This window comes from Kaistella sp. PBT33-4 (assembly GCF_029194425.1).
GTDB lineage: Bacteria > Bacteroidota > Bacteroidia > Flavobacteriales > Weeksellaceae > Marnyiella.
On record NZ_JARFYL010000002.1, the window covers coordinates 57,672 to 288,357 of the forward strand.

General features: G+C 44.0%; 219 protein-coding genes, 6 tRNA genes and 1 pseudogene (2 of these 226 only partly in view). 100 read left to right on the top strand and 126 right to left on the bottom strand.

Annotated features, from left to right (window positions below; all coding sequences use genetic code 11):
* The 4 genes in view from P0M11_RS03210 to P0M11_RS03225 are tightly spaced (at most 34 nt apart) and all read left to right on the top strand, a layout consistent with a single transcriptional unit that may run on beyond the window.
* On the top strand, positions 1-113 hold the final stretch of the coding sequence (locus tag P0M11_RS03210) for an enoyl-CoA hydratase-related protein (RefSeq protein ID WP_275624434.1). The gene continues 655 nt to the left of window position 1, outside the view; only the last 113 of its 768 coding nucleotides appear in the window; its start codon lies beyond the left edge, outside the window; it ends in the stop codon at positions 111-113.
* Between the two features lie 34 nt (positions 114-147).
* Complete coding sequence (locus P0M11_RS03215) at positions 148-579, top strand: dCMP deaminase family protein (RefSeq protein ID WP_158065091.1); 432 nt, start codon at positions 148-150, stop codon at positions 577-579.
* Between the two features lie 15 nt (positions 580-594).
* The gene (xerD, locus tag P0M11_RS03220; protein WP_158065092.1) at positions 595-1,500 is read left to right on the top strand and encodes a site-specific tyrosine recombinase XerD; all 906 of its coding nucleotides are present in this window, start codon (positions 595-597) and stop codon (positions 1,498-1,500) included.
* A complete protein-coding gene (locus tag P0M11_RS03225; protein ID WP_158065093.1) occupies positions 1,497-2,006 on the top strand; it encodes an NUDIX domain-containing protein in 510 nt (169 codons plus the stop codon). Before xerD ends, P0M11_RS03225 begins: the two co-directional genes overlap by 4 nt.
* A gap of 12 nt (positions 2,007-2,018) precedes the next feature.
* On the opposite strand, the gene P0M11_RS03230 is transcribed toward P0M11_RS03225, so the two are convergent.
* From P0M11_RS03230 to P0M11_RS03265, 8 genes are all read right to left on the bottom strand, one after another.
* On the bottom strand, positions 2,019-2,732 hold the full coding sequence (locus tag P0M11_RS03230) for an ABC transporter ATP-binding protein (RefSeq protein WP_158065486.1): 714 nt from the start codon (positions 2,730-2,732) through the stop codon (positions 2,019-2,021).
* Between the two features lie 5 nt (positions 2,733-2,737).
* The gene (locus P0M11_RS03235; protein ID WP_275624435.1) at positions 2,738-4,207 is read right to left on the bottom strand and encodes a DUF5687 family protein; all 1,470 of its coding nucleotides are present in this window, start codon (positions 4,205-4,207) and stop codon (positions 2,738-2,740) included.
* A 19-nt stretch (positions 4,208-4,226) separates the two neighbouring features.
* Positions 4,227-5,876 (bottom strand): DNA repair protein RecN, encoded by a 1,650-nt coding sequence (locus P0M11_RS03240; RefSeq protein WP_275624436.1) that lies wholly within the window; start codon positions 5,874-5,876, stop codon positions 4,227-4,229.
* Between the two features lie 67 nt (positions 5,877-5,943).
* The gene (locus P0M11_RS03245; protein WP_158065096.1) at positions 5,944-6,846 is read right to left on the bottom strand and encodes a DUF4835 family protein; all 903 of its coding nucleotides are present in this window, start codon (positions 6,844-6,846) and stop codon (positions 5,944-5,946) included.
* Between the two features lie 37 nt (positions 6,847-6,883).
* Positions 6,884-8,089, bottom strand: a complete 1,206-nt coding sequence (coaBC, locus tag P0M11_RS03250; protein WP_275624437.1) for a bifunctional phosphopantothenoylcysteine decarboxylase/phosphopantothenate--cysteine ligase CoaBC — start codon at positions 8,087-8,089, stop codon at positions 6,884-6,886.
* A gap of 100 nt (positions 8,090-8,189) precedes the next feature.
* A complete protein-coding gene (locus tag P0M11_RS03255; RefSeq protein ID WP_158065098.1) occupies positions 8,190-8,513 on the bottom strand; it encodes a DNA-directed RNA polymerase subunit omega in 324 nt (107 codons plus the stop codon).
* A 41-nt stretch (positions 8,514-8,554) separates the two neighbouring features.
* Positions 8,555-9,514, bottom strand: a complete 960-nt coding sequence (bamD, locus tag P0M11_RS03260; RefSeq protein ID WP_275624438.1) for an outer membrane protein assembly factor BamD — start codon at positions 9,512-9,514, stop codon at positions 8,555-8,557.
* Positions 9,515-9,619: 105 nt separating this feature from the next.
* Positions 9,620-10,249: a TetR/AcrR family transcriptional regulator gene (locus P0M11_RS03265; RefSeq protein ID WP_158065100.1), complete on the bottom strand. Its 630-nt coding sequence runs from the start codon at positions 10,247-10,249 to the stop codon at positions 9,620-9,622.
* Between the two features lie 76 nt (positions 10,250-10,325).
* Here P0M11_RS03265 and P0M11_RS03270 point away from each other — a divergent pair, with 76 nt between their 5' ends.
* The 4 genes from P0M11_RS03270 to P0M11_RS03285 are packed head-to-tail and all read left to right on the top strand — an operon-like array spanning position 10,326 to position 12,756.
* The gene (locus tag P0M11_RS03270; RefSeq protein ID WP_275624439.1) at positions 10,326-10,946 is read left to right on the top strand and encodes a TatD family hydrolase; all 621 of its coding nucleotides are present in this window, start codon (positions 10,326-10,328) and stop codon (positions 10,944-10,946) included.
* Between the two features lie 9 nt (positions 10,947-10,955).
* Entirely contained in the window at positions 10,956-11,681 is a 726-nt protein-coding gene (locus tag P0M11_RS03275; protein ID WP_275624440.1) for a tRNA threonylcarbamoyladenosine dehydratase, read from the top strand.
* Entirely contained in the window at positions 11,674-12,048 is a 375-nt protein-coding gene (rnpA, locus tag P0M11_RS03280) for a ribonuclease P protein component (RefSeq protein ID WP_275624441.1), read from the top strand. Before P0M11_RS03275 ends, rnpA begins: the two co-directional genes overlap by 8 nt.
* Positions 12,049-12,108: 60 nt before the next feature.
* Complete coding sequence (locus P0M11_RS03285) at positions 12,109-12,756, top strand: DUF4126 domain-containing protein (RefSeq protein WP_275624442.1); 648 nt, start codon at positions 12,109-12,111, stop codon at positions 12,754-12,756.
* Positions 12,757-12,767: 11 nt separating this feature from the next.
* Here P0M11_RS03285 and P0M11_RS03290 read toward each other — a convergent pair whose 3' ends face one another.
* From P0M11_RS03290 to P0M11_RS03345, 12 genes are all read right to left on the bottom strand, one after another.
* Entirely contained in the window at positions 12,768-13,403 is a 636-nt protein-coding gene (locus P0M11_RS03290) for a hypothetical protein (protein WP_275624443.1), read from the bottom strand.
* Positions 13,403-13,780 (bottom strand): sulfite exporter TauE/SafE family protein, encoded by a 378-nt coding sequence (locus P0M11_RS03295; protein WP_158065106.1) that lies wholly within the window; start codon positions 13,778-13,780, stop codon positions 13,403-13,405. Before P0M11_RS03295 ends, P0M11_RS03290 begins: the two co-directional genes overlap by 1 nt.
* 10 nt (positions 13,781-13,790) lie before the next feature.
* The gene (locus tag P0M11_RS03300; protein ID WP_275624444.1) at positions 13,791-15,578 is read right to left on the bottom strand and encodes a hypothetical protein; all 1,788 of its coding nucleotides are present in this window, start codon (positions 15,576-15,578) and stop codon (positions 13,791-13,793) included.
* Position 15,579: 1 nt separating this feature from the next.
* A complete protein-coding gene (locus P0M11_RS03305) occupies positions 15,580-16,113 on the bottom strand; it encodes an LptE family protein (RefSeq protein WP_275624445.1) in 534 nt (177 codons plus the stop codon).
* A gap of 1 nt (position 16,114) precedes the next feature.
* A complete protein-coding gene (locus P0M11_RS03310; protein ID WP_275624446.1) occupies positions 16,115-17,395 on the bottom strand; it encodes a sigma 54-interacting transcriptional regulator in 1,281 nt (426 codons plus the stop codon).
* A gap of 46 nt (positions 17,396-17,441) precedes the next feature.
* The gene (gene miaB, locus P0M11_RS03315) at positions 17,442-18,875 is read right to left on the bottom strand and encodes a tRNA (N6-isopentenyl adenosine(37)-C2)-methylthiotransferase MiaB (protein ID WP_275624447.1); all 1,434 of its coding nucleotides are present in this window, start codon (positions 18,873-18,875) and stop codon (positions 17,442-17,444) included.
* Positions 18,876-18,991: 116 nt separating this feature from the next.
* Positions 18,992-19,756, bottom strand: coding sequence for a hypothetical protein (locus P0M11_RS03320; protein WP_275624448.1), 765 nt, complete (start codon positions 19,754-19,756; stop codon positions 18,992-18,994).
* 132 nt (positions 19,757-19,888) lie between these two features.
* The gene (locus tag P0M11_RS03325) at positions 19,889-20,599 is read right to left on the bottom strand and encodes an energy transducer TonB (protein WP_275624449.1); all 711 of its coding nucleotides are present in this window, start codon (positions 20,597-20,599) and stop codon (positions 19,889-19,891) included.
* 34 nt (positions 20,600-20,633) lie between these two features.
* The gene (locus tag P0M11_RS03330) at positions 20,634-21,116 is read right to left on the bottom strand and encodes a hypothetical protein (protein WP_275624450.1); all 483 of its coding nucleotides are present in this window, start codon (positions 21,114-21,116) and stop codon (positions 20,634-20,636) included.
* A 119-nt stretch (positions 21,117-21,235) separates the two neighbouring features.
* Positions 21,236-22,435, bottom strand: a complete 1,200-nt coding sequence (lysA, locus tag P0M11_RS03335) for a diaminopimelate decarboxylase (protein ID WP_275624451.1) — start codon at positions 22,433-22,435, stop codon at positions 21,236-21,238.
* A gap of 67 nt (positions 22,436-22,502) precedes the next feature.
* Complete coding sequence (locus P0M11_RS03340; RefSeq protein WP_275624452.1) at positions 22,503-23,726, bottom strand: 3'-5' exonuclease; 1,224 nt, start codon at positions 23,724-23,726, stop codon at positions 22,503-22,505.
* Positions 23,727-23,744: 18 nt separating this feature from the next.
* Entirely contained in the window at positions 23,745-25,268 is a 1,524-nt protein-coding gene (locus tag P0M11_RS03345; RefSeq protein ID WP_275624453.1) for a helicase HerA-like domain-containing protein, read from the bottom strand.
* A 254-nt stretch (positions 25,269-25,522) separates the two neighbouring features.
* Between P0M11_RS03345 and P0M11_RS03350 the strand changes: the two genes are divergently transcribed.
* The 5 genes from P0M11_RS03350 (at position 25,523) to P0M11_RS03370 (ending at position 28,842) form a co-directional block, all read left to right on the top strand.
* Complete coding sequence (locus P0M11_RS03350) at positions 25,523-25,966, top strand: hypothetical protein (RefSeq protein ID WP_275624454.1); 444 nt, start codon at positions 25,523-25,525, stop codon at positions 25,964-25,966.
* Positions 25,967-26,001: 35 nt separating this feature from the next.
* Entirely contained in the window at positions 26,002-26,802 is an 801-nt protein-coding gene (locus P0M11_RS03355; RefSeq protein WP_275624455.1) for a sulfite exporter TauE/SafE family protein, read from the top strand.
* Positions 26,803-26,881: 79 nt separating this feature from the next.
* Positions 26,882-28,294 carry an MBL fold metallo-hydrolase gene (locus P0M11_RS03360; protein WP_275624456.1) on the top strand — a complete coding sequence of 471 codons (1,413 nt, stop codon included), beginning with the start codon at positions 26,882-26,884 and terminating at the stop codon, positions 28,292-28,294.
* A 6-nt stretch (positions 28,295-28,300) separates the two neighbouring features.
* Entirely contained in the window at positions 28,301-28,612 is a 312-nt protein-coding gene (locus tag P0M11_RS03365; RefSeq protein WP_275624457.1) for a hypothetical protein, read from the top strand.
* Between the two features lie 8 nt (positions 28,613-28,620).
* Positions 28,621-28,842 (top strand): DUF3820 family protein, encoded by a 222-nt coding sequence (locus tag P0M11_RS03370; protein ID WP_275624857.1) that lies wholly within the window; start codon positions 28,621-28,623, stop codon positions 28,840-28,842.
* A 48-nt stretch (positions 28,843-28,890) separates the two neighbouring features.
* Here the strand turns inward: P0M11_RS03370 and P0M11_RS03375 are convergent.
* A pseudogene (locus P0M11_RS03375) lies at positions 28,891-31,004 on the bottom strand (prolyl oligopeptidase family serine peptidase).
* 102 nt (positions 31,005-31,106) lie between these two features.
* Here P0M11_RS03375 and P0M11_RS03380 point away from each other — a divergent pair.
* Together P0M11_RS03380 and P0M11_RS03385 are read left to right on the top strand one after the other, a co-directional pair.
* Positions 31,107-31,301, top strand: coding sequence for a hypothetical protein (locus tag P0M11_RS03380; RefSeq protein ID WP_158065124.1), 195 nt, complete (start codon positions 31,107-31,109; stop codon positions 31,299-31,301).
* Between the two features lie 69 nt (positions 31,302-31,370).
* Positions 31,371-32,411, top strand: coding sequence for a PA0069 family radical SAM protein (locus P0M11_RS03385; RefSeq protein WP_158065489.1), 1,041 nt, complete (start codon positions 31,371-31,373; stop codon positions 32,409-32,411).
* A 35-nt stretch (positions 32,412-32,446) separates the two neighbouring features.
* On the opposite strand, the gene P0M11_RS03390 is transcribed toward P0M11_RS03385, so the two are convergent.
* Positions 32,447-33,397, bottom strand: a complete 951-nt coding sequence (locus P0M11_RS03390) for a 2-oxoglutarate and iron-dependent oxygenase domain-containing protein (RefSeq protein WP_275624458.1) — start codon at positions 33,395-33,397, stop codon at positions 32,447-32,449.
* 133 nt (positions 33,398-33,530) lie between these two features.
* On the opposite strand from P0M11_RS03390, the gene menD reads away from it, so the two are divergent.
* On the top strand, positions 33,531-35,195 hold the full coding sequence (gene menD, locus P0M11_RS03395; RefSeq protein WP_275624459.1) for a 2-succinyl-5-enolpyruvyl-6-hydroxy-3-cyclohexene-1-carboxylic-acid synthase: 1,665 nt from the start codon (positions 33,531-33,533) through the stop codon (positions 35,193-35,195).
* On the opposite strand, the gene P0M11_RS03400 is transcribed toward menD, so the two are convergent.
* Both P0M11_RS03400 and P0M11_RS03405 read right to left on the bottom strand, forming a co-directional pair.
* Entirely contained in the window at positions 35,192-35,824 is a 633-nt protein-coding gene (locus P0M11_RS03400) for an aminotransferase class IV (protein WP_275624460.1), read from the bottom strand. The two genes, menD and P0M11_RS03400, sit on opposite strands and share 4 nt — an antisense overlap.
* The gene (locus tag P0M11_RS03405; RefSeq protein WP_275624461.1) at positions 35,808-36,782 is read right to left on the bottom strand and encodes an aminodeoxychorismate synthase component I; all 975 of its coding nucleotides are present in this window, start codon (positions 36,780-36,782) and stop codon (positions 35,808-35,810) included. Before P0M11_RS03405 ends, P0M11_RS03400 begins: the two co-directional genes overlap by 17 nt.
* 51 nt (positions 36,783-36,833) lie before the next feature.
* Between P0M11_RS03405 and P0M11_RS03410 the strand changes: the two genes are divergently transcribed.
* The 4 genes from P0M11_RS03410 (at position 36,834) to P0M11_RS03425 (ending at position 39,849) form a co-directional block, all read left to right on the top strand.
* Entirely contained in the window at positions 36,834-37,559 is a 726-nt protein-coding gene (locus tag P0M11_RS03410) for a hypothetical protein (RefSeq protein WP_275624462.1), read from the top strand.
* A gap of 41 nt (positions 37,560-37,600) precedes the next feature.
* Positions 37,601-38,371 carry a beta-carotene 15,15'-monooxygenase gene (locus tag P0M11_RS03415; protein ID WP_275624463.1) on the top strand — a complete coding sequence of 257 codons (771 nt, stop codon included), beginning with the start codon at positions 37,601-37,603 and terminating at the stop codon, positions 38,369-38,371.
* Between the two features lie 73 nt (positions 38,372-38,444).
* Entirely contained in the window at positions 38,445-39,530 is a 1,086-nt protein-coding gene (locus P0M11_RS03420) for an AI-2E family transporter (RefSeq protein WP_275624464.1), read from the top strand.
* A 10-nt stretch (positions 39,531-39,540) separates the two neighbouring features.
* Positions 39,541-39,849 (top strand): thioredoxin family protein, encoded by a 309-nt coding sequence (locus tag P0M11_RS03425; RefSeq protein WP_158065131.1) that lies wholly within the window; start codon positions 39,541-39,543, stop codon positions 39,847-39,849.
* Here P0M11_RS03425 and P0M11_RS03430 read toward each other — a convergent pair.
* Entirely contained in the window at positions 39,846-40,598 is a 753-nt protein-coding gene (locus tag P0M11_RS03430) for a nitrilase-related carbon-nitrogen hydrolase (protein WP_275624465.1), read from the bottom strand. The two genes, P0M11_RS03425 and P0M11_RS03430, sit on opposite strands and share 4 nt — an antisense overlap.
* A gap of 138 nt (positions 40,599-40,736) precedes the next feature.
* Here P0M11_RS03430 and rseP point away from each other — a divergent pair, with 138 nt between their 5' ends.
* From rseP to P0M11_RS03450, 4 genes are all read left to right on the top strand, one after another.
* Positions 40,737-42,236 (top strand): RIP metalloprotease RseP, encoded by a 1,500-nt coding sequence (gene rseP, locus P0M11_RS03435; RefSeq protein ID WP_275624466.1) that lies wholly within the window; start codon positions 40,737-40,739, stop codon positions 42,234-42,236.
* Between the two features lie 73 nt (positions 42,237-42,309).
* Positions 42,310-42,383, top strand: a tRNA-Asn gene (locus P0M11_RS03440).
* Positions 42,384-42,470: 87 nt separating this feature from the next.
* Entirely contained in the window at positions 42,471-44,789 is a 2,319-nt protein-coding gene (locus tag P0M11_RS03445; RefSeq protein WP_275624467.1) for a DUF5686 family protein, read from the top strand.
* Positions 44,790-44,940: 151 nt separating this feature from the next.
* Positions 44,941-45,120, top strand: coding sequence for a hypothetical protein (locus P0M11_RS03450; RefSeq protein ID WP_275624468.1), 180 nt, complete (start codon positions 44,941-44,943; stop codon positions 45,118-45,120).
* Between the two features lie 171 nt (positions 45,121-45,291).
* On the opposite strand, the gene rpmA is transcribed toward P0M11_RS03450, so the two are convergent.
* From rpmA to P0M11_RS03465, 3 genes are all read right to left on the bottom strand, one after another.
* Positions 45,292-45,549, bottom strand: coding sequence for a 50S ribosomal protein L27 (gene rpmA / locus P0M11_RS03455; protein WP_275624469.1), 258 nt, complete (start codon positions 45,547-45,549; stop codon positions 45,292-45,294).
* Positions 45,550-45,575: 26 nt separating this feature from the next.
* Entirely contained in the window at positions 45,576-45,986 is a 411-nt protein-coding gene (gene rplU, locus P0M11_RS03460; RefSeq protein WP_181887271.1) for a 50S ribosomal protein L21, read from the bottom strand.
* A gap of 130 nt (positions 45,987-46,116) precedes the next feature.
* Positions 46,117-47,325 carry an NAD(P)/FAD-dependent oxidoreductase gene (locus P0M11_RS03465; protein WP_275624470.1) on the bottom strand — a complete coding sequence of 403 codons (1,209 nt, stop codon included), beginning with the start codon at positions 47,323-47,325 and terminating at the stop codon, positions 46,117-46,119.
* Between the two features lie 75 nt (positions 47,326-47,400).
* Here P0M11_RS03465 and P0M11_RS03470 point away from each other — a divergent pair, with 75 nt between their 5' ends.
* Together P0M11_RS03470 and thiL are read left to right on the top strand one after the other, a co-directional pair.
* Positions 47,401-47,901, top strand: coding sequence for a thioesterase family protein (locus tag P0M11_RS03470; RefSeq protein WP_275624471.1), 501 nt, complete (start codon positions 47,401-47,403; stop codon positions 47,899-47,901).
* Positions 47,902-47,932: 31 nt separating this feature from the next.
* Positions 47,933-48,985, top strand: coding sequence for a thiamine-phosphate kinase (gene thiL / locus P0M11_RS03475; protein ID WP_275624472.1), 1,053 nt, complete (start codon positions 47,933-47,935; stop codon positions 48,983-48,985).
* A gap of 198 nt (positions 48,986-49,183) precedes the next feature.
* On the opposite strand, the gene P0M11_RS03480 is transcribed toward thiL, so the two are convergent.
* From P0M11_RS03480 to mraZ, 15 genes are all read right to left on the bottom strand, one after another.
* Positions 49,184-50,440, bottom strand: a complete 1,257-nt coding sequence (locus tag P0M11_RS03480; RefSeq protein WP_275624473.1) for a PKD domain-containing protein — start codon at positions 50,438-50,440, stop codon at positions 49,184-49,186.
* Between the two features lie 341 nt (positions 50,441-50,781).
* Entirely contained in the window at positions 50,782-51,228 is a 447-nt protein-coding gene (locus P0M11_RS03485) for a GatB/YqeY domain-containing protein (protein WP_275624474.1), read from the bottom strand.
* 31 nt (positions 51,229-51,259) lie between these two features.
* Positions 51,260-53,143 carry a cell division protein FtsZ gene (ftsZ, locus tag P0M11_RS03490; protein ID WP_275624475.1) on the bottom strand — a complete coding sequence of 628 codons (1,884 nt, stop codon included), beginning with the start codon at positions 53,141-53,143 and terminating at the stop codon, positions 51,260-51,262.
* Positions 53,144-53,187: 44 nt separating this feature from the next.
* A complete protein-coding gene (gene ftsA, locus P0M11_RS03495) occupies positions 53,188-54,555 on the bottom strand; it encodes a cell division protein FtsA (protein WP_275624476.1) in 1,368 nt (455 codons plus the stop codon).
* A gap of 88 nt (positions 54,556-54,643) precedes the next feature.
* Positions 54,644-55,471, bottom strand: a complete 828-nt coding sequence (locus P0M11_RS03500; RefSeq protein ID WP_275624477.1) for a cell division protein FtsQ — start codon at positions 55,469-55,471, stop codon at positions 54,644-54,646.
* 32 nt (positions 55,472-55,503) lie between these two features.
* A complete protein-coding gene (gene murC, locus P0M11_RS03505; RefSeq protein ID WP_275624478.1) occupies positions 55,504-56,874 on the bottom strand; it encodes a UDP-N-acetylmuramate--L-alanine ligase in 1,371 nt (456 codons plus the stop codon).
* Entirely contained in the window at positions 56,871-57,980 is a 1,110-nt protein-coding gene (gene murG / locus P0M11_RS03510; protein WP_275624479.1) for an undecaprenyldiphospho-muramoylpentapeptide beta-N-acetylglucosaminyltransferase, read from the bottom strand. The genes murC and murG overlap by 4 nt, the downstream gene beginning before the upstream one ends.
* Before the next feature lie 6 nt (positions 57,981-57,986).
* Entirely contained in the window at positions 57,987-59,222 is a 1,236-nt protein-coding gene (locus P0M11_RS03515; protein WP_275624480.1) for an FtsW/RodA/SpoVE family cell cycle protein, read from the bottom strand.
* Positions 59,223-59,246: 24 nt separating this feature from the next.
* Positions 59,247-60,584, bottom strand: a complete 1,338-nt coding sequence (gene murD / locus P0M11_RS03520; protein ID WP_275624481.1) for a UDP-N-acetylmuramoyl-L-alanine--D-glutamate ligase — start codon at positions 60,582-60,584, stop codon at positions 59,247-59,249.
* A gap of 48 nt (positions 60,585-60,632) precedes the next feature.
* On the bottom strand, positions 60,633-61,874 hold the full coding sequence (gene mraY, locus P0M11_RS03525) for a phospho-N-acetylmuramoyl-pentapeptide-transferase (protein ID WP_275624482.1): 1,242 nt from the start codon (positions 61,872-61,874) through the stop codon (positions 60,633-60,635).
* 31 nt (positions 61,875-61,905) lie between these two features.
* The gene (locus tag P0M11_RS03530) at positions 61,906-63,366 is read right to left on the bottom strand and encodes a UDP-N-acetylmuramoyl-L-alanyl-D-glutamate--2,6-diaminopimelate ligase (RefSeq protein WP_275624483.1); all 1,461 of its coding nucleotides are present in this window, start codon (positions 63,364-63,366) and stop codon (positions 61,906-61,908) included.
* Positions 63,367-63,406: 40 nt separating this feature from the next.
* Positions 63,407-65,395 carry a penicillin-binding transpeptidase domain-containing protein gene (locus tag P0M11_RS03535; protein ID WP_158065152.1) on the bottom strand — a complete coding sequence of 663 codons (1,989 nt, stop codon included), beginning with the start codon at positions 65,393-65,395 and terminating at the stop codon, positions 63,407-63,409.
* Positions 65,379-65,744: an FtsL-like putative cell division protein gene (locus P0M11_RS03540; RefSeq protein ID WP_158065153.1), complete on the bottom strand. Its 366-nt coding sequence runs from the start codon at positions 65,742-65,744 to the stop codon at positions 65,379-65,381. The genes P0M11_RS03535 and P0M11_RS03540 overlap by 17 nt, the downstream gene beginning before the upstream one ends.
* Positions 65,745-65,767: 23 nt before the next feature.
* Entirely contained in the window at positions 65,768-66,661 is an 894-nt protein-coding gene (gene rsmH / locus P0M11_RS03545; RefSeq protein ID WP_275624484.1) for a 16S rRNA (cytosine(1402)-N(4))-methyltransferase RsmH, read from the bottom strand.
* A gap of 17 nt (positions 66,662-66,678) precedes the next feature.
* A complete protein-coding gene (gene mraZ, locus P0M11_RS03550; protein ID WP_275624485.1) occupies positions 66,679-67,146 on the bottom strand; it encodes a division/cell wall cluster transcriptional repressor MraZ in 468 nt (155 codons plus the stop codon).
* 260 nt (positions 67,147-67,406) lie between these two features.
* Between mraZ and P0M11_RS03555 the strand changes: the two genes are divergently transcribed.
* The 3 genes from P0M11_RS03555 to P0M11_RS03565 are packed head-to-tail and all read left to right on the top strand — an operon-like array spanning position 67,407 to position 69,284.
* Positions 67,407-68,168, top strand: a complete 762-nt coding sequence (locus P0M11_RS03555; RefSeq protein WP_275624486.1) for an alpha/beta hydrolase — start codon at positions 67,407-67,409, stop codon at positions 68,166-68,168.
* A 50-nt stretch (positions 68,169-68,218) separates the two neighbouring features.
* Positions 68,219-68,842, top strand: coding sequence for a ribosome biogenesis GTP-binding protein YihA/YsxC (gene yihA / locus P0M11_RS03560; protein WP_275624487.1), 624 nt, complete (start codon positions 68,219-68,221; stop codon positions 68,840-68,842).
* The gene (locus tag P0M11_RS03565; protein WP_275624488.1) at positions 68,835-69,284 is read left to right on the top strand and encodes a GNAT family N-acetyltransferase; all 450 of its coding nucleotides are present in this window, start codon (positions 68,835-68,837) and stop codon (positions 69,282-69,284) included. The genes yihA and P0M11_RS03565 overlap by 8 nt, the downstream gene beginning before the upstream one ends.
* 47 nt (positions 69,285-69,331) lie before the next feature.
* Here the strand turns inward: P0M11_RS03565 and msrA are convergent, their stop codons facing one another.
* The 5 genes from msrA to P0M11_RS03590 all read right to left on the bottom strand — a co-directional run bounded on the left by msrA (position 69,332) and on the right by P0M11_RS03590 (position 75,652).
* Positions 69,332-69,985: a peptide-methionine (S)-S-oxide reductase MsrA gene (msrA, locus tag P0M11_RS03570; RefSeq protein ID WP_275624489.1), complete on the bottom strand. Its 654-nt coding sequence runs from the start codon at positions 69,983-69,985 to the stop codon at positions 69,332-69,334.
* A 9-nt stretch (positions 69,986-69,994) separates the two neighbouring features.
* A complete protein-coding gene (locus tag P0M11_RS03575; RefSeq protein WP_275624490.1) occupies positions 69,995-70,966 on the bottom strand; it encodes an ROK family protein in 972 nt (323 codons plus the stop codon).
* 104 nt (positions 70,967-71,070) lie between these two features.
* Entirely contained in the window at positions 71,071-74,142 is a 3,072-nt protein-coding gene (gene secA / locus P0M11_RS03580; RefSeq protein ID WP_275624491.1) for a preprotein translocase subunit SecA, read from the bottom strand.
* 108 nt (positions 74,143-74,250) lie between these two features.
* Positions 74,251-74,472, bottom strand: a complete 222-nt coding sequence (locus P0M11_RS03585; RefSeq protein WP_158065162.1) for a DUF2795 domain-containing protein — start codon at positions 74,470-74,472, stop codon at positions 74,251-74,253.
* Positions 74,473-74,629: 157 nt separating this feature from the next.
* Complete coding sequence (locus tag P0M11_RS03590; RefSeq protein ID WP_275624492.1) at positions 74,630-75,652, bottom strand: GDP-mannose 4,6-dehydratase; 1,023 nt, start codon at positions 75,650-75,652, stop codon at positions 74,630-74,632.
* A gap of 81 nt (positions 75,653-75,733) precedes the next feature.
* On the opposite strand from P0M11_RS03590, the gene P0M11_RS03595 reads away from it, so the two are divergent.
* Together P0M11_RS03595 and P0M11_RS03600 are read left to right on the top strand one after the other, a co-directional pair.
* Entirely contained in the window at positions 75,734-76,534 is an 801-nt protein-coding gene (locus tag P0M11_RS03595; RefSeq protein ID WP_275624493.1) for a DUF2797 domain-containing protein, read from the top strand.
* An 89-nt stretch (positions 76,535-76,623) separates the two neighbouring features.
* Positions 76,624-79,278: a hypothetical protein gene (locus tag P0M11_RS03600; RefSeq protein ID WP_275624494.1), complete on the top strand. Its 2,655-nt coding sequence runs from the start codon at positions 76,624-76,626 to the stop codon at positions 79,276-79,278.
* A 2-nt stretch (positions 79,279-79,280) separates the two neighbouring features.
* Here P0M11_RS03600 and P0M11_RS03605 read toward each other — a convergent pair whose 3' ends face one another.
* Entirely contained in the window at positions 79,281-79,643 is a 363-nt protein-coding gene (locus P0M11_RS03605; protein WP_275624495.1) for a hypothetical protein, read from the bottom strand.
* Between the two features lie 73 nt (positions 79,644-79,716).
* A complete protein-coding gene (gene uvrB / locus P0M11_RS03610; protein ID WP_275624496.1) occupies positions 79,717-81,714 on the bottom strand; it encodes an excinuclease ABC subunit UvrB in 1,998 nt (665 codons plus the stop codon).
* A 115-nt stretch (positions 81,715-81,829) separates the two neighbouring features.
* Here uvrB and P0M11_RS03615 point away from each other — a divergent pair, with 115 nt between their 5' ends.
* Together P0M11_RS03615 and P0M11_RS03620 are read left to right on the top strand one after the other, a co-directional pair.
* Entirely contained in the window at positions 81,830-83,062 is a 1,233-nt protein-coding gene (locus P0M11_RS03615) for a PQQ-dependent sugar dehydrogenase (protein WP_275624497.1), read from the top strand.
* A gap of 33 nt (positions 83,063-83,095) precedes the next feature.
* Entirely contained in the window at positions 83,096-83,632 is a 537-nt protein-coding gene (locus tag P0M11_RS03620) for a DUF6646 family protein (protein WP_158065168.1), read from the top strand.
* A 73-nt stretch (positions 83,633-83,705) separates the two neighbouring features.
* Here the strand turns inward: P0M11_RS03620 and P0M11_RS03625 are convergent, their stop codons facing one another.
* From P0M11_RS03625 to P0M11_RS03635, 3 genes are all read right to left on the bottom strand, one after another.
* On the bottom strand, positions 83,706-85,085 hold the full coding sequence (locus P0M11_RS03625; protein WP_275624498.1) for a tryptophanase: 1,380 nt from the start codon (positions 85,083-85,085) through the stop codon (positions 83,706-83,708).
* Between the two features lie 81 nt (positions 85,086-85,166).
* Positions 85,167-85,784: a DUF502 domain-containing protein gene (locus P0M11_RS03630; RefSeq protein WP_275624499.1), complete on the bottom strand. Its 618-nt coding sequence runs from the start codon at positions 85,782-85,784 to the stop codon at positions 85,167-85,169.
* A 15-nt stretch (positions 85,785-85,799) separates the two neighbouring features.
* Positions 85,800-86,378 carry a tRNA-(ms[2]io[6]A)-hydroxylase gene (locus P0M11_RS03635; protein ID WP_275624500.1) on the bottom strand — a complete coding sequence of 193 codons (579 nt, stop codon included), beginning with the start codon at positions 86,376-86,378 and terminating at the stop codon, positions 85,800-85,802.
* Between the two features lie 167 nt (positions 86,379-86,545).
* Here P0M11_RS03635 and P0M11_RS03640 point away from each other — a divergent pair, with 167 nt between their 5' ends.
* Positions 86,546-86,788: a hypothetical protein gene (locus P0M11_RS03640; protein WP_158065172.1), complete on the top strand. Its 243-nt coding sequence runs from the start codon at positions 86,546-86,548 to the stop codon at positions 86,786-86,788.
* 36 nt (positions 86,789-86,824) lie between these two features.
* On the opposite strand, the gene P0M11_RS03645 is transcribed toward P0M11_RS03640, so the two are convergent.
* Positions 86,825-87,916, bottom strand: coding sequence for an acyltransferase family protein (locus tag P0M11_RS03645; protein ID WP_275624501.1), 1,092 nt, complete (start codon positions 87,914-87,916; stop codon positions 86,825-86,827).
* Between the two features lie 100 nt (positions 87,917-88,016).
* On the bottom strand, positions 88,017-90,602 hold the full coding sequence (mutS, locus tag P0M11_RS03650) for a DNA mismatch repair protein MutS (protein ID WP_275624502.1): 2,586 nt from the start codon (positions 90,600-90,602) through the stop codon (positions 88,017-88,019).
* 140 nt (positions 90,603-90,742) lie between these two features.
* Between mutS and P0M11_RS03655 the strand changes: the two genes are divergently transcribed.
* The 6 genes from P0M11_RS03655 (at position 90,743) to P0M11_RS03680 (ending at position 95,616) form a co-directional block, all read left to right on the top strand.
* Positions 90,743-91,273, top strand: coding sequence for an RNA methyltransferase (locus tag P0M11_RS03655; protein WP_275624503.1), 531 nt, complete (start codon positions 90,743-90,745; stop codon positions 91,271-91,273).
* 172 nt (positions 91,274-91,445) lie between these two features.
* Positions 91,446-92,099 (top strand): CBS domain-containing protein, encoded by a 654-nt coding sequence (locus tag P0M11_RS03660; protein ID WP_275624504.1) that lies wholly within the window; start codon positions 91,446-91,448, stop codon positions 92,097-92,099.
* Positions 92,100-92,112: 13 nt separating this feature from the next.
* Positions 92,113-92,979 carry an NAD kinase gene (locus P0M11_RS03665; protein ID WP_158065177.1) on the top strand — a complete coding sequence of 289 codons (867 nt, stop codon included), beginning with the start codon at positions 92,113-92,115 and terminating at the stop codon, positions 92,977-92,979.
* Between the two features lie 73 nt (positions 92,980-93,052).
* Positions 93,053-94,123 (top strand): class II fructose-bisphosphate aldolase, encoded by a 1,071-nt coding sequence (gene fbaA / locus P0M11_RS03670; protein WP_275624505.1) that lies wholly within the window; start codon positions 93,053-93,055, stop codon positions 94,121-94,123.
* Between the two features lie 80 nt (positions 94,124-94,203).
* On the top strand, positions 94,204-95,055 hold the full coding sequence (gene accD / locus P0M11_RS03675) for an acetyl-CoA carboxylase, carboxyltransferase subunit beta (protein ID WP_158065179.1): 852 nt from the start codon (positions 94,204-94,206) through the stop codon (positions 95,053-95,055).
* Positions 95,056-95,103: 48 nt separating this feature from the next.
* Complete coding sequence (locus tag P0M11_RS03680) at positions 95,104-95,616, top strand: hypothetical protein (protein ID WP_275624506.1); 513 nt, start codon at positions 95,104-95,106, stop codon at positions 95,614-95,616.
* A gap of 68 nt (positions 95,617-95,684) precedes the next feature.
* Here the strand turns inward: P0M11_RS03680 and P0M11_RS03685 are convergent, their stop codons facing one another.
* Complete coding sequence (locus tag P0M11_RS03685) at positions 95,685-97,811, bottom strand: elongation factor G (protein WP_275624507.1); 2,127 nt, start codon at positions 97,809-97,811, stop codon at positions 95,685-95,687.
* Positions 97,812-97,992: 181 nt separating this feature from the next.
* Here P0M11_RS03685 and P0M11_RS03690 point away from each other — a divergent pair, with 181 nt between their 5' ends.
* Positions 97,993-99,396: a nucleoside recognition domain-containing protein gene (locus P0M11_RS03690; RefSeq protein ID WP_275624508.1), complete on the top strand. Its 1,404-nt coding sequence runs from the start codon at positions 97,993-97,995 to the stop codon at positions 99,394-99,396.
* 50 nt (positions 99,397-99,446) lie between these two features.
* Here the strand turns inward: P0M11_RS03690 and P0M11_RS03695 are convergent, their stop codons facing one another.
* The 4 genes from P0M11_RS03695 to P0M11_RS03710 are packed head-to-tail and all read right to left on the bottom strand — an operon-like array spanning position 99,447 to position 105,531.
* Complete coding sequence (locus P0M11_RS03695) at positions 99,447-100,487, bottom strand: GMP reductase (RefSeq protein ID WP_275624509.1); 1,041 nt, start codon at positions 100,485-100,487, stop codon at positions 99,447-99,449.
* 24 nt (positions 100,488-100,511) lie between these two features.
* The gene (locus tag P0M11_RS03700) at positions 100,512-101,069 is read right to left on the bottom strand and encodes an HD domain-containing protein (RefSeq protein WP_275624510.1); all 558 of its coding nucleotides are present in this window, start codon (positions 101,067-101,069) and stop codon (positions 100,512-100,514) included.
* Positions 101,070-101,126: 57 nt separating this feature from the next.
* The gene (gene fdhF / locus P0M11_RS03705) at positions 101,127-103,868 is read right to left on the bottom strand and encodes a formate dehydrogenase subunit alpha (protein WP_275624511.1); all 2,742 of its coding nucleotides are present in this window, start codon (positions 103,866-103,868) and stop codon (positions 101,127-101,129) included.
* Between the two features lie 10 nt (positions 103,869-103,878).
* Entirely contained in the window at positions 103,879-105,531 is a 1,653-nt protein-coding gene (locus P0M11_RS03710) for an NADH-ubiquinone oxidoreductase-F iron-sulfur binding region domain-containing protein (RefSeq protein ID WP_275624512.1), read from the bottom strand.
* 112 nt (positions 105,532-105,643) lie between these two features.
* On the opposite strand from P0M11_RS03710, the gene P0M11_RS03715 reads away from it, so the two are divergent.
* A complete protein-coding gene (locus P0M11_RS03715) occupies positions 105,644-106,285 on the top strand; it encodes a CPBP family intramembrane glutamic endopeptidase (protein WP_275624513.1) in 642 nt (213 codons plus the stop codon).
* On the opposite strand, the gene surE is transcribed toward P0M11_RS03715, so the two are convergent.
* Positions 106,272-107,054 carry a 5'/3'-nucleotidase SurE gene (gene surE / locus P0M11_RS03720; protein ID WP_275624514.1) on the bottom strand — a complete coding sequence of 261 codons (783 nt, stop codon included), beginning with the start codon at positions 107,052-107,054 and terminating at the stop codon, positions 106,272-106,274. The genes P0M11_RS03715 and surE overlap by 14 nt on opposite strands.
* A gap of 132 nt (positions 107,055-107,186) precedes the next feature.
* Here surE and P0M11_RS03725 point away from each other — a divergent pair, with 132 nt between their 5' ends.
* On the top strand, positions 107,187-109,307 hold the full coding sequence (locus P0M11_RS03725) for a carboxy terminal-processing peptidase (protein ID WP_275624515.1): 2,121 nt from the start codon (positions 107,187-107,189) through the stop codon (positions 109,305-109,307).
* A gap of 71 nt (positions 109,308-109,378) precedes the next feature.
* Here the strand turns inward: P0M11_RS03725 and P0M11_RS03730 are convergent, their stop codons facing one another.
* The 3 genes from P0M11_RS03730 to P0M11_RS03740 all read right to left on the bottom strand — a co-directional run bounded on the left by P0M11_RS03730 (position 109,379) and on the right by P0M11_RS03740 (position 113,869).
* Entirely contained in the window at positions 109,379-109,885 is a 507-nt protein-coding gene (locus P0M11_RS03730; protein ID WP_158065190.1) for a superoxide dismutase family protein, read from the bottom strand.
* Between the two features lie 103 nt (positions 109,886-109,988).
* Positions 109,989-111,176 carry a tRNA 2-thiouridine(34) synthase MnmA gene (mnmA, locus tag P0M11_RS03735; RefSeq protein ID WP_275624516.1) on the bottom strand — a complete coding sequence of 396 codons (1,188 nt, stop codon included), beginning with the start codon at positions 111,174-111,176 and terminating at the stop codon, positions 109,989-109,991.
* A gap of 170 nt (positions 111,177-111,346) precedes the next feature.
* Positions 111,347-113,869, bottom strand: coding sequence for an ATP-dependent Clp protease ATP-binding subunit (locus P0M11_RS03740; protein ID WP_275624517.1), 2,523 nt, complete (start codon positions 113,867-113,869; stop codon positions 111,347-111,349).
* A gap of 157 nt (positions 113,870-114,026) precedes the next feature.
* On the opposite strand from P0M11_RS03740, the gene P0M11_RS03745 reads away from it, so the two are divergent.
* The 9 genes from P0M11_RS03745 (at position 114,027) to P0M11_RS03785 (ending at position 121,095) form a co-directional block, all read left to right on the top strand.
* A complete protein-coding gene (locus tag P0M11_RS03745; RefSeq protein WP_275624518.1) occupies positions 114,027-114,257 on the top strand; it encodes a uroporphyrinogen decarboxylase in 231 nt (76 codons plus the stop codon).
* The gene (locus P0M11_RS03750; RefSeq protein WP_275624519.1) at positions 114,254-115,354 is read left to right on the top strand and encodes a glycosyltransferase; all 1,101 of its coding nucleotides are present in this window, start codon (positions 114,254-114,256) and stop codon (positions 115,352-115,354) included. Before P0M11_RS03745 ends, P0M11_RS03750 begins: the two co-directional genes overlap by 4 nt.
* Before the next feature lie 9 nt (positions 115,355-115,363).
* Positions 115,364-115,783, top strand: coding sequence for a SufE family protein (locus P0M11_RS03755; protein WP_275624520.1), 420 nt, complete (start codon positions 115,364-115,366; stop codon positions 115,781-115,783).
* Complete coding sequence (locus P0M11_RS03760) at positions 115,780-116,745, top strand: glycosyltransferase family 9 protein (protein WP_275624521.1); 966 nt, start codon at positions 115,780-115,782, stop codon at positions 116,743-116,745. The genes P0M11_RS03755 and P0M11_RS03760 overlap by 4 nt, the downstream gene beginning before the upstream one ends.
* 178 nt (positions 116,746-116,923) lie before the next feature.
* The gene (gene mutL, locus P0M11_RS03765; protein ID WP_275624522.1) at positions 116,924-118,690 is read left to right on the top strand and encodes a DNA mismatch repair endonuclease MutL; all 1,767 of its coding nucleotides are present in this window, start codon (positions 116,924-116,926) and stop codon (positions 118,688-118,690) included.
* Positions 118,691-118,696: 6 nt separating this feature from the next.
* Positions 118,697-119,431, top strand: coding sequence for a rhomboid family intramembrane serine protease (locus P0M11_RS03770; protein WP_275624523.1), 735 nt, complete (start codon positions 118,697-118,699; stop codon positions 119,429-119,431).
* 2 nt (positions 119,432-119,433) lie between these two features.
* Positions 119,434-120,405 carry an endonuclease/exonuclease/phosphatase family protein gene (locus tag P0M11_RS03775; RefSeq protein WP_275624524.1) on the top strand — a complete coding sequence of 324 codons (972 nt, stop codon included), beginning with the start codon at positions 119,434-119,436 and terminating at the stop codon, positions 120,403-120,405.
* 3 nt (positions 120,406-120,408) lie between these two features.
* Positions 120,409-120,726, top strand: coding sequence for a hypothetical protein (locus P0M11_RS03780; protein WP_275624525.1), 318 nt, complete (start codon positions 120,409-120,411; stop codon positions 120,724-120,726).
* 15 nt (positions 120,727-120,741) lie between these two features.
* Positions 120,742-121,095 (top strand): hypothetical protein, encoded by a 354-nt coding sequence (locus P0M11_RS03785; RefSeq protein WP_275624526.1) that lies wholly within the window; start codon positions 120,742-120,744, stop codon positions 121,093-121,095.
* On the opposite strand, the gene P0M11_RS03790 is transcribed toward P0M11_RS03785, so the two are convergent.
* The 3 genes from P0M11_RS03790 to pepT form a co-directional block, all read right to left on the bottom strand.
* Entirely contained in the window at positions 121,092-122,612 is a 1,521-nt protein-coding gene (locus tag P0M11_RS03790; RefSeq protein WP_275624527.1) for a GH3 auxin-responsive promoter family protein, read from the bottom strand. The genes P0M11_RS03785 and P0M11_RS03790 overlap by 4 nt on opposite strands.
* Before the next feature lie 117 nt (positions 122,613-122,729).
* Positions 122,730-123,140, bottom strand: a complete 411-nt coding sequence (locus tag P0M11_RS03795; RefSeq protein ID WP_158065202.1) for a BrxA/BrxB family bacilliredoxin — start codon at positions 123,138-123,140, stop codon at positions 122,730-122,732.
* Between the two features lie 84 nt (positions 123,141-123,224).
* Positions 123,225-124,487: a peptidase T gene (pepT, locus tag P0M11_RS03800; RefSeq protein ID WP_275624528.1), complete on the bottom strand. Its 1,263-nt coding sequence runs from the start codon at positions 124,485-124,487 to the stop codon at positions 123,225-123,227.
* A gap of 492 nt (positions 124,488-124,979) precedes the next feature.
* Here pepT and P0M11_RS03805 point away from each other — a divergent pair, with 492 nt between their 5' ends.
* A complete protein-coding gene (locus P0M11_RS03805) occupies positions 124,980-125,828 on the top strand; it encodes a hydroxymethylglutaryl-CoA lyase (RefSeq protein WP_275624529.1) in 849 nt (282 codons plus the stop codon).
* 22 nt (positions 125,829-125,850) lie between these two features.
* Complete coding sequence (locus P0M11_RS03810) at positions 125,851-126,252, top strand: OsmC family protein (RefSeq protein ID WP_275624530.1); 402 nt, start codon at positions 125,851-125,853, stop codon at positions 126,250-126,252.
* A gap of 3 nt (positions 126,253-126,255) precedes the next feature.
* On the opposite strand, the gene P0M11_RS03815 is transcribed toward P0M11_RS03810, so the two are convergent.
* Together P0M11_RS03815 and P0M11_RS03820 are read right to left on the bottom strand one after the other, a co-directional pair.
* Entirely contained in the window at positions 126,256-126,582 is a 327-nt protein-coding gene (locus P0M11_RS03815) for an SUF system Fe-S cluster assembly protein (RefSeq protein WP_275624531.1), read from the bottom strand.
* A gap of 3 nt (positions 126,583-126,585) precedes the next feature.
* On the bottom strand, positions 126,586-127,284 hold the full coding sequence (locus P0M11_RS03820) for a 3'-5' exonuclease (protein WP_275624532.1): 699 nt from the start codon (positions 127,282-127,284) through the stop codon (positions 126,586-126,588).
* Between the two features lie 160 nt (positions 127,285-127,444).
* On the opposite strand from P0M11_RS03820, the gene P0M11_RS03825 reads away from it, so the two are divergent.
* The 3 genes from P0M11_RS03825 to P0M11_RS03835 all read left to right on the top strand — a co-directional run bounded on the left by P0M11_RS03825 (position 127,445) and on the right by P0M11_RS03835 (position 129,826).
* Complete coding sequence (locus P0M11_RS03825) at positions 127,445-128,980, top strand: YifB family Mg chelatase-like AAA ATPase (protein WP_275624533.1); 1,536 nt, start codon at positions 127,445-127,447, stop codon at positions 128,978-128,980.
* 42 nt (positions 128,981-129,022) lie between these two features.
* Positions 129,023-129,313, top strand: coding sequence for a hypothetical protein (locus tag P0M11_RS03830; RefSeq protein ID WP_275624534.1), 291 nt, complete (start codon positions 129,023-129,025; stop codon positions 129,311-129,313).
* A 66-nt stretch (positions 129,314-129,379) separates the two neighbouring features.
* Entirely contained in the window at positions 129,380-129,826 is a 447-nt protein-coding gene (locus P0M11_RS03835; RefSeq protein WP_275624535.1) for a hypothetical protein, read from the top strand.
* Here P0M11_RS03835 and P0M11_RS03840 read toward each other — a convergent pair.
* The 3 genes from P0M11_RS03840 to P0M11_RS03850 all read right to left on the bottom strand — a co-directional run bounded on the left by P0M11_RS03840 (position 129,823) and on the right by P0M11_RS03850 (position 134,933).
* Positions 129,823-130,359 (bottom strand): GNAT family N-acetyltransferase, encoded by a 537-nt coding sequence (locus P0M11_RS03840; RefSeq protein ID WP_275624536.1) that lies wholly within the window; start codon positions 130,357-130,359, stop codon positions 129,823-129,825. The two genes, P0M11_RS03835 and P0M11_RS03840, sit on opposite strands and share 4 nt — an antisense overlap.
* Positions 130,360-130,485: 126 nt before the next feature.
* On the bottom strand, positions 130,486-132,666 hold the full coding sequence (locus P0M11_RS03845) for a S46 family peptidase (protein WP_275624537.1): 2,181 nt from the start codon (positions 132,664-132,666) through the stop codon (positions 130,486-130,488).
* A gap of 131 nt (positions 132,667-132,797) precedes the next feature.
* Positions 132,798-134,933: a S46 family peptidase gene (locus P0M11_RS03850; RefSeq protein WP_275624538.1), complete on the bottom strand. Its 2,136-nt coding sequence runs from the start codon at positions 134,931-134,933 to the stop codon at positions 132,798-132,800.
* Positions 134,934-135,046: 113 nt separating this feature from the next.
* Here P0M11_RS03850 and P0M11_RS03855 point away from each other — a divergent pair, with 113 nt between their 5' ends.
* The 5 genes from P0M11_RS03855 (at position 135,047) to P0M11_RS03875 (ending at position 138,791) form a co-directional block, all read left to right on the top strand.
* Positions 135,047-135,316 carry a SemiSWEET family transporter gene (locus P0M11_RS03855; protein ID WP_275624539.1) on the top strand — a complete coding sequence of 90 codons (270 nt, stop codon included), beginning with the start codon at positions 135,047-135,049 and terminating at the stop codon, positions 135,314-135,316.
* A 32-nt stretch (positions 135,317-135,348) separates the two neighbouring features.
* Positions 135,349-136,569: a GTPase HflX gene (hflX, locus tag P0M11_RS03860; protein WP_275624540.1), complete on the top strand. Its 1,221-nt coding sequence runs from the start codon at positions 135,349-135,351 to the stop codon at positions 136,567-136,569.
* A 39-nt stretch (positions 136,570-136,608) separates the two neighbouring features.
* Complete coding sequence (locus tag P0M11_RS03865; RefSeq protein WP_275624858.1) at positions 136,609-137,301, top strand: DNA alkylation repair protein; 693 nt, start codon at positions 136,609-136,611, stop codon at positions 137,299-137,301.
* Positions 137,298-137,648, top strand: a complete 351-nt coding sequence (locus P0M11_RS03870; protein ID WP_345774351.1) for a DUF6122 family protein — start codon at positions 137,298-137,300, stop codon at positions 137,646-137,648. Before P0M11_RS03865 ends, P0M11_RS03870 begins: the two co-directional genes overlap by 4 nt.
* A gap of 66 nt (positions 137,649-137,714) precedes the next feature.
* A complete protein-coding gene (locus P0M11_RS03875; RefSeq protein ID WP_158065230.1) occupies positions 137,715-138,791 on the top strand; it encodes an ionic transporter y4hA in 1,077 nt (358 codons plus the stop codon).
* An 85-nt stretch (positions 138,792-138,876) separates the two neighbouring features.
* Here the strand turns inward: P0M11_RS03875 and P0M11_RS03880 are convergent, their stop codons facing one another.
* Complete coding sequence (locus tag P0M11_RS03880) at positions 138,877-139,257, bottom strand: group III truncated hemoglobin (protein ID WP_158065232.1); 381 nt, start codon at positions 139,255-139,257, stop codon at positions 138,877-138,879.
* Between the two features lie 208 nt (positions 139,258-139,465).
* Between P0M11_RS03880 and P0M11_RS03885 the strand changes: the two genes are divergently transcribed.
* On the top strand, positions 139,466-139,957 hold the full coding sequence (locus P0M11_RS03885; RefSeq protein ID WP_275624860.1) for a YkgJ family cysteine cluster protein: 492 nt from the start codon (positions 139,466-139,468) through the stop codon (positions 139,955-139,957).
* 74 nt (positions 139,958-140,031) lie between these two features.
* On the opposite strand, the gene P0M11_RS03890 is transcribed toward P0M11_RS03885, so the two are convergent.
* The 6 genes from P0M11_RS03890 to P0M11_RS03915 all read right to left on the bottom strand — a co-directional run bounded on the left by P0M11_RS03890 (position 140,032) and on the right by P0M11_RS03915 (position 146,458).
* Positions 140,032-141,402, bottom strand: a complete 1,371-nt coding sequence (locus P0M11_RS03890) for a tetratricopeptide repeat protein (protein ID WP_275624541.1) — start codon at positions 141,400-141,402, stop codon at positions 140,032-140,034.
* An 84-nt stretch (positions 141,403-141,486) separates the two neighbouring features.
* Positions 141,487-142,869 (bottom strand): phosphoglucosamine mutase, encoded by a 1,383-nt coding sequence (glmM, locus tag P0M11_RS03895; RefSeq protein WP_275624542.1) that lies wholly within the window; start codon positions 142,867-142,869, stop codon positions 141,487-141,489.
* Positions 142,870-142,982: 113 nt separating this feature from the next.
* Complete coding sequence (locus tag P0M11_RS03900; protein WP_275624543.1) at positions 142,983-143,135, bottom strand: FeoB-associated Cys-rich membrane protein; 153 nt, start codon at positions 143,133-143,135, stop codon at positions 142,983-142,985.
* Between the two features lie 4 nt (positions 143,136-143,139).
* Positions 143,140-145,176: a ferrous iron transport protein B gene (gene feoB / locus P0M11_RS03905; RefSeq protein ID WP_275624544.1), complete on the bottom strand. Its 2,037-nt coding sequence runs from the start codon at positions 145,174-145,176 to the stop codon at positions 143,140-143,142.
* 1 nt (position 145,177) lies between these two features.
* Entirely contained in the window at positions 145,178-145,435 is a 258-nt protein-coding gene (locus P0M11_RS03910) for a FeoA family protein (RefSeq protein ID WP_158065240.1), read from the bottom strand.
* Between the two features lie 138 nt (positions 145,436-145,573).
* Positions 145,574-146,458 (bottom strand): GLPGLI family protein, encoded by an 885-nt coding sequence (locus P0M11_RS03915; protein WP_158065242.1) that lies wholly within the window; start codon positions 146,456-146,458, stop codon positions 145,574-145,576.
* Between the two features lie 110 nt (positions 146,459-146,568).
* Between P0M11_RS03915 and P0M11_RS03920 the strand changes: the two genes are divergently transcribed.
* Positions 146,569-147,066 (top strand): DinB family protein, encoded by a 498-nt coding sequence (locus P0M11_RS03920; protein ID WP_275624545.1) that lies wholly within the window; start codon positions 146,569-146,571, stop codon positions 147,064-147,066.
* A 30-nt stretch (positions 147,067-147,096) separates the two neighbouring features.
* Here the strand turns inward: P0M11_RS03920 and P0M11_RS03925 are convergent, their stop codons facing one another.
* Entirely contained in the window at positions 147,097-147,969 is an 873-nt protein-coding gene (locus tag P0M11_RS03925) for a GLPGLI family protein (RefSeq protein ID WP_275624546.1), read from the bottom strand.
* 10 nt (positions 147,970-147,979) lie between these two features.
* Positions 147,980-150,691, bottom strand: coding sequence for a carboxypeptidase regulatory-like domain-containing protein (locus P0M11_RS03930; protein WP_275624547.1), 2,712 nt, complete (start codon positions 150,689-150,691; stop codon positions 147,980-147,982).
* Positions 150,692-150,838: 147 nt separating this feature from the next.
* Here P0M11_RS03930 and P0M11_RS03935 point away from each other — a divergent pair, with 147 nt between their 5' ends.
* Positions 150,839-151,729, top strand: a complete 891-nt coding sequence (locus tag P0M11_RS03935; protein ID WP_275624548.1) for a cupin-like domain-containing protein — start codon at positions 150,839-150,841, stop codon at positions 151,727-151,729.
* Here the strand turns inward: P0M11_RS03935 and P0M11_RS03940 are convergent.
* The 6 genes from P0M11_RS03940 to P0M11_RS03965 all read right to left on the bottom strand — a co-directional run bounded on the left by P0M11_RS03940 (position 151,726) and on the right by P0M11_RS03965 (position 157,845).
* Positions 151,726-152,013: a hypothetical protein gene (locus P0M11_RS03940; RefSeq protein WP_275624549.1), complete on the bottom strand. Its 288-nt coding sequence runs from the start codon at positions 152,011-152,013 to the stop codon at positions 151,726-151,728. The two genes, P0M11_RS03935 and P0M11_RS03940, sit on opposite strands and share 4 nt — an antisense overlap.
* Before the next feature lie 27 nt (positions 152,014-152,040).
* Positions 152,041-153,735, bottom strand: a complete 1,695-nt coding sequence (locus tag P0M11_RS03945) for a M14 family metallopeptidase (protein WP_275624550.1) — start codon at positions 153,733-153,735, stop codon at positions 152,041-152,043.
* A gap of 365 nt (positions 153,736-154,100) precedes the next feature.
* Entirely contained in the window at positions 154,101-155,897 is a 1,797-nt protein-coding gene (gene lepA / locus P0M11_RS03950) for a translation elongation factor 4 (RefSeq protein WP_275624551.1), read from the bottom strand.
* Positions 155,898-156,097: 200 nt separating this feature from the next.
* The gene (locus P0M11_RS03955) at positions 156,098-156,703 is read right to left on the bottom strand and encodes a hypothetical protein (protein ID WP_275624552.1); all 606 of its coding nucleotides are present in this window, start codon (positions 156,701-156,703) and stop codon (positions 156,098-156,100) included.
* A gap of 25 nt (positions 156,704-156,728) precedes the next feature.
* Positions 156,729-157,283, bottom strand: coding sequence for a hypothetical protein (locus P0M11_RS03960; protein ID WP_275624553.1), 555 nt, complete (start codon positions 157,281-157,283; stop codon positions 156,729-156,731).
* A 10-nt stretch (positions 157,284-157,293) separates the two neighbouring features.
* Complete coding sequence (locus P0M11_RS03965; protein WP_158065261.1) at positions 157,294-157,845, bottom strand: sigma-70 family RNA polymerase sigma factor; 552 nt, start codon at positions 157,843-157,845, stop codon at positions 157,294-157,296.
* Between the two features lie 93 nt (positions 157,846-157,938).
* On the opposite strand from P0M11_RS03965, the gene P0M11_RS03970 reads away from it, so the two are divergent.
* The 4 genes from P0M11_RS03970 (at position 157,939) to P0M11_RS03985 (ending at position 162,319) form a co-directional block, all read left to right on the top strand.
* Positions 157,939-158,688 carry a DUF2520 domain-containing protein gene (locus tag P0M11_RS03970; protein ID WP_275624554.1) on the top strand — a complete coding sequence of 250 codons (750 nt, stop codon included), beginning with the start codon at positions 157,939-157,941 and terminating at the stop codon, positions 158,686-158,688.
* On the top strand, positions 158,678-159,196 hold the full coding sequence (locus tag P0M11_RS03975) for an HAD hydrolase family protein (RefSeq protein WP_275624555.1): 519 nt from the start codon (positions 158,678-158,680) through the stop codon (positions 159,194-159,196). The genes P0M11_RS03970 and P0M11_RS03975 overlap by 11 nt, the downstream gene beginning before the upstream one ends.
* Before the next feature lies 1 nt (position 159,197).
* Positions 159,198-159,761 (top strand): Maf family protein, encoded by a 564-nt coding sequence (locus P0M11_RS03980; protein WP_275624556.1) that lies wholly within the window; start codon positions 159,198-159,200, stop codon positions 159,759-159,761.
* 92 nt (positions 159,762-159,853) lie between these two features.
* The gene (locus P0M11_RS03985) at positions 159,854-162,319 is read left to right on the top strand and encodes a tetratricopeptide repeat protein (protein WP_275624557.1); all 2,466 of its coding nucleotides are present in this window, start codon (positions 159,854-159,856) and stop codon (positions 162,317-162,319) included.
* 48 nt (positions 162,320-162,367) lie between these two features.
* On the opposite strand, the gene tsaB is transcribed toward P0M11_RS03985, so the two are convergent.
* The 7 genes from tsaB to rpiB are packed head-to-tail and all read right to left on the bottom strand — an operon-like array spanning position 162,368 to position 168,455.
* Positions 162,368-163,045, bottom strand: coding sequence for a tRNA (adenosine(37)-N6)-threonylcarbamoyltransferase complex dimerization subunit type 1 TsaB (gene tsaB, locus P0M11_RS03990; protein ID WP_275624861.1), 678 nt, complete (start codon positions 163,043-163,045; stop codon positions 162,368-162,370).
* A 14-nt stretch (positions 163,046-163,059) separates the two neighbouring features.
* On the bottom strand, positions 163,060-163,812 hold the full coding sequence (locus P0M11_RS03995) for an SDR family NAD(P)-dependent oxidoreductase (protein WP_275624558.1): 753 nt from the start codon (positions 163,810-163,812) through the stop codon (positions 163,060-163,062).
* A 9-nt stretch (positions 163,813-163,821) separates the two neighbouring features.
* Positions 163,822-164,193 carry a YraN family protein gene (locus P0M11_RS04000; RefSeq protein ID WP_275624559.1) on the bottom strand — a complete coding sequence of 124 codons (372 nt, stop codon included), beginning with the start codon at positions 164,191-164,193 and terminating at the stop codon, positions 163,822-163,824.
* A gap of 5 nt (positions 164,194-164,198) precedes the next feature.
* Complete coding sequence (locus P0M11_RS04005; protein ID WP_275624560.1) at positions 164,199-165,134, bottom strand: LD-carboxypeptidase; 936 nt, start codon at positions 165,132-165,134, stop codon at positions 164,199-164,201.
* Positions 165,131-165,814, bottom strand: a complete 684-nt coding sequence (locus P0M11_RS04010) for a LysE family transporter (RefSeq protein ID WP_158065277.1) — start codon at positions 165,812-165,814, stop codon at positions 165,131-165,133. The genes P0M11_RS04005 and P0M11_RS04010 overlap by 4 nt, the downstream gene beginning before the upstream one ends.
* Before the next feature lie 28 nt (positions 165,815-165,842).
* Positions 165,843-167,993 (bottom strand): ribonuclease R, encoded by a 2,151-nt coding sequence (gene rnr / locus P0M11_RS04015; protein WP_275624561.1) that lies wholly within the window; start codon positions 167,991-167,993, stop codon positions 165,843-165,845.
* A gap of 30 nt (positions 167,994-168,023) precedes the next feature.
* Complete coding sequence (gene rpiB / locus P0M11_RS04020; protein ID WP_158065280.1) at positions 168,024-168,455, bottom strand: ribose 5-phosphate isomerase B; 432 nt, start codon at positions 168,453-168,455, stop codon at positions 168,024-168,026.
* A gap of 592 nt (positions 168,456-169,047) precedes the next feature.
* On the opposite strand from rpiB, the gene P0M11_RS04025 reads away from it, so the two are divergent.
* Positions 169,048-170,238 (top strand): phosphoglycerate kinase, encoded by a 1,191-nt coding sequence (locus tag P0M11_RS04025; protein ID WP_275624562.1) that lies wholly within the window; start codon positions 169,048-169,050, stop codon positions 170,236-170,238.
* A gap of 187 nt (positions 170,239-170,425) precedes the next feature.
* Here P0M11_RS04025 and P0M11_RS04030 read toward each other — a convergent pair whose 3' ends face one another.
* From P0M11_RS04030 to P0M11_RS04055, 6 genes are read right to left on the bottom strand one after another with little or no spacing between them, the layout of a single operon-like run.
* On the bottom strand, positions 170,426-171,244 hold the full coding sequence (locus tag P0M11_RS04030) for a class I SAM-dependent methyltransferase (protein WP_275624563.1): 819 nt from the start codon (positions 171,242-171,244) through the stop codon (positions 170,426-170,428).
* 37 nt (positions 171,245-171,281) lie between these two features.
* Positions 171,282-173,144, bottom strand: coding sequence for a tRNA uridine-5-carboxymethylaminomethyl(34) synthesis enzyme MnmG (gene mnmG, locus P0M11_RS04035; RefSeq protein WP_275624564.1), 1,863 nt, complete (start codon positions 173,142-173,144; stop codon positions 171,282-171,284).
* Positions 173,145-173,190: 46 nt separating this feature from the next.
* Positions 173,191-173,607, bottom strand: coding sequence for an rRNA maturation RNase YbeY (ybeY, locus tag P0M11_RS04040; protein WP_275624565.1), 417 nt, complete (start codon positions 173,605-173,607; stop codon positions 173,191-173,193).
* Position 173,608: 1 nt separating this feature from the next.
* Positions 173,609-175,771, bottom strand: a complete 2,163-nt coding sequence (locus tag P0M11_RS04045; protein ID WP_275624566.1) for a patatin-like phospholipase family protein — start codon at positions 175,769-175,771, stop codon at positions 173,609-173,611.
* Positions 175,772-178,222, bottom strand: a complete 2,451-nt coding sequence (locus P0M11_RS04050; protein WP_275624567.1) for a bifunctional UDP-N-acetylmuramoyl-tripeptide:D-alanyl-D-alanine ligase/alanine racemase — start codon at positions 178,220-178,222, stop codon at positions 175,772-175,774.
* Entirely contained in the window at positions 178,219-178,812 is a 594-nt protein-coding gene (locus P0M11_RS04055) for a thymidine kinase (protein ID WP_158065293.1), read from the bottom strand. Before P0M11_RS04055 ends, P0M11_RS04050 begins: the two co-directional genes overlap by 4 nt.
* Positions 178,813-178,872: 60 nt before the next feature.
* On the opposite strand from P0M11_RS04055, the gene P0M11_RS04060 reads away from it, so the two are divergent.
* The 5 genes from P0M11_RS04060 (at position 178,873) to P0M11_RS04080 (ending at position 183,425) form a co-directional block, all read left to right on the top strand.
* The gene (locus P0M11_RS04060) at positions 178,873-180,045 is read left to right on the top strand and encodes a hypothetical protein (RefSeq protein ID WP_275624568.1); all 1,173 of its coding nucleotides are present in this window, start codon (positions 178,873-178,875) and stop codon (positions 180,043-180,045) included.
* A gap of 14 nt (positions 180,046-180,059) precedes the next feature.
* The gene (locus P0M11_RS04065) at positions 180,060-181,436 is read left to right on the top strand and encodes a Mur ligase domain-containing protein (RefSeq protein WP_275624569.1); all 1,377 of its coding nucleotides are present in this window, start codon (positions 180,060-180,062) and stop codon (positions 181,434-181,436) included.
* Positions 181,436-182,110 (top strand): 16S rRNA (cytidine(1402)-2'-O)-methyltransferase, encoded by a 675-nt coding sequence (gene rsmI, locus P0M11_RS04070; RefSeq protein WP_275624570.1) that lies wholly within the window; start codon positions 181,436-181,438, stop codon positions 182,108-182,110. The genes P0M11_RS04065 and rsmI overlap by 1 nt, the downstream gene beginning before the upstream one ends.
* A gap of 10 nt (positions 182,111-182,120) precedes the next feature.
* A complete protein-coding gene (fabG, locus tag P0M11_RS04075) occupies positions 182,121-182,864 on the top strand; it encodes a 3-oxoacyl-[acyl-carrier-protein] reductase (RefSeq protein ID WP_275624571.1) in 744 nt (247 codons plus the stop codon).
* 147 nt (positions 182,865-183,011) lie between these two features.
* Entirely contained in the window at positions 183,012-183,425 is a 414-nt protein-coding gene (locus P0M11_RS04080) for a hypothetical protein (protein ID WP_275624572.1), read from the top strand.
* Between the two features lie 8 nt (positions 183,426-183,433).
* Here the strand turns inward: P0M11_RS04080 and P0M11_RS04085 are convergent, their stop codons facing one another.
* The 4 genes from P0M11_RS04085 to P0M11_RS04100 all read right to left on the bottom strand — a co-directional run bounded on the left by P0M11_RS04085 (position 183,434) and on the right by P0M11_RS04100 (position 185,992).
* The gene (locus tag P0M11_RS04085) at positions 183,434-184,306 is read right to left on the bottom strand and encodes a ferric siderophore ABC transporter substrate-binding protein (protein ID WP_275624573.1); all 873 of its coding nucleotides are present in this window, start codon (positions 184,304-184,306) and stop codon (positions 183,434-183,436) included.
* Complete coding sequence (locus P0M11_RS04090) at positions 184,306-184,704, bottom strand: biopolymer transporter ExbD (protein WP_275624574.1); 399 nt, start codon at positions 184,702-184,704, stop codon at positions 184,306-184,308. Before P0M11_RS04090 ends, P0M11_RS04085 begins: the two co-directional genes overlap by 1 nt.
* A 42-nt stretch (positions 184,705-184,746) precedes the next feature.
* Positions 184,747-185,427 carry a MotA/TolQ/ExbB proton channel family protein gene (locus P0M11_RS04095; RefSeq protein ID WP_158065309.1) on the bottom strand — a complete coding sequence of 227 codons (681 nt, stop codon included), beginning with the start codon at positions 185,425-185,427 and terminating at the stop codon, positions 184,747-184,749.
* A 103-nt stretch (positions 185,428-185,530) separates the two neighbouring features.
* Complete coding sequence (locus P0M11_RS04100; protein WP_158065311.1) at positions 185,531-185,992, bottom strand: hypothetical protein; 462 nt, start codon at positions 185,990-185,992, stop codon at positions 185,531-185,533.
* A gap of 141 nt (positions 185,993-186,133) precedes the next feature.
* On the opposite strand from P0M11_RS04100, the gene P0M11_RS04105 reads away from it, so the two are divergent.
* A complete protein-coding gene (locus P0M11_RS04105; RefSeq protein WP_275624575.1) occupies positions 186,134-187,927 on the top strand; it encodes a DUF885 domain-containing protein in 1,794 nt (597 codons plus the stop codon).
* 6 nt (positions 187,928-187,933) lie between these two features.
* On the opposite strand, the gene nth is transcribed toward P0M11_RS04105, so the two are convergent.
* Positions 187,934-188,551 carry an endonuclease III gene (nth, locus tag P0M11_RS04110; RefSeq protein WP_275624576.1) on the bottom strand — a complete coding sequence of 206 codons (618 nt, stop codon included), beginning with the start codon at positions 188,549-188,551 and terminating at the stop codon, positions 187,934-187,936.
* Positions 188,552-188,583: 32 nt separating this feature from the next.
* Here nth and bcp point away from each other — a divergent pair, with 32 nt between their 5' ends.
* Positions 188,584-189,036: a thioredoxin-dependent thiol peroxidase gene (gene bcp / locus P0M11_RS04115; protein ID WP_275624577.1), complete on the top strand. Its 453-nt coding sequence runs from the start codon at positions 188,584-188,586 to the stop codon at positions 189,034-189,036.
* Here the strand turns inward: bcp and P0M11_RS04120 are convergent.
* The 4 genes from P0M11_RS04120 to P0M11_RS04135 are packed head-to-tail and all read right to left on the bottom strand — an operon-like array spanning position 189,033 to position 192,841.
* Complete coding sequence (locus P0M11_RS04120) at positions 189,033-189,740, bottom strand: hypothetical protein (RefSeq protein WP_275624578.1); 708 nt, start codon at positions 189,738-189,740, stop codon at positions 189,033-189,035. The two genes, bcp and P0M11_RS04120, sit on opposite strands and share 4 nt — an antisense overlap.
* Before the next feature lie 59 nt (positions 189,741-189,799).
* Complete coding sequence (locus tag P0M11_RS04125; RefSeq protein ID WP_275624579.1) at positions 189,800-190,882, bottom strand: mannose-1-phosphate guanylyltransferase; 1,083 nt, start codon at positions 190,880-190,882, stop codon at positions 189,800-189,802.
* A gap of 2 nt (positions 190,883-190,884) precedes the next feature.
* Entirely contained in the window at positions 190,885-191,475 is a 591-nt protein-coding gene (locus tag P0M11_RS04130; RefSeq protein ID WP_275624580.1) for a SprT-like domain-containing protein, read from the bottom strand.
* A 25-nt stretch (positions 191,476-191,500) separates the two neighbouring features.
* A complete protein-coding gene (locus P0M11_RS04135) occupies positions 191,501-192,841 on the bottom strand; it encodes a TolC family protein (RefSeq protein WP_275624581.1) in 1,341 nt (446 codons plus the stop codon).
* A gap of 98 nt (positions 192,842-192,939) precedes the next feature.
* On the opposite strand from P0M11_RS04135, the gene P0M11_RS04140 reads away from it, so the two are divergent.
* The 16 genes from P0M11_RS04140 (at position 192,940) to P0M11_RS04215 (ending at position 209,393) form a co-directional block, all read left to right on the top strand.
* Entirely contained in the window at positions 192,940-194,178 is a 1,239-nt protein-coding gene (locus P0M11_RS04140) for a folylpolyglutamate synthase/dihydrofolate synthase family protein (protein WP_275624582.1), read from the top strand.
* Between the two features lie 33 nt (positions 194,179-194,211).
* Positions 194,212-194,286, top strand: a tRNA-Val gene (locus P0M11_RS04145).
* A 36-nt stretch (positions 194,287-194,322) separates the two neighbouring features.
* Positions 194,323-194,397 (top strand) — tRNA-Val (locus P0M11_RS04150).
* Positions 194,398-194,923: 526 nt separating this feature from the next.
* Complete coding sequence (locus P0M11_RS04155) at positions 194,924-196,195, top strand: site-specific integrase (protein ID WP_275624583.1); 1,272 nt, start codon at positions 194,924-194,926, stop codon at positions 196,193-196,195.
* A gap of 1 nt (position 196,196) precedes the next feature.
* A complete protein-coding gene (locus P0M11_RS04160) occupies positions 196,197-196,889 on the top strand; it encodes a hypothetical protein (protein WP_275624584.1) in 693 nt (230 codons plus the stop codon).
* 84 nt (positions 196,890-196,973) lie between these two features.
* Positions 196,974-197,252, top strand: a complete 279-nt coding sequence (locus P0M11_RS04165; protein WP_275624585.1) for a helix-turn-helix domain-containing protein — start codon at positions 196,974-196,976, stop codon at positions 197,250-197,252.
* Positions 197,253-197,368: 116 nt separating this feature from the next.
* Positions 197,369-198,172 carry a phage Gp37/Gp68 family protein gene (locus P0M11_RS04170; RefSeq protein WP_275624586.1) on the top strand — a complete coding sequence of 268 codons (804 nt, stop codon included), beginning with the start codon at positions 197,369-197,371 and terminating at the stop codon, positions 198,170-198,172.
* A 134-nt stretch (positions 198,173-198,306) separates the two neighbouring features.
* Entirely contained in the window at positions 198,307-199,863 is a 1,557-nt protein-coding gene (locus P0M11_RS04175) for a hypothetical protein (protein WP_275624587.1), read from the top strand.
* Positions 199,864-200,217: 354 nt separating this feature from the next.
* A complete protein-coding gene (locus P0M11_RS04180; RefSeq protein WP_275624588.1) occupies positions 200,218-200,757 on the top strand; it encodes an antirestriction protein ArdA in 540 nt (179 codons plus the stop codon).
* A gap of 41 nt (positions 200,758-200,798) precedes the next feature.
* Positions 200,799-201,392 carry a recombinase family protein gene (locus P0M11_RS04185; RefSeq protein WP_275624589.1) on the top strand — a complete coding sequence of 198 codons (594 nt, stop codon included), beginning with the start codon at positions 200,799-200,801 and terminating at the stop codon, positions 201,390-201,392.
* 89 nt (positions 201,393-201,481) lie between these two features.
* The gene (locus tag P0M11_RS04190; protein WP_275624590.1) at positions 201,482-201,727 is read left to right on the top strand and encodes a hypothetical protein; all 246 of its coding nucleotides are present in this window, start codon (positions 201,482-201,484) and stop codon (positions 201,725-201,727) included.
* A 314-nt stretch (positions 201,728-202,041) separates the two neighbouring features.
* Positions 202,042-203,550, top strand: a complete 1,509-nt coding sequence (locus P0M11_RS04195; RefSeq protein ID WP_275624591.1) for a class I SAM-dependent DNA methyltransferase — start codon at positions 202,042-202,044, stop codon at positions 203,548-203,550.
* Entirely contained in the window at positions 203,547-204,488 is a 942-nt protein-coding gene (locus P0M11_RS04200; protein WP_275624592.1) for a hypothetical protein, read from the top strand. Before P0M11_RS04195 ends, P0M11_RS04200 begins: the two co-directional genes overlap by 4 nt.
* A gap of 1 nt (position 204,489) precedes the next feature.
* Positions 204,490-204,969, top strand: a complete 480-nt coding sequence (locus P0M11_RS04205) for a type II toxin-antitoxin system VapC family toxin (protein ID WP_275624593.1) — start codon at positions 204,490-204,492, stop codon at positions 204,967-204,969.
* Complete coding sequence (locus tag P0M11_RS04210) at positions 204,970-206,238, top strand: restriction endonuclease subunit S (RefSeq protein WP_275624594.1); 1,269 nt, start codon at positions 204,970-204,972, stop codon at positions 206,236-206,238.
* Complete coding sequence (locus P0M11_RS04215) at positions 206,238-209,393, top strand: type I restriction endonuclease subunit R (protein WP_275624595.1); 3,156 nt, start codon at positions 206,238-206,240, stop codon at positions 209,391-209,393. The genes P0M11_RS04210 and P0M11_RS04215 overlap by 1 nt, the downstream gene beginning before the upstream one ends.
* 327 nt (positions 209,394-209,720) lie before the next feature.
* Here the strand turns inward: P0M11_RS04215 and P0M11_RS04220 are convergent.
* From P0M11_RS04220 to P0M11_RS04230, 3 genes are all read right to left on the bottom strand, one after another.
* Positions 209,721-209,804, bottom strand: a tRNA-Leu gene (locus P0M11_RS04220).
* A 13-nt stretch (positions 209,805-209,817) separates the two neighbouring features.
* Positions 209,818-209,890 (bottom strand) — tRNA-Gly (locus tag P0M11_RS04225).
* Between the two features lie 33 nt (positions 209,891-209,923).
* Positions 209,924-210,008, bottom strand: a tRNA-Leu gene (locus tag P0M11_RS04230).
* Positions 210,009-210,166: 158 nt separating this feature from the next.
* On the opposite strand from P0M11_RS04230, the gene P0M11_RS04235 reads away from it, so the two are divergent.
* The 3 genes from P0M11_RS04235 to P0M11_RS04245 are packed head-to-tail and all read left to right on the top strand — an operon-like array spanning position 210,167 to position 212,121.
* On the top strand, positions 210,167-210,544 hold the full coding sequence (locus P0M11_RS04235; protein WP_158063000.1) for a DUF3127 domain-containing protein: 378 nt from the start codon (positions 210,167-210,169) through the stop codon (positions 210,542-210,544).
* Positions 210,545-210,599: 55 nt separating this feature from the next.
* On the top strand, positions 210,600-211,250 hold the full coding sequence (aat, locus tag P0M11_RS04240) for a leucyl/phenylalanyl-tRNA--protein transferase (protein WP_275624596.1): 651 nt from the start codon (positions 210,600-210,602) through the stop codon (positions 211,248-211,250).
* Positions 211,240-212,121, top strand: coding sequence for a DMT family transporter (locus P0M11_RS04245; RefSeq protein ID WP_275624597.1), 882 nt, complete (start codon positions 211,240-211,242; stop codon positions 212,119-212,121). Before aat ends, P0M11_RS04245 begins: the two co-directional genes overlap by 11 nt.
* A gap of 255 nt (positions 212,122-212,376) precedes the next feature.
* Here the strand turns inward: P0M11_RS04245 and gdhA are convergent, their stop codons facing one another.
* The 3 genes from gdhA to P0M11_RS04260 all read right to left on the bottom strand — a co-directional run bounded on the left by gdhA (position 212,377) and on the right by P0M11_RS04260 (position 215,836).
* Entirely contained in the window at positions 212,377-213,735 is a 1,359-nt protein-coding gene (gene gdhA / locus P0M11_RS04250) for an NADP-specific glutamate dehydrogenase (RefSeq protein WP_275624598.1), read from the bottom strand.
* Between the two features lie 183 nt (positions 213,736-213,918).
* Positions 213,919-215,031, bottom strand: a complete 1,113-nt coding sequence (gene dprA, locus P0M11_RS04255; protein WP_275624599.1) for a DNA-processing protein DprA — start codon at positions 215,029-215,031, stop codon at positions 213,919-213,921.
* A 31-nt stretch (positions 215,032-215,062) separates the two neighbouring features.
* Entirely contained in the window at positions 215,063-215,836 is a 774-nt protein-coding gene (locus P0M11_RS04260; RefSeq protein ID WP_158063005.1) for a rhomboid family intramembrane serine protease, read from the bottom strand.
* A gap of 161 nt (positions 215,837-215,997) precedes the next feature.
* Between P0M11_RS04260 and P0M11_RS04265 the strand changes: the two genes are divergently transcribed.
* Entirely contained in the window at positions 215,998-217,113 is a 1,116-nt protein-coding gene (locus P0M11_RS04265; protein WP_275624600.1) for a DUF3078 domain-containing protein, read from the top strand.
* Positions 217,114-217,186: 73 nt separating this feature from the next.
* Here the strand turns inward: P0M11_RS04265 and sufD are convergent, their stop codons facing one another.
* The 4 genes from sufD to P0M11_RS04285 all read right to left on the bottom strand — a co-directional run bounded on the left by sufD (position 217,187) and on the right by P0M11_RS04285 (position 221,148).
* Positions 217,187-218,494, bottom strand: coding sequence for a Fe-S cluster assembly protein SufD (gene sufD / locus P0M11_RS04270; protein ID WP_158063007.1), 1,308 nt, complete (start codon positions 218,492-218,494; stop codon positions 217,187-217,189).
* An 18-nt stretch (positions 218,495-218,512) separates the two neighbouring features.
* Positions 218,513-219,256: a Fe-S cluster assembly ATPase SufC gene (sufC, locus tag P0M11_RS04275; RefSeq protein WP_275624601.1), complete on the bottom strand. Its 744-nt coding sequence runs from the start codon at positions 219,254-219,256 to the stop codon at positions 218,513-218,515.
* A gap of 65 nt (positions 219,257-219,321) precedes the next feature.
* Positions 219,322-220,770: a Fe-S cluster assembly protein SufB gene (gene sufB, locus P0M11_RS04280; protein WP_158063009.1), complete on the bottom strand. Its 1,449-nt coding sequence runs from the start codon at positions 220,768-220,770 to the stop codon at positions 219,322-219,324.
* A 48-nt stretch (positions 220,771-220,818) separates the two neighbouring features.
* On the bottom strand, positions 220,819-221,148 hold the full coding sequence (locus P0M11_RS04285) for an iron-sulfur cluster assembly accessory protein (protein WP_158063010.1): 330 nt from the start codon (positions 221,146-221,148) through the stop codon (positions 220,819-220,821).
* A 150-nt stretch (positions 221,149-221,298) separates the two neighbouring features.
* Between P0M11_RS04285 and P0M11_RS04290 the strand changes: the two genes are divergently transcribed.
* The 3 genes from P0M11_RS04290 (at position 221,299) to P0M11_RS04300 (ending at position 224,796) form a co-directional block, all read left to right on the top strand.
* On the top strand, positions 221,299-222,108 hold the full coding sequence (locus P0M11_RS04290) for a GLPGLI family protein (protein ID WP_275624602.1): 810 nt from the start codon (positions 221,299-221,301) through the stop codon (positions 222,106-222,108).
* A 66-nt stretch (positions 222,109-222,174) separates the two neighbouring features.
* Positions 222,175-224,019 carry a M1 family metallopeptidase gene (locus tag P0M11_RS04295; RefSeq protein ID WP_275624603.1) on the top strand — a complete coding sequence of 615 codons (1,845 nt, stop codon included), beginning with the start codon at positions 222,175-222,177 and terminating at the stop codon, positions 224,017-224,019.
* An 18-nt stretch (positions 224,020-224,037) separates the two neighbouring features.
* Entirely contained in the window at positions 224,038-224,796 is a 759-nt protein-coding gene (locus P0M11_RS04300) for a type III pantothenate kinase (protein ID WP_275624604.1), read from the top strand.
* Positions 224,797-224,804: 8 nt separating this feature from the next.
* On the opposite strand, the gene P0M11_RS04305 is transcribed toward P0M11_RS04300, so the two are convergent.
* The 7 genes from P0M11_RS04305 to P0M11_RS04335 form a co-directional block, all read right to left on the bottom strand.
* Positions 224,805-225,236, bottom strand: coding sequence for a nucleoside deaminase (locus P0M11_RS04305; RefSeq protein WP_275624605.1), 432 nt, complete (start codon positions 225,234-225,236; stop codon positions 224,805-224,807).
* 53 nt (positions 225,237-225,289) lie between these two features.
* On the bottom strand, positions 225,290-225,841 hold the full coding sequence (locus tag P0M11_RS04310; protein WP_158063015.1) for a DUF3575 domain-containing protein: 552 nt from the start codon (positions 225,839-225,841) through the stop codon (positions 225,290-225,292).
* A 71-nt stretch (positions 225,842-225,912) separates the two neighbouring features.
* Entirely contained in the window at positions 225,913-227,139 is a 1,227-nt protein-coding gene (locus P0M11_RS04315; protein WP_275624606.1) for a cysteine desulfurase, read from the bottom strand.
* Positions 227,140-227,278: 139 nt separating this feature from the next.
* Positions 227,279-227,914 (bottom strand): 50S ribosomal protein L25/general stress protein Ctc, encoded by a 636-nt coding sequence (locus tag P0M11_RS04320; RefSeq protein WP_275624607.1) that lies wholly within the window; start codon positions 227,912-227,914, stop codon positions 227,279-227,281.
* A gap of 102 nt (positions 227,915-228,016) precedes the next feature.
* Entirely contained in the window at positions 228,017-228,955 is a 939-nt protein-coding gene (locus P0M11_RS04325) for a ribose-phosphate pyrophosphokinase (protein WP_275624608.1), read from the bottom strand.
* Positions 228,956-229,040: 85 nt separating this feature from the next.
* Positions 229,041-230,513, bottom strand: coding sequence for a G-D-S-L family lipolytic protein (locus tag P0M11_RS04330; RefSeq protein ID WP_275624609.1), 1,473 nt, complete (start codon positions 230,511-230,513; stop codon positions 229,041-229,043).
* A gap of 9 nt (positions 230,514-230,522) precedes the next feature.
* A protein-coding gene (locus P0M11_RS04335; RefSeq protein ID WP_275624610.1) for an outer membrane protein transport protein crosses the window boundary here: on the bottom strand, positions 230,523-230,686 show its 3' portion. Its footprint extends 1,069 nt past the window's final position; the window shows 164 of its 1,233 coding nt (coding positions 1,070-1,233); its start codon lies off the right edge, out of view — the gene reads right to left on this strand; it ends in the stop codon at positions 230,523-230,525.

The window sequence follows — 230,686 nt, forward strand, 5'->3', positions numbered from 1 at the left end:
ATACGGACCGTGGGTATGAAGCAGAAATTAAATCCTTTGGGGTTTTGTTTGAAAAGGAAGATAAAAAAGAAGGGGTCACCGCTTTTCTGGAAAAAAGGAAACCGAATTTTTAACATTCCTGCTCCGAAACATCTAAGCTGAACTGCTGTGACACTTAATAAATTTGATATTGCCTATTTACGGATGGCCAGAGAGTGGGCCCGACTCTCCTATTGCCACCGGAAACAGGTTGGGGCTCTTATTGTAAAGGACAGAATGATTATCTCGGACGGCTATAACGGCACGCCTTCCGGATTTGAAAATACCTGTGAGGATGCCGAGGGAAAAACACACTGGTATGTTCTACACGCGGAGGCCAATGCAATCCTGAAACTGGCTGCATCCACCAACTCGGCGAAAGGCGCCACTTTATATTTAACGCTTTCACCCTGCAAGGAATGCAGTAAACTGGTACTGCAGGCCGGGATCAGACGCCTTGTTTACATTAGCGAATATTCAGACGGAGAAGGTATCTCTTTTCTGCGCAATCATGGGATAGATATTCTGCAGATTGCTGAAGAAAACCTGCAACTAAATTAATCAGAAACACAAGACATGAGCTGGACAGAAAAGATTAAAGATTTTGAAAACTTCCTGAAATTTGAAAGGAATTTTTCCGACAATACACTGGATGCCTATCTGCGGGACATACGGAAACTGCAAACCTATGCCGAGAGCCATCTTGCAGATACCGCGCCTGAAGATATTTCCTTTCCACAACTGCAGGAGTACCTGTACCAGCTCTCCAAACAGAAATTCAGTGAACGTTCGCAGGCAAGGTGGGTTTCGTCCATCAAGGCCTTCTTCAAATATCTTGTTGAAGACGAAATCCGTACAGATAACCCGGCGGTTCTGCTGGAAGGGCCCAAGCTGGGGCTTTATCTGCCGGACACCCTCTCGTTTGATGATATTGAACGAATAATCACCGCCATAGATGTATCAACAGACCTGGGCAAACGTAACCAATGCATGATCGAAGTTCTGTATGGATGCGGATTACGGGTATCTGAACTTATTGATATTAAGATATCCAATATCAACTTTAAGGAAAATTACCTGAAAGTGGACGGTAAAGGGGACAAATCAAGGTTTGTACCTCTGGCCGACTATACTACAAGACTTATCCGTGATTATATCAGGAATGTACGGTCACAGTACAAAATCAACAAAAAATTTGAAGACGTACTTTTTCTGAACAGCCGGGGGTCTGCCATGTCCAGGGTAATTGTTTTCATCATCATTAAAGAACTTACGGAAAAGGCCGGCATCAGCAAACGGATCTCTCCGCATACCTTCAGGCATTCCTTTGCTACACATCTGCTCCAGAACGGCGCAGACCTTCGCTATATACAGGAAATGCTGGGACACTCAAGCATTACTACCACTGAAATCTATACACACCTGAAGACCGAGGAGCTTCGGGATGTCATCTTAAATTACCATCCAAGGAACATTACATGAACGCTTCCCTGAAATACTGTCCCAATTGCGGTACAGAAACCCTGGAATGGACTGAAGATAAGAAATGGTCCTGTGACTGCGGATTTGTTCTGTACCATAATGTGGCGTCTGCTGTGGCAGTTATAATCCGTCATGGTAACGAACTTCTCTTTACGCGCCGCAACCGGGAGCCCCAGAAAGGGAAACTGGACATGGCGGGCGGTTTTGTGGATCCCCACGAATCTGCTGAAGACACCTGCTGCCGTGAACTGTTTGAGGAACTGGGTCTTCTGATTGATATAAGCCGGCTGAAGTACCTTGCCTCCTTACCCAACATTTACAGGTTCAAGGACATCAGTTATAATACTCTGGACCTCTTTTACGAATATGAAGTTGACGAAAAATTCCAAGTGGAACTGGAACTTTCAGAAATTTCAGAAACACTCTGGATAGACCGCACCAAAATTGACCTTGAAGAACTTGCCTTTGAATCGCAGCGCAAATTCCTTTGGGACTATTTGCGTTAAAGAAAAATCAAGCTACAAAACTTCCTGTCCTCCTCCTGAGAAAAAGGCTTCAAGCTCCCGCAGCGTCTCCGGACTGGTAGCAATATCCCTGACAATTTTTCCGCGGTTTAAGACCACAATCCGGTCGCTTACCTCAGTAGTATGGGCCAGATCATGACTGGAGATCAGGAAAGTGACCTGGTGAGTCTGAGACCAGCTACGGATCAGCTTCTTAAGTTTGAACTGTGTGCTTGGATCCAGATTGGCAAAAGGTTCGTCCAGAATAATAATTTCCGGCGTTCCTATGAGAGCACCCACAATTCCCACCTTCTTTTGGTTTCCTTTGGAAAGGTCGCGAACATATTTCTTTCCATCCAGGATCTCACCGTTAAAGAAATCCGTGAACTGCTGCAGAAACAGGTCGACAGCCGCTCTGTTTTGCCCCCGCAGTTCACCCAGAAAATAAAAATATTCTTCGGGTGTAAGGTAACCTATCAGGAAAGAATCATCTATAAATGCAGAAGTAAGTGTTTTCCAGTTCTCACTTTCTGCCACATTCTCACCTGCTATAAGTACTTTGCCGGAGGTGGCTTCAATTAGGTCCAGCAGCAGCGAAAAAAGCGTCGTTTTGCCCGCGCCGTTATTTCCTACCAAACCGAAACTTTCACCCTTGGTGATTTCCAAAAAAGGCACATTTAAAACCTCAGTACTGCCATAGACTTTCGAAATATTCTGAACTGTTATCATCATTATTAGTTTTCTTTTTTAAAGGCTTCGAGTGTGGAATATTTTTGGGTTTTGTACACATTCACAATAAAATCAAAAATATAGTTCCGGAGCATAAAACCGGCCGCTCCCAACAGACCCAATGCCGCTACAGCCGCGTACATACCAATAAAGTATTTTACTGTGGCAAAGACGGCCATAGGCAACACCATTTGGGGTATTGCAATAAGCAGAACCTTCATATTGAAACTGTTCTTCCCTCCACCAAAACTTTTTGCTGTGGAATTCAGATCAATTGCCTGCTTATTATAGGCACCCGCAAGTAAGGTGAGGTAGGAATTTACACCAAGATTATAAAGTCCTGCTCCCAAAATTGTTAGATAGGTTTCCCAGCCGAAGTACAGATACGCTGTGGACAGAATCATACCTATGAATATGCTGAGAATGATAAGTGACCATTTAGCCATAAGAAACTTCTTATAAGGAACCTGTTGCGTCATCATAAGCGGGTAATAGGATGAGTCCCAGGCAGGCACACGTTGGCCGAACATCATCATAAATCCTCCGGTTACGAAAATAGCCGCAAAAAGTTTCATAAAATCAGACTGGTACATATCATTGAAGAACAGCAAACCATAAAAGAGAAATGCAATACTCATATACATTGTAACCTTAGCCGCTTTGCTTCGCTTCAGCAGGCGGATGTCATTGTTAATGAATGTGCCGATGGTACCAAAACGCCGCAGGTATTTGATATCCTCCGTCTTGCCTTCCGCCTTTTCCAGCTCAAGGCCTTTGTCCAGGTAGAAATTACCGAGGATAGCCCGGTAACACAGATAACTCACAAGTCCGGCCAGGACCACCGTAATCAGGAACGCGCCAGGTATCTCATAAAACGAATAGAAAAAAGCCTCCGAATAGGATGAAAAAGGTACAAAACCGTAGTAATCGAGGGTGCCCAGTGCTATAACCAAAGCTGCAACGGAGAACAGAACCGCATTTTTTTTGTTCAGCAGAATGTTGAGAAAGTTATTGAAATAGAAGACCGCCATAATGCCCAGCAAAAACATGAGTACGCCGGGAACCGAATAACCTCCATGAAAAATAAGCAGAGCACAGAACGGCAGCATAAAAAGGAGATAACCCCAGTTGAAGAAATGCAGGAAAATCCGGAGAACCGTGTAATTTACAAGTTGTTTTTTGCTGATGTTCTGGGCCAGGAAGGGTTTGATATTTTGCGTAGGCATTTGCTGCAGGAAATACCGGACAACCAGATCCAGGACTGCATAATAAAGAAAATATTTAGAAAAAATCCTAAGCGGATCCTGGCCTCCTTCTTCTTTGGCTATAAAATAAAGGACTAATGCCATTCCCACAAACATGGCCCCTATCCAGAAATAGGTAAATGCCATGAGCAGTTTCATAACCAGGTTTACTCCAAACTGCGGATTGCGGAGAAAATGCTTCAATTCCAGCGATAGTAATTTAATATACATCTTCTAAATTTAATAAAAATTATTTCATAAGCAGCCTGGCCTGCTCCAACGCGGCTTGTGTTACTTTGGTGCCGGATAAAAGCTGGGCAATCTCCTGAAGTTTTTCCAGGTCGTCCAGAGGCCTGATTGAACTTTGGGTCCGACCGGAAACTTCCTCCTTATGAACTTTAAAGTGATTGTCTCCTTTAGCAGCCACCTGCGCCAGATGTGTGATTACGACCAGCTGCATATTCTGCGACATCTCACGCATTACATTGCCCATTTCCTCAGCAATTTTGCCCGAGACACCGGTGTCAATTTCGTCCAGGATCAGGGTAGGCAGTTCGGCATTCTCGGCCATCAGTTTCTTTATTGAAAGCATAACTCGTGAACGTTCACCACCGGAAATTGCCGTTTCAACCGGTTTAAGCGGAAATCCACTATTTGCCTGAAAAAGCAGTCGTATATTCTCATTTCCAAACCGTCCAAAATCTGGCCGTGGTGTAAGTTCTACTTCAATCCTGGCCTTTTCCAGACCCAATTTTTTAAGCAAGGCTTCCATTTTTGCTTTAAATATAGGGGCCGCTTTTTTCCGGTTTGCGGCAAGCAGCGCCGCCAAACGGGCGAGATTTCTCTCCTTTTCCTTAATCTCGGTCTGTGTAGCCTCAATAAGCTGCTGAAGCTCTTCCATACCCGTTTGCTCGCCGGCCAGTGCATCACGAACCACGATAAGCTCGGAAACAGTTGCGGCCTGATGCTTCAGGAATAGTGCATTCAGGCTGTTTACTCTCTCATTCAGCCTTTCCAGAACCCCGGGATCCGTTTCAATCTTCTCGGCTTCATTCTGCAGGTCAAACACAATATCCTTGAATTCCACAATATTTTCAGCCAAGCGTGTGTTCAGAAGTGTAAATTCATGCGAGAGGTCTGCGATCCGGTTCAGCCTCGATTTTACTTCATTTATAGTATCCAGCAAGCCAATCTGTTCCGCATCTAGTTTCAGAAAGATTTCCTTCAGGTTTTCGGTGATGGCATCTGCATTCTCCTGCTTTTTCAGTTGGCTCAGCAAATCTTCCCAATCCACATCGTCCAGGTTGGCCTCATTAAGTTCATTGAGCAGGAACTGCTTATAATCGGCCTCTCTGTTACCTTCGTGCAACCTGAGCATATAATGCTGAAGTTGGGTTTTCAGCGTACCAAAAGCTTCGAAGGCAGTCTTATATTCAGCGATAAGTGATTTATTCTCAGACAGACCGTCTACAATACTGAACTGGTATTCTTCATTAAAGAGATCAGAACTTTCAAATTGGGAATGAATATCTATTAATTTGCCGGACAGTGATTTCAGGACCTCCAGCGTTACCGGTACATCGTTGATAAAAGCACGTGACTTGCCGCTGGGCAGCAATTCCCTTCGCACAAGTGTGTGGATTTCAAAATCAAGGTCATTTTTCAGAAAGAACGGCCGGTAAGAATCGTCCAGGAGAAATTCTGCTTCTACAACGCTTTTTGTGGCCGAATCCTGAATGGCTTTCACATCTGCACGCTCACCCATTATAAGACGCAGTGCACCCAGGATAATGGATTTACCTGCACCCGTTTCACCGGTAATTACCTGCAGGCCTTTGTGCAGCTGAAGTTCCAGCGAGTCTATAAGGGCGAAATTCTTTATAAAAATTCGGTTCAGCATAATAAAAATGAGCTTTAAGAATTCCTAAAGCTCTACAAAAATATTGGTTAATAGTTGATGGCGCAAGTTATTTCCAGTTATTCCAGCGCGCTTCCGTATTCTTTGGAGAAAGCGTGATCATAAGCTGTTTAAGGTCATTCATGTTGACAGCTCCGTTATTCCGGGAATCAAAAATATTATAAATTTCAGCTGCTTTTGTATCCAGGAACAGATTAATGGCATAATTCTGCTGGAAGGAGTTTTCAAACTGCCTGAGTGCCATCAGCGCATCTGCAATCACCTTCTTTGGGCTGGACTGGTCCTGGTTGTACATATTATCGAGTCCGGAGCGGTGATAGTTGTAAAAAACAATCCGAACCGGATTGTAAGAAGGTGCAATAATCCCGTCGATAAGTGCGCCTCTGGTGCGGGGACCTTCCACCACGGACCAGCCTTCGTAGCCTTTGTTCATGGCATTACGCGAAATTTGCTGCGCTTTTGTGAAATGGGGCTGACCGCCCATAGACTGAAAACTGTCGGCATCATAACCCAAAATCAGATAGACATAGAAACTGATGATGTCTGTCAGGTTTTTGCCGGAAAACTGACGCTCGTTGAAGATGAGGTTTTCGTTCTCAACATATTCAAAATCGATTTTGGTGTCATTAACATTCATAAGCGGCGACTCATATGTGGAGTTAAACACCGGTCTTACTGCCTGCACCACCAGGGTGCCGTTGAAACGGTTTCCTTCGCGGCCGGTAATGACAAAGGCGAAATTGGATTTCACTTTTTCAAAGTTCTGAAGCCTTTTTCCCGTCCAGCTGGTTTTGTTGATGAAATCACGCACATTTTTCTCAAGTGTTCTGTATACCTGCTGGTTACTGCCGGAAAGTTGCTGCGCATTCACAGTTACATTAGCCATAATCTCCTGCGCGAAGGCAGAGCCGGAGAATAATAGCAATATGAATATAGAAAGGAAATTTTTCATTTAAAGTATTGTGTTTGAAAACGGAAAAATACTCAAATTATTTTAATGTTTCTTTCTGTATGAATTCCAGAATGTCGGCAGCAACGGCCTTTTTCGATTTCAGGCCGAATTCATATACCGCATCGGCAGTAATGAACTTCACCAGATTGGTGTCTTTGCCGAAACCTGCACCCTCATCGCTCAATGAATTAAGAACAATCATATCCAGATTTTTTCGCTGCAGTTTTCCACGGGCGTTTTCTTCTTCATTTTCGGTTTCCAGGGCGAATCCTACCAGAAACTGACTCTTTTTCCGAAGCCCCATTTCTCCCAGGATATCCGGATTCTTTACAAGCTCTATGGTAAGGTGCTCATCGGACTTCTTAATTTTCTGGGCTGCTACAGTTGCAGGGGCATAATCGGCCACTGCTGCACTGGCAATGGCGATATCAACATGATCATAGAATTTAAATACCTGTTCATACATCTCCCGGGCAGATGTAACCCTAACCAACTTAATGCGTTCATGCCTCACCTGCAGGGAGGTTGGCCCAGAAATCAGGATGACCTGAGCACCCCGTGCGGCCGCGGCTTCCGCAATGGAGAATCCCATCTTACCTGAAGAGTGGTTGCCGATAAAACGAACGGGATCTATAGCTTCATAAGTCGGTCCTGCAGTAACAAGCACCGTCTTTCCGGAAAAAGACTCTAAATCATTAAATATATTAAGATAATCAGTAATGGACTGAAGGATGCTTTCCGGCTCAGCCATCCGCCCTTCGCCTACCAGGCCGCTGGCGAGTTCTCCCGTCTCAGCAGGAATGATCAGGTGACCGAAGTCCTGCGCCATCTCGAGATTTTGCCGGGTGGAAGGATGGGCGTACATATCCAGGTCCATTGCAGGTGCGATGAAAACCGGACACTTGGCTGAGAGATAGGTGGCTATAACCAGATTATCGCACTGTCCGTGCATCATCTTAGCCAAGGTGTTGGCGGTACAGGGCGCAATAAGCATCAGATCTGCCCAGAGGGCCAGGTCTACATGACTGTTCCAGGTACCGTTTTCTGAATAAAAATCTGAGTATACAGGTTTTTTGGATAAGGTAGAAAGCGTAAGCGCTGAAACGAAAGCCGAAGCTGCCGGCGTCATAATCACCTGGACTTCCGCACCTTCCGTAACCAACCGGCGTACCAGAAGGTTAATTTTATATGCTGCGATACCTCCGGTTACCGCGATCAGTATTTTTTTGTCCTGCAGAATCATTGAAAATGTTTGACCACTAAATTACCCCTTTTTTTGCTAAAATGCATAAAAAATCACAGCGGAAAACCGCTGTGACAATGAGTTATGATGAAAAAAGAACCTATGCTCTGTCTTCCGTTTTTCTGTAGTAGATTTCGCCGTCCAACCACTCTTTTATAGCGATAGAAGTAGGTTTTGGCAGTTTTTCGTAATGTTTGGAAATCTCGATTTGCTCTCTGTTTTCAAAAACTTCCTCCAGGGTAGCATTGTGTACTGCAAACTCGTCCAGTTTTCCGTGCAGTTCAGTACGGATCTCAGCATTGATCTGCTCCGCGCGTTTTCCCATGATTACGATCGCTTCGTAGATAGAACCTACATTTTGCTCAATCTTGTCTCTGTCGTAAGTAATGGTATTCAGTTCAGCTCTTGTATCTTTTGCGCTCATTTTGAGAGAGTTATTTATAATTAAGGGTGCAAATATAGTGATTATTTTTCAAGTGGTAAAGTCACTGCCGGTGGCGGTGTGCTCAGCTTCGCACTGTCTCTTAATGCCTGCTTCGTTTGCTTTTCCGCATCCGTGGCAGTACGTTCAGATTCACGCTGCTGTCTGGCAACCAGGGCAGCCTTCTGCGCTTCAAACTCTTTTTGCTGACGCGCGAAGTTTTCCTGCTCCTTCACAAGGCGGCTGCGGAGAGCCTGTGCAGTTTTGGCATTTTCAGTGCCGGGCATTTCCTTTTCGACCAAGCGCGTGAAGGCCATTGCTCTTTCAATACGCTCCTGTTTCAGACTGAACACGGAGTTAACAGCCAATTCAAATCGGGATTTTAGGATATAATCGTAAATGGAAGGTCTAAGTTTCGTAGACGGAAAGTCTTCCAGCACATTTTCAAAAGCCACATCAGCAGCTTTATATTCGCCCATTTTGAAATACTGGCGTGCATTTTCATAGGCTTTGTACTCCAGTTTATAGCTTAACTCATCTGTAAGTTCGCTGATATTACGTGAACGCTCTGAGTTGGGATATTCGTTCAGAAAGTTCTGAAGTTCATTAATGGCCAGTTCGGTACTTGTCTGGTCCAGGTTATAATCCATGGAGCCTTCGTAATAACAAAGCGCAGACATATAGGCGGCTTCCTCCTTTCTGGGGTCCTGAGGGAACGTTACAGCGAAGTTTTTGAACTGATGTCCAGCCAGCTTATAGTTTTTATCATAATAATTGGCATAGGCAGAGTTAAAAACCACATTGGGTGCATCATCGGTACCGGCCACAAGATTTGAAAGCCTTTCGTATAACGCAAGGGATTTGGCCCACTTCTTATTAGCAAAATGTTCATTGGCGACCTTCAGGATAAAATCCTTGTCTGCACTTTTAAGTGCCTGGTCGTGAACAGTATTACATGCCGTAACGAATATCGCTGTAAGAAGGATTAAAACAATTTTTTTCATAGAATTTTCTCGTGCAGCTTACGTAGTTAAGACTGTAAGCCCGTCAGCCTGCAAAAATATAATATTTTTAGCAATACTTTCGGTTTTATGATTATTTAACTCGAATTAATCCTGAACGAAACCCAAAAGTGCAAAAACAGTAAGCATCATATTGGCTTTCACCTTTTTCTCGGCTTCCTTCAGGTAACTTTGCTCGTCGCTGTGGCCCACATAAACTTCCATAAAATTTTTATTCCTGATAGAAAACAGAGTGGTTCCTAGGATTATAGAGAGAATATCTTCGGGCTTAGGGGCAAAGGTAAATACGCCGGAAGCAATACCCTTCTTCAAAACTTCGTCCAGCTTCTTCACACAAAACTGATAGAAGGCCAGCAGTTCCTGTTTTAAGGTTTCGTTGCGCCTCAATTCCTGTGAAACAAATCCGTGGAACTGACCGTACTTAAAAAGCTGACCTACAATATACTTTATAATCTCACGCATCTGCATCTCAGGCTTTCCGTCTTTTATGATGTCTGCAAATTCGGCAAAATGCTCGCGTGTGCGCTGAACCCTGTAATGGTACAGGTGATACATCATTTTTTCCTTGGAGCCAAAATAATAAGAGATCATGGCTACGTTTATATTTGCCCGGGCCGAGATATCCCGGACCGAGGTTCCTTCAAATCCTTTCTGCGCAATTAATTCTTCAGCAATATTCAGAATATGCTTCTGTTTCTCCGTAAACTTCTTTCCCATTCATTTGATTTTGAGTAAAATTAACATAATCTTAACAAATAAACAAGCGTTTAAACAAAGTAATCTATTTTTGACTATGAATTATTTTGACTTCCATCATCATAACAGTCGCTGTAAAAACGGCATTTATAATCTGAATTTTCCTGATTTGCCAGCCAACAGTCTGTTCTCGGCCGGGATACATCCGCTGACGGTTTCAGAAAGTACTGATGAAAAATGGGAATGGCTGCTGAAGGTAAGTCAGCATCCCAACTGTGCAGCAATCGGAGAATGTGGACTGGATGCAAGCGTAAGTGATGATGTACTGCAGAAGGAGATTTTCGCCAGGCAGACTGAGCTGGCAAACAAACTGCGGAAACCCATCATCATTCACTGTGTCCGCAGGTTTTCGGAGCTGCCCCATTTTAAAAGAAAGGTGAATGTGCCGATGGTGGTTCACGGATTCAACAAAAAACAGTCAGTGGCAAATGAACTCAGGAAACATGATTTCTATCTCAGTTTTGGAAAGTCACTGTTACAAAATGTAAATTTGCAGCTGCTGCTGAAGGATTTGCCGCTTGAGAAAATGTTTCTTGAGACTGATGCGGAAGAAGGCAGTATTGATGAACTGTACCGAACAGTCAGTTCCCTGAAGGGCATTTCCGAAGAAATGCTGATACTTCAAATTGAAAAAAACCTTAAGGCAATTTTGCCCTGATTTTATTTTATGGAAAAAAACTGGCTGGAACGTACCGAACTGCTGATTAAGGAAAAAGGGGCCCGGAAACTGCTGGAATCCAACGTACTCGTTATTGGGCTGGGTGGTGTAGGCTCCTTTGCCGCCGAATTTCTGGCCCGTGCGGGCGTAGGTAAAATGACGATAGTTGACGGCGACACAGTGGACATTACCAACATCAACCGCCAGCTGCCGGCACTTCACAGCACCATTGGACTTTCCAAAGCGGACCTCATGAATACGCGCCTGCTGGACATCAACCCCCAGCTGAAACTAACCCAAGTGAGCCGCTTTCTGGAACCTGAAGACATGACAGAGATCCTGGAAGCTGAAAAGTTTGATTATGTGCTGGACTGCATAGACAGTGTAACTCCTAAAATCACTCTTATAAAAGCGGCAAGACGAAAAAAGATCAAAGTGATAAGCTGTATGGGTGCCGGTGGTAAGACGGATCCAAGTAAGGTAATGGTACGCGACATCAGCAAGACCCATAACTGTTTCCTGGCGAAACAGGTACGGAAGCGCCTGAAGAAAGATGGCATAAACAAAGGCATCCGCTGCGTATTCTCAAATGAGATACAACAGGAAGACAGCCTGAAACTAACTGACGGCACCAATTACAAGAAGTCCTTCTATGGAACCATCAGTTATATTCCCGCAATGTTCGGTCTTTACGCCGCGGCCGAAGTGATAAACCATCTCTTACAGAATGACTGATTCAGCAGCGGGCGACACGCGCTATCCCAAAGCACAAAAACTGAAGTCAAAGCGCGAGCTGGATTTACTTTTTGAAAAAGGCAGGTGGAAAACGGTGGGTAATCTCCGGATCGTTACCTATAGCAGTCCCGACCTTACCGGAATTAAGATTGGTGTTTCCGTGTCCAAACGGTATTTTAAGAAAGCCGTGCACCGCAACCGCATAAAAAGACTTTTGCGGGAAGCTTACAGGCTGAATAAAAACAGTTTTTCGGAAGCTTTTGGTACGGAAGGTAATTTCATGCTGTTTTGGGTTTCATCTGTAATGCCTAAGGATTATAACGAAGTACGGGAAGCTTTTCTGAAGCTTTGCACGCCTAAAAAATAAATACCCCGGTAATTATCCTTTTCGTAAATTTGATTGGTTAAATCAAATCAAAACTGCGAAATGGCGGACCAAATTCCTTTCCTACCCTACCTACTAAGCACCTTTATCGGCATTGGACTGGCCGCTGCGTCGGGCTTCCGCGTATTCCTGCCAATGTTTACTGTTAGTCTGGCCTCCTATATGGGCTGGATTCCAATGAGTGACTCTTTTGAGTGGCTCGCGGGCCTTCCTACATTGATAACTACAGGGATTGCCATGATCTTTGAAATCCTGGCTTATTATATTCCCATTGTTGATCATTTGCTGGACACACTGTCGGTTCCACTGGCCACACTTGCAGGCTCAGTTCTATTTGCAAGTCAGTTTGCAGATTTGGGTACATTTCCACAATGGGCACTTGCCCTGATCGCAGGTGGCGGCACAGCAGCAGCCATAAGCTCGGGGTTTGCGGGCACACGGGCAGCATCCACGGCCACCACGGGTGGACTCGGTAATTCTGTAGTTGCCACCACGGAAACTGCCGGTGCAGGTATTATGTCCATATTGGCTTTGGCGGCGCCCATAATTGCAGCAATAGCAGCCATCATCCTGGTGCTCACTGTTCTTGTACTGGGGAAAAAGTTGTGGAACAAGTTCAGAAATTTCAGATCGGACCGAAATTCAAAAGTAATTGATGTGGAAGTTGTTGAGCGTAAGAACCTGGAATAGGCTGGAATCTGCTACTGTTTTTTTCGCAGTTTATAAAACAGCGGAATGAATCCCAAAGCAGTAATAAAGATGAGACCGTATTTTAGGATCTTATTTTCCGATATCAGCCTTTTATTCTCTAAAAGTAATGTGTTCATTTTACGGTTGGAGCCCCAGTCCACAATTTCAACCACATTTTCATCCACCTCCATACTGTCCTGATTTGCATTTTGAAATTCAGTAGTGAGCCTGCTTAAGATCGCCAGCTCCGACGTCGAAATTTGAGAGAATGCTTTTGTTGACAGGCAATGGCTTGAATACACAAAATCGCTATCGGAATCGAAGAATCCGAAAATCAGGTGTTTCCCCCGCTCACTGAACGGGTAATCACATGTATCTAAGGAGGAAGAAAGTAAAGTTATCTCTCGGGTACGAAAAAAAGATGAATCAAATGGTGACTTATAACTTTTTACAAGCCTGGCTTTACTAAGGAGGATTGGATTATTGGGCTGAATACCCGGAAATTCGTGAGCTGCACTGTAAATATCGGCAACAAACACAAAATCGGCAGTTTTAAAGGAACTTTCAATATCATGATGGCTGCATTTACATGCGAATGCCGCAGTATACATTAGCATAGCCAACAGGACCGTCCATTTCTGCACCATTATTTCTGAAAGAACATTTTAACAGCCACCACAAACATCAGCACAGCAAAGACTTTTCTGATCATATCCTGCGATAGCGAAATGGCCGTTTTACTGCCCAGATAACTGCCCAGCACAAAGCCGCAGCACAGTAAAAGCGCGGTTTTAATGTCCACATTACCGGTTTTGTAGTAATTCATCACCCCAAAAAAGCCGACCGGCACCATAAGGAGCGCCAGTGTTGTACCCTGGGCTTTATGTTGGGTAAAACCAAACAGAAGCACGAGTACAGGAACCATTACTATACCGCCGCCTATGCCTACCAGGCCGCTTAGATACCCGGCCAACAGGCCAAGCAGGATAAGTCCGATCACTAATGTGGTGTTGTCCATCTTCATTTGGGTTGGGTTACTGGAAATTGTTTCTCAAATCACGCACTTCCTTTACTTTCGATTTGAAATAGTCGGCTTTTTGCGGGTGTTTTTCGGCCAGGATGTGGAAAGCATGAATAGCCCGCGCGTAAAGTTTCTGTTCCACGTAAATATTGGCTAATGTCTCGGTCATCAGGTGGGAAATATCACTCTTCTTTTCTTTAATGACAAAGTTTCCCTCTTCACGCAACTGCGAGATACGGGGGGCAGTTTCGATAAACTTTTCAATAATCTCTGTTTTCCTGTCCTCTTCCGGTACCGGCACAACTGGCGGAGCAGCTTCTTTGCGGTCGATTTTGAGCCAGTTTTGCCATGTATTGATAAACTGAGGCACATTACTGTCGTCATCAGCGATGGTTTGAATAGGCTCCGTTACTTGATCCACTGATTTTGCCTCTATTCCTGAAGGTTGTTTCTGAATAACAGGAACTTCCTCTACAGTTTTCAGTTCTTCGGTCGCCTCTTGCGTAATTTCAAATTCTGCTTTAGGCAGCTGCTCTTCTGTTTTAAGCAGAGCATCAGGTGTATGCAAAGATACACTCATTGGTTTCCAGCCCGTTCTGACTGAGGCGTTAGATGCGTCAATTGTCCGGCTCTTATCAGTTTCACCGGCAGACGATGCCGGAACATCATCCATAGTCGCTGAATCAGAGCCGGAAACGGATTGACTAGGCTCTTCTGCCATAGTGGGGGGAGTTACAGGTACAGGCGTTCCTGATTTCACCAAAAAATCCTGAGTATCACTGAAACTGATTTCTGAACTTTGAGCTTCCTCTTCCAGCGGTGTCTTCTGTATCTGCGCAGCCTTTTTCTCCTTGATTTTCCTCTCCACTTCAGCGATCAGCCGCTGCATTTCTGCTTCATGTTTGTTCGATACCGGTGCGGGAGGCACTGTGGTTTCATCCTTTTTTGGTGTTGCGGTAATCTTTACTTCGGGCAGGAACGGAGCGATACCGTGGAAACTAACATCGGCGGCTGCCGGTTCCTCCCCGTATGCTTCCGGCAATATCTGAATATCTTCATGTGTTTCCGTTTCAGGGGCAGCATCTGAAACTGCTTCTTCCTCAGCTTCAAAAACTTCATCTTCCCTGGCAGCCAGCTCATTAACCGGTGCCGATTCTTCACTGAAAACCTTCGGTGCCGTCACATTTGCATCTGCGATAACTAACTTACCACTTTCCGCCGAGGCTTCCTTATCAATCACCGGAGTAGCCTGTTGCAGAAAGTCTTCTTCACCTTCAAATAAGATTCTGTTCAGTTCTCCATTTACATAAACGGGCTTTGCAGCACTGGTTTCGGCAGGTGTGATTTTTGTAAATATCTTCTCTTCAGCCTTTTCTGCCAGCCCGGGGGCATCCTCAACCTCAGTCGTGCTGTCTGTTTCTGCATTCACAGGCCTGCCGGCGGGAAGGTTGGCCGCTATATCTGCAACAACATCATCAACTTGTGACTTTTCGTCAGTACCATGGGTTGATCCGGACTGTTCCGCAGAAACCGCAGGAGTTCCAGCTTCCCCAGCCACGGTAAGGGCTGTAGTTCGGCCATTTACAAGCTGAAACAGAATCTTTTTATCTGTAGTATAGGCGGCGGTTCTTGAAAGAACATTGCGGTAATCTTCAGGATCGAAGCGTGAGGCAGCAAGCAGTGCGAGCGCACGCAAACTCTGCACGTAAGGCGTGGCCTTGATCTGCTCATTCAGTAGTTTAAGATCATCCGCCTGTAAAAGATTTGGGTTTTCTAAAAGGTCCAGTATACGCGTGTTCATATTACCAGTTGGCTACAATATCGTTAAAAATCTTATTGATGATCCGCTCATTAACCAGTTTAACCTGTGAGGCTTCAATGGCATTTATGTCCAGGTCGCTGCTGAATACAGCTTCGTCTGAAAATGTCCTGTCAAAACTTTTATCGGGTTCAATCCTGTTTTCGTAATGCACTTTTACAGAGATAGTGAGCTTATTCTGGGCCGCCTGGATATTTCCTCCTGCTGCATCAACATTTGATGAGATTGTAGTGGGCGAAATACTGTAGTCGGTAATCTCGCCTTCAATAAGCAGATCAGGGTTCTCCTTTGTACCTTTCAGTGTGGTACGCTGCAGGAAGCGGTTCTGGATATCAGTGGAGAACTGCTGCGCCAGGGTAGGATTAACCAGAGGTGCATTGTTGATGAATTCGTTGATCTGTACGGTCTTTATTTCAGGGCTCAGCGAGGATCCCGTGAACGTATAACAGGACTGCATCAAGCCGCCAGCAAGCATTGCCAATACGAGGAAGGTGTTTAAAATTCGGTTTATTTTCATATCAATCTTCCAGGTTATACTGTTTTATTTTTCGGTAAAGTGTACGCTGGGAAATACCCAGCTCGTCCGCGGCTTTATTCCGGCGCCCCTTATGTTTTTCCAATGCCTTCACGATAAGTTCACGTTCATTATTCTGCAGAGACAGTGAATGACTTTCTTCAATTTCAATGTCCTCCACATCATCATACTCGCCGCTGGGTTCAGTATAAATAGAGGCACGGCTAGTGGGGTTTTGATTTCCATTTTCAAAATAAAGCAGTGAGTTCTGATTCTGAGAATTGCTTTCTCCCGTAAATACGCGGTTAATCAGATTCTTTTCCTGATTGCTGAGGTCTTCGCTGCCACGGTTTTTAATCAGTTCCGAAGTAAGTGACTTAAGGTCATTAAGGTCGTTACGCATATCGAAAAGGATTTTGTACATAATTTCCCTCTCAGAATGAAACTCAGAACTGGATACATGACCGGGACCGGATTTCTGAACCACGGCCGGGAGATGCGCGTTCATCGGAATATACTCCGCCAGTTTGGTGGAATTTACGGTCCGGTTTTGCTCTACCACTGTCATCTGTTCTACAAGATTACGGAGCTGACGCACATTTCCGGGGAAAGCATAATTTTCCAGATAGTTCACCGCATCATCGGTAAGTACAAGTTCCGGCATTCTGTACTTTTCAGCAAAATCAATGGCGAACTTCCTGAAAAGCAGGTGCACATCGCCCTTTCTTTCGCGCAGCGGCGGCATGTCAATCTGGACTGTGTTCAGACGGTAATAAAGATCCTCACGAAAACGACCGTCTTCAATAGCTTTAAGCATATTTACGTTGGTGGCAGCTACAATTCTCACGTTGGTCTTCTGAATTTGGGAGGAACCTACCTTCATAAATTCGCCGCTTTCCAGGACCCTAAGCAAGCGCACCTGAGTTTGCAGCGGCAATTCGCCCACTTCATCCAGAAAAATCGTTCCACCATCAGCCACCTCAAAATAGCCTTTTCGGGTAGCGGTGGCTCCTGTAAAAGCTCCTTTTTCGTGGCCAAAAAGCTCAGAATCAATTGTACCTTCAGGGATGGCTCCACAGTTTACAACAATATAGGGCTGATGCTTACGGCGTGACTCCCCGTGTATAATTTTCGGAATAAACTCCTTGCCCACACCGGATTCACCCATCACCAAAACGGAAATATCGGTCGGAGCTACCTGAATGGCCTTTTCCAGCGCACGGTGCAGTGCCGGAAAATTACCAATGATCCCAAAACGGGTCTTTATGGATTGTAGGTCTGTCATTTTAAATCAAAATTTTATGATTATAGAAGTCCCGGCGGGAATCTGTCTATTCGCAGGCCCCTAAAAGTGTACCCTGCGTATTTCCGTATACCAAAACGGTCACAATGTCTCCAGGTTTCTGCCCCGGTTTTTTATCGAACACACAAACTGCATTCTGGGAGTTACGGCCCTTCCATTGATTTTCATTTTTTTTGGAAACACCTTCAATAAGCACCTCATGCTCACGGCCCACATAACTCTCCATCCGCTTTCGCGAGAGTTGACCCTGCAGTGCGATCACTTCTGAAAGCCTTCTCTGCTTAACTTCTGCCGGAACATCGTCCTCCATCTTTTTATGTGCTGGAGTACCGGGCCTTTCGGAATAAGCGAACATATAACCATAATCGTACTCCACCTCTTTCATGAGTGAAAGAGTCTGCTCATGGTCGGCTTCGGTTTCGCCGCAGAAACCGATAATCATGTCCTGGGAGAATGCAATTTCAGGAACAATTTCCTTTGCCTTCCTGATAAGTTCAAGATATTCCTCACGTGTATGCTGGCGGTTCATGCGCTCCAGAATCCTGTTACTGCCGCTCTGTACAGGCAAATGAACGTATTTACAGATGTTCTTATGCTTCGCCATTACGGTGAAGACATCCATGGTCATATCATGCGGATTGGAAGTAGAGAAGCGAATACGCATCTCCGGTACCGCTACAGCTACCATATTCAGGAGCTGTGCAAAATTGACTGCGGTAAGCTTCTGCATCTCCGTTGCATTCTTGAAGTCCTTCTTGGCTCCACCGCCATACCAGAGGTATGAATCCACATTCTGACCCAGCAGGGTAATTTCCTTATAACCGCTGTTCCAAAGTTCCTGACATTCAGAAATGATGGAGTGCGGGTCACGGCTGCGCTCCCGGCCGCGTGTGAAAGGGACAACACAGAAAGTGCACATATTGTCGCAGCCTCTTGTGATCGTCACAAATGCTGTAACACCGTTTCCGCCCAAACGGACCGGATTGATATCTGCATAGGTTTCCTCTTTCGAAAGAATGACGTTTATGGCGTCGCGTCCTCCTTCTGTTTCCTTCAGGAGATTGGGAAGGTCGCGGTAAGCGTCCGGGCCCACCACCAGATCTACCAGTTGCTCTTCCTCCAAAAATTTAGTTTTCAGCCGTTCTGCCATGCAGCCAAGCACCCCTACTGTTAAACCGGGTTTGGCTTTTTTAAGGTTTTTGAACTGCGAAAGGCGCATCCTTACCGTTTGCTCGGCTTTTTCGCGAATGGAACAGGTATTCAGCAGAATAAGATCTGCCTCATCCTGGTTTAGTGTCGTGTTATAACCCTGCTCATTCAGGATGGAGGCTACAATCTCTGAATCAGAGAAATTCATCTGGCAACCGTAACTTTCCAAAAAGAGCTTCTTGGAATTGCTGGGTTTTTCGGCTATGGCAAAGGCTTCGCCCTGCTTTGTTTCGTCTATATATTTATCCTGCACAGTAGTCGTTATTAGAGTAAATTCAGGTAAAGCGCTGAATTCACTTCAATTAAAGTGCAAAGATAAGAATTATTGTGACAGAATGGCAGGCACGGGATAACGACCTTAAAAGTGTTTTAAGGTCGCGGCGGGAAACCGAAATTTTCCTTTTTACTTTCTTCAAAACTAAATTCCTGTCTCACAGGCATTCTAAACCACTGGTATATTGGAAATCCATTGACTGTTCCGGGCTTCCACAGTTTCCTCCGATTCAGTTTTTCCACAGCATCATAACCGGCCTTAATCACATTCTGATCAAAACTGCCCGTAAATTCTACACGCTCCATTATGCCCGTGTCACTCACCGCAAAGGTCATTACCATATATTGATTTTCATTTTCCTTCACAGGCTTTTTAAGAGCCTCTAACATATACAGTCTGAATTCATGCATACCCAATTTAAAGTGTGGTTCCTTGTATACATTCTGGGCAATTATGGGTTTGCTGTGGTAAATTATATAAGGATTTACAGTAATTTCAGCGATGGCATTTACCGGTTGGCCATCTACACGCGCTGCAAGCCATCGGCGCAGATGCGGCAATAACTTTTTACCGTATTCTACAGCACATTTATTATTTGAAAGGTTTAAACTGTCCTCATCCTTTACCAGTTTAATTGAACCGGAGGACTCCACCAGAATTGGCAGCTTATAGGTTTGATCCACCGGGCAGGGCTGCAGACCAAGGGTAAGGGAAATATCCTTCATTTCCTGATGCAGTGCCTTACGGCCACCAACATAAAAATCCTGGCCAACGGGGTAGGATTCATAAATGACAAGTTGATTCTGTCCGAAGGCTAAAACACATAAAAAGACTGAACAGAGGGTAAATATTTTACTCATATTTTTTTTTTTGGAGTTGCTACAAGGATTTTATCAGGCATTTAATTTTTTTATAAAAATCCGGAGCAAATATAATATGAAAAAAGAACAATTAATTTACGACAGAAAACGGTTGTCGCCTAAATCTTAATATCAGTTGGCCAGCGTAATTGGAATGGCAAATCTGTCAGGAACCGGAATACCATGAATCTTTGCCGGAGTCCAGACCTGACGGGTCTTTTTAACGGCACGCAGCAGCATATCGTCATATTCCTGAAACCCTGAAGTTTCTGCTAATGCAATTTCCTCAATGATCCCCTTCTCGGACACGACAAATCTAACCTTTACCGTTACTTTACCCTTTCCCTTCACATAATAATCGGATACATCAATCCTCTTTATCACCTCCTCCCTAAATTTTTCAATACCACCGGGAAATTCGGCACTTTCAGCAAAATTATCTGGCTTATAACCCTCCTGATATTTGTCAAAAAGAGCATCCGGATAAATAAAATAGTACGAAACAGCAGGTACAGGTGTACCTTTAATTTTTGCAGGCAGCCAACCTTTCATATTTTTCACTACCTCTTCAACCAGTTTTGCTGTGCAGTCGGAGTCGCTTTCAGACTGCTTATCGGACTTATAAAGCTTTGCTGTACCATCTACGTTAACCAGAACAGGTGCACTGTAAAAATCTTTGTCTTTTTTGCACTGTTTCAGATTTCGTTCTGTAACAACCTTGTGAAAATCTCTGTAAAAGAATTCGCGCCCACCCATATAACTGTGCTGGTCCGCCGGAAATCTGCTTACCTCCTGGCTGTAAAAAAGACTGCCTGCGAAAAGCAGCAAGTATTTAAAATTCATCAAAAAACCAATAAAAATATTTATGAAAGCTGAGTTACAGATCAAAACTGTCTGTCCGGAAATTAATTTTTTGGCGTATGCGGGAATCCACAGGTATTCCATTGCAGGTTGCGGGCGTCCAGGAAGGGTTCATATTCCTTAAAGCAAGTTCCACATCACGTTCCAGAAGATGTCCGTTGGTAACTTCAGGTTTTAACTGAAAACGCTGCAGCGAACCGTTTTTTCCAATAAAAAGAATAAGCTCAAAGGTGCCATTTACAGTATAAAGACCTGTATCCAGAAAACCTTTCATCTGTTTGCTGATGTTCTGCTTAAAGGCACTTTCACCACCGGTAAACCGGGCATAGACTGGCGAGCTGCACTTCAGGCGGTAATACTCCGTGGGATGATCAAGCTCATATGAAATGGCAACACGGACAAATTCTTCAGAATTTTCAGAAATCTCGCTGTCCTCAATCAGGGTTTGCGCCTGCACAAAAGCACCAGTAAACAACAGAATGAATATAAGACGCATCATGATGTTAAATTTTTACAAAGTTAAGGCATAATAGAGATCTGTGATGCTTATTTTTAAAATCAATAACACACGAGATATTTTCCAAAAAAACGGTACGCCACTTCGGCAAGAGTTACCATCTACAGTACCTCGATCTGGTTGCGCAGCAAGTCCTCAAATTCATCCCGCTTTCTGATCAGATGCGCTTTACCGTCCATAAAAAGTACTTCGGCGGGTTTCAAACGGGAATTGAAGTTGGAGCTCATCTCAAAACCGTAAGCTCCGGCATTTCTGAACACAAGCACATCACTTTCCCGCACTTCGTTAAGTTTGCGGTCCCAGGCGAAGGTATCCGTTTCACAAATATTGCCGACTACAGTGTAAATACGCTGTGCGCCTTTAGGATTGCTGAGATTTTCTATATGGTGATAGGAATCATAGAACATGGGCCTTATCAGATGATTGAAGCCTGAGTTGATACCACAGAATACAGTTGCTGTGGTTTGCTTGATCACATTGGCCTTTACCAGAAAATGACCACTGTTTCCCACCAGAAACTTGCCGGGTTCAAACCAGAGCTGGAATTTCTTGCCGGTCTCCTTCTGATAAACTGAAAGCGCTTTCTCCACCTTTTTCCCCAGAGTCTTCACATCTGTTTCCAGATCACCTTCCTGATAGGGAATTTTGAAACCGCTGCCCATGTCCAGATATTTCAGGTCCGGGAAATGTTCCGCAAGTTCAAACATGATTTCCAGACCCTGCAAGAATACATCCGGGTCTTTGATCTCACTTCCGGTATGCATATGAAGCCCCTCAACCAAAACATTCGTGGATTTCATTACCCGCTCAATATGCCTGAGCTGATGGATGGAGATTCCGAACTTCGAATCAATATGTCCGGTTGAGATCTTATGGTTTCCCCCTGCATAAATGTGCGGATTGATCCTTATAAAAATTGGATAAGAAGATCCATGTCTGTTGCCAAACTGCTCCAGAATGGAGATGTTATCTATATTGATATGCACCTTAAGTTCCATTGCATCTTCAATTTCCTTCAGGTCTACGCAGTTGGGCGTAAACAGAATACGGTCATGAGTGAAGCCGGCACGCAACCCCAGTTTCACTTCATTTATTGATACACAGTCCAAACCCGCACCCAGTTTTTCTATATACTTAAGGATATTGATGTTGGTTAGCGCCTTGGCGGCATAAAAAAAACGGGTATGTCGGTGGAATGATGAAGTAAGTTTTTCGTACTGAATTTTTATACTTTCCGCATCATACACATATACCGGGGTTCCGTACTGTTCTGCAATCTTAAGCAAGTCTTTGTCTGTCATTATTTTATTTCGTCTTTATTGAATATATGCAGCCCATCATGTACGTGGGCAGCACTGTAACTTCGGCTTATGCCGGTACCTCCTGAATCTCGCAGTCACCTTTCAGCAGCAGGAGCCGGAGATCATTCTGCAGATCACCGGTAGGCTTGGAAAGGTCAATCTTAATCTTAGAAATCTTGCTCCAGGTCTGAATCTGCGTATAGAGATCATAAAAACCATAGGAGGTTATTTTTCCTTCTTTCAGGATAATAAATGCCTTTTCGCCGCGGGTACGGCCTTCGCAAATCCACATTTCGCTTCGGTCCTGAAGAGACAACAGTTTTATTAATTCGTCTGCATTCTGAAACTCCTCACGGGATTTAATAAAACTCGCCACTTTAAGACCCTGTGTAAAAGATTTAAACCTTAGAATGGGCAAACTTTCTTCCCGGGGATTAATTTTCTCCACGACGTATTTTCCGTTCCGGAAGAAAAGACCAAATGGAAGACTTTCTTTCCTGTACAGTCCTTTGGTGCGCATCATGAGCTTCGCCAGCACATCATTTCCGGTAAGCTCGTAATGAATCTGTTTTACATCGTCCTGAATCTGTTTCCATTTTTTCAGTTTGGAGATGAAAACACTTTTCGCAAATTTGCGGAGGTCATCTGTAAAATCGGAATAGATGATTTTCCCGTCTTCATTCTGAAAATATATAATTCCTCTTTCTGAAGGCAAATCCTGAGTAAGGTCGCGGATTTTGTTCAGATAGGTATCTGCATTAAGGTGCTCATGCTGCTGCTGAATGATTTCGGAATCTTTATCCTTGATAATCAAAAGCTTAAAAAGGTCTAATGTAGCTCTGGCATCACCTGCTGCACGGTGATGGTCTACTAACGGAATTCCGAGTGATTTTACCAGTTTTCCCAGCGAATAACTGTCGGCTTCCGGAATTAGTTTCTTAGCTAAAGGAATGGTATCCAGTGTGTTGATACGATAGTCATAACCCAGGCGTTTAAACTCCTGTCTCAGCATACGGTAGTCGAATTCGATATTGTGTCCCACAAGCGTTGTACCGGCTGTCATTTCAACCACCCTTTTGGCAATTTCATGAAAACGCGGTGCTGTACGCACCATTTTGGGTGTAATACCGGTAAGTTTCTGTACAAAAGGCGTTATATCACTATCCGGATTAACCAGGGACATGAACTGATCCACAATTTCGTGTCCGTCATACTTATAGACCGCGATCTCAATGATGCTCTCTTTACGGAATCCGGCGCCGTTACTTTCTATGTCTATTACTGAATACATTTCTAAAATTTCCCTGTCTTATCTTCTCCGTTTCAGCCCGAACATTCCCAGGATTGCCCGGGCACCTTCGCGCATCAGCGTATTTGTAAACGTTCGCCCGGCACTCGATTTCATTACGGTTTCAAACATTCCCGGCTCTTCCTTCACCGGCTTTGTCTTCTGCCCCGGCACGGCTTCTGCTACTGCCTGCTCCATCCGCGAGGTAAGCATTTCGTATGCCGAATCTTTGTTTACGGACTGCTCATATTTAGCCACCAAAGCCGAGCGGGAGGTCAGTTCAGCAACCTCAGCATCTGTCAAAACATCCATGCGGCTTTCCGGTGAGATCAGATAAGTATGAACCAAAGGGGTAGGAATCCCTTTTTCGTCCAGTGCTGTAACAAAAGCCTCGCCAATACCCAGATTCTGAATCAGCTGGCCGGCGTCATAAAATTCAGTAATCGGGTAATTCTCCACCGCCTTATTGATTTCCTTTCTGTCTTTTGCCGTAAAACCCCGCAAAGCATGCTGAATTTTAAGCCCCAGCTGACTAAGCACGTTTTCCGGCACATCGCCCGGAATCTGTGTGATAAAGTAGATTCCGACACCTTTGGAACGGATCAGCTTCACCATAGTTTCAATCTGATTAAGCAGCGTTTTGGACGCTTCCTTGAAGATTAAATGTGCTTCATCAATGAACAAGACCAGTTTGGGTTTACCGGTATCGCCTTCTTCCGGAAAAGTAAGATATATCTCGGCAAAAAGTGACAGCATAAATGTTGAAAAAAGCTGGGGCTGGCTTTGGATGTTTCCCACACGCAGGATATTTACTACCCCTTTACCATTCTTTTTATGCAGCAAATCCTCTACATCAAAACTCGGTTCGCCAAAAAACTCTGCCGCACCCTGCTGCTCCATGGCAACAATGGACCGCAGGATTGCACCTAACGAGGCCGAAGAAACTGAACCGTAGTTATTGGAAATATCGGCCTTACCCTGAGGCGTATCAGTTACATATTTGAACACCTTCTTAAGGTCTTCAAGATCAATTAAAGGCAGGCCTTTATCATCACAGTACTTAAAAACGATGGACATAATACCCGTTTGGGTTTCATTGAGGTCCAGTATTTTTGAAAGCAGCAGGGGTCCGAACTCCGTAACCGTGGCCCGTAGCTTCACTCCCTGCTCGCCGGAAATGGTCATCAGTTCTACGGGAAAATCCTGCGCATTCCAGCTAAGCCCTGTCTTGGCATAACGCTCTTCTATTATGGCATTTCTCTCGCCGGCGCGGGAAATCCCTGAAAAATCACCTTTAATATCGAGTACGAGTGACGGGATTCCGGCATGTGAAAGCTGCTCGGCGAACACCTGTACCGTCTTAGTTTTACCTGTGCCGGTAGCACCGGCTATAAGTCCGTGGCGGTTAATGGTCTTCAGCGGCAGCATTACATCCACTTCTTTTACCACTTCGCCATCCAGGATCCCCTTTCCCAGGATAATATGTTCTCCTTTGGGTACATAGCGCGCATTAAGGTCCTGTATAAATTTTGCCCGGTTATCCATAGTTTGTGAATTGAATTGTTAAAGGTAATTTTTTTTGAATGAAAATTAAAATGCTGTGCCGTGCAGGGCCGGCGCAATGTGTTTAATATGGATCAGCGCTTAAAAGAGACAAATAATGTGGAAAAGGCGTGCATGAAATCTACTTACATAAAAAACCTGATAAAATGCATAAATAAGGTCATTTTTATGGTGACCTATTAGTTATTAAACATCTTTTATTTCCCTATATTTGGTACATTTATAAACCAAGAGTAATGAAAAGAGAAGAGATACTCTCCAGAATTCTGGAAGAGCAGTACAAGGTGATTTCGAACCTGCAAAATTCTGTAAACCTGTATAAGAAAGAATCGGATAAGGATGAGGACGATACTTCCGACCCCGACGATTATGCCCGTCAAACTGAAGCAAAAGACATGCAGTTGAGATTTGAGAAAATGCTCAGTAAAGAAAAGGCTGATCTGAACTTTGTACTTGGTGAAAAAGATAAGAATTATGCTGTGGCCGAACATGGAGCACTGGTTGAAACTGAAAACAACTATTTTTTCCTGGGCGTAGCCTTACCTGCATTTAAGTATAATGATAAAGATGTTTACTGCATCTCTCCGGAAGCACCTATCTACGCTAAGATAAGAGGAAAAAAGCAGGGTGACTCCCTTCAGATGGGTGACCGCACCCTTGAAATAATTGGCATCTCCTAATTCCAAATTAAAGAAAAACATTAAAAATTATCATCATGCACGTTCTGGGATATTTCTTTGCAATCGTTATTGGGCTCGTTATGGGCCTCATAGGCGGTGGCGGAAGCATTCTGAGCGTGCCTGTTTTTGCGTATATCTTTAAGATCGACGCCATAACAGCCACTACGCTGTCGCTTTTTGTTGTAGGAGTCACCAGTTCAGCAGGTTCTGTGGGTTTCCTCAGACAGGGCAGCATCAATTTTAAGACCGCATTTATGTTTGGTCTGCCTTCCGTCCTGGGGATCCTCTTCTCCCGGCGCGTGGTACTGCCGCATCTGCCGCCATTTATTATCAACCGCTGGGGCATCAGCATTACAAAAGAGATGTTCATCCTGGTACTCTTCGCGTTACTGATGCTGATTTCAGCCTTTAAAATGATCAGCAAAACAGACCGGCAGCGCATCAGGAAATCAGAAGATGTAAATTACACCCTGCTTATCTCACAGGGGCTGCTGGTAGGAATCATTACCGGATTCATAGGTGCAGGCGGCGGATTTCTGATTGTGCCGGCCTTGGTCATGCTTCTGGGCGTGTCTATGAAACAGGCAGTTGCGACTTCACTTTTCATCATCGCAATCAATTCAATGATTGGCTTCGTATCATCGCTGGATAAAGTGGATGTTGACTGGCCTTTTCTGCTCTTTTTCAGTGCACTGTCCGTGTTGGGTATTCTTATAGGAGTTCAGCTGGCGAAACGCATTGAAGGCCGTAAACTCCGGCCGCTGTTCGGCTGGTTTGTCCTGGCGATGGCTGTCTTCATCATCCTGAATGAACTTTTTCTGAAGCAGATTGTATGATAAAAAGTAAGCACATCTGGTGAGGCGGAAACATATAAAACTAAAACACCGAAATTTGCAACCATCAATTTATAAAAAAATGAAGATAGAACAGATATATACAGGATGCCTGGCACAGGGAGCATATTATATTGTTTCCGGCAAGGAAGCCGCGATAATAGATCCATTGCGCGAAGTGCAGCCCTACCTGGACCGTCTGGAAAAAGACGGAGTTACATTGAAATACATTTTTGAAACCCACTTCCACGCCGATTTTGTTTCCGGACATCTGGACCTGAGCAGAAAGACCGGCGCTCCCATTATTTTCGGACCTAATGCCGAGGCGGAGTTTGAAACCATCATTGCGGAAGACGGTGAAATTTTCAACATCGGCGATATTCAGATAAAAGCCCTCCACACTCCAGGGCACACGCTTGAAAGCACGACCTACCTACTGCTTGACGAAAAAGGCAGTGAGCACGCCATATTTTCCGGCGACACTCTTTTTTTAGGCGATGTTGGAAGGCCGGACCTTGCACAGAAGTCCGCCAACATGACTCAGGACGAACTGGCCGGGATGCTGTACGACAGCCTTCAAAGCAAAATACTTCCGCTGCCTGATGAGATCACGGTTTATCCTGCTCATGGTGCGGGTTCTGCGTGTGGCAAGAATATGCAGAAGGAAACTGTGGACACGCTCGGAAATCAGAGAAGGACCAACTATGCCCTGCTGCAGCCTGACCGGGAATCCTTTATTGAGGCGGTCCTGGATGGACTTCCTGCCCCGCCGAAATACTTCGGAATGAACGTAGCCATGAATAAAGGCGGATATGAAAGTTTTGAAGAAGTGATGAACAATGGTATGAAACCCATTGCACCGCAGGATTTTGAATCTGTTGTGGAACAGACGGGAGCCCTTATTCTGGATACCAGAAGCGCGGCCGATTTTCATCAGGGTTTTGTACCCAACTCAGTAAATATCGGCCTGAAAGGGGATTTTGCGCCATGGGTTGGTGCAATGATCGTTGATGTAAAACAGGCCATTGCCCTGGTGTGTGAGCCCGGCACTGAGGAAGAGGCCATCACGCGGCTGTCACGTGTGGGATTCGACAAAGTTATCGGTTATCTGGAAGGAGGTTTTGAAAAATGGAAAACTGAGGGACTGGAGACCGATAGTGTGAACCGTATTACTCCGGAGGAATTTGCCGGGCGGTTTTCAAAGGATGCGAAAGTGATTGACGTACGTAAGGAAGCCGAATTTGCGGCAGAACACATTGAAGATGCCTATAATGCACCTCTGGATGGAATTGCCGGATGGGCTGGTAGCCTCGCCGAAGAGGAGGGTCATTTCTTCCTGCACTGTGCCGGCGGTTACCGAAGCATGATTGCAGCCAGCATCCTGAATTCCCGGGGAATACGCAATTTTACCGAAATAGCAGACGGTTTTAACGGGATAAAGAAAACCTTCATACCGACTTCTAATTTTGTCTGCCAAAGCAAGACCTTAAAATAAAAAGTGATGAATATCTTAAAATACACCGATTTCCTGCTGCACAAGCCTTCTGTCTTCCAGATCAAGAAAACAGATCACATCCAGCAGTTTGCAGTGGCTCTGGGACAGGAAACCGTCCTTGAAAAACACACCACCTCTGTTCCCGCCACACTGGTGGTACTGAAAGGAGCTTTAAAATTTAATCTGCCGGACCTGCAGCTGGACCTGCAGGAACTTGACGTTTATGAGATACCTGTGGATGTGGAACACAGTGTACAGGGGATGATGGAGAAAAACCTCTTTCTGATTACGAAGGAACTCAATCCCGACAGCGAATGACAGACGGACTGAACTCACAGATCCTGGTAGAGATATGTACGGAAAAGATGCCCTTTGGCAAATACAAAGGTGTCACCATCGCCGATTTGCCCATTTCTTATCTGGAATGGTTTCAGGGCCAGGGAATGCCACCCGGAAAGTTGGGAATGCAACTTTCGACGATTTATGAGATAAAACTGAACGGACTTACAGAACTTCTGATCCCAATTAAAAAAAGGTTGAGAGGTTAACCTAACGAACTTAATAAAATAGGCTTCCACACCGGAAGCCTATTATTTTTACTTATTTATTTCGCGGAAACCCATTTCATAAAGGGCAAAACTCAAGAGGTCGGTATTCTCAGCAATCACCTGATCCGTACTCCGGCCGGCACCATGACCGGCATTGACCTCGATACGTACCAAAACAGGATTCGCGCAGGACTGTTTTTCCTGAAGTTCCCCTCCAAATTTAAAGGAATGCGCAGGAACTACCCTATCATCATGGTCGCTTGTAATGATCATTGTGGAAGGATAGCAAACTCCTTTTCTTACATTATGTACCGGTGAGTAGGACTTCAGATACTCAAACATCTCTCTGGAGTCTTCGGCAGTACCGTAATCGTAGCTCCAGCCTGCGCCTGCGGTAAATTTGTTATACCTCAGCATGTCCAGCACACCAACCCCCGGGAAGGTTACTTTGGCCAGATCCGGACGCATGGTCATTACAGCGCCAACAAGCAGACCACCGTTGGACCTTCCGGACAGAGCCATATATTCCGGCGATGTGTAGCCTTTCTGCTTAAGATATTCGCCTCAGCGATGAAGTCATCAAACACATTTTTCTTCTGAAGCTTGGTTCCTGCATCGTGCCATTTCTTACCATATTCGCCGCCACCACGGATATTGGGAACCGCGTAGATACCGCCGTTATCCATCCAAACTGCATTTACCACAGAGAAAGCCGGCTGCAGGCTGATGTTAAAACCTCCGTAGGAATATAAAATGGTCGGATTTTTACCATCGAGCTTAGTGCCTTTACGGTAATTGATCATCATCGGTATACGCGTGCCGTCCTTACTTGTATAAAATACCTGCTCCGAGACATAATCCGCCGGATTAAATTTCACATTTGGCTTCTGATACACCTCCGACTTGCCGGTTTTCGGATTGAATTTGTAGATGGTTCCGGGAGTGATGTAGTTGGTAAAGGAATAATAAACTTCAGCAGCTTCGTCCTTCCCTCCAAATCCCGCAGCGGTACCAATTCCAGGCAACTCTACGGTCCGGATCAGTTTTCCGTCATAATCAAACTGCTTTACAGACGTAACCGCATCCTTCATATAGCGCGCAAAAATATAACCAGCACCGGTGGAGACACTCAGCACATTGTCGGATTCAGGAATTACATCCGTCCACACGTCCGGTTTGTCTATATGAAACTTCACAAGCCGCATGTTCGGTGCGTTTTTATCCGTAAGGGCATAGACCCAGTCACCTTTGGAGTCTATAAAGTCCGTGTTGTGGTCGTAGCCTTTCTGTACAGCGACAAAATCTTTATGTTTTTTCGGATCTTTGATATAAAGCTCGTTACCGTTCGTAGCTTCTGAAGCGCTCAGAACCTGAAAACGCCCGTCATCGGAAACCCCGACACCCATATATCTTCTTTTAAAGGACGGCCCGCCAATCACCAGCTGATCCGCACTTTGCCTGGTTCCAAGTTTATGAAAGTACACTTTGTGAGTGTCGGTTTGCGCAGAAAGTTCGCTGCCTTTGGGTTTATCATAACTTGAGTAAAAGAATCCCTCATCACCCAGCCAGCTGGCACCGGAAAATTTAACATCAACGATAGTTTCATCGATGATCTCTTTGGTAAGGGCGTTCATAATGATGATCTTATTCCAGTCACTGCCCCCTTCGGAAATGGAATAGGCTACCAGATTTCCCTTCTTGTTAAAGGAAACACCGGCCAGGGAAGTGGTTCCCTTCTCCGAAAATTTATTTGGATCCAGAAAAACTTCAGTTTTGCCGTTGCGGTCTGTACGGTAAAGTACCGATTGAGCCTGAAGACCGTCATTCTTATAAAAATAGGTATAGTCTCCTTCTTTAAAAGGTGCGCCGATTTTCTCGTAGTTCCAAAGATCCTTCAATTGTGTGCGGATTTGTTCGCGAAAACCGATTTTTGAAAGATAGTCCTGGGTGAACTTTACTTCGCGCTGTACCCAATCTTTGGTATCTTCGGCACGGTCGTCTTCCAGCCAGCGATAGGGATCGGCCACTTCCGTTCCGAAATAACTGTCTGTATGTGAAACCTTCCTGGTTTCAGGATATTTAAGGGGCTTGTTCATTGTTTGAGTGGCGCACGAAGCCAGGAATACTACGGCGGCAGACTGTATAACAGCTTTAATTTTCATACGTTTACTTTTTTCAAATTTAGCAAAATTTAACTGGTTGTTAATGTCAGAACATTTTAAAAGGTACAGGATTTGCTCGTGAATTTTAAATATTTGATCAGTATGAAAACAGGAACGGGGATTATTTTGGCCGGAACCGTCGGAATTATTATAGGTTTGGGAATTTACGGATTCCGCAGGATGATGCGTAAGAAAGGCAGGGAATATGATGATTATTACTCTGATTTTCACCGCCATTTTGACAAAAGATATCGGGATGAGGCACACCATGGTGTAGAATATCTCTCTGCGCTTTAGCATCGTATTCATATAAAGTACAGATCCTGTTATAAAGCAGGATTTTCGTTTTTGTCACAGATAGAGTTTATGGATGGTAATTTCAGGAAAGGCCAGGGAGCTCAGCGCAACGAATTAAACCGGTTCGAAAGATATACTTATGAGCCGGAAGACGACTTTGAAGAGAATGTAAAAGTTACATTCACAGAAGTATTTCCGAAAACAGTAGTTAACAAAATCACCAGTCCGGACCTTTTCATGGAATATTCCCTGAACCCGTACCAGGGTTGCGAACATGGCTGCTCTTACTGTTTTGCCCGCCCCACTCATGAATTTTGGGGTTACTCTGCAGGTACCGATTTTGAAAGGAAAATAATGGTGAAGAAAAATGCACCGGAACTTCTTGAGAAATTCTTCAGAAAAAGAAATTATACTCCCAAAACCCTGTCGCTGTCCGGAAACACAGACTGTTATCAGCCTGCTGAAAGAAAATTTGAGATTACCCGGAAAATCCTGCAGCTGTGTCTGGATTACAGACATCCGGTAAGCATACTCACCAAGAATGCACTAGTCCTGCGGGATCTGGATCTCCTGACCCAACTCGCGGAAAAAAATCTGGTATCTGTTTCTTTCAGCATTCCCACCGTCAACGAAGAAATCCGCCGTAAGATGGAACCCCGGACCTCCTCGGTAAGCAATAAACTGAAAGCCATACAGGTGCTTTCTGAAAACAATATTCCCACGGGTGTGATGGTTGCTCCGGTAATTCCCGGCCTAACTAGTGATGAGAGCCTGAGCATCCTGAAAGCCGTGTCCGAAGCCGGTGCGAAGAGTTTCGGATACATCATTGTACGGCTTAATGATACCGTGGAGCCTGTTTTCATTAACTGGATCAATGCAGCTTTCCCGGAGCGTGCGCAGAAAGTCCTCAATTTAATCCGGTCTATGCGTGGTGGAAAACTGGGAGAGAAAAGATTCCATGAACGGTATAAGGGCGAAGGAAATATTGCAGAGATGATTCACAACACCTTCGCATTGGGCGAAAGGAAATATTTTCCCAATCAGGAAAGGCGGCAACTTTCTACGGAGCATTTCACCGGTTCGCGTGACCAGCAACTGCGCTTATTTTAAAAGTAAAAGGCGAACTTTCGTACGCCCTGTTGTCCTTAAATCTTAATCAGTCCCAGTTCTACTAGTCTCTCGTGCAGAAATTCACCCGCTGTTGTATCCTCATAGAGTTTAGGATGATCTTTATCAACCGTATTTTCCAGCGCGTTAAGCGGCATTTCGCTTACCGGATGCATGAAGAACGGTATGGAGTAACGGGAAGTGCCCCAAAGCTCACGCGGTGGGTTCACCACCTGGTGAATGGTTGATTTCAGCTTATTATTGGTAAGCCTGGACAGCATATCGCCCACGTTAATCATAAGTTCGTCCGGTTCAGCAATGGCATCTACCCATTCGCCGTCATGATTCTTTACCTGAAGTCCTTTGCCCTGTGCCCCCATCAGCAGGGTAATGAGGTTAATGTCGCCATGGGCTGCCGCTCGGACAGCATTATCCGGCTCTTCAGTAATTGGCGGATAATGGATAGGTCTCAGGATTGAGTTTCCTTCCTTAACAAACCTGTCAAAATAGAATTCATCCAGACCGAGATGCAGTGCCAGTGCCCGTAAAACATAAATTCCGGTTTTTTCCAGCATCTTGTACGCCTCCTTACCTACTTTATTGAATTCAGGAACTTCAGCTACCTCCACATTATCCGGATAGACAGATGCATATTCAGATCCGTCTTCAAGATACTGCCCAAAATGCCAGAATTCCTTCAAATCACCTTTCTTGAACCCTTTTGCAGTTTCTTTTCCGAAACCTACATAGCCGCGCTGGCCGCCGATTCCCGGAATTTCGTACTTCTGCTTGGTCTCCACGGGTAAATCAAAGAAATTTTTAACCTCTTCATAAAGATTCTTTACGAGTTTGTCATCCAGGAAATGGCCCTTCAGGGCTACAAAACCGATTTCTTCGTATGCTTTTCCGATTTCATTTACAAATTTCTGCTTGCGTTCCGGGTCACCCGAAAGGAAATCACGCAAATCCACACTGGGAATCTGTTTCATAGATTTTATATTAAGTATGAACTGCAAATTTAGAAGAATTTAAAATATTAAGATTTAATTATCAGTAAATTTGCGCGGTTTCAGATTCACCGTCCAAAATGAGATGGGCCGAAATGAAAATTTGATCTTCCTAATGAAACAATATTCTTCCAAACACAGCATACAGATTTTAGCCCACCTCCTGAAGGAATACGGCATTAATAACATCGTGATCTCCCCCGGTTCGCGTAATGCACCTCTGGCCATACATTTCTCAGAAACCGACGGCTTCAACTGTTACAGCATCACCGACGAGAGGAGTGCGGGTTTTGTAGGTCTGGGAATGGCCAAAACCGAAAAGATGCCTGTAGCCGTAACCTGTACAAGTGGATCTGCAGCAGCCAATTATTACCCTGCGGTTACAGAAGCTTTTTATCAGAACATTCCTTTGCTGGTCCTTACAGCCGACAGACCGTCTGATTATGTTGATATTTTTGACGGACAAACCATCCGGCAGAAAGAAATTTTCAGTCAGCATTCTTACGGGGATTTTCAATTGCTAGAAGATGACCGTGAAAACGCAGACGATGAAAATTACAGCCTGATTAAAAAGGCCATTGAAATCTGTATTGAAAAGCAAGGTCCGGTTCATATTAATATACCGCTGGCTGAACCACTTTATGAGCTGGTACCGGAAATCCCGGTTTATCCTTCGGTGGAGAAAACCCTGCAGCGTAAAGCCTTTGACCTTTCGCCGGCTTTAGTGGCCGGATGGAACCTTGCACGCCGCATACTGATCCTGGTGGGTACGCGTGACTATAGTGAAGAACTGCAGATGCAGCTGAGCCAGCTGGTGAAAAACCACAGTGCGGTGGTTCTGACAGAAGCAAATTCCAATCTGAACAATGAAAAATTCTTCAGCCATATAGACCGGTATGTGTTTAAATTTGATGAAGAGGACTTTAAGAAATATGCACCCGACCTGCTGATTACAGTAGGGCAAAATGTAGTTTCAAAAAAAGTAAAGCAGTTCCTCAGGAAAGCCCGCCCGCAAAATCATTGGCATATTGATGCCGTTTGGCAGCCCGACACCTATTTCTCGCTTACTCAGAAGGTGGTAACACGCGCTGAGGTATTTTTCGGGAAACTTCTGAACCATGTAAATCTGGAACCCCAGGCCTATTACAACCTTTGGGATGTACTGCGCGATAAACGTGACATAAAACATGAGCAATACTGTGCAGACGCTCCATTCTCGGATTTTAAACTTTTTGAAATACTTTCTTTAAAGATACCCAACAACTACCACGTTCACATCAGTAACAGTTCAGCTATCCGATATGCGCAGCTCTTTAATTTCCAGCAATTCAGGATTCACTGCAACCGCGGGACAAGCGGCATAGATGGAAGCACAAGTACAGCCATGGGATATGCAATGCGCAGCAAGAGCCCTACGCTGCTAATTACTGGCGAGGTAAGCTTCATGTATGACATCAATGGGCTCTGGAACCAATATATCCCGCCATATACGAGGATCATTATCTTCAATAACGGCGGTGGCGACATCTTCAGGATCATTCCGGGACCGGGTTCAACCAATGCACTGGACGAATTCATCCTGACCAAACATCACAAAAATGCCGAACTTCTGGCGAAAAACTTCGGATTTTCCTACACCAGAGTAGATGAGGAAGACACGCTGCTTCGCGTGCTGGATAATTTCTTCAACCCCGACAGCAAACCAAAAATTTTGGAGGTGGATACGTCCCAAATCGGGAACGCGGAAATCCTGAAAAGCTATTTTGAGTTTCTGGCTTAATTAATTTCAGTCTCAACAGAGTTTTTGCCGGGAAGGTTAAGGATTCGCGAAAGCGGATAAGCCAGCGCATCATCAAAATCATTCAGTGCATTAATCAGCTTGAAGTGTGAATACTCTCTCAGGTTATTGGGGGATATGTCAGCGATTGTGATTTTTCCGGACTGAAGCAGTTCCTGACGCTGCACACCGTTCAGCAGAAAAGCGGACGGGGTGAACCACACATTATCTTTCAGAAAAATCAGATTGGAAAAGGACGTATCGGTTATATGGTTATCCTTAACGATGATGATTTCGGCTCCGTTCGCCCCAACTTTCATCGCTTCAAATCCTTTACGGTCTTCAAACTTGAAAGGGTAATTAATTTCATCATTCACCACAAGCAGAAATCTGCTGATTTCGGAGCGTTCATACGGAATCAATTCAGTTCTGCACATGCTATCCAAACTGTATGAAATGCGGAATTTGTACAGGCCTTTTGATGGGACGGATATACTTTTCAAAATACTTTCAAGATCAATAAAGTTTTCTTTCCCAAAGCAGGCAAAAGTGTCATTTACCCTTTTTTGATGATGTTTAAGCAGGAAGGACTGGCCGTCTGACACTTTTATACTTTCAAGAAACCGGTACATAAATCTTGTTTTTCATTTCCTCATATTCATCTTCCAGTTGACTTAGGTGGGTGATGCCACCACCGCTTTTAAAGTATATTTTATCGTCTTCCTTTTGCATAAACCGGATCATGACGCAGGAATCCAGATTGGCCCCGTCGAAGAAGCCACAGACACCTGTATAAAAGCCACGGTCATAGTTTTCGGCTTCAAGCAGAACTTCCAGCGTTTTTTTCTTGGGAGCACCCAATATGGATCCGGCAGGCAGAAGCGTTTTTAGAATGCTGCCCATTTTACCGATATATTCAGGCTTCAGCTTACCCGAAATCTCAGAACTCATGGCAAAGAGATTTTTTTGTTTGGTTTTCAGAAAGTCAATCCGCTGAAATTCGTCCAGCTGCACTTTATCGGCCACCATGCTGAGGTCGTTACGGAGCAAATCTACAACGGTGTAATGCTCTGCCCTCTCCTTTGTATCGTTCTTCAGCGTTTCTGCCGCATTGGGAAGTGAAGCATCAATTGTTCCTTTCATTGGATGGGTGAAAATGCAGTCATCCTGGATTTCGATAAAGGTTTCGGGGGAAAAGAAGACGAATTGATCCCTGTATAAAACCTTATATTTTGCTTCGGAGAAACTGAAAATCTCACGTAAAGTGCGGTTTACCGTAATTTCAGTTTTGCGAGTATAATTCATCAGGTATGAATTCCCGATTTTCAGATGATGCTGTACAATATCAAAGCCCCGTTGGTACGCTGCAAGAGATTCGGGGAATGACTGCATATCCAGATCCGACTCTGCTTTTTCAGCTGGTCCGTAAGAGAATTTTGGGAAACGTATTGATATACGGTCACCGGCCAATTCATCCACGGTAAAAACCTCAACAGTCTGCATTAAAAAATCGGTTATAAAAAAAAACGGAACACCCTGCCGGGAAAGCTTGTCCATTTTATCGAAATTAGGGTGAAAAGGCAGCATCATAGGGCAAAAGTAATTTTTTTTACCCTTACTTTGCACAAAACAGAAAAGTTCATGCAGCAGAATTACCCCCAGAAAAGTGATATTTCCTATATATTAAAACAGGCCTTTTTTTACTGGAGCAAGACCCTTGGTTACCAGATCATGTACAGTTTGATTTACCTCTCCGTACTCATTACTGTTTGGTTTCTTTTTGCAGAGCATTACGGCATTCTTAATGATTACTTAAAAACCATCGAAATGGTAAATTCCGGATCTACCTATGCGCAGGCTCAGGAAGTGCTGGTTTCAAATCCAAATTATATCACTTTTTCATGGATTATCATCGGTACGTTCATCTTCCTGTACCCACTTAATTTGGGCCTGCTGAAAATGTACAGAAAAACAGACCTGGGTGAGAAGATAAATGTTCACGACCTCTTTGCCGGTTATATGGGCGTTAATTTCTTCATTTACATCAGCTATTATGTATTCTGGTTCATGGTTTTCCTATACATGGCGCCCACCGTTATCCTAGCCGGCGTGTGGATTGCGTTAACAGTTTTCACTGCGCCACTGATGTTTTTTATGAACAGGAAAATTTTCGAAACCTTCCGCTATAATATAAGTGTCTGGCGAAACTTCTTTCCTGCTATGCTGGTAGGTCTTCTGGTGGCGGCTGTTTTTAAATATGCAGGCATGCTTACGATAATCGGACTGCCGTTCACAATGGCTTTCCCAACGGCAATGATTTACGCCCTTTATTCGTCTCTGTTTAAAGAGCATGAAGAAGTGCAGTAAGAATGAGAAAAAAATGATATTTTAGATTTTTAAAAAAAACTATGGAAAATTTCAGCGAATTTGATTTAAAGGGAACTGCTCCCCAGCGCAATTTCAGCGACATTATCGGTCACGCATTCAATAATTATATGAAAATTATTGGGTGGAGTATTTTGGTTACATTACTGACTTTTGTAGTAAGCATCCTGATATCAAGCCTTACAGGACCGTTGGTGGGATATAACGCACTGGAATCACAGTCCGAGATGGAAGAACTGATGAAAGACGGTTCTTTTGCTGACGGCAGCTTCGTTACGCGTATGTTTCAGATTCCGGGATATCTGGAAAGCATGCTTCTTTCCGGAGTCCTTGGTTTGCTTATGTACCCGGTATATGCCGGATACGTGTATGCCATGCACCGTGCAAATACAGGTCAAACGGTTTCTTTGTCTGATTTTTTCATCGGATTTAGCCAGAACGCCTTACAGTACATTGTCTATGGGCTTATAATGGGAATCGCTGTTATGATAGGTTTTATGCTGTGTGTGCTGCCGGTATTTTTTATTATCCCCTTTTTTTTCCTGGGGATTCCCTTCATCCTCTTTGAAAATGCGAGCGGCATAGATGCGCTGAAGAAAAGTTTCAGTACTGGCGGCTCCAATTACGGTACCATGCTGGCAGTAAGTTTCATCTCAATAATCATCACAATAGCAGGTATTATTTTGTGCGGTATCGGAATTCTGCTTACGGCACCATTTTTCTATGCAGCCATGTATTCTGCATACTGTGCCTACATCGGGGTTCCGCGGGAAATCCAAAACCCCTCCCATTAAGCGCGACAACTAATAAAATTTATAACAAGGGCGGCAGTAAACAACACTGCCGCCTTTTAATACCCTTCCCCAAATGCCTAACAAAAAGCATCAGATCAGTGGAGTAAAGATCAAGCAGGTTTTCCTGATCCTTATCATTACCGCGTTACTTGCACTTATAGTTAGCAATCTCACTCTCTTTATACCGTCGCTGCTGGGTGCTGTTACACTTTATATTGTGTGCAGGAGATTAAACTTCTATCTGCAGGAAGAAAAAGAATGGAAACCGGTATGGTCTTCAATGCTGATCATCCTAATCTGCGTAGTTGTATTGGTGATACCGGTATACCTTATAGGTGACATGATCATTGAAAAACTTGGTGACTCCAAAGAGTACATGAAAAAATTTAATGTGTTTCTGGATAAAATTCACGATTACGTGTATTCCAGAACCAAATTTGATATTCTGAGCCGGGACAACCTCACTAAAGTGAAAGATTATGTGGGTCGGATTTCCACTTCGGCGGTTAGCAGCACTTTCAATACGCTATCCATAGTGCTTTCCATGTTTTTCATGCTGTATTTTATGCTGGAGAAACCAAGACTTTTTGAAAGACTGGTTGCTTCGGCAGCACCATTGAAGAAAGCCAACATTAATCTGATTGCCGAAAAGTTCAGGAAACTGGTTATAGCAAATGCAGTCGGAATTCCCGTAGTAGCTCTGGGACAGGGACTTGTAGCATTAATCGGGTACTATATATTTGATGCGCCCAGTCCTATGCTCTTATTTGCACTTACTGCCGTAACGTCGATGATCCCAATCGTGGGCGGTGCCATGGTATATGTTCCTGTAGGAATATTTATGGTGGCAGAAGGGGATACCACCGGCGGAATCAGCCTTCTGATTTACTGTATGATCGTTGTAGGCTTAACTGATAATGTACTGCGTTTTACGCTCCTAAAGAGACTGGAGAACATCCACCCGCTGAATACCGTATTTGGTATAATTATGGGAATGAACCTTTTCGGGTTTATGGGTCTTATTTTCGGTCCTATTTTGGTTTCTATGACTGTTCTTCTTATTCAGGTGTACCGGGATGAATTCTCCGACGAAGACACTCCTGAACTGGAACTTCCGGAGCCAAAGGAAATTGAGAAAAAAATTGACTTAACCATTTAATTTTAGAAAGATGTCACAGAAATTTCAGGAATTAATCCAGTCTGAACGGCCGGTGCTTATAGACTTCTTCGCCACATGGTGCGGCCCTTGTAAGGTTCAGTCTTCTGTTCTGACCACAGTAAAGGACAATATTGGCGAGGCGGCCAGAATCATAAAAATTGATGTAGACCAATATCCCGCCATCGCCGCACAGTATGGAGTCCGGGGCGTTCCCACACTTGCGGTCTTTAAAAAAGGCGAACTTTTATGGAAAGAAAGCGGTGTTCATGATGTAAACACCCTAACCCAACTGCTTACGGGGTTTGCCTCAGACAATTAATCTTCGATTGCAAAACGGTCCCCATCATCCAGAAAACGGAAATGACTGCGAAAGTCCTGCAGTTCGGTCAGATTAAATTCTGCCGAAATAATATTGCCGTCTTTTGTACTCAGTTCCGTTCCATCGGCGAAAAAGGCATGTGAGCTTTCGGTGTAAACGAGGTCATTACCATCCTTACCGATCCGGTTCAGACCAAAAACACCTGCCAGGTTTTCGATGGCACGGGCTTTCAGGAGGTGCTGCCAGGCGGCAACCCTTTTCTCCGGCCAGTTGGCAACATATAGAGCCAGGTCATAATCACCTTTATTCCGCGAAAACACAGGGAATCTGAGGTCGTAACAAACCTGCAGCAATATGCGGAAACCATTGTAGTTCACCACTACCCGCTCCTTCCCGGCTGTGTACACTTTATCCTCGCCTGAAAAAGAAAAGAGGTGTCGTTTGTCATACTTTTCCCAGGAACCGTCGGGTTTCACAAAATACATCCTGTTGTAGAATTTCCCGCTGTCCTCCACAGAGACGCTTCCGCACACCGCTGCGTCTTTATCGCGGGCAAATTCCTGCATCCACTTTAAGGTCTCCCCCGTCCTGTCGGCAATTTCAGCCGGCTCCATGCAGAAACCTGTGGCAAACATTTCCGGCAGAAGATAAATATCGGCCACAACATCACTGAATTGCTCCGTAATTTTTGAGAAATTCTCTTCTTTATTCTTCCAGCTGATGTCCAGATTCAAACCTGATATTTTCATAAATAGTTTTTTTAGGAAATGAATTCTACAGGCAGTTAAGCCTGATGGGTAAGATAGTGAGAATTTAAGCAATATCAAAAGTTTCGTTTTGGCATGCCTTTGATAATTAGTACCTTCGCAAATTAATAAAAATTTTTAATGGAATTAACGATTCAGATCTTTCAGTTTATCCTAAGTATATCCATTCTGGTGCTCCTACATGAACTGGGACACTTCCTGCCAGCAAGGTGGTTCCGCACCCGCGCAGAGAAATTCTTCCTGTTTTTCGATCCTTATTTTTCACTTTTCTCCATGAAGAAAATCAACGGACAGTGGAAATTCAAATTTATATCCAAGAACCTGCCGGATACGGAAACTGTCCTTATAAACGGAGAAAGAAAAGAAGTTCCCATCAACATAGATGCATTGCCGGACAGCGACTGGCGCAAACATCCGGAGAGCACTAAGTACGGCATTGGCTGGCTGCCATTAGGTGGTTATGTGAAAATCGCGGGTATGGTGGACGAAAGTATGGATACGGAACAGCTGAAAAAGCCGGCTGAACCTTATGAATTCCGAAGCAAGCCGGCCTGGCAGCGTCTGATTATCATGTTAGGCGGAGTTACCGTTAATTTCTTTCTGGCCTGGTTAATCTATTCCTGCCTGAGTTTCTTCAACGGTGAAACCTACCGCGACCTTAATAAATTTGAGAACGGTATCGGCGTCATGGGTTCTGGACAGAAAATGGGCTTCCGCAATGGTGACAAAATCCTGAAAGTTGACGGTAAACCGGTGGACAGATATGAAACCGCATCGCTGAATATCCTATTCAGTAATGAAGTTACTGTAGAAAGGGACGGCAAGGAACATACTTTTACTGTAGATGAAGACGGAATTGCCGAGGTGATCCGTCAGCGCGAGGCCAAACTGTATCTTACACCAAGGTTTAAGACGGTTGTAGACTCACTGCTGCCCAACAGCGCCGCCATGAAAGCAGGACTTCAGAAGGGCGACCAGATCGTATCCGTAAATGGTAAGAAGACTGAGTATTTTGATGAAATGTCACAAGAACTCAGCAACAATAAAGGTAAACCAGTAAGTCTGGGCATTTTAAGAGCCAATACTCCTACCCAGGTAACTGCCAATGTAACAAAAGACGGGAAATTAGGTTTCGCCTTTGATGCTGATGAGCTTCAGAAAGCCGATGAGCTTGTTAAGGTAACCCGGGAATACAGTTTCTTCGAAGCGATTCCCCGTGGTTTTACCAGAACCATAGACGCACTGACGACACAGGTGAAGCAGTTCAGAATTATCTTTAATTCCAAAATTCAGGGTTATAAAAGTGTGGGCGGACCAATTGCCATCGTAAAAATGATGCCTGTAGAAACTGATGCAGATGGTAGTTTCAGTATTAACTGGCCTGCATTCTGGAGTTTTACAGCTATGTTTTCTGTTTGGCTGGCTTTCCTGAACCTGATTCCTATTCCGGGTCTGGATGGCGGACATGTAATGTTTACCCTATGGGAAATAATCACCGGGAAGCCTGTACCGCAGAAAGTGCTTGAAAATGCGCAGATGATAGGCGTGATTTTCCTGCTGGGACTGATGCTGCTCATCTTCGGCAACGACATCTTCAAAATTTTTACCGGTAAAATTTAATTTTTCGCCGAAAAAATTTGCGGCAAATAAAAATAGTGCTATATTTGCACACGCTTACAGCAAAGAGCAACACTCCTCTTTAGCTCAGTTGGTTAGAGCATCTGACTGTTAATCAGAGGGTCGCTGGTTCGAGCCCAGCAAGAGGAGCAAAACCATCAGAATTTTCTGATGGTTTTTTGTTTTTTCAGCCTATTTCCTTTCCATTTCTTTAGCATAGTTATTGCAAAGAGTTCCATGATTTACACAGACTTTAAAGTGAATAACACCTACTGGCCACGGCTCCTGACAACTGCACTGCTTCTCCTTTCATTGTTTTCTGCAGCGCAGACAGATGAAAGACAGATGGACGAAATCATCCTCAAAAAAGGCAAAAAGGTTTATAAGAATAAGAAAGAAAACCCTGCCTATGCCATTATGCAGGAAGTCTGGAAGCGCAAACGCAACAATGGCCTTGATAAATTTGACACCTACTCCTTCCGCGAATACGAAAAGATCCAGTTCGATATGGCCAACCTGGACAGTGCATTTATGAACCGCCGGATCTTCAGGAAACTCGATTTTATATTTGATTATGCCGATTCTGCAGCCAACGGCAGACTGGCGCTCCCCCTCTTCCTTAATGAATCGGTATACACCAATTTAGGCCAGAACAATCCGTCCAAAAAAAAGAAACGGTTCCTGGTGGCCCAAAAGACTTCCGGCTTCGAGGATAACCAGATCGTTACCCTCACCGCGAAGAACCTTTACAGGGAGATCGACATTTATGACAATACGATCAATTACTTCGACATCGGTTTTCAAAGTCCTGTATCACGGGACGGGTTCAGCACCTATAATTACGAGCTTATGGATACCCTGACCATAAACGGGCAGGAGGTTTACCATATCCGTTACGAACCCCGCCGCTCTGATGTTCTCGCTTTTGAAGGACAACTTTACATTTCCACAGACCACTACGCCGTGACCCAGGCTACCCTGCGTTCCACCAAAAAGATGAGTGTAAATTTCGTGAATGGGATATTCACCGAACTTGAATATGATAATCCTGACGACAGCACTTTTATCCCCAAAAAATACCGGACTGTACTTGATCTTTCAGCCTTTTCCAAAAATAAAGATGCCAAAAGCCTTACCGCCACCCGAAGTGTAGACTATACGGACTATAAATTCAATCCGGCGCTTACAAATGCGGACTTTGAAACTAAGGAAGAGGAGTTAAGCGAGAATTTTGTCCGTAAAGATGAGCAATATTGGGAGGCAGCCCGTACAGACTCGTTAAACCAACAGGAAAAAGGAATTTATGAAATGCTGGAAAAACTGGAGGAAACACCCCGCTTCCGTCGCATCACAAAAACCTATGAGACCTTTGCCTCCGGATATTATAATGTGGGTAATGCTGTTGATATTGGCGATCTGTATTCTGTTTACGGCAACAATGAAGTGGAAGGACACCGGATCCGCCTGGGCGGCCGAACTTACTTCTCGCAAAATGACGACTGGCGCATCCAGGGTTATGGTGCCTACGGCTTCAAAGACCGCAAGTTCAAGTACGGTGCCGAGGCCAAATATATGTTCAATAAGCTAAACAGATTCACCCTGGGTGCAGGTACCCGCAGAGATGTGATGCAGCTGGGCGTACAACTTACTACAGACGATGGAATTATGTCCCGGAGCTTTGCCTCGTCCTCTGTATTCGGAAGGGGTGAAAATGCCTCTTTAAGCTCCGTAAACCAAACGAATGTATTTGCCGCTATTGATCCCTTAAAAAACTTCACAGTAAGGCTGGATGGGACGCTGCAAAGTATAAAATCGGCTAATGAGGAAGGATTCAACCTGTATTATCATGATAATGACGGCATGTTGCGTAAAACAGTAAATGATTCCCATGTTACCCTCAGCCTGATCGCAAGGCCGGGCGCAAAATTCTCGCAAACCGGTGTAGACCGGTACGAACACAGCACGCTGGCTCCAACAATTGTCCTGAAATATACGCGAGGACTGGAAAACGTATTCAATGCAGACTACGGCTATAACAAGCTGCAGTTTATGTTTTTTAAGCCCATGCTTATCGGAAGCTGGGGCAAGTCCTTCATTAACCTGGAAGCCGGAAAGAATTTCGACCCTGTTCCGCTGGCGCTGCAGAATGTGATCCCCGGAAACCAGTCCTACAGTTTGGTGGCCAATACCTTTTCGCAGCTTAATTATTATGAATTCGTAGCTGATACGTATACCACCGGACATTTGGAACATCACTTCAACGGGAAGATCCTTTCCTTTATCCCTTTAATCAAAAAACTGAAACTTCGCGAAGTCGCATTTATCCGCGGGGCGTACGGTACACTGAGCGAAGCCTCAAAGAATATTAACCTGGAAGGATATAAGTATTCAGCTCCGGACCGGAATATCTATTATGAATACGGATTTGGGATTGAAAACATCGGCTGGGGCAACCTCCGGTTCCTGCGAGTAGATTTCAACTGGCGGGGCAATTACCTGACCAGGCCCGATGTACAAAAATTCGGAATCAAGGCGGGAATCCAGTTCTTTTACTAGCAGATTTTTCTATTTCAATTCATTATCAAACACTTAACTATTACATTTACACAATTTCATTGTAGTTTTATAAGTCTGGCACGATTTTAAGTCTTAATTCATTCAGAAGGCTATCAGGTCTTCACACACAGAAATGACTGCAACTACATATATGAAACAGATAGTAAGGATGATTCTTCTGGGAGCTGTAACTGTGCTCACGGGAGCGGGGATTATGTTCCGCGGAACAGAGGAGAGTGGGTTTATGTACAATACAATAATGGTATCAGGAATACTGATAATGGTTTATGCCCTTTACCTGCTGTACGGTTTCAGGCGTCGCAACGCTTAGCAGTTCATATTAACAAAGAATATATTCCGGCTCATAAATGGGCTGGATTTTTTATAACCATTCAAATGATCCCGGATATTGAGCAAGATCAATATGAACAGACAAAAAAATCCCCGACTCATTAAGAATCAGGGATTTATATTTTATGCCGGTAAAACCGGAACGCTTTACTTATGCGTTAGGCTCAACAGATACAAAAGATCTGTTGTTTTGCTTCTTTCTGAAGACAACCTTTCCGTCTACAAGTGCATGGAGAGTGTGGTCCTTACCCATACCCACGTTTTCACCCGGGTGGTGCTGAGTACCTCTCTGTCTTACAATAATGTTTCCGGCAATCGCTGCCTGTCCTCCGAAAATCTTTACACCCAGTCTCTTGGAATGCGATTCTCTACCGTTTTTGGAACTACCAACTCCTTTTTTGTGTGCCATTTTATTCTAAGGTTTTTCGGTTTAAATTATTCAGCTGTTGCGCTGTCGTTTGTTGCTTTAGCTTCTTCAGTTGCTGCAGCTTCTTTTTTTGCTTTAGGCTCAGCTTTCTTCGTCTTTTTCTCACCTTCGAAACCAGTGATACCGGTTACGATGATTTGAGTAAGCTGTTGTCTGTGACCGTTCTTTTTAGCATAACCTTTTCTTCTTTTCTTCTTGAAGATGATTACCTTGTCCGCCTGAACGTGGTCTAAAATTTCGATATCCACTGTGATACCGCTTACAGCCGGGGCGCCTACTGTTGTTGAACCGTTTACGGTAAGAAGAACCTTATCAAAAGATACCTTGTCTCCTTTTTCACCTTTCAAACGGTTTACAAACAACTTCTGGTCTTGCTCAACTTTGTATTGAAGCCCTGCTATTTCTACAATTGCAAACATTGTTTATAAATTTATTGGTTGTTAACTATATATTTGAGTGTGCAAAAGTAATAAAATTTTCTGAATAACAAGCCTTTGCACTGCAAATTCAGCGAGTTAAAAAGATTAATTGCAAAATATTACTCTTTCGTTAGTTACTGTTCAGATCCTGAGCAATTAGCCAGGCCTCGCTCCAGCACGCCTGGAAGTTAAATCCACCCGTCACACCGTCAACATTCAGCACTTCACCGGCCAAATAAAAGTTGGGCAGAATGCGTGATGACATATTCTTGAAATTAATCTCTTTCAGCTCTACACCGCCTGCCGTTACGAACTCGTCCTTATAGGTAGATTTACCTGTGACCTGCATCCTGTTTGCACAAAGGTTCCCGATCATGCTTTCCATGTCTTTACTGCTAAGATTGGAGATGTTCTTATCCAGATCTACTTTGGAAAGCCAGAGGACACGGTGCCAGAAACGTGTGGTTACATCGAATATTTTGGAAGCGCCAACCGTTTTCTTCGGATTCTCCTTACGGTAGGTCTGAAGAATATTCGCAGCATTTTCGGTGTCCATTCCCAGGAAATTCACCAAGATTTCAGTTTTGTAGCCACATTCCGCCAGCTCGCGGGCTTTCCAGGCAGAAATCTTAAGAACCGCCGGTCCGGAAAGTCCCCAGTGCGTAATGAGCAGCGGTCCGGATTCATCGGACTTAAGCGATGGGATTGTAATTATGGCATTGGGAAAGCTGGTACCCATCAAATCCTTCAGGACTTCATTTTTTATGTTGAATGTAAAAAGCGAAGGCACAGCCGGAACCAGTTTGTGTCCCAACTGCTGAATCAGCTTCAGGGATTTCGGTGCGCTGCCCGGCGCATATACGATATAGTCTGCAGAAAAACTTCCATTGGTAGTGGACACCTCATATCCATGCTCATTTTGCTGAATGTTCTGCACAACAGTTTTCGTTAGAATCTCAAAAGCTTTTTGGTTAACGGTCTGCAGAAGTGCATCTATGATGGACTGCGATGAATTACTTTCGGGAAATACGCGGCTATCCGCTTCAACCTTCAAGGCAACGCCCCGCTGCTCAAACCAATCCATGGTATCACCCGGCTGAAAGTTGTGAAAGACGCTGATGAGCTCCTTATTCCCACGCGGATAAAAACCTACAAGATCTTTTGGGTCGAAGCAAGCATGAGTCACATTGCAGCGACCGCCACCGGAGATCTTAACCTTCTGCAGCACATCTGAATTCTGTTCAAGGATCTTTACCTTAAATTTTGATTCGTCCAGATTGGCGGCACAAAAAAAACCCGCTGCACCGCCTCCAATAATAATGACTGATTTCTTATCCATATCGCAGGGCAAAATTACGATTTTTAGAACCCACCTTTTAATCGTAAATTTACGCCCCTAAATAAACATATAAAAATGTCCGTATATCACCATAAATTTGAAGTCCGCTGGAGCGATATTGATGCCAACCGTCACCTTGCAAATTCTACTTACGTAGAGTATTGTGCCCAAACCAGAATGTCCTTTATGTCTAAAAACAAAATGGGCCTGAAGGAGCTGAACCGCTGGGGAATCGGTCCCGTAATCCTGCATGAAAGATATTCCTTCTTCCGGGAAATCCTGATGGATCAGGAAGTTTATGTAACCCTGGAAATCGACGGTTTTTCTGAAGACGGCGCCATCTATCAGTTCCTGCATAAATTCTATCTGCCGGACGGTACCCATTGCGCTACCTCGGAAGCTTTTGGTGTATGGATTGACATGATGCTGAGAAAATCCACCACTCCGCCGGATGATATCCTGGAGGTATTGACGAAGTATAAATCCGAAAATCATAAAATATTTACGCGCGAGGACATCAAGGCACTTCCTTTCCGTGCGGAAGACATTGATCCTGCGCTCTTAAATTCCATCTGATTCCCGAACCGACTCACCAAACCCAGAAATTATGCTAGAAGATAAAAACCCACAGTTAACGCCTATTTCGCAGTACGGGGAATTCGGACTGATAAAGCATCTGACCGAAAACTTTAGTTTCAACAATGAATCTACGGAGATTTCCATTGGCGACGATGCTGCGGTGATCGATCCACAAGGTCAGAAAGTGGTTGTCACAACCGATGTCCTGGCTGAAGGTGTACATTTTAATCTGGGTTATGTGCCTTTAAAGCATTTGGGCTATAAAGGGGTGGCAGTAAACATCAGCGACCTGGCTGCCATGAATGCAACGCCTACACAGATATTGGTTTCACTGGCCGTATCAAACCGCTTCCCAGTGGAGGCGCTGGAAGAGATTTATGAAGGAATCGCGCTGGCTTGTGAACGGTATAAGGTAGATCTGGTGGGCGGCGATACTACAAGTTCCACATCTGGTCTGGTAATGAGCATTACCGCGATAGGTTTGGAGCATTCTGAAAACCTGGTAGGCCGTAGCGGTGCCAAAGCCGGCGATTTACTTGTCGTAACCGGTGATTTGGGCGGTGCCTATATGGGTTTACAGATCCTGGAGCGCGAACATTCCGTATATCTGGCCAATCCCAATATGCAGCCTGAAATGGAAGGCTACGATTATATCCTGCAAAGACAGTTGAAACCGGAAGCCCGCACGGACATCAAGAATACCCTTAAGGAACTGGGCGTACAGCCGACTTCCATGATTGATGTTTCGGACGGACTTTCGTCTGAAATCCTGCATCTTTCTGACCAAAGCAAGGTAGGTTTCAGGCTTTATGAGTCCAAAATACCGATGGATCCTCTGACTATGACCACGGCAGATGAGCTTAACCTTAATCCGGTAATGTGCGCGCTGAACGGAGGTGAGGATTTTGAGCTGCTGTTTACAATTCCGGCCGCTGATTATGACAGAATTAAAAATCACCCGGACTTTACCATCATTGGCCATGTAACGACTTTTGAAGAAGGCAATTACCTCGTTGCGGCTGGAAGCAACGAACTGATTGCGCTAAACGCCCAGGGCTGGGATGCATTTCTGAACAGGTAATTTAGATCGGCTTTCAGCCTGCGGATGATCTATGACCGATTCCTTTCTCTTCAAAATGGTCTGTTTGTCCGCATAAAATCAATTTAATTGCCTCCCTTTGCATTACGCAGCACGGTAACTCAAAGGGAGGCAAAAAATTATTTTGATCGCTCCCACAGTCTCAGGAAATGAGACTTTGCAAAACCACGATTTATGATTTTACTTTTTCTGAATTTTTTCTGAATATTGCTTAGCACCGTCAGTGAATTTCAGGAAATACAAACCTTTGGTTAATCTTTGCATATCGATAGCGTAGGTAGGATACTGCTCTTCAATTGAAGTCTCGATTCTTCTGCCACTGGCATCAAAAAGTTGAAAAGAGGATAATCTGTTTCTGGATTGTATTTTCAAGAATTTTTCTACAGGATTTGGATACAGCAAAAACGCTTTTGCTGAGGATTCTTCTACACCCAATGCAAGAATCTCAATATTCTTTGTTGCAGTCGTATTTCTCCCACATGCATTTGTAGTAAAGGAGACGGTATAGTTTCCTGTGGCCGCGTAGGAGTGCTGGGGATTTTCCAATGTAGAGGTGGTTCCGTCACCGAAATCCCAAAAATAGGTTGTAGCAGAAGGTGAAGATTCATTTTGAAACTGGACCGTTTGCGAATTTACCATACTTGTGGAAAATCTTGAATTAACATCATGTGATAAAATATAGTACGTATTCATATTGTTAAAAACAACATTATGAACTGCCGTTCTTACGATTTGCGCTTCTGCCGCACTTATATTTCCGTTATAAGTCGCCAGCAAAGGATCTTTCTTGAAAATAGTGGTGTAGAAAGTATATGCGGCAACCATAGAACCTATTTCGCTGGGATGCGACTCATCAGTTTCATACAATTCCATATTTGGATAATTGGTGCGAAGCCATCTCCAAACCTTTCCTACGGGGGAAACCAAGGCTTCATTTTCTAATGCCATATGCATATACCTTTCACTGATTTTATCATCCATGCCGGTATAGGTACACATATAGGAGCCTGGTGAACAGTTGGACGCATCGCCATTTTTTCTTCCCCATGTCATATAAAATATAGCATTGCCACAAGGATTGCTGTTTCTAATACGGGTGACTAACTGTGCGCCATAGGGAAAAAGTTCTGCCTGCACATAAGGTAATGGAAATGCCGGTATCTGGCTTTGTTCCTGCAGTACTACATAGTCCCATGTTCCCAAATCAATTGTTGAAGTAACAGCAGGATTGGTGGCATGTTGCTTTAAAGTGTTTCCTCCAGGCGTATAAGCCTCATATACAAGGTTATCACCCGTACTTACTGCAATGTTCTGTACCAACTGCGGCAAATTGTTAAAGGCAGTATAGCTGTTTCCAACAAAAAAGACTTTTTTTACAGATTGAGCCAGTGAGAATGCAGAGAAAAAGCTAATAATAAAAAGTAGTTTTATTTTCATATAGATTTTTTTGCTAATATACCAAAATCCGGCACCACTAAAAAGACTACCACTACCCGCAAAGCAACGTCTGCCGATTTTGAGATGTAACCACATCGTTCATTATTATACTTCAAAGTTATCAACCTGTATTTAGCGCAGTTGTTAAATCTCCCAACTCCCCGCTGCCCAAAACACACTAATCTTATCTGCTTTTTCAATACGGGGTACAACTATTTATCTGTAGGAGATAATAAAAAACCCGAAGCGGCAATGCTCCGGGTTCAAATCAAATCGATATGCAAAGGTTGGATATCCTAATTTAATGCACAAATGTGCGCAGGGCTTAGCCCCAAGCGTTTTCAGGAAAGCAGCTTCTTCACCATTTCTGAAATACTCTTGCCGTCAGATTTGCCGGCAAGTGTTTTGGAGGCCATTCCCATTACTTTTCCCAAATCCTTCATGGATTCAGCACCGGTTTCGGCAATGATACTGCGGATCTCCGTCTCCAGTTCTTCAGCAGTAAGCTGTTTTGGCAAAAATTTCTCAATGACTGCTGTCTGCGCGGTTTCAACGTCAGCAAGGTCCGTACGGCCCTGCGCCGAAAACTGTTCGAAAGAGTCTTTCCGCTGCTTAATCATACGCTGGAGGATAGCAATTTCCTGCTCTTCTGAAACCTCGGCACCTTTTGCCTCCGTTTTCACGAGTAAGATCTGTGCTTTCACCGCACGAAGTGCATCCAGGGCTGTTTTGTCCTTTTCGCGCATTGCAGTCTTTATGGCTTCTGTAATGTTGTGTTCTAAACTCATCTTAATTATATATTAAGTTAAACAGAAGGGCTTAATCTACGTCCTTGTTCAGGAACCTGTTCTCGCGAACCTGCATCTGCCCGCTGCTGTTTTCAGAAAGATAGGTATTGATCCGTTGTTGTGAAGCATCTGAAGTTTCAATCGAGATATTCTTTCTTTTGAAGGCAGGAACAGTTTCGAAATCATTTTCACTTTCGGAAACCTGATAACGGGAATTAAATTCCTTCAGTTTATTCCTTCTCTCGAAAACCTTTTCCTGATTAACGGTCTTGTTAATGAAAGTAAACTCTTCCTGCACCTCAACCGTTTTGGTTTCCGGTGTTTTAGCGGCTGGAACTTCCGCTTTCTCTTCTATCTTAATTTCTTCCTTCTGCTGAACCGGTTCCGGCTTAATTTCTTCCTTAGGCGTGCTGAAATCGGCTAAGGTTTCATTAATCGGTTCGTTTACGAAAAAACTGAACTCCATTGGCTTCTCCTCACTGAACGATTTAATCTCCGGTGTTTCCTGCGCAGAGGCTGAATTATCAGCCGGGTTCGGTCTGTCTTCAGTTTCAAATCTGAAAGACTGTGCCTGAAGGTCCGCCTGATCGGCAGCATCCTCATCAATAGTAAAAAGGTCATAATCTTGCTTACTCTCAGCTTCTGAACGGTAATCTTTTGCAGGAAGGTCGTCCTTTTCAATAATTCTGAATTCGTTACGCGGCGTTGGTAAAGTTTGAGATGCCGCCTGCATATTTATGCCGGAATTTTGGTCTTCATCTTCCTGATCCAGGCGGAAGAAGCCCTGTGAAGCCAAAGCTGCCGGTGCCTCGCTGTCCTGTCTTTCATTTTTCAAACGGAATGGAGACTGCTTTGGAACCGAAACTTCGCTTGCATCTTCCAGCTTGATGCTGATTTTCTCGGCAGGGCCGGTGTTTTTCTTGTTGTCATTCGCAAAACCCGTTGCGATTACTAGTACTTTGATTGCTGCACCCAGTTCCTCGTCTGTACCTACACCGAAGATGATGTTGGCGGTGTTGCCGGCTTCGCTCTGGATATAATCGTTAATAAGGCCTATTTCGTCCATGGTAGCCTCATTGGCCTCTTCCACACCACTTTGGATTAACAGCAGAACATCTTTCGCACCTGTAATTTTATTGTCATTCAGCAATGGAGAGTCCAGTGCTTTACGTACAGCTTCATCAGCGCGTTTTTCGCCGGTGGCGATGCCTGTGGACATCAGTGCAGTTCCGGAGTTCTGAAGTACAGATTTGGCATCACGGAAGTCAATATTAATGGTGAATGGTGCGGTAATAACCTCAGCCATACCTTTGGCAGCGTTCGTAAGCACCTCATCCGCTTTGGAGAAACCCTGCTTGAAGCCCAGGTTGCCGAACTGCTGTCTCAGTTTATCGTTGTTGATTACAATAAGTGAATCTACGTTGTTTCTAAGTTTTTCCAGACCCAGATCTGCCTGATCCAGACGGCGGCGGCCTTCAAAACTGAAAGGTACAGTAACGATACCTACGGTTAGGATGCCCATTTCCTTGGCAATCTTGGCGATTACCGGCGCCGCACCGGTTCCGGTACCACCACCCATACCGGCAGTGATGAAAACCATCTTGGTATTCTGTCCCAAAGCAGCTTTAATATCGTCAATGCTTTCTATAGCGGCCTTCTCACCTACGTCAGGGTCGGCTCCTGCACCCAGGCCTTCCGTAATGGTTACCCCTAACTGAACTTTATTGGAAACGGGATTATTATCCAGAGTCTGTGCATCCGTGTTGCAGATGATGAAATCTACACCGTGAATCCCTTTCTCGTACATGTGCATCAAAGCATTGTTACCGCCGCCACCTACACCGATTACTTTTATTATGGAGGAATTCCCTTTCGGCAAATCAAATGAAAACCCCTCAGTGCTATAATTTTCCATAACTGTTTGTTTTTTATATTGAAGTTGATCGAAGATTTAAGCTGCTACTCTACCTCTTCGAAGAATTTTTTTACTTTTTCCATCAGTGACTGGCCAAAGGTCAGACTTTTTCTTTTTTTCTGAACCGTTTCCTGCTCAGCTGCGGTCTGTACTGCCGCGTCCATCATTTCTGCCACAGGTTTTTCTTCCCGCATTTCCGGCTCCGCTGCTTTCTCCTCAATTACCTCTTCCGGCATCCCGGCTTTCTTATCGCGGATCTTCAAGCTTTCCATAAGCAAGCCGATGGATGTTGCATATTCCGGTCCTTTAAGATACTGATTCTTGTCGTTGGCTACGTATTCATTGGCAAACCCAATGCGGCTGTCGAAACCGGTAATGAAATTGGCCAGCTGGCGCAGGTTCTTAAGATTGGAACCGCCCCCTGTAAGCACGATTCCAGCGATAAGTTTTTTCTTCTGTTCGAAAGCTCCATAGGCTTTCAGTTCAATATTCACCATTTCCAGGATTTCCTCTACACGCGCGCCAATGATTTCGGCCAGCGTCCGCAGGGAAATTTCCTTATCGGGGCGACCGTGCAGTCCCGGAATGGTTACATAAGTACTTTCCTTTTCCATATCGGGAAGTGAGGAGCCAAACTTCACCTTAAGCTGCTCTGCATGCTTCTCGATGATGGAACAGCCCTCTTTGATATCATCCGTTATGATGCCGCCGCCATAGGGAATGACACAGGTGTGGCGGATAATGTTATCCTTAAATATAGCGATATCTGTGGTACCGCCACCTATATCAATAATTGCAACGCCGGCTTCTTTTTCTTCCTTGGTAAGCACAGCTTCGGAGGATGCAAGCGGCTCAAGTGTTAGCGCTTCCATTTCCAGACCGGCCTCTTTCACACATCTTGCGATGTTGCGGATGCTGCCCATTTGGCCTACAACCACATGGAAGTTAGCTTCAAGACGTTTGCCGTGCATACCTACAGGCTCGTGAATTTCGCCCTCACTGTCTACCTTGTATTCCTGCGGAAGTACGTGAATGATTTCCTCGCCGGGAAGCATCACGAGTTTCTTCACCTGTTCTTTAAGTGCGTCAATATCGTCTTCACCTATAAACTTGTCGGGGTTTTCCCTCATTATATAATCGGAATGCTGCAGCGACCGGATATGTTTTCCGGCAATGCCCACAGTTACCTTTTTAATTTCCACGCCCGAGCTTGCCTGGGCTTCTGCCACAGCTGCACGTATGGAGCTGATGGTTTGTGAAATATTGTTCACAATTCCCTTATGAACACCCAAACTTTTGGCCTTTCCTACTCCCAGAACTTCAATTTTTCCGTGAGAGTTGCGCCGGCCCACGATCGCAACAATCTTTGTTGTTCCGATATCGAGTCCTACTGAATACTCTTGATTTTCCATTAATTGCCGATTTGATTTTTTTCTACTTTACCTAATTCATTCATACTGTTCCGCTCCTTACGGACGGCAGTTGCGTTTTCTCAGCCGCTTACCTTCTGCCAGCACTGCTTGAAGTGAGTTGCGCCCTCTCCGCGGCGAGTTTCACGAGTTCCTTACTGGAGGCACTGATAATACTGTCATTCTTTCCGTAACCCGGATTAAGGGTTGTCACAATCTGGTTATCATATTTCACCGAAACGCGGCTGTACTTCTCGGGTTCCTGGAAAACCAGAAATTTCTCTACAAAGGTCCGGAAGCCTTTTACCTTCAGGTCAATATTATCCAATGTACCTATTTCCACCCTGTAGTAACCGTCACTGGTCAGCAGGTTATAATCTGCACCCTCCTTGGCGATACCTATAAAATATTTCCTGCTGAAATCATCAGTCTCTATTTTGTTAACCAGTTCGGCCACCTGCAGATACTCACTTCGCTTTACATTGCCCTGAACCAGCATTGTAGGATGAGAATAAATTCTGGATAAAGGGAATTCATTTCCTTTTCTGTCCACATAGAAGTTCTCACCGCCCCTGTTCAGGCGGAAGGCCGGCACGCGCTGCATGATATCCACATTCAAAGCACCGTTCAGGTTCAGATATACGTTGGCACTGTCTACGGAGGGGAAATTATTGATTTCCTTTTCCAGTGCCGGAATATCAATGTCGCCGATTTTCCTTGATGGATTGGCCTTGCGTATGAAATCCATTACGTTTTTCTCGTCAATGAAGTATACCTTTTCCAACCCCTTTGGATAGACCATGTTAATGGATACATTTTCCATAGGCGCATTATTGAAGCGTTTCAGGGAAAAGCTGAGCAGCAAGCCGAAAATAATTACGGTTGCCAGAATCTTCAGAAGTCTCCATTTTTTTTTCATATCCTTTTTCCCTTCGGGAATAATTCTCCTATTTAACTATTTACGTGTTCACCTTGCGACAGCCAGGCTACAATGGGGTCATATAAGGTATCTATATTTCCTGCACCAACTGTAAGCAGGATGTCAAAATCCTTTTCTTTTATCTTTTCCAAAGCCGCGTCCAGACCGGCTACTTCTTTCACTTTTGCCTTAACTTTATCTGCCAGCCAGTCTGAGGTGATACCCGGAAAATTCTGCTGAATTTCACGTGCGGGGTAAATATCTAAGAGCATCAGTTCGTCCGAATTTTCAAGGCTTGCGGCGAAATCATCAGCAAAATCACGGGTCCGGCTGAAAAGATGTGGCTGGAACACTACCAAGAGTTTCTTCTCCGGATAAAAGGTCCTGATGGAGCCAATGACAGCATCCAGTTCGGTGGGATGGTGCGCGTAATCGTCAATATAAATTTTTCCACTCTCAAAAAAATGCTTGGTATAACGTCTTTTGATGCCTTTGAACGAAGCAATAGCTGCTTTTAAGGTATTGAAATCAACGCCTAGGTTATGCAGCAGTGCAATGGCGGCCGTTGCATTTTCCACGTTATGGATGCCGGGTATTTCCCAAACGAAATCCCGAACCACTTCAGTAGGTGTATGAAAGTCGAAATAAATGCGGTCCCTGTCCATACGCAGGTTATCGGAATAATAATCTGCAGGCTCATTAACCGCGTAAGACCTGCATGGCCTTCCAATATCTATACCTTTACGCACAAAAAGCTGATTATTTTCGGGAACCAGCGCACTGAATTCACGAAAACCCTGCTCAATAGTCTGCCTGTCACCATAAATATCCAGATGATCCGCATCCGTTGACGTGATTACCGCCCAATCCGGCGACAGTTTCAAGAAACTGCGGTCGTACTCGTCAGCTTCAACCACAGAATATTCGCTGCCGTTAAACAGAAAATTGGATTTGAAATTCTCTGCGATACCACCCAGGAAACAGGAGAACGGTAAGTTCGCTTCTTTGCAGAGATGGGCGATAAGCGATGATGTTGTTGTTTTGCCATGAGTTCCGGCCACGGCCAGACAGTTGGTATTGCGGGTAATCAAACCAAGTACCTCGGCTCTTTTAAGTATGGTGAAACCATTTTCCTGAAAAAAGGAAAGTATAGACAGCTGTTTGATGGCCGGTGTATAAATAACCAGCGTGGAGTCTTTGTCCAGGCTCTCCAGGCCAGAATCAACGGTGTCCTCAAAGGCAATCTCAATACCCTCCATAAGCAGGGCGGTCGTCAGTTTGGTAGGCGTCCTGTCATATCCCAGGACTTTTTTACCTGAAGCCTGGAAATAACGGGCCAGGGCACTCATCCCAATGCCACCAATTCCTACGAAGTAGAAGTTTTGATACTGATCTACATTCATACTTTCAGTGTTTTAAAGATTTCATCAACTATCTGTACAGTCGCTTCAGGTTTGCTGAAAGCTGTCATATTCTTACTCATCCCGGCACGCAATTCTGGCTTTTCACACAATTCGAGAAGCGCACTCCAAAAAAGATGTTTCATTTCGCTATCCTTAACCATTTTTGCCGCATTCATACTCACCAGGCTTTCGGCATTTTTTGTCTGATGATCCTCGGCTGCAAAAGGAAAGGGGACGAGCAGCACGGGTTTTCCCGCAATTGCGAGTTCAGAAATAGCGATGGCACCGGCCCGGGAAACAATGACATCGGCAGCAGAATAAGCCAGGGCCATATCTGCTATAAATTCATGCATCTGAACCAGAGCACCAGAAAGCTTTCTTAGCTGTTCATCATTCTGCAGATCACGGTACCCGGATTTACCGGTCTGCCAGATCAACTGCAAATCCTTCTCTGCAAGCTTTCCAATATTCTCTTTCCAGGCGTCATTCAAGGTTGCAGATCCCAGAGAGCCACCTACTGAAAGAATGGTAAGTTTGTTAGGGTCCAGACCCATCTTTTCTTTAGCCGTCCGGCTATCGGTTAGGCCAGCTACAATATTCTGCCGTACCGGATTTCCTGTAAAGACAGTCTTCTCCGGTGGGAATCCATTGACATTTGGGTAAGCGGTAAATACTTTCTTTGCTTTGCCGCTGAGTATCCTGTTGGTAATTCCTGCATGGGAATTCTGTTCTTGTATAAAGACGGGTATTCCCAGACGGGAGGCCGTAAACAAAGCCGGTCCGCTGGCATATCCGCCAGTTCCCACGGCGAAATCGGGCTTAAAATCCTTCAGTATCTTACGGGTTCTGAGTACGCTCTTCAGTAATTTGAAAGGTAATCCAAAGTTGGAGAGCATATTGCCGCGGTCTATTCCGGAAATATCGATTCCCTGAATCGCATAACCAGCCTGCGGAATTTTCTCCATTTCCATCTTGCCGTTTGCACCAATGAACAGAAATTCGGCATCGGGAAAACGCCTGCGGATCTCATCAGCCACAGCAATGGCCGGAAAGATGTGTCCACCTGTTCCACCGCCGCTTAATACTATTTTGAGCTGTCTGGTCATATAGACTTACGCAATGTCATTAATTTCTTCAATACTCTGTTTCTTGCCCATCCCTTCCTCATCAAAAACCTGTATCCTGGAGCTTACATTAAGTACCAACCCGAGCTGTATATAAGTTACCAGCATGGAAGTACCTCCATAACTGATGAGAGGCAAGGGCTGTCCTGTTACCGGAATAATATTCACCGCTACGGCAATGTTTACAGCAAGCTGTACAAATATCATGATGCCCATGGCCAGTACAAGCAGAGAGCCGAAAAATGCGGGCATCTTACTTGCGATCATTACAATCCTGATGATGATGATCAGATACAGCGCAATGAGGAATGCGGCGCCAAAAAATCCATATTCTTCTACAATAATGGCAAAGATGAAATCTGAGGCCGACTGTGGAAGCATCTGCTTCAGTGCGCTTTTACCGGGACCCATCCCTGTGATGCCACCGTGAACGATAGCTGCCTTGGCCTGCATGACCTGATAGTTTTTGGCCTTATCACTTTCATCTTCAACCTGGGCTCCCTGCTTAGAGTTCAGGAAAACTTCCACGCGGCTCATCCAGGTATGTACCCTGTTGCCACCAATAAGGTTGGTGTTAAGAGCCACCATGATGAAAAGTGTGATTGCAAGTATTGAGGTGCCGATGAATCCGGCGATGTACTTCCAGTTGAGCTGACCAATAATAAGAACGGCAACCGACACGATAAGTATCATCAGTGCCGTAGACCCGTTGTCTTTGCCCACCAGGAGGAGTACGAGAAGGATGGAGCCAAAAATGTAAAATATATTCTCTATGGGCAGCCTGTCCCGCTTAATTTTTTTTGTGAGATAGCGGCACAGGTAGATGATCAGCATAAGATAAGCGAAAGAAGAAGGCTGGAAGGAAACCGGGGTACCAGGTATCTTGATCCACCGCGCGGCACTGGCTCCTTCTATGGTTTGCCCCGTAAACATCGTAAATACCAGCAGTGCAATGGTTACCAGCAGAAGCCCACTGCTTAACTTGCCTATGACCTCATACTTAATCATACCCACCATACGCATGATTACGAGACCAATGATCACAAAGAACATATGCTTTATGACGTGACCTGTAGTAGTCCCGTTGTTTACGATATATTCCAGGTTGGAACTGGCTGAATATACCGGGAAAATGGAAAAGACAGAAATCACAATGATGGCCATCCAAAGGACTTTATCGCCCTTCAGAAACTCCTTACTGCTTTCTGCTTTTAATTCGTTCATGACTTATCTTTTTTTTAATGCTGACTAAACAGCCAGTTTCTGCAATACCTCTTTCTTAAACTGATTGCCACGGTCTTCGTAGCTTTTGAAAAGATCAAAACTTGCACAGCACGGAGACAAAAGAACCGTGTCCCCTTTCTGCGCAACTATCCTGCTTATTTTTATAGCCTCTTCCATACTGGACGTATCGTAAATAAGTTCCTTTTTGTCCCGGAAGAAGCTGATGATTTTTTCGTTATCAAGACCGAGGCAAATGATGGCTTTAACTTTTCTTTTCACCAGCTCTTCAATTTCGGTGTAGTCGTTACCTTTGTCCACTCCGCCCACAATCCATACTGTCGGTCCTTTCATACTTTCCAGGGCGTAATATGCAGCATTTACATTAGTTGCTTTACTGTCATTGATGTATTTTACACCTTCGGCTTCTGTAATCAGTTCAAGTCTGTGCTCTACCGCCTGAAAAGTCATCAGCGAGTTTCTGATGCTTTCACTGGTGATATTCAGTATCTTACCGGCCAGTGAGGCCGCCAGGCTGTTGGCGATATTGTGTTGACCGATAAGGGACAGTTCATCTACTTTCATGGAAAAGTGATCCTGCATCTTTACATAGATCTTATCTTCATCCGCGTAAGCTCCCTCCTTAAGTTTTTCCTTAAGGGAAAAAGGCAGTTTCTTTGCTTTAATTTCAAGCCTCTCCAGCAGGTTCAGGCTCATTTCATCATCACGGTTATAGATGAAGAAGTTGTCATTTTCCTGATTTTCGGCGATCCGGAACTTTGCAAGCGCGTACTCTTCGTAGTTATAATTATACTGGTCCAGGTGGTCCTGGCTCAGATTCAGCAGCAATGAGATATAAGGTCTGAAGTTCTGGATATCGTCCAGCTGGAAAGAGCTAACCTCCAGAACATAATATTCATGGTTTTCGTCGGCCACCTGTTTGGCGAAACTCTTACCGATATTACCACCCAAACCGACATTCATATTATCGTTTTTCAGTATATGGTAAATAAGCGACGTTGTAGTAGTTTTGCCGTTACTGCCTGTAACCGCGATAATCTTGGCACTGGTAAATTCTGCTGCGAATTCAATTTCTGAAGAGAGTCTGATGCCTTTCTCATTAATTTTGACAATCAGATCTGCTTTTTTAGGGATCCCGGGTGATTTTATAATCCAGTCAGCATTTAAGATCCTTTCTTCATCATGATTTCCTTCTTCAAACTCAATATTGTTTTCTGTAAGTATGGCTTTATACTCATCCTTGATGACGCCTTTGTCCGACAGGAAAACATCCAGCCCCTTTTTCATGGCCAGATATGCTGCTCCTACGCCACTTTCGCCGCCGCCTAAAACAACTATTTTCATTTCTGCTTTATTAATCATCTTATAGTGTAACCGGACCAACCGGTATTATTATCTTACTTTAAGCGTAATCAGGCAGATAATCGCCAGCATTACCCCAATAATGATCATTCTGTTTACAATTTTGCTTTCGTGATAACCGCTTTTCTGATAATGATGGTGCAGCGGTGACATCTTGAAAAACCTGTTATTCTGGGCATACTCCAGTCCGAATTTCCGTTTTCTGTATTTAAATACAGCTACCTGAAGCATCACGGAAATATTTTCGACCAGGAAAATGCCGCAAAGAACCGGGATAAGCAGTTCCTTACGTAAAATAATAGCCAGAACGGCAATTACACCGCCCAGCATCAAACTGCCTGTATCACCCATAAAAACCTGCGCCGGATAAGTATTGTACCAAAAGAAACCGATAACCGCACCTACGAGTGCCACAGTGAAGATGGTGGTTTCTCCCATATTGGGCAGGAACATAATGTTGAGATAATCGGCGAAAATAATATTTCCTGACACATAGGCCAGAAAGGCGAGAGTAAGGAGTATGACCACACTGGTACCCGCCGCCAGACCGTCTATTCCGTCTGTGATATTGGCTCCGTTGGAAACCGCTGTCACGATAAAGATGACTAAAGGGATAAATACAGCCCAGGCCCATTCCTGCTGACCTTGCTCATCCATCCAGAAAAGTATTTTGCTGTAATCAAACTCATTGTTCTTAAAGAAAGGCACGGTAGAGACTGTCGATTTTTCAGTGGGCATAAAATTACTTTCCACATTATTGCGGTTCACCACCGTGGCATCAGCATACTTTCGCTTTACCGTAACATCCGAATGGAAGTACATGGTTACACCTACGATTAAACCTAAACCAACCTGACCGATCACCTTGAAACGGCCTGAAAGCCCGTCTTTATTCTTCTTGATTTTCTTCAGATAGTCATCTATAAATCCGATGGCGCCCATCCATACCACAGATACGATAAGCAAAGCGATATATACATTCAGAATCTTTGTGAAGAGCAGCACGGGAATCAGGGTCGCAATTATTATTATCAGCCCACCCATGGTCGGCGTACCTTCTTTCTGCTTCTGACCTTCCAGCCCAAGATCGCGTACCAGTTCGCCCATCTGCCTGCTGCGCAGGTAATTGATGATCCTTTTACCATATACCAGTGCAATAAGCAGTGAAAACAGTACTGCCAGCGCTGCCCTGAAGGAAATATAGCGGAACAGATTAAGTCCCGGAATGTGGATTCCTTTCGCAGTGAAATATTCGTACAGGTAGTATAGCATTTTAACTTGTTAAATTAGTAGGTATCATCTTCTATTTGGACATCTGCTTCCACAGTTGGTCTATGACTTCGCGGTCGTCAAAGTGGTGCCGTACACCATTGATTTCCTGGTAAGTTTCGTGGCCTTTGCCGGCAACGAGAACAATATCTTTCGGCTCTGCAAATTTTATAGCCATTTTGATGGCTTCCTTTCTGTCTGGGATCACGGTATATTTACCATAATACTGAGGCTCAATTCCGGCTTCAATTTCCCTGATGATCGCTTCCGGATTCTCCGTACGCGGATTATCGGAGGTAAGTATAGCCAATGTGGATTTACGTGCTGCCAGCTTACCCATCAACGGTCTCTTTTCACGGTCGCGGTCTCCGCCGCAGCCAAAAACGGTAATCAGCCTTTCATTTTTTGTGCGGATTTCGTTAATGCTGTCCAGCAGATTCTCCAGTGCGTCAGGGGTGTGCGCATAATCTACAACAAAGAAAATCCCACCGCCGGACTTTATAATCTCGAAGCGGCCGTTTACCCGGTTCAGTTGAGACATAGCTGTCAGCACCTCATCTTCAGTACATCCCAACTCTACTGCAACAGCAAATGCCAGCAGCAGATTATAGACGTTGAACCTACCGGTAAGTGTAGTCCAGAATTCCTTGCCGTTAAAGTGAAGCATCATACCGTTAAAATCTGCTTCCAGCATGCGCCCGTGATAGTCGGCTATAGTCTTTACAGCGTAGGCTTTCTGCTTGGCGGACGTATTCTGCATCATCACCCTTCCATTCCTGTCGTCCAGGTTTGTAATTGCTGTGGCATCCGGATTCAGGTTGTCAAAGAAACTTTTCTTTGTGCGCAGGTATTCATCAAAAGTATTGTGATAATCCAGATGATCATGTGTGATATTCGTAAATCCGGCAACACTGAAACTTAAACCATCTGTGCGGCGCTGATGAATACCATGTGAACTGACTTCCATGAAAGCATAAGTGCAGCCTTCCGCCACAGCTTCTGCCAATATTCTGTTAAGGGTAAGTACATCGGGTGTGGTATGTGTAGAAGGCATCACGCGGTCGGCGATCCTGTATTCTACAGTAGAAATTAACGCACACTTGTGATCCAGCTTCGTGAAAAGGTCAAACAAAAGCGTACAGACTGATGTTTTGCCGTTGGTTCCTGTAATTCCTACAAGTTTCAGCTTTTCTGAAGGATTCCCATACCAGTTTGAAGCAATAGCTCCCAAAGCTACAGCGGTATCTTTTACCCGTATATAGGTGACCTCCGAACGCATCTGCTCCGGAAACAGGTCGCAAACCACAACAGCTGCACCTTTTTCTATAGCCGCACCAATAAACTGATGCCCATCTGCAGACACACCTTTCAGTGCCACATAGAGCGATCCCTCCGTGGCCAGGCGGCTGTCCGAAAACACTCCGGAAACTTCACGGTTTATGTCGCCGGAAATTTCAAGTGTTGGGATTCTGTTTATTAATAACTTTAAATTCATGAGCTATATGCCTGCCTGGGGCTCTATTTATATTCTTATTTTATTGCAGAGTGAGGTACACTTTCTGATTTTTTCCGATAATGGCACCCACTTCCGGGAACTGTTCCCTAACTTTTCCCACACCTTTATAATCAACCCTGTATCCGGCATTTTCAAGCTGTGGAATAACATTCTTGCCTATTAAACCTACAAGGGCAGGCATCCTGCCGTCTGTAAAATTCACCTTGACATTCCTGGCAGTCATTTTGGAAAGATCAACCTTACGGTCCACCAGCATGGCCTGTTCAATATTTTGAGGTGTTTTGAGAAAAGTCTTCCCGGCAATTTCTTTAAATACGGGAGCCGAAACCACTCCGCCGTAGAACCCTTTGGAATTATCAGGCTGGTCTACCATCACATAGCAGGTATACTTAGGATTGTCGGCAGGGTAAAAACCTGCAAAAGAGGCTCTGTATTTCATAGGTCCGGGCAACCAGTATTCAAATCTGGCTGTTCCGGTTTTTCCGGCCATTTTAAGATTTGGCGTAAAGATGCTTCTGGCTGTACCTTTTTCAACAGCCTTAGTAAGCGCACTGGTCATCATTGAGATCGCTTCCGGAGAGGCCATTTTTTTTACCATAACCTCCGGTTTTGCTTCGTATACCACTTTTCCGTCCTTCATTATTCTGTCGATGAAAAGGGGCTTCAGCATGGTTCCTTTATTGGCAATGCCATTATAAAAAGTAGAAAGCTGCAGCAGGTTGAAGTTCGTGGAATATCCATAAGATATAGAAGCCAGTGTGGCTGCATTCCACCTTTTATGTTCAGGGGTTACTATGGATGGTTTGGTAACGCCCGGCAGTTCAATATCCATTTTATCAAACATCTTCCACCTCTTCAGATGATTCAGGAAGATCTGGGGATTGTCTGCGTAATGCTGTGTAATGAGTTTTGCTGTTCCTACGTTGCTGGATTTTGCCAGAACATCACTTATTTCGTAGGTACCGCCACCATGCCCGTCGGAAATACGCTGTCCGGCATAGGTCCAAACCCCACTGCCCACGTTCACTGTGGATTTTTCGGTGATGAAACCATCGTCCATTGCGGCCAGCAGAGATACGGTCTTGAAAGTAGAGCCGGGTTCAATTCCGTCTTTCAGAATATAATTATAGGAATCTACATAAATACCCGGTTCCGTACGTGTGAGGTTCACCATAGCACGCACCTTACCTGTAGCCACTTCCATTACGAGAACACTGCCGTGATGAGCGTCAAACTTAATAAGCTGCTTCTCCAGCGCTGAATGCGCTATATCCTGAATGCGGAGATCAAGCGTGGTAAAGACATCGTGCCCGTCTACAGGTTCAATGGCTTTCCAGAAATCAATAGGCTTCCACTGACTGGAGTTGACGCGCTGTTCCAGCCTGGTGCCGTCGGTACCGGACAGATATTTGGAAAAAGCGGCCTCCAGTCCGGATTTGTACTGCCCGTTATCCATTCCAATCGTTCCGGCACCAATTTCGGTGGTAGCCAGCTCACGTTTGAATTTCCGGTCTACAATAAATCCGCCTCGGTTTTTGCCACGGTTAAAAATCGGAAATTTACGGATACGGTCGTATTCATCGAAATCAAGACCTTTTACAAGCGCATAATATTGGTTTTTTTTCCGGCGCTGCTCATCAAAACGCTGACGGTAAATATTTCGGGGCTTGCCGAACATTACATTAAGAGAGTCTGTAAGCGCACCTATATTATTGCTGTATACGCTGTCGCGGATAACCTTAAAGTCAATGTAGATATCGTATCGCATTACGGTGGTGGCAAGTATGGAACCGTCTGCAGCGTACAGGTTGCCGCGCGCAGCTTTCAATTTGGCCTCTCTGTAATTTTTACTGATGTAATCTTCCTTAATAGCCTCTACATTTGTATTCTGCAAAATCAGGATGCGTATCAGGAAAAGGACAAAAACAAGAAATGCCACCAATGCAAAAAGGTAGCCCCATCGTAACGTTTTACGTCTTTTTCTGTCAAAATCACTCTGCTTTTGCATAGCTACTGTCCAGTTTTATCAATAATTTGTGAGGGTGGCTTTCCAGCGGCAAAAGTGAATCCTGGATCATTTCTTTACCCAGCTGGGATTCCATTTTCACTTTTATCAGCCGACTTTGGGCATAGGCATTCCTCGATTTATATTCCTCCGTCTGCTCCTTCAGTTCGTTTACAATTTCAATTTTCTGGTTCACAAGGTGATTACTGTAAATCATTATCATCATCAGCACAAACAACAAAAGGAAATACCGGTAATGAATCTTGATTTCATCACGGTTCAGGAAGTTTCCCTTTATCAGGTCAATAAAGGTCAGTTTCTTCTGAGGCTTATATGCTGTTTTCTTTGCCAATACTATTTATACCTGAGTTTGATTCAAAGCTTAATTCCGGTTCTCATCTTTGCACTTCTCGCACGCGAGTTCGTTTCTATTTCAGTACCGTCGGGAACGGTGGCTTTGCTTTTCAGCAATTCAAAAGTTTTACTGTAATTGCCGTAAATATCGCGGGCAGGCTCACCTTCAAACATCCCATTTTTCAGAAAACGCTTTACCAGCCGGTCTTCCAGAGAATGATATGAGATTACAACCAAGCGTCCACCTGGTTTCAATACCGAATAGGCCTGCTGCAGCATATCTTTCAGCACTTCCAGCTCCTGGTTAACCTCAATCCGCACTGCCTGAAACAGCTGGGCAAAAAATTTATTCTGCTTAAACTGAGGGATATAACTGAAGACCTTTTTCAGATCTTCGGTAGTTTCAATTCTTTTTATTTTCCTGTTATGAACGATCTCGCGGGCCAACCGGCGGGCCTCCCGCAGTTCACCATAATGATAAAAAATATCGGCAAGATGCTCTTCCTCGTAATCGTTTATCACCGCACGGGCATCCAGCTGCTGCAGGACATTCATTCTCATGTCCAAAGGCGCATCACTTCGTGTGGAAAACCCCCTCTCGGCGGCATCAAACTGATGAGACGAGACTCCCAAATCTGCCAGCACGCCATCCACCTGCGTTATTCCGTAAAGCAGCAAAGAATTTTCCAGATATCGGAAATTCTGATTAACCAAGGTAAAGCGGTCGTCCTCAATACTATTCTTCAGCGCATCCAGATCCTGGTCAAAGCTGAAAAGCCTGCCCTGAGGCGAAAGCCTGCTCAGGATTTCCCTGGAGTGGCCGCCACCACCGAAAGTACAGTCCACATAAATGCCGTCTGGACTGGTGACCAAATCATCTACGCTCTGCTTAAGAAGGACGGGATTATGATACATTGATTAAAATTCTGTTGTTAAATTTCTTCGTCGAAACTGATATCGCCCATCACATCTTCCGCAAGTGTTGCGAAATCAGCTTCTGTGGTGACAATCACTTTCTCGTAGGCCTCTTTGTCCCATATTTCGAACAGTTCGCCGGCACTCGTAATCACTACGTCTTTGGTAAGACCGGCAAAAAGAGTAAGATCTCTTGAAATCTGCAGTCTGCCTGCAGTATCGGGTTCCACCGTCTTTAATCCGGCCGTAAAACTCCGGATAAAATCAGCGTTTTTTTTCTGAAAACGGTTCAGACGGTTTATCTTCACCATCAGTTTCTCCCAGGCCTTCATAGGATACACTTCCAGGCATGGCTGGAACACGGAACGCTTCACCACAAAAGCATCTCCTCCAAAGTCCTCCATCTGCTTCGCGAGCGATGCAGGTAACTTCAGACGGCCTTTGTCGTCAATTTTACATTCGTATGTTCCGATGAAACTCTTCATTTGGGACAAAATTATATATTTATTTCCAAAAATTCCCACTTTCTACCACTTTTTACCTTATTGTTTATAACTTTTGAAAGTGCTGTAATGTAAACGGAAGTATCTGTAATAAAAGCAGTTGGAAAATCCTTGCGAATTACCTTTAAAATTCAGGGACCTAAGCTGCCGATTTCAGAATAAAAGATTATTTTTATAAAATGTTATGAACTATTCGGCACCACCGTTGTATTTCGTAATTTTGCAGATACTGAACAAAATCTATGATTTTTAAAACGAAAAAGAAGAAAAAATTTACCTTTATTCAGGAGGGCGAGGGCAAGCCTATAGTGCTCCTGCAGGGACTGATGGGTGGCCTGAGCAATTTTACGCTGCTTATTGATTTTTTCTCAAAACGTGGTTACAGGGTTTATTTTCCTAACTTACCTATATACGATTTGCCAATTTTAAACACCAACCTTTCCAGTCTGGCCAAATACGTCGCCAAATTTATCGAAGAGGAAGTGGGCGAACCGGCAATTGTCATAGGTAATTCCATGGGAGGCCATGTAGGCCTTATCCTTACCCTCGCCCGTCCGGATCTTGTGCGCTATTTAGTGCTGACCGGAAGTTCGGGTTTGTATGAACGCTCCTTTGGAGACAGTTTTCCGCGTAAAAATGACCGCGACTATATCCGAAAAAAAGCTGAAGAAGTCTTTTATGATCCTTCAGTAGCTACTGAAGATTTAGTGGATGAGGTATTTTCCGTAGTGAACGACCGCAGCAAAGGCATTAAGACCGTGATGCTTGCCCGCAGCGCCATCAAACACAATATGGAACCGGAACTGCACAAAATTACCACACCTACCTGCATTATCTGGGGCAAACAGGACAACGTAACGCCGCCGGAAGTGGCCATAGAAATGGACAGGCTGATACCCGACTCCGACCTTTTCTGGATTGATAAATGTGGCCATGCCGCAATGATGGAGAAACCGGAATCCTTTAATGAAATCCTTTATGACTGGCTGAAGAGCAGGGAGTAAGGAAAAATATATGGAAGTGATCAACTTCCATTTTTTTTTAAATTTTAAATATGATTATTAAAACCGTTGAGTTTGTAAAGAGCTCACAAAAATGGCAGGACTGCCCCGAACCCACTTTGCCCGAGTATGCCTTCATAGGACGCTCCAATGTGGGAAAGTCGTCACTGATAAATGCGCTGATGAATCATAAGGACCTGGCCAAGACTTCGCAAACGCCCGGGAAAACGCAGCTGATTAACCATTTTATAGTGAACGAAGAATGGTTCCTGACCGACTTGCCCGGCTACGGTTACGCCCGCGTTTCCAAAGTGATGCGTAAGGATTTTGAAAAACTCAATACCAATTATATCCTGAACCGCAAAAACCTCGTTAACCTATATGTGCTTGTAGATGTTCGCCATACGCCTCAGCAGATCGACCTGGAATTTATGGAATGGTGCGGCGAAAGTGGTGTGCCTTTTTCAATTGTCTTTACAAAAGCTGACAAACTCCGGCCTAATGCAGCACTGAAAAACGTGGAGGATTACAAGGCCAAACTGCTTGAGTCCTGGGAGGAACTTCCGCCCATCTTCATCACTTCGGCAGAGAAAAAAGAAGGTTGTGCAGAACTGCTGAAAAACATTTCAAAGACCAACGACTATCTTAAGAAAAATAAAATCAGGTTTGATGGATGATATCATCTGGACGGTAAAATCATTTGATGAACTGACAGCCTCCGAACTTTATACAATTATCAAAGCACGGGTAGACGTGTTTGTGGTGGAACAGGAATGCCCCTATCCTGACCTGGATGGCTACGACCAGCAGGCTTTACATCTTTGGGCAGTGAAGAGGGGCGAAATTGCTGCCTACTGCCGGATCTTTGCACCGGCCGTCAAATATCCAGATGCTTCCATTGGAAGAGTCCTTACCACACAAAACTACCGCAAGATGAAACTGGGCAAAGTTCTGATGAACTTTGCCATCAGCACAATTGAGGCGCGCTACCGAACATCTACCATCCGGATTTCAGCTCAGGATTATCTTCTGAAGTTTTATGGCGACCTTGGTTTCGAAGATACCGGCAGGAAATACTTGGAAGACAATATTCCGCACACTGAAATGGTAAAACGGTAAAATGGTCCCAAAAAAATGGCGAAGAAATTAACTTCGCCATTTTTTTATTATTGAGCCTCCGCTTCCAGCCAACCTTTTTCTCCAAAATACTTTTTGAATTTCTGGATCTTGGGTCCCACAACTGCTGAGCAGTAGGGCTGATTAGGATTCTGATTGTAATAGCCTTGGTGGTAACTCTCGGCGGTCCAGAATTTCTCCAGCGGTGCAAGTTCGGTCACATATTTACCATTCCATTTTCCTGAACTTTCCGAAAGTTTGATGGCAGCCTGAGCTTTGGCTTTTTCCGCCTCATCCTTATAGAAGATTACCGAGCGGTACTGTGTGCCTACGTCATTTCCCTGACGGTTAAGCTGAGTGGGATCGTGAAGGAAAAAAAACACTTCCATGAGCTGTTCGTATGAAATAACTGTAGGATCGTAATTGATCTGTACCACTTCTGCATGCCCGGTTTCGCCGGTAGAGACTTCTTCATAAGTCGGATGGTCCTTATGACCGCCGGCATATCCGGAAACTGCAGATTCTACACCATTCAGCATATTAAAGCAGCTTTCTACACACCAGAAACATCCGCCTCCAAAAACAAGTTGCTCCATTTTTCTGTTACTATCCATTTTCTTGGTTTTATTATTAACGGTTTTATCTTCCTGCCCGCTGCAGGAAATTACGATTAAACTGATTACAAAGAGCAGTAATTTTTTCATGACTGTAAATTATCCTTTAGTCCACACTAATGCACTGGCTCCAAGTATAGCAGCATCTGCTTCGCTAAGTTCACTGAGTACAAGTTTCACCTTATTACGGAACACGGGCAGAAGATTCTGTTCCATATGTTCTTTTGCAGGCTTCAGTATAAAATCGCCGGCTTTAATAACGCCGCCGAACAAAAGTATGGCCTCCGGAGATGAAAACATTACAAAATTTGCAAATGCTTCGCCCAGCTTCTGACCTGTGTAGCGGAACACTTCTATGGCAGTAGCATCGCCTTTTAAGGCACAATCATAGACCGTTTTAGCATTAATATCTTCTTCTGAGTATTCATTGAGCAATGAAGTCTGAAATTCGGCACGCATTTTTTTTGCGGTGATGGTGATTCCGGTTGCTGAAGCATATGCCTCCAGACTGCCATCCAAACCTGTACTCCAGTGGCGCCGGCCGCCCGGCTTTACTATGGTGTGGCCTAACTCACCGGCAAATCCATCGTGACCGTAAACCAACTTTCCGCCAGAGATTATACCGCCGCCTACACCGGTTCCGAGAGTGATCATGATAAAGTCTCTCATTCCGCGTGCTGCTCCGTACATCATCTCGCCAAGGGCCGCCGCATTAGCGTCATTTGTCATGGTGCACGGCTTTCCAAATTTACGGCTCATAAGTTCAGCAAAAGGAATGATACCTTTCCAATTCAGGTTAGGCGGATGCTCAATTGTACCTTTATAGTAATTGGCGTTAGGAGCCCCTACACCAATTCCCTCAACCATTATCATTCCGCCGTTTTGCTGAATCAGCGGTTCCAGGTGATGGTAAAGTTCATCAATAAAGCTTTCAACCTCGGCATGGACGTCAGTTTTCATACTACCTTTTGCCAATATTTCACCACGGTGATTTATCAGTCCAAATTTGGTATTAGTCCCTCCGATATCTATTCCTATGGCCATACGCCCTGACAAGTCTGTTAATGCCATATGTTTGAATTGGAATCTAAAATTAGTAAAAATTAAAGCAAACATCGGGCAAATAAAGAGCGGCGGAAAAATTTTCCGCCGCCATATATCAGATTTCTGTACTCTTACTGAGGAATTTCACCTTTAAACAGGAAGGAAATTGTTTCCCTGTTTACCCTGTCTACCATTTCGCTGAAAAGGTAGAAGGATTCCTGTTTGTAAATTACAAGCGGGTCTTTCTGCTCATAGACAGCTCCCTGTGAGGAACGGCGCAAGTCGTCCATTTCACGAAGGTGCAGTTTCCAGTTCTCGTCGATAAGAGAAAGGGTAATGTTTTTCTCAAAATCATCCACCAAACTCTGACATTTGGTATCGTAAGCTTTCTGAAGGTCGGTCACGATTGTCATCGTCTTAATTCCGTCGGAGAACGGCACCTGTATCATCTTAAACATACTGCCCTGATTAACGTACACATTTTCGATAATCGGGAAAGACTTCTCCTTCATGAGTTCCAGTCTTTTTGAATAATCTTCCTCAGCGGCACGGTATACTGCTTCAGTAAGGTCGGCCACGGACTTGTTTTTGAAATCATTCTCAGATATAGGAGACTCCATTGTAAAGTTTTTGATCATCTCAAATTCAAAAACCTTGTAATCTCCGTCAGCTTTTGTTTTTGAAACAATGGAATGGGACACGTCGTAGATCATATTTGAGATGTCATACTTCAGGTGATCTCCAAACAGCGCATTCTTTCTTCTTTTGTAGATGACATCGCGCTGCTTATTCATAACGTCGTCATATTCCAGAAGTCTTTTACGGATACCGAAGTTGTTTTCCTCCACCTTTTTCTGAGCTCTTTCAATAGACTTGGTGATCATGGAATGCTGTATTACCTCTCCTTCTTTATGGCCCATACGGTCCATCATCTTGGCAATTTTCTCTGAACCGAAAAGACGCATAAGGTTGTCTTCCAGGGACACATAGAACTGTGAGCTACCCGGGTCTCCCTGACGTCCGGCACGACCGCGAAGCTGTCTGTCCACCCTTCTGGAGTCGTGTCTTTCTGTACCAATAATGGCCAGACCACCAGCTTCCTTCACGCCTTCACGCAGTTTAATGTCGGTACCCCTACCTGCCATGTTGGTGGCAATGGTCACCTGACCCGGACGGCCGGCTTCAGCTACAATCTCGGCTTCTTTCTTGTGAAGCTTCGCATTCAGTACCTGGTGCGGGATTTTTCTTAGCTGCATCGCCTTGGAAAGCAATTGTGAAATCTCAACGGAAGTGGTTCCCACCAGTACCGGACGTCCGGCAGCGGTAAGCCTTTCAATTTCCTCGATTACAGCATTGTATTTTTCGCGGTTGGTTTTGAAAACCAAATCCTGTCTGTCGTCCCTGATAATAGGTCTGTTGGTAGGAATTACCACTACATCCAGTTTATAGATCTGCCAAAGTTCACCAGCTTCCGTTTCAGCTGTACCGGTCATACCCGCAAGCTTGTTGTACATACGGAAGTAGTTCTGAAGCGTGATGGTGGCAAAAGTTTGTGTAGCGGCTTCGATTTTTACGTTTTCCTTAGCTTCAATAGCCTGGTGAAGACCATCGGAGTATCTTCGGCCATCCATAATACGGCCTGTCTGCTCATCCACGATCTTTACTTCACCGTCGATAACTACATATTCATCGTCTTTTTCAAAAAGAGTGTAAGCCTTAAGCAACTGGTTCATCGTATGAACGCGCTCTGACTTTACGGCAAAATCGCGGAAAAGCTCTTCTCTGGCTGCAAACTCCTCGTCTTTAGACAGGTTTTTCGCTTCCAGTTCAGCAATTTCTGTGGCAATGTCCTGAAGTACGAAAAAGTCTTTATCGTCGTTACCCTGGGACATGTATTCCACGCCTTTGTCGGTAAGGTCTATCTGGTTATTCTTTTCATCAATTACGAAATACAGGTCTTTATCCACGATGGGCATATCGCGGTTGTTATCCTGCATATACTGGCCCTCCACCTTTTGAAGAAGGGCTCTGTTACCACTTTCGGAAAGAAACTTAATTAACTGACGGTTCTTTGGAAGACCACGGTAGGCCTGCAGCAGTTTGAATCCTCCTTCTTTGGTATTTCCGGCTGCGATGAGCTTCTTGGCTTCGTTAAAGATCTGTGAAACAGTTTGCTTCTGCACAGCCACGATCCTGTCCACGGAAGGTTTCAAAACGTCATATTCCTGACGGTCACCCTGAGGAACCGGTCCGGAAATGATAAGCGGGGTTCTGGCATCATCAACAAGAACTGAATCCACCTCATCTACAATCGCGAAATTAAGTTCACCCTGAACAAGTTCGTCCGGGGATGTTACCATATTATCTCTCAGGTAGTCGAAACCGAACTCATTGTTAGTACCGTAGGTGATATTGGAGTTGTACGCTTTCCGGCGACCTTCCGAATTTGGCTGGTGATTGTCTATACAGTCTATTGAAAGCTGATGGAATTGGTAAAGTGGTCCCATCCACGCGGAGTCACGCTTCGCAAGATAGTCGTTTACGGTAACTACATGCACCCCACGTCCGGGAAGTGCGTTCAGATAGATTGGCAGGGTACCCACGAGGGTCTTACCTTCACCTGTAGCCATCTCGGCAATTTTACCGCTGTGCAGTACAACACCACCAATGAACTGGGTATCATAATGAACCATATCCCAAACCACCTCGGTACCATGTGCATTCCAGCTTTTTTTCCATACTGCCTCCTCACCCTGGATTTCAACAAAATCCTTGTTTGCAGCCAATTGTCTGTCCCAATCGGTAGCGGTTACACGGATTTCGCCATTCTGTGCCCAGCGGCGGGCCGTTTCTTTGATGAGTGCGAATGCTTCGGGAAGGATTTCATCCAAAACCTTTTCCTCAGCAGCATACGCCTCTTTATTTAATGTATCTACCTTTGCAAATAGGGCTTCTTTTTCATCAATATTAGAACTGTTTTTTATCTGTTCCCGGGTGGCCTCTATCTGAGAAGTGATGTGAGCTGCGGCAGCCTTAATTTTTTCTCTGAACTCGGCAGTCTTATTACGTAAGCCATCGTCGCTAAGCTGCTGAATATCACCTTCTGCTGCTTTAATTTTTCCTACTACTTTTTTAACTTCCTTAAGATCGGTAACATTTTTGTCTCCCAGAAAGCCTTTAAGAACTTTGTTTAAAAAACTCATATTGATTGATTTCTGCCCATCCAATGGATCGGGCCACTAATAATAATTAATTTAACACAAATCCAAAAATAAAACGGATGCACCGTAATGCATCCGATTAACGGATTTTTAGTATTCGTCTTCGTTCCAAAGGAAGTCGTCATCTGTCGGATAGTCGCTCCAGACTTCTTCAATGGATTCATAAATTTCACCTTCGTCTTCAATGGCCTGAAGATTTTCCACAACTTCCATGGGAGCTCCGGTCCTGATGGCATAATCAATTAATTCCGCCTTCGTCATAGGCCAGGGAGCATCACTTAAAAAAGAAGCTAATTCTAGTGTCCAGTACATATCTTTTGTTGTATATTAAATTTTTGCAAAAGTAAAAAAATAGATGTGAAAAATAATCTTTTCCTATCTGATTTCCAATTAATTTGATTTTTATTTGGCAGCAGTTAAACAACCCTGCTTAATTGCTCAACTTGCGCACTCCCGCAGGCAACCGCACTCATTTTCTCAAAAACCATTCCACAAACTTTTTTATGCCATTGCGGAAATCTGTAGCCGGTTTGTATCCCAGCATCTCTTTTGCTTTTGTTATATCTGCATAAGTTTGGGGAACATCGCCCGGCTGATGGGGAAGCTCCTTTTTAAGGGCTTTTTTATCCAGAAAATCTTCTACCGTACCCAGCATTTCATTCAGATTGATGACTTGGCTTTCACCAAGGTTAACAATTTCGTAAACACCTTGATGCTTCTGAAGAAATTCGGCAGCTTTCAGAATTCCTGACACAATGTCGTCTATATAAGTATAATCCCGGGCAGTGCTGCCATCGCCATAAAAGGGAACCTCCCTACCCTCTGAAATAAGCCTGGTAAACTTATGTATGGCCAAATCAGGTCGCTGCCGCGGACCATAGACGGTGAAAAATCGCAGCTGGATCATGTCTATTTTATAGAGATGATGGTAAACATGTCCCAGTATTTCGCCGCATCTTTTTGTCGCGGCATAAGGCGACACAGGCCGGTCCACAGGGTCGTTTTCGGAAAAAGGAACCTTCTCATTACTGCCGTAAACACTGGAAGACGAAGCGCAGACAAACTTATGTACATCAAGCTCGCGGCAAAGCTCCCAAATATTCATAGTGCCGCGGATATTTACTTCTTCATAATCCAACGGCCGTTCTATGGAAGGTCTTACGCCCGCCAGTGCGGCCAGGTGTATGACAAAATCCGGTTTTTGCGTACGGAAAACTTCAGCCAAAGCTTCTTTATTGCGAATATCCAAATACCAAAGGCTGTATCTGTCTGAAGACGTATACTTTATTGCGCGCGCAATATCCTTTTCTCTGCTTTCAAAGGTAAATGGCAATTTTTTACCGGTGCTGGTAAATGTGTTGCTGATTTTAATTCTGTAATCATAGAAATCATCAAAGTTGTCAATATTTATGACAGAATGTCCCAAATTTAAAAGCTGCTCTATAAGGTGTGATCCTATAAAGCCGCTGCCGCCCGTTACGAGGTATTTCATCTGCTGCTGTTTACTTTCACAAAGCTATTAATTTTAGACGGTCAAATCTTTATTCCGTAATTTTACATCAAATATTAAAAAATGCAGTTCTCCGGACAGATTTTAAAGATGTGCACTCAAAACGGTAAGCCCATTCAGTACTACATGACTTTGGGTTCAGATCTTATTATGATAAACCAGCTGATTGGTAAGAAACTTTCAATCCGGCACACAGGCTATCAGTGTGTCTGCTGTGACCGCGATGAGAAACTTTACCGGATGGGATACTGCAAAAAATGTTTTTTCGAAAGCCCGTACGCGAGTGACACGATTATACGCCCGGAACTTTCAACCGCACATCTGGGAATTGGCGAGCGGGATCTGGAGGTGGAAAAATCGATACAGCTGCGTCCGCATATCGTATATCTGGCCTATACGGGCGATGTGAAAGTGGGTGTAACGCGAGAAAGTCAGATTCCGACAAGATGGATTGACCAGGGTGCCACTTTCGCCCTACCCATTGCAAGGACAGAAAACCGATACGAGGCGGGTATGATAGAGGTGGCCCTTAAAGAACATCTGTCTGATAAGACGAACTGGCGAAAAATGCTGGAAGATGATTTTGAAGGCGACCTGGACCTGAAAGATTTCCGGGACAAAATACGCGGATACTTCCCTGCAGATTTTCAGAATTTTTACTCGATGGAGCATGAGATGGAAAGACTGGACTATCCGTATGAAGCTCCGGAGAAGATCACCTCTGTTACGCTGGAGAAAAATCCCGAGTTCAGCGGTACACTTACCGGCATTAAAGGTCAGTATCTCTCTTTTGAGGGCGGATTTTTCATTAATGTTCGTGCGCATGAAGGCTATGTGATCAACCTGGATGTAAGTCACTTATAAAGGCGCATAAATAATGTAAGATAAAAGGTGCAGGGTATAAGGCAGCGCGGATGTCATAAGCTAATTTTGCCTCACAACGCAGAAACCTTGTGAAAAAAATTACCATCCGCAAATTCCTCACCGTATTCGGAATATTGGCCGGCATCCTTGTGCTGGCTCACATTGGCATTAATCTGTGGATCAAGTATAAACTGCCGGATTATATAAAGAATAATTCGGAGTATAAAATTTCCTATAAGTCTCTGGAGGTCGCAGTCGTGACGGGTAATATAACAGCCACTGGAATATCTGTAAACACCAAAAATCCTCAAAACCTGAATGTCATAGGATTGACTGGTACTATGGACAGGCTTGAAGTAAGCAGATTGGGGATTTATGATGCACTGTTTAACAAACAGATCAATACCTCCGACCTGCTGATGGTTAATCCTGACCTGAATGTCGTGCTTGCAAAACCTGTTGATGACAGAACAGGAAAAAAACGCAGCCCTTTTGTCTTTAACAATATAAAAATTCAAAATGGCAACATCAGGCTTTTCAGGCACACAAAACAGAAGTTTGTAGAGGTGCAGGACCTAAAACTCAGTGTGGAGAACCTTCAGATGACAGAAGAATCGGTAGAATCCAGACTGCCGGTAGTTTTTGACAGTTACGACATCAGCGGAAAAAATTTCTATTTCCGGCCGGATGACGTATACGGTTTAACTGCCGATCAAATAACCACTGAAAACGGCCTGATGAATATCCGCAATTTTAAAGTGACACTACTTATGGCTCCTGCGGAAGCTTTTCAGAAAAACTCTGCCAAAAGCGCCCTCTTTGATTTTAAAGCGCGCGAAATGGACTTTAAGGATGTCCTTTTGGTAAAGAACAAAATTTCACTTTCTAACTTTGCCATATCCAATCCGGAGCTTAAGGTATATACCTCTACTGCTCCAGAAAAAAGCAAGAAGAAGTTTAACTACGAATTGAATCTTGAAGATATTTCCCTAAATAATGCACGGGTAGAAATTCTTAAAGCAGACGGCAGCAAAATTTTCAATGCCCAAAATATGGACATCAACATCCATAAGTTTCTAATGGATGAAGAAACATCAAAAGGCAACATCCCGTTTTCCTATGAGAAATTTAACGTGGTGGGAAAAAATATAGGTTACACAGCAGGCACGCATCAAATCGCCGCCTCTCATGTTTCCATTTTGCCGGAAAAAGCGGAGTTACGCAATATTAAAGTTAGGTCCGGGGCCACAAACGGAAACACACAGGCCAACCTCAGCATAGGGCATATTGCGGTAGCAATGGATTACTGGGAATATCAAAACAGCAAACTTAAGCTGAATGCTGAAAGTGCACTGATCCATGATTTACGCGGAAACCTGGTAACCAATCCGGCGAAAGCTGGCAAAAAAGCGGATTACGAGTGGATCTCATTTCCGCTGACGCTGAAAAAACTGCAGGTGCGAAGCCCGGAACTTGAAGTAACCACGGAGGGCAAAAAGACCTCTTACACCAACCTTAACCTGAAAGCGCAAAACGTAGTAATGAATGCTGAAACAGCTAAGGAAGCAGTTCCTTTTAAAGCAGGGAATTACAGTTTGACCGTAAGCAGTTTTTCGCGCCGGCTGAACGAATTCTATAGCCTCAGTACGGGGCTGCTGAAAATTAATCCTAAAAGTTTGTCCGTGAATAATTTTGCCATGAATCCACTTGTTACCCGGGCTCAGTTTATCAGGATGATACCGACGGAGAAGGACCTTTACGACCTGACTGCTCAGCAGATTACGGCTACCGGTAACTGGAGCCTCACCACTGCCAACAAACATCTGTTTGCGGATAACGTAACCATCAACAGGGCAAACGCCAATATCTTCCGCAGCAAGATCCCCAATGATGACCCAAGCAGGAAACCTATGTACACAGAGCTTCTGCGCAGGATTAAATTTCCATTGGTGGTAAAAAATCTCGATGTCACAAATTCGGTACTGGAATATGAGGAAGACACAAAAAAAAGCGAAGGACCCGGCAAACTCACCTTCGCCAACTTTAATGCTAATGTGCGCAATCTGAACTCCGCAAAGTTGAAGGGAAAGTCCAAAAAAATTCCGATCACCGTAAAATGTAGGTTTATGAATGCATCGCCAATGAATGTTCGGTGGGATATGGATACAGGCGCACCCAACGATGCTTTCAGTATTTCGGGAAATATTTCGGACTTACCTGCCCCAAGAATCAATGCGTTCATTGAACCTTACCTGAAGGCCCGTGCGACCGGGACCATCCAGGATCTCAGTTTCAACTTCCGCGGTAATGCTTCAGGACTTAACGGTACTTTGAATATGAAGCATCAGAAACTGCAGGTGGCTCTTTTGAAGGAAACCGGTGAAAAGAAGAAACTGCTGTCGGCTGTGGTCAATGTATTTGTAAAATCTAACTCGGGAGCCTTTCCTGCTTCGGTTGTGGTAGACAATGTGAAGCGCGACCCTTCCAAATCGTTCTTCAACCTGTTTTGGCAGGGGATTCAGGAAGGACTCAAAAAGACGCTGATTGGCGCTAATGTGGAAAATACTGAAAAAACAGTGCGCAATACGATAAAAGACACTAAAGTTACCGCGGAACAAACAAAAACCTCGGTTAAAACCAAGGTTGAAAATGTAGGGGAAAAAATAAAGGACAACGAGGAAAAACCTGCCAAAAAAGAAGGCTTGCTGAAGCGGCTCTTTAAAAAGAAAGAGCCCGGCAATTAGATTCAGCCATCCGTCCGGTCTGCTTCAAAATCATATTCGTCCTGCTCCTCAATGGGGATATCGCGGATAAAACTGTCGAACATGTCGCCCGGATAATTACTGTCGGCCCCGTAAGAATCAATGATCATCCCGCGATGACCGTCTGAATCTTCAGCTACATAAAGTACTTCATTATCCTCAGGATTACTGAAGCCTTCAAAACGGTAGGATTTCAGGATCTTAAGGTCACCGGGCTGATAGACTTTTTCCGAACTGCTGAGTTTCATTTCACCGGCTTCGTTCATGCGGAATTCCTGTGTTACTCCTTTCTGCATCAGTTTGTGCATCACTTGGCTCATGGTGAGCATAGGTCTTGGGGTTTCCATAATTTATTTGTATTTGATCTACTCAAAAATACGAAACTGTGGTGGGCCGGTGTTATAGAATTTGGCCAATATTTTAAACACCGGCCCTGAGCGCGGCTATCTCATCGCGGAGCTTGGCTGCTTTAATAAAATCCAGGTTCCGGGCTGCAACCTCCATCGCTTTCTGTTTTTCACCTATCAGTATTTCAACATTTTCAGAACCGTATGCCAGGCGCTCCTCGGCAACCTGCTTCATAATTGTTTTCTGCGTGTATTTTTCGTCGGGGAAATCTTTGGCGCGACCCACAAGAGCCTCCGATATTTTCTTATTGATCTGTACCGGCACGAGATTATTAGCGGCATTATATGCCATCTGTTTTTCGCGGCGGTAGTTGGTTTCGTCTATAGCTGCCTGCATACTTTTGGTAATCTTGTCCGCATACATAATGGCCTTACCATTGATATTACGGGCAGCCCGCCCAATGGTTTGGATCATGGACCTTCTCGATCTCAGCATACCCTCTTTATCGGCATCCAGTATGGCCACCAGAGAAACTTCCGGCAAGTCCAGACCTTCCCGCAGCAGGTTCACACCAATCAGCACATCGAAGAGGCCCGTTCGCAAATCCTGCATAATCTGAATACGCTCCAGCGTTTCCACATCAGAGTGGATATAGCGGCAGCGAATACCGAATTTGGTAAAATACTTCGTAAGTTCCTCCGCCATCTTCTTGGTCAGTGTGGTTACCAATACGCGTTCATCAATTTCAGCCCTCATCTGGATCTCTTCAATCAAATCGTCAATCTGGTTTATGGTGGGCCGGATATCAATCACCGGATCCAGAAGACCAGTGGGACGTATAATCTGCTCCACATACTGGCCGCCGGTTTTCTCAAGCTCATAGTCCGCGGGTGTCGCAGAAACGTAAATGACCTGATTCTGCATCGCCTCAAATTCCTCAAATTTCAGCGGACGGTTGTCCATCGCTGCGGGCAAACGGAACCCATAATCTACAAGCGCTTCCTTACGGCTTCTGTCACCACCGTACATCGCATGCACCTGCGGTATGGTTACGTGACTTTCATCAATTACCATCAGAAAATCTTTGGGAAAATAATCCAGCAAACAGAAGGGCCGGGAACCGGGCAGTCTTCCGTCCAGATATCTGGAGTAGTTCTCTATGCCGGAACAGTAACCCAATTCCTTTATCATCTCCAGATCGAGCTCGGTCCTTTCCTGTAGACGTTTGGCCTCGAGCGGCTTCTCAATGCTTTCGAAGAAATCCACCTGTTTCACAAGATCGTCCTGGATGGCACGTACGGCACCTACCATTGTTTCCTTACTGGTTACAAACATGTTAGCCGGGTAAATGTTGATTTCATCAAATACAGAAATAGTGTTTCCCGAAACCGGATCAAATGAAACAATTTTCTCTATCTGGTCTCCAAAAAACTCAATCCTGATGGCGTTATCCGCATAAGCCGGATAAACATCTACCACATCACCTTTCACACGGAATGTTCCACGCTGAAATTCGTTCAGTGTTCTGGAATACAGGGCGCTCACCAGCGAATGCAGGAGACTTGTACGCGTCATTTTTTCACCCATTTTAAGGGAAACAAGCGACTTATGGAATTCCGAAGGATTACCTATACCGTAAATACACGACACAGAGGCCACAATCAGCACATCTCTCCTGCCGGAAAGCAAACTCGCTGTAGCAGAAAGCCGCAGTTTCTCCACTTCTTCGTTAATGGAAAGATCTTTTTCGATATAAGTATTTGATGAAGCAATGAAGGCTTCAGGCTGATAATAATCGTAATAGGAAACAAAATATTCCACAGCATTATCAGGGAAAAATTCCTTGAATTCCATGAATAGCTGGGCAGCCAGGGTTTTGTTGTGCGCCAGTACCAGCGTGGGACGCTGTACATTATTTACAAGGTTGGCAACCGTAAAGGTTTTACCCGAACCCGTAACTCCCAGGAGGGTCTGATATTTTTCACCGGCAACAACTCCCTGTGTCAACTGTGCTATTGCATCAGGCTGATCACCAGACGGTTGAAACTCGGACTGAAGTTTAAATTTCATAAGTCAAAAGTACAAAAAACATGAGTGGTATTTCAGGAAATTAATTTTGATACATCGGCCTTAAATCATATAAACCTAAATTGTGCAGTAAGCGTATTTTTGTAAAAATAACATTATGCGGACAACCTTCATCCTTATTACTGTTGCAGCGTCATGCTTAGCAGTTTCCTGCCAAAACGGTACCAAAAGCCAGACCAGTACCGGTTCTGAAACAACAGCATCACCTGATACCAGGAACCCTGAACGCGGTTCCCGAAACACCGATATCGCTCCGGCCTTCAGCGGGCAGACCCGCGTAGCCGGAGTCAGCACCTCTACACCCTTCAGCGTTGATGTCATTGCCAAAGGCTTGGGAAAACCCTGGGGAATTATAAATTATCCCGGCGGCAGGTTCCTCGTAACGGACAAATCCGGATACATGAGCATCGTTTCAGCTGATGGCAGCACTGTTTCCAAAATAACAGGATTTCCGAAGGTAGACACTGACGGGCAGGGCGGCCTGTTGGATGTAGCTCTGGATCCTGATTTCGCGAATAACCGGATGCTGTACTGGACTTATTCTGAGCCGGTAAGCGGGGGAAATCATACGGCTGTTGCCAAAGGCAAACTTTCGGCGGATGAAAAAACAATCGAAAATGTATCAGTAATTTTCCGCGCGACACCCACATATGATGGCGACAAGCATTTTGGCAGTCGCCTGGTTTTTGCCAAAGACGGCAACCTTTTCCTAAGTACGGGTGAGCGTTCGGATATGGAAACAAGACCGTTGGCACAGGACCAACAGGCTTACTACGGTAAAATCATTAAAATCAATAAAGACGGTAAGGCAGATGCAGCCAACCCTAAAATAAGCGGCTGGAAACCGGAAATTTACAGCACCGGTCACCGTAATCCGCAAGGCATAGCATTACATCCTCTAACGGGTGAACTTTGGGTGGCCGAAATGGGACCTAAAGGGGGTGATGAAGTAAACAGAATTACCCCTGGTAAAAATTACGGCTGGCCTACCATTACTTATGGCGAAGAGTATAGCGGTATGACTATTGGTGAGGGGATAGGACAAAAAGAAGGTCTGGAGCAGCCGGTCTATTTCTGGGATCCTTCGGTGTCTCCAAGTGGTATTGACTTTTACACAGGTACAATACCGGAATGGAAAAACAATATGATGGTAGGCTGCCTGAGCGGTAAAAAAATTATCCGTTTGGTAATTGAGAACAATAAGGTAACAGGAGAAGAATGGCTACTGGGAGACCAGAATGAACGTTTCCGGGATGTACTTAATGGTGCGGACGGAAATCTTTATGCCGTAACAGACAGTGGCAAACTGTATAGAGTGGCCAAAAAATAATAAGAAGTATCTTTGCCGAAGAAAAAATAAATTATGAAAAAGTTAATATTAACAGTGGCAGTAGCAGCTTTCGGGTTTGCAGGTGCACAAAGTGACAATGATGCTTTCCGCGGTCCGGGTGACCTGCGTGTAAATGTAGGCGCCAATTTCCAGGCAGGCGGTACTGGAATAGCTGCCATGCTGGATTATGGTTTGGGCGAAAGTTTTTCCGTGGGCGCACAGGCTGGCTACCTGCTGGGTGTTGAAGAAAATCTGCTGGACGGAGACGTGAAGGCAGAACACCGTTTTGATGCCAAAGCCAGAGTTAGCGCACACCTTGGCGATGTATTGGGTTTGCCACAAAATTTTGACATTTATCCAGGTCTGAACCTTGGTCTTAAGAATTTCGGAGGTCATGCCGGCGTCAGATATTTCTTCGACAAAGGATTCGGTGTATTTGCGGAAACACAGTTCCCGATTGCAAAATACAATACCGAAGGAACCGGATACAGAAGACTTAACAACCAGTTTGCCTTCCTGATCGGAGCCTCTTTCGACCTTGGCAGAAGTGCCAGACCAGTTGGTGAATAACAAAACTTTATAAAAGACTAAACCGGAAAATTATATTTTCCGGTTTTTTTGTTTCAGTGCTGAACCTGCAAATCTACTTTGCCTCTTCCAGCTTTACAGTGAAGTGTCTGAGGATGGGGGGCTCCCAGGTGATGTTATATCCTTTGCTTATGTCTTCCCTGCGGTCAAAAACATTTTTCAGGCCCGCAGCTATATAATCCATATGGTTATTGGTGTAGGTCCGGCGCGGAATTGCCAAACGCAGAAGTTCCAGCTTAGGGTATCTGTTTTCCCTGGTTTCAGGATCACGGTCGGCCAGCAGCGTTCCAATCTCCACACCGCGGATTCCGGCTTCTTTATAAAGTTCGAGTCCAAGAGTTTGGGCAGGATATTCAGCACGCGGAACATTAGGCAAAAATTTAAGCGCATCTACAAAAACCGCGTGTCCGCCAATAGGCTTCTGCACAGGAATTCCGTACTCAATAAGTTTGTTTCCTAGATATTCCACCTGCGAAATACGGCTGTGCAGGTAATCAAATTCCGTTGCTTCATCAAGCCCCACTGCAAGAGCGTTCATATCCCGACCCGCCAGTCCGCCGTAGGTAATGAATCCTTCATATATAATAGTAAAGTTAGAAGCTTTCTGGAAAACCTCTTCGTTACGAAGCGCTATAAAACCACCAATATTAACCAAACCGTCCTTTTTGGAACTCATGGTCATACCTTCTCCGTAAGAAAAGATTTCCGCGCAAATTTCCTTAATGGTCCTGTCGGCCTGGCCGGCTTCACGGGTCTTAATGAAATAAGCATTTTCAGCATACCGTGCACTGTCGAAATAGATCGGAATACCATAACGGTCAGAGAGTGACTTCACCGCTTTAATATTTTCCAGTGAAACCGGCTGACCTCCGGAAGTATTACATGTGATGGTAATCAAACAGAAAGGTATCTGCTCCTTTGGGTACTTTTTGTATACCGCTTCCAGTTTTTCAAGATCAATATTGCCTTTAAAAGGATGATCATTTTCAATGTCAAATGCTTCATCAATTGTACAGTCTACCGCGTGGGCTTTACGGAATTCAATGTGTCCCTTGGTAGTGTCAAAATGTGAATTTCCGGGAATTACATCACCATCCTTTACGAGAACAGAGAAAAGCACATTCTCCGCTGCGCGTCCCTGGTGGGTAGGCAGTAGATAGGGAAAGCCAGTAATTTTATTTACCGTATCAAAAAGTGCCTGAAAAGACCGTGAACCGGCGTAACTTTCATCTCCTGTCATCATGGCGCCCCACTGGGAATCGCTCATGGCGCCGGTACCCGAATCCGTAAGCAGGTCAATATATACCTGTGAGGATTTTAAATTGAAAAGATTAAAATTGGCCTCTTTCAACCAGGTCTCCCTTTCTTCGCGGGAGGACTGACGGATTTCTTCAATCATTTTTATTCTGTAGGGTTCTGCGTAAGGTAATTTCATTATTTTATTTAAAGTTGGATTAATGTTAAATGGAAAACTGATGCGGAACTCGCATCACGAACTGTTACAGGTACACCCGGTTTATTCCGGAGCCTTAAAGACAGTCTTATCACTGTGGAAACCGGCCACACCACCACTTACGGCAAATTTCATTGCCGCGGCGGCACTCATGCCCTGAACCTCCTTTACATTTTTTTCTTCCGTAATAATTACCCAGCCAGAAATGGCATAGGAATGCGGCAGATATACTGCAACATAATGGTCCTTATCCACGTCAGTCATGTCTTCCTGTGTAAGGAAGCCTATCCGCCATACCACAGGGTTCTCGGAAGTCTTAACCCATACGGGCTTCGTAAATTTCTTTTTGTCCCCAACGAAGGATGACATCACATCTTTTGTAGGGGTATAAATATGTTTAATTCCCGGCGTTTTCTCCAGCAGAAGGTCCATGCGGTCCAGCAGCAGGCGCCCTACCAGGAATTTATTTCCTAAAAAGCCAAGCAGAGTAATCGTACAGATAATGGAAATAAACACCACTCCGGGCCATTTAGCTGAGATAGCCGGATAAAGATTGTCTACACTGGAAACAATATACCAAATAAAGAAAACGGTAAGTCCAAACGGACCGACAATCATCAGGCCCTGAAAAAAAGATTTCAGTAGCATATTTAATAGCTGTTGAACCTGCTCTTTTGTCATGAAACCTGTGCGAATTTAACCATGAATGGTTTCTCTTTTTCCGTAGCTGCTTATCACCTGAGCCTCATACTCAAGCCACTGTTCCCAGCGCCTGTTCACCTTTTCTTCATTGCCGAGCTGTCTCGCAAATCCTATAAAGGTGGTATAATGTCCTGCTTCGGAAATCATCAGTTCGCGGTAGAACACTTTCAGCTCTTCATCTTTTATATTCTCTGTTAAAACCTTAAAGCGTTCGCAGCTTCGGGCTTCAATCATTGCTGCAAAGAGCATTTTATCAATAATCAGATCTTCGCGGCTGCCCTGAATCATAAACTTTGCCAGGTCGTTCACATAATCATCTTTCCGCGGGCGTCCCAGATCATAGCCCCGGGCTTTGATGATTTCGTGCACCTGATTAAAGTGATCCAGTTCTTCCTGTGCAATTTTCAGAAGTTCCGATACAATTTCAGGATATTCAGGCAGTAAGGTGATCAGCGTAATGGAATTGGTTGCGGCTTTCTGTTCGCACCATGCGTGATCGGTAAGAATTTCACTAAGATTTCCCTCGGCAATATTTGCCCATCTGGGATCAGTAGGGAGTTTCAGCTTAAACATGAACTTGATAATTTCTGTAAAGTTACTATTATTCTAAATATCCGAGCGTGGATTTGCGTCTTTCAGAATTTCAGCGATTGCTTACATCATTAGTATTATGAGCCCAACAGTGAGGTGTCGTGGCATTCAAATTGGAAATATCAACTCAACATTAAAAAAAATAAATTATGAAAACGACTAACATCATCAAAAGAAGATCCGAGAAACTTTTCCTCCTTACCATTATGTTTTTCTCCAGTATAATTGCATTTGCGCAGGATGCAGCCGATGTAGATATCACGACATCTGAAACTACCACTACCACTACTACCGAAGAGTGGTTTACTAACCCACTGTACTGGGTAGTAGGTGCCCTGGTACTGATTGTAATTATTGCCCTTGTAGCAAGAGGCAACAGAGCAAACGACTAAATCACTTCATATATATTGTCACGAAACCGTCTCAGATTAACCTGAGGCGGTTTTTTTGCGGAGAAAATGCAGGGTTTTCCAGCCGAATGCGTCCAATTTTTTCATTGCTTCCGCAATTATTACTGCCAAAACAATATTCATAATGTAAATCAGGACCATAAGTATCCACCAGGGCATTTGCTCTTTCAGCGGGACCACTGCAAAATAGACAAGCGACGAGCTTATGCCCTGTGCGAAATAGAAAAAGATGGCATTGCGGCCAATATAGGTAACAAAACTCTCCTTGTTGACCTTCAGACGGTTGTAAAGCGCAAACAGAGTTATCAGTGAAAAGGATGACCAAAGAATATAAAGTGCCTTTGGCGGAAATTTGGCCTTATTCATTTTCAGGATGTAGTCTTTTCCCTCGTTCCAGTAAATTACCGCCAAAATGATAAGCATAAGGCTCAAAAGTGACAAAACCCAGTGCATAGGAATCTTCTTCCCTTTCAATCGGTTTGCCAGAAGGAAAATCCCCAGGTATAAAGTAACATATCCCACCTGACCGCTGGGATAATATTGCGGCATAAGATTAAACAGTGCGGTGAGTCCGAAACACAGAGCGATGAACCAATTAAGATGCTTAGGAAAAAAGCGGATAATGAGCACGCCAAGAACGGTGAGAATAAAATAGACCTTCAGATACCAGAAACTCCCCATTACCACGGGAAATGTATCGGCATTTGTATACTGATGCAGGTACCAGTTACCCAGGTTTTGCCACTGTGGCATGCTTGAGATATTCTGAGGAACATACTTGGCACCAAAAGTCGAATAGAATTCCTGCATCCAGGCAAGACCAAAAAGATTGAGGCCGAAGACCTTGAACAGGTAATCAAGAAAAAAGAGAAAGGTCACAAAAATCATAAAGGTTATCTGCAGTTTCAACAGCCTGTATAAAGTTTTTTCCACATTTCCTCCCGAGGTCAGACCGGAAAGTGCATAGAAAAGCGGCACGTCAATCAGCAGTGAAAGTACCCTGAGTTCGGTAGGGATATAAAACTGTCCGGACCAAAAAACTGTGTGAATAAAAATAATGGAAAGCGTGGCAAAGCCCTTCGCAAAGTCAATGTAGAGGTCTCTTTTCATAGTTTCTGTTATGCCTCAAAGTTATTCTTTTTCAGCACACCTTAAAATTTACTTTTGCAGAAAAGGACAAGCGGAATAACCAAAGCAATTTTGTGAAGGACTACTTCCCAATCATCTTCTTAATTGCATTTAATTTCATTAAGGCTTCAATTGGCGTCAGTGTGTTGATATCGATCTTATGGAGTTCTTCCCTGATGTTCTCCAACACCGGGTCATCCAACTGAAAAAAGGACAGCTGCAGATTTTCCTCGGTCAGTTTTTTAACAGACTCACGCCCATCGCCGGCATTTCGGCTCTGCTCCAGGGTTTTCAGTATCTCGGCGGCGCGGTGAACAACTTTTGCCGGCATCCCGGCCAACTTAGCCACATGGATACCGAAACTGTGTTCACTTCCGCCCGGCAAAAGCTTGCGCAGGAAGATAACAGACCCTTTGTTCTCCTGAATGGAAACATGAAAATTTCTGATCCTGGTAAAGTTCAGGGTCATTTCATTCAGTTCATGGTAGTGCGTCGCGAAAAGCGTTTTGGCCTGTGTAGGATGCTGATGCAGATATTCAGCAATGGCCCATGCAATCGAGACACCGTCGTAGGTTGATGTTCCCCTGCCAAGTTCATCAAGCAGGATGAGACTGCGGTCGGTTATATTGTTAAGGATGCTGGCAGCCTCATTCATCTCTACCATAAAAGTAGATTCGCCTGCGGAGATATTATCGGTGGCTCCAACACGGGTAAATATCCTGTCTAACAGCCCAATTTCCGCGTATTTTGCAGGTACAAAACTGCCAATCTGAGCCAGCAGACAAATGAGGGCGGTCTGCCGAAGTATCGCCGATTTACCTGCCATATTGGGACCGGTAACCATAATAATCTGCTGCGTATCGCGATCCAGAAAGACATCGTTCGGGATGTATTTCTCCCCAAGGGGCAGAGCACTCTCAATTATAGGATGCCGGCCTTCACGGATATCAATGGCGAAACCTTCATTTAAGACTGGCCGGGTGTAACTTTCGGACACCGCCAGTTCGGAAAAACCTACGGCTACATCCAGCTGTGCTATAAGTCCGGAATTGCGCTGGATTTCTGCCATAAAAGACATTACATGATTGCATATGCCGCGGTATAGCCTGTACTCTATCACCGAAATCTTCTCCTCTGCCCCCAGGATCTGGGTTTCATATTCTTTAAGTTCTTCGGTGATGTACCGTTCTGCATTAACCAGCGTCTGCTTTCGGATCCACTCTGCAGGGACTTTGTCCTTATGGGTATTACGCACTTCTATATAATAACCGAATACATTGTTAAAATCTATCTTAAGCGATGCAATACCCGTTCTTTCCACTTCACGCTGGCACATTTCGTCCAGAAAAGACTTACCCTTCTGCTGCAGACCACGTAAATAATCCAGTTCTTCGGAAACGCCGCTCTTGATTACATTTCCTTTTGAGAGCATAACAGGCAGTTCAGCGTTAAGGTGCATATCCAGATAATGTATAAGTTCCGAATGATCTGCGAGTATCTCCAGCGAATTCCCAATTTCGGGATAGGCAAGGATTTTACTCCGGATTTCCGCAATGCTTCGCAAACTGTGACGCAAAAACCCCAGTTCCTTGGGCGAGATTTTCTCTGATGCAAGTTTACCCATGAGCCTTTCCAGGTCTGAAATGGATTTCAGCAGAATCTGAATATCGTATTTTAGCATATCCTGACCGTTAAAAAATTCTATCAGCGAAAGCCGGGACTGTATTTCAACTATATTTTTCAGCGGAAGGATAATTCTCCTTCTCAGAAGTCTGCCTCCCATAGGTGTAGAGGTTCTGTCAATGATATCCAGCAAACTCCGGCCTTCCCTGTGGGCCGGCAAAACCACCTCCAGATTTCGGAGGGTAAAGGGATCCATCATAAGATAATCCTCCTGCGGGATTTTCTGAATGCGCGTAATATGGGTGAGCAGATCGTGGTGGGTATCCTCTACCAAATAAGCAAATATGGCACCCGCGGCAGTGATGGCAAGTTTAAGTTCGCTTACACCGAACCCGCGCAGCGACGAAGTCTTAAAGTGAGCTGTAAGTTTCTCTACCGCATAATTATACTGGAATGCCCAGTCCTCCAGCCGGAAAAAACTGCGGTTTTTCAGCTGTGGAGGAACGTCTTTGGTACGCTGGAACAGGATTTCGCTGGGATCAAAGGTGTTTACAATGTGCAGCAGCTTTTCCAGATTGCCTTCGGAAACGAGAAACTCACCTGTAGATACATCTACCAGTGCCAGCCCGTACATTTCTTTCTCTTTATGAACAGCCAGCAGGAAATTGTTTTTCTTTGAATTCAGTACCTGGTCATTGAAGGTAACTCCTGGTGTAACAAGTTCTGTAACACCCCGTTTTACAATGCCTTTTACGGCTTTGGGATCCTCCAGCTGGTCACAGATGGCCACACGCAGTCCTGCGCGAACCAATTTCGGCAAATACGAGTCTACTGAATGATGCGGAAATCCTGCGAGTTCAATATGACCCTCACCATTTGCCCTTTTCGTAAGCACGATACCGAGGATTTGCGAAGCACGGATGGCATCCTGACCAAAAGTCTCATAAAAGTCCCCCACCCTGAAAAGCAGCAAGGCATCCGGGTATTTAGCCTTAATTGTATTATACTGCAACATCAAGGGGGTTTCTTTCTTCGCTTTGGCCATCGTTAAAATTAAAATTGAGGGTAAAAATACAAATATTCTCAGGAAGCCCTTAGGTGAGCCACACATAAACAAGAGGGAAAACAGGCGTTCATGCCCGCACCATATGTTCCGATAAAGTATCTTTGCAGCACAGAAAAATTATGGCAACGAAATTAAAACTTGAAGATTTAGGGCGTGTGGACAGGGAAACCTTTAAGCAGATCACCAAAATCCCGGTTACCGTGGTGTTGGATAACGTGCGGAGCATGCACAATGTAGGTGCCGTTTTCCGTACTGCAGACGCATTTATTGTAGAAAGAGTCATCCTTTGCGGGATCACGCCTGTACCTCCACACCGGGAAATCCATAAAGCAGCGCTGGGCGCAACCGAAACTGTGGAATGGATTTATGTAAAGGATATTTCCGAGGCTTTGCAAATCCTTAAAAATCAGGGATGCACGGTTGTCGGTCTGGAACAAACCACAGCCAGTGTAAATATCGACAGTTACATAGTCAAGCGCGGGGAAAAGTACGCTCTCGTACTTGGAAATGAAGTGGACGGCCTTTCTGACGATGCCCTCGCACTGTACGACACTTTTCTGGAAATTCCGCAGTTAGGCACCAAACACTCACTGAATGTTTCGGTATGTGCGGGGATTGCGATGTGGCACTTCTTTAAAGATTTGAAATAAAAAAACTGCAAAGCCCTGAAAGGCAGTGCAGTTTGAAATAAATCTAATAAAAAGTAAAAATGAAAGGCGACAAAGATATTACAATTGAGCCTTATCTTCCAAACTATTTAACAGCTTAAGCGAAACATTACACAAAAAATGCGCTAGTCTTCAAATTTTATTATTTTAGCGTATGTTTATTAAAGATTATATTTCCAAGGACTATCCTGCGTTTAACTGGACCGATTCTGTAGAGGCTGCTTCGGAATTTGCCAAGGAGTTTGGATATTCGCATGTCTTCATAAAAAAGAAAGGAATCTATGCAGGTGCCCTAAGCCAGATATTTCTGGAGGAAAGTCCCGAAGGCCCGCTGGGCAGTCTGGAACTGCATTTTGAGAAATTTGCTATTCAGGCAGACGGAAGTATTCTGGACACCGTAAAGCTATTTCACACTTTCAATTCCAATGTCGTACCCGTGATCGGCGCTACCGAAAAATATCTTGGTTACATTTCCTGCGACGATATATTCAGTGAATTTTCTAAATACCCTCTTTTTTCCGAACCGGGCGCCATACTCACTATACAGACCAACTCCAAACACTATTCATTTACAGAAATTTCCCAGATTGTGGAAACCAATAATGCCAAGATTTACGGTTGCTATGTAAGTGCAATCAACGAAGATAATTTCTGGCTTACGATGAAGATCAGCAGTGAAAACCTAACCTCCATAGACGAGACTTTCGAAAGATATGGCTATAATGTGGTACATAAACATTACAGCGACGAGAAAGAGGATTTACTGAAGGACCGTTTTGGATTTTTTCAGAAATTCCTGGAATTTTAACAAACAGATATCAATGAAAGTTGCCATATATTCTCAGAAAAAGGATCTGGATACTTTTCTGTACCTAAGCAGGTTCATATCTGAGCTTGCGGGCCGCGGAATAGAATCCGTACTGCACAGCGACACTGCGAACGACCTGCAGTTCTCAAAGGATTTTGAAACTTTCAGTTCAAGAGCCGAACTCCAGACCCACGGTGTGGATTTCTTTTTCAGTTTTGGAGGAGACGGAACCATCCTTAACGCACTTATCTATATTCAGGACCTCGAGATTCCGGTCATTGGCGTAAATACCGGCAGGCTGGGCTTCCTGGCGAGTTTCAGCAAAGAAGACATATTCAATAATATAGACAGTATAGTGAAAGGCGACCTGGTCCTAAGTAAAAGGTCGGTCATTGAAGTCTTTACCGAAAAAAACAGCATCGCATTCCCTTACGCGCTCAATGATGTTTCCATCAGCCGTAAACAAACCACGGCAATGATCACGGTTGACACCTATATCAACGATGATTTCCTGACGGTTTTCTGGGCAGACGGTCTCATCGTGTCCACCCCTACAGGCTCAACAGCGTATTCACTGAGTTGTGGCGGACCCATCATATCGCCCACCAACGATAATTTTGTACTGACGCCCATTGCGCCCCATAACCTGAATGTGCGGCCCATTGTAGTGCAGGACGATGTAGAAATTCATCTGAAGGTCACCAGCCGTGTCCCACAGTATTCGCTGTCACTGGACTCCCGTCTTTATGAACTTGATATTGAGGAAGAAGTACGGCTTAAGAAAGCACCTTTTGAACTGAATCTGCTCCTGCCCAGGGATATTAATTTCTTTGACAAACTCCGGGAAAGATTACTTTGGGGAAAAGACAGACGCAACTGAAGTCATTCGCAAAAAAACCTTAACTTTACAGGATATTTCAAAACACAGATTCAATCCTTAAAAAGTAAAAATTATGAGTAGAATGTTTCCGGCAGGAGTTGCCACAGGTGAAATGGTAACAGACCTTTTTCAGTATGCTAAAGAGAATAAATTTGCGCTTCCCGCTGTAAATGTTATTGGTTCCAGCAATGTAAATGCTACCATGGAAACCGCTGCCAACCTAAACTCGCCGGTAATTATTCAGTTTTCGAATGGCGGTGCTGCTTTCAACGGTGGTAAAGGCCTGAGTACTGAAGGACAAAAATCTGCTATCCTGGGCGGTATTGCTGGTGCACAGCACATTCACACATTGGCTGAAGCCTACGGTGCTACCGTGATTTTACATACCGACCATTGCGCGAAAAAACTACTTCCATGGATTGACGGTCTTATGGATGCCAACGAAGATTTCTACAAAAGAACCGGTAAATCACTTTACAGTTCGCATATGCTGGACCTTTCTGAAGAATCTTTGGAAGAAAATATGGAAATTTCCTGCAGATATTTTGAAAGAATGGCAAAGATGGGCATGACACTGGAGATTGAACTTGGTGTTACAGGTGGTGAAGAAGATGGTGTAGACAATACAGGTGTTGATTCCTCCAAACTTTACACACAACCTGATGAGGTGGCTTACGCTTATGAAAAACTGAAGGCGATTTCTGATAACTTCACTATTGCTGCAGCATTTGGTAATGTTCACGGAGTTTATAAGCCGGGTAATGTAAAACTTACCCCTAAGATTCTGGACAATTCACAGAAATTTGTACAGGAAAAATTTGGCACAGCTGAAAAACCGATCAATTTTGTATTCCATGGCGGTTCCGGTTCCTCACTGGAAGAAATCAGGGAAGCAATTGATTACGGAGTAATTAAGATGAATATCGATACTGATCTTCAGTTTGCATATACTGAAGGTGTTCGCGACTATGTGGCTGAAAAGATGGAATATCTGAAAGCGCAGATCGGAAACCCGGACGGTGATGACAAACCTAACAAGAAATTCTACGATCCAAGGGTTTGGATCAGAAAAGGTGAAGAAACATTCGGAACAAGACTGGTTCAGGCATTTGAGGACCTGAACAATGTAAACACCCTTAAGTAACAGTTAGAATTCCAAAGGAGCTCAGTAAATCGGAAAATTACAGAACTCCTTTGGAATTCAGTTTTAATAAATATTAGATAATGGCATTTGACTGGTTTAAAAGAAAGGCGCAGAATATAACAACTTCTACAGAAGACAAAAAGGACGTTCCTAAAGGTTTGTGGCACCAGACCCCATCCGGAAAGATAGTGGAGCATGAAGAGCTCAGGAAAAACAATTATGTTTCTCCTGAAGACGGGTTCCATGTGCGCATAGGCAGTACCGAATTCTTTGAAATGCTTTTTGACGGAAATCAGTACAAAGAACTGGATAAGGACGTGGAAAGTGTGGATATGCTGAACTTTAAGGATACAAAAGCATATTCAGAAAGATTGAAGGAGGTGAAGGCCAAAACCAAACTCACAGATTCAATACGGAACGCTACCGGAACCGTGAACGGTGCGCCTATGGTGGTTTCCTGTATGGATTTCTCTTTCATTGGAGGATCTTTGGGCTCTGTAATGGGTGAGAAAATCCGCCGTGCGGTGGATTACTGCATCGAAAATAAACTTCCGTACATGATTATATGTCAGTCCGGTGGTGCCCGAATGCAGGAAGCCACTTATTCGCTGATGCAATTGGCTAAAGTGCAGAGTAAACTTGCACAGCTGTCTGAAGCCGGCCTTCCCTATATTGCATATCTGTGCGACCCAACTTTTGGCGGGATCACCGCTTCGTTTGCGATGACGGCAGATATCATTATGGCAGAACCGGGTGCGCTTATCGGATTTGCAGGCCCGCGCGTTATTAAAGAGACCATTGGCCGTGATTTGCCGGAAGGTTTCCAGACATCTGAATTCATTCAGGAAAAAGGATTTGTTGATTTCATCGTACGCCGCACCGAAATCAAGGAAACAGTTTCCAAAACGGTTAAACTACTGACCCCGGCTTAATTTTAAAACACTCTATAGATCTCACCTTATCGGGTGAGATTTCTGTTTATGCGGAAGTTACCTACCCTGTTTGTCCATACTCTTTCTACCTTAAGCTTTGAAAAGATCGTGATGCTTATCAGAGCCACGGCTCCTCATCCTTTATTCACACTTTTGAGTTTTTACGCAACTGTAAGGTCTTTTTCCATTGCGCAAAAACATTTTCCGAAGACCAGTGCTGCAAACGGAATCGGCAATGCTTACCGGCATGCCTTATGGACCTGCCTGATTTTGATGTACTGCTGCAAGGTTTCCTCTCCGCAAAAGGCGTTGAATTACTGTAAGAAAATTACCGACCTGCACGAGGAACTTTTCCCCAATAAACCGCTGGAAAAAAAAATGGACCTGCACAACAACAAGGTAGGTATGGATTTGTTTATGAAACTGCTACAGGGCATTCACAGACAGTTTTTTGAAACTTCATTTTTTGTGGAACACCTGATGGCCAAGACAAAAACTGCGGTAATACTTTCAGATATTAATCAGAATCCGGGTGAGGAACTGGTTTACCTGGAGGAGTAGACGGTTCTCATTAAAGAGGACGGCCATCCCGTAAAGAAATGGCCATCCGGTCAATATTTAATCAATAATTACACTTCAACTGCCGTTGCGCGGTAATTCTGCACCAAATCTTGCTGCACATTTGACGGCACCAGCTGGTAGTCCGAGAATTTCATGCTGAACTTCGCTTTGCCGCCGGTAATAGATCTTAGTGAAGATCCATAGTCGTTCATTTCGGACAGCGGCACCTCAGCCATAATCTTTTGGTAATGACCTTCAGTGTCCATACCGGTGATCATGGCACGTCGGGTTTGCAGATCACCCATCACATCCCCGGTGGCTTCCTCTGGGCATAGAATGTCAACATGGTACATGGGTTCCAGCAGCTGGGGCTTCGCATTGTTAAAACCATCTCTGAATGCGCCGGAAGCTGCCAGCTGGAATGATATATCGTTACTGTCCACACTGTGCATCTTTCCGTCGTATACCACTACCCGTACGTTCTGACATGGAGATCCAGTTAAAGGGCCGTTTTTCATCTGCTGCATGATCCCTTTCTTGATGGCTCCGATGTAACGGTTGTCTATGGTGCCTCCTACAATACACCAGTAGAAAGCCAGTTTACCGCCCCAGGGCAGCTCCTCAAAATCTTTCTGACGGATACTCAGTCCGGATGGTTCGTCCATTCCGTCGTAATAATTTTCAACACGCATATGGATCTCAGCAAACTGTCCCGCACCACCTGACTGTTTTTTATGACGGTAACTTGCATCAGCACGTCCCGTAATGGTTTCCCTGTAAGAAATCCGCGGATCTTTCATCTGCATCTTTACCCCAAAATCCTTCTCCAACCTTTGTTTCAGCAAATCCAGATGCAACTGCCCCTGTCCGCCAATGATGGCTTCATGGGTGTCCGCATCAATATCAAGTTTCAGGGTTGGATCTTCCTCTTTCATTTTGTTAAGAGCTGCAAAAAGCTTTTCCGTATCGGCTGTAGTTTCAGCCCAAACAGCCTTCCTTACACGGCTTTCGGGAAATTCCATCGGCCTTATGCTCCTGGTGCCACCACGGGCATTAAGGGTGCTGTTGGTGCGCGCAGACTTAAGTTTTACAGTTACCCCCAAATCACCAGCCTCCAGCTGACCGACGGGAATTCGCTCTTTTCCTTCAGAGACAAATAACTGCGCAATTCGTTCAATTTCTCCGGTTTCGGCATTCACAAGTTCATCTCCCGGTTTCAGGATTCCGGACATCACCTTAAAGTAGGAAAGGAGCCCCACCTGAGGTTCGGAGCTTGTTTTGTAAATAAATACGGTGGTTTTTTCAGTGGGATCACAGGTCAGCTCACTGCCATCTAGCAGCCTCCTGGCCGGACGGTCCAGCGGTGAGGGCGCAATATCATCAATAAAGCCCATGACTCTCCCACTGCCCATGTCTTTCAGGCCCGAAGAGACAAAAACCGGGAAAAACTGCTGGTGCGCTAATGCGATGGTTATCCCTTTTGCCAGTTCTTCCTCCGTAAGTGTTCCCTGTTCAAAATATTTTTCCATGAGTCCTTCCTCATTTTCAGCGGCAATCTCTACAAGAGCATTATGCATCTCATTTGCCCGCTGTATCTCACTTTCGGGAATAGGCATCTTTTCGGGCTTGCCGCCACTTTCAGGAAATTCATACATCACCATCCTTAACGCATCAATAATCCGGTTAAACTTGTCGCCAGCGTTCAGCGGATACTGTACTGGTACAATGCGGGAACCGAATCTTTCACGAGCTTGCTGCAGGGTACTGTCATAGTCAGCCTTGGGATGATCCATCTGATTGATAACGAAAATTGCGGGTGTTTCATAACGCTGAACATATTCCCATACAAGTTCGGTACCTACCTCTACACCATTAGCAGCGTTCAGGACAATAACGGCAGTATCGGAAACCTTCAGCGAAGACACTACCTCACCCACAAAGTCATCAAAACCCGGAGTATCCAGAACATTGATCTTATTGTTTTTCCAGTTTACGAACATCTGGTGCGAAAAGACTGTATTTTCCCGCTGATGTTCCAGATCTGTGTTATCACTTACGGTATTGTGACCCTCTACGCTGCCGCGGCGCCTTATGGCTCCTCCTTCATACAACATTGCCTCTATAAGCGTGGTTTTGCCGGAACCGGAATGTCCCAGCATCACCACATTACGTAAATCTTGTGTTTGTGCACTCATAGTATTGATGGTTTTTAGTTTCTAGGAAAGGATGCTGCATCAAGGTAAGCCCATCATCTGCATTTTGACATACTAAAGTTACGAAACTTTAAAATGCGCAATAAAAAAGTTTCCATGGTTTATCCATGATATTTAACATTGTTTTCCGAAAAGGCCTATTTTTAACGAAATTTTCAGAAGAATGGTTTTAAGCAGAATATGGTCAGCCTTCATCATTGTTGCCATCTTAGTAGCGAGCATAAAGTATCTTTTTTTCCCGGCCTACGGCGATATTTATAATGACATGGTTGTGGGAAAGGGCGGAGACACTGTCCAAATTGCACAGCAGCCGCTTGCCAGCATGACGCCAACGGTGCAGGAGGCACTGAAAAAAACCGATCTCTACGAAGAGCAGCATATTTCCTATAAAACGGACAGCCTGAAACAGAATGTTCAGGTCTACCGCGTACAGGCTACGGACGGCGTAATCGGCACTTCCGAAACGGCAGTAAAAATCTGCATAGGGCTTATCGGTATTATGACCCTGTTTATGGGCTTTATGAGTATTGCTGAAAAGGCCGGTGGCATCAACCTGCTTTCCAGGATGATACAGCCGTTTTTTTCCAGACTGTTTCCTGAAGTTCCTAAAAACCACCCCTCATTCGGACATATGATGCTGAATTTCAGCGCTAATCTCCTGGGTCTGGATAACGCCGCCACCCCATTTGGACTGAAAGCCATGGAAAGCCTGCAGACCCTGAATCCATCTGCTGAGCGGGCATCCAATGCGCAGATCATGTTTCTGTGTCTTCATGCAAGTGGCCTAACGCTTATTCCCGTATCGATTATTGCCATCAGGGCCTCGATGAATGCTCAGAACCCAACTGATATCTTCCTGCCATGCCTTATTGCTACATTTGCCGCTACAATGGCCGCTATGATCATCGTATCCGTTAAGCAGAGAATAAATCTGTTTCAGCCTGTAATACTGGCGTATATCGGCGGGATCTCAGCGGTAATTGCTGCTCTGGTCGTATTCCTGCTACGCCTTAACCAGTCCGAACTTGCCAGTTTCTCCAAAGTGCTGAGCAACGGAATTATCCTGCTTATCTTCTTCGCTATTGTTCTGGGCGGGATTTATAAGAAAATTAATGTTTTTGATGCTTTTATTGAAGGGGCAAAAGAAGGTTTCTGGACCTGCGTGAAAATCATTCCTTACCTGGTTGGGATGCTTATCGCAATTTCCATGCTCAGAACTTCCGGTGTGTTCGAGGTGATCATAGACGGAATGAAGTGGCTGGCTGCGGCTGCAGGCACCGATACAAGGTTTGTGGACGGACTTCCGACTGCGCTCATCAAACCTCTGTCGGGGTCGGGAGCACGCGGTATGATGGTAGATACTATGGCCACCTTCGGCGCGGACTCCTTCCCCTCACGTTTAGCTGGTATTCTTCAGGGAAGTTCAGACACTACATTTTATGTAATCGCGGTATATTATGGAGCGGTAAATATCCGGAACACAAGATATACGGTTGGAGCCATGCTGCTGGCTGACCTGGTGGGTATTACTACATCTGTTATTTTGGCCTATATGTTCTTTGGGTAAAGAATATGCCGAGCGCAATGGGCGGAGCGGTTTATTTCGTATACAGATTATCAGTCACCGAAAACCTCATTATGCTGTTCGGCCACACGGATAAATGTGGTTCGTTTGGAAAGCTCTTTAAGTTTTGACGCACCTACATAGGTACACGCAGAACGCACGCCGCCCAGGATATCCCGAACGGTTTCTGCTACGGCACCACGGTAGGGCACCTGGACAGTCTTGCCTTCGGAGGCACGATATCCTGCGACACCACCAGCATGTTTGTCCATAGCGGTCTTTGAGCTCATACCATAAAACTGGCGGAATTTTTTACCGTCAACCTCAACAATCTCACCACCGCTTTCGGCATGTCCGGCCAGCATGCCGCCAAGCATCACAAAATCGGCTCCGCCACCAAAGGCTTTGGCCACATCGCCGGGAACTCTGCAGCCTCCATCCGAAATAATATGTCCGCCCAAACCGTGTGCGGCATCAGCACACTCAACGATAGCAGAAAGTTGCGGATATCCCACACCTGTCTTTATTCGGGTGGTGCATACGGAGCCGGGACCAATACCGACCTTAATAATGTCTGCACCGGCGAGAATCAGTTCTTCCACCATTTCGCCCGTCACCACATTTCCCGCCATAATCGTTTTAGCTGGAAAATGATGTCTCATTTTCTGAACAAATTCTACAAAATATTCCGAATAACCATTTGCCACATCAATACACAGAAACTGCAGCCGCGAGTGGTGTTGAAAGAGGTTTCTGATTTTTTGCTCATCTTCTTTACCTGTACCTGTGCTCACTGCAATATGTTCGTAAATTCCATCTGTAGGAGTACTGAGAAATTGATCCCATTCCTGCAGCGAGTAATGTTTATGAACAGCAGTCATCCATCCATCTTTTGCCAGTGCAACAGCCATTTCAAATGTGCCCACCGTATCCATATTCGCTGCGATAAGCGGTATACCGTTCCACTCTTTCTGCGAGTTCCTGAAGATAAATTTTCTTGTTAAATCCACTTCGGCGCGTGACTTTAATGTAGAACGTTTTGGCCGGATCATCACATCCTTAAAACCAAGTTTTATATCATTTTCAATTCTCATTCGTTGCCATTTTATTATTGACAGTCATTTGGATTTCAAGGCCACAAGCGCCGCATCTACCACCACCAAAGCTTTCTCCCTTAATTCGCTGTTTCCACGGTTAAGTTTGAGGAGTATTTGACGTACTTCACGCAGATAAACGCGTGCAAAATCGCCGTCCCCGGCAGAAATTTCCTGCGCATTATCCATAATGTCGGCATACTTTATTGTCTGCGCGTCAGGCGATATGCGTATTAACCGCTGCAGATCTTTTTCTTTACGGGTTCGACGGTTCAAAAGTGGATAATTCTTTTTAATATAAACATCCGTCAGCTCGATCACCAGATCCACCGTTCTTTCTGTCTCGTCTTCATTCAGGTATATATTCAGGAACTTTCGCATTTCCCCGGCGGTAACCGGAGTATCTTCCAACACATCATGCAGCAGTGCAGCAGCAAGAACAGAAATATCAGAGGTATATATTTTTAAAGTTTCCATCACCCTAATCGGATGAACAATATATCTGTCCGGTGCGTATTTGCGGAGTTGTTCACCATGAGCTCTGTCTGCAAATTCTGTTATATGTTGAAGAATATTATTCATACTTATATATTACGGAAAGTGCGGCAAAATCTGTTCCTATACCCTTTCACGATAACGTCAACGTTTTTCCTGCGCGTCCATCATCTTCTTATACTTTCCTTTGCTTTTCCTTATCCGGCAGCTCACCACTTTATATTCTGGACACATCGCTTCGGAACAATGTTCGTCCGAGGTGATGATGTTCAGCATAACCTCAGGGAAATGAAAGGTTGAACTCAATATTCCCGGTTTCATTTCCTCCGTTATTCTGGCTTTGATGTCTACTTTTCCACGCGGAGACTCCACACACACAAAATCGCCGTTCTGAATTTTTTCCCTGGCCGCATCTTCCGGGTTAATGAGCAAAAGATCTTCAGTAAGAATTTCTACATTGCCGGTACGGCGCGTCATTGCACCACAGTTATAATGTTCCAACTCACGGTTGGTGGTGATTATGTAGGGATAGTCCTTACCGTAATTTTCGATTTCATTGGATTCTTTAAAATTGATGAAGGTAAATTTTCCCAGGCCGCGGTTAAATTTTTCCACATGCAAAAGTTTGGTATCAGTGCCATCCGGCGCCACCGGCCACTGTTTTCCGCTGTTTCCCAGTTCGGTCCATTTTACGCCTGCAAAGAAGGGAACGATCTGGGAAATCTCCTGCAACATTACGCCCGCACTATAATCCGGCTGGGGATAACCCATTAAATTCATTATATCAACTATAATTTGACCGTCGGTCTTTGTTCCTTGCAATGGCTGTACTACTCTTTGTACGCGCTGGATTCGTCGCTCGCCGTTTGTAAATGTGCCTTCTTTTTCCAGGAACGAAGTCCCGGGCAGGATTACTGTGGCATGACGCGCAGTTTCTGTCATGAAAAGCTCCTGCACGATGAGCATTTCCAGACTGTTCAGTGCATTGATCACCTTCTTCGTGTTGGGGTCCGTCTGCACGACATCTTCACCAATGAGCCAAAGCGCCTTTAATTTTCCTGCAATAGCTGCATCAAACATTTCGGGAATCTTGTAGCCAATATGCATTGGCAGGTTACGGCCGTAAAAAAGACTGTATCTTTCATTAATTTTGGGATCGGTTACATCCAGATAGCCAGCACCCTGGTGAGGCTGGCAACCCATATCTGCAGCACCCTGAACATTATTCTGCCCGCGCAGAGGATTTACGCCGGCGCCCTTTTTTCCGATATTGCCTGTGATCATCGCAAGATCTGCAATAAGCTGTACTGTAAATGTTCCCTGCATCTGCTCAGTAACACCCAAACCATGAAATTCCATGGCAGCCCCTGCCGCAGCGTATGCAACTGAGGCTTCCCGGACCAGATTTTTATCAACACCTGTGATGCGCTCCAGTTCATCAATATCCAGTTTCAGGACTTCGCCTTTCATTTCCTCATAACCCTCTGTTCTGTTACGTATGAATTCCTGATCCTCCAATCCTTCACTAATAATATAGTACAACATCATGTTGAGCAAGGCGACGTTTGTACCCGGTCTGAGCTGAAGGTGATATTTTGCGAATTTGGCCAACTCTATTTTCCTGGGATCGATCACGATGCCAGTTACTCCCTTCATCATTCTTTGCTTGATCCGGGCACCTGTTACAGGATGCGCAACAGTAGGATTGGCACCGATCACCAGGATACAGTCCGTGTAGGCCAAATCATCTATGGAATTGGTGGCAGCTCCGGTTCCAAAGGCCCGCTGCATACCCAAAGCAGTTGGCGAATGGCAAACCCGGGCACAACAGTCTATATTATTAGTACCAATAACTGCACGCATGAATTTCTGCATCAGATAATTCTCTTCGTTGGGGGTGCGTGCCGATGATATGCCGGCAATGGCATCCGGTCCGTCATTTAGGAGTATTTTTTTGAAATTCTCAACTATAAATGAGTAGGCCTCATCCCAACTAACCTCCTCGAACTGACCGTTTCTCCTGATCATGGGGCTGCGAAGCCGGTCCGTATGATTGTAAAATTTAAAGGCATAGCGGCCTTTCAGACAGGTATGACCCAAATTGGCTTCAGCATCATAGGGACTTGTTATAGAAATTATTTCATTACCCCGGCTTGCGACATTGAGGTTACAACCCACCCCGCAGTAGGTACAGACAGTTCTTGTTATCTTTTCAGGAACAGTTTCAGACAGTTGGAAAATATCGGTGATGGCATCGGTAGGACAGGTTTGTGAGCAGGCGCCACAGCTTACGCAGTCTGATTCCATAAAACTAACGTCCATCCCTTTGATGATATGTGCTTCATATCCCCTGCCGGCCATATTGAGTACCATCTGGCCCTGAACCTCATCGCAGGCGCGAACGCAGCGGAAACAGTTGATGCAGTTATTCAGGTCCGACCGCATATAAGGATGGCTTGTATCCGGTAAGAAATAATCTTTACCTGATGTTTCATATCTGACACCCTTTATACCGATATTCTGAACCACACGGTCAAACTCCGAAGGCTGGGTACTTTTACTGAAACGTCGGTCAGGCGGCAGATCCGAAAGTACCAGTTCAAGGATGTTTTTCCTTAGACTCTGGATATTAGGCGATTCCGGGTAAATAAAAAGGTTTTTCGCCATGGGTGAGTGGCAGGAAGCCATCGCTTTTGTTTTCCCGTCCCGTTCCAGCGCCACATCAACGCAGCAAACCCTGCAGGAGCCAAAGGGCTCCAGATTAGGTGCATCACAAAGCGTGGGAACTGACTGCTGCCCTTTATGCCTCCGTATGAAGGTAAGCATGGTTTCGCCGGGATAGAATTCAAATGGCTGGTTATTGATATAGGCAATGTTTTCCATCATTCTGGAGATATTAATTGAAATGCAGGTTCAGCTCATCCACAAAATACATAAGTGCATTTCGTGCCGGCAGAGGAATTCCGCCGCCATGTGCACATAATGAACCCTGCTGCAGGGTGTTCAGCAAATCCATAAAAAGTTCCCTGTTTACTGTCTTCATATCATGGGCTGCCGCGTGCAGCATCTCATGCGCGCGTTTAGTGCCCAAACGGCAGGGGAAACATTTTCCGCAGCTTTCAAAAGCCGCAAACTGGAAAAGATGTTCCAGATATTTTATCATGGGAAAATCCGAAGGTATACAGACTATAGATGCATGGCCTAATAGAAAACCTTCTGCCGCAAAAGATTCAAAATCCACCGTAAGTGACGAAATTTTCTCTACAGGTACAATGCCACCCAAGGGCCCTCCAATGTGAAGCGCCTTAACCGGCTTGCGGAAGCCACCACCCAATTCATAAATAACTTTCTCCAGCGGTGTACCCATTTCAACCTCTACAATCCCCGGTCTGTTGAAGATTCCGTCCAGAGACACCAGTTTGGTACCTCTTGATTTTTCGGTTCCCAATCGGGCATATGCAGATCCTCCGTGCTGTACAATCCATTTGGCGGCTGCCAGTGTTTCTACATTATTCACCACAGTGGGTTTAAGGAAAAGCCCTTGTTGGGTAGGGAACGGCGGTCTTGTACGTACTTCAGGGCGCTGCCCTTCTATGGCGTTTATAAGCGCGGTTTCCTCGCCACAAATGTAGGCACCCTGTGCTTTTATTACCTTAAAATTAAAAGTAAAACCTGAACCTAGAATATCTTCTCCAATCAGTTTATTTGCTAATAGCTGCCGGATTGTCTCTTCAACTGTATGTACAGCCTCAGGATATTCCGCACGGATAAAGAGGACACCCCAATTTGCACCCGTGCAGATACCGGCTATCAGCATACCGAAAAGCACGGACAAAGGCCTCTCCTCCAAAAGATAGCGGTCTGAAAACGCACCCGGATCTCCCTCATCGGCATTACAAATGATGAATTTTTCGTTTGAAATTTCATTACGGCAACCTTCCCATTTTATTCCCATAGGAAAACCGGCGCCACCCCGACCGCGAATCTGAGAAATTTTTATTTCATCCAGGAGTTTCTCAGGACCACTTTGCAAAGCAGTGTAAAGCAGCGCTTTAAATTCCTTCACATCATTAAAAGATTCCGTGAGGAGCGGGTAAGCGGCAGAAACTCCATAATGTCCGTTCTGAACCACTTCTTCTTTTTTAAGAAGATTTTCCAGTTGGTCAATACTGTTACCTGAGTAATTTTTTCCCTGATAATGGAAAGAGGAACTTTCGTGGCAGCGACCCAAACAGGTCATATGGCCTATCGCAGACTCCTCAAAATGCTGTTTCACTATTTCGTTAATCTTTTCCTGTGTACCGGCACAGAGGCAGGCGGAACCATTGCAGATGTAGATTTGCTTTCCCCTGTTTTCAGGTTTCATAAAATCATAAGCTGTGATGCTGCCGTAGGTATTCGCATCACCGATAAGAAATTCATCTGCCAACCGGGCAAGATCTTCAGGAGCCGGCGTACCGTCAGCGGCTATCGCTGCCAGTCCCATTTGTTCAAACAAATTCCGCTGAAGTCCTTTACGGCTTGAAAGTGCGCTTAAATTCCTGGACATGAGTACTTTATTTAGTAGAGTGAAGTTAAGAAAATTTATTTGCGGACTCAACTATTATTTCAAATCAGCTTGATTAGGTTGGAAGCATCTATATTTGCGGAAATTTGTGCTCATGGAACCCTTCATTGTCAGCATCGCCGTATTCACTGCTGTCCTTCTGGTTGCATACAGAAGAAATTCACTTCGCCTGCTTAACCCGGAAACCGCTGTGGGAAGTCCTTCACTGCTTATTTTGCTGAATGTGACAGGAATCCTGACGTTCGGACTTCTGCCACTGCTTTATTTTCCCCTGCCAGAAATGTTTCCGGTAGACGCAGGCTTATCAAAATGGCTGTTGCTTGGCGGTTTGGTCTTGCTTACGTCCTGTTTCGCCTATTTTATTGCTGAAAAAGACCTTCAGCAAAATAAGGTTTCTGTTCATCCGAAACTCCTGAGCAGCGGGTTCCTTCTCCTGTATTTTACAGTGCGGATTGCCTTTATAGCCACTTATGAGATATGGTTCAGGGGATTTTTTCTGTTTATCTGCATAGACCGGTTCGGAACCTTTAACGCCGTCGCATTAAATGTTGTTTTGTATGTTCTTCTGCATGCTGTAAACGGAAAAAGGGAGATGCTGTCCTGCATTCCCTTTGGTATTTTACTTTGCGCGATGGCTATTTGGTTTGAATCACCGCTTCCCGCCGTGCTGATTCATCTGGCACTCACGGTGCCGTATGACATTCAGTTTGTTAGCATTAAGTCTAAGACGCGTTAGCATCTGAATTCAGTATTTCACCGAGGCTGATCATATGCTCGTGTGCGGTAAGGTCAAACTTCACCGGCACCACCGATATATAACCTTCAGCGAGCGCATTCTCATCTGCATCGGCGCCCGAGTCCATATTGTTGAAATAACCTGTCAGCCAGTAATACTTCTTGCCGTGCGGATTGATTCTTTCATCAAAATTTTCTTCCCATTTAGCTACTGCCTGACGGCAAACACGGATTCCCTTGATCTTGTTTTTGTTTAGTTTAGGAATATTCACATTAAGAACCACTCCTTTAGGCATTGGGTTTTCCAGAGACCTGGTAACTATTTGCTGTATATACTCCTTGGCCTGGCTGAAATCGGCGTCCCAGCTGAAGTCCAGCAGCGAGAATCCTATTGCCTGCAAGCCTTCGACTCCCGCTTCTACCGCTGCAGACATGGTACCTGAGTAGATGACGTTGATGGATGAATTGGCTCCGTGGTTAATTCCTGAGACAACAATGTCCGGGCGACGAGTTAATATCTTGTCCAGGGCGAATTTTACACAGTCCACCGGTGTACCGCTCAGTGAAAAATCCCTTTGTGGGCCTTCCAGCTGTATTTCTTCAAATGTCAGGGTAGAATTAATGGTAATAGCGTGACCTTTGCCACTTTGTGGAGAGTTAGGTGCAACCACAGTCACATCGCCTATTTCATTCATAAATTCAACCAGATTCCGAACACCCGGAGCGGTTATGCCATCATCATTGGTGACTAATATCTGAGGTCTCTGCATATTCCTTTCTATTTTTAACAAAAATAATTAAAAAACCCCGTTATCTTGCAATTAGGTATTAAATTTGAAGTTCTGACGAGCCGTGTAACAACCACGGCTATATTTTAACTAATAACAGTATAAGTTTACAGTATGTTTAAAAAGTCCAAACTAAATAAATTACTTTTATTTGTTCCTTTAATGAGTCTGATGTTCTGTTTCAATGCAGCCCAGAATGACGACGAAAAGATGCAGACCATCATGGTTAGCGTGAAAAACACGCTCTCTTATCTTCATTACAGTCCGAAACCCATTAACGATGCGTATTCCCAGGAGGTATACGATAAATATTTTGAGATGGTAGATTTCGGCAAGAGGTATTTCCTGCAGTCCGATATGGCTGAATTCAGCAAACACCGTACTAAACTTGATGATTATCTGAACCGAGGTGACCTTACCTTCTACAAACTTACTGTGGACAGGCTTTATCAGCGTGTGGACGAGATAGACAAGATCACGCAGGAAATCTTCAGCAAGCCTATAAATCTGAATGAGGATGAAGTGCTTGTCCTGGAACACAAAATTAAAAAAGCACCGGTTAACCGCGAGGAGCAGTATAATGAATGGAAGAAATTCATCAAGTACAATATCCTTCAGGAAATGGAAACGCTTAACAGCAGGGAAGAAAGCCAGCGAAAAAAGAAGGACAGTGTTCAGAAATTCGGTCTTAAGGATACCATAAAACTGGAAATTCTGACCCCCGAGCAAAAACTGACTAAGGCGACAGGTGAGGTGAAGGATCTTATGGGAGAAACCTTTACACGTTTTAAGAAAAGAAAGAAAATGGACTGGTTTACGGTCTATATGAATGCTTATTCTGAGGTTTTCGATCCGCATACCAATTATTTTTCACCCCGGGATAAAGAAGATTTTGATGTAAACTTCACCGGCAAAGTGATAGGCATCGGAGCCATTATCCAGGAGAGAAAAGGAAACCTATTTCTGGGAGCACTTACTGTTGGAGCACCTGCCTGGAAATCCAAACAGCTTTCCGAAGGCGACAAAATCCTCAAAGTAAAATCACTGCCAAACAAGGAGGCCGTCAATGTGGTAGGCATGCTGTCTGATGAGGCGGTAAGGCTTATTCGCGGCAAGGAAGGCACGGCAGTAACTTTAACCGTTGAGAAGAAAGATAAAACTGTGAAGGAAGTCACAATGATACGTGAGGAAGTGGCCATGGAGGATACTTATGCCCGAAGCATCATCATAAATTCTAAAGACGGCAAGAAATTCGGATTCATTAACCTTCCGGGATTCAATGCCGAGTTTGACAAGGAAGATGGCCGTAATGCCTCTGACGATATTAAAAATGAGATCATCAAGCTGAAAGCGCAGAATGTACAGGGAATTATCTTGGATTTGCGGAATAATGGCGGTGGATCACTGACTGAAGTTGGTGACATCATGGGGCTTTTCATGAATGCCGGGCCTTATGTGCAGGTTAAGGATGGACAGGGTAAGATTCAGACTCTTAGAAATAAAACCAATGCACCAATCTGGACGGGACCACTGGCAATTATGCAGAATGAACTTTCTGCCTCGGCTTCCGAAATTCTGGCAGGGGCCATGCAGGATTACGGCCGCGCGGTAGTGCTGGGATCTCCCCAGTCCTTCGGTAAAGGAACTGTACAGACGTTTGTGGACCTGAACCGTTTCCTGAATACCAATGATGATTTCGGTTCGCTGAAACTCACCATTCAGAAGTTCTACCGTATTACCGGCGAATCCACGCAGAAGAAAGGTATTGAATCGGATATAAAGATGAAGGACTTCTTCACATTTTCCGAAATTGGAGAACGCTATGACGATTATGCCTTGGCCTGGGACAAAATTCCTCAGGTAGCTTTCAATAAAGTAAACGGCATCAATATTCCGAAAATGCAGCAAAACAGCGCGCAGCGAATGAGCGTAAACTCCAATTATCAGTTATTGCTTGAATCTGCACAGTGGAAGGAAAAAATGGGTAAGGAAGAGAGTATTACGGTGAACCAAACCAAGTTTTTCGCACTGATGAAACAGCGAAAAGATGAAATCAGGAAATTTGAGAAACTGGATAAATTCAATAACGGACTGGTGTTTTCCATTTATCCTCAGGAAGTGCAGCGGGAAAAGACAGATGAAGTCTTCAGGAAAAAGACTGAGAACTGGAAAAAGATGCTTTCCAAAGATGTTTATCTGGAAGAAGCAGTCAATATAATTTCTGAAATGATTTAACAGCCATCAATCATAAACAAAAAAAATCGTCATTTTCCAATGACGATTTTTTTGTTCTATAAGTATTTGGATTATTTTATTTCCACGCACCCTATTCTTCCCCCTGCGTTTCCGGTAGGTTGGGTTTTGAAATCATCGGCCTGAGCATGAATGATAATTGATTTTCCGTAGAGGTTTTTTGCAGGATCACTACAACCCAGACACCATTTGTCCGTTTTCATCACCAGTCTTGAAGTACCGTTACCATCCGCTTTCAGATTTCCCAGGTCGCCGATATGGTGTTCGCCCATACCCCATTTACCGTGGTCGTGTGAAGTCGGATTCCAGTGTCCACCGGCTGAACTTCCGTCCGCAGCACTGCAGTCTCCGTTTTCATGAATGTGTGCCGCATGTATGCCGTTTGGTTTCAGTTTCAGCACATTCATATCCAGTTCTACTGAACCCCCTTTTTGGGTAAACATTGCGGTTCCCTGAACCTCGGAGTTGCTTTTTGATTCAATTGTATACGTCTTGGTTGTAGCACAGGAAGTGAGCATTAAAGCCAGCACAGCGGCTACGGAGAATGTCGTTTTAGTCATTGCAGAAATTTTTACCGTAAATTTAGTACTATTTAAATGAGTAATCAACGTCAAATGGCCAATATGAAAGTTTCACTCTGAATTCTGTAATCAACTGAGGTATTTAAGATATCACACCGCTCCCCAGCAGTTCTTCACCGTTGTACCAAGCTGCAAACTGACCCTCCGCAATAGCGGACTGCGGTTCAGCAAACTCGATGTAGAGGCCGTCCTCAAACTGATACAAGACCGCTTCTTCCAAGCCCTGCCTGTATCTGATCCGGGCCTGCACCGGCATTGATCCGCCGTTTTCCAGCCTTAAATCTTCGCGAACCCAGTGAACATCGGCATTATCAATCTTAAGCGCCTTTCTGAAGAGTCCCGGAAAGTTACGGCCTTCACCTACGTAAATGATATTGTGTTCCATATCCCTGGAAATAATAAAGCAGCTCTCTTTGTGCCCACCTATTCCTAAACCCTTGCTTTGGCCAATTGTAAAGAACTGTGCGCCCTGGTGGGTTCCGATCACTTTACCGTCCTCTTTACTGTATTTTATTTTAGCTGACAGGAACTCCAACTCCTCCTGCTTGGAGTTAAATTCCGGGATTTCCTCGTGAAAAGCGGGAAAATCATTGAATATTTCAACAATCTCGCCTTGTTTCGGCACCAACTGCTGCTGAAGGAAAGTTGGAAGACTAACTTTACCTATGAAGCAAAGTCCCTGGGAATCTTTCTTTTCTGCAGTAACAAGTCCTATTTCCTTCGCAATCGCACGAACCTCCGGCTTTGTAAGTTCGCCAATGGGGAACAGGGCTTTTGACAGCTGCTCCTGGCTAAGCTGGCACAGGAAATACGACTGGTCCTTATTATTGTCCTTACCCGCCATTAAACGGTAGGTGGTATCACCGCTTTCATTTTCAAACGAATCAACACGGGCGTAGTGTCCTGTGGCTACCTTATCAGCACCCAGAGACAGCGCAGTTTCCAGGAAAACATCAAACTTAACCTCACGGTTGCACAGAATATCCGGATTGGGTGTACGCCCGTTCTGATATTCGGCAAACATATAATCCACGATTCTTTCTTTATACAGGTCGCTCATATCAATCACCTGAAAAGGAATTCCCAGTTTTTGAGCTACCATAAGGGCATCATTGCTGTCCTCTACCCAGGGGCATTCATCCTCTAATGTGACAGAAGCGTCGTTCCAGTTCCGCATAAAGAGAGCGATCACCTCGTGACCCTGTTGCTGCAAAAGGTACGCAGCTACTGAAGAATCCACTCCGCCGGAAAGTCCAACTACAATCTTCATTATTAAGTAAATTTTTGCAAAATTAAGGTTTTAGGAATGATTGTACGCGTTCCAAGGATTTATGCTGTGCATCAGCGTCATCGACAGTACACTTATTTCCTAAGCCTGCGCGGTAACACGCTATAAAAAAGACCGCATTTCTGCGGTCCCCGGTTTAATAAATTCAGCTATTAGGCTTTTTCTTTCTTTGTTTTAGGAGCCACTTCCTTCTCCAGCCCATCTTTTTCCTCATTCAGTTTTAACACAATGGTCTGACCCTCGGAGATCTGCTTATTTACAAGCATTTCAGCTATAAGATCTTCGATATATTTCTGAATAGCTCTCTTCAGCGGACGTGCACCAAAGTCTTTGTCCCAACCTTTTTCGGCAATAAAATCCTGAGCTTCTTCGGTCAGTTCTACAGAATAGCCCAGTTTTTCGAGTCTCGCGTACAATTTGGAAAGTTCCAGATTAATAATCTGTTTAATGTCTTCTTTGGAAAGTGAGTTAAAGATGATAATGTCATCAATTCTGTTCAGGAATTCCGGTGCGAAAGCCTTCTTCAGCGCATTTTCAATAGTTGCTCTGGCACGTGCGTCCGAAGATGATTTTTTGGCTGTTGTGCCGAATCCTACTCCATCTCCAAAATCCTTAAGGTCCCGGGTTCCGATATTAGATGTAAGGATGATTATCGTATTCCGGAAGTCAATCTTACGGCCCAAACTGTCGGTAATGTGTCCTTCGTCCAGAATCTGCAGAAGTATATTGAATACATCAGGATGCGCTTTTTCAATTTCGTCCAAAAGCAGTACTGCGTAAGGCTTTCTCCGGACGGCTTCAGTGAGCTGCCCTCCTTCTTCGTATCCTACATATCCCGGAGGCGCACCTACCAGCCTGGAAACAGCGAACTTCTCCATATATTCGCTCATGTCAATACGGATAAGCGCATCATCGCTGTCAAAGAGTTCGCGGGCCATCACTTTCGCCAGTTCTGTCTTACCAACGCCGGTGGTTCCCAGGAAGATAAACGTACCAATAGGTCGGTTAGGATCTTTAAGACCGGCACGGTTTCTTTGAATGGCTTTCACCACCTTTTTCACAGCATCTTCCTGACCGATCACCTTGCCGTTCAGTTTATCATCCATCTGCGCCAGCTTGTCCAGTTCATTTTTACCTACCTTGGTTACAGGTATACCACTCATCATGGAAACGACCTCCGCCACACTTTCCTCGCTAACAACTTCTTTCTTTTCCTTCACATCCTTATCCCACTGCTCCTGAGCTGCGGCTAGTTCACGGGTAAGCCTTTCCTCTTCATCTTTAAGTTTACGTGCTTCAAGATAATCCTGGGCTTTTACAGCCTGCTGCTTTTGGGTTTTTATTTCCTCTATTTTCTTTTCATTGACAATGATTTCAGTAGGAACCTTCATGTTCTTGATATAGACACGGGAGCCCGCTTCATCCATCGCATCAATTGCTTTATCCGGCAGGAAACGGTCTGTAATGTATCTAGAAGTCAGATTAACACAGGCAGTAATAGCTTCGTCTGTATAGGTAACATTATGATGGTCTTCATATTTGTCCTTAATCTGCTTAAGGATCTGTATTGTCTCATCAATTGATGTGGGTTCAACCATCACCTTTTGGAACCTGCGCTCTAAAGCACCGTCCTTTTCAATATACTGACGGTATTCATCCAGGGTTGTAGCGCCTATGCACTGGATCTCTCCCCGTGCGAGAGCAGGCTTAAACATATTTGATGCATCGAGGCTGCCTGTAGAGCTTCCTGCTCCAACGATAGTGTGAAGTTCATCAATGAACAGTATGACATCGCGGTTTTTCTCCAGCTCAGTCATTATTGCCTTCATTCTTTCCTCAAACTGACCACGGTACTTTGTACCCGCCACCAAACTGGCTAAGTCTAAAGTAATCACCCGTTTACCGTATAAAACGCGGGAAACTTTCTTCTGGTGAATACGTAGTGCCAAGCCCTCAGCAATGGCTGACTTTCCCACCCCGGGTTCACCTATAAGAAGCGGGTTGTTCTTTTTGCGGCGCGACAGGATTTGCGAAACTCTTTCGATTTCCTTTTCGCGTCCTATTACGGGATCCAGCTTACCGTCTTTTGCCAGCGTGGTGAGATCTCTGCCGAAATTATCAAGTGTTGGAGTTTTACTTTTACCTGCGCCCAGACTGGCACCCGGCTTGCGCATCTGGCCATACTCTTCCCTCTCATCATCATCGTCATAAGCACTCATCTTCGGAGTTTCCCCTGAATTCTTAAGCATCAGCTGATATTCACGTGATACACCTTCGTAATCAACATCGTAAGCACTCAAAATGCTGGAAGTCGGGTCTTCAAACTTATAAAGTATGCCCAGAAGAAGGTGTACTGTATTGATTTCTGAACTTTTATACTGACGGCATTCCAGTTCAGAACGCTTTACCGCCTGATCTGCCAGTTTGGTAAATGATATATTCGGAATTTCATCATTCAGCACATTTACTCCCGAAACGCTCATTGTTTCAATCTTTCTGCGGATTTGAGTTAGGTCTGCATTAAGGTTCTGCAGAATTTCACGCGCGGAATTTTCGGTTTTTATGATTCCCAGAAGCAGATGTTCAGTGTTCAGGAATTCACTTTTCAGCCGTCGAGCCTCGCTTTTGCTGTGTTTGAAAACTTTGTCCAAACCATCTGAAAATTTATAATCCATAATTAGGTTCTCGTTTAAAAATAAGGCGGCGAATTCCGGCCTTAGTTACACTCTAAGTTACAAATACTTTACCAAAATTCAAATAATGACTTTCTGGCAGGCCCATTTTCAATATCTTACTGGAAATGATTAGATTTGCGCTCCAAAATCAATTTTTATGAGCCCAGAAATCGCCAGTTATTGCGGGTATGCAGCCTCGGTCTTTATCGTTTTAAGTTTTATACTGAAAGATGTAAGGAAAATCCGCTTTGTTAATATGATAGGCTGTATCCTCTTTGTCATTTACGGCATTTTCAGCGGTATGCTGTGGCCCATAATCATTCCCAATGCAATTTTGTGTTTTATACAGGTGTATCATCTGGTCAGAAATGAAAAAACGCCTTCATGAAAATTCTGGTTTCGGCGTTCAGCAGTCTCTATACAGATCAGCGGATTGAAAAGGTTTGCCGCACACTTTATGAGAATGGGCAGGGTATTCAGCTGATTGGTAACGACTGGGGCGGCGCAGAAGAGATGCATAGGCCTTATCCGTTTTCTCGGATTCGCATAAGATCCCGTGTTCTCCGGTTTGCCTACCCCGAGTTTATGTGGAAACTCTATAAGGAACTGGACAGAAAAACAGACACGAAAACGGTTTTGTTGGCAAATGACCTGGACGCGCTTTTACCCAATATGATCATTGCCCGGAAATATAAGATCCCGCTGGTCTTTGACAGTCATGAAATTTTCACTGAGATGCCCGCCATCAAAGGCCGCTGGACGCAGAAGGTGTGGAAATTCCTTGAAAGAAGACTCGTACCCGGCCTCAGATATATGATGACGGAAAGTGAGAGTTATGCGGAATGGTTTACCCGAGAATACGGTGTACATCCTGTTGTGGTACGCAACATACCCCGTATCATCAAAGAACAAATAACCCTCCCCGAAAATCAAACAAAGATTATATTATATCAGGGTGCTGTAAATCAGTCACGTGGAATACCCAGCGCAATAAGGGCTATGCACCATATAAACGGCGCTAAGCTGGTCATTGCAGGTGACGGACCGATGCGTACCCAATATGAAAAACTTTCGGTTGATGAAGGACTGAAAGACCGGGTTCATTTTGCCGGCAAACTTCATCCGGACGACCTGCGCAAACTCACCCGTACCGCAGACGTTGGCCTGAGCCTGGAGGAAAACGGCGGAGTAAGTTACCTTTATTCGCTGCCTAACAAAGTGGCCGATTATATACAGTCGCGGGTTCCGGTTGTTATGATCAACTTCCCTGAAATGATGAAAATATATAATGATTTTAAAGTGGGTGAGGTGGTGCAAAATCATGATCCTGAAAACCTGGCGGCCATGATAAAAACCGTCCTGGAGAAAGGAAGGTCATATTATCAGCCTGAGCTTGAGAAGGCGGCAGAACACCTGAACTGGGAGAACGAGGAGCATCAGATCCTGGCTCTTTTCGAAAAAGTGAAAAAGGAAAACTTTCGCTAATTTTGCACTATGACAATTAAAGAGAAACAGCAGGAGCTGATTGATGAGTTTGAATTTCTGGAAGACTGGGAGCAAAAATACGAATACCTGATTGACCTGGGGAAACAGCTCGACAGCTTTCCCGAAGATAAGAAGACTGATGAAAATCTCATTAAAGGCTGTCAGTCCAAAGTTTGGATAGACGCCAGTTTCCGTGAGGGAAAACTGTTTTTCAACGCGGACTCCGACGGAATTCTGCCCAAAGGGATTGTAGCACTGCTTACTTCCATCTACAGCGGACACACTACTGAAGAAATCCTGGCTTCTGATTTTGATTTTATCTCAAAGATCGGACTGCAGGAGTTTCTTTCGCCCTCACGCGCCAACGGGCTGATGGCTATGACCAAGCAAATTAAATTTTACGCTGTCGCATATCAACTCAAATCGTGAGTACCGTTCTTGCATACCGGTTTTCTGCATTTGGCGATGTGGCAATGGCCGCCATCGTGATCCGTGAGTTTGTAGAGCAAAATCCGGACGTACGTTTGGTAATGGTCTCCCGGGAACATTTCAAACCTCTGTTCGGCGGTATTCCCAACTTATTTTTCAAAGGAGTAAATCTTGACGATTTTAAAGGATTCTTTGGCATGCAGCGACTTGCGACACAGCTTATAAGGGAATTCAGCCCAACGCATATTGCGGATTTGCATGATGTGATACGTACCAAAATCCTTGACAGAAAATTTGCCAGAAAAGGTTTTAACGTTGCAGTAATTAATAAGGGTAAGGAAGAAAAGGAAATACTTACTGACATCTGGAACCTGGAAAAACAGCAGCTGCGAAGTACAGTAGAACGTTATGCGGATGTTTTCAGAGAACTGGGTTTCGGCCTGACTCTTGCACACAAGCTTAGGACGGACAGCAAGCCCCGGTCGGGTGTTGGTTTTGCCCCTTTTGCACAGCATAAAGGGAAGATGCTACCACTGGACAAATCTTATGAACTGGCCCGGCTTCTGGCAAAGAAATATGAAGTCTATTTTTTTGGCGGCGGAAAGGAGGAGACTGAAACTTTGAGCAAGTGGGAAAAACAGATTCCCAATACAAGAAGTTTGGCTGGTAGCCTCACGCTTAGTCAGGAACTGGAAAAAATATCCTGTCTTGACGTCATGATCTCAATGGATTCAGCAAATATGCATCTGGCCAGCCTGGCCGGAACACGGTGCATATCGGTTTGGGGATCTACGCACCATTTTGCCGGCTTTCTGGGATACGGTCAGAGTGAAGACGACATTGTTCAGGTTAAAGACCTAACCTGCAGACCCTGTTCTGTCTTTGGAGACCGCGAATGTTTCCGCGGCGACTATGCCTGCCTGCAGGAAATCCATATCCAGCAGATACTGAACAAGCTTTAAATTAGGTACAGGGTAATTATCCCTGATAAATTTCTGTAAAACTCAGGTGCGGATGAACCACCATTCTCCATTTCCTAAAGTCTCGCTTCCGGACATGCGCTGAAGTTATGCCAACTGCGGACCTTTTGCATGCGTTTTCCTTTACAATTGATTATTTTTGCCAATTAAGCACCTTAAAATGTCAGATATCATACAGCTTTTACCGGATCACGTTGCCAACCAGATTGCGGCAGGTGAAGTGGTACAGAGACCGGCCTCCATTGTAAAGGAGCTGCTGGAAAATGCCATTGATGCCGGTGCTTCCAAAATTGAACTCATTGTCCGTGAAGCCGGCCGAAACCTGATACAGGTGGTTGATGACGGTGCAGGAATGTCTGAAACTGATGCACGTATGGCGTTTGAAAGACATGCCACCTCCAAGATTAGGACGACTGAAGATATATTTAAGATTTCAACCAAAGGTTTCCGCGGCGAGGCTTTGGCTTCAATAGCCGCCGTAGCCCAGGTGGAACTCAAAACAAAAAAAGAAGGCGCCACCGTAGGGACCAACATCTATATCGAGGGTGGCGGCCTGCAGTTTCAGGAACCTGTACAAACCGTGGCCGGCTCTAATTTCTGTGTAAAAAACCTGTTCTACAACGTTCCCGCGCGCCGGAAGTTCCTTAAGAACAATAATGTGGAGTTCCGTCACATCATGGATGAATTCCACCGCGTGGCACTGGCACATGAGCATATTGAATTTTCACTTTTCCACGACGATGACCCGGTGTTCCGCTTACGCAAAGGTTCGCAGATGCAGCGTATTGTGGAAATCTTCGGCCGTAAACTGCATCCACTCCTGATTCCGGTAAAGGAAGATCTGGGTTGGGTGAAACTGGACGGTTTTGTGGCCAAGCCTGAGGGTGCGAAGAAAGTACGCGGTGAACAGTTTTTCTTTGTGAACGGCAGGTTTTTCCGCAGTCCCTATTTAAACAAGGCCGTTCAGGAAGCTTTTGAAGGACTTTTACTGCCCGGTCTGATTCCTACATTCTTCCTCTACCTGGAGTTGGATGCGGAGAAGATTGACGTTAATATTCATCCACAAAAAACAGAAGTAAAATTTGAAGATGAACATGTAATCTTTGCCCTCGTCCGTTCCACGGTAAAGAAAGCATTGGGTATTTATAATATCGCTCCCAGCCTGGATTTTGACCGTGACCCGCAGATGGACTTTTTCAGTACTCCAAAACAGGGTAGCGACAGCAGTTTCCGGATGCCGGAGATCCAGGTAGACCGCAATTACAATCCCTTCCGCGACGAGACACAGGTGAAAAGTGAAGAGATACAAAACCTGGCGCAGATGTACCATCATACCATTGAAGCGGCACCGTCTAAGATCAATCTGTTTGAAGATGAAGATTTTGACGAAGATTTGATGCGGCTTCCAAACGGTTACTGGCTGCTTAATAAAGGCGAAAAGACACTGATGCTAGATTTAGGCAGGATGCACCGACTGGTGGTGACGGAGCAAAACCGGAACAGAAAAAAGGAACAGGTTTCCCATTCTCTTCTGTTCTCCCTGGAGTACCACATGAATGAAATCGAAAAAAACAAATACAAATCAATAAAGAAATTCCTGCCCGAACTCGGATTCGACATCAAGGTTGCACACGAGAACGTACTTCGTGTAGACGCTGTTCCTACCGGCTTGAAAGAAACTCAGGTCGTGAAGTTTATTGAGGAACTTTTTGAAATCATGGAATACCGTACAGAAGATCAGTTCATGGAGTTCTATAACGGCAAATGGAGTAAGATGCAGAGTAAGTCCCGTTTTGACTTCATTTATAAAAATGACGCGGAGCAGGTAATCCGCGATTTTTCGCAGCTTGGATTTCCGGCGTATCTCCCGGATGGGAAATGCTGTTATGTGGAGCTTCCGCTGGAGGATTTGAAAAATAAATTTTAAGAAATTATGTTCAGAGAGATCACCCCACTGGTTAAGGCCATTATCATAATTAACGCGGTCCTGTTTATCCTGACCTACTATATATATCCTAACTTGCTTTATTATCTGGCAGCCTATTACCCGATGTCCGAAAGTTTCAAAAGCTGGCAGATCATCACCCATATGTTTACCCACGGTGGCTGGATGCACCTGCTCTTCAACATGTTTACCCTGTTCAGTTTCGGACCTGTACTCGAGAAAATCCTGGGTCAGCGGAAATTCATAATGTTCTACCTTGTTTGTGGTCTGGGCTCCTTTGTAATCTACAATTTGTGGAATTATTTCCAGATCATGCAGCTTGCGCGCGAACTTACAGCTACGAATGTCAATCCCGCGGCGGTTTTTGCCAATGCCGATATCTTCAATATTAATAACGCCTTTTACAATTCCCTGAATCCGGATGGTAAACAGCTATTTCAGTTACTTGTAACTCCCATGGTAGGCGCTTCCGGAGCCATTTTTGGGGTGATTACCGCATTTGCGATCCTCTTTCCAAATGCCGAACTGATGTTGATGTTCATTCCGGTACCTATAAAAGCGAAAGTGTTATTGCCCATAGTCATTGCGGGCTCCCTGTATTTGGGTTTCAGCCAGTTTGAAGGTGATAATATTGCGCACTTCGCGCACCTGGGCGGAGCTCTGATCGGATTTCTCTGGATACGGAACTGGAAAAGCAATCAAAACCGCTTCGACAGATTTTAAGAATGATCGTCCGCAAATTTTTTGTGCTTGCGCATACGGCCGTTGTGATGCTGTTAGCCGCCACATTGCTGAATGCCTATATTCCGCCGTCGGTGCTTCCGGGACTGAACCTGCTTTCTCTTGCGTTCCCCGGCCTGTTTGCCGTACATCTTTTATTGTGCCTCTTTTGGATATTTTTATGGAAGAAGCAGGCCGTGCTCTTTCTGGCCGTGTCAATTCTATTCCTGAATCCCGTCCGCAGGTGGCTGAACTATAATCCCCAATCAGCAGACACCCCCACTTTGAAGGTCGTTTCGGCCAATCTGAAAACGGGAAAACTTGGCGAAAAGGCCGCTGCTGACTATCTGAACGAAACCGGTGCGGACGTGATGATTCTTCAGGACCCTGGTGAAGTACAGAATATGATAGGTCTCGCCCACAAATCAAGAGATTATTGGGTAGTCTCTACATCCTCGGCTACGGAAATTATCGCACAGGGACCACTCTTCGGGGACGATGGCTATTCTTTTTATGCAGACATCAAACATCAGGGCAAAGTGATCCGCGTCATAAATGTTTATCTAACTCCTTTCTTCTTCGACAAAAACAAAGTGCGCCCCGCAGAGGATCTGGAAAAAAACAGAAGCAAGGCAAAATACATACTTAAGCGCCTTATTCCAACCTTCAGAATTCACGAAGATGAAGTGGATCTTATTGCTGATGCCGTGCGAAAATCACCTTATCCTGTAATTTTGGCAGGAGATTTTAATGCAGTACCTAATTCGTATGAATATTATACGCTGTTGGGCGATTTGAAAGATGCTTTTGTGGAAGTTGGCAGGGGTTCTGCTACGAGTTTCCATGACTATAAAGTGCCGATAAGGATTGATTATATTTTTACATCTGAAAGCATAAAGGCCATAAGCTTCCGTGTGGACCGGAATGTAAAAATATCTGACCACTTTCCAGTGATTGCTGAATTTAAAATTGAGTAAAAGATGAAAAAGTTCATTTTTATTTACGTTTTATTAATGATATCCTGTTCTGAAAAAAAATCCGTGAGCCGGGCTGCAGCGGTGGATGAGGATGTGCACGCAGAGTATGACACCGTGCCTATTGACTCGTTTTCGCCCGGAGCAACTTCGGCCGCGATAGCGGCAGGGATGCGGCAGTCTGTGATCCGAAGTACAGATTCAGCAGCCGACTTACAGAAGGATGAGAAGGATATCGCGAATAAAACGGATGTGACAATCCGGACGGAAACCGGTCCGGATATGTCTGCATCTTCAGAAAAAACATCTCAACAAAATCCCTGATATTAATTTAACCAAATGACAAATACTATGAAAAAGCTGATGATTACGGGAACTATTTCGCTCGTCTTAACCGCCTGCACAAATTCTGAAACGAAGACGGAAACAATAGAAAACCCCGACGGCACTGTAACTACCACAGTGGTTGAGAATGAAGAAACGACCGGACTGGATACCGTTGCCATTACCAACACCGTGGAGACCGCTAAGGAAAAACTTAACATAGCCGGCGAGAAAATAGAAAAGGCAGCCGATAAAGCCGGTACCGAACTGAAAAAGGCCGGTGAAGATGTGAAAGTAGCCACGAAAAAAGGTGCTGAAAAGGTAGAACGCTCTGCCGAAAAAGCAGAGGCAGACCTTAAGAACAACTAATCTGCTGCGTTCAGCCTGAGAAGCGGTTCAATATACTCCCGGTCATTGCTTAACCGGGGTACTTTGTTCTGCCCGCCCAATTTACCCCTTTCGGACATCCAGCTGTAGAAAAGTTTCGGTCTGGCAACGTGGATAATTGGTTTGCTAAGGGTCATATTATTATATCGCTTGGCTTCATAATCAGAGTTAATTGATTTCAGATGATTATCAAAAACTTCTCTAAAGAGGTCCATATCCCTCGGAGCGTTGCAGAATTCAAAGATCCACTCATGAGCCCCACTTTGGCCGTCTTTCATGAAAACCGGTGCCCCGGTGTAATCAGACACTGATGCTTGCGTAGCTTCGCAGGCCTTTTCAAGTGCAGCCTCTACATTATCAATCATGAGTTCTTCGCCAAAAGCATTGATATAATGCTTGGTACGGCCGGAAATTTTAATCCTGAACGGACTCAGGGAGGTAAATTTCACGGTATCCCCAATAAGATAGCGCCAAAGACCGCCATTAGTGGTGATTACGATTGCGTAATTCTTACCTATTTCCACCTGTTCCAAAGGAATTGCCTGCAGGTCATCGGGGTTAAATCTATCCATGGGTATGAATTCATAGAAGATTCCGTAATCAAGCATCAGCAGCATCTCATCACTGCCGGACTGGTCCTGGATGCCGAAAAAACCCTCTGAGGCATTATAAATTTCGTAATAATTAATGTCTTTGCCAATTATATTGCGGTACTGCTCTCGATAGGGTTTAAAGCTGATGCCTCCATGGAAAAACACTTCCAGATTGGGCCACAGTTCGCTTATACTGCGCAGTCCGGTATCTGCCAATATACGCTGCAGCAATACCAGCATCCAGCTGGGCACACCGGTAAGACTGCCCACGTCTTCATTTCTTACCTCCGCTACAATTGCCTTCAGTTTACTTTCCCATTCGGACATGAGTGAGGTCTTCTTGCTGGGTGTAGTCGTAATTTCAACCCAAAACGGAAGATTCTCGATCATAATAGCCGAAAGGTCACCAAACTTCGTGTTAAAATCCTGGTAGAGCTCGGCACTGCCACCCAGCCTCAGGTTTTTGTTAAGGAAAAGCGTATTATCGGGATGGTTGTTCGCATAGATGGAAAGCAGGTCTTTACCGGCCTTGAAATGACATTGATCAAGACTTTCGTCGGAAATAGGTATGAATTTGCTTTTGGCATTGGTGGTACCCGAGGATTTTGCAAACTGCTTAATCTGCCCCGGCCAGAAAACATCTTTTTCACCTTTTCTTGCGCGTTCAATATAAGGTTCAAAGTCCTCATAAGCCACCACCGGCACACGATCCTTAAAATCATTATACGAACTGATGGAACTGAAACCGTGGATCTGGCCGTATTCCGTGTTTTCGGCATGGAAAAGCTGCGAAAAAAGGACACCATTCTGCGTCTCGATGGGATTTTTGATAAAGTTTTCAATCTGATCTATCCTTTGTTTGATAAACCAGTTTACGACAGAATTGAACAGTGCTTTGGTTGCCATCTTCAAATATAACTGATTTCCGGAAAATGCAGGTAAAAAAAAACAGGCTAAAACATTAATGCACAAAAAAAACCGCGGCTGAAATTCAGCAGCGGTCCTATCATAAACTTTTCGGTTTTAGCAGTACTCGTCGTAAGCCGACTGAAGATTTGCTGCAATTGCACCTGCAGGGTTACCTTCAATGTGGTGACGCTCCAGCATGTGTACCAATTCACCATCCTTGAAAAGCGCGATGCACGGTGAGCTGGGAGGGAACGGAGCCAAGTGTTTTCTGGCTTCGGCGACAGCTTCACCATCAAAACCTGCAAAAACAGTAACCAAGTGATCAGGCTTTTTGTCACCGGTTAGTGAGAAAACAGCACCCGGCCTGGCAGCACCTGCCGCACAGCCGCATACGGAGTTAATCATAAGCAAAGTGGTTCCGGGTTTTGCCAAAGCCTCATTTACAGCTTCAGCAGAAGTTACGTCCTGGAAACCTTTATCAGTAAGTTCTGCCTTCATTGGCATAACCAATTCTTCTGGATACATATTTATATAATTTTAGGTTGTTAATAATGAGGTATCAAAACCATTCCAAACGATAAGTGTGGACATTTTGACAACGCCTATCTTCTAATTTGTCTTTTTAACGGCCTTAGCAATATTCACAATTACTTTCACCGCTTTTTCCATCGTTTCCAGCGCGACGTATTCATAAGGCCCGTGGAAGTTCATGCCGCCCGCAAAGATATTAGGACACGGCAATCCCATATATGAAAGTTGGGCACCATCGGTTCCTCCGCGAATCGCCTTGATCTTTGGCTCTACATTGGCATCTTTCATGGCCTGTGCAGCAATATCGATGATGTGCATTTTGCCCTCAAACTGCTGCTTCATATTGCGGTACTGCTCTTTAATCTCTATTTCAGCAGTTCCTTCGCCATACTTCGCATTAAACTCGGCCACCTTCTCTGTCATCAGGTTCTTTCTGGCCTCAAATTTCTCTTCGTCATGATCACGGATTATATACTGGATTTTCGCCTCAGAAACATCCGATTTCAGGTCTGTTAAATGATAAAATCCTTCAAATCCTTTAGTAGTGGACGGCGTTTCGTTGGCTGGAAACATTTGAATAAATTCAGCCGCAAGCAATGAAGCATTGACCATTTTCCCGAAAGCATAGCCCGGGTGCACACTCAGTCCGTGAATTTTAACTACAGCTCCGGCAGCGTTGAAGTTCTCATATTCCAGTTCTCCCGCTTCGCTTCCGTCCATTGTATAAGCCCATTCGGCACCGAACTTCTTTACATCAAATTTGTGTGCGCCACGGCCAATTTCCTCATCGGGTGTAAATCCAATGGCGATCCTGCCGTGTTTGATTTCCGGATGCGCCAGCAGATACTCTGCCGCTGTCACAATTTCAGCAACTCCGGCCTTATCATCTGCTCCAAGCAAGGTTGTTCCGTCGGTAGTGATGAGCGTTTTACCTACATATTGCTTCAGGCTTTCGAACTTTGATGAGGAAAGGGTAAAGCCGGTCTCTTTATTCAGAAGAAGGTCACCACCGTCATAATCGTCCCAGATCTGGGGCTTCACTCCTTCGCCGTTAAAATCCGGTGAGGTGTCATAATGCGCGATAAAACCAACTACAGGCTCATCATCATTTTCGATATTTGAAGGGATGTAGGCGTAGATATAACCATTCTCATCAAGTTCTACATTTTCCAGTCCAAGAGACTGCAGCTCTTCAAAAATATATTTCGCGATATCCCACTGCTGCGGTGTGGAGGGTGTGGATTCACTTTCAGGGTCGCTGGTTGAATATATTTTTACGTAATTAATGAAACGGTTCTGGAGTTTCAGTTTCCACTCCAGGTTGAATTCTATGGTCTGCATGTCTCTCTTGGTTTTGTGTATAGCAAAGTTAATGAATTATGTTTTACCGCACAGCAGTCAGGTATTTCCCATGCATGAAACCGCATTACGGCCGCATGATTATTTATGTGCCATGCAGTTCTTTGGCGGATTACGAACATTGTTATCTTTGTAAGTTATGAAGCCAGTTTTTGATAAATCCCGGGTTATCAGGCTGCTGATAATATCCTTAGCAGGAATGGCGATGTTTGTTGACCATCTATACTTCAAAATAGCACTAATCTTAGGAGCATTAATCCTGTTTATAATTAAAAATTACAGCAATAAAACCGCTCTGACTTATTTCGTATTTGTAATAGGATTGGGCATCATAGGAGCCCTTGTGGTTCAGAACATTGTGATGACGTAATAATGCTCCCTACCACATTGTAATCACAGGCCTGCATAGTATTCTGTGCGGGACTTTTCATTCCCTGTAAATTGGTTATCTTTGAAATCAATTAAACTTACTCAATGTTTCTCACCGAATGTCCACGTGATGCAATGCAGGGTTGGAAGGATTTTATTCCTACCGCTCAAAAAATCGACTATATAAACTCGCTGATGTCAGTTGGTTTTGATGTATTGGATTGCGGCAGTTTTGTTTCGCCTAAATCCATACCTCAGATGGCAGATACCAGTGATGTTTTGGCGAATATTGACAAAAGTAACTCCAATACTAAACTCTCGGTGATCGTGGCCAATGTGCGCGGAGCGGAAAGAGCACTTACGCATAAAAATGTAGACATCCTGGGTTTTCCGTTTTCCATTTCTGAAACATTCCAGCAGCGCAACACAAACAAGGACAGAGAGGAGGCTTTCCTGCAGATTACGGAAATCCTGAATCTTGCCAAAAATGAAAATAAGGAACTGAATGTCTATTTCTCAATGGCTTTCGGAAATCCGTACGGCGACCACTGGAGTTGGGAAGAGGTAGATCACTGGGCGAAGCGCTTTTCCGAAATCGGTGTCAGGAACGTCCTTTTATCCGATACTACAGGGACAGGAACACTTGAGGACATCGAACTTCTGTTCAGCAAAATCCCGTCAGGGTATGCTGATGTTGATTTTGGTGCACACTTTCATAACCGGTACGAAGACTCCTATAAAAAACTGAAGGCTGCTTATGATAACGGTTGCCGCCGCTTCGACTCAGCCATCAAAGGTATAGGTGGTTGCCCAATGGCCAAGGACGATCTGGTAGGGAACATGCCCACTGAGCAGATCATTAACTTTATGGCGGTGGAAAAGATAAGTCACTCACTTAATCTGCTTCACTTTGAAAGCGCATACAACAAAGCGAAGGATGTATTTCATTTCTAAGAACATTAGATTCTGCAAAATTATGACCTCAAAAATAAAATATATCGGTGGTTTCCGCTGCGAATCTGAACATTTACAGTCCGGCTCACTCATTGTGACTGACGCCCCAACTGATAATCAGGGCAAGGGTGAGGCATTTTCACCCACGGACCTTTGCGCAGCTTCTCTGGCGCAGTGCATGCTGACCACGATTGCTATACTTGGTAAAAACAAAGGGATTAATATGGAGGGCGCTTATGCGGAAGTACAAAAGATAATGACCGCCGCGCCACGTAAAATTGGTGAGATCGAATGTGACCTCTATTTTGCCAGCGGACATACCGATGAGCAGAAGCAGTTTATTGAGAATACTGCCATGAACTGTCCGGTAGCGCTTTCGATGCACCCGGAATTAAAGAAGACTGTTCGCTTCCACTTCGGGTAGTCTTTAAAACATTCCCAGTTCAAAACGGGCTTCCTCGCTCATCATATCCTTATTCCAGGAAGGCTCGAAGGTAAGTTCAAGATCAACCGTTTTCACGCCCTCAACTTCGGAAACCTTTTCACGTACTTCGGCCGGAAGGCTTTCCGCCACAGGACAATTTGGAGTTGTAAGGGTCATAATCACCTTTACATCCCCTTCTTCTGAAATCTGAACATCGTAGATAAGGCCGAGTTCGTAGATGTCTACCGGAATTTCAGGATCGTATACGGTCTTGAGGTTTTTTATGATATTTTCGCCAATATCGGCAATCTGATCGTCTGTTAAATTCATCTTTTAAGTCTCACTTCTGATTAACAAATCTTCCTGACGCATGCGCCGGAAAACATTTGCCAAAGTTAAGACATCTTTCTCACAATATTTAACTATTCTAAATAAGTCTTTCTCGATGTGATAAATCGATGAAACCATTGAGCCGTCAATATCGTCTTTTGGTGTCGGGATTCCAAAGACGCTGGCCAGCAGTTCCAGTGAAACGTAGGACTTGTAATCCCCAAATTTCCAAAGCTCCATTGTGTCCAGGTGCGGAATTTCCCAGGGTTTTTTGCCAAACATCTGAAAGGGTTTCGGTGGCTCCATGCCATTGATAAGGAAACGCCGCGCAATCCACGGAAAATCGAATTCCTTACCATTGTGAGCGCACAGTATTACATCGCGAAGTTTGGGCCTGTTAAAGATATCCCCGAATTCTTCCAGTATACTTTTTTCATCATCATCTGCAAAACTCCTGATCAAGAGCTTTCCGTTCTTTTCCACCATACCCACAGAGATGCAGATAATCTTTCCGAATTCAGCCATTACGCCGGCCCTTTCCATGTAGAAATCTTCCGCTGTAATCTCATTTTTGCGTTGGTGAAATGTCTTTTTGTCCCAAAGTCTCTTCTCACTTTCTGGCAAATCTTCCCAGGCCGAAGCATTGGGCACAGTTTCAATGTCCAGGAAAAGGACTTTTTCAATCGGGATATGCTGTATCATTAAACAGAATTTTTATGGATTTTCTGATTTTCCGCGCACAATAATCCACGAATAGATTTATACTTTCGGAAATTTCTCAATAAAGTAAAGAAAAAAAGGGTGAAAACACTTAATCGCCGGTAAGCAATTATGTTTAAATTTACGTGTAAAATGCGCAAATATGCTTGTAAAAATCTATGGGAGTGCCATTTACGGAGTAACTGCACAAACGATTACGATAGAGGTGAGCGTAGATACGCCCGGCGTGGGCTACCATTTGGTGGGTCTGCCGGACAATGCAATTAAGGAGAGCAGTTACAGAATTTCGGCTGCGCTGAAAAACGTAGGTTACAAAGTTCCGGGGAAGAAAATCACAATTAATATGGCTCCCGCAGATTTGAGGAAGGAAGGCTCAGCATATGACCTCAGCATCGCGCTTGGAATCCTGGCAGCTTCGGATCAGATAAATTCAGATACCATTGCCGATTATATCATAATGGGCGAACTTTCACTTGACGGCGGTCTGCAGCCTATTAAAGGAGTTTTGCCTATCGCTATAAAAGCCAGAGAGGAAGGCTTTAAAGGATTTATCCTGCCCAGGCAGAATACCCGTGAGGCTGCCATTGTGAGCAATCTTGAAGTTTACGGCGTAGAGAATATCAGCGAGGTCATTGACTTCTTCAACAAAGGCATACCTCTGGAAAGGACGGAAATAGATACGCGAAAGGAATTTCAGGACAAGATCAACTATTTCCCGTTTGATTTTTCGGAAGTGAAGGGACAGGAAACCGCCAAACGTGCCATGGAGGTAGCAGCGGCCGGTGGTCACAATATAATCCTGATCGGTCCGCCGGGCAGCGGCAAAACCATGCTGGCCAAGAGAGTCCCCAGCATCCTGCCCCCATTTACCCTGAAAGAAGCCCTGGAGACCACCAAGATCCATTCGGTTGCCGGAAAGATAGGTTCGGAAACTTCACTCATGACGGTAAGGCCCTTCCGAAGTCCCCATCATACAATATCCGATGTGGCCCTCGTAGGCGGGGGCAGTTACCCTCAGCCCGGCGAGATTTCGCTGGCCCATAACGGGGTCCTTTTTCTGGATGAAATGCCTGAATTCAAACGAACGGTGCTGGAGGTCATGCGTCAGCCGCTGGAAGACAGGGTTGTTACCATTTCCCGTGCAAAATTCACGGTGAATTACCCCGCAAGTTTTATGCTTGTAGCGAGCATGAACCCTAGCCCCAGCGGCTATTTCCCGGACGACCCCAACAACACCTCCACCTCTTTCGAGATGCAGCGCTATATGAACCGGCTGTCTGGTCCGCTGCTGGACAGAATTGATATCCATGTAGAGGTACAGAAAGTTGAATTTGAGCAGCTGGCCGACCGACGCAAAGGTGAGGACAGCATAACCATACGGGAGCGCGTAATGAAAGCACGTGAAGAGCAGAATAAGCGCTATAAGGACCTTGAAATAAGTTACAATGCCCAGATGGGCCCAAAGGAAATTGAGCGCTTCTGCGAGCTAGATACGGACTCTCAAAATCTGATCAGGAATGCAATGGATAAACTGAGTCTTTCTGCCAGAGCCTATGACCGTATACTTAAGGTGGCACGTACAATCGCTGACCTGGAAGGGTTAACAAATATACAGAGCAACCACATAGCCGAAGCAATACAGTACCGAAGCCTGGACAGGGAATTCTGGAATATATAATTTAGCAAAAACAACCAGATAACTACTTTAAAAACATTTAAAATGGTAGCAAAACAATTTATTGAAGTCCTGATAAAATCTTTATTTTCGACCATGCTCATTCTTTTTGCCATTAATCTGGGATCATTTTTCCTACAGCTCGGCAGCATCTGGATTTCCGACCAGAATGTTCATTCATTTGAATACAGTAATTTTACCTTTGCCCTTAACGCCCAGCCGGGTCATAACCAGTTTGAGCGTAACTATTTATTAGTTAACACTGCCATTTTCCTCATTACTACAGCCCTTGTATCCAGGAAAATCTATTCCCGAAGAAAACAGATGGAAATGTAGAAAGCTTATCCAACATTCCTCCTGAAAACTTTTACAGGAAATTTCAACTTGAAAAAGAAATAAATTATGGAACTAAAATCGACATTTAATGATCAAAAGGAACTACGATTAAATTCTCAGGCAAAAAAATTTTTAAGCGAGGCTGCCGGCTGGGCCCGATTCCTCTCGCTACTCGGTCTGGTACTGGTGGGCCTGCAGGCATTAGTTGTACTTTCGGCACTTTTGTTTGGTTCTTTTTCGGGTTTATCGATGGGACCATTTGAGGGGTCAGTAATCATGCTGATTTACGGATTGCTGGCCTTATTCTACTTTTTCCCGCTGTACTACCTCTTTCTCTTTTCAGGGCGGGCCAAACGTGCTGTCGCTTCAGATGATGAGATGGCACTTGAAGACTGTTTTGGCTATCTGAGGTCGCATTACAAGTTTATAGGAATTATCGTTATAATGATGCTTGCGGTATATGTGCTCGCATTAGCTGGTGTGGCAGCCGGAAGTCTTGAAAGTATATTTTAAGCACGGCTCTGCCATTCCTCTTTCGTAATCAGGTAGTAAAGAAGTTCTTCAGGATCATTGGGGATAAACAATTTTTTCCTAAAGGTGAGTCCAAGTTTTTCAATCAGTTTTCTGGAAGCTAGATTTTCCTGAACTGTCAGTGCTGAAATTTCTTGCAGTCCAAAATCTCTGAATCCGGCATCAAGTATAACTTTGGCGGCTTCATAACCATAGCTCCGGCCATAATACTGCGGGAGTAAAGCGAAACCAATGTCCACTACCGCTACGCCTTCTCTGTGATAAAGTCCGCAACTGCCTATTTTTTCTCCATTCTCCTTCAGGATTACTGTATAATTGCCATAGCCTAATTTTTCAATTTGAGGAAAGGCTCTGTTTTTCAGATATTCCAAAGCATCTTCGGCCGTATTCAGGCTGCGGTCACCAACGAACTGAAGGAATTCCTGGGTATTATAGAGCCTGTGCGTTAACTCCGCATCACCCGCATTTGTAAGCCGCAGCCGCAGCCGCGCCGTTTCATAGGTTTGGTAGTCCATGTTCACTAGATTTAACTAAATAATTACTGTTCAGTCTGTATGCTGAAGGAAAAATAATTATATCAAAGCTACAAAAAAAGCTTCCCCGGTAGAGGAAGCCTTTTATCTGAGGTATTTGCTTTGAAATTATCTTTTTTTCTTCGTAAGCTCGCTGCCTTTCACTGGTTTAGGATGTTCGTTGGTTACGAAAGTCATTTCATCCACCAGCCTTTTGGACCCTGCATATTTATCAATAATCCACATCACGAACCGGATATCTACGTTGATGGTCTTTTGGGAATCCTTTTCAAAAACAATATCGCCGGATAAAGCTTCAGAATTACCGTCGAATGCGATTCCGATAAGGTTACCTTCCGCATCAATAACCGGTGATCCTGAGTTTCCACCTGTGATATCGTGATCTGTCAGGAAGTTAACCGGCAGGTAACCTGCAGCATCGGCATAGATTCCGTAATCACGCATGGCATGCATGTCCATCACTTTTTTAGGAAGGTCAAACTCTTCATCACCTTCCTTGTACTTGTTTACAAGCCCCTGCATATCGGTATAGAAATTATCGGTAATCCCGTCGTAGTTTCTGTCCGGTCTTTGTGGCAAACGGTCCACCTTACCGTAGGTAAGTCTCATTGTTCCGTTAGCATCCGGGTAAAATACCTTGGTTGGGAAAGCTTTTCTGTAGCCGTCCATAAGCAGTCTGTTGTTTTTGGCAAAATTGGCTTCCACTTTTGCAAAACGGGTTCCCAGGGCTCTCACATCAGTAATATAAGCATTGGAAAGTTTGTAAAGCGGATCTGCATCCAGCTTAAGGGCGTCCGGATTGAGTATAAAATTAACAGCAGAAGCCTTATTGGCAAAAACAGAAGAATGCGCCTGCAGAGAAAGCGTTTCGGAGGCCTGAGCCAGCAAAGTACGTGAGGCCACATCCTTATTCACCTTGTTTTGATACAGATTCACGAGTGAGTTCAGCATCTCACCTTCCAGCTCCGGATCAAAATCCGCATAAAGTTCATTAACCGCCTCTTCCAACTGAGGTTTCATCGCAATCCTGTTATTGATGTCCTGCGCTGCATAAACCTTGAAAAGTGAGCCCAGCTGGAACGGAATCGTAATATATTTGGCATTCATCTGCAGTATACCGCTGTACATTCTTTCCACATTTCTGTTGGCTATCTGGTCGAAATAAACCTGGATATTGGGCAGTAGACCGCTGTACATGCTGTTGCCGGGTAAGGAAGCCCAATCCTGGAACTTTCTTTCCTCATTTTGCTTCTCGGCGATGGTTGAATTTTTTATTACCGCATCAATGGTTCCCTGTCTGTTTTTCCAGTAGTTGGCTACATTGGCATACTGCGAAGCATAATCAAGCTGTGTAGCTTTATTGCTGTCCATATACTTCTTCATTACCTTCATGGCAAGATTTGAGGCTTCTACCCAGGCCGGATAGTCGCTTCTGATCATTTTCTCAATACCAAAGGAAGTCAGATAACGGTTGGTTCTTCCCGGATAACCAATGATCATTGAGAAATCACCCGGCTGAACTCCTTTAAGGGATACAGGAAGATGATGCTTAGGTTTCAGAGGAACGTTTTTCGGGTTGTACTCGGCAGGTGCGCCTTTAGCATCCGCATAAACTCTGAATACGGCAAAATCTGCCGTATGTCTTGGCCATTCCCAGTTATCAGTATCGCCCCCAAACTTACCCAGTGCGGAAGGTGGTGCACCTACCAAACGAACGTCTTTATAATCCTGGTATACAAAATAGTAAAATTCATTGCCGTTAAAGAAATCCTTTACTACAACCGTATATTTCCCGTTCTCGGAATTTTCCTGCTGTATTGCCTTGTACTCAGCATCGATAACTGCCTTGCGCTGCTCGGCAGTCATATCGTTATTCAGTTTTGAATTGATTCTCTGTGTGGCGTCGTCCATACGGATAAGGAACCTTACGTATAGGTCCTTAGCATTGAACTCATCGTTCTGGCGGTTTGCCCAGAATCCGTTTTTCAGGAAATCTTTTTCAGGAGTGGAAGCAGCCGCAATCGCGTCATAGCCGCAGTGGTGGTTGGTAAAGATCAAACCCTGGTCGGAAACGATTTCACCCGTACAGAAGCCTCCAAAGCTTACGATAGCATCCTTTAGAGATGAATTATTGACAGAGTAGATTTCTTCCGGGGTCAGTTTAAGCCCCTGTCTCTGCATATCTACTCCATTGAGTCTTTTAATCAGCATCATCAGCCACATTCCCTCATCGGCCTTCATTTGCACAAAACTCAGAAGGAATGTAAACAGTAAAAATATTCTTTTCATTTGTTAGATTTATTTAGCGTCGCTAAAGTAGTAAAATTTTGAAAATTTTAAGGTTTGGATTGGAATTAAAGTAGTTATAAATAAAAAAACCGCCGAAATAATCAGCGGTTTATGATTTTGGAAGTAAACTCTTATTTTACAATTGTCATTTCGTCCAACAGGTGACCGGCGCCATAAAGCTTGTCGATAACCCACAGAACAAAACGTGAATCTACGTTAATTGTTTTCTGCCAGTCCTCTTCGAATACGATGTCTCCGGAAAGAGCTTCAGAGTTACCGTCGAATGCAAGACCGATAAGTTCGCCGTTACCATTCATGATTGGGGAACCGGAGTTTCCACCGGTAATGTCATTATCAGACAGGAAATTCACGGGAAGGTAACCTGCAGGATCAGCATACTGACCATAATCTCTTTTGGCAGCCATATCAAGCAGTTCTTGAGGCAGGTCAAATTCTTCATCACCTTTCTTATACTTCTTCACCATACCGTCCAGGTCTGTATAGAAGTTATTGGTAACGCCGTTATAATCTCTGTCATCGCGTACCGGCAGTGTGGCCACTTTTCCAAAAGTTATTCTCATTGTAGAGTTGGCATCCGGGTAAAATTCCTGCTTAGGGTGTGACTTACGAAGACCATCGAAGAAGAGACGGTTGCTGTCGCTGAATTTATCGTCATAAGAAGTATAGCGTTCTGCAGTGGCCCGGGAATCGGCAGTATAGCCGTTGGCAATTTTCAGAAGCGCATCGCTGTTCAGCTTTTCGGCATCCGGATTATTAAGGAAAGCCATTGCTGAAGCTTTGGTGGCAAAAATGGAGTTTTTAGCAACCTCATCCAAAAGCTCAGGATTAATGGTTTGAAGGGACGGAGCTCCTGCTTCATTTCTGACCTTAGCACGGTACAGTGACACCATTTCTTTAAGCATTTCCTGTTCCAGGGCAGGATTGAATTTTTCATAATTGGCGTTGATGCGGTCTGCAATGGTTTTCTTCATCTCCGCTTTTTTCGCAGCATCTGTTTCAGCTATATAATTTTTGAACATAGAACCGAAACCGGTAGCGAAGGACAGATACTTGGCGTTTCTCGTCATCTGTGCTGCGTAATTACGCTCAATTCCTCTGGCAGAAGTCTTGCGGTAATAATCCTGCATATCGGCGAGCACATTTCCGTAAAGATCCTTATTCTCAGATCTGTTAGCCCACGCCTGGAAAACCTCTTCAACTTTACGTTTGTCTTCAATCGTTCCGTTTTTGTTTACAGATTCGATGGTACCACCTCTGTTTTTCCAGTAGTTTGCTACAGAAGCATACTGTGAAGCATAGTTAAGTTTCGTAGCCTGGTCGCGGTCCATATATTTCTTCATGACATCCATGGCCACTTTGGAAGCATCTACCCAACCCGGATAATCTTTATTCACCAGCTGGTCAATGCCGTATGAAGTCATAAAACGGTTGGTACGGCCGGGGTAACCTACAATCATTGCCATATCGCCCGGTTTAATAGGCTTTATGGAAACAGGAAGGTGGTGTTTAGGCTTGAACGGAATGTTGTTTGGAGAATATTCCGCAGGGTTTCCGTTTACATCAGTATATACTCTGAAAACGGAGAAATCGCCGGTATGTCTAGGCCACTCCCAGTTGTCAGTATCGCCGCCGAATTTTCCGATGGAGTTAGGTGGGGTTCCAACAAGACGAACGTCCTTGAAATCCTGATACACAAAATAGTAGAACTCATTCCCGTTATAGAAATCCTTTACACTTACTACATATTTACCGTTTTCAGAATTCTCTGCCTGTATTTTTTTGTATTCTGCATCAATGATGTCCCTTCTTTCCTTCGCCGACATTTGGTTGTTAAGCAGCGCATTGATTCGGCTGGTCACATCGTCCATGCGAACCAGGAAACGTACGGAAAGCCCTTTGGCAGGAAGTTCCTCACTTTTCTTCATTGCCCAGAAACCATTGGTCAGGTGATCCTTTTCAGGAGTGGACAGTGCTGCAATCTGACCGTAACCACAGTGATGGTTGGTAAACACCAGACCTTCTCTGGAAACAATCTCAGCCGTACATCCGCCACCAAACTGCACGATGGCATCTTTCAGGCTGGCCTGATTTACGGAATAGATTTCTTCTGCAGTAAGTTTAAGTCCCTTTTTCTGCAAATCCTGTCCGTTCAGCCTCTTGATCAGCATCATCAGCCACATACCTTCATCAGCACGCATCTGTACGAAGCTGAGCATGAAGGTTAACAATAAAAATATTCTTTTCATTTTTAAAAATTATTTTAAGGCTGCTAATTTAATGCTTTTATTATAAACGCCTGCCCGATGGTACGAAAATGGCACGTTTCCGGAGAATAATCAGCACCTTTTTAAGAAAAACCATGGAAATTAATCCTGAAATCATCGGCTTTATAGCCGGCGGACTTTCCTCCGCTCTGTTTATTCCACAAATCATCAAGATACTTAGGGAAAAATCGGCCGAAGAAATTTCCCTCCTCACCTGCATCATAGGTATTGTAAGCTCTGCGCTTTGGCTTTGGTACGGAATCCTGCAGGACCATATTTCCATGATGGTTACCAACAGCATCGCGGTAGGTGCCACTGCGGTTCTCGTGGTCCTCAGGCTGATTTATAACGGCGAAAAAAACTAAATTTGTAATTCTACATTAATAAAGTAAACTATATGCTGGAAAATAAAGAACATTTGTACGAAAATGCAGTGCTGGTAGGCGTCATAACCCAACAGCAGGAAGAAGACAAGCTGATTGAATACATGGATGAATTGGAATTTCTGGCTCATACCGCCGGTGCTACGGTTGTGAAGCGTTTTACCCAGAAACTTACCCAGCCTGACTCCAAAACATTCATAGGCAGCGGGAAGGCTCAGGAAGTCCGCGACTATGTAAAGGAGCATGAGATTGGTACCGTAATCTTCGATGATGAACTTTCTCCCTCGCAACTTAAAAACCTGGAAAGGGAAATCGAAGTAAAAATTCTGGACCGCACCAACCTGATCCTGGACATTTTTGCGCAGCGCGCGCAGACCTCCTATGCCCGGACACAGGTAGAACTCGCACAATATCAATACCTTTTGCCTCGCCTGACCCGTATGTGGACTCACCTGGAAAGACAGAAAGGGGGAATTGGAATGCGTGGGCCCGGGGAGACGGAAATTGAGACGGACAGAAGGATTATCAGAGACCGGATCTCGCTGCTTAAGGAAAAATTAAAGACCATAGACAGACAGATGTCCACCCAGCGTAATAACCGCGGCAAAGTGGTGAGGGCAGCCTTGGTGGGTTACACCAATGTGGGGAAATCCACACTGATGAATGCCCTTTCCAAATCAGATGTTTTTGCAGAAAACAAGCTTTTTGCCACCCTGGATACTACCGTACGGAAAGTGGTTATAGGCAATCTGCCTTTCCTGCTTACAGATACGGTTGGATTCATCCGCAAATTACCCACACAGTTGGTTGAGAGTTTCAAATCAACACTGGACGAAGTTCGGGAAGCCGACCTGCTCATTCATGTAGTCGATATTTCGCATGATAGTTTTGAGGATCACATCGCCTCTGTAAACCAGATCCTTATGGAAATCAATGCTCATCAGAAACCGATGATCATGGTTTTCAATAAGATTGATGACTTCAGCTATGAAAAAAAGGAGGAGGATGACCTGACACCTGAATCCAGAAAAAACATCTCCCTTGCGGAATGGGAAAAGACGTGGATGTCCAAATCGAAGTATCCGACCGTGTTTATATCCGCACTTACCAAAGAGAATTTTGAGGAAATGAAAAAGATGATTTATGACGAAGTGCTGAAAATTCATATCTCGCGTTTCCCGTATAATGATTTGCTTTTCGAATATTTTGAAGATGAAACCGATCCTAATAACTAAGTATCCGTTATTCTTGTGAGTGCTGCAGATGAAATAAAAATGGCGCTGGCAGACCTTGCCCTTCCTGAAAAGGCAGCATTCTTCCCGCGCTTCTTTAAAGCCGGAAAAGGAGAATATGCTGAGGGCGATCAGTTTATAGGCGTAACCGTGCCGGACCAGCGAAAAGTTGCAAAAGAATTTCGGGATAAGATATCCGTAGAGGAACTGTCTGAAGTTTTAAGTTCGGAAATCCACGAACACCGTCACTGCGCCCTGTTGATTTTGGTCGCAAAATTTGAAAAGTCAAAAGGTAGTGGTGAAAAAGAGGCGATGGTCAGCTTTTATCTTCAGCACAGGAAACATATCAACAACTGGGATCTGGTAGACAATTCATGCTATAAAATCCTGGGCCGGCACTGCTTCGATAAAGAAGATCACCATATTCTTGAAGACCTTGCCACGGAAGATGACCTATGGAGCAAGCGCATGGCAGTAGTTTCAACCATGCACTACGTTAAACGGGGTGAATTTGACCTTATGAAGAAGTTAGTTCTGAAAAACCTTAACCATCCGCACGATTTAATGCATAAGGCAAACGGCTGGCTGCTGCGGGAAATGGGTGGTAAGAATGAAGCTGAATTGCTGGACTTCCTGAAGAAGCATTATAGAAAAATGCCCCGGACTACGCTGCGGTATGCGATTGAGAAGTTGGATGAGAGCATCAGGCAGGATTTTCTTAAAGGACGGATATGATGGAATACCTGTATTGGCTGCGAAGTTCGGTTCACTATTTCCTGCATTTCGTATTCCCATTTTTTCTGGCCATCACCTTTTTTAAGCCCTTTTGGCGCAAGGCCTACCTAATAATGATTGCCACCATGCTGGTAGACCTGGATCATCTGCTGGCTAATCCCGTTTTTGATCCTGACCGGAGCAGTGTGGGTTTTCATATTTTACATTCCTACCCTATGGTCGCGGTTTATTTTTTGGGCGTTGTTTTCCTTAAAGGAGTTTACCGTGTTTTTGCAGTCGGTCTCCTGTTTCATATGTTTACGGATTTTCAGGATTATCACCTTTGGAAGTTAATACAGGATTTTTGATTTGTTTTATCTAAAATATTTTGAAATAAAATAGATAATTTGTATAATTGTGAAAATCGTCACTTTATGAAATTCAGAAATTTACTTCACTGGACTGTTCTTTTTCCAATTATTTCCGCGCTGTTCTACTTGAGCGGCATATTAAATACATCAATTTTTACGAATGTGATTGGCGCGTTCCTGCTGTTCGGAACCGTTCTGGCAGCTGTCCATCATGCTGAAGTTGTGGCTCACCGCGTGGGCGAACCTTATGGCACCATTATACTGGCAATATGTATTACGATTCTGGAAGTTGGTCTTATCGTCTCATTTATGCTCTCAGGCAGCGAAGGAGCCATGACCTATGCCCGGGATACGGTATTTGCAGCCGTTATGCTTATCCTGAACGGTATTCTGGGAGTCTGCATCGTAGCGGGAAGTATGAAATATAAGGAGCAGTTTTTTATGCGCAGCTCTGCAACTACCTACCTCGTAAGTCTTGTTGCTATACTTGTTCTTACACTCATCCTGCCCAATTATACCTCCAGCGTACGCGGGCCGTTTTATACAGAAACGCAGCTCGTCTTTATATCATTGGCCTGTCTGGTAATTTACGGCTCCTTTCTGATGTTCCAGACGGTCCGTCACAGGAATTACTTTGTTGTAGCAGAAGCTGATAAAACAGTGCATGAGGCCGACCCGCCCTCTAACTTCAAGACCATTTCCAGCTTGCTCCTGTTAATTATCTGTTTGGCTGTAGTGATATTCATGGCAAAAGGACTTTCACCCGTTATCGAGAATTTTGTAAAGACGGTGGGTGCGCCGCGGGCACTCGTAGGTGTCATTATTGCGTCGGTGGTACTGCTACCGGAGGGACTGGCTGCCATCCGCGCGGCACGGAACAATCAAATACAGACTTCAATCAATTTGGGCCTGGGTTCCGCGCTTGCCAGTGTTGGGCTCACCATTCCCGCCATCTCGGTGGTTTGCATCATTTATGATATCCCATTTGTGCTTGGCCTGGATATGAAATCAATTATCCTGCTGGCGCTGTCTGTGTTTACGGTGATGCTGTCGCTGAGCCGCGGAAAAACAAATCACCTTTACGGCGCTGTGCTGCTGGTGAACCTTGCAGCCTACATCTTTTACGTAATAGTTCCTTAAACTAAAAACTATATCAGTACAAAATATAAAGAGGTGAGTTGATGGGTCACCTCTTTATTTATACCGTCTCCGACTGGCTGAAAAGCTATAGCTTCCGGGCCATTTCCATTTTATGTCCCATAAGATTCGCAATGTTTGTGGCTTTATAAATGGCCAGGTCCGCCATTTCGCCGCTGAAGTTTTCCTCCACGGTTTCCGTCCACAGTTTTATCCAGTGTGCAAAGTGTCTTTTTTCCATAGCCACTTTTTCATTTATAGGGAAATGCATGGCCATTGGATTGCCTTTGTAGGAAATCTGGCCAAACAAAAGCGTTTCCCAGAAGGCGTACATCTTAGGTAAGTGGTGGCTCCAGTCTACCTTTGCCACATCACTGAAAAAGAACCCAATGGTTTCATCACGGCCAACCTTATCATAAAATGTATTTACAAGGAATTCAATATCTTCCCTGCTTTCTAACTTTTTCATGCGGTAAAATTACGGCTTTTAAAACAGTCGGAATATGACTGCAGTCACTACTTGTTTTTTGGGCGGACATTTCGCGCTATGCGCTATTACTCCTCAGTCGGCGGCGCCGCTTCGCTGCGCCGCCTCCCTGCGGGGTAGCCGCTCCTATCGCGGCCGCAGGTTGCGCTTTATATCCACTTCCGAAATAAATATGACGTATTTTTGCAGCATGGATCTGGAATTCTACAAAAATCAGGCGTCTTTGAAGCAGAAAGAACATCGGAAAACGCTGGACAGCCTTAAAAAGAAACCACCCAAAAATCTGGATTACCTGGTGCAGGAAGTGCACGATGAGGTTTTCCGGCGGGTAGACTGCCTGCAGTGTGCCAACTGCTGCAAAACTACCGGTCCGCTATTCACCGACAAAGACACCGAACGTATCGCAAAACATCTGCGGATGAAAACCTCAGATTTTGAGTCCAGATATCTGAGGACCGACGAAGACGGCGACAAAGTGCTGCAAAAGCTGCCCTGCTGGTTCCTAAATGCCGACAATACCTGCTCCATTTATGAAGTGCGGCCCAAAGCCTGCCGGGAATTTCCGCATACGGACCGGAAAAAGATATATCAGATCAATCACCTCACCATCCGGAATACTCTGATCTGTCCTGCCGCTTTTGAGTTTGTAGAAAAAATCCGGCTCCGCGCAGGACTGAGGTAATCCGGGCGGACGTATATCACCGTTCTTCATCAAAAAAGAGCAGATATAAGATCTGCCCTTTCATTAGTTCTCATCTATTTCTTTCTGGCTTTCACCTTTTTTACCTCATCCTTCATAAACGGGTATTTCTGGAGCATATCTTCTGCAATGGATTCATCCAGTTCAAGCGCTTTCTCCAGGTCTGCGCGGCCGGATTTCTCATCATTCAGATGAAACCGGCAGTTGCTTCGCTGATAGTAAAGCTCAGCCCTTTTATGTTTCAAAACAGCCCTGTCCAAAAGTGTAATGGCCTCCTCGTATTCACCCAACAGCATTAAAACCTCTGAATATGCATACCAGTTATAAAATCTCTCGGGTTCCTGGGTCACGAGTTTTTTAAGACAGTTAAGACTCTCCTCAAACCTTCCCGATTCAATATAAAGGAAAGCCATTCTTTTCTGATAATCAAGATTATTTTCATTCAGTGCTGTGGCTTCCTTTGCAAAATGCAGCGCTTCCTTCATTCCGCCCATTTCCTCGTAAATATAACTTTGCTCCATCATTGACTGATAGAACTGCGGGTCTTCCACCATGGATTTCTGAAAGGCAGCAAGTGCCTGTACAGGCTGTTTAAGCTCACGGTAGCAGAGACCGATTTTATAATAGGTGAAGGCTTTCGTAAACTCAACTTCAAGCATTTCCTGATATACTTTGATGGCTTCATCATACTTCCCTAACGCTTCAAGACAGGCAGCTTTGTTTCCGTAAACATTAACCGAACCCGAGTTGATCGCAAGCAGATAGTCAAAAGCTTTAATTGCCTCCTCATAATTCTTCCGGTTGAAGAAAAACTGTCCATACTCATACCATGCGGTCTCCGAGAAGGGAAAACGGTCCAGGTAGGAATTCATAAACTCCACAGCCTCCTCATATTTCTTGAGTTCGTTCAGGCAGACCAGACAGTTTTCAAAAGAATACTCGTCGTTAGGATCAAAAGTTAGGGCAAGTTTATAATGCTTCAGTGCGCTGAAGGGATCCTGCAGATTTACATGTTCATCGGCAATGAAGTTATGGAGGAAATTCTGCTCCTCTTCCAGTTTCAAAGCCTTCTCACAATATTCAATTGCTCTTCTGGGATTCCCCAGGTTAGAATAATATTTGGCACAGCACACCAGAAAATCCGTACTGTCCATACAGGATTCAGAAAGCTCGGCAATTAAATGGCGGGCGGTACTGTAATCTTCAAGTTCCAGAAGAACCTCCAGCTGCTTGGTTTTAATCTCAATGGAATTGGGATGCAGTTTCAGACCAAAATTCACGGCCTGCTCTGCGTAGGAGATGTCACCAAGTTCCAGATAGTATATAATGATATCTTCCAGCTCCTCACTGTCGAAGTAATACTCATCATTATTCTCTATCATATCTTCGAACTTTTTTGCAAGTTCGTTTTCAAAAAATTCTTCCACTTATTTTATGTGCAGTCCAACCAATGTATGAAACCGGGTTCCAAACTTTGACTGAACATTTAATTATACTTATCACTGCTGACCTTAGATCAGCGTTTTGATCTTTGCTATCATCTCATCTCCTAAACGGTCCGCTTCTTCCTGGGATTTCGCTTCCGTATAGATACGGATAATAGGTTCTGTATTAGACTTCCTAAGGTGCACCCAATTTTCTTTAAAATCAATTTTAACACCATCTACCACGGAAACCTCTTCATTTTGATACTCTTTTTCCATCTTTGTTAAAAGTGCGTCCACATCTATGCCGGGGGTAAGTTCAATTTTCTTCTTGCCCATGAAGTAGGCAGGATAGCCGGCACGGAGTTCTGAAACCGTCTTACCCTCTTTCGCAAGATGCGTAAGGAACAGCGCTGCCCCCACCAGAGAATCCCTGCCGTAATGCAGGTCCGGGTAGATGATTCCGCCATTTCCTTCACCACCGATCACCGCGTTTTTCTCCTTCATCAGGTTCACCACATTAACCTCACCAACGGCACTCGCAAAATACTGTGAGTCGTGGGTCATTGCCACATCCCTAAGCGCGCGGCTTGAGGAAAGGTTGGAAACCGCCACTCCCTGAGTATGCTTCAGCAGGTAATCGGCAACGGCAACCAGGGTGTATTCTTCACCAAACATTTCCCCGTTCTCATCGATCAATGCCAGCCGGTCTACGTCGGGATCGACTACAATTCCCAGATCTGCTTTTTCCTTGATAACAAGCTCGCAGATATCTGTCAGGTGCTCCTTTAAGGGCTCAGGATTGTGCGGGAACTGTCCGTTAGGTTCACAGTAGAGTTTTACGACCTCACAGCCTAATTTTTCCAATAGCGGCGGAAGTGAGATGCCTCCAGTTGAATTCACGGCATCCAGCACGACTTTATATTTTCTGGCCTTAACAGCCTCTGCATCTACCATTGGCAATCCAAGAATCTTCTGTATATGGATATCAAAAGCGTCTTCACGGACTTCATATTTTCCCAAATGATCCACCTCAGCAAACTCAAAATCCTCTTCTTCGGCGATCTTCAGTACTTTAGCACCTTCATCAGCATTAATAAATTCGCCTTTGGCATTGAGTAATTTCAGAGCGTTCCACTGCTTGGGGTTGTGCGAGGCTGTAAGGATAATTCCGCCATGCGCCTGCAGCTCAGGAACCATTACCTCCACCGTAGGTGTTGTGGACAGTCCCAGGTCCACTACATGTATTCCCAGTCCCTGAAGCGTAGCCGTAACCAGGGAATTTACCATGGCACCGGAAATACGCGCATCGCGGCCGATGACCAGCGTAAGGTCTTTTCGGTTGTGAGAACGCTGGAGCAGCGTCCCGAAAGCAGCTGTAAATTTTACGACATCAACAGGTGTAAGATTGTCATTTACCTTACCTCCAATGGTACCTCTGATACCGGAAATGCTTTTAATCAAGGACATTAATCTGTGTTTTTAAGTTCTTTGCAAAAATAGGAATTCCACAGGGAATAGAAAGGCGCAGTTATCCACAGGCAATGAGTCACTTTCCGCGTCAAATCCTATAACCGACATGATTATCCGCATCCGCAATCGGAGTCGCAGCTGTTTTCCTTCCTTCCCTTACTTCGCATGCCGAACTTCCTGCGGAATACATTAACGATATAAATGCAGGCTGCAACCAGCAGGACTGCAATAATAATATACTGTATGAGCAAAGTGGTTTCCATTATATTATTTTAAAATCTGATATGCAATAAATGCCACAATGTAAGCCAGGCCGGTCATAGCTACAGTTTGGATCAAGGTCCACCTCCAGCTCTTTGTTTCGCGGTATACCACTGCAATGGTAGAGATACACTGCATGGCAAAGGCATAGTATAGAAGAATCGAGATTCCGGTAGCCAGTGTGAAGATCGGTTCACCGTTGGGCCGTACATCGTTTCGCATCTTATCAATAATCTTTTTTTCTTCGGTATCATCGTCCATGCTGTACAGCATACTCATTGTCCCAACAAACACTTCACGTGCCGCAAAACTTGTAATAATGGAAACGCCCATTTTCCAGTCATAACCCAAAGGCTCAAACACCGGTTCTATGGCCTGCCCTACCTTGGTAAGGTAAGAGTGATCCAGATGGACATCGGTGGCAACTATTTCACCTTCGTTCCGGGCCGGTCCCACATAACTGATTACCCAGAGTATCATGCTTACGGCAAGTATTATTTTACCTGCACCTGTTATAAAATCCCAAACTTTGCCCAGCACCAGCCGAAAATCATAGCCAAAGAGAGGCATCTTATAAAGCGGCAGGTCCATAATCAGAAAAGTCTTACTTTTTTGCCTGATCACCTTTTTCAAAACAATAGCGGATAGAAGTGCGGCCACAAACCCGAGAAGGTACATGGCCATTAGTGCGATCGCTCTGTAATCAATGCCCAGTAAGTTGCCTTCTGGAATGACCAGCGCAATGATGATACTGTACACCGGCAGTCTGGCCGCACAGGTCATGAAAGGAGTAACCAGTATCGTTATAAGCCGTTCTTTTACATTTTCAATATTCCGGGTGCTCATAATAGCCGGTATAGCACAGGCAACCCCGGAAACCAGCGGAACAATACTTTTACCGTTCAAGCCGAAGGGCTTAAGGAAGCGGTCCATCAGGAAAATTACCCTGGCCATATAACCGGAATCCTCCAGCAAATACAGGAAGTACAGTAATATTCCAATCTGTGGTGCAAATATGACAATTCCTCCGAGTCCCGGAATGATACCCTCGGCCAGAAGGCTGTTCAGGGGTCCTTCCGGAAGAAGGCCGGCTACGGTTTCGGAAAGCCAGGCGAAACCGCTGTCGATCCAGTTCATGGGATATTCAGCCATGAAGAAGACCATCTGGAAGATCAGCAGCAATATAGCTGTAAAGAATACATAACCCCAAAAGCGGTGAACCAACACAGCGTCGAGTTTTTCTGTAAGAAATTCTTTTAGCTGGGGTTTTTCGGAAAGTACTTTTGCAACGGTTTTATCAATGCTTTGATAGCGGCGGATGGTTTCCTGAGTCTGCAGCCGTTTGGGGACTATGCATTTGTCTTCGCTGAGATTCAGTTGCTCGTGCACCGAGTCCAGTTTGCCCATATAGGTTCCGGAGGAAAGCAGAGTCCAGACCTTGTACTCATTTTTTTCTGTAGTTTGTGCCGCAATTCTCTTAACGGTTTCGCGCTGTTCCAGCGGAATTTCAAAGGAGGCAGAATGGGTTACCTTAAATTCATTGCGGTAGATAGCCTCCCGTAGTTCGACAATACCATGTCTCTCTTTGGCATTGGTTTGCAGTATCTTCACATCCAGTTCCTGAGCAAGTACCTCAAAATTGATGGCAATGCCGCGTCTTTCGGCTTCATCCAGTTGGTTTGCCACCATGAGAAGGGGTACGCCCAAATCCTGAATCTGCCGGAAGAGCAAAAGACCGCGCTTCACATTCATGGCATCCAGGATATAGATTACACCGGAATAATTTTGGATTTCGTCTATCAGGAACTTGGCAAAAATAGCTTCATCTTCGGAACTGGGATAAATGCTGTAAGAGCCGGGCAGATCTATCACCTCTATTTCCTCGCCTTCAAAGATGTAGTTACCTGAGTGGCTGGCTACGGTCACACCCGCGTAATTACCTGTTTTTTGCTGACGGTTACACAGGGCATTAAATACTGTTGATTTACCTACGTTGGGATTACCAACGAGCAGGACCTGTTTCTTTTCTGGGGGAGTTTGCATTTCAATCTGTAAGGGATTCCACAATTATGAAGCGTGCCTCTTCCTGGCGAAGTGCAATCCGGCTTTTTTCCTCTCCAAACTCTACATACAGTGGACCGCGGAAGGGTGCCTGGTACAAAATGCGGAAAACAGTTCCGGGCAAAAGTCCCATTTCAATGATTTTACCGGGCATCTCCAGATGCTCATTATCATATTCCACAATCTTCCCGGAGGTCTTACGCGGGAAGCAGCAAAGTTTGTTGGAAAGATCGTTTTTCAAGCCTGTAAATTTTAGTGCAAATATACGTTATTTAAATTTAATCTAAATAAGGATTGCGTGATTGAGGCGACTTGTAATCAAAAAAAAAGCCCGGCTTACAAGTGTACCGGACTTTCCAATTATAATGAAGTTAATATGTTATTTTTTCTTTCCGCCAGTTGCCGGAATCTCAATTGGATTGTTGTTTGAACCATAGAAATCCTTGGCAAACTTTTCCTGATCTTTAATGAATTCACCAATAGTTTTGTCTGAGCCCGGCATCTTGCGGCCCATCATCTCAGGAGTCATATAAGGACGCATCTCTGCCATAGGATCTGCTTTAAAGTTCTCAAGCGATTTCTCGAATTTATCCCTGGCCACAAGCACCACATTCTGACTCATTCCATACTTTGAGTTCAGCTTTTCGGCGTAGGAAAGTTCTTCCCAGTTGTTTACTTTTTTGTTTCCTTTTAGTGTCCAGCTGTAATCCTTCTTACTGTCCTCCACCTTTACAATCAGTCCCGGTAGGCCCGCAAATTTATAAGGCCCGTCTGTGAAAGGTAACTCTGTCGTAAACCAGGCAGTCCATTTACGCCCACCCATCTCTGTTGTTGCTTTCTGAGTATTGTACTCACCCACTTTCTCCTTTTCAGGCAAAATGGTCCAGTTCAGTTTGGCAGTTTCTTCGTAGCCAAATCTCTTCATGCTGATCTGGTCAGAATAGGTAACCTTCATGTCCGGATAAGTTTTCTGTACCTTATGGGTAAACTTGGGCATACGGATGGACTTGGTAATGTCTTTCCAGGCACCACTCTTCTCCATTGCCTCCACTTCCAGCTTAATCAGTGAATCCTGTGCCGGTACGGTAAAATCCTGATAGATGGATTTATCTGCTACTATATCAAGAGCTGTCATAACTTTCTCTGTACGAGTTGAATCCTTCTTCGGTTTGAAGGTCAGTTCATAGAAAAAGCGGTTGGCGGTCTGCTGAGCGTTAAGCGCAAAGAATGCGGTTACCAAAAATAAGCTGAATAATCTCTTCATTTCACAATGTTTCTTTATTAGTGTAGCAGACTGGCCAAATGTTACAAATTAAATCATAAAAGAAAGTAAACTCTTTCGCTTCAGAATTTTTAACTTTAAGCAAAAAACTTATGGAAACCTTACCTAACCTAAGAAATGAGTTAAAGCAGGAGTATGAGACTACAAAAAAATTTCTGTCCCTATTTCCGGACGGCAAAAACGATTTTGCGCCTCACGAAAAAAGCATGAAGATGATGCCGCTGGCTACTCATTTGGCTGAAATATTCGGCTGGCCGCATTTTATGATGACTACAGATAATCTGGATTTTGCTTCAGGAGATTATAAGCCTGCAGTCCTGACGGACAAAGCTGGACTTGAGCAACTGTTTGAAACCGAATATGAAAAAAGCATAACTACACTGAACAGCATGGATGAAGAAGATCTGGAAGGCAGCTGGAGCATGAGCATGGGTGAAGAGCTGATTGCCAACTTCAGTAAATATGAAGCCATACGGCATGCCCTGAACCAAATTACGCACCACCGCGCTCAACTGGGTGTATACTACCGTTTGCTTGAAATTCCGCTGCCGGGAAGTTACGGACCAAGTGCAGATCATGAAACCTTTTAAACGAAGAAAAGCCCTGCGCGGGCTTTTTTTTTAAGGTTGCAGCTCAATTTTGTTATTATTGGATGCCAAGCGTTCGCGTGCGCTTTTCTCCATCACCTTTAAAATATCCTTTGGATCAGTGAATTCTGTTCCATTCACATTAATTTTAACTGTGGAATTAGGCCGGTTCAGCATTTCACGCATGCCCTGTACAGGATCGTTTTCGTACTGCTTAAGCTGTTTCACATACTGAGCGCGGCTTACATCAAGGGGTTGGCGGGCCAGCAGCGGAATTTCCCGGCCTTTGGTATCCAAAATTTCCTGTTGAAGTGCCGCTACTTTCTTCACTGCCTTCAGTTCCATTCTGTGACTTCCTGTGGCATCTTCCACGGCAACTATAAGTCCGGGCAATCCATGGAATTTATAGGGACCTTCCTGAATGGGAATTTCGGGAGTAAACCATGCCGTCCAAGTTCGGCCGGCAAATTGGGTTGTGGCTTTTTGTGCTTTGAATTCCCCAATCTGTTTATTTTCTGAACTGATTTTCCAATTGATTGCGCGGTCTTCTGTAACCCTGTAACTTTGATTGCCTATTTCGGTAATTAAAACAGTCTTATAGGACGGATGACTTTTCTCCACTTTATACCTCACCGCATCACCATAATTCTGTCTGGAAATGGAAATATTACCCATTCCTGCAGCCAGCTGTTTCTTCAAATTGTCGTTCATAATGGAATCCGCATCAAATGCCGTTTTGCTGTAGTATTTTGATGCTTTATCGTCCACGTCCAGATACATCCATTCGGTCCTGAGGCTGTCCCTCCTGGTAGAGTCGGCACGAAAGGAATATTCGTAGATAAACCTATTGAGCTGTGCCGAAGTCATTACCGAAACAAGAAGCAGGAAAAGGGTAAGCGTTCTCATGAGATAGGTGTTATTTAAAGTTGAACTTAACAGCAACCATCACCTGGCTCGGACGAATCCTGATCTGTTCAAAGGAATAAGTGAAAGCATCATCAAAAACCCTTTCAAAAACCTTTTTATTGGCAATATTAAGCCATTTCAGTTCAAAATCAACCTTTTTTGCTGTCCAGGCATACTGATAGGTCAGGTCATAAAAGCCGTTTATAAAATTCTGCGCTCCGCTTGAGTAGTTAAGCTGGTCCCAGTTCAGGGTTACGGAATGGTTTTCCACCGGATAAAGCGTAAGAGCCAGATTATGGTTAAAGCTGTCAGTCTCTGAATCTCCAATGCTGCTGCGGTTTTTACCCCACCCGGTGGTGAAATTATAATCCAGCGTCATCCAGGAGAAATAAGCATTGTTAAGTTTAAAGGTAAGGTTCTGAGTTGAGTTTTTATTCTCGAAGATCTGGCCACCCCGTGCATTGTCGGAGGTAGAAGCAGAATTTCGGAAAGACAGGGACAGGTTCGATTTGAATTTTGGAAAGTATTTCCCTATTTCTGCACTTTGGGAATTGGTTACCGTCCGGTTATCCTGTTCAATATAACTGATGATTCCCAATCCAAACCCCCTGTTCACATCAGCAATCAGATTACGGTCCGTTTGCGAAAGGCTGTAATTCACATTGAAGAAAAGGTTATTTAAAGGGTTTCGGTATTCCAAACGTGAACCCACGCGTTTTGATTCTGTTTCGGAAAGAGGATTTGCAGGGTTCATTGCTGAAAAAGAGGTAGGGCGCGACATCAGGATTCCCGCGTATAAATCATCTATGGCCGCAAAATTGTAATTCCAGTTACCGCTTACAGCAGCTTTCCAAAAGGAGGCAAAGGAGTACTGTACAAAGCCGGAAGGTTCAAATGTTGTCCGGTTAAAACTTTTGTCTACCATACGTGCTGCATCTTCAGCCCGGATCATATTGTAATTAACCGGCAACTGGATTCCGACCGTCCAGGCCTCGGATTTATAGTTAACACCCAGCCCGGCATACGGCACCGCCCGGCTAAAACGCAGGTCATTGGTGAATTCTTCGCGTCGCTGGCTGGAGGCTGAATTGGCAAGCTCCAGAATTTCAGAATCCAGGTTGTTGCTGGTATAATTGAATCCGATTTCCGGTGTAAAGGTCCAGAACTTTTTGGTGAATCCCATTGTGGCGGAATGATTGGCTTCAAGAGTTTTCATACCAAAGTCCTGAGTAACTGTGGCAAAATCTCCAAACAGATTCTGTACGACCGGTATATTACCGGAACCTGAAATCTCTTCAGGATAAAATACGTAGTTGCCAGGTGCCACCCTCAAAAGCTGATTATCGTCCTGATAACTGATGTAAGACATTACATTCAGCATTTTGGATTTCAGCGGTATGATGGTACTCAGTGAGTTCTGAAATGATGATGTAGGCGAACTCAAGGACTGGCGGGAATCCTTGTTAAGTGCGTTATCAAGTGAGTTCTGTAAACTGATTGCGGCACGGTCTTCATTCCAGAACTGGTTAAAGCTGGTTACATTTTTAAAGAATCCCTGCTTGGCATTTTTTGTGAAGATAAGTTCACCTTTAGCCTTATTTGTATAGAGGTTATTGTCCCTTACACTAACTTCGGTGAAGTTCTCCTTTTTAAAAAAGGTTTCCTCATAAGATTCCCGTTCTACAGCGTTGTTTACATAACTGGCATTTGCCTTAAGTTCCCATTCTTTATTTTTAAAAGGTGTCGTAAGCAGGTTGGCACTCAGGAAGTGGATATTGTTCATCAGATATCTCTTTTCCGGTAAATTAGGCACAGAGGCGCGCTCCACAGCCAGCCAGCTGTTTTGCGAGGCATTGCTGCGGCGACCTTCCCAACGGTTCCCCATGGCGAACATATTTCCTTCATTTTCCACGGTTTCCCCTGTGTTATTGGTTTTGTAGTTTACCACCCACTGGTTTTTCTGACCGAAGAACATCGGGGTCAGCTTTACATTCCAGATGGCAGGATCGGATATTCCGACTCCTACTTCACCACGCCCCGTCATCGTGACTTGTTTTTTCAGTTTAATATTAATGGCCGCCTGATCAGACGGTACTTTATCCTGAAGTATTTTTACAGGCTGGTGATTCTCCAGCACCTCAACTTTCTGTACCGCATCTTTAGGAAGCGCATTGTTTACTACACCGTAACCTCCTTCCATCAGGTCCTTGCCGTTCACATAAAATTTGGACAGTGGCTGCCCCTGATAAAGAATGGAGCCGTCTTTATTCACCTCTATTCCCGGCATTCTTTTAAGAACATCAGCTAAAGTACGGTCATTTTTGGTGTCGAAGGATTGAATGTCATAGGAAATGGTGTCGCCCCGCTTGGTAATAAGGCGGGTTTTAAGCTGTATCTCCTCAATTTCTGTGGCTTCAGCGCTTAAGGTAAAGTCCAGGTTCTGGGTGGTATTCTGTACGCTCTGTGTAACCGGTTTGTGATTGAAAGCTTTGATCTTCAGGTCCACACTGGAATCTGCCGAAGTAAAAGTAACTTTATACTCTCCCTTACTGTTGGTAATGGCATATGCAATGATGGCATCCTTCCCTTTTTCCTCTATGGTTACGCTGGCACTTGGAACTGCATCACCTTCCGAGTTCTTAACTTTGCCGGTAATGGTTTTTTGTGCAAAAGTGATTACTGAGCAGCACAGCAGCAGGAAAAAGAAGAATTTTGTTTTCATAAATTAGCTTTAAGCCATTAGTAATGGATTTTGACGAGTTGTTACATCTCCCTGCAGCCGGTTGGTGGGAATGTCACAAAGAGGCATGCGCATAAATGTAAGTGGCCAGCCAAATAAATTAATAATTTAGCCGTCAAAATATAAGAAATGGGCATTATATATAAGCCGATAGATGTAGTGGAAGACATCACTAAAGAGGAATTTTATACCAAGTACCTCAAGCCCAGAAAACCTGTTGTCATACGCAATATGGCCCGCAACTGGCCCGCTTATCAAAAATGGACGCTGGATTATCTGAAAGAAACCATTGGTGATATTGAGGTACCACTGCATGACTCCTCCAAAGCAGATCCTGCGGCGCCCATCAATGCTCCGGCCACAAAAATGCTGTTCGGGAAATATCTGGATCTCATTAAAGAAAAACCTACTGATCTCCGTATATTCCTTTTTGACCCTATTAAAGCGTCCCCAGAACTACAGCGTGATTTTATCGCTCCAAAAGAGCTTATGGGCGGCTTTCTGGATAAATACCCAAACATGTTCTTTGGGGGTAAAGGTTCCGTAACCTTCCTCCATTACGATATAGACCTGGCGCATATTTTCCATACGCATTTTAACGGCCGTAAACATATTTTACTTTTTGAGAATAAATGGAAAAAACGGCTGTATAAGATGCCGTTTGCGACCTACGCAATGGAGGATTTCGACATTTCAAACCCGGATCTGGAAAAATTTCCGGCACTGAATGGCGTGGAAGGTATAGAATGCTACCTGGAGCACGGTGACACCCTTTTTATGCCTACGGGCTACTGGCACTGGATGAAGTATCTGGACGGAAGTTTCTCCATTTCACTGCGGGCCTGGGACAGATCGCTGGCTGTAAAGGCACGTTCGCTTATCAACCTGACTGTTCAGCGAAACTTCGATAACCTCATGAAAAGACTTTTCAAAAAAAGATATATGGACTGGAAGGAAAAACGCGCCATCGCTAATGCAGAGTATGCACTTAAAAAAAACCGTCCGAAGAGATCTCTCTAAATTCCCGCGAGTGTGGCAACAATCATGATGAGCAGGCTAATCAGATTGATTATCAGTGGGGCTAAAAACCCTGACCTTCTGCCCTTCCCTTTCCTGAAACAGAGAATTCCGTAGATAACTGCCTGTGCCACTACAGCCAAAATTATCGGTATCGTAAAAAGTTCCACAATAATCTGAAGTACAATTGCGGTTTCTTCCGCAGGTGTATAGTTAACCGCTGACATTAATATGAGGCTGCTTACGTAAAACAGACACAGTACACTCAGCAAGATTTTACAGTTCATAAAATGAATTTAATGAAAATCTGTGAGCTAAGGCAAACGGAAAATAGGATAGCGGTTTACGGTCTGCTCAAAATACGGTGATCGTTTGTAAATCCAGTCCAACTGCGCGCGGGGGTCTTTGGCAAATTTTGGGTTGATGACCTTCTCCATTTCAAATGCCGTTTTCAGAACGGTATCATTGCTTAGCAGTTCTGCCGCGGTATCTTCGAAAACATAATCGGAAAAATACTCCTTTTGTCCCAAAATGGCATCAAAGAAGTTCCAGTTAAAAAAGGAATCGGTGGCCGCGGGTTCCAGCGTCTCCAGAAGATATTTCACTCCTTCCTGCGCGCAGGGTACCAAAAAATCACCTTTGTTTATTTTGATGTTCATAAACTCAGATTTCGTTTGGGTATCGTAATGCAGATAATGGCCTTCGTAAGGACTCGTGACGGTCTGAAAATCTACAATCGTATACATTTCGACCATTACTGCAGAGTCACGGTGTAACTCCCGCATCTGTATCCTGTTTCTTTTAAGATGTCCAATAACTGTTCTTTCAGATTTGGGTACCACGTAATACCTTGGGACAGTAACCTGAAGTTCGGAACTGTATTCGTCGAAGAATTTAACTTTACGGTTGAATGGCTTGGTTCTGTCGTAATACAGGCGGGGTGTTCCCGAAACGGCACTTCTCTTTTGCCGGGCTTCATATCCTTTGAAATCGAGCAGTCTGTGCTTATTTTCGCTAAGTTTCCAGCGAAGTGTATACTTCTTTCCCGGCCTTAGCTCCGCGGCACTTTCAGCCATCTTCTTCTGGATTTCCGAACGGTTTTTACCCACATATTCCAGCGAGCTCAGCATATATTCATAGGTTGCCTTAACCCGATCCGTATAAGGCTTTAACATATGTGTTTCTGCCACGGTACCCATTGTATTGAACAGTGCTGTATAACCTGTGGCATACCGCGGCGAGTCCATAAAAGCGGGAAAACCTTTGTCTGGTGCCTCGCCGTGAATATTGACGTAAGGGGTAGTCAGAATTCCTCTGGCTTCAAGTTGCTGCATTAAAACAGGCTGCATTTTGGTATGGAGATAATTTCCTAACGTCTTACCCAGTCTTTCTTTATTCGAAGAAATATAGGTGAACAGATATTGGTAATCGGCACCGTTACTTACGTGATTGTCAATGAAGTAAATAGGTTTGTAGTGATGGAAGAGCTGCTGGAATGCTTTGGCATTATCTGTATCATTCTTAATGAAATCCCGGTTCAGATCATAATTGCGGGCATTGCCTCGGAAACCGTACTCTTCCGGACCGTTCTGATTTACACGGCTGAACTTGCCGCGACGCTGCATACCGGAAATATTATAGCACTGCACCGCCGCCACTTTTAAATTTTTTGACTGGATCTTTCCTGTGGCAAGGTCCCGCATAAGCATCATTGTAGCGTCAATACCATCGGGTTCTCCGGGATGAATACCGTTGTTGATGAGAAGTACCGGAAGGTTTTTGTTATTGGAAGGCGTGAAAACCACCACCTTGATGGGCTCGCCGTTATCATCCTGTCCGAAATTTTCAATTGATATATTCTCAGATTCTCTGTCCAAAGCATTGTAAAAGTCCAGCATATCCGCGTAGGTAGTAGTTTGGTTGCCGTTACCAATTTCATAGGGTAATTTGAATTCTTGAGCCAAAAAAAGTGTAGTCTGTAAAAGAAAAAATATTGTGAGGTTTTTCATATTAGAATGGATTATAGAATTCTAAAACCAATAGAATAAGGGAAAATATGTTGATAATTAACACATACAGCTTCGGTGAACTGAATCTGAACGTTTCCTTCTTCCAATAGTGAGCTATTATAATGAGTTGCACAGAGGTAAAGATCAGTAAAGGAATTACAGAAAATTCCATTAAAGTTCCGATAACAATTCCTAAATTTAGAAATAATCCTGCTGAAATTTTATAAAAAATGATATAAAAAAATACCAGCAGGTTCAATAGTAACGTTTTATTCATTTTATAACCGGTAACGAAAAATCCGGAGAAAATTTTCTTCGGATTTAACTTATTACTTTTTACTTTTAGCTTTTTACTTGGTTCCTACCTAATCATTCAGCTTCAGTACCGCCATAAATGCAGACTGAGGTACCTCTACCCTACCGATTTGCTTCATCTTTTTCTTACCTTCTTTCTGCTTTTCAAGAAGTTTACGCTTACGGGAAATATCTCCTCCATAACATTTTGCGGTAACGTCCTTTCTCAGGGCCTTGATGGTTTCCCGGGCAATAACTTTGGCACCAAGCGCCGCCTGAACGGCAATATCGAACTGCTGTCTCGGGATAAGTTCTCGGAGTTTTTCACACATCCTTTTGCCTATGTAGAAAGCGTTACTGTCATGAATCAGGGACGAAAGTGCGTCCACCATATCACCATTAATCAGGATATCCATCTTCACCAGCTTGGAGGCGCGGAAACCGATTGGGTGGTAATCAAATGAAGCATAGCCTTTTGAGATGGATTTCAGCCTGTCGTAGAAATCGAACACCACTTCGGCCAGCGGCATATTGAAGGTAAGCTCCACCCGGTCAGCTGTCAGGTAGCTTTGATTTACGATTTCGCCACGCTTTTCGATACAAAGCGTCATTACGGGCCCCACAAAGTCTGATTTGGTAATGATTGACGCCTTGATATAGGGCTCTTCTACCCTGTCCATGGTCATAGGGTCCATCATTTCGGAGGGGTTATTGATGAGGATCATCTTTTCCGGATCCTTCTTGGTATAACCATGGTAGGAAACGTTTGGCACGGTAGTGATGACGTCCATATTGAACTCGCGGTCCAGCCTTTCCTGTACAATTTCCATGTGCAGCATGCCAAGGAATCCGCACCGGAAACCGAAGCCAAGTGCCGCCGAACTTTCGGGTTCGAAAACCAGGGAAGCATCGTTGAGACGCAGTTTTTCCAGTGAAAACCTGAGTTCCTCGAAATCCTCGGCTTCAATCGGATAGATACCCGCAAATACCATTGGTTTTACCTCTTCAAAACCTTCGATAGCAGCTTCAGCACCATTCTCAAATGATGTGATGGTATCTCCTACTTTCACTTCGCGGGCGTCCTTGATTCCGGAAATGATGTAGCCCACATCACCGGTTTTTATTTCAGTTTTGGGCGCCTGCTTTAGTTTCAGCGTTCCAACTTCATCAGCCTCATACATCTTGCCGGTAGCCATAAACTTAATACGCTGACCTTTTTTGATGCTGCCGTTCACCACTTTGAAGTAGGCTTCAATACCGCGGAAAGGATTGTACACGGAGTCGAATACAAGAGCCTGGAGTGGCGCGTTTTCGTCGCCTACCGGCGCCGGCACTCTCTTTACGATCTGCTCCAGCAGTTCGCGTACACCTTCCCCGGTTTTACCGGAGACACGCAGTACATCTTCATATTCACAGCCTATAAGTTCCATTATCTCGTCGGTGACCTCTTCCGGATTTGCTGAAGGTAAGTCAATTTTGTTCAGAATCGGGATAATGGTCAGATCGTTTTCAAGTGCCAGGTAAAGGTTACTGATGGTTTGAGCCTGAACACTTTGCGCCGCATCCACGATAAGCAGTGCACCTTCGCAAGCAGCTATTGAACGCGAAACTTCGTAGGAAAAATCTACGTGGCCGGGTGTGTCTATGAGATTCAGCACATACTTTTCGCCGTCCAGTTCATAATCCATCTGAATGGCGTGGGACTTTATGGTAATTCCGCGCTCCTTCTCAAGATCCATATCGTCCAGGGTCTGGGACTGCAGTTCTCTTTGGGTTACGGTATTGGTATACTCCAGAAGCCTGTCGGCCAGAGTGGATTTACCGTGGTCTATATGTGCAATGATGCAAAAATTGCGTATGTTTTTCATTTAATGTCGTAAGTATTTGCAAAAATAGGGAATTCTGACCGATTTTTTTTCAGAAAAATGAGCACATCCTCAACAAATTGAAGTTGTATCATCAGCCGATGGAAGCCTTCAGCAGGTTAAAAAATTGTATATTAACTAAAATAAAACGACCTTCACAAAATACATTGCAAAGGTCGTCCAAACATTAAAAAAATAAACTATTATGGTCGTCTGCTCTGGGTTCTGAACCCGTTGTTGTTACTATTTCTGGGAGCCGCATTTCCTGGTGTCGGGTGCAGAGTTCTGCCGCGTTCCTGCGGTCTCGCCGACCCGCCCCGGGGTGCAGCTCTGTTCTGGTTATCGTTTTTTCTTTCCAATATCTTATTCCGCATCATCCCTTCGTTCTGAAACATTTCTAGAATCTGTTGAGGCTTCAGTATTTTCTGGAACTTTTCCGAATACTTACGGCGGTTGTTCATGAGCTGCTCGCCAAGTTCAAAACTTTTATCAAGTTCCTGCTTCGCATCGCGGTCGTTCAAACCTTCAAAATTCCGGCTGGCCTTAAATCTTTCTTTTATCTGTTTCTGACTTTCCTGGTACTCACTGTACAGAGCACGGAATTCATTTTTCTTATCCGCAGGAATGTCCAGTTCTTCCATCATCATATTTTCCCTGAACTGCTGTAGCAGTTCCTGCTTCTCTTCCGGCTTCATCTTGCTTATCAGCTCTTTCCGCTGCTCCGGCTTAAGGTTCCGCCAGTCTTTAATTTCCTGGCCGTGCACCGTCCCAATCAGGAAGATGGCCACAAGCGTTAAGATACTATTCACTTTTTTCATTTCTCCCGGATAGATATTAGTTATATAAATCAAGATACACATCCTGCTCTGCATTCATGGACAAAGCCGCAATATCTTCCGCACTGAATTCATCAAGAATCATATCCATTCTTGCATCTGCTCCGACCCCTGTTGCCATAATCGCCTTTGAAGGCTTCATTACAGTCTTTGTTTCGGGTTGTCTGTTTGTTTGATACTCATTTTCAGCTAAGGTTAAATCTTCCGCAAGGACAGTATAATTATCTGCTGCTGCATGAATTTCCTTAGACTCCACAGATGCCGGCGCTGCGGCGGCAGACATGTTTTGCTCCTGAACCTCCGGATTGCTGGCCACTGCTTTTTCTGTGTCACCTCCGGCATTATAAACAAATGTACCGCCCAGAATGACCGCCACAGCTGCCGCAGCGGCATACCATGCTCTGTTGCGCGATCTTCCTGCAGCGGGCAGTACCTGCACCTTTTCCTTTTCCCGAACCGCGTTCAGAACATTACTCTGCATCTCACTGAAGAAATCAGGTGGTGTGGAATAAATATTCTCACGGGTTAGTTTTTCAATATCTAAATCTTTCATTTGTGGTAAATTACGTTTCGTAATTTGTTTTTATAAATTCTTCAATTTTCTGTTTGGCATAATGATAATTGGTTTTTAGTGTGCCTACGGACATGTCCACAATCTGTGAAATTTCTTCATAAGGCAAATCATCATAATACCTCATCATAAATACCAGTTTCTGCTTTTCGGGTAATGTATGAATCGCTTTCTGGAGGAGGATCTGTATCTCATCTCCGCCTGCGCCTACATTATCGGCCACAAGGTTCATCAGGTGGTAATCCGGGTCTTCATCGGACTTCTGCATCTTCTTCATCCTGTTTAACTGTTGGAGCGCTTCGTTGGTGGCGATGCGGTACAGCCAGGTATACAGTTGGCTATCCTGCTTAAACTGATGAAAATTCTGATAAACCTTTATGAAGGTATCCTGAAGCACATCCTGAGCCAAATCATGATCCACAATCATACGGCGTATATGCCAGTACAGACGGCTTTGATAGGTATCCATGAGTTTGCGAAGACCTTTTTCCTGGTTTCGTTCCTCCTTCATCATCGCAATAATTTCTGCGTCTATAGGCTTCATGGGGTACTTCGGGGTTTGGATGGTAAATATAATTAAAAGTTAAATTAATGTGTCAATTTTTAGTCCAAACGCCTAAAGGCTTATATTTGTTAAATGAACATTGTAATCATAGGCAGCGGCAATGTAGCATACCATCTTTCAGGTATGTTCACTGAATGCCGGATTCCAGTCCGTCAGGTGTTCGGCAGAAATAAGTCCGCTCTGGCAGAAATCAGCACTAACTACAACATCCCGGTTTCCACCACTGAACTTGAGGACGCTGATCTGTATCTGATCGCTGTAAGTGACCATGCAGTGGGAGAAGTTTCAAAAATAATCCGGAAAAGTAACTGTATCGTAGCACATACCTCGGGCTCTCTGCCTCTGGAAGTTTTACACGGAAATTACCGTAAGGCGGCCTTTTACCCTCTACAGACCTTCAGCAAAGCAAAACGTCCGGATTTCAGCTCAATTCCTTTTTTTATTGAAACTGAAAATACGGCAGATAAAAGGCTTCTGACCGAACTTGCCGGGAAGATTTCCAAAAATGTGATGTCCAGCACCTTTGAAAAAAGAAAGTATGTGCATCTTACGGCTATCTTTGCCTGTAATTTTGTAAATCATCTGTTTAGCCGGGGAAAGGAAATCGCGGATAGTCAGGATATTCCCTTTGACTATTTTAAACCACTTATTGAAGAAACCGTAGAGAAGATTTCCTTTATGGAACCCCGCGCGGCACAGACCGGTCCCGCGGTACGCAATGACACACGTGTCCTTAAACTCCATGAGGAACTTCTGGAAGGCACTCCGCTGGAACTTTACAGAATCATGAATAAATCAATTAAAGAAATGTATGAGTTATAAAGAAAACCTGAAGCATATCAGGGCTTTTGTGTTTGATGTTGATGGAGTTTTCACAGACGGTTCGGTATACCTGATGCCGGGCGGACATATGTGCCGCGTGATGAGCGTACTGGACGGCTATGCAGTGGTGAAGGCCAGAAAGGCGAATTATCTTATTGGTGTAATCACAGGCGGAAATGATCCTGATGTAAAGCACCGGATTCACTACCTCGGGATACAGGATTATTACGCCAAATCTGCTGACAAAACGGTAGATTATGAGCATTTTAAAGCAAAACATGCACTTACCGATGATGAAATACTGGTAATGGGTGATGATATTCCGGATCTAAGAATTTTGGAACCGGCCAGGATTTCCGCCTGTCCTAAAAATGCAGTTCCTGAAGTAAAAGAGATTTGCCATTATATTTCTCCGGTAGAAGGAGGGAAGGGAGCAGTACGTGATGTGATAGAGCAGGTGATGAAAGTTCAGGGCCGGTGGACAGAGGATAATACACAAAGCGTTTAGAATGAAGAAAAAGATTTTACTGGCATCCGGTTCAGCCAGAAGGAAGGAACTGATGACACAGCTGGGTTATGAATTCGAGGTGGTAACTGCGGACTGCGACGAATTATATCCTGAAGATTTACCAGCTGATCAGGTAGCGCCCTTCCTCTCGGAACTTAAAGCAAAAAGTTTTGCCGCCGTTGGTGCAGACGAAATCCTGATTACTGCAGATACCGTGGTGGTACTGGACAGACAGGTCCTGGGGAAACCGCGCAGCAGGGAAGAGGCCCTTATGATGCTGCAAAGCCTTTCGGGAAAAATGCATCAGGTTTATACGGCCATTACCATCCGCAGCGGAGAAATATTCACAACTGAGGTTGATGTGGCAAATGTATTTTTTGATACAATTACCGAAGAGGAAGCTACCATGTATGTAGACCGCTATCAACCGATGGATAAAGCCGGCAGTTACGGTATCCAGGAATGGCTGGGAATGGCCAGAATCACGAGGATTGAAGGCAGTTTTTACACCATTATGGGGCTCCCAACTCACCTTCTTTACAAGACACTTCAGAAATTAATGTAAAAATTTACGAATGATAAATATTCGCTAATTTTACAGACATATGACGGTGCATCCTAACAATAAAATGCACGTTATCAAGTTATAATACTGCAATGAGAAAGACTGTTTCCTATATTTTTCTGGCCTCGGTGCTCCTGGCCTGCGCTGCCAAGAAACCCGAAAAGCGTTCACGCTTCCTTTCAGGTTTCAGGACAGAATACAATACACTTTTTAATGCAAAGGACGCACTGAATACAGAGTTTACCGAGCGCAGCAACGCCCATAAGGACAACTTCTATGCACCTTATATCAATATCCTCACTTATGAGGAACAGCCTGTAGGCAGCGACATCGGACAGTCTGCTGCATTTGCGGAGTCCAGTGCAGGACGCAAACCGGGATCCGCGCTGCCCGCCAACGCTGCCGGGGAAGCTAAGGGGGCAACCATACTTGAAATAGCTGAAGGAAAGGCACTTAAAACCATAGATAAATATTCGGTAATACGGGACGGTCAGGAGAAAAATGATAAAATATTTGATGCCTACATCACACTTGCTCAGGCACGGATCTATATGGGTAAAAATCTTCAGGCGCTGGACGCGCTCAGCACCCTGATGGTCAAGATGAGGGAAGATAAACGTTTACCCCTGGCTAAAATCTATCAGGGGCTTGCCTATGCAAAGATGGATGATCATTTTAAAGCGCACGAGATTTTTGCCGGCCTGAAGAATTCTGATTTAAAGAAGGATTACCGGAAACTCTTAAGCATTTATTATGCAGAATCACTTTTGGAAGCCGGAAAAAAAGAGGCTGCCGTGGCAGAACTGTCAAGCGCATTTGAAGTGAACAGCAACCGCAAACTGAAAAGCCGGATTGCCTATCTGCGTGGGCAGGTCCTGGCCGAACTGGGCAAATCGGCTCTGGCCCGGGAAAGCTTTGAGTCTGCCTACAAATATGCCAATGACTTTGAATTTGAAGTAAAATCCCAGGTAGAAATCGCCAAGACCTATAACAGTAAGGATGATTACAGCGGTGCCCGAAAATATCTGGAAGGAATAAGTAAGAAAGGTACCTACGCTTCCCGAAAGAACGAGTTTTACTATGCCCTGGGACTCATGGCTGCCAATGCCGGTAAGAAGGCTGAGGCACAGGATTATTTCCGTAAGTCACTGGCTGAGAAGGTTTCCGATCCGCAGATTCGGGGCCTCAGTTATTACGAAATAGGTCGCGGATACCTGTATGACAACGAATATATTGCAGCAGGAGCGTACTATGATTCGGCGGTTAGCGTTATGACCTATGAACCCACCAGGGTCTTGCTTCAGGAGCAGACCAACAACATCAAAAAACTTGCACGAAACTATTATCTGGTGCGTAAGAACGACAGTATGCTTGCACTTGCAGCAATGAACGATGCAGACCGCATCACCTATTTCAGCAAATATATTGATGACCTGAAGGCGAAAGAAGATGCCATGGAACGTGAACGTGTCCGTGCGGAAAGGACAAAGGGTTTTGATACCGGCGATTATTCTTCAAATTCAGTATTTGCCTCCGGAAACGGTTCATTTGAGAATTTTGGCGCGGCAGGAAAGGGGTTTTACTTCGCAAATACCGGTGCTGTTTCCAGAGGGTCATCTGAATTTAAAAATATATGGGGTACCCGCAGTCTGGCCGATAACTGGCGTTATTCTGCTAAAATGTCGTCACTGGAAGATGAAAAAAATGAAGCTCTGGGCCTTACATCAGTGGCAGATCCCCGCCGTTTTGAAACGTCTTTCTACATTGAAAAGATCCCAAGGGACCAGGCTTCACTTACAAAGCTGAAATTTGCCCGTGACACTGCTTCACTGGGTATGGGAATCATGTACGACGACTATTTTTCCAATACCTCTTTGGCTACGAAAACACTGTATGATCTTGTTGATAAAAAGCCGGAAGAAAAGATAATGCTGCAGGCACTTTACGAGATATTCTCAATGAATTATGAGAATAATCCCGCTGCTTCCGAAAGGGCGAAGCAGATCCTGCTCACCGATTATCCATACACTTCGTACGCAGAATTTGCGCGAAATCCACGGAACAGTAATTTCCTGAAATCCAATCCGGAGGCCGAAAATGCCTACCAGACATCCTTTGCGCTTTATCAGGGTGAACAATTCGATGCGAGCCGGCAACTGGTGGAGGAGTCGCTGACCCGGTTTCCAAAAGATGCACTTGTACCTAAGTTTTCACTGCTGAATGCAATGATTGCAGGAAAAACAAGCGGTAAAGAGGTCATGATCCTTCAACTGGAACAGATTGCCCTGAACTATGAGAATTCAGCGGAAGGGGAGAAAGCTAGGGAAATGCTGAAATGGCTGAAAAGCGACCTGAAGATGCAGATGACAGACGAAAAAGGTAACGTTCTGAAAGCCGGTAACAATGTGCAGGCAACACCCAAAGCCGCGGTTCCCACTCAGGAGGAAGTACAGAAAAACCGTCTGTTGGAACAGAAACAGCTGCAAATGGAAATGGGAAATGAGGTTATGAGTACTGAGGCACAGCAAAAGAAACAAAATGTACCGGTCAGAAAATAATAACTAAAAGCGAAGGTTCAGCTTCGCTTTTAGTTATTTAATGAATTTCTAATTTACACCTTTCCTTTTCACACCCTGGAAATCCTTAAGATATAAGGGTTCAAAGTAGGCCACATCTTCAAATTCGCCGGCATTAAACTTCCTTACCGATTCATCTGTCAGGTATTGGGCTGAAGGGTAAACGGAATCATTGAACTCGGCATTAGGAAGATTTAATATATCTTTGGCCTTGGCAGCACCATCGCCCACAATAAGGATTTTTTTATCAGACAGGTTATTCAAAGTAAACTCATCGAGCACAAGTGCGGAGGTGGGTTGCTCCTCTTTCCCGCTCTGACCGTCATAGATGGCTGTATAAACCTCCATACGCCTTGCATCGACCATTGGAATGATCAGATCATAATCAGTGCCTAAAAAGGGCTTAATCATCGTTTCCAGGGAATTTACGGCAATAAGCGGAATCTGCAGGCCGAAGCAGAAACCTTTCGCAGCCGAGGCACCTATCCTGAGGCCAGTGTATGAACCCGGTCCCATACCCAGGGAAACAGCGTCCAGATCCCTTAGTGTAATATTTGCACCTTCCAATGCCCATTCCACAAAAGTGTGCAGACTTTCTGACTGTTTGTAGTTGTCTGACAGTTCTTCGCAAAGGCAAAGCAGCTCCTTGCCGTCCGAGATGGCTACAGAACAGTTTTTGGACGAGGTTTCCAGGTGGAGGATTTTCATCATTAATTGGATATTTACAGATTCTTAAAAACGGTACGCGGCTCACTTTGGGCGCTGGGATAGATAGTCAGGTCGGAGACAGCCACGTGCGCAGGAGTGCTGATGCAGTACAGGATTGCATCTGCAATATCTCCGGGTTCAAGTGCTTTGTAACCCTGGTAAACAGCAGCGGCCCTTTCCTCATCACCTTTGAAGCGTACTTTTGAGAAATCAGTTTCTACCAGACCCGGCTGGATATTGGTCACTTTTATACCGAATCCGGTGAGTTCCAGACGCATGCCGTCTGAAATTACGTCAACCGCTTTTTTTGAGGCACAATATACCACCCCGTTTGCATAGGTCTGCCGGGCAGCAACAGAGGAAATATTTACGATATGTCCGGATTTCTGCTGCTGCATGGCTGGGATAATCTGTTGGGATACATAGAGCAGCCCTTTTACATTTCCGTCCAGCATGGCATCCCAATCGTCCGCATTTCCTTCAGCAAGCGTGTTAAGTCCATGTGCGTTGCCTGCGTTATTGATCAGAATATCAATATTTTTCCAGAGATTCGGCAAATTTTTCACTGCACTTTCAACTTCAGTTCTGTTACGCTGATCGAAGCAAAGAGTATGAACATCCGTATAATGTGAAAGTTCTGATTTAACAGTTTGAAGCGCCTCCGTCCGGCGGCCGCACAATATCAGTCGAAAATTGTTTTTTGCAAGTAGGGTAGCAGTAGCTTTGCCAATTCCGGAAGTTGCACCGGTAATAAATGCTGTTTTCATAAAATCATCCTAATTAGCGTCCATCGCTTCGAACGCGCTTTCTATGTGGGTAATTTCCAGTTTGCCGGAAGGGTCCGGCAGTACTGAGATGATGTCAAAACGAACCTCTTCGTCCAGGTTATTTTTTTTCATATACTCATCTGCCGCCGTTACGATCAGCCGGATTTTTTTTCGGTTTACGGCTTCATGAGGCTCCAGGAATACATCATTGGCCCGTGCTTTTACCTCAACCATGATAATCTGACCGTTGAAGTATGCAATAATATCAATCTCAGCTTTCTGATAGCGGAAATTGGAATCTTTGATCTGATACCCTTTATCCTGAAGGTAACTTTTTGCAAGTTCCTCTGCCAGTTTTCCGAAGTCATTATGATCTGCCATCGTATTTAATTATTCATTTTCACGCTCACCTCATCTCCGGCGCTCATATAGACATGTGCACCGATGATCAGAGGGCGGTTGTCAAAAATATGACCATTGGGAAACCCGAAAATGGCGGGGAAATCATATTTTTTTATTCTGTGAGCGATGACTTGAAAGGAAAAATCATCAAAACTGTCCTCATAATTCGGGTTTTCGGTTTCATCCTCCATCAGAGTCATTCCACCAACAATAAGACCTTTAATCTGGCTGAAAACGCCTGCTAGTTCCAGAGCCATAAGCATTCGGTCCAAAGCGTAGTATTTTTCGCCAATTTCCTCAATGAAAAGAATTTTATCCTCGAAGTTGAAGGAGTAGGTTGTACCCATCAGCGCATATATGAGCGCCAAGTTTCCACCTACTAGCAATCCTTCCGCCGTACCGGGTCGGTTATAGGGATTAACATCAATATCGTAATCGGGGATTTTACCCTTCAAAATATCAAAGGTCAGGGAATAGCCGGATTCAGAAACACCAAAACCCGAAGTCTTGATGGTTTGGGCATGTATGGAGGCAAATCCGTGCTGCAGAAGGTAGCTTTGGATCACTGTATTATCCGAGTAGCCAATATACCACCTGGGTTTTTGGAGGAATTTCGTCACGTCAATATGCTGCAGTAAATGTTGGCATCCATAGCCGCCACGCGAAGTCCAGACGGCCGAGATGTCTTCGCTGTTCAAGGCCCAGTTTATATCGTCAGCCCTCTCTTGTTCAGTACCGGCAAAATTATAGCCATGCCTGTAATCTGTATAAAGATGTTTACCGGGAACGGCTTCATAACCGTTGGCTTCAATTAAAGCCAGTCCTTTTTTCAGTTGCTCTTCAGTCACCGTTCCTGCGGGAGAGATAACCGCAATGCGGTCACCCGGCTTCAGGGAAGGTGGGAATAAAATATTACTCATAGTTTAAGGCTTTTCTGTTCCTTCCTTTCCGCTTCTTCAAGTTGCTTATCAAACTGATTGAACATCTTGAAACTCTGCAGAAAGATAAATATGCTGAAACCTATGAGGATAAAACCTACACCACGGCGTATCTGGTTGGCCAGCCGCTGTGTCAGTTTGTTGTGGAACTGTTTGGCCAGCGTAATCTTAAGAAAATCTATGGCCAGGTAGGTGCCGATCACCAATGTCATGTATAGCAGAAAATCGTCCAGGTCCGGATAGGCATTTCGTACGGATATGACCGTTACCAGCCAGAACAGCACAACTCCGATATTCAGAATATTGAAAAAGAAACCGTTCAGGAAGGTTCTGAAATAATTCTGACTGATCATTTTCTCTTCGCCTGTAAGGTGCATTTTGGTTCTGGAGACAATCATATAAACCGCATATATGAGGATTATAAACGCTGTAATCCGGTAAAATCCCGGGTGTTTGTCAATGATTTCTACCAAATCACCACTCGCAAAATAAGCTGCAACAATACAGATTACATCAGCCACCAGGACACCCAGATCCAGTGCAAGTGCATGGCGCGGCCCCCTTGAAAAACTGGTTTCAATAAGAAGGAAAAATATAGGTCCGATAAATACCAGACTCAGCATTATTCCCAGTCCTACTGCTGACAATATAAGTTCTACCATTCTAATTAAAAGTTTGGTAACAGCAGTTTTAATCTACAATTTTAAAATCAAGCTGCTTAGCTATAAGATTGGCTTTCATCACCCTAATTTTCACTTTATCGCCCAGCTGGAACTGCTTTCCGTGCCTTGAGCCTCGTACCGCGTGAGTACTGGCATCAAAAGAATAACTGTCATCGGTAAGATCACGAAGTTTTATCAGACCTTCGGCACCGTTCTCCGGAATCTGTACCCAGAAACCGAATTCTGCTACACCGGAGATCACACCTTCGAAAGTTTCTCCAAGGTGCTTTTCCATGAATTTCACCTGCATGAATTTTATGCTGTCGCGCTCGGCGTCTGCGGCCAGACGTTCCATAGCGGAACAGTGCTTGGCTTTTTCCTCCACATCATTGCGGTTGGGAGATTTTCCGCCATCCAGATAATGCTGAAGGAGTCGGTGTGCAATGAGGTCGGGATAACGCCTGATAGGCGAGGTAAAGTGCGAATAATACTCAAATCCCAGTCCATAATGGCCAATAGGATTGGTGGAATAGACCGCTTTACTCATGGATCTCATGGCCAGGGTCTCAATCATATTCTCTTCCGGCTTCCCTTTCACTTTCTGCAAAAGTGTGTTCATGCTTTCCGTAACCTTTTTGGTGTTTGCCAGATCCATTTTATAGCCGAAGGTAGATACAAAATCACGCAGTGCCTCCAGTTTGGTGGGATTGGGATCGTCGTGGATTCGGTAGATAAAAGTGTTGTTTGTGGGTGTACCCTTTCTGTTCAGTGAAACAAATTCCGAAACTTTACGGTTGGCCAGCAACATAAATTCTTCAATGAGATGGTTTGAATCCTTGCTTATCTTGAAATAAACACCTACCGGCTCGTTGTTTTCATCTAGGTTGAAGCGGACTTCACTTCGGTCAAATGTAATCGCCCCATCGCGTATTCTTTTAGCCCTCAGTATTTTAGCAAGGCGGTCAAAGGTCAGAATTTCCTCTGCAAGCTCTCCCTGTCCGGTTTCAATTCTTTCCTGGGCTTCCTCGTAGGTGAATCTTCTGTCGGAGTGGGTTACGGTACGTCCGAACCATTCTTTCCGGATTTCTGCCTGATCATCCATTTCAAATACAGCAGAGAAAGTATACTTATCTTCATTTGGTCTCAATGAACAGACGCCATTACTCAATACTTCCGGTAACATTGGAACAACGCGGTCTACAAGATAGATGGAGGTGGCTCTGCTGTACGCTTCATCATCCAGGCGGGTACCGGGACGCACATAATGCGATACATCGGCAATATGCACTCCAATTTCCCAGTTGCCATTCTCCAGTTTCCGGATAGAAAGTGCATCGTCAAAATCCTTGGCATCCTTTGGGTCAATAGTTAAGGTGAGAATATTTCTCATATCCCACCGTTTTGCGACCTCCTCATCCCTGATCTCACGGTCTATGGCATCTGCTTCCAGTTCAACCTCTTCGGGAAATTCATATGGAAGACCGTATTCGGCGAGTATAGAGTGTATCTCTGTTTCATGCTCGCCGGGTGCGCCCAATACTTGGGTTATTTCGCCTTCAGGGTTCTTGTCACCGGGGCGCCAGCCAATCATCTTCACCACAACTTTATCGCCATGCTTGGCACCGTTGAATTTGTCTTTCCTTACAAAGATATCGGTATTGAAATTCTTCTTGTCGGATACAACAAAACCAAATTCCTTATGAGGAATGTATTCAAAGGTTCCTACAAAATCGGTACGTTTGCGGTGCGTGACCTCTACCACAGAACCTTCCATCTTTTTACCCTTATACTGGTAGGTTACAATAACCACAGTATCCCCCTGAAGAGCATCTTTTACATTTTTGGAGTGAATAAAAACGTCATCGTCCAGCTCTTCCACATTCACATAGGCATTTCCGCTCTGGTTGAAATCTATAATTCCGGTAAGTGTACCTTCGATCCGGAGGTTAATGATGTATTTTCCTTTGGAGACTTCTTCAATCCGCTGGTCGGCCAGAAGTTTATGCAATGCCTGCACAACGAGTTCCCGCTGTCGCGGATTCTTAAAATCAATACCATCCGCAATCTGCTTATAATTGTAAATTTTTGAAGACTGCTTATTCATAAACTGCAGAATGGTCCTACCAATTTCCTGAAGTTTTTGATTATTTTTTGAGGAAATGTATTTACGTTTTGCCATAGTTTGTGTGTGTGAAGAGGTTATACAAGATTAGCAGCAGGCTATTTTCGCCACTCTGCCTTCATGTCTGCCTCCCTCAAACTCCGTGCTAAGAAATTTCTCAATGATGTCAATGGCAAGTTCAACAGCAATAAAACGGGCAGGTATGGCAATCATATTGGCATTATTATGTTTTCGGGCCAGTTCAGCCAGTTCCGGCATCCAGCATAGGGCACACCGGATGTCTTTATGCTTGTTCGCAGACATCTGTACACCGTTTCCACTGCCACAAATCAGTATTCCCAAGATGTTAACACCGCTTTCCACGGAGTCCGCTGCCGGGTGCACGAAGTCCGGATAATCAACAGACTCAGTAGAATCTGTCCCGAAATCCTGTATATCACAACGGTCAGCAAAGTGCTTTTTAATTATCTCTTTATATTCAAATCCTGCGTGGTCACACGCTATAGCTATTTTCTTCATGTCTTTTTATATAATGTGCAATGACTACAAATTTAGGATTAATAATATAAATACCCGCCGGTACCGCATAAAATACCGGAGACTACCGAGCTTTGGCGCCACTTTAACGGTTGAAATGCAGAAACTAGGGTATGGTGTGAACACTTTGGGAAAAGCTGTTGATAACTCCTCAGAAAAAAGGCTTTGCAGCTTCACTTAATTTGTTAATGGAAATTATATTCTGAAAACAGACCAAAAACTATTTTGAAGTTTACCTGCACTCAATAGCAATTTGCCAATATCGGAACTATTAATAAAGATGAATTCATGAAACTGCTAATATTTGCGGATAACTTACTTAACATTCTGTCTGCAAGCAGAATAATATTGTGATTAATCTGTGATTAAAGGAACGTTTCTGTGTGGCCAAATAATAAGTGTTTTTTTCTCCCCAATTCCCCCAACTACAACAACAGTACTCATATTATTTTTTTTTAAACAGAATATATTGTAGATAAAATGAGTCTTTGGGGATTGGGGAATTTTAAATCTTTTTTAATTTTCCATCCTCCGAATTAATGTTAAATTTGTGAAACTCAAAACAGGGTGATTTATGAAAACAATCAACGATTTTAACTTTAAAGACAAGAAAGCCCTGGTTCGGGTAGATTTCAATGTTCCGCAGAGTGCTGATCTGAAAGTGACAGACAACACGAGAATAGTAGCTGCAAAAGAAACAGTGGATAAAATCCTGAACGACGGTGGCTCCGTGATACTGATGACCCACCTGGGAAGACCAAAGGGCAAAGTCTCAGAAGAATTTTCACTTAAAAATATTGTTCCTGAGATTGAAGCGGTTTTCGGAAGGAAAGTTCAGTTTTGTGATGACTGTCTGGGGGATAATGCAACACGGATGACAAGTGAGCTGAAGCCGGGTGATATCCTGTTGCTTGAGAACCTTCGTTTTTATGATGAAGAAGAAGCCGGTAATGCCGAGTTTGCAGAAAAGCTGGCTAAATATGCAGATGCTTACGTCAATGATGCTTTTGGCACTGCACACAGAGAGCATGCATCCACAGCTGTAATCGCTAAATATTTTCCTTCAACGAAATTTTTCGGTTTATTAATGGCTAAAGAAATTGAAGCTGTGGAAAAGGTTCTGCAGAAAGGGGAAAAGCCGGTAACAGCAATTATCGGCGGGTCCAAAGTTTCCTCTAAGATTACAATAATAGAGAATATGCTTCCTGCCGTGGATAATCTGATCATAGGTGGCGGAATGGCCTTTACCTTTGTAAAGGCTCTGGGCGGCAGTATTGGCTCATCGGTAGTGGAGGAAGATAAAATGGATCTGGCACTGGAAATTCTTAAAAGAGCAGAAGCGGAAAATGTAAAGGTTTTTCTGCCGGTTGATGTGATAGCTGCTGATGAATTTAATAATGATGCCGAGCGGAAGGAAACCGATATTTATGAGATTCCTGAGGGTTGGATGGGACTCGATGCAGGCCCGAGGTCCCGTGATCTGATCCACGATGTAATTTTAGATTCAAAGACGATTTTGTGGAATGGCCCTATTGGCGTTTTTGAGATGCCAAATTTTTCTGCGGGTACGGTTGCTCTCGGCGACAGCATTGCAGAATCTACACGTAACGGTGCTTTTTCACTTGTGGGTGGAGGAGACAGCGTGGCTTTTGTGAAGCAGTTTGGCTATGATGACAAAGTAAGTTATGTTTCCACCGGTGGTGGTGCGATGCTTGAAAGTTTGGAAGGCAAAGAGCTTCCTGGTATACGGGCAATCAATAATTAGCTATTTACATTTAAATAAGCAAAGGTGGTCTCCAAATGGGGACCACCTTTTTTTCAACTTCATTTCTGCCTTACTGCAATACACAAAATGTATTCAGCTGTATCTTCTATCGTCACTGCATAAATCTCTCAAAAAATTAATTTTTTAGCAAAAATTGACGTTCTGTAATAGGTCTAAAATCGATTTTCTATTTTTTTTTGATAATATATATCAAACTTGAAAATTCGCCGTTTTTTGAGGCCTTAAAATTGGAAATCGCTCCGATAAGTGCTCCTTTAGCCCAGAAAAAGGGTGACTTCCGGTATTTTTCGCTCAGTAAAGAAATATAAAACGAGTCGAGTAGGAGTGGTTTCACTTTTTGCACTTTCCAGTTCTGACTTTCCATTAACTTTTTCATTCCTTCCTGAGTGAAATGAAACAGGTGCCGGGGTACGTCCCAGGCCGCCCAAAATTCTTTATAATATTTAGCATCAAACGAAGCGGGATTGGGGACTGCAATAATCAGTACACCTTCGGGCTGAAGTTTTTTATAGAACAGCTGCAATATTTCCTTCTGACCTTCTATATGTTCAAAAACATGCCAAAGAGTGATCACGTCTAAACTGTGATCAGCAATTGTTGATAAATCTGAAATTACAGAATGCTCCCCGTTTTTCAGAACCGCTGCCTGACGGGCGGCTTGATTTGGTTCAAAACCCAGAACTGAAAAATCTTCCCTGATGAATTTAATAAATTCGCCTGCACCACATCCGTAGTCCAAAAGTTTACCTTTTAGCGGAACTTCTGCAGCCACAATATTGCGCTTATAGTTAAGATTAAATTTCTGGAGAAGTTTATATACTTTCTCTTTTAAACTTCCTGAATCCTGATGATGCGAAATATATTTCTCACTCTCGTAGTATGGAGCAATGTCAGTTGGAACAGGTTTAGTTTGTAATACACCGTCAATCTCACTTGGCTCTATTGTAAATGATTCACCGGTCAGGAAATGATCCTTTATCTTCATTAATTAATTTTATTGTTTCACGTGAAACATTTATTGATTATCTTCCTAAGTAGATGAGGAGGACATTGATATCAGCTGGTGAGACTCCGCTAATTCGTGAGGCCTGCGCAATGGTTTTAGGTCTGATGTTATTCAGTTTTTGCTTTGCCTCAGCTGAAAGGGATGTAATACCGTCATAACTGAAATCTGCAGGAATTCTTATAGTTTCCAATCTGCTGAGTTTTGCAACGTTCTCCTTCTCTTTTTCAATATAACCGCGGTATTTTATATTAATTTCCGCCTGTTCGCGTACTTCATCGCTGTATAGTGAGCTGACCTCTTTTATACCTGGAATACCCTCCAGTTTATCCAGACTCATGTTGGGTCGGGTGAGAATCTGCGCTGCCCTGTAAGCCTGATCTACAGGTGAAGATGCTATGGTTTCAAGAACCGGGTTAATTACGCCGGGCTTTAGTGAATATTCCTTCAGGAATGCTTCAAGTTCGCTGCTTTTCGATATTTTTTCTTCCACTGCTTGTAAGCGTTGCAGACTGGCCAGCCCCAATTGATAAGCTTTCTCTGTTAACCTCACATCGGCATTGTCCTGCCTTAACAATAAGCGATATTCTGCACGTGATGTAAACATCCTGTAAGGTTCTTCTGTACCTTTTGTGATCAGGTCATCTATTAGGACACCAATATACGCTTCATCCCTCTGCAGTATGAATTCGTCCTTACCATGCACTTTGTTGTGTGCATTAATACCTGCCATCAAGCCTTGACCGGCCGCTTCTTCATACCCTGTAGTGCCGTTTATCTGTCCGGCAAAATACAGGTTTGAAATAAGTTTTGTCTCCAGCGTATGGTTCAGTTGAGTAGGTGGGAAGTAATCATATTCAATAGCATAGCCTGGACGGAAAACCTTCACATTTTCAAAGCCGGGTATATGTCTCATTGCCTTTATCTGTACATCTTCGGGTAGGGAAGAGCTGAAACCGTTCACGTAGATTTCGCATGTCCGCCAGCCTTCTGGCTCTACAAACAGTTGGTGTCTTGTACGCTCGGCAAACCTGTTGATCTTATCTTCAATACTGGGACAGTAGCGTGGTCCGGTACTTTGAATGGTACCGTTGAACATCGGACTCCTGTCAAAGCCTTCGCGCAGAATTTCGTGTACGGTCTCATTGGTGTAAACTATATGACAGCTAAGCTGACGGGTAAGCTTAGGAGTGTCTGTATAGGAGAATTTTTGCGGATTTTCATCTCCTTTCTGTTCTTCCATGACAGAATAATTGAGGCTCCGGCCATCTACACGTGGTGGGGTACCGGTTTTCATCCGGCCCGCCTGGAAGCCAAGTGCAATTAGCTGTTCTGTAATGCCGAATGCACGTGGTTCGCCCATACGTCCACCACCCAACTGTTTGTCGCCTACGTGGATCAGACCGTTTAAAAATGTTCCATTGGTAAGGATTACAGCGTGTGCCCGGATTGAAATTCCCAAGGAAGTTACTACTCCAACAGCTTTTTGGTCTTCAATAATAAGGCTTTTAACCATGTCCTGAAAAAAATCCAGGTTTGGCGTGTTCTCCAGTGCGATGCGCCATTCCTCCGCAAACATCATCCTGTCGTTTTGTGTGCGTGGTGACCACATGGCCGGACCCTTGGACAGGTTCAGCATTTTAAACTGCACAGCCGATTTATCGGCTACAATACCGGAATACCCACCTAATGCATCTATTTCTCTAACGATCTGCCCTTTTGCAATACCTCCCATAGCGGGATTACAGGACATTTGTCCTATGGTCTGCATATTCATCGTAACAAGTAAGGTTTTAGAGCCAAGGTTAGCGGCGGCCGCCGCAGCCTCACAGCCGGCATGACCACCGCCCACCACTATTACATCATATTTGTCTGTAATCATAAAATCATATTAATGTTTCACGTGAAACATACGGTGAATTAAATGCTTATTTATCATTAAGCAAAGCCAGGTAGTGATTTTCTCTGGCTGTCATATCTTTCTGTTCTTCAGGAGTTTTATCCTTATATCCGCAGAGATGCAGCATACCATGTGCGAGCACTCTGTGAAGTTCATCTAAGAAGCTGGACTTCAATAAATCTGCGTTTTCAGAAATGCGCGGCAAAGATACGAAAATCTCACCCGAAACTGTTTTACCCTTTACATAGTCGAACGTGATCACATCAGTATAGTAATCGTGATTCAGAAAATCACGGTTTACCTTCAACAGATATTCATCATCGCAAAAAATATAATTGATCTTCCCAGCCTTATAACCTTCAAGAGTAATCAGTCGGTTTAACCAGGGAACAATCTCCTGTTTGATTTCTACAGGCTCAATTTCTTCAAAAAAATAAGTGATCATACTAAAAATAATGTCCTAAGATTACACTGAATATTCCTTTTTCGCGGTTGAAGGAATGGCTGTAGTTAATTTTAATCTGACCCAGAGGGGATTTGTAGCCGGCAGTCAGTCCTGCAGAGGATTCTGAAAGATAAAATATATCATCGACTTCAATGTCATTAAATAAATTGGCTGCACTAACAGTCAGATCTGCGAAGAAGTTCCGGTAAAAATTGATCTGCAGCGAGTTTGAAGTCATCAGTAAGTTTCGGCTGCTTTGCTCTCCAAACTGGTAGCCCTGAAACGCGAAGAAATTACCCAAATTCTGCTCAAAGATCCCTCCGATACGGTATAGCTTATAATCCGAAACTTCCTCTCCCAAAGTTAACCCTCCGGCCAAGAGCAGCCGATATGTGATTATGCGGGACAGCGGAAAATTAAACTGAGCGGAAAGTCTGGTTTGAAAGGTGCGTCCTTCCTGACTTTCACTCAGCAAATCCAGCAGTTTTCCTTCGGCATTCAGCAATATACCTTTGGTAGGGAAGCTGCGGTTGTCCTGGGTATCCGATTTAATAAAAAGATAAGGATTTAACAATTTCTGAACATTGGTATAATCAGGCTGTCCGTTAATCTTGGATTCATAATAATCGTGACTTAAACCGCCACCAACAGCATATCTGTCCTTCCATATTGACTGTACGAAGGCTTCTGTACGCAGCCAGTTCCAACTTTCTGTTCGGTTTGCGTTACTGTCACGCAAGTCCAGCGACATGCCGGAGGCATACAGACCAAATCCGGGAATGTAACCATTATCAATAAAGTAATTGAGGTAATATCGTGGTTTATCGCCAGCTACCAGATCCAGCGATACGGTTGAATTTCGAAATAGCAGTCTTTTGGCAGTTAGATTGACAAGCAGGCCCGTTTTGAAGACCTCGTCATAATGCAGGCCAAATTTCAGGAAGAAGCGCGTGTCATCTTCGGTAACATCCAGTTTCAGGATATTGCTTTCTTCTCCCTGTACAATATCATAATTCACCAGAGTGTAATTGTTGGTGGCATAAAGTTTATCCACCATACGGTTAATGGTTCCATAGGTGAGCAGTGCCGGCAGGCGCAGGTTCATCTTACCTTCAATATAGTTTTTGCGGAATATTCTGTTGTTCTGAACTACAAGACTGTCAATTTTATACAGGTTGCTGTATACATTCATAGGCACTCGGAGCAGTGTCTGCTCCCGTTTGGGTAATTTAGAAAGAACCGGGGCATACTTCTGTGCCGCTACATAACCGGAGTCCAGGATGGCTGCCTTCGCATCATAGCTGGTAGCAGTCATACCGGTAAGATCGGGCTGTATATTGATATCAGTATAGGCATACTGTGCCCGGGTTTCCTTCTGAATGCCAAAATCAATCACCTGATTCAGTATATCAAGTGCACTGCGCATGTTTTCACGGCTGGCAAGTCCCTGGCTCAGGTCTACACCTATTACTACATCAATACCTCTATCTTTAAGGGGTTTTGATGGGTAATTTATGGTCATTGCGCCATCTATATACAGCGAATCACCGATCTTCACCGGATCCATCAGGGAAGGGAAGGCGGAACTGGCCATAATGGAACTTACCAGATCGCCCTTCTCCAGAACTTCCATTTTTCCGCTTTCAAGATTTGTGGCAATGCATAGAAACGGGATAGGTAATTCAGAAAAATCATTTATATTGGATACATTCTTAAAGAGTTCCCTTAGGAGATAGATATTCTTCTGTCCTGTGGATATTGCTTTTGGCAGCACATTTATTTTTCCGTCCTTCACAGGGACAGTCAGGATATATTTGTCTACAGATTTATTAAAAAACGAAGTCTCCTGCCTTGTCTTTTCATTTGCAATAATGTTATAGAAATCGGTGTCCAGTACAATCTTTTCAATGTCTTTCGCTGTATAACCTGAGGCATAAAGACCACCCACGATTGCACCCATACTGGTACCTGAAATATAATCTACTTTTACCCCCAGTGAGTCCAGTACCTTAAGTACTCCCACATGTGCAAAACCTTTGGCACCTCCACCCGACAGTGAAAGGCCGATACGGGGGTTGGGAGGTATTTTGAAATCTTCCTTCACCTGCGCTTTCACGAAGATCAGGGTTAGACAAAACAGTAACAGATGAAGTAGTTTTCCCATTTAATTCTTTATATAAATTCTTTTTACCCGCCGGGAAATAGAGGTCAATACCTCATATGGAATTGTTGCGCAATAGTCTGCGAACTGTTCCAGGGTGGGTTTGGAATTGAAAATAATTACTTCGGACCCTTCCTGTACTTCCAGCATGCCTATGTCCACCATCAGCATGTCCATGCATATATTTCCGACTATTGGGCAAAGTGTACCCTTTACCGACACATGACCTCTTCCGTTACCAATCATCCGGGGAATACCGTCAGCGTAGCCCACAGGAACGGTTGCGATCCTGGTATCTTTTTCCACCCTATGGCGGCGACTGTAACCCACAGAATCACCTGCCTTTACATGAGAAATCTGTGAAATGACGGTCTTAAAAACTACAGCATTGCGAAGCTGCTTTTTAACTTTCGGTTCTGCAGAAATTCCAACCATCCCTATTCCGATCCGCACCATATCAAACTGATATTCTGTAAAAGAGGTGATACCGGCAGAATTCAGAATATGCAGGATAGGCCGGTAACCAAGGGCTTTTATCATCACTTCGGTGTTGCGAGAGAATGTTTCAATCTGACTAAGGGCATATTCCCGCTCATCAGACATATCTGAAGTTGAAAGATGACTGAAAATACTGGCTACCTTCAGGTTCATGGACTTGAGTTTCTCCGCAAGCAACACTAATTCTTCACTTTTAAAACCAAGACGGTGCATGCCCGTTTCCAGTTTGATATGAATAGGGTACTGTTTGTCTACTCCAAGTTCATTCAGAGCGTTCCAGAAAAGATCCAAAACCCTGAAACTGTAAATTTCCGGTTCCAGATTATATTCGATAATTGCGTTATAGCTGTGCTGCTCGGGATTCATCACAATGATGGGGGTGGTGATTCCATTCTTCCTTAGGTCCATGCCTTCATCTGCATAGGCCACGCCCAGATAGTCTATGTGGCGATGCTGAAGGAACTCGGCAATTTCATAACCACCCAAACCGTAAGAGTATGCCTTAACCATAGCCATCATTTTGGTTTCGGGTTTCAGCAGTGCTTTATGGACATTGATATTGTGAAGCAAAGCGTTTAGATGAACTTCAAGAACTGTGTCATGTTTCTGCAGTTCCAGAAGATTTTTGATTTTTTCAATGGCAAACTTCCTGGCACCTTTCAGCAGGATCAGTGAATCCTCAATATGGCTAAGTGTCTGACTTTCGGTAAGTTCTGCCGCATCCCTGTAAACAAAGGAACTGGCCTCAAACAGGGCTTGATATTGTGTGATTTCAGAGCCTATAAGGTATACCCGGTCAAACCGCTGCTCATTTACAAGCGCAGCCACTTCCTGATAAAGTGTTTCGGGGCTTTCTCTTACATCAATGATATCGGTCAGGATCAGAACTTTTTTTTCTTTCTTGTACTCCTTTATAAACTGGAATGCAATCTTCAGCGAATCAATGTCCAGGTTAAAGGAGTCGTTCACGACCAGATTACCCCGGACTCCGTGCACTGATTCCAGGCGCATTTCAACTGCTTTAAGTCCTTTCAGTTTTCGAATGATCTCTTCATTGGGCAAACCTATTTCTTTTAATACAGCTACCAGTGCAAGCACGTTTTGGAGGGTAGCTTCATCTTTTTGGGAGAGGCCAAACGTAAATTCCTCACCAAAATAGGATACAGTGATCTCATGCGTGAATTGGTCCCACCCGGAAACAACACTGAGTGCATTCTGTGCCCCAAAACCGTAGGAAATGAGCTTACGGTCATTATACTTCTGCCATACCGCGTCATAAACTCCCGGGTGATCACCGTTAAAGATGATGATCTGAGAATTCTTAAACAACTTCAGTTTTTCTGAAATTAACTCTTCTTCAGAACCGAAATTCGCAGAGTGTGCGGTACCAATATGAGTAAGAATTCCAATTTGAGGTGAAAAAATGTCAGACAGGACCGACATTTCACCGGGTTGTGAAATCCCCGCCTCGAAAACCCCAAATTCATTTTTGTGGCCGATTTGCAGTAAAGACAGCGGCAAACCTATTTGTGAATTGAAACTTTTCGGGCTTTTTACAGTATCATACAGGTTGAATATACACTGGTAGAGCCATTCCTTAACGATGGTTTTGCCGTTACTCCCCGTAATTCCAATCGTTTTTAGTGTGGGAAATGATGCAAGATGATATTTAGCCAGTTTCTGAAGAAATCGCACGGAATTTTCGACCAAAATCCAGGTAATACCTTCTTCATCACTTGCTTTATTTTCGGAGATAATAATTCTGATACCTCTTTCAAGAACTTCAGGAATATATTTTTCACCGCTGTTTTGGCTGGTGTTAATTGCTATGAAAGCCCGGTCCTGCACGGCAAAAAGATTCCGGCTGTCGAAGGAAATATATTTCACCACCGCGGACCCATCACCCACAAGCGCACTGCCTGTAATCTCTGCAATTTGTGCTGCGGTGTAATTCATTCCGGCAATGTTTTATTAAGTACATGATCAGCAAAGACGCGGCGGCTTACAGCTTCGTAACTTTCAGTTTCACCCAGTTCTACAAGATTCACACTATCTGTAGTCCGCATGGAATAATTGGCCAGGTTTCCGGTTCTTTTACAAATGGCGTGAACCTTTGTTACATATTCGGCAGTAGCCATAAGATTGGGCATAGAACCAAAAGGGCGTCCCATAAAGTCCATGTCCAAACCGGCTATAACTACCCGCACTCCATTGTTTGCCAACTGATTGGCAACATCTACAATGCCACTGTCAAAAAACTGTGCTTCATCAATTCCAACCACATCGCAGGTAGATCCCAGAAGCAGGATTTCGTTGGAGCTCTCCACAGGTGTGCTCCGGATTTTGTTCAGGTTATGAGATACCACTTCGTCCACACCGTACCGAATATCAATTTGTGGCTTGAATATTTCAACTGTCTGTCCCGCCATTTCCGCGCGTCTTAGGCGGCGGATCAGCTCTTCGGTTTTACCGGAAAACATGGACCCGCAGATAACTTCCATCCAGCCGCTTTGTTTGGAATGATTTATTGTATTTTCTAAAAACATTTGTTATTTTAGCCGTATAAACAAGTTCAAAATTACGCAAAATTTAGCAAGATATTTACCATGCATAATTTTCAGGAAATTAAGGATCAGGCCTTCAGTGATGCCGCTTCCATCATCAGCAGACTGGGCAGAGTGTCAACTGCAGAGGAGCTCGTAAATTCCGCAGAGGATATCTCGGAACTCAGTGAACTGGTGACATTCCTGCAGCGGTTTGATTCTTATGCGCTGCGTCTCAATAAAAACGCTGCGGAAGATTCTGTAAATCAATCTGTAAGTCATGATTTCATAAGTCAGGAAGCAGTCTTTGAAGGTAATCCGTATATTGCTGAAGAAGAAGTGATCTTTAATAATAACTTTAATCTGATTGATGAATCTGAAATAGATCATCCTGAGATGGAAGATGATGTACTGGAAGAGGAAGCAGCTTTCAATAACGAACTGAATGAAATCGGCAAGGTAAGTGACCCGGTACCGCAATCAAATGCTGAAATTGACTTAAATGATGCAGAACCGGTGACTGCGACTTCTGTACATGACAGTCAAACTTCAGAAATGATGCCTGAAGCAGCAAGATCTTCTGAGGATGATAAGATGGATTCTGAAAATCGTTCTGATGAAGAGCAGAAAGCTGATCCTATTTCGGATGAAGCAGATACTGCAGAACCTGCGAATGAAATCATCGAACCTGTTCTTGATACAGCCGAAACGGCGGAACCTTCGGAAACTGAAACAGATGACAGAAAACCTGTGGAGTCACGCAGGAATATCATCGATATTGAACATGAGCAGAAGATGCAGGAGTTAAACCAGGTAGCTGAGAAGCTGCAGGAACAGCATGAAGAGAAAAAATTCAAACTGTCCAATATCAAAGGTTTAAAGAAGATACAGTCGCTCTTTGATGATGATCCGCTGGAAGAGGTGATGCGGGAAGATCATACACCGAAGCCAGCCTCAGACAGCTTGCGTAAATCCAATATCCCTACAGATTTCATGGAGGCCGGAAAGCCTAAGCCGGAGTTCAAACTGGACTTAAATGACAAAATTGCGTTTTCAAAAATGCTTTTTGGCGGAAGTCAGTCCCGTCTGAATGAAACCATCAGGGAACTTAACAGTTTTGCTACGCTGGAAGAAGCCCGTGAATATCTCAGCGATGCTTATTATGAGAATAACTGGGAGAAATCTGATGAGTATGCGCAACGGCTTTGGAGTCTGGTGGAAAGCAAATTTCTATAATTAACAATCCCAACATGACGAACGGAATTTCCGGTTTCCGGAATATCTTCTTTATTGGAATCGCTGGCGTAGGTATGAGCGCGGTCGCTCAGTATATGCGGGGCATTGGTGCAAATGTTTCCGGCAGTGACCGATACTTTAAAAAAGACGAATATAACAAGACCAGGGAGCAGCTGGAAGAGGAGGGGATCCTGTGTTTCGAGCAGGATGGTTCCGGAATTACGGATACTACAGATTTGGTTGTGGTTTCTACCGCTATCGAAGATACGGTGCCTGAGGTGAGGAAAGCACGTGACCTGGGTATCCAGATTATTAAGAGAAGCGAACTGTTGGCGCTGATAGCCAAAAGCAGGAAAACCATAGCAGTGGCCGGAACCTCAGGAAAGTCCACTACCGCGGCGATGATTTATCAGATTTTCGCCGATGCCGGACTTTCGCCGGGAATAATTTCCGGAGCCGGATTAACAAGTATCATCAGAGAGGGAAGAATTGGAAATGCTGCTGTAGGAAGCGGTGAATGGCTTATTATTGAAGCTGATGAAAGTGATGGTTCCGTAGTTCTTTATGAGCCGGAAATAGGCCTGTTGCTCAATGTAGACCGTGACCATCAGGAAATTGATGAACTCATGGATCTCTTCACAGTTTTCAAAAATAATTGCAAAAGTTTATTTATTGTAAATCAATCCAATACGTTGGCGAAACAGCTGTCGGACAGCGCCGTAAATGATTTTGGATTTGAAAATGAGGAAGCAGGATGCAATGCCCGAAATTTCAGACAGGAGGGCTTAAAATTGTTTTTTACAATTGAAGATCAGAATTTTGAAATGAATGCGCTGGGTCAGCATTCCGTGGAAAATGCTGCAGCGGCCGTCGCAGTAGCCCTGAAAGCAGGAATTTCGCTTGACCAGTGCGCTGCGGGATTGTCCGGATATGAAGGTATCTATCGCCGGCATCAGATTCTGGGTGAAAAGCAGGGGGTATGGGTAATTGACGATTATGCCCACAATCCGGCTAAATGTGCGGCCTCTATCCGGGCCTGTCAGCCATTGGCACATAAGGTGATCGCATGGTTTCAGCCCCACGGTTACGGCCCCACCAAGTTCCTGCGAAAGGATTTTGTTGATGAAATTTCCTGCGCATTGCGTCCTCAGGATGAAATCTGGATGAGTGAGATTTTCTATGCAGGCGGTACGGCGGTAAAGGACATTTCTGCAGGCGATCTTATAGATGATCTGGCGGCAAAAGGCAGTAATGCACATTTTGTGGCGAACAGGAATGATTTGCTGCCGGCACTCCGGCCCCGACTTCAGCCGGGAACAGTCCTCTTGCTCATGGGTGCCCGTGATCCCGGACTTGAAGAATTCACGAATAAACTTTTTAAAGACCTTTAATGTCCGGAATACTTTATTTTGTACCCACACCAATCGGGAATCTGGAAGATATGACCTTCCGCGCTGTACGGATACTGAAGGAAGTTGATTATATCCTTTGCGAGGATACGCGCACTTCCGGCATACTCCTGAAACACTATGAGATTTCAAAACCTCTAAAATCTTATCATTTGCATAATGAACACCATTCTACCCAAAAGGTGATTGATGATCTCCGGGACGGAATGAACATCGCTATCATCACAGATGCCGGAACACCCGGTATTTCTGACCCCGGCTATCTGTTGGCAAGGTCCGCGGCAGAGGTGGATTTGGAAATGCAGTGCCTGCCGGGACCCACGGCGTTTGTACCGGCCCTGGTAGTTTCGGGGTTACCCAACAATGAATTCCTGTTTGCGGGATTCCTGCCACAAAAGAAAGGCAGGCAAACCAAGCTTAAGCAACTGGCAGAAGAGAAAAAAACCATAATTTTGTACGAAAGTCCGCACAAGATCAATACAACTCTGGAGCAGGTCCGGGAATTTTTTGGCGAGGACACCAAAGCGAGCCTGAGCAGGGAAATTTCCAAGAAGTTTGAAGAAACAAAGCGCGGAAGCATAGCTGAACTTATTGAGTTTTCAAAAACAAAAACATTGAAAGGGGAGATTGTCCTCATTATCAACAACGTGATTTAATTAAATGAATATGGGATTATTAGAAGGAAAGGTGGCATTGATTACCGGCGGTTCCCGCGGAATTGGCAAGGGCATCGTAGAACGTTTTGCAGAACAGGGTGCACAGGTAGCTTTTACTTATGCCGGATCTGTGGAGAAAGCTGCAGAACTTGAAAAGTCACTCAGTTCCACAACAAAAATAAAAGGTTTCCAGAGTGATGCTTCCGATTTTGACGCTGCACAGAAACTTGTGGATGACGTTATCGCGGAATTCGGAAAAGTAGACATACTTATCAATAACGCCGGCATTACCAGGGACGGACTTTTACTGCGAATGAGTAAGGACGATTGGGATATCATCATGAAAACCAATCTGGATTCAGTATTCAATCTTACCAAAGCAGTTATAAAGCCCATGATGAAGGCTAAAAACGGTTCCATCATCAATATGTCTTCCGTAGTAGGAATTCAGGGGAACGCCGGTCAGGCCAACTACGCAGCCTCTAAAGCTGGTGTAATTGGTTTTACAAAGTCTGTTGCACTGGAGTTGGGTTCACGCAACATAAGATGTAACGCCATCGCCCCAGGCTTCATTGAAACTGAAATGACAGCGGCATTAGACCAGAAAGTAATTGAGGAATGGCGGAATGATGTTCCGCTGAAACGCGGTGGAATGCCTGAGGATGTAGCCAATGCCTGTGTATTTTTGGGCAGCGATATGTCCGCTTATATTACTGGTCAGGTTCTGAACGTGTGCGGAGGTCTGCTTACTTAATACCGAAAGCATAAAGACATTAAATAACCCCTTTTATCCATGATAAAGGGGTTTGTTGTTCCGGTGAGAAATGATGTGGAATTAAAGGCTTAAACGGAATCCTAATTAATCTGGATACCCTTTCAGTACAAAAAGAAAAATCATAGAATGATACACGACAAAGATTATATAATGCGCATCGTAAAGCAGTTCTCAGAACTGCTGGCAACAATGATGTTGGGAAAGAATGAAGGCGAGTTAAATGACGAGCAAACGCTTTTTGAAACCCAGATGCGGAATGCTTTTAAAATGGACTTTGACGAACTTGCGGGCAAAAGTGCCGCCGAGATGTCACAATGGGTTGAAGCTAAAGATAAATCACATCAGATTGGCTATTACGAGCTCCTGGGAAATCTATTTTATTACAAATTCACCATTGATCCTAACATTGGTTTCGCACTAAAAGCACAGACATTTTATGAGAAGTGGCTTCAGGAAAGTCAGATTTTTTCATTACCGGTAATGTCAAAATTAGCCGAACTAAAGAAGTTTGCTGACTCCAATAATGGTGTAGATGTTTAAAAACCGGTTTAGAAGGAGATTGTATAAGTACCGGTAGATGAAGTGTTGGCACGCTCAGCCTTCACATACCTTTTAACCCAGGATATTGATGTGGAGACCGCACAGGCATCGGAGATACCGCCCGACCGTCTGGCCAGGGTCACATTTCCTGCTTTATCTACGGTATACGAAATGTTGATTGTTCCACTGGCTGTACAGTTATGAGAAGGTTGAGCGCCCCCGCGTCCCATAGTTCCCGGAATAAAACCGATCAGGTTTCTGTCCACTCCTATCTTACTGTCACCATCACTGTCGCCACCCAGGGGGTCCCCCGCATTACCCGTGGTTCCCGCAGTACCCTGTGTACCCGCGTTGGATTTTCGCCCGCCAATGAGATTGCCAATGGCAGCGGTACCTTTTCCGTCACCCGATCCTGTTCTTGAATTGGAAACGGTGGCTTTGGAGGAGGCTGTTTTTGAATTGGAAGGCTTTGTAACCGTTTTTGCGGTCGTTTTGGAAACAGGCTTCGTCGCTTTCAAATCCCTGGCGGCAGTCACTTTTGTATTGGTTCCTGTAATTACCCTTTGCGTTTTCACTGGTTCTGGCTGTACTTCGGCCGCGGGTTGAGACTGTGAAACATCAGGCTGCACGGGCTGCGTTTCGGGAGCAGTTTCTGCAGCCAGGCTTCCCTGCTGGAAAGCAGGATCTTCGCTGTCCTGCCCATTACGGTTGTCGCCGAAGTTGAGGAGCATTGTTGTCACCTCTTCCGGTGTTTCAGTGATTTTGGTAAACTTATAGAAATAGATGAGCAGAAAGCCCAGAATAGCCGTCAGTAAAGTGATTACCGCGCTTTTTTGCCGGTTTCTCCGGTCGTGGTCAATATGTTTTGCAGCAAAATTCATTATTCTTCCTGGGTCGTAGCGATTGCGAGATTATATTTGTGTGTCTCGGCGATCGACATTACAAAAACTACGTCGCGGTGGCGGCTGTTCTCATCTGCCCGAATGGTAAAGGCAGGATTACTTTCTTCCTTCAGTGCGTTTACCAGATAATCCTCCAATTGTTCTCTGGGAATTTCCGCATCGTTCACATAATATTTGCCGTCTGCTTTAATCGTGACGGTTGTAGCCTCCTGAACAGAGGGATTTGCGGCATCGGCGGTAGGAAGTTTGACGTCAATCGCACTTTGACTTATGGCGGAACTCGTAATCATGAAAAATATCAACAGCAGAAAGATAATATCTGTCATCGATGCCATGCTGAATTCAGCATTTACTCTGTTCTTCCTCTTTAACTCCATGAATAATTTGGATTGGATGTTCGGTAATAAGTTAAGTCCCGGTTACAGCGGTTTATTCAGTGCGTCTAAAAATTCATTTACATGAGTCTGGATTTTCAGTACAAGTCTGTCCACATTTGTTACCAGGATGTTGTAAAAGAAGTAGGCCGGTATGCCAACGAAAAGCCCCACTGCCGTGGTAGCCATGGCTGTATATATACCGGAAGCCAGTAGCTTGGGACTCACTGCACCGGTTACATTTGAGATTTCAAAAAAGGCCATAATCATACCCACAACGGTACCCAAAAAGCCCAGCATAGGGGCGGCTCCGGAGGCGGAAGCCAGAATGTTCAGGTTTTTTTCCAGTCGCGAAACTTCCAGCTGGCCCTGGTTCTGCATTGCATTTGATATATCGGAAATAGGACGGCCAATCCTGGCCAGACCCTTCTCAATCATCCGGGCCTCCGGCGAATCTATGGTTCTGCAGTAATCCATGGCGGTCTGTATTTTACCGTCCTGCACAAAATCCTTGATGTTTTCCAGAAAGTTAGGTGTCTGGCGCGAAGCACGTTTGATAAAAAAATATCTTTCCAGGAAAATGTAGAGCGCAAGGAGCCCGAGCAGGAAAATGGCAACCATGATGGAGTTTCCTATAATTCCTCCGCTGAACAGCACATCCCAAAGGGAAAAAACATGCGTTTCGGTAGTTGTGTTCACAATTTGTGTTGGTGTCTGCAAAAACATCTTATACTTTTTGGTTAAATGAATGAACGGTAAACACTGGCTAATATTGTAGGAAGCCCGTGTTTACAGTATTTTTAGGGAAATTCAGCGATTATCATGAAAGTTACTCATCTTCAACAATAATCTCGTCCTCTCTGAAGTTACATTTCAGTTTGAAAGGGACCGGTTCGTCGGATCCGGTGTAGAAATCGGTAATTTCGCCCTGCCAGCAAAGCTGCAGAATTCCGTCGCCGTTTTTTTCAAAGGTGAGCTCATTGCTCAGCAAATAAGCCTCTTCATCATCATACAGGTCAATCTCGGTATAAGTGGATTCGTCGGTATCATCTATACGGAATGTTTTTCCTTCTATTTCTCCGTTTTCCAGCGGAAAGTCAATGACCTCCAATGAAAGTTGGGGAAAATTGTACTGCAGGGAATCATCGTCTACATGATCCAGGGATTCATCGGTAATTACCTCTACCTCCAGCAAATGTTCGCTGTTACTGTAAACTGCCTTGCAGTATGTGTTTTTAATATGATACTTAAGCGTTTCCTCAGGGTGGTAAATTTTTAATATCCCTTTCATTGCTGGTGAAGTAGTTAATGTGTTAATATTACTGTTTCACAAAGATAAAAAATTGCCTGAACCACAAATTTATTTTTCAAAATATTTTAAACAGGGCATTGTAGAAATATTAAGTAAATTTAAGGCTGAAAAAAATCTGCGATGAGCCGACTGTCATTGAAATATCTGTTTGCGTTATGTCTTATATCTTTTGCATTTTCCTGCAAGAAAACCGACTCACCACTTACAAAGGTGACCCCATTGGAAATAGATTCCATTGCTGCAAACTATTATGAGCAATATCTTAAACTTTATCCCCTGGAAGCCACTGCCCAGGGTGATTACCGGTATAATGACCAGTTGGCCATTGATATAGACAAGGATTATATTTCCGGCGAAATCGCATTTTACAATTCGGTTCAGAAACAGATGGAAAAGCTGAATTATCGAAACTTGTCTGATGAGGACAAGACGGTCTATGATGTTCTGGATTTTATCCTGAAATCGCGGATTGAACGCTACGCCTATAAGCCCGAATATATACCTTTTACACAGTTCAGCGGCTTACCGCTTGATTTTCCTTTGCTTGGTTCGGGGCAGGGCAGCCAACCGTTTAAAACTGAAAAGGATTATGAGGATTGGCTGAAACGTGCAGGTAAGTTCCCGCTGTGGATGACGGCCGCTACCGAAAATTTCCGTGAAGGCATGGCTACCGGGATCGTACTGCCTAAGAAACTCGTGGTAAAAATGATTTCGCAGATGCGCTCAGCAGAGATCACTACTACCGAGTGGGAAAAAAACATATTTTACGGTCCTGTACGCGGGTTTCCATCCAACTTCAGCAATGAGCAGAGAGAAAAGTTCAGGGCTGCTTATGTGGAGATGATCAGAACCAAGATTATTCCGGCCTATACGGCAATGGGTGATTTTCTGGAGAAAGAATATCTGCCGAAAGCAAGGGATACGGACGGGATTAATGCCTTGCCCAAGGGTAAGGATATTTACTCGTTTTATGCACGATACTGGACTACCACCGCTATGGCTCCGGACGACATTTATAAGACGGGTCTGGCAGAAGTGGCGATGCTGCGTGCAGAAATGGAGAAAGTGAAGCAGCAGGTTGGTTTCACAGGAAATCTTGACCAGTTTATTGCACACGTGAAAGAAGATCCGTCTGCGATGCCTTATAAAACGGAAAAGGAACTCATTGACGCTTTTAACGCTGTTCTTAAGAAAATCAACCCCAGGCTGAAAGCTATGTTCAGTCATACTCCGAAGACGCCGTTTGAGATCCGCCAGACTGAAAAATTCCGTGAAGCGACCGCCAGCGCCGAGTACGTTCCGGGCACGCCGGACGGTAAACGGCCGGGAATATTTTATATCCCCATACCGGACGCCACTAGATTCAATGTTACCTCGGGAATGGAATCTCTTTTCCTGCATGAGGCCATTCCGGGACACCATTATCAAATCTCCCTGCAGCAGGAAAACCAGGAACTGCCAAAGTTCATGCGGTTTGGCTGGCTGGGTTCCTATGGAGAAGGTTGGGCCCATTATTGTGAAACCTTGGGCCCTGAACTAGGACTATACACGGATCCTTACCAGAAAATGGGATACCTGAGTGACCAGATGCTTCGTGCCGTCAGATTAGTGGTTGATACTGGTCTGCACACCGGCCGCATGAACAGAGAAGAGGCTGTCCGTTACTTCCTGAGCAATATTTCTTACGATGAAGCTGCAGCAACTGCTGAGATTGAAAGATACATGGCCATGCCGGGACAGGCGCTGAGCTATAAGATCGGAAGTCTGAAAATACGTGAACTCAGAACGAAATATGAAAAGGAGCTGGGTAAGAAATTCAGTTTACCGCAATTTCACGATGAGATACTGAACCAGGGATCACTGCCGCTTGATATTCTGGACCGTAAGATGAAAGTTTGGGCTTCCAAACAATAAATTCAGCTATGGATTTAACATCCGGGTGATGAAGTCTCCTTCGCGTTTTCCGCGTGCGGGAGAATACTCGCGCCCGTAAAAGATGATCTGAAGATGAAGTTTATTCCAAAGTTCCTTTGGGAATATTTTCCTGGCATCACGCTCGGTTTCCACTACATTTTTGCCGCTGGTAAGCTTCCAGAGTGTCATTAATCTGTGAATATGCGTATCTACAGGAAATGCCGGGATACCGAATGCCTGGCTCATCACAACACTTGCGGTTTTATGACCTACGCCGGGCAGAGACTCCAGCTCCTCAAATGTATGAGGAACTTCACCGCCATGCCTCTCTATCAAAAGTTCAGACATCCGTTTCAGGTTTTTGGCTTTCTGGTTGGCCAGACCAATCTCTTTTATTAGCTCCTTAATCTCGGAAACGTCCAGCTTCTGCATCTTAAAAGGAGTATCTGCCACGGCGAATAGAGCAGGGGTGATTTCGTTTACCTTTCGGTCTGTAGTTTGCGCCGATAGCGCGACGGCTACCAACAGCGTAAACGGATCCTTATGGTCCAGCGGAACCGGAACCGTTGGATACAGTTTTTCGAGTTCCGAGATTACAATGGCAGCCCTTTGCTTTTTCGTCATTTTAAAGTTAAATTTGAACAAAATTAGCTATTATGTTGAATGTGGGCGATCATTTACCGGAATTTACAGCGGTTAATCAGGAGGATGAAACGGTTTCCAGTCTGGATTTCCGGGGCTACAAATCCGTTCTGTTTTTTTATCCTCAGGCAAATACGCCTACCTGTACAGTGGAAGCCTGCAATCTGAATGACCATCTTGATGAATTACAGAGTGCCGGCTATAAGGTCCTTGGCATATCCGCCGATTCAGTAAAGAAGCAGAAGAATTTTCACACAAAAAATAATCTGGGATATGACCTCATTGCTGATGAGAAGCGCGATATCATTGAGAAATTTGGAGTTTGGCAGGAAAAGAAAACTTTTGGCAAAACTTATTTCGGTATTGTACGCACCACATTTATCTTTGATGAAAACGGTATCTGCATCCGTAGGATTGACAAGGTAAAGTCCAGGGAAGCCGCAAGGCAGATCCTAGAAGGAGTTTAGTTGCGCCGCTGCTGTTTGCGCACCTTTTTTTCCATTTTTTTGGTCATCTCTTTCTGTATCCTCTTTTGCTCCTCCGCACGCAGCCGGGCTTCTTCCATCTGCTTATCCAGGGCACTGTAATGAGGGTTGTTCGTGCATTCCTTACCATACAGTTCAAAATAGGGTCCTAAATCCTTTTCCGCGGACACGGCGCCGGTCATCTTATCCACATGCATGGTATAATGTGTTCTGGCCAGCGGGCATTCCGATGAAGTCTCTTTACCGGCATCTACAATAAAATAGCTGCCTTTATCCTGATAGTTGGCCGCATAATCCTTGAATTCAAAATCGATCTGATAACCGTGTGCAAGTGCGGAAAGTGCAGCTTCTTCACCGTTGTCAATACGGCCAATAAAAGCTTTTAAAGAGGCGTCATCGGTTATATATTTCATAACGCCGTCCTTAAGATAGGCGATATAATAATATCCCGTACCGTGAGGATTAAGTTTAAATCCTTTTCCCTGGCTCTCAAACGGCAATCCGTTTTCGGATTGCAGAGTCCTCTCCTTTCCTTCCAGATGATAAATCACTGTCCACGAAGAGATCTTCCCTTCCGGAATTATTTTAAGGAGCAGATTTTCAGCGTTAGTAAGATGGACTTTCTTTTCCTGCGAATGGAAAGTTACTGCAGCAAAAAGAGAAGCCAGGGTTATAATTTTTTTCATAAGATGGACATGACGTCATTAAAAAAACGGATAAGGCTTCAACTTATTGTCTGGTGTGACTATATAAACTTATCGCCTTTCTTCAGATTTTTAATATCCTGAACGTACTGCTTGATCTTTTGGTCGTTGGCCCGCGGGCAAATCAGCAGCGCTTTGTCGGTATCTACTATGATATAATCTTTCAGCCCGTCTATCACAACGGCTTTATTGCTGTTCTTAAGACGTACAATATTTCCGGTGGAATTATAACTCATTACATATTTGGAGTTCACTGCATTTTTATGGCTGTCTTTATGCGCATTTTCATATACAGAGGTCCAGGTCCCAAGGTCACTCCACCCCAAATCGGAAGGGATTACATACACATTATCAGCACGCTCCAGAATTCCGTTGTCTATTGAGATCTTGGTCACTTTAGGATATATAAGTTCCACACAGGAGTTCTCGCGGTCAGAGTTGTATTCGCAGGTACTGAACTGTTCGCACATTTCAGGAAGGTAATTCTCAAACGCTTTATATATACTTCTTACGTTCCAGATAAAGATGCCGGAATTCCACAGGAAATCACCGCTTTCAAGGAATGTTTTTGCGATTTCCAGGCTGGGCTTTTCTGTGAAGGTCTTCACCTTGGAAACTTCGGCCCCTTCCGTATCGAAGAACTGGATATAACCATAGCCCGTATCGGGGCGGGTTGGCGTGATTCCGAGAGTGATCAGATAGTCATTTTCCGATGCCAGGCCGAACGCAAAACTTACCTTCTCCAGAAAGGTCTTTTCCTTTAAGATCAGATGATCTGCGGGCAATACAATGATATTCGCCTCCGGTGATTTAGCTGCGATTTTGCTGGCCATATAAATATTGCAGGCCGCGGTGTTTTTCATCATGGGCTCACCAACAATATTCTCAGCCGGGATTTCCGGAAGCTGGGACTTCGAGAGTTCTGCATATTCCTTATTGGTGATCACATAAATGTTTTCGGGCGGCAGCAGTTGGCTTATCCTGTCAAAGGTTTGCTGGATCATTGTACGGCCGGTACCCAGAATATCCTGAAACTGCTTGGGAAACTTCTGCGTACTCATAGGCCAGAAACGGCTTCCAATGCCACCGGCCATAATTACGCAGTAATTGTCTGATTTTAACATGCTTAGCTTATTTTTTCTACTCTGGCCAAGGGCTTGAAAATGTATTTTTTACCGCTTTCCAGTTGCACACAAATATAGTTTTTATTTCGCTTCTGCTCTATGACATATATCTTCTTACGGTAAGTGAACCGGTCATTCAGAGCCAGGTCATCAAGGTAGCAGGTTTCATCTTTTACATCTTCTATATGGAAATATTTAACCAGTTCCGGACTGGCTGTAAAACTTGCCTTGGGTGAGCGGGAAAAGCGTAAGATAATTGGTTGCAAATCCTCAGGATATACCCTGATACTCGAAATAAGCATGTCGCTGAATATTTTTTTCCATTCGGGACCATGTGCAGTGATCCTGCCGGCATATCGGTCAAAGGCTACCAGATGAGCCAGCTCATGTGTAAGCACAAAGAAAAAAAGGTGTGGCTGCAGGTTTGAATTTACAGAAATCTGGTGACTGCCATCCGGCATTTTGCGGTAATCACCCAATTTGCTGGTGCGACTCCGTGTAATTCTGATATGGATACGGTGGTTTCCGAACCATTCCTGCAAACTGGCCAGCGCATCAGGTGGCAGATAATTTTCCAAGACGGTAATAGACATGGTATACGCCTTCCGGCCTCAGTGTTTAAAGGGTAATTGGGATGCCGGCATAGAAATTAAGCAGTTTCAGGCTGAAGATATAATTGTATTTGGCCTGTGCTACAGAGCCCTGGGCATTTGCATAATTGTTTCTCGCCACATTTACATCATAAATAGTAGCGCGGCCTGCGGCATAGCTTTTCTCCGTAAAATCCAGTGCCAGGGCTGTACTTTTTTCAGTTTCAAGAGCGGCAAGGTATGATTCATAGCTGGATTCGGCATCAAACTGGGACCTCTGAACATTCTGAAGAACTTCCTGTCGTTGGATCTCCAGCGAATTCTGAGCGATTTGTTCATTGATGCGGCTTTGTTCCACCTGCAGTCTTGTTATCCCTTTATTGAAGATAGGGATGTTCGCCGAAACGCCGATTTGCTGTCCGAAGGTATCCTGATATTGCTGGAAGAAAGTTCTGTCTTTTACGATATTGCCAAACTGGTCATATCTTTTCACCAGGGAATTGAAATAAGAGGATCCAATGCCTGCACTTGCCGAAACTGTGGGCCAGAAAGCTGTCTCCGTAATTTCGGTCTGCGCCTTTGCGGCTTTTATGCGGCTTTCTGCAGCTTTAATCTGCGGTTGGTTACCGAATGCGGTCTCTATAATATCTGCGGCCGAATAAAGCGGTGCCTCTGGTTTCTGTTCGACATCTACCTCAGCCACATCGAAGTTCTTGTAATCGGTTAGGCGAAGCAGCTGGGCCAGTGCAAACAGACTTCTGTCTGTATTTATTTCCGCATTCTTTAAATTCTGATTTTCCCGGGATACTGCGGCTTCAGCTTCGGCGAGTACAGTTCTCGCGGTGGTGCCGACTTCAGTGGTAATTCTGGCGCGGTCCAGAAGTTTGGTGGCATTCTCCAGCGAACTCTGGGCAATTTTTTCAACTTCCTTATTCAGCATAATCTGAAGGTACTGCTGGGCTACCTGAAGTGAAATGTCATTTTTTATACGCTCCACATCATAACCTGCTGCTTCCAGTTCAAACTCTGTGCGACGAATGTTTTTCTCAATACGTCCGTTATTGAAGAGCAGCATATCTGCACCTATATTGGCACTGTTCGTAAAATTATCATTACGCTGGGTATTTCCGAAAAAATCGCGACCCTGACCAAAAGAAAAATTATTGTTAATGTTGCCCGCAACAGAGGGCAGGTACTCCCGTTTGGCGATGCTCAGGGAATTTTGCTGTAACCTTTGGTTGTTTTGCGAACTGATGACCTGGAGGTTGTTCTGAACTGCATATGCGACTGCTTCCTGCAAAGTCCACTTTTTTTGGGCGCTCAATCCTACGAAAGCACAGCCCAAAGCCAAAAAAAGTACTTTTTTCATTCCCTAATTTAGTTCGATTAGACGTTGTATGAGCAAAAATGTTACAATTTCGGTCTGAAGTTTGGCTTTTGAATGGAATCTTTTTTGAAATTTGCCAAATGACAAATGAAGAATATCAGCAGGCTGTAGAATGGCTTTTTGTACAGGCACCGAATTATCAGATTGAAGGTAAGAAGGCCTATAAGCCGGGATTGGAAAATATAACAAAACTGTGTGAGTTTTTCGGCAATCCACAGGAAAAAATAAGAACGGTACATATCGGCGGGACTAATGGGAAAGGTTCAACCAGCAATCTGCTGGCTTCCGTACTGCAGGAAGCCGGCTATAAAACAGGCCTTTACAACTCTCCCCATCTCATTGATTTTACCGAAAGGATAAAAATAAACGGCAGAAACTGTTCGCGTGAATTTGTATATGGGTTTATTCAGAAACTGAAATCGCTGCCAACAGACATACGTCCCTCATTTTTTGAGTTTACCACGGTGATGGCCTTCGAGTACTTTTATCAGAACAATGTGGATGTGGCAATCATCGAAGTAGGTTTGGGTGGCCGTTTAGATTCTACCAATATTATACGGCCTGAAGTTAGTGCCATAACAAATGTGGCTTTGGATCACCAAAACATCCTGGGCGATACCGTGGAAGCCATCGCAATGGAAAAAGCCGGCATCATCAAGAATCAGACTCCGGTTATTTGTGGAGATGAAAACCCGGCGGTAAAAGCGATCGTGGAGCAGAAAGCTATGCAAATGGATGCCCCGCTCATTGATGCGACACTGATATCTACCAACTTAACTTCCGACCTGGCCGGTAATTATCAGAAGAAAAATATCAAAGTAACCCTTGCTTTGGTGGAAGAGCTCCGTAAGATTGGTTATCATATCCAGCCTGAGCATCTGGAAACAGGTATGATGAATGTTCAAAGAAATACTGGTTTTACAGGAAGGTGGTTTATTTTTTCTGACAATCCGCTTACAGTTTGCGATACTGCGCATAACCAGGCGGGACTGACGGAGGTATTCAGCCAGCTAAACAGTATGGAAAGACATAAACATATCGTGTTGGGGTTTGTTAATGACAAGAAGATTGATGAGGTTTTAAGAATTTTGCCCCAAAACGCTACCTATTATTTTGTTAAACCAGACATCGAACGGGGACGAAATCCACTGGAGTACCGGGACATGCTGGAAAGTGCAAAAATAAATTACAGAATATTTCAGAATGTCCAGGAAGGATATAATGCTGCGTTACAAAATGTTAGGCCGGAAGAAATGATTTTCATAGGCGGCAGCAACTTTGTAGTGGGAGATTTTCTGCAAAAAAATTTGCAGAAATAAAAAAAGCTTGTATATTTGCAACACCAAAAACAAGGGTTCTTAGCTCAGTTGGTTCAGAGCATCTGGTTTACACCCAGAGGGTCGGGGGTTCGAATCCCTCAGGACCCACAAAATCTCAGAGAAATCTGAGATTTTTTTATTTTAGGGCAGTTAGCTCAGTTGGTTCAGAGCACTACGTTGACATCGTAGAGGTCACTGGTTCGAGCCCAGTACTGCTCACACACCTTTTCAAGAAATTGAGAAGGTTTTTTTATGTCTACCTTTCAAATATATCTTTTTTAGGTTACCCTCCTGGTTACCCAAAAATTTCTTAGGTTACCCATTCTAATCACTATAAATTAACATTTCTAGGATCAGGTATAAAACGGATCAGGAACAAAACCTGGGGGATTAGGCAAAAAGTGTGGTAAGTCTGTAGAGGAAGAAGGACCTGTCTTTTACTCCGCGTAATTGGATTCTGAAGTTTTTGATTTTTGTTCAGTTGCTGCACTGCAGCCGCCATTCAATTATAACGATGGGGTAGGTCCTAAAAACAAAAAAGCTGCTAATCAGAGATTAACAGCAATTTTTAAGTACCCCGGACGGATATAGCCAATTATACTTTAATGATTTCTGTTGTCTGTAATCTCTAACTATATGTGCTGTTGTACAGATAATTACATATAAATACATGTAAAGTGATCGTATATGATATAAATTTAAGTCGGGAGTAAATCGGGAATGATTTTTGATGTGAATGGGGAATATGGCAAATGTAGAGTTCAAAGTATATTCCAATAAGTTTCCTGTCAATCTCAATGTCCGGTTTTATCACAACAAGATTGACCTTTCCGCTAAAACTAACATCTTTCTAGATTCTGACGAGTTCGTATTCAAGAGAGTAGCTGTTGGCAAAAAAAGTAAAAGTACAATTACCTTAAAAGCGGATAAAGTAAAGCAGCAGGTCAGCGCTTTAGAAACAATGATTATTGACCGATTTAAGGAAGATTTCCCCAAGAATAATACCATAGATAAACTGTGGCTATCAAAAATTATTGACAGCTTCCACCAACGTGCCGACGATAATTCCGATATAAGATTTTTCTTAACTCCTTTTATTGAGTTCTACATTGATAAGGCCAAGCAACAGATTAATCCTATTACCGGAAAGAAATTGGATAAAAAGACTATTACCAGGTATAAATATACGTTAAACATGTTGCGGCAGTATGAAGAGTATTCACAGCGTAAACTTCGTATATCAGAAGTGGATCTTTATTTTCATAATGATTTCCTCCACTACTTACTGGAGGTCTGCACTCCTTATGGGGCCGAAACTATCAAGAAGTTTATAGGCCATATTAGACAGTTTGTACGTGCTGCTCAGCAGATGGGATACCAAACACATCCTGAAGTAGAATCCCCTAGGTTTACTTACAGATCGGGAGAAACAATTGATACCTATTTAAACGAAGACGAAATAGATAGATTATATAATATGGATTTCAGCGCAAATAAGCGGCTTGAAAATGTGAGGGATTTATTTTTAGTTGGTCTGAGGACAGGTTTGAGACTCTCTGATCTTAAAAGAATTAACTCTTTCGAAATTTCTAACAACACAATTAAAATTTCAGAAATTGAAAAAACTGATAAATTTGTAGAGATTCCACTACATCCGCAAGTAAAAGCTATTGTGGAACGACGTAGTAATCGTTTCCCTGAAATCAGTGAACAGCGGTTTAATGAATATATAAAACAGGTTTGCCAACTTGCAGGGATTGATGAGGTGATTTTGGGTGCAAAGAAAGATTCTACTACTAATCGGAAGGTGAAGGGATATTATCCAAAATATGAACTCATCTCATCACATACTTGTCGCAGATCCTTCGTGACAAACTTATACGGCAAGTTAGAAGATCTTACTATAATGGCTATTACAGGCCATAAAAAACATTCTCAATTTTTAGATTACGTAAAAACGACCGATAGACAGCATATTAATAAACTGGCTGAGCATTGGAATAAGGACATGAAGTAATATGAATGAAGAACTATTTACAAGATATTTTATTTCAGATCTACCTAGTGTTGATTTGTTAATCCATTCTATCTCTATAAAGATAGGTGATACAACTTTTCACACTATTTTGCTAGAGGAACTTAAATTGCGACATGTCGGGATCAGGGATGAAATTCGTCAGAATAGCAAAAAATTAACAGATTTATCATTCAAAACTTATCTCAATAGCCTACTAATTGAATTGCGCTCCTCGTCTGCATTTTATAGTTCGTGTAAGTTATCTGGCGCTTTGGATCATAATCAGATAATTACAATTAATGAATTGGCTATCTTCAATACTAAGATAGCAGGGTATCTTTACGAATATTACCGCCTAATATTCCCAGATCTTTTCGCAACAGATTTTGCAAATAGTCATCAAGAGGGTTTAATTGTTTTTACCTCAGATGTTTTTTACGCACCATTTGAAAAATATATGGCTAGCAACATTATTGACCCCTACGTTGATATTTCTTACCTATTTCAAAGGATGAAGGAAGAGGGAATTATTCATAATGTTCCGCACTTGAAGTTTGCACAGTGGCTATATGAAATGAATTACATCAATACGAAAGTTTTGCAGAAAATTGAAGAAGAAAGAGGATTTCGCACTCTTCGTAAATGTACCACCGCTGCACGAGAAAATAACTTTAACAATCTTTTTGCTATCTAATATTTCCGATGATCGGAAATAACTGATGATAATCAGCATGTTGCGTTCCGTATGTTTGCATCATAATATTTAAAAATAAAAATTATGAATGCAATTTTACAAATTTCTCAATTGTCGGTAGACGATTTTCAAAGGCTCCTTAAGCAGGCTATTTCAGATGCGGTAGAACAAGGATGTGCGTGTAGTACTTCCGGAAGGGACGACGAATTCTATACAAGAGAGGCAACCGCTCAGAAGCTCAAAGTATCGTTATCTACTCTTCACAATTGGTCAAAATCAGGGATTCTAAATCATACCAAAATAGGAAATAGGGTATACTATGCCCGATCTGAAGTTATTGCCAAACTCAAAGCTGCTTCCTAAGCTGTAGCGGCATCATATCCCTGCCGCAACCCTTCCCCTAATTAACTGATTATTAACTGTACAGCACTTCCCATCGGTCGTGTATGGCTACTGCTGTGCCAAAAAACAAAAATATTATGAGTGAAAGTACAATAGAATGGACTGAAAAAACGTGGAATCCAACGACCGGATGCACTGTAATTTCCAAAGAGTGTGACAATTGTTATGCAAAGATCCTTACTGATTCTTTGCAGATGAAAGGCAGTGGTAAATACCTCCAAGGTTTTGATGTATTCGCTGAACATCCAAATGCCCTCAAAGAACCTTTCAAGTGGAAAAAGCCAACATTGGTATTCGTCAACAGTATGTCGGATCTGTTTCACAAAGATATGAAGCTGGAGTTCCTACAGCAGATTTTCCAAGTGATGAATGAAACCCCGAGGCATACCTATCAGGTTTTGACTAAAAGGGATGCAATTCTCTTGGAGCTATCTCCTGAATTAACGTGGACTGAAAATATTTGGATGGGTGTATCAGTCGGAAGTTGTGTAAGCATTCGAAAGATTGACAGGCTGCGGAAATGTGGTGCAAAAAACAAGTTTCTTTCCGTGGAGCCACTCATCGAGGAGTTACCTGATCTGAATCTTGAGGGTATTGACTGGGTCATTGTCGGTGGTGAGAACGGAAGAGGATCTGGTATTCGTCCGATTAAAAAAGACTGGATACTAAAAATCAAGAAAAACTGCGAGGATCAGAACGTGCCATTTTTTTTCAAACAATGGGGCTTAAGCAGGTTCAATCCCGATCCAAGTGATCCTACCCAATATAAGGGACATCCCGACTACGCAAAAGGCGGTTGTCAGATCAATGGCAAAATGTATCGTGAAAATCCATGTGTAGTAGATCCTCACTTTGGAGAATTACCATTTGAGTGGGATTAAAAAGAAATTAATGCAGAAATCCACACTAAAATAAATTTAATCAAGGCGAGGTGCATCGTAGTGTGGTGATCTACAAAATTAAAATAATGCGACCACCAAAGAGGAGGTTGCAAATAAATCAATAAAATAATATTATGAAAAATTTAAAAAAAGCGACCATTAAAAAAGGAGGTCGCAAAATGAGCGCAAGATCGCTGTATGTCAAGGAGTTGAATTGGAAGGTAATACTGCCTACACCAATAGCCTACTACCTGGTAAGCAAGGTAGAGGAAGAAGTTCCATTCAAGAATTTCAAACCAGAAATAGCGCTGTATTTCCTGTCACTTATTTCGAGTATCCCCACCCGAAAAAAAGATCAGCAGTATTTTCAGAATTATATTCCGCTGGCTTCCCAAAATCTCAGAAAAATCAGCCGGAATTATAATCTGTACTTTAATTATTTTCTTAAGATCGAAATAATTAAAAAACGGAACTATGACAACAGGAGAAATCAATGCAACAGGTACCGGTATAATTGGGCCAAAATTAATGAATTAGGATCCATACCAATTTCGGCCGAATATTTCAGCTTCCCCCGTGGTTCAATTTCGATTGGCAGTGAGCAGATCGCGAAAGTCAACAGGGCGGTAGAATCTTGCCCCCATCTCGTCCAATGGTTTGATCATGGTCTGCATATCGATTATGAAAGGTTTTTGGAGGAAAATACCAACATTTTTACTGTAAATAAATACTCGGATGAAGATGTGCAGGATGCCGACTACCAAAAAGCCCGAAACTTTTACTATAGTGCTTTTGAATTTTCGGAACAGAATTTTCGAGTAAGTAGAGATATAAAGTCTGACTATAGGCTTCACACCAATCTTACCAATCTGTCGAAGCGGATTAGAAACTATATCTACTATCAGAATGAGAACATTATTGGATTGGATATCAAGAATTCGCAACCTTATTTTCTGATTTTGATGATCGAAAAAATCCTGAAAGAACCCCTAAAAGTAGATTTGAAAGGTAATGAGGGTGATAGAATAGGGAGGATAGGTAGAAGAATATATAGAGGTACTTGGAGTACCATCTTACACACTTTGTCCGAATATGCTTCTGACAGGGCGTTTGCGGAAGAATTTGAAAAGATTAAAGAGGCTGTTTTGTCGGGCAGATATTACGAATTTCTTGCGGATGTTTTTGATGATATCAAACCGTCGACTGACCAGTATGGCAATGAGTTCTACAGCGGCAGGTTCTATAATGCCAATAGAGAAATAACGGAGACTAAATATTATAAAACCAAAAGAGATCTGATGAAAAAGGTTTCGATGCAGTTGCTCTATACACCACTGACCAAGCCATCCGAATACTATAAAAAATTCAAACAGACCTTTCCAATGCTGTGCGGATTTATGGAGATTCTGAAAACTTCGCCTAATAGCAAGGATTCGTATAAGAAGTTTCCTAAACTGCTGCAACATTATGAGGCGGAATGTGTATTGGATTTTGTAACGAAGCGTATTGCAGAAAAATATCCTGATATGCCGATTTTCACGGTTCATGATTCGATCGCAACAACCTGGTTCTGGTTTGATGAATTACATGATTCAGTAGCAGAACTGATGATCGAGTTCTCAGATGGGATGCCTCCTAATTTTGAAAAGCAAGAATGGAATGATCGACCGGTGTACATACCGGCAGCCTAAGTTCTTTTATTGCCCCGCTTAATGCGGGGTTTTTCGTTTATACATCTCGGAACAGAACCCACTAATACCCAAAGAACCCTGAAGCGAGAAGGTTTTTCCGCGTACCCCCACCTCGCTGAACCATTTTTTTCGGGCAGAAACATGCTCATATTTTTAGGGCATGAGTTATTTGTAACATATTTAAAGACCGCCCGAAACACGAAAATAAAGGATTTAAAGTGTATTATTTATAACTCTTCCTATTTTTAGCACAGTTGGCACGATAACTGGACAATAAAAAATGCCCACCAATACGGGAAATATTGAATGGGCAGTGTAAAATAAACCTTAATGCTAATTAAAAATTTACTTACAATGGCAAATTTAAAAAATCTGACGGATATGTCCGTCTATGTCGGTACTTATTGCAAGTACAACGAAGGATCTCTTTTCGGGAAATGGTTAAACCTGTCTGATTATTCAGATTATGATGAATTGCTTGCCGCAATGCGGGAACTCCACAAGGACGAGGAAGATCCCGAATTCATGATACAGGACTGGGAAATCAGCCCACTTTTCCAAAGTTTGGGGTTAGTGTCCGAATCACATATTTCGAGCGAAATTTACGAAGTATGGGTAAGGATACAGGAATCAGGTTATGATCTCGAAATTATCGAAGCGTATGCCGACTGCTGCGGATCTTTTAACTCTATAGACGAAATTTTAGAACATATTGAGGAAAGTTATTCCGGAAAATATGATTCTGATGAAGATTTTGCCGAAGAGTTGCTGATCGAAACCTGTTCCTTACCAAAGGATCTACCCTCATACATCTATATAGATTGGGAACGTACAGCACGTGATATTATGATGGATTATTCCACAAGCAACGGATATTACTTCAGAAATGTTTAACTATATATATGTGCCCTGCTTCGGTGGGGTGCTTTTATCATATGAAAGCAAGATATATAAGGGTCTCCACTGCGAACCAAAAAGCTGGAAGACAGGAAGCTAAATCAATATCAGAAGAAACAGTATTTATGGATGTTGTCAGCGGAACCATTCCTTTTGCGCAGCGTACAGAAGGTAAAAAACTGCTGCAAAAAATCCAAGATGGATCGGTGGACTATGTTTCGGTATCTTCCATTGATCGCCTTGGCCGTAACCTGTACGACATTCTGACTACACTGGAACTGTTCAAAAAGAAAAAGGTTGTGCTTAAAGTTGACAATCTTGGTCTTGAATCGATGGTCAAGGGAAAAGAGAATCCGGCATTCAACCTAATTATTTCCGTCATGGCAAGCATTGCAGAAATGGAACGTGAAACCATGCTCGAACGTCAGCGGGAAGGAATCGCAATTGCGAAGGCAAAAGGAGTTTACAAAGGGAGGGAAAAAGGGTCTGTGGAATCAGATAAAGTCTTTCTATCGAAGTATACAGAAGTGATCAAGTGCCTGAAAAAGGGACATTCACTACGTGATACGGCAAAATTATGCAATGTTAGTTTGGGAACTGTACAGAAAGTTAGAAAAAAACTGGATCGGTGATGATTCCTCTTAAAACTACATAAATATTATTTCGAGGCTATAATATTAGTATATTCACCTCTTACACAAAAAATCTAAATATTAAAGTTATGAGTATATATATTACAGAAGAAGAAAAACGCAGTCATCCATATTACCAAATCATGGAACTACATGGAGAAGATCTATGCAAAACCCTAAATTCCTGGACAAGACAGGAACTTATTGATTGGCTCTGCTGGAATGACAGCAATGGCATTTATAGTGATGAAGATTCGCTACGTGAAATAGGTGAAATTCTCACTAAAGAGGTAGCTACAGAAATAATAACCAACCAAGTCTGTGAGTCTCACTGATTCCTGATCTAGGTAATACCTTCTTATAGAAAAAACTGTATTAGAGCATTTAATCTTTAGGTTATACCGAGTGAAATGCAGTAAACATCTGAGATTGAAAAAATTTTGGTGTGTTACTTAAATTATTGATGTTATGCACGGTTATCTTGGCCGCCTTTCAAATTCCGAGCGGGTAGAAAATTTCCAACCTAGCAACACTAAGGTAAAGTTGATCTCACTAATTTTGTTATATTTGATATTCACACTTATATAAAATAATAGGTGGTGTTTTGCAAAATCCACATGAACTGCAGTAACAAAAAAATATCTTTAAAATGAATCAGGAACTAGTAAAAACACTTTGGGCAACTGCCGATAAATTACGCAATAATATGGATGCGGCCGAATACAAGCATGTAGTATTGGGCCTCATCTTCCTAAAATACATTTCAGACAGTTTTGAAGATTTATACAATCAGCTGAAGGACGATAAGCTTTCTGATGAAGAAGATAAAGACGAGTATTTAGCGGAGAATGTGTTCTATGTTCCACCTTCCGCGCGTTGGAGTTATATTCAGCATCAGCGGGCAAAGCTTCCTAGCATTGGGAAAGACATCGATGATGCAATGGATGCGATCGAAAAAGACAATCCTTCCTTAAAGGGAGTTTTGCCGAAAGATTACGCAAGACCGGCATTAGATAAAAAACGGCTTGGTGAATTGGTAGACCTCATCGGGAATATAGGTTTCAAGGAAAAGGGCCACAGCAGCAAGGATCTTCTTGGCCGTGTCTACGAATATTTCCTCGGTATGTTTGCTGATGCAGAAGGAAAAAGAGGCGGCCAGTTCTACACACCAGATAGCATTGTAAAACTACTGGTCGAAATGTTGGAGCCATACAACGGTAGAATATATGACGGATGCTGCGGCAGCGGGGGCATGTTCGTTCAGAGTGAAAAATTTCTTGAAGCCCACGGAGGAAAGATTGGCGACATCGCAGTATACGGTCAGGAAAGTAATCCTACGACGTATAAACTGGCAAAAATGAATCTGGCAATTCGTGGCATTGATGCTAAAATAGAATTGGGTGATACATTTCACAACGACCGTCATAAAGATTTGAAAGCAGATTTTATCATGGCCAATCCGCCTTTCAATATTTCAGATTGGGGCGGCGAACAGCTGCAGGACAGCCACATGTGGAAATACGGTGTCCCACCGGTAGGAAATGCAAATTACGCCTGGCTTCAATTGTTTGTCAATAAGCTGAAACCAACCGGAACTGCAGGGATTGTTTTGGCAAATGGTTCGATGACGACCACCGCGGGTTCCGAAGGTGAGATCAGAAAGCAGATGATTACCGAAGGTTTGGTCGACTGTATGGTCGCCCTTCCTACACAGCTGTTTTTCAATACCCAGATACCGGCGTGCTTATGGTTCCTGGCACGCAACCGAACCAACCATAAATTCCGTGATCGCTCAGGTGAAATACTGTTTATTGATGCACGGAAGATAGGTCACATGACAAGTCGTAAGAATAAAGCATTTAATGATGCGGACATTGCTCAGATCGCAAATGCCTATCATAACTGGCGTAATAAAGACGGCAACTACGAAGACATTCAGGGCTTTTGTAAATCAGCGACATTGGCAGAGGTGGAAGCTAATAATTTCGTTCTGACACCCGGACGATACGTGGGGACTGAAGATGTGGAAGACGACGGAATCCCTTACGAAGAAAAAGTAGCGGCAATCTCAGAAAACCTTAAAGGCTATTTCGAAAAGTCCGTTGAACTGCAGGAACGTATTAGAAAAAATTTAATCAAGGTGGGTATTGAGTTATGAAAAACGTTGTAACATATGATATAAAACTGGATAAATCGGACCAGCCTAAAGGAACAATTGATTTTGATCGATTGGCGCTTTTGGCTGGGAAGATCAATAAAATTGCTAAAGGTGCTTTGCAAATCCGCTTAGGAGGTATATCAAATAAGAAAGGTAAAACCGAAACTAATATTGAGAAAGCTCTTCAAATTAGATTGACTGGTATTAGAGAAAGCAGTACGGTCCTTAATTGTGAATCTCAGCATTTCGCAGATACTCTAGGTATACAGATGGATGTATTTCGACCTGAGGTAGCGGAGGAGTTAGTTAACCAGACGCCAATGTCACTATTTATCATGTCGTTTGTGCAGGCTTTCGATGAGCAGGATGACGAAAAGCCGTTTCTGGATAAAGCTCTCTTGAAAGACCTCATAGAGTTGAAATCTTTTTTTAAAAACGAAAACGAGCAATTAATTATCTCTAATAACAATGTTACCCCCACAATAACTTTAACCAAGAAGGATTTCAATAAGATTACAAAATTAGAGGAAAATTACCCGGAGCCTCAAAATATTATCATCAACGGGAAAATTGATGTTCTTCAGCACAGTAAATCAAAAGTTACGATCAATACTTCTGAGGGTAGTGTGTATGGTATATTAAAGGATGTGAGTTTAAACGCAGAGATTAAACAATTTTGGGGATCAGATGCTACTGTGTACGGTTTGGGACATTACAAGGCCAATGGAAGATTAGACTTTATTGAGATTGAACGAATATTTAAAGTATCGCCAGAGGACAAATATTTTTCTAAAATACCTATAGCAGAAAAAACAGATCAGCAATTAAATAGGCAAATAATGGGTAAAGCAAATAAAAACTGGGCTTCGGAAATTTTTGGAAAATGGCCTGGAGATGAGAGTGATGAAGAGTTTGACAAATTATTAAATGATTTATAAGATGTGGTATTTAGTTCTAGACACGTGCGCTGTAATTCATATACTTAGAGGCAATAAAACAGGTACAGAAATAAATGAATGGATATCAACTCTCAATCCACAACCCCGCCAAATTATTTCTGTTGTCACCAGGGCCGAGCTTTTAACATTTGTAAAAATGAGTAATTGGGGTGCGAATAAGCTTAAGGATTTACATCATTTTTTGAAAGGTATTCCTACTATCGATATTAATCATACCGACGACGCTCTTATTGATAATTACAAACTAATCGATTTGTACAGTAAGAATAAAATGGAAGATGAAAACGGTGAAATTAAAAAGGGCGCACATATTACTATGGGTAAAAATGATCTCTGGATTGGTGCAACTGCTAAAACAATTAATGCTACTTTGCTCACTTGTGATGGTGATTTTGACCATCTGCCAAAGTCAATGCTCAAGATTAAAAAGTTCGAGTACACTAAAATAAACACAATTTAAATGACGAACTGGAAAGAATATAAATTAGGTGAGGTAGCAACATTTATAGATTATAGAGGTAAAACCCCTAAAAAAACTACAAGTGGTGTTCCACTAGTAACTGCCAAAATTGTAAAGAGCGGCACTATACAGACACCCACTGAATTTATTGCAAAAGAAGATTATGCAAGTTGGATGACTAGAGGTTTTCCAAAATTAGGAGATGTTGTATTAACAACTGAAGCCCCGTTAGGTGAAGTTGCACAAATAAAAGATCCAAGTTTTGCTTTAGCACAGCGTATCATAACAATTCGCGGTAAAGATAATGTTCTTGACAATGGGTACTTAAAATATTTTCTTCAGTCAGCAAAAGGTCAGCACAGGTTAAAAGAAAAAGAAACAGGAACAACCGTCACAGGAATAAAATCCTCCGAGCTAAAGCAAGTGCTTATTTCAGCCCCTGATTATAATGCCCAAACCGCCATCGCCGAAATCTTTTCCTCCCTCGACGACAAAATAGAACTCAACAACAAAATAAACCAAGAGTTAGAAAGTCTCGCCCAAACCCTCTTTAAGCAATGGTTCATCGATTTTGAATTTCCAAACGAAAACGGAGAACCCTATAAATCTTCCGGCGGCGAAATGATAGACAGCGAGCTGGGCGAAATTCCCAAAGGGTGGGAAGTGAAACCAATAGGCGACCTATTTGACTTCTTAGAAGGTCCTGGTTTACGTAATTGGCAATATAGACATGAAGGAATGCCATTTATTAATATTAGGTTAATTCAGAATGGCGATATATTAGTTAAAAACTCATCATTTATATCCATTGATGAGTTCAACCAAAAGTATTGTCACTTCGCTTTGCAAAATGGTGATATGGTAGTTTCAACTTCTGGTACTTTAGGTAAATCAGCAATTGTTAGAGAATCTCATTTGCCATTAATGTTAAACACATCAGTAATCAGATTCAGACCTACAGAAAATAATCTTCGTTCTTTTATGTATCAATACCTTCAATCAAATTATTTTTTAGATGATCTGAAATCTCAGGCATCTGGCAGTGTTCAATTGAATTTTGGTCCTATGCACTTAAAACGTATGTCTCTTATTAAACCTACGTCTAACTTATTGTACGCTTTTGAGGAAGCATCTGGTGAATTGTATAACACGATTTTAACAAATCGAGAAGAAAACCAAGAACTAACCAACCTAAGAGATACGCTATTGCCTAAACTCATTTCAGGCGAGTTAGAAGTATCTGATGCATTAACCCAAACCACAGCATAATGGCAGCAGTTATATCAGAAGACCATATTGAGCAGGTAATCATTCGGGAATTTATAGACTTGGGCTACCACTACCTCAACGGCGTAGATATTTCCCCTGAAGGACTTTACAAAGAAAGAGAATACAACGAAGTAGTCCTCAAAAACCGCCTGCAGGAAGCCATTGCAAAACACAATCCTACAATCCCTGCGGAAGCACAGGAGGAAGCGTTGCGCAAAGTATTGCGTTCCGACACTCCAGAACTCTTTCAAAACAATTACCGTTTTCATAAATACCTCACTGATGGCGTAGAAGTAGAATTCCGAAAAGGTGACCGCATTGCGGGAGATAAAGTATGGCTGGTAGATTATGACAATCCGCACAACAACGAGTTTCTGGTCGTCAATCAGTTCACCGTCATAGAAGGTAACGTAAACAAACGCCCCGATCTTATTCTGTTTGTAAATGGTTTACCATTGGTGGTAATAGAACTCAAAAATGCAGCGGATGAAAACGCAGATGTGAGTGCTGCCTTCAACCAGTTGCAGACGTATAAGCAGGCTATTCCGTCGCTTTTCCAGTACAACGCCTTATTGGTCGCATCAGACGGTTGGGATGCCCTGTATGGTTCCTTAACTTCCGCAAAACAGTTCTTCGTGCCCTGGAAATCCATTGACGGCGAACTCGTAGCCGATGAACACATTCCACAAATGGAGGTCATGGCAAAAGGGATGTTAAACAAGGACGTAATGCTCGATCTTGTTCGTCATTTTACAATCTTCCACCAGAATAAAGAGCAGCTGACAAAAATAGTTCCGCGCTATCACCAGTATTTCGCTGTAAACAAAGCCGTAGAAGCCACGAAGAAAGCTACCGCAGTAAACGGTGATCAGCGTGCCGGGGTAATCTGGCATACACAGGGCAGCGGCAAAAGTCTTTCAATGGCGTTTTATGCTGGTAAATTAGTGCTCGCACTCAACAATCCAACCTTGGTAATCCTTACCGATAGAAACGACCTCGACGATCAGTTATTTGACACTTTTTCTTTAAGTCAGGATATTCTGAGGCAGACTCCCGTACAGGCAGAAAACAGAGACCATCTGAAAGGTTTACTTTCTGTAGGTTCAGGCGGTATCGTATTTACGACCATTCAGAAATTCCTCCCGGAAATCGAGCAGAAAATAGATTTAGGTGATGGAAAATTCAAGAATATTAAAGGGCAGTTTGATGAACTTTCAGACCGGCGCAATATTGTCGTAATTGCCGATGAAGCACACCGCAGTCAGTATGATTTTATTGATGGGTTCGCCAAACACATGCGCGATGCTTTGCCCAATGCCTCATTTATCGGATTCACGGGTACACCTATTGAAAATACAGATAAAAATACGCAGGCTGTATTTGGAGATTATATCGATGTTTACGACATTCAGCAGGCTGTAGAAGATGGTGCAACGGTTCGCATCTTTTATGAAAACCGATTAGCTAAAATAGCGTTAAAGGAAGAAAACAAATATCAAATTGATGAGCAGATTAATTTAGTTGCCGAAGAAATGGCAGATTATGGAGAGAAAGACGAAGGCATAAGCCACGATATTGAATCTAAGAAAGCCAAATGGGCAAGACTCGAAGCAATTGTTGGTCATCCCGACAGATTAAAACTCATTGCAACCGATATTGTAAAACATTTTGAAGAACGGAATGAGATACTCGATGGTAAAGGAATGATTGTCTGTATGAGCCGCCGCATTGCAGTAGAACTGTATGCGGAAATCATCAAGATAAAACCCGACTGGCACAGCGACGATGACGCAGAAGGAGCAATTAAAGTAGTCATGACAGGTTCTTCCTCAGATCCTTTGCCTTTCCAGCCTCACGTACGAAATAAAGCCAAAAGAAAAGCCTTGGGCGAAAGACTAAAGGATCCCAAAGACGGTCTCAAATTAGCCATTGTCCGCGACATGTGGCTCACCGGATTCGATGCGCCAAGTTTACACACCCTGTACATTGACAAGCCCATGAAAGGACATAACCTGATGCAGGCAATTGCAAGGGTAAACCGGGTATATAAGGACAAAGAAGGCGGTTTGGTCGTAGATTATATTGGCATTGCCACTGATCTTAAAAAAGCACTCTCCGTCTATACAGAAAGTGGCGGTAAAGGAAAGCCGGCATTTGATCAGGAAGAAGCTGCGGCCGTAATGATGAGCAAGTACGAGATCGTTGCACAGATGTTTTCAGAACAGCCTAAAGATCATACAGAATCCAAAGGTTTTAATTATCAGTCTTTCTTTACCATGACGCCTAAGGAGAAGTTATATTTCCCGATTCAGGCAGCCAACTACATTTTAGGATTGGAAGATGGAAAGGCAAGATACATTAATGCGGTGACAGCATTATCTAAAGCGTTCGCTATTTCAGTTCCTCATCCTTCTACAATAGAAATCCGCGATGAGGTAGGTCTATTTCAGGCGATCAAATCTAGAATTGTAAAGGTTACCCAAAGTAAGAAAGGGAAAAGTGATGAAGAGATCGAAACCGCCATTAAGCAGATTCTGAGTGATGCTGTGGTGGCAGATGAAGTTATTGATATCTTTGATGCAGCGGGAATTAAGAAACCCGATATTTCCATTTTGTCAGATGAATTCCTTGCAGAAGTAAAAGGAATGAAGCACAAAAACCTTGCCTTCGAATTGCTGAAAAAGCTATTAAATGATGAGGTGAAAACCCGTCAACGAACCAATATTGTACAGTCCAAGAAATTCTCAGAAATGATAGAAAACGCAGTACGCAACTATCAGAATAATTTGATTACCTCAGCCGAAGTAATTCAGGAACTCATTAACCTGGCAAAAGACATCAAGGAAGCAGATCGCAAAGGAGAAGATTTAGGATTGGATTTCAGGGAATTTGCATTCTATTCCGCATTGGAAGTAAACGACAGTGCAGTTTCCATTCTGGGTGATGATATCCTCCGCCACATAGCTCGGGAACTCGTAGACACCGTCCGCAGCAATTCCAGCATCGACTGGACCGTTCGCGAAAACGTACAGGCTAAAATGCGAATAGCAGTAAAAAAGATATTACGCAAACACGGCTACCCACCAGACCTCGAACTCAAAGCCACCGAAACCGTTTTAGAACAGGCAAAATTGCTTGCAAGTTCAGTGCGGTAAAAATTTCAAATGTTTGTTAAGACCTTTCCGACAGATGAAATACCGGTTGACGGATACTTAGGGAACAGAACCAACCATTTTCAAGAGATAAATCTAGGGGAAGTTACATCCTTATTATATGATAAAATGCCCCAAAATGGTTCAATACTCGCCATACCTGTATTACCTAGTTATCGGACTATTTGTCGCATTTTATTATTACAACCATATTTATAAATAGTTGTATTCAAATAAGCGCAATTACAAACAAAAATTAGATGTCGGGAAAAAAATCGGGAGTATAAAAACGAAAAAAGCTGAAAACCAAACAGTTAACAGCTATTTAAGTACCCCGGACGGGACTTGAACCCGTACGTCCTTGCGGACACAGGATTTTAAGTCCTGCGTGTCTACCAATTCCACCACCAGGGCCTGGTAGATGTTGAGCGAAAAACGGGATTCGAACCCGCGACCCCGACCTTGGCAAGGTCGTGCTCTACCAGCTGAGCTATTTTCGCATAAAAAAATTTCTAAAATTGCTTTTAGAAATTTGGTGCGGATGAAGGGACTCGAACCCCCACGCCTCACGGCACCAGATCCTAAGTCTGGCGTGGCTACCAATTACACCACATCCGCCGGTTAAAAGATCTTCTTTTCTTTTTGTGAGTGCAAATATAGAAGGTTTTGCCATATCATGCAAATTTATTTTTGAAAAATATTTTTATCCACATTTCAGACAGATCATTTCTTTATTACTTTCTATTGTCTATTTTTACACTATTAATATTTACGATATGGAATTACAGGGAACAATAAAAAAAATAACTGACGTTCAGACATTTGCGAGCGGTTTTCAAAAAAGAGAAATGGTGCTTCTTACCGAAGAGCAGTATCCGCAGCCAATTAATATTGAATTCGTACAGGATAAGGTAGACCTTCTGAACAGTTGTACTGAAGGTGAAAAAGTGAAAGTTAGCATTAATATCCGCGGCCGCGAGTGGACTTCTCCGCAAAATGAAGTGAAATATTTCAATTCGATCGTGGGTTGGAGGCTTGAAAAAATAGCTGACAGCACTTCTTTCGAGCCTACTCAGGCTTCAGGAGGAACTCAGGCAGCACCAGCGCCGGGCAAAAATGTTTTTGAAGAAGAGGATGACGATTTGCCATTCTAATCTACTATAGAAATTATATAAATCCTGCTTTTTGAAGTGGGATTTATTTTTCCTCATGTACAAACTCGACAAAAATCTTATCGCTTTCCCCGATCCCGCGCATTATCATCCACCTGACGGACTGTTGGCGTTTGGCGGTGACCTGTCCGCGGAAAGGATTAGACTTGCTTATGAAAACGGCATATTTCCCTGGTATAATCCCGGGGAGGAGATTCTGTGGTGGTGTCCGGACCCGCGTTTCGTGCTTTATCCTGATGAACTGAGAATTTCAAAGTCGATGAAGAAGGTACTGCGCGATGAGGTTTTTACCTTCACCGAAAACCACTGTTTCCGTAAAGTTCTGGAAAACTGCATGCGTATTGAACGTCCGGGACAGGTGGGTACCTGGCTTAATGAGGAACTGATTGAAACTTTCACGCAGCTGCATCATGAGGGTTTGGCAAAAAGCGTTGAGGTTTGGCAGAAGGGCGAACTTGTGGGAGGCTTTTACGGAATCCAGATAGGCAATGTTTTTTGCGGTGAAAGTATGTTTTCCCACGTCAGCAACGCTTCAAAGGCAGGATTCATCCATTTTGTTAATAAATACCGCGACACTTTAGAACTTATAGACTGCCAGATTCATTCTGAACATCTGGAAAGCCTGGGAGCCAGAATGATTCCCAAATCACAATACCTGAACATCCTGAAAAGAAACAATGAATTCTGAAAAAGAAAAATGGGTCCTTCTGATCCTGCTCACCATTATTTGGGGCTCATCCTTCATCCTGATTAAAAAATCGCTTGAGCATTATGGACCTTTCCAGGTGGGTGCACTGCGTGTGCTGATTGCGGGAATTCTGCTGGCGCCTGTCGCTATGCTCAATATCCGGAAATTCCCACGAAAGAGGCTGAAATGGCTTATTGTGGCGGCTGTCGCAGGTAACTTTATACCTATGTTTCTTTTTCCGCTGGCCGAAACAGAGGTGAGCAGCAGCATAGCCGGAATTGTAAATTCTATGATGCCCATTTTCGTAATTCTGATTGGTGCACTGTTCTGGAAATTCAAGACTACCGGCAGGCAGATGATTGGTGTGGCGATCAGTTTCTCAGGCGCCTGCTTGCTGATGCTGAGCGGCGCAGAGGGTGACAGTCTGAAAATCGTGCCGATTCTGTGGTTGTTGCTGGCCACGCTGCTTTATGCGGTCAGCGTCACGACGGTAAAATCTAAATTAAGTGATGTGCCCGCAAAGATTCTGTCGGCCTTTGTATTTTTCTTTATCCTGTTTCTGCCCTCACTTATTACCCTTGCATCTACGGGCTTCTTCAAAAATTTTGAAGGTACAAAAGGGGAGTTTATAGGTCTTGGCTATGTAAGCCTGCTTTCCGTTTTCGGTACAGGTCTGGCGATGATGCTGAATTACCGTTTGCTCAGTATCTCCACACCGCTGTTTGCATCCACAGTAACACTTCTGATGCCTATTGTGGCTGTACTCTGGGGTGTGTTGGATGGCGAAAGTCTTACAGGACTACAGTTTGCGGGTGGATTTATTATAATAGGAGGGCTGCTGTTTTTGAGGGCAAAGAGTTCGAAAGCTTAGTCCACCTCATGATCGCCTCTGCATGGCTTTTCCGATAGTCTGCTTTTGCTATTACCTGAACCTTTTAAAGCTGCTGGAACGGATCTATTCCACAATATCCGACCCTTTTTTAGCATCATCATTTATTCGTCTGGGAATCCCTATTTCTTAATCTAATCGCGATGCCTAAAAAACAAAGAGCACTGAAAAACAGTGCTCTTTATCCTTTCATTTTACTTTTTTCCCATTGTCCCGGGACAGGATTTATATTGATGCTTATACAACGCCCTGTGCCAGCATTGCCTCCGCAACTTTTACGAATCCGGCGATATTAGCTCCTTTTACATAGTTCACATAGCCGTCCTCTTCCTTACCGTAATCGCGGCAGGCCTTGTGGATTCCGATCATAATCTCCTTCAAACGGGTATCGACCTCTTCAGAACTCCAGTTCAGGCGGATCGAGTTTTGCGTCATTTCCAACCCGGATGTGGCTACACCTCCGGCATTGGAAGCCTTACCTGGTGAGAAAAGTACCTTGTGCTCCAGGAAATGATTTATAGCTTCAAGTGTGCTAGGCATGTTGGCGGCTTCCGTAACGCAAACTACACCGTTTTCAACCAATATTTTTGCGTCTTCCAGATCAAGTTCATTTTGCGTGGCGGCCGGAATGGCAACGTCACATTTCACTTCCCACGGACGTTTGCCTGCATGGAATTCAGCGCCCGGGAACTTCTTTACATAATCTTCAGCGCGGTTATTACCGGATGCGCGTAATTCAAGCAGATAGTCAATTTTATCGCCAGTAATTCCGTCTTTGTCATAGATATAACCGTCAGGGCCTGAAATGGTAACGCAGGTACCGCCCAATTCTTCCACTTTCTTAATAACACCCCAAGCCACATTACCAAAACCTGAAACAGTTACAGTCTTGCCTTTAAAATCCTGGTCAATGGTCTTTAGCATCTGCTCGGCAAAGTAGACAACTCCATAACCCGTGGCTTCCGGACGGATCAGTGATCCGCCATAAGCAAGCCCTTTACCTGTAAGAACACCGGTAAATTCGTTCCTGATTTTCTTGTACTGACCGAAAAGGTAGCCGATCTCCCTAGCGCCCACGCCGATATCTCCGGCAGGTACATCAGTCTCCGGACCGATGTGCTTGCACATTTCTGTCATAAAAGCCTGGCAGAAACGCATGATTTCCATGTCTGATTTTCCCTGTGGATCGAAATCGGAACCACCTTTACCGCCACCCATAGGCAGTGTTGTAAGAGAGTTTTTAAAGGTCTGTTCGAACGCCAGGAACTTAAGTACGGAAAGGTTTACCGTAGGATGGAACCTGATGCCGCCCTTATACGGTCCGATGGCTGAATTCATCTGAATTCTGAAACCACGGTTTACATGGATTTCGCCCTGATCATCAACCCAGGGAACACGGAAAATTATGGTACGCTCCGGCTCAGACATTCTTTCCAGAAGTTTCATTCCGTTATACTGAGGTCTGCTGGCAATAAACGGGATTACAGTTACTGCTACTTCTTTTACAGCCTGAAGGAATTCCGGCTCGTTAGGATTTTTTGCCTCGATTTTGGCAATAAAATCCTGAATTTTTTGATCTACATTATAGTGTTCCATAAATGAGGCTTGATGATTTCAACAAATTTAATTTTTTTTCCAAAACTTTCAGTTATAAATTTAGGTTTTACAAAAAATTAAACATTAATCCAGCATTAATTTATTAAATTCATAATAATTTAATGTTTGTTGATGAAAATTAAAGAGGTGCGGGAAAAGGATATGGTTTTAAGAAATCCAATATTAGGGATTTGCTGTATATTGCCTCCCTGAAAGTGCTTTAATTAAGCCGCTAAGTTCAAGTTCAAGGAGTTGACTTAAAATCTTATGCGATGCCGAGGAGGTTTTTCCTGCTATCTCATCCAGAGAGATATAGGGGTTTTCCACTATGATATTATAGATGATCTTTTGATCTTCAGTCATTTGTCGTCTCAATTCAGATTTAGGAAAAAGTGGCTCCATAAGACCCGAGCGGTCATCAAGACCCAATTCTTCCACCAAATCTGTTACCGTACCAATTATCCGGGCTTTGTTTTGTGCAATGACCATATTGCAACCCTGACTGTACTTATCGTTTATCTTTCCGGGAAGCGCATAGACCTCCCGGTTATAGGTGTTCGCAAAACCGACAGTACTTACCGAGCCGCCGCCAAAAGCCGTTTCCACAACAATGATGGCTTCGGACAGGCCCGCAACAATGCGGTTTCTCTGAATGAAATTTTCACGGTCGGGTTTTTGTGATGAGTTAAATTCTGAAAGCAATACTCCATTATGCTCCAAAATCCGCTCTGCCAGTTTCCGGTTTTTGGATGGATAGATGGTGTGGAAACCATGTGCCAGCACAGCAACGGTAGGAATCTGTTCCTTCAGCGACTGCTCATGCACCTCTGTATCCACACCTAAAGCCAGGCCGCTTACAGAGATAATTCCTGATTTTCGGATGTGCTGGAAGAAATCGTGAACAAACCCTTTGCCGTAAGACGTCATGTTTCTCGTTCCTACCATTGAAAAGGACTTGCGGTATGGTTGCAGATCTCCCTTCTGATATAGTATTGCCGGCGCATCTTCACACTCGTTAAGCAGAACAGGTAATTCTGCCCGGTGCCTGAGTCTGATGTGTATGCTGTGATTTTCGCAGAATTTCAGCTCCTTTTCTGCAAACTGCAGCGCTTCGCCGGAACCTATTTCGTGAAGTGTCCTGTTACCGATACCTAAAATCTTAGCCAGTTCCCGCTTTGGGAAACTCCAGACTTCCCGGGCAGACCCAACTGCATTGACAAGTTTATAGAAGTTAATATCTCCTATATTACTGCATTTGCGTAAAGCAATAGAATACAGATGTTCGTCCGTAAACATATAAGACGTTATTTACCCAAAGATAAAAAAATTATTTCCTGCTGTTACGAAGCTCCTCCAGGCGTTCCCAGACTTCATCCCGCTTCTTTTGGGGCATGTCTTCAAAGTCTTCAGGATGACGCTCACGGTATTCCTGCCACAGCTTATCATCAACTTCGCTATAGAAGTTCGGGAATTCCCAGATGTATTTCTTTTTTTTCTCGCCAGCTTTTTTAAATGCAAACGCCATCACGGTTCCCACAGTAGCACCGGCCAGGTGGCTCTGCCAGGAAATATTGCTGGGCACCTCACTTCCCGAAAACAGTTCTTCGGGCAGTACGCCCCATACCAGGCTGCCGTAATACAGTGCAACAAGCATAGATACTGTAAGCAGTTTCATATTCCACCGGAATACACCGCTGAAAAACAGGAAAAACGCCAGCACATAAACCACACCGCTGGCGCCGATGGTACAGGTATACATATAGTTTCCTGTAAAAATGTCTATTGGGGGCAGCAGCCAAACCAGCAGCCCCGTGAAAAGCCAGCCGCCAAACAGAATTTTTCGGCCAAGGGTGGGGTAAAAATGAAAAAGCAAACCCAGAAGGATAAATATCGGAATCGAATTGCTGAGCAGATGATCCATACTGCCGTGCAGCAGAGGAGAAAGGAATACTCCTTTTAGACCGGACGGAACGAGTGGAATGATGGCGCCCCAGCAGTTCCGGAACAAACCTAAATTCTGCAGCAGGAAACCCAGCCACATAAGCGTAAGCATGCCGGTCGGATAAAGTAAGGTTGCGGCAGAAATATGGTTTTTGAACATACAGGAAGTTTTCAAAACAGACGCCAAAAAAGGATCATGGTAAATTTGGCTGTTAAGTTCACTCTAAGCGCTCATTTACAGGCCAAAATGTACGCATTATTATTAAATTGAACACATTTGATACATAAGGCTTATTTTTGCGCAGAATAATGAATGGAATTATGAAAAGGATATTGTTATTACTGCCGCTGCTTGTTTACACCTCCGGATTTGGCCAGACAGAAAGAGATTCCAGGAGTGTGGTCGATTCCATACAGTACGGAAGGTGGAAAAGTACACTGCCCAATCTGGACAGCCTGGCTAACCCCATAGTGATGGATCTTGAGCCCAAATTCCGCGATACCATCATCGTAAGGGACGAGATCATCATACCTCAGGTTCTGGAAGAGGTTCCAATTACACCTTTTGCACTTAATAACCTTTCTGCAGAAAGAAAATGGTACTTCTACGGGCAAAACAACCTGGTCTTTAACCAGGCGTCATTTTCCAACTGGAATTCGGGCGGAAATAACAGCATAGGCGCAATTGGTAAAATGAATTATAACCTGAGTTATAAGAACAAAAAGCATTATCTGGAAAATATCATGCAGCTTGGATTTGGCTGGAATGCGGCCGAAGGGCAGAGCAGCCGTAAAACCGAAGATTTCATCAACTTCATGAGCAATTACGGATATGATCTTGGAAAGCACTACTATTTATCTACCGGATTCCAGCTGATTACACAATTTGCGCCAGGTTTCAATTACAGTGAAGTTCCGGATCCCGGTTTTGCCGACCGTATTTCCAGATTTATGGCTCCCGGTTATGTAAATGCCGGTATTGGTTTCTCCTACAACCCAAGCGAGAATTTTCAGGTAATCCTGAGACCTGCCAACGGAAAATTCACCTTCGTAACCGATCCGTTGTTGCAGAAGGCGGGCCGTTATGGTCTGGAGAGGGACGGACAGAGTGTTCGCAGTGAACTTGGTGCCATGATGAATATCCTGTACCGTCTGAAAATATTACAAGACGTAAATCTGGATAACCAGCTCAATTTTTTCAGCAATTATATAAGTCATCCTGAGAGGGTGGATGTTGCCTATAATGGTGTTCTGAACATTAAACTGAACCGTTTTATCTCCACGCTTGTAAGCCTGGAACTTGCCTATGATCACGATCAGATCCAAAAGCTTCAGCGTAAGCAAACCCTGGGAATCGGATTTTCCTATAACATTGGAGAACAGGCTACGGAAAAACTGCGTACAAAAAAAGCAATTAAGCCTTTTATTACAAAGTAAGTTTTGCCGAAGGTCACCAAAAAACCGCCTACTTATTAGAAGTGGCGGTTTTTTTTGATTTCAGAGATATTTGTTAGAACTCCATCTCCACTTCCAGCTTTTCGGCCAGTAGTTTGGAGATCTTGATTTTAAGAGGTTCAATATCGATATTCTGCATGGCGTCGTTTGCAAAAGCGTAAAGAAGCAGCGCCCGCGCCTTGCTTTTGGAAATACCGCGTGCCTGCAGGTAGAACATAGCATCATTATTGAGCTGACCAACGGTACAGCCATGAGAGCATTTAACATCATCTGCAAAAATTTCCAGCTGAGGTTTGGTGTCAATGGAGGCACCTTCGCCCAAAAGGACATTATTGTTTTGCTGATAGGCGTTGGTTTTCTGGGCGATTTTATCTACAAAAATCTTCCCGTTGAAAACACCGTGCGCTTTATCTCCAAAAATTCCCTTATAATTCTGGTAACTCTCACAGTTCGGAGTCCTGTGATGTACCGCAGTATGATGATCTACCACCTGCTCGTCGCCAATAATGGTGATACCATTCATAAAAGAGTTAATGTTTTCGCCATTATGGATGAAATCCAGGTTATTGCGCACCAGTTTTCCTCCAAAGGAGAATGTATTTACAGTAGTAAGGCTGTCACGCTCCTGCTTTGCATAAGTATGGTCAATCAGGTAAGTGTTCGGACTGTCGTTCTGAACCTTGTGCCAGTCGGCTTTTGCATTCTGGTAGGTGAAGATCTCGGTTACTGTATTGGTGAAGACAAAAGTGTCGTCGAAATTATGATGGCTTTCTATGACCTCAACCTTTGATCCTTCTTCCGCGATCAGCAGGTTACGGGTGTTGTAAAAGGTGTTCGTATCCTGATTCTGAGAAATGTAGAATACGTGAATAGGCTTCTCTATGACCACATTTTTTGGAACCTTCAGGAAAAATCCGTGTTTGCAGTAGGCCTGGTTAAGGTTGGTAAGTGCCAACTCCTGAGAAGCTATGGTATTGAAATATTTATCAAAAACCTCCCGGTATTCGGGGTCGTTCAGCGCATAGTTGAAAGACAGGAATTCAGCATTTTCGATTGATATCTTGGAGTATTCCTTATGAAGCCGGCCGTTAATGAATACGATCCAGTCAAAATTTTCCTCGCCCAGATGCAGTTCATCAATCTGCTCACGGCTGATGGTGTGTTCCGGTTTCGGAAAGAAATTATACTCCTTTTCGGTTACCTCTTTCAGGTTGGTATATTTATATTCCTCGTCTTTTTTGGTAGGGAAACCCTCCATGGCAAAACGTGCCAGTGCCGCAGTCCGGCTGTCATCCAAAAACGAATGCTGCAGGCTTTGCAGGAACTGGGAATGTGTATCTATGATTTGCTCGTATAAAGCCATTATGATTTTTATTTCAAATTAGTTCAAAAGCCAGTCATATCCTTTAGCTTCCAGCTCCAGCGCCAAATTTTTATCCCCCGTTTTGATGATTTGTCCATTGGCCAGGACGTGTACAAAATCAGGTTCGATATAGTTCAGAAGTCTCTGATAGTGAGTAATAATCAGAACGGCATTGTCGGTATTTCTGAAAGCGTTCACGCCATCTGCTACAACGCGCAGTGCATCAATATCAAGACCGGAATCGGTCTCATCCAGAATAGCCAGTTTTGGGTTCAGCATCATCATCTGGAAAATTTCATTACGTTTCTTTTCACCACCGGAGAATCCTTCGTTCAGAGAGCGGGACAGAAAATCCTTCTTAATTCCTAATTTCTCAGACTTTTCCCGGATCAGGGCCAGCATTTCTTTGGCAGGCATATCTTCCAGTCCGTTGGCCTTGCGGGTTTCATTAAGTGCCGCCTTCATAAAATTGGTCACTGTAACACCCGGTATCTCTACAGGATACTGGAATGAAAGGAAAATACCTTTGCGTGCTCTTTCTTCAGGAGCATCCTCTACGATATTTTCACCTTCAAAAACGATTTCGCCTGCAGTTACTTCGTAGTCTTCTTTTCCTGCAATTACTGATGAAAGTGTTGACTTTCCCGCGCCGTTAGGCCCCATAATTACATGAACCTCGCCCGGATTAATTTGCAGATTCACACCCTTAAGTATTTGCGTCCCGTCTTCTATTTGGGCTTGTAAATTATTGATTCTTAGCATAATAGTTATATTGAATGACAGACGGCCCTTTGCAGGGTCCTGTTTTGCTGTTTCTTAAAATTAGATTAACCTACGGATCCTTCCAGAGAGATTTCCAGAAGTTTCTGGGCTTCAATGGCAAATTCCATTGGGAGCTTATTCAGAACTTCCTTACTGAAACCGTTTACAATAAGAGCAATCGCGCGCTCGGTATCAATACCGCGCTGGTTACAGTAAAATATCTGGTCTTCACCGATTTTTGAAGTTGTAGCCTCATGCTCCAGCTGTGCTGTGGGGTCCTTGATTTCAATATAAGGGAAGGTATGTGCGCCGCACTCATTTCCCATAAGCAGGGAGTCGCATTGTGAAAAATTGCGCGCACCTTTTGCTGAAGGCATTACCTTCACTAAACCTCGGTAGGAGTTGTTTGATTTCCCGGCTGAAATTCCCTTCGAGATAATCGTCGATCTGGAATTTTTGCCGATATGGATCATCTTGGTACCGGTATCCGCATACTGGTGGTTGTTGGTCACTGCGATGGAGTAGAATTCGCCCACAGAATTGTCGCCCTTCAGGATACAGCTGGGATATTTCCATGTAACCGCCGAGCCTGTTTCAACCTGAGTCCAGGAAATTTTTGCATTCCGTTCGCAAAGCCCACGTTTGGTTACGAAGTTATATACTCCGCCTTTACCGCTTTCGTCACCCGGGAACCAATTCTGTACGGTGGAATACTTAATTTCGGCACCATCCAGCGCCAATAGTTCCACAACAGCCGCGTGAAGTTGGTTTTCGTCGCGTGCGGGAGCGGTACATCCTTCCAGATAGCTTACATAGCTTCCCTCGTCAGCAATTACCAGCGTTCTTTCAAACTGTCCGGTACCGGCCTGGTTAATACGGAAGTAAGTGGAAAGTTCCATCGGACATTTTACGCCTTTTGGGATGTAGCAGAAACTGCCGTCCGAGAAAACCGCGGAATTGAGCGCGGCATAGAAGTTATCGCCTCTGGGAACCACTTTTCCAAGATACTGTCTCACCAGTTCACCGTGATTCTGAATGGCTTCTGAGATGGAACAGAAAATAATCCCTTTCTCCTTCAGTGTTTCCTGGAAAGTAGTCTTCACAGAAACAGAGTCCATCACGATATCCACAGCTACACCGGAGAGCCTTTTCTGCTCTTCAATGTTAATGCCCAGTTTGGCAAAAGTTTTCAGCAGTTCCGGATCAACTTCGTCCAGGCTGGCCAGTTCAGGCTTTACTTTAGGTGCTGCGTAATATTTAATAGCCTGGAAATCGGGCTGTTCATATTTAATGTTTGCCCAGGTAGGCTCTGTCATTTTCTGCCAGATCCGGAAAGACTCAAGACGCCATTCCGTCATCCATTCCGGCTCATTTTTTTTGGCCGAGATCATCCGCACAATTTCCTCGTTAAGTCCTGTCGGGAAATATTCGTACTCTATATCTGTATAAAAACCAGCTTCGTATTCCTTGGTTTTCAGGTCTTCTCTTAGATCGTCTTCTGTATATTTTGCCATTTTTTCTTTATTCCCGCACCGCGCAGAATCGCTGCGCTGTGCGTAAAATTATAAACTGAAAGATTCCCCGCAGCCGCAAGTTCGGTTTGCATTGGGATTATTAAACACAAATCCTTTCCCGTTCAGGCCCCCGGAATATTCCAGTGTGGTACCCGCCAGATAAAGGATTGATTTCTTATCTATAATGATTTTTATCCCATTATCTTCAAAAACCTGGTCGGCTTCGGTTTTGGTGCTGTCAAACTTTAAAACATATTCCAGACCTGAGCAGCCGCCGCTTTTCACACCAACGCGGATAAAGTCTTCAAAAGGCTTAAAGCCCTCCTCTGTCATGAGTTGTACAGCCTTTTCTTTTGCGTGATCGCTAACTTTTATCATTGTTTTTATTTAGACTGATTTTAGATTGCAAAATTACTAATAATATAATGAATATCAAATTCGCCGCGGTATATTTGTCTATCAGCGAAATAGATGCAGGCGTCCTTAACCATTCCCATTTTGTTTAATCCAACCGCTACAATTTTTATTATGAAGAAAATTACGATACTGCTTGTCTGCCTATTATTTAGCGCAATTTCAAATGCACAGGACACCCGATTCATATACGAAGTACTGATGAAATCTAACGCTTCGGATTTATCAGCAACGCAGAAAGAACTTGCTTTTCTGGATGTAAGCGGCATAAGATCCGTCTTCTACGGTGAAAATAATTATAAACGCGATTCTGTGATGCAGCGAATGTGGGAAACCAGAAACTTCAGTTCAGCGGAAATGGCTGGCCTGCGCAGCGATATAAATTACCGGATTGAAAAGGATCTGAGTGAGCAGAAAATCCTGTATACGGGAAGAATTGGAAGGGATCAGTATCAGTATGAGGAAGACAGGAATATGAAGTGGAAAATACTTCCTGAAACCGCGGTTATAGGCAGCTATAAAACTCAGAAAGCAGAGGCTGATTTTGCAGGCAGAAAATGGAGTGCCTGGTTTACCCAGGATATTCCCTTGCAGGAAGGACCCTATAAATTCTCTGGCCTTCCCGGCCTGATTGTAAAAGTTGAGGATGCTGACGGTCATTATGAATTCAACCTGAAAGAAGTGAAGAAAATCGCAGCACCTGCAATGTTTGTTAGCCGCGGAAACATAGTTCAACTTAAGCGTGCCGATTTCGAAAAGCAGATGCAGAAATTCAGGGCAGACCCTACATCATTTATGATGCGTAGCGGCTCACGTGCCGGCGGCAACCGTGGTGCCGCTCAGGCAGACCCCAACCGCAGGAGAGAAATGGAGAACCGCTCAAAAGAAATGCTGGAGAGAATGAGCAACCCGCTGGAAAGATAACGCGGCTTACCTTCAAACGGTCAAACAATAAATTTTCTTATCTTCCCATTTTAAATTCAGAAATAGATGAGCAGAGTTCTTTTAGTAGTAGTACTTTTTATTGGAACATTAATTACCGGTCAGCAGGGTCCGTATTATCAGCAGTTTGCAAAATATGCAATGGATATCGATGTTGATGCAGTCAATTTCACCTACAATGGCAAACAAACCATCACTTACACGAATAATTCACCGGACGAACTGAAGGAGGTATATTTTCATCTTTACTGGAATGCCTTCAAACCCGGTTCAATGATGGACCAACGGACTCAGAGTTTAGGCAAGAACGGCGATTCCAGACTGCAGAAAGGTGGTGTTTCAACACTTGCTTCCATCCCTAAAAATGAGGAAGGAGCTCAAAACATACACTGGATCCGTCAGAACGGTAAAAACCTGAAGTTCGAAGTTCAGGAAACAATAATGAAAGTGACCCTGGATACGCCTGTTAAACCCAATTCAACGACAGTATTTACGATGGAGTGGGATGCAGTAATACCTATGCAAATCCGCCGTGCCGGCCGCAACAACCGCGAAGGAATTGATATGACTATGACGCAGTGGTATCCTAAACTTGCAGAGTATGATTACGACGGATGGGCCACTTTTGATTATATCGGCAGGGAATTCCACGCTCCTTTCGCCGACTTTGACGTCAATATTAAGATAGACCGTGATTACGTGATTGGCGCCGGAGGTACACTTCTGAACCCCACTGAAGTAAAGGGTTATTCGCCAAGCGCATCAGTGAAAGCCGGGGCAGACAATAAAGCAACGTGGCGCTGGAATGCTAAAAATATGCTTGATTTTGCCTGGGCCGCCGACAGAGATTATACTGTTGAAACCTTCACTGTTCTGGATGGTCCTAAAATATATTATGTATACCAGAAGTCTGAAAAAACAAAACTCTGGGAAGAGTCCAAACCCTATGTGGAAAAATTCTTCCAGCTGATGAACAGCTCCGTGGGACGTTACACATACCCCAGCTATTCCTTTGTTCAGGGAGGCGACGGCGGTATGGAATACGGCATGGTAACTATGATGTTAGGCGAAGCCAAGACTTTGGAAGATTTGGTTGGTCTGATGGTGCATGAGGGCGGACACTCCTGGAACCAGCAGATACTGGCCTATAATGAAAGTGTGAGACCGTGGATGGATGAAGGCTTTACCAGCTATTATGACAGCAGGATTATGCATCAGTTTTTTCCACCCGAAAAACCCGAGCCTAATCCTTTCCTTGCCAGTCTTAACAATTACCGGAATTTTGTTAAAAGAGGTATAGAGGAGCCGGCCGTTTGGCTGGGCGACCATCATGAAAACGGTACCGCTTATTCGTTCGCAACATATGTAAAGGGTGAACTTTTCCTTGTGCAGCTGGGCTATATTATGGGAGAGGATAAACTGAACGCTGTGATGAAAGAGTTTTATAACCAATGGAAACTGAAACATCCGACAGACCGCGATTTTATGCATATTGCCCAAAAGGTTTCGGGAATGGATTTGAAATGGTTCCAGCATTACTGGATCAATACAACCAAGACAATCGATTACGCGGTGAAAGAGGTGAAGCACGACGGAAACAGCACTACAGTTACTTTGGAGAATAAAGGTGGCGTTCCCATGCCGATAGATTTTTCAGTATTGACCAAAGATAATAAGGTAGTCAATTATCAGATTCCGCTTAATATGACGCATACCTGGAAATCAAAAGATATCTACGGCAGCTTTACAACGCTCAGGTACTGGCCATGGACGCAGAAAGAATATACATTTACGGTTCCTTACTCCAAAGCTCAGATAGCAGCACTTGGAATTGACTTTTCACAGCGTCTGGCCGATATCAATCCCGAAGACAATTTCGTAGAGGTTAAATAACTTACGCCAGCTCTTACGATGAAATCTATTGTAATAAACATCGGCAATACGAATATACGTTTCGGACTGTTTGATGGCGACAACTGTGATATTTCCTGGATCATCAATACAAAGCCCTACAGAACAAGTGATGAGCTACAGATGCAGTTCATGATGATGTATCAGGCGCATAAAATTGAGGCAGCCGATATTGACAGAATCATCATTGGTTCCGTAGTGCCGCAACTCACCTATGATATCACAAGGGCCATCCAAAAAATGCATAACCGACAGCCTATCCTGGTGGACCGCAAAACAGCTTCGCCGGTGCAGCCCAAATCCGAGCAGATGGGGACGGACATCTATGCCAATCTGGTGGCTGCTCACTATATTTACCCCGGAAAAAAGAAAATTATTTTTGATTTCGGTACCGCACTCACGGCCAGCTGTCTTAACGAACACGGTGAAACCATTGGGGTCATCATTGCTCCCGGCATCATTACCTCCCTGAACTCACTGATCCACGATACCGCTCAGCTTCCCGAAATCGAACTGACAAAACCTAAAAGTGTACTTGGACTGGACACGGTGACCTGCATGCAAAGTGGTATGGTTTATGGCTACCTGGGAATGGTTGAAGGCTTCATTGAACGCATTAACGCTGAGGTACAGGATGAGTGTTTTGTTATTGCTACCGGCGGCGTTTCCCATGTCTATAAGCCTTTAACAGATAAGATACATGTCGCCGACCGTCTGCATACGCTGAAAGGCCTGTATTATTTGGGTAAGGACCTATAAGGCTTGGCTTACCGTCTGCTTTTAAAGAAATCCCGGACAATTGCAGCACATTCGGACTCCAGTACTCCGGTCACGACCTCTGTTTTGGGATGAAGACTGAGGTTTTTGTTGATGAAGCCGCGCTGTGGGTCGCGTGCGCCTATAACCACTTTGGAAATTTGCGACCAAGTGAGCGCACCGCTGCACATTACGCAGGGTTCCAGGGTAACGTAGAGCGTGCAGTTCAGGAGATATTTTCCGCCAAGGTAATTGGCTGCGGATGTTATGGCCTGCATTTCAGCATGAGCTGTCACATCATTTAATACTTCGGTCAGGTTGTGTGCGCGGGCTATGATACGGCCATTGGATACAATGATGCAGCCTACCGGCACCTCTTCCTTTTCAAGAGCAGCCTCAGCTTCCTGAAGTGCAACTCTCATAAAATATTCGTCTGTAAACATAAAAAAGCTTCAGTACAAAACTAAAGCTTTCATTTTAAAACATTTTTTCTTTTTTAGAAACGGTATCCGATGCCTCCCATAACTTTGCCGGTTACACCGTCTCCGCCGTCCCAGGAATCGTCCAGGTTGCCGCCAAACCGACGTCCAATACCTCCGCTGGCTTCAATAACCAAACCGTTTCTGATAACCCACTTGCCGCCCACGCCAAAGCCCAGTCCAACGGTCGTTGTGTTTTTTTCATTACCTTCAGTGTAATAACCCCCGAATTCATCATTGAAATAGATCATGTCATACTCCTTTGTAGTGGTAATGGGCACAAAACCCTCAAGGAAAAAGCCCTGAGCGAATTTTCTTCCGAAGTACATCCTGTAATAAGGAGAGATCTGGGAAAAACTGTCAGAATCATTTTGTAATGTAAACATCGCGTTTACGCCCAAACCTGAATTTTCATTCAACAGTCTTTCATAGGATACATTCACCAACGGTACCGCAATAAGCAGGAAAGGGTCTGCCACGATATCATTCCTGCGTGGAGCCTCAATTTCCTGAGCGTTTAAGTTGATGATGGACAGGCAAAAAGCGATTGCCAGAATTGTTTTTTTCATGGTTTATTTTTTACAAAAGTATCCAATTTTTCCTCTGCTGAAACTTTTTTTTTAATAACCTTACTCGCATTCTATGACAGCATTCGCTGCGCCTTTTTTACGCCTTCAACCAATGCATCCACTTCTTCATTTGTGTTATAAACAGCAAAACTCGCACGAACCGTACCCGCTATATTAAAGAAGTCCATAATGGGCTGCGTGCAGTGATGTCCTGTACGTACTGCAATACCCAATTTGTCCAGGATCATTCCTACATCCGAACTGATACCGGCATTTTGGAGATTAAAGGACACCACGCCGGTGCGGTGTGCTTTTTCACCGTAAACAGTGAGCTTTTCTATCTCCAGCAATCTGTTTTGAGCATATTTCAGCAGGTTATTTTCATGTTGCTGCAATGTTTCATGTCCTATGTTTTCAATAAAGTCCACCGCTGCTCCCAGGGCTATATTACCCGCAATATTGGGTGTGCCGGCTTCGAATTTAAACGGTAATGCGGCATATGTGGTCTTTTCAAATGAGCAGGTGGCAATCATTTCGCCGCCGCCGTGAAAGGGTTCCAGTGATTCCAGAACTGCCTCTTTACCGTATAGCACGCCGGTTCCGGTAGGTGCATACATCTTATGTCCGGAAAAAGCGAAGAAATCACAATCCAGGGCCTGAACGTCCACTTTGAAATGTGGGACGGCCTGGGCACCATCCACAACGATCCAGGCCCCGGAATTCTGACGAATAAGTGAAATCATTTCCTGCACAGGATTAACAATACCAAGCGCATTGGAAACGTAGTTAAAGGATACGATCTTTGTTCTGTCGCTTAAGTTCTCCCTTAAAAAATCCAGGTTTAATATACCCTCTTCATTAATTGGAATCACCTTCAGTTTGGCACCGGTTCGCTGGCACAGCATCTGCCAGGGTACGATATTGGAGTGGTGTTCCAGATGAGTGATAATGATCTCGTCATCTTTAGATAATTTGCCCGAATTGGACAGGGCATAGGTAATAAGATTAATACTTTCGGTAGTTCCTTTCGTGAAAATTACCTCGTAATCATGCTTGGCATTGATGAACTTCTGAACCTTCTTCCTGGAGTTTTCCATCTCGTCAGTAGCCAGTTGGCTCAGAGTGTGAATGCCACGGTGTACATTGGCATTCAGTTCTTTGTAATAATTACTTTCCACCTCAATCACCGATAACGGTTTTTGAGATGTGGCTGCATTGTCCAGATATATGAGGGGTTTTCCGTGTATTTCCCGGTTTAGTATCGGAAACTGAGCACGTATTTGTGATAGGTTAATCATAAGTGAGCTTTAAAGCCTTCAAATTTACTTAAAATAAGAACAACCTGCCTTACGCAGGTAAGTTTGGGTCTGGCAGTTGGTGTAAAGACAAAAAAACCTGCCGGAAAGGGCAGGTTTAATATTTATAAAAGCGATCTGCTTACTCAGCGTTTTCCTGCTCAGTTGCCGGAACTTCACCTTCTGCAGTTTCTTCTTCATCATCATCGTCTGCAGCAGCACCACCTTTCATAGCAGTTCTGGACATCTTCACAGCGGCAACAACCGCATTATCCGGGTGCATAAAGGTGAAAGATTCAGATTTGATATCACCTACATATACTTTACCACCGATTTTCAATGGAGTAATGTCTACTTCAATTTCATCCGGAAGATTAGCCGGCAATGCTTTCACTCTCAGTTTTCTGAAAGACTGACGAAGCACACCACCTGCCATAACTCCTTTGGAACGTCCTGTAATTTTCACAGGAACTTCCATAACTACAGGCTTGTCCTCGGACAGCTGGTAGAAATCTACGTGAAGGATTTTGTCGGTAATTGGGTGAAACTGAATGTCCTGAAGTACTGCCGGGATAGTTTCGCCGTCAATAACCAGTTCTACCGTGTGTGCTTCCGGAGTATAAACCAAGTTCTTGAAAGACTTCTCATCTGTAGAGAAGTTCAAAGGCTCGGCACCTCCATAAACAACACAAGGAACTAATTCAGCATCACGTAAAGCTTTTGTAGACTTCTTGCCCACGCTTTCTCTTTTTGCGCCTTGAATTGTAATTGATTTCATTGTAAAATGTTAAAAAATTTAGGGTGCAAAGATAGACATTTTATTCTACAAAAAAAATCCCCCAAACCTGGAGGATTCAATTGATTTACGGAGTGCGTAAATTTAGATAATAAACTTGTCACTGATGGATTTGTGTTCGTGTACCATCTTCATCACATCTGCAAATAAGGAAGCGCAGGACAGCACCTTTATTTTGGATGAAAGTTCGGTTTTGATCGGAATTGAGTCCGTCACAATAACCTCAGACATCTTTGAGTTCTCAATGTTTTCATAAGCCTTACCGGATAATACCGCATGAGTGGCCATCGCACGTACGGATTTGGCACCGTTGGCCATCAAAATATCCGCGGCTTTGCAAAGGGTTCCGGCAGTATCAATCATATCATCAATAAGAATGACGTTACGGTCGGTTACATCACCAATCAGGAACATCTCTTCTATTACGTTTGCTTTTTTCCTTTCTTTATAGGCAATTACGACTTCTGCACCCAGATGTCCCGCATAATTTTTAGCTCTTTTGGCACCTCCCATGTCCGGTGAAGCGATGGTCAGATTATCCAGCTTAAGTGACTGAATATAATCAATAAATATTGTGGAAGCGTACAGGTGGTCCACCGGAATTTCAAAGAAACCCTGAATTTGGTCTGCATGGAGATCCATGGTCATGATTCTGGTAGCTCCGGCTGCCGTTAGTAGGTTAGCCACAAGTTTGGCACCGATTGGAGCTCTCGGTTTGTCTTTTCGGTCCTGTCTGGCCAAGCCGTAATAAGGAATTACAACGGTGATATTCTTTGCTGAAGCTCTTTTGGCAGCATCGATCATTAGCAGCAGCTCCAGTAAATTATCCGCTGGAGGGAAGGTGGAGCCAATCAGGAATACCCTGCCACCACGTACAGATTGATCCAGAACAGGTTCAAATTCACCGTCGCTAAAGTCCTGGAAATTGATCTTACCCATTTCCTGTCCATAATGTTTGGCGATGTTTGCCGCTAAATCCTTGCTGGTTCTGGTAGAAAACAGGTAGCTTAATTGTTGAGCCATTTTTACTTTTTTTTAGGGTACAAATTTAAAAAAAATAAACCACCCGATTCAGTTCGGGTGGTTTAATAATTTCTGCACGCTTCTCTTAAGGGAAGGTGACCCCTGAAAAAGCATTTACGTTTGCCAGTGGAAGGTTAGATCCAAATTTATTGTTAATGGACTTAATGAATTCATTACCAATAAGTGCTGCACCTCTACCTGTAAGGTGAACCCCGTCCAGGGAGAAGGTTCCGCCGGTTACAAATGTGGCCGTATACTTAACATTGTTAAAGGTGATGCCTGACTGCTGTGCCAGTTGCGCCATTTTAGCATTGGCATCCACGAAGGCAAGTCCCTTGGAGTCTGCAATACTTTTCAGCGCTGCATTATAGGCAGTTGTTGCAACTATTGCCTTGGCCGTTTCTTTTTTGGTAAGAACGTATCTGTCTTCCAGTGGGACAGACGTTCCACCTCCAACGGTAGGATTCAGTACAGCAGAAGCTGTAAGTAAAATCAGGTCCTCTGAAGTAGTTTGTCTGTAGGACGGAATTCCAAATCCAGACAGATTGGTAAGGTCTTTATCCACGATTACCGCACCATTTGATCCGGTTGTAGTAAAGTTTATCAATCTGCTCTGATATTCTGAATCGTTAATAGCTCCCAGGTTTTTTGCCTGTAAAAGCCCTGCATTATACTGTGCATATCCCCCATTGAGTTGTGCCACCTGAGTTGCGCTAAGGCCTACAAGCGGTTTGGCGGGAACTCTGGTAAAATACGGAATGGTAGTTACGTTAGGGATATTGGCAATAACACCTTTGGCACCGCTACCTGTAAGAGCGGTTACATAGGAATTAATTACCGTAGCAAAAACTCCCGGATCGGTAATGTCATTAGATCCATATGTGGAAGGGTTGGTATTGCCCGTTTGATCTGTACCCATACCTCCACTTGTAGCGTAAGACAACACGTCATTGTTTCCTATCCACAGGGAAAAGAAGGTTGGGGCCTGTGCCACAGCATCCTGCAGTACAGAGGTCGTTGCGGAGGAGGCAAACCTTACGAAGTAAGGATTAGACAGACCTGCGCTTAATCCCGCTGCATTTCCATAACCGGGAACTGCAAGATGAAAGGATTTCGCTCCGGGAACGCCCATATTTTGGTACGGACCACCCGCTGTAATAATATCCAGGGCTGCGCCGGGCGCAGTTGGAGTAGGGCTGAGGGAACCGTTAGCTGCCACAAGTACATATTTGCCCCCGAAGGCTCCGGTAGTTGAATTAAAAAGATTGGTGAAGCCGCCCGTATTGTTCGGCATTAAAGGTTGGCGAAACTCGCCGCCGCCGGCAAGTTTCATCTGGGCGGCGATGATGGAGGGGTAGGATTCATTCTGACCGTCTAGATACAGTGCATTGTCGCGGTACCCTGCAGTCAGGGAGTTACCCAAAGCCACGTATTTGCTGAAATCTGCACTTCCGCTTGTTATAACCACGTCATTTACATCATTTTCGAAATCGGTATCGCAGCTGTAGGTGAACAGCAGGAGAGCGGCCGCCAGTGATGATATTATTATTTTTTTCATAACCTGTTCTTAATTAATGTTATAATTTACTCCAAGGCCGAAATAGAATGAGTTTGCCTTGGCCTGACCTGCAAAATTGATATTCTGGTTATTGAAGACCCTGCTTTTGGGGAAAGTCTTGGCCGCAGCCAGGTCTACACCCAGGCTGCCAAACTTCAGACCCACACCGCCGG

Coding starts and splice junctions, on each gene's coding strand:
- xerD (WP_158065092.1), top strand. CDS start 595: ATGAGCTGGACAGAAAAGATTAAAGATTTTGAAAACTTCCTGAAATTT.
- P0M11_RS03225 (WP_158065093.1), top strand. CDS start 1,497: ATGAACGCTTCCCTGAAATACTGTCCCAATTGCGGTACAGAAACCCTG.
- P0M11_RS03230 (WP_158065486.1), bottom strand. CDS start 2,732: ATGATAACAGTTCAGAATATTTCGAAAGTCTATGGCAGTACTGAGGTT.
- P0M11_RS03235 (WP_275624435.1), bottom strand. CDS start 4,207: ATGTATATTAAATTACTATCGCTGGAATTGAAGCATTTTCTCCGCAAT.
- P0M11_RS03240 (WP_275624436.1), bottom strand. CDS start 5,876: ATGCTGAACCGAATTTTTATAAAGAATTTCGCCCTTATAGACTCGCTG.
- P0M11_RS03245 (WP_158065096.1), bottom strand. CDS start 6,846: ATGAAAAATTTCCTTTCTATATTCATATTGCTATTATTCTCCGGCTCT.
- coaBC (WP_275624437.1), bottom strand. CDS start 8,089: ATGATTCTGCAGGACAAAAAAATACTGATCGCGGTAACCGGAGGTATC.
- P0M11_RS03255 (WP_158065098.1), bottom strand. CDS start 8,513: ATGAGCGCAAAAGATACAAGAGCTGAACTGAATACCATTACTTACGAC.
- bamD (WP_275624438.1), bottom strand. CDS start 9,514: ATGAAAAAAATTGTTTTAATCCTTCTTACAGCGATATTCGTTACGGCA.
- P0M11_RS03265 (WP_158065100.1), bottom strand. CDS start 10,249: ATGGGAAAGAAGTTTACGGAGAAACAGAAGCATATTCTGAATATTGCT.
- P0M11_RS03270 (WP_275624439.1), top strand. CDS start 10,326: ATGAATTATTTTGACTTCCATCATCATAACAGTCGCTGTAAAAACGGC.
- P0M11_RS03275 (WP_275624440.1), top strand. CDS start 10,956: ATGGAAAAAAACTGGCTGGAACGTACCGAACTGCTGATTAAGGAAAAA.
- rnpA (WP_275624441.1), top strand. CDS start 11,674: ATGACTGATTCAGCAGCGGGCGACACGCGCTATCCCAAAGCACAAAAA.
- P0M11_RS03285 (WP_275624442.1), top strand. CDS start 12,109: ATGGCGGACCAAATTCCTTTCCTACCCTACCTACTAAGCACCTTTATC.
- P0M11_RS03290 (WP_275624443.1), bottom strand. CDS start 13,403: ATGGTGCAGAAATGGACGGTCCTGTTGGCTATGCTAATGTATACTGCG.
- P0M11_RS03295 (WP_158065106.1), bottom strand. CDS start 13,780: ATGAAGATGGACAACACCACATTAGTGATCGGACTTATCCTGCTTGGC.
- P0M11_RS03300 (WP_275624444.1), bottom strand. CDS start 15,578: ATGAACACGCGTATACTGGACCTTTTAGAAAACCCAAATCTTTTACAG.
- P0M11_RS03305 (WP_275624445.1), bottom strand. CDS start 16,113: ATGAAAATAAACCGAATTTTAAACACCTTCCTCGTATTGGCAATGCTT.
- P0M11_RS03310 (WP_275624446.1), bottom strand. CDS start 17,395: ATGACAGACCTACAATCCATAAAGACCCGTTTTGGGATCATTGGTAAT.
- P0M11_RS03320 (WP_275624448.1), bottom strand. CDS start 19,756: ATGAGTAAAATATTTACCCTCTGTTCAGTCTTTTTATGTGTTTTAGCC.
- P0M11_RS03325 (WP_275624449.1), bottom strand. CDS start 20,599: ATGAATTTTAAATACTTGCTGCTTTTCGCAGGCAGTCTTTTTTACAGC.
- P0M11_RS03330 (WP_275624450.1), bottom strand. CDS start 21,116: ATGATGCGTCTTATATTCATTCTGTTGTTTACTGGTGCTTTTGTGCAG.
- lysA (WP_275624451.1), bottom strand. CDS start 22,435: ATGACAGACAAAGACTTGCTTAAGATTGCAGAACAGTACGGAACCCCG.
- P0M11_RS03340 (WP_275624452.1), bottom strand. CDS start 23,726: ATGTATTCAGTAATAGACATAGAAAGTAACGGCGCCGGATTCCGTAAA.
- P0M11_RS03345 (WP_275624453.1), bottom strand. CDS start 25,268: ATGGATAACCGGGCAAAATTTATACAGGACCTTAATGCGCGCTATGTA.
- P0M11_RS03350 (WP_275624454.1), top strand. CDS start 25,523: ATGAAAAGAGAAGAGATACTCTCCAGAATTCTGGAAGAGCAGTACAAG.
- P0M11_RS03355 (WP_275624455.1), top strand. CDS start 26,002: ATGCACGTTCTGGGATATTTCTTTGCAATCGTTATTGGGCTCGTTATG.
- P0M11_RS03360 (WP_275624456.1), top strand. CDS start 26,882: ATGAAGATAGAACAGATATATACAGGATGCCTGGCACAGGGAGCATAT.
- P0M11_RS03365 (WP_275624457.1), top strand. CDS start 28,301: ATGAATATCTTAAAATACACCGATTTCCTGCTGCACAAGCCTTCTGTC.
- P0M11_RS03380 (WP_158065124.1), top strand. CDS start 31,107: ATGAAAACAGGAACGGGGATTATTTTGGCCGGAACCGTCGGAATTATT.
- P0M11_RS03385 (WP_158065489.1), top strand. CDS start 31,371: ATGGATGGTAATTTCAGGAAAGGCCAGGGAGCTCAGCGCAACGAATTA.
- P0M11_RS03390 (WP_275624458.1), bottom strand. CDS start 33,397: ATGAAACAGATTCCCAGTGTGGATTTGCGTGATTTCCTTTCGGGTGAC.
- menD (WP_275624459.1), top strand. CDS start 33,531: ATGAAACAATATTCTTCCAAACACAGCATACAGATTTTAGCCCACCTC.
- P0M11_RS03400 (WP_275624460.1), bottom strand. CDS start 35,824: ATGTACCGGTTTCTTGAAAGTATAAAAGTGTCAGACGGCCAGTCCTTC.
- P0M11_RS03405 (WP_275624461.1), bottom strand. CDS start 36,782: ATGATGCTGCCTTTTCACCCTAATTTCGATAAAATGGACAAGCTTTCC.
- P0M11_RS03410 (WP_275624462.1), top strand. CDS start 36,834: ATGCAGCAGAATTACCCCCAGAAAAGTGATATTTCCTATATATTAAAA.
- P0M11_RS03415 (WP_275624463.1), top strand. CDS start 37,601: ATGGAAAATTTCAGCGAATTTGATTTAAAGGGAACTGCTCCCCAGCGC.
- P0M11_RS03420 (WP_275624464.1), top strand. CDS start 38,445: ATGCCTAACAAAAAGCATCAGATCAGTGGAGTAAAGATCAAGCAGGTT.
- P0M11_RS03425 (WP_158065131.1), top strand. CDS start 39,541: ATGTCACAGAAATTTCAGGAATTAATCCAGTCTGAACGGCCGGTGCTT.
- P0M11_RS03430 (WP_275624465.1), bottom strand. CDS start 40,598: ATGAAAATATCAGGTTTGAATCTGGACATCAGCTGGAAGAATAAAGAA.
- rseP (WP_275624466.1), top strand. CDS start 40,737: ATGGAATTAACGATTCAGATCTTTCAGTTTATCCTAAGTATATCCATT.
- P0M11_RS03445 (WP_275624467.1), top strand. CDS start 42,471: ATGATTTACACAGACTTTAAAGTGAATAACACCTACTGGCCACGGCTC.
- P0M11_RS03450 (WP_275624468.1), top strand. CDS start 44,941: ATGAAACAGATAGTAAGGATGATTCTTCTGGGAGCTGTAACTGTGCTC.
- rpmA (WP_275624469.1), bottom strand. CDS start 45,549: ATGGCACACAAAAAAGGAGTTGGTAGTTCCAAAAACGGTAGAGAATCG.
- rplU (WP_181887271.1), bottom strand. CDS start 45,986: ATGTTTGCAATTGTAGAAATAGCAGGGCTTCAATACAAAGTTGAGCAA.
- P0M11_RS03465 (WP_275624470.1), bottom strand. CDS start 47,325: ATGGATAAGAAATCAGTCATTATTATTGGAGGCGGTGCAGCGGGTTTT.
- P0M11_RS03470 (WP_275624471.1), top strand. CDS start 47,401: ATGTCCGTATATCACCATAAATTTGAAGTCCGCTGGAGCGATATTGAT.
- thiL (WP_275624472.1), top strand. CDS start 47,933: ATGCTAGAAGATAAAAACCCACAGTTAACGCCTATTTCGCAGTACGGG.
- P0M11_RS03480 (WP_275624473.1), bottom strand. CDS start 50,440: ATGAAAATAAAACTACTTTTTATTATTAGCTTTTTCTCTGCATTCTCA.
- P0M11_RS03485 (WP_275624474.1), bottom strand. CDS start 51,228: ATGAGTTTAGAACACAACATTACAGAAGCCATAAAGACTGCAATGCGC.
- ftsZ (WP_275624475.1), bottom strand. CDS start 53,143: ATGGAAAATTATAGCACTGAGGGGTTTTCATTTGATTTGCCGAAAGGG.
- ftsA (WP_275624476.1), bottom strand. CDS start 54,555: ATGGAAAATCAAGAGTATTCAGTAGGACTCGATATCGGAACAACAAAG.
- P0M11_RS03500 (WP_275624477.1), bottom strand. CDS start 55,471: ATGAAAAAAAAATGGAGACTTCTGAAGATTCTGGCAACCGTAATTATT.
- murC (WP_275624478.1), bottom strand. CDS start 56,874: ATGAATGTAGATCAGTATCAAAACTTCTACTTCGTAGGAATTGGTGGC.
- murG (WP_275624479.1), bottom strand. CDS start 57,980: ATGACCAGACAGCTCAAAATAGTATTAAGCGGCGGTGGAACAGGTGGA.
- P0M11_RS03515 (WP_275624480.1), bottom strand. CDS start 59,222: ATGAACGAATTAAAAGCAGAAAGCAGTAAGGAGTTTCTGAAGGGCGAT.
- murD (WP_275624481.1), bottom strand. CDS start 60,584: ATGAAAATAGTTGTTTTAGGCGGCGGCGAAAGTGGCGTAGGAGCAGCA.
- mraY (WP_275624482.1), bottom strand. CDS start 61,874: ATGCTATACTACCTGTACGAATATTTCACTGCGAAAGGAATCCACATT.
- P0M11_RS03530 (WP_275624483.1), bottom strand. CDS start 63,366: ATGAATTTAAAGTTATTAATAAACAGAATCCCAACACTTGAAATTTCC.
- P0M11_RS03535 (WP_158065152.1), bottom strand. CDS start 65,395: ATGCAAAAGCAGAGTGATTTTGACAGAAAAAGACGTAAAACGTTACGA.
- rsmH (WP_275624484.1), bottom strand. CDS start 66,661: ATGTATCATAATCCCGTCCTTCTTAAGCAGAGCGTAGATGATTTGGTC.
- mraZ (WP_275624485.1), bottom strand. CDS start 67,146: ATGAAGAGTTTCATCGGAACATACGAATGTAAAATTGACGACAAAGGC.
- P0M11_RS03555 (WP_275624486.1), top strand. CDS start 67,407: ATGATTTTTAAAACGAAAAAGAAGAAAAAATTTACCTTTATTCAGGAG.
- yihA (WP_275624487.1), top strand. CDS start 68,219: ATGATTATTAAAACCGTTGAGTTTGTAAAGAGCTCACAAAAATGGCAG.
- P0M11_RS03565 (WP_275624488.1), top strand. CDS start 68,835: ATGGATGATATCATCTGGACGGTAAAATCATTTGATGAACTGACAGCC.
- msrA (WP_275624489.1), bottom strand. CDS start 69,985: ATGAAAAAATTACTGCTCTTTGTAATCAGTTTAATCGTAATTTCCTGC.
- P0M11_RS03575 (WP_275624490.1), bottom strand. CDS start 70,966: ATGGCATTAACAGACTTGTCAGGGCGTATGGCCATAGGAATAGATATC.
- secA (WP_275624491.1), bottom strand. CDS start 74,142: ATGAGTTTTTTAAACAAAGTTCTTAAAGGCTTTCTGGGAGACAAAAAT.
- P0M11_RS03585 (WP_158065162.1), bottom strand. CDS start 74,472: ATGTACTGGACACTAGAATTAGCTTCTTTTTTAAGTGATGCTCCCTGG.
- P0M11_RS03590 (WP_275624492.1), bottom strand. CDS start 75,652: ATGAAATACCTCGTAACGGGCGGCAGCGGCTTTATAGGATCACACCTT.
- P0M11_RS03595 (WP_275624493.1), top strand. CDS start 75,734: ATGCAGTTCTCCGGACAGATTTTAAAGATGTGCACTCAAAACGGTAAG.
- P0M11_RS03605 (WP_275624495.1), bottom strand. CDS start 79,643: ATGGAAACCCCAAGACCTATGCTCACCATGAGCCAAGTGATGCACAAA.
- uvrB (WP_275624496.1), bottom strand. CDS start 81,714: ATGAAATTTAAACTTCAGTCCGAGTTTCAACCGTCTGGTGATCAGCCT.
- P0M11_RS03615 (WP_275624497.1), top strand. CDS start 81,830: ATGCGGACAACCTTCATCCTTATTACTGTTGCAGCGTCATGCTTAGCA.
- P0M11_RS03620 (WP_158065168.1), top strand. CDS start 83,096: ATGAAAAAGTTAATATTAACAGTGGCAGTAGCAGCTTTCGGGTTTGCA.
- P0M11_RS03625 (WP_275624498.1), bottom strand. CDS start 85,085: ATGAAATTACCTTACGCAGAACCCTACAGAATAAAAATGATTGAAGAA.
- P0M11_RS03630 (WP_275624499.1), bottom strand. CDS start 85,784: ATGACAAAAGAGCAGGTTCAACAGCTATTAAATATGCTACTGAAATCT.
- P0M11_RS03635 (WP_275624500.1), bottom strand. CDS start 86,378: ATGTTTAAGCTGAAACTCCCTACTGATCCCAGATGGGCAAATATTGCC.
- P0M11_RS03640 (WP_158065172.1), top strand. CDS start 86,546: ATGAAAACGACTAACATCATCAAAAGAAGATCCGAGAAACTTTTCCTC.
- P0M11_RS03645 (WP_275624501.1), bottom strand. CDS start 87,916: ATGAAAAGAGACCTCTACATTGACTTTGCGAAGGGCTTTGCCACGCTT.
- mutS (WP_275624502.1), bottom strand. CDS start 90,602: ATGGCCAAAGCGAAGAAAGAAACCCCCTTGATGTTGCAGTATAATACA.
- P0M11_RS03655 (WP_275624503.1), top strand. CDS start 90,743: ATGGCAACGAAATTAAAACTTGAAGATTTAGGGCGTGTGGACAGGGAA.
- P0M11_RS03660 (WP_275624504.1), top strand. CDS start 91,446: ATGTTTATTAAAGATTATATTTCCAAGGACTATCCTGCGTTTAACTGG.
- P0M11_RS03665 (WP_158065177.1), top strand. CDS start 92,113: ATGAAAGTTGCCATATATTCTCAGAAAAAGGATCTGGATACTTTTCTG.
- fbaA (WP_275624505.1), top strand. CDS start 93,053: ATGAGTAGAATGTTTCCGGCAGGAGTTGCCACAGGTGAAATGGTAACA.
- accD (WP_158065179.1), top strand. CDS start 94,204: ATGGCATTTGACTGGTTTAAAAGAAAGGCGCAGAATATAACAACTTCT.
- P0M11_RS03680 (WP_275624506.1), top strand. CDS start 95,104: ATGCGGAAGTTACCTACCCTGTTTGTCCATACTCTTTCTACCTTAAGC.
- P0M11_RS03685 (WP_275624507.1), bottom strand. CDS start 97,811: ATGAGTGCACAAACACAAGATTTACGTAATGTGGTGATGCTGGGACAT.
- P0M11_RS03690 (WP_275624508.1), top strand. CDS start 97,993: ATGGTTTTAAGCAGAATATGGTCAGCCTTCATCATTGTTGCCATCTTA.
- P0M11_RS03695 (WP_275624509.1), bottom strand. CDS start 100,487: ATGAGAATTGAAAATGATATAAAACTTGGTTTTAAGGATGTGATGATC.
- P0M11_RS03700 (WP_275624510.1), bottom strand. CDS start 101,069: ATGAATAATATTCTTCAACATATAACAGAATTTGCAGACAGAGCTCAT.
- fdhF (WP_275624511.1), bottom strand. CDS start 103,868: ATGATGGAAAACATTGCCTATATCAATAACCAGCCATTTGAATTCTAT.
- P0M11_RS03710 (WP_275624512.1), bottom strand. CDS start 105,531: ATGTCCAGGAATTTAAGCGCACTTTCAAGCCGTAAAGGACTTCAGCGG.
- P0M11_RS03715 (WP_275624513.1), top strand. CDS start 105,644: ATGGAACCCTTCATTGTCAGCATCGCCGTATTCACTGCTGTCCTTCTG.
- surE (WP_275624514.1), bottom strand. CDS start 107,054: ATGCAGAGACCTCAGATATTAGTCACCAATGATGATGGCATAACCGCT.
- P0M11_RS03725 (WP_275624515.1), top strand. CDS start 107,187: ATGTTTAAAAAGTCCAAACTAAATAAATTACTTTTATTTGTTCCTTTA.
- P0M11_RS03730 (WP_158065190.1), bottom strand. CDS start 109,885: ATGACTAAAACGACATTCTCCGTAGCCGCTGTGCTGGCTTTAATGCTC.
- mnmA (WP_275624516.1), bottom strand. CDS start 111,176: ATGAAGATTGTAGTTGGACTTTCCGGCGGAGTGGATTCTTCAGTAGCT.
- P0M11_RS03740 (WP_275624517.1), bottom strand. CDS start 113,869: ATGGATTATAAATTTTCAGATGGTTTGGACAAAGTTTTCAAACACAGC.
- P0M11_RS03745 (WP_275624518.1), top strand. CDS start 114,027: ATGAGCCCAGAAATCGCCAGTTATTGCGGGTATGCAGCCTCGGTCTTT.
- P0M11_RS03750 (WP_275624519.1), top strand. CDS start 114,254: ATGAAAATTCTGGTTTCGGCGTTCAGCAGTCTCTATACAGATCAGCGG.
- P0M11_RS03755 (WP_275624520.1), top strand. CDS start 115,364: ATGACAATTAAAGAGAAACAGCAGGAGCTGATTGATGAGTTTGAATTT.
- mutL (WP_275624522.1), top strand. CDS start 116,924: ATGTCAGATATCATACAGCTTTTACCGGATCACGTTGCCAACCAGATT.
- P0M11_RS03770 (WP_275624523.1), top strand. CDS start 118,697: ATGTTCAGAGAGATCACCCCACTGGTTAAGGCCATTATCATAATTAAC.
- P0M11_RS03775 (WP_275624524.1), top strand. CDS start 119,434: ATGATCGTCCGCAAATTTTTTGTGCTTGCGCATACGGCCGTTGTGATG.
- P0M11_RS03780 (WP_275624525.1), top strand. CDS start 120,409: ATGAAAAAGTTCATTTTTATTTACGTTTTATTAATGATATCCTGTTCT.
- P0M11_RS03785 (WP_275624526.1), top strand. CDS start 120,742: ATGACAAATACTATGAAAAAGCTGATGATTACGGGAACTATTTCGCTC.
- P0M11_RS03790 (WP_275624527.1), bottom strand. CDS start 122,612: ATGGCAACCAAAGCACTGTTCAATTCTGTCGTAAACTGGTTTATCAAA.
- P0M11_RS03795 (WP_158065202.1), bottom strand. CDS start 123,140: ATGTATCCAGAAGAATTGGTTATGCCAATGAAGGCAGAACTTACTGAT.
- pepT (WP_275624528.1), bottom strand. CDS start 124,487: ATGCAGACCATAGAATTCAACCTGGAGTGGAAACTGAAACTCCAGAAC.
- P0M11_RS03805 (WP_275624529.1), top strand. CDS start 124,980: ATGTTTCTCACCGAATGTCCACGTGATGCAATGCAGGGTTGGAAGGAT.
- P0M11_RS03810 (WP_275624530.1), top strand. CDS start 125,851: ATGACCTCAAAAATAAAATATATCGGTGGTTTCCGCTGCGAATCTGAA.
- P0M11_RS03815 (WP_275624531.1), bottom strand. CDS start 126,582: ATGAATTTAACAGACGATCAGATTGCCGATATTGGCGAAAATATCATA.
- P0M11_RS03820 (WP_275624532.1), bottom strand. CDS start 127,284: ATGATACAGCATATCCCGATTGAAAAAGTCCTTTTCCTGGACATTGAA.
- P0M11_RS03825 (WP_275624533.1), top strand. CDS start 127,445: ATGCTTGTAAAAATCTATGGGAGTGCCATTTACGGAGTAACTGCACAA.
- P0M11_RS03830 (WP_275624534.1), top strand. CDS start 129,023: ATGGTAGCAAAACAATTTATTGAAGTCCTGATAAAATCTTTATTTTCG.
- P0M11_RS03835 (WP_275624535.1), top strand. CDS start 129,380: ATGGAACTAAAATCGACATTTAATGATCAAAAGGAACTACGATTAAAT.
- P0M11_RS03840 (WP_275624536.1), bottom strand. CDS start 130,359: ATGGACTACCAAACCTATGAAACGGCGCGGCTGCGGCTGCGGCTTACA.
- P0M11_RS03845 (WP_275624537.1), bottom strand. CDS start 132,666: ATGAAAAGAATATTTTTACTGTTTACATTCCTTCTGAGTTTTGTGCAA.
- P0M11_RS03850 (WP_275624538.1), bottom strand. CDS start 134,933: ATGAAAAGAATATTTTTATTGTTAACCTTCATGCTCAGCTTCGTACAG.
- P0M11_RS03855 (WP_275624539.1), top strand. CDS start 135,047: ATGGAAATTAATCCTGAAATCATCGGCTTTATAGCCGGCGGACTTTCC.
- hflX (WP_275624540.1), top strand. CDS start 135,349: ATGCTGGAAAATAAAGAACATTTGTACGAAAATGCAGTGCTGGTAGGC.
- P0M11_RS03865 (WP_275624858.1), top strand. CDS start 136,609: ATGGCGCTGGCAGACCTTGCCCTTCCTGAAAAGGCAGCATTCTTCCCG.
- P0M11_RS03870 (WP_345774351.1), top strand. CDS start 137,298: ATGATGGAATACCTGTATTGGCTGCGAAGTTCGGTTCACTATTTCCTG.
- P0M11_RS03875 (WP_158065230.1), top strand. CDS start 137,715: ATGAAATTCAGAAATTTACTTCACTGGACTGTTCTTTTTCCAATTATT.
- P0M11_RS03880 (WP_158065232.1), bottom strand. CDS start 139,257: ATGAAAAAGTTAGAAAGCAGGGAAGATATTGAATTCCTTGTAAATACA.
- P0M11_RS03885 (WP_275624860.1), top strand. CDS start 139,466: ATGGATCTGGAATTCTACAAAAATCAGGCGTCTTTGAAGCAGAAAGAA.
- glmM (WP_275624542.1), bottom strand. CDS start 142,869: ATGTCCTTGATTAAAAGCATTTCCGGTATCAGAGGTACCATTGGAGGT.
- P0M11_RS03900 (WP_275624543.1), bottom strand. CDS start 143,135: ATGGAAACCACTTTGCTCATACAGTATATTATTATTGCAGTCCTGCTG.
- feoB (WP_275624544.1), bottom strand. CDS start 145,176: ATGCAAACTCCCCCAGAAAAGAAACAGGTCCTGCTCGTTGGTAATCCC.
- P0M11_RS03915 (WP_158065242.1), bottom strand. CDS start 146,458: ATGAAGAGATTATTCAGCTTATTTTTGGTAACCGCATTCTTTGCGCTT.
- P0M11_RS03920 (WP_275624545.1), top strand. CDS start 146,569: ATGGAAACCTTACCTAACCTAAGAAATGAGTTAAAGCAGGAGTATGAG.
- P0M11_RS03925 (WP_275624546.1), bottom strand. CDS start 147,969: ATGAGAACGCTTACCCTTTTCCTGCTTCTTGTTTCGGTAATGACTTCG.
- P0M11_RS03930 (WP_275624547.1), bottom strand. CDS start 150,691: ATGAAAACAAAATTCTTCTTTTTCCTGCTGCTGTGCTGCTCAGTAATC.
- P0M11_RS03935 (WP_275624548.1), top strand. CDS start 150,839: ATGGGCATTATATATAAGCCGATAGATGTAGTGGAAGACATCACTAAA.
- P0M11_RS03940 (WP_275624549.1), bottom strand. CDS start 152,013: ATGAACTGTAAAATCTTGCTGAGTGTACTGTGTCTGTTTTACGTAAGC.
- P0M11_RS03945 (WP_275624550.1), bottom strand. CDS start 153,735: ATGAAAAACCTCACAATATTTTTTCTTTTACAGACTACACTTTTTTTG.
- lepA (WP_275624551.1), bottom strand. CDS start 155,897: ATGAAAAACATACGCAATTTTTGCATCATTGCACATATAGACCACGGT.
- P0M11_RS03960 (WP_275624553.1), bottom strand. CDS start 157,283: ATGAAAGATTTAGATATTGAAAAACTAACCCGTGAGAATATTTATTCC.
- P0M11_RS03965 (WP_158065261.1), bottom strand. CDS start 157,845: ATGAAGCCTATAGACGCAGAAATTATTGCGATGATGAAGGAGGAACGA.
- P0M11_RS03970 (WP_275624554.1), top strand. CDS start 157,939: ATGAACATTGTAATCATAGGCAGCGGCAATGTAGCATACCATCTTTCA.
- P0M11_RS03975 (WP_275624555.1), top strand. CDS start 158,678: ATGAGTTATAAAGAAAACCTGAAGCATATCAGGGCTTTTGTGTTTGAT.
- P0M11_RS03980 (WP_275624556.1), top strand. CDS start 159,198: ATGAAGAAAAAGATTTTACTGGCATCCGGTTCAGCCAGAAGGAAGGAA.
- P0M11_RS03985 (WP_275624557.1), top strand. CDS start 159,854: ATGAGAAAGACTGTTTCCTATATTTTTCTGGCCTCGGTGCTCCTGGCC.
- tsaB (WP_275624861.1), bottom strand. CDS start 163,045: ATGAAAATCCTCCACCTGGAAACCTCGTCCAAAAACTGTTCTGTAGCC.
- P0M11_RS03995 (WP_275624558.1), bottom strand. CDS start 163,812: ATGAAAACAGCATTTATTACCGGTGCAACTTCCGGAATTGGCAAAGCT.
- P0M11_RS04000 (WP_275624559.1), bottom strand. CDS start 164,193: ATGGCAGATCATAATGACTTCGGAAAACTGGCAGAGGAACTTGCAAAA.
- P0M11_RS04005 (WP_275624560.1), bottom strand. CDS start 165,134: ATGAGTAATATTTTATTCCCACCTTCCCTGAAGCCGGGTGACCGCATT.
- P0M11_RS04010 (WP_158065277.1), bottom strand. CDS start 165,814: ATGGTAGAACTTATATTGTCAGCAGTAGGACTGGGAATAATGCTGAGT.
- rnr (WP_275624561.1), bottom strand. CDS start 167,993: ATGGCAAAACGTAAATACATTTCCTCAAAAAATAATCAAAAACTTCAG.
- rpiB (WP_158065280.1), bottom strand. CDS start 168,455: ATGAAGAAAATAGCTATAGCGTGTGACCACGCAGGATTTGAATATAAA.
- P0M11_RS04025 (WP_275624562.1), top strand. CDS start 169,048: ATGAAAACAATCAACGATTTTAACTTTAAAGACAAGAAAGCCCTGGTT.
- P0M11_RS04030 (WP_275624563.1), bottom strand. CDS start 171,244: ATGAAGATAAAGGATCATTTCCTGACCGGTGAATCATTTACAATAGAG.
- mnmG (WP_275624564.1), bottom strand. CDS start 173,144: ATGATTACAGACAAATATGATGTAATAGTGGTGGGCGGTGGTCATGCC.
- ybeY (WP_275624565.1), bottom strand. CDS start 173,607: ATGATCACTTATTTTTTTGAAGAAATTGAGCCTGTAGAAATCAAACAG.
- P0M11_RS04045 (WP_275624566.1), bottom strand. CDS start 175,771: ATGGGAAAACTACTTCATCTGTTACTGTTTTGTCTAACCCTGATCTTC.
- P0M11_RS04050 (WP_275624567.1), bottom strand. CDS start 178,222: ATGAATTACACCGCAGCACAAATTGCAGAGATTACAGGCAGTGCGCTT.
- P0M11_RS04055 (WP_158065293.1), bottom strand. CDS start 178,812: ATGTTTTTAGAAAATACAATAAATCATTCCAAACAAAGCGGCTGGATG.
- P0M11_RS04060 (WP_275624568.1), top strand. CDS start 178,873: ATGCATAATTTTCAGGAAATTAAGGATCAGGCCTTCAGTGATGCCGCT.
- P0M11_RS04065 (WP_275624569.1), top strand. CDS start 180,060: ATGACGAACGGAATTTCCGGTTTCCGGAATATCTTCTTTATTGGAATC.
- rsmI (WP_275624570.1), top strand. CDS start 181,436: ATGTCCGGAATACTTTATTTTGTACCCACACCAATCGGGAATCTGGAA.
- fabG (WP_275624571.1), top strand. CDS start 182,121: ATGGGATTATTAGAAGGAAAGGTGGCATTGATTACCGGCGGTTCCCGC.
- P0M11_RS04080 (WP_275624572.1), top strand. CDS start 183,012: ATGATACACGACAAAGATTATATAATGCGCATCGTAAAGCAGTTCTCA.
- P0M11_RS04085 (WP_275624573.1), bottom strand. CDS start 184,306: ATGAATTTTGCTGCAAAACATATTGACCACGACCGGAGAAACCGGCAA.
- P0M11_RS04090 (WP_275624574.1), bottom strand. CDS start 184,704: ATGGAGTTAAAGAGGAAGAACAGAGTAAATGCTGAATTCAGCATGGCA.
- P0M11_RS04095 (WP_158065309.1), bottom strand. CDS start 185,427: ATGTTTTTGCAGACACCAACACAAATTGTGAACACAACTACCGAAACG.
- P0M11_RS04100 (WP_158065311.1), bottom strand. CDS start 185,992: ATGAAAGGGATATTAAAAATTTACCACCCTGAGGAAACGCTTAAGTAT.
- P0M11_RS04105 (WP_275624575.1), top strand. CDS start 186,134: ATGAGCCGACTGTCATTGAAATATCTGTTTGCGTTATGTCTTATATCT.
- nth (WP_275624576.1), bottom strand. CDS start 188,551: ATGACGAAAAAGCAAAGGGCTGCCATTGTAATCTCGGAACTCGAAAAA.
- bcp (WP_275624577.1), top strand. CDS start 188,584: ATGTTGAATGTGGGCGATCATTTACCGGAATTTACAGCGGTTAATCAG.
- P0M11_RS04120 (WP_275624578.1), bottom strand. CDS start 189,740: ATGAAAAAAATTATAACCCTGGCTTCTCTTTTTGCTGCAGTAACTTTC.
- P0M11_RS04125 (WP_275624579.1), bottom strand. CDS start 190,882: ATGTTAAAATCAGACAATTACTGCGTAATTATGGCCGGTGGCATTGGA.
- P0M11_RS04130 (WP_275624580.1), bottom strand. CDS start 191,475: ATGTCTATTACCGTCTTGGAAAATTATCTGCCACCTGATGCGCTGGCC.
- P0M11_RS04135 (WP_275624581.1), bottom strand. CDS start 192,841: ATGAAAAAAGTACTTTTTTTGGCTTTGGGCTGTGCTTTCGTAGGATTG.
- P0M11_RS04140 (WP_275624582.1), top strand. CDS start 192,940: ATGACAAATGAAGAATATCAGCAGGCTGTAGAATGGCTTTTTGTACAG.
- P0M11_RS04155 (WP_275624583.1), top strand. CDS start 194,924: ATGGCAAATGTAGAGTTCAAAGTATATTCCAATAAGTTTCCTGTCAAT.
- P0M11_RS04160 (WP_275624584.1), top strand. CDS start 196,197: ATGAATGAAGAACTATTTACAAGATATTTTATTTCAGATCTACCTAGT.
- P0M11_RS04165 (WP_275624585.1), top strand. CDS start 196,974: ATGAATGCAATTTTACAAATTTCTCAATTGTCGGTAGACGATTTTCAA.
- P0M11_RS04170 (WP_275624586.1), top strand. CDS start 197,369: ATGAGTGAAAGTACAATAGAATGGACTGAAAAAACGTGGAATCCAACG.
- P0M11_RS04175 (WP_275624587.1), top strand. CDS start 198,307: ATGAAAAATTTAAAAAAAGCGACCATTAAAAAAGGAGGTCGCAAAATG.
- P0M11_RS04180 (WP_275624588.1), top strand. CDS start 200,218: ATGGCAAATTTAAAAAATCTGACGGATATGTCCGTCTATGTCGGTACT.
- P0M11_RS04185 (WP_275624589.1), top strand. CDS start 200,799: ATGAAAGCAAGATATATAAGGGTCTCCACTGCGAACCAAAAAGCTGGA.
- P0M11_RS04190 (WP_275624590.1), top strand. CDS start 201,482: ATGAGTATATATATTACAGAAGAAGAAAAACGCAGTCATCCATATTAC.
- P0M11_RS04195 (WP_275624591.1), top strand. CDS start 202,042: ATGAATCAGGAACTAGTAAAAACACTTTGGGCAACTGCCGATAAATTA.
- P0M11_RS04200 (WP_275624592.1), top strand. CDS start 203,547: ATGAAAAACGTTGTAACATATGATATAAAACTGGATAAATCGGACCAG.
- P0M11_RS04205 (WP_275624593.1), top strand. CDS start 204,490: ATGTGGTATTTAGTTCTAGACACGTGCGCTGTAATTCATATACTTAGA.
- P0M11_RS04210 (WP_275624594.1), top strand. CDS start 204,970: ATGACGAACTGGAAAGAATATAAATTAGGTGAGGTAGCAACATTTATA.
- P0M11_RS04215 (WP_275624595.1), top strand. CDS start 206,238: ATGGCAGCAGTTATATCAGAAGACCATATTGAGCAGGTAATCATTCGG.
- P0M11_RS04235 (WP_158063000.1), top strand. CDS start 210,167: ATGGAATTACAGGGAACAATAAAAAAAATAACTGACGTTCAGACATTT.
- aat (WP_275624596.1), top strand. CDS start 210,600: ATGTACAAACTCGACAAAAATCTTATCGCTTTCCCCGATCCCGCGCAT.
- P0M11_RS04245 (WP_275624597.1), top strand. CDS start 211,240: ATGAATTCTGAAAAAGAAAAATGGGTCCTTCTGATCCTGCTCACCATT.
- gdhA (WP_275624598.1), bottom strand. CDS start 213,735: ATGGAACACTATAATGTAGATCAAAAAATTCAGGATTTTATTGCCAAA.
- dprA (WP_275624599.1), bottom strand. CDS start 215,031: ATGTTTACGGACGAACATCTGTATTCTATTGCTTTACGCAAATGCAGT.
- P0M11_RS04260 (WP_158063005.1), bottom strand. CDS start 215,836: ATGTTCAAAAACCATATTTCTGCCGCAACCTTACTTTATCCGACCGGC.
- P0M11_RS04265 (WP_275624600.1), top strand. CDS start 215,998: ATGAAAAGGATATTGTTATTACTGCCGCTGCTTGTTTACACCTCCGGA.
- sufD (WP_158063007.1), bottom strand. CDS start 218,494: ATGGCTTTATACGAGCAAATCATAGATACACATTCCCAGTTCCTGCAA.
- sufC (WP_275624601.1), bottom strand. CDS start 219,256: ATGCTAAGAATCAATAATTTACAAGCCCAAATAGAAGACGGGACGCAA.
- sufB (WP_158063009.1), bottom strand. CDS start 220,770: ATGGCAAAATATACAGAAGACGATCTAAGAGAAGACCTGAAAACCAAG.
- P0M11_RS04285 (WP_158063010.1), bottom strand. CDS start 221,148: ATGATAAAAGTTAGCGATCACGCAAAAGAAAAGGCTGTACAACTCATG.
- P0M11_RS04290 (WP_275624602.1), top strand. CDS start 221,299: ATGAAGAAAATTACGATACTGCTTGTCTGCCTATTATTTAGCGCAATT.
- P0M11_RS04295 (WP_275624603.1), top strand. CDS start 222,175: ATGAGCAGAGTTCTTTTAGTAGTAGTACTTTTTATTGGAACATTAATT.
- P0M11_RS04300 (WP_275624604.1), top strand. CDS start 224,038: ATGAAATCTATTGTAATAAACATCGGCAATACGAATATACGTTTCGGA.
- P0M11_RS04305 (WP_275624605.1), bottom strand. CDS start 225,236: ATGTTTACAGACGAATATTTTATGAGAGTTGCACTTCAGGAAGCTGAG.
- P0M11_RS04310 (WP_158063015.1), bottom strand. CDS start 225,841: ATGAAAAAAACAATTCTGGCAATCGCTTTTTGCCTGTCCATCATCAAC.
- P0M11_RS04315 (WP_275624606.1), bottom strand. CDS start 227,139: ATGATTAACCTATCACAAATACGTGCTCAGTTTCCGATACTAAACCGG.
- P0M11_RS04320 (WP_275624607.1), bottom strand. CDS start 227,914: ATGAAATCAATTACAATTCAAGGCGCAAAAAGAGAAAGCGTGGGCAAG.
- P0M11_RS04325 (WP_275624608.1), bottom strand. CDS start 228,955: ATGGCTCAACAATTAAGCTACCTGTTTTCTACCAGAACCAGCAAGGAT.
- P0M11_RS04330 (WP_275624609.1), bottom strand. CDS start 230,513: ATGAAAAAAATAATAATATCATCACTGGCGGCCGCTCTCCTGCTGTTC.